198 protein-coding genes and 1 tRNA gene (1 of these 199 running past the window's edge) are annotated in these 230,686 nt (G+C 37.6%); 94 read left to right on the top strand and 105 right to left on the bottom strand.

Annotation, left to right across the window (positions count from 1 at the left end):
- On the bottom strand, positions 1 to 489 hold the beginning of the coding sequence (locus J8L85_RS12845) for a response regulator (protein WP_211017792.1). The gene continues 3,726 nt to the left of window position 1, outside the view; only the first 489 of its 4,215 coding nucleotides appear in the window; it begins with the start codon at positions 487 to 489; its stop codon lies beyond the left edge, outside the window.
- 321 nt (positions 490 to 810) lie between these two features.
- On the opposite strand from J8L85_RS12845, the gene J8L85_RS12850 reads away from it, so the two are divergent.
- The 39 genes from J8L85_RS12850 to J8L85_RS13040 all read left to right on the top strand — a co-directional run bounded on the left by J8L85_RS12850 (position 811) and on the right by J8L85_RS13040 (position 42,903).
- On the top strand, positions 811 to 1,296 hold the full coding sequence (locus J8L85_RS12850) for a DUF6653 family protein (protein ID WP_211017793.1): 486 nt from the start codon (positions 811 to 813) through the stop codon (positions 1,294 to 1,296).
- 66 nt (positions 1,297 to 1,362) lie between these two features.
- Positions 1,363 to 1,914, top strand: coding sequence for a DUF3592 domain-containing protein (locus tag J8L85_RS12855; protein ID WP_211017795.1), 552 nt, complete (start codon positions 1,363 to 1,365; stop codon positions 1,912 to 1,914).
- Positions 1,911 to 2,402, top strand: a complete 492-nt coding sequence (locus J8L85_RS12860; protein ID WP_211017797.1) for a DUF3592 domain-containing protein — start codon at positions 1,911 to 1,913, stop codon at positions 2,400 to 2,402. The genes J8L85_RS12855 and J8L85_RS12860 overlap by 4 nt, the downstream gene beginning before the upstream one ends.
- A 153-nt stretch (positions 2,403 to 2,555) precedes the next feature.
- The gene (locus J8L85_RS12865) at positions 2,556 to 3,683 is read left to right on the top strand and encodes an ATP-grasp domain-containing protein (protein ID WP_348771755.1); all 1,128 of its coding nucleotides are present in this window, start codon (positions 2,556 to 2,558) and stop codon (positions 3,681 to 3,683) included.
- A 2-nt stretch (positions 3,684 to 3,685) separates the two neighbouring features.
- The gene (locus tag J8L85_RS12870) at positions 3,686 to 4,258 is read left to right on the top strand and encodes a DUF3592 domain-containing protein (protein ID WP_211017799.1); all 573 of its coding nucleotides are present in this window, start codon (positions 3,686 to 3,688) and stop codon (positions 4,256 to 4,258) included.
- 207 nt (positions 4,259 to 4,465) lie between these two features.
- Positions 4,466 to 4,786: a DUF6660 family protein gene (locus J8L85_RS12875; RefSeq protein ID WP_211017801.1), complete on the top strand. Its 321-nt coding sequence runs from the start codon at positions 4,466 to 4,468 to the stop codon at positions 4,784 to 4,786.
- Between the two features lie 89 nt (positions 4,787 to 4,875).
- Positions 4,876 to 7,047 (top strand): TonB-dependent receptor, encoded by a 2,172-nt coding sequence (locus J8L85_RS12880; RefSeq protein ID WP_211017803.1) that lies wholly within the window; start codon positions 4,876 to 4,878, stop codon positions 7,045 to 7,047.
- Positions 7,048 to 7,299: 252 nt separating this feature from the next.
- Positions 7,300 to 8,499, top strand: coding sequence for a tryptophan synthase subunit beta (gene trpB, locus J8L85_RS12885; protein ID WP_211017805.1), 1,200 nt, complete (start codon positions 7,300 to 7,302; stop codon positions 8,497 to 8,499).
- A 334-nt stretch (positions 8,500 to 8,833) separates the two neighbouring features.
- On the top strand, positions 8,834 to 10,120 hold the full coding sequence (locus tag J8L85_RS12890) for a HAMP domain-containing sensor histidine kinase (protein WP_211017807.1): 1,287 nt from the start codon (positions 8,834 to 8,836) through the stop codon (positions 10,118 to 10,120).
- Between the two features lie 65 nt (positions 10,121 to 10,185).
- The gene (locus tag J8L85_RS12895; protein ID WP_211017809.1) at positions 10,186 to 10,632 is read left to right on the top strand and encodes a PepSY-like domain-containing protein; all 447 of its coding nucleotides are present in this window, start codon (positions 10,186 to 10,188) and stop codon (positions 10,630 to 10,632) included.
- A gap of 14 nt (positions 10,633 to 10,646) precedes the next feature.
- Complete coding sequence (locus J8L85_RS12900) at positions 10,647 to 11,417, top strand: DUF2490 domain-containing protein (protein WP_211017811.1); 771 nt, start codon at positions 10,647 to 10,649, stop codon at positions 11,415 to 11,417.
- Positions 11,418 to 11,624: 207 nt separating this feature from the next.
- A complete protein-coding gene (locus J8L85_RS12905; protein ID WP_211017813.1) occupies positions 11,625 to 12,101 on the top strand; it encodes a nucleoside deaminase in 477 nt (158 codons plus the stop codon).
- A gap of 114 nt (positions 12,102 to 12,215) precedes the next feature.
- Complete coding sequence (locus tag J8L85_RS12910; RefSeq protein WP_211017814.1) at positions 12,216 to 13,169, top strand: SDR family oxidoreductase; 954 nt, start codon at positions 12,216 to 12,218, stop codon at positions 13,167 to 13,169.
- An 82-nt stretch (positions 13,170 to 13,251) separates the two neighbouring features.
- Positions 13,252 to 13,764 carry a hypothetical protein gene (locus J8L85_RS12915; protein WP_211017815.1) on the top strand — a complete coding sequence of 171 codons (513 nt, stop codon included), beginning with the start codon at positions 13,252 to 13,254 and terminating at the stop codon, positions 13,762 to 13,764.
- Position 13,765: 1 nt separating this feature from the next.
- Positions 13,766 to 14,677 (top strand): response regulator transcription factor, encoded by a 912-nt coding sequence (locus tag J8L85_RS12920; RefSeq protein ID WP_211017816.1) that lies wholly within the window; start codon positions 13,766 to 13,768, stop codon positions 14,675 to 14,677.
- 161 nt (positions 14,678 to 14,838) lie between these two features.
- Positions 14,839 to 16,173 carry a DUF1566 domain-containing protein gene (locus J8L85_RS12925; protein ID WP_211017817.1) on the top strand — a complete coding sequence of 445 codons (1,335 nt, stop codon included), beginning with the start codon at positions 14,839 to 14,841 and terminating at the stop codon, positions 16,171 to 16,173.
- A 150-nt stretch (positions 16,174 to 16,323) separates the two neighbouring features.
- Positions 16,324 to 18,102 carry an ABC transporter ATP-binding protein gene (locus J8L85_RS12930; protein ID WP_211018297.1) on the top strand — a complete coding sequence of 593 codons (1,779 nt, stop codon included), beginning with the start codon at positions 16,324 to 16,326 and terminating at the stop codon, positions 18,100 to 18,102.
- 106 nt (positions 18,103 to 18,208) lie between these two features.
- Positions 18,209 to 18,397: a hypothetical protein gene (locus J8L85_RS12935; RefSeq protein WP_211017818.1), complete on the top strand. Its 189-nt coding sequence runs from the start codon at positions 18,209 to 18,211 to the stop codon at positions 18,395 to 18,397.
- Positions 18,398 to 18,478: 81 nt separating this feature from the next.
- Positions 18,479 to 18,988, top strand: coding sequence for a DUF1648 domain-containing protein (locus tag J8L85_RS12940; RefSeq protein WP_211017819.1), 510 nt, complete (start codon positions 18,479 to 18,481; stop codon positions 18,986 to 18,988).
- A complete protein-coding gene (locus J8L85_RS12945) occupies positions 18,985 to 19,854 on the top strand; it encodes a helix-turn-helix domain-containing protein (RefSeq protein ID WP_247656656.1) in 870 nt (289 codons plus the stop codon). The genes J8L85_RS12940 and J8L85_RS12945 overlap by 4 nt, the downstream gene beginning before the upstream one ends.
- An 81-nt stretch (positions 19,855 to 19,935) precedes the next feature.
- Positions 19,936 to 20,127, top strand: coding sequence for a hypothetical protein (locus J8L85_RS12950; protein WP_211017820.1), 192 nt, complete (start codon positions 19,936 to 19,938; stop codon positions 20,125 to 20,127).
- Positions 20,128 to 20,212: 85 nt separating this feature from the next.
- Positions 20,213 to 20,362 carry a hypothetical protein gene (locus J8L85_RS12955; protein WP_211017822.1) on the top strand — a complete coding sequence of 50 codons (150 nt, stop codon included), beginning with the start codon at positions 20,213 to 20,215 and terminating at the stop codon, positions 20,360 to 20,362.
- A 205-nt stretch (positions 20,363 to 20,567) separates the two neighbouring features.
- The gene (egtB, locus tag J8L85_RS12960; protein ID WP_211017824.1) at positions 20,568 to 21,722 is read left to right on the top strand and encodes an ergothioneine biosynthesis protein EgtB; all 1,155 of its coding nucleotides are present in this window, start codon (positions 20,568 to 20,570) and stop codon (positions 21,720 to 21,722) included.
- Positions 21,719 to 22,666, top strand: a complete 948-nt coding sequence (locus J8L85_RS12965) for an L-histidine N(alpha)-methyltransferase (RefSeq protein WP_211017826.1) — start codon at positions 21,719 to 21,721, stop codon at positions 22,664 to 22,666. Before egtB ends, J8L85_RS12965 begins: the two co-directional genes overlap by 4 nt.
- A 66-nt stretch (positions 22,667 to 22,732) precedes the next feature.
- The gene (locus tag J8L85_RS12970) at positions 22,733 to 23,587 is read left to right on the top strand and encodes an NAD(P)H-binding protein (RefSeq protein WP_211017828.1); all 855 of its coding nucleotides are present in this window, start codon (positions 22,733 to 22,735) and stop codon (positions 23,585 to 23,587) included.
- 221 nt (positions 23,588 to 23,808) lie between these two features.
- Positions 23,809 to 25,425, top strand: coding sequence for a M28 family metallopeptidase (locus J8L85_RS12975; RefSeq protein ID WP_211017830.1), 1,617 nt, complete (start codon positions 23,809 to 23,811; stop codon positions 25,423 to 25,425).
- Positions 25,426 to 25,565: 140 nt separating this feature from the next.
- Positions 25,566 to 26,462 carry a J domain-containing protein gene (locus J8L85_RS12980; protein WP_211017832.1) on the top strand — a complete coding sequence of 299 codons (897 nt, stop codon included), beginning with the start codon at positions 25,566 to 25,568 and terminating at the stop codon, positions 26,460 to 26,462.
- A gap of 8 nt (positions 26,463 to 26,470) precedes the next feature.
- On the top strand, positions 26,471 to 26,764 hold the full coding sequence (locus J8L85_RS12985) for a chaperone modulator CbpM (protein ID WP_211017833.1): 294 nt from the start codon (positions 26,471 to 26,473) through the stop codon (positions 26,762 to 26,764).
- A gap of 590 nt (positions 26,765 to 27,354) precedes the next feature.
- Positions 27,355 to 28,377: a hypothetical protein gene (locus J8L85_RS12990; RefSeq protein ID WP_211017834.1), complete on the top strand. Its 1,023-nt coding sequence runs from the start codon at positions 27,355 to 27,357 to the stop codon at positions 28,375 to 28,377.
- A 96-nt stretch (positions 28,378 to 28,473) separates the two neighbouring features.
- A complete protein-coding gene (locus J8L85_RS12995) occupies positions 28,474 to 28,992 on the top strand; it encodes a hypothetical protein (RefSeq protein ID WP_211017835.1) in 519 nt (172 codons plus the stop codon).
- A gap of 17 nt (positions 28,993 to 29,009) precedes the next feature.
- Positions 29,010 to 29,783 carry a CsgE family curli-type amyloid fiber assembly protein gene (locus J8L85_RS13000; RefSeq protein WP_211017836.1) on the top strand — a complete coding sequence of 258 codons (774 nt, stop codon included), beginning with the start codon at positions 29,010 to 29,012 and terminating at the stop codon, positions 29,781 to 29,783.
- Position 29,784: 1 nt separating this feature from the next.
- A complete protein-coding gene (locus J8L85_RS13005; protein WP_211017837.1) occupies positions 29,785 to 30,177 on the top strand; it encodes a curli production assembly/transport component CsgF in 393 nt (130 codons plus the stop codon).
- A gap of 6 nt (positions 30,178 to 30,183) precedes the next feature.
- Positions 30,184 to 31,575 carry a CsgG/HfaB family protein gene (locus tag J8L85_RS13010; RefSeq protein ID WP_211017838.1) on the top strand — a complete coding sequence of 464 codons (1,392 nt, stop codon included), beginning with the start codon at positions 30,184 to 30,186 and terminating at the stop codon, positions 31,573 to 31,575.
- 7 nt (positions 31,576 to 31,582) lie between these two features.
- On the top strand, positions 31,583 to 33,115 hold the full coding sequence (locus J8L85_RS13015) for a carboxypeptidase-like regulatory domain-containing protein (RefSeq protein ID WP_211017839.1): 1,533 nt from the start codon (positions 31,583 to 31,585) through the stop codon (positions 33,113 to 33,115).
- Positions 33,116 to 33,286: 171 nt separating this feature from the next.
- The gene (gene uvrA, locus J8L85_RS13020) at positions 33,287 to 36,121 is read left to right on the top strand and encodes an excinuclease ABC subunit UvrA (RefSeq protein WP_211017841.1); all 2,835 of its coding nucleotides are present in this window, start codon (positions 33,287 to 33,289) and stop codon (positions 36,119 to 36,121) included.
- A gap of 7 nt (positions 36,122 to 36,128) precedes the next feature.
- Positions 36,129 to 36,815 carry a TIGR00730 family Rossman fold protein gene (locus tag J8L85_RS13025; protein ID WP_211017843.1) on the top strand — a complete coding sequence of 229 codons (687 nt, stop codon included), beginning with the start codon at positions 36,129 to 36,131 and terminating at the stop codon, positions 36,813 to 36,815.
- 47 nt (positions 36,816 to 36,862) lie between these two features.
- A complete protein-coding gene (locus J8L85_RS13030) occupies positions 36,863 to 39,673 on the top strand; it encodes a metalloprotease (RefSeq protein ID WP_348771760.1) in 2,811 nt (936 codons plus the stop codon).
- A 155-nt stretch (positions 39,674 to 39,828) separates the two neighbouring features.
- Entirely contained in the window at positions 39,829 to 42,240 is a 2,412-nt protein-coding gene (locus J8L85_RS13035) for an alpha-ketoacid dehydrogenase subunit alpha/beta (RefSeq protein WP_211017847.1), read from the top strand.
- A 285-nt stretch (positions 42,241 to 42,525) separates the two neighbouring features.
- Positions 42,526 to 42,903: a DoxX family protein gene (locus J8L85_RS13040; protein WP_211017849.1), complete on the top strand. Its 378-nt coding sequence runs from the start codon at positions 42,526 to 42,528 to the stop codon at positions 42,901 to 42,903.
- 1 nt (position 42,904) lies between these two features.
- On the opposite strand, the gene holA is transcribed toward J8L85_RS13040, so the two are convergent.
- On the bottom strand, positions 42,905 to 43,906 hold the full coding sequence (gene holA / locus J8L85_RS13045; protein WP_211017851.1) for a DNA polymerase III subunit delta: 1,002 nt from the start codon (positions 43,904 to 43,906) through the stop codon (positions 42,905 to 42,907).
- 26 nt (positions 43,907 to 43,932) lie between these two features.
- Between holA and J8L85_RS13050 the strand changes: the two genes are divergently transcribed.
- From J8L85_RS13050 to J8L85_RS13060, 3 genes are all read left to right on the top strand, one after another.
- A complete protein-coding gene (locus J8L85_RS13050) occupies positions 43,933 to 44,379 on the top strand; it encodes a type I restriction enzyme HsdR N-terminal domain-containing protein (protein WP_211017854.1) in 447 nt (148 codons plus the stop codon).
- A 12-nt stretch (positions 44,380 to 44,391) separates the two neighbouring features.
- The gene (locus tag J8L85_RS13055; RefSeq protein ID WP_211017856.1) at positions 44,392 to 45,396 is read left to right on the top strand and encodes a glycosyltransferase family 2 protein; all 1,005 of its coding nucleotides are present in this window, start codon (positions 44,392 to 44,394) and stop codon (positions 45,394 to 45,396) included.
- A gap of 94 nt (positions 45,397 to 45,490) precedes the next feature.
- The gene (locus tag J8L85_RS13060) at positions 45,491 to 46,345 is read left to right on the top strand and encodes an OmpA family protein (protein ID WP_211017858.1); all 855 of its coding nucleotides are present in this window, start codon (positions 45,491 to 45,493) and stop codon (positions 46,343 to 46,345) included.
- Between the two features lie 96 nt (positions 46,346 to 46,441).
- Here the strand turns inward: J8L85_RS13060 and J8L85_RS13065 are convergent, their stop codons facing one another.
- The 3 genes from J8L85_RS13065 to J8L85_RS13075 are packed head-to-tail and all read right to left on the bottom strand — an operon-like array spanning position 46,442 to position 50,292.
- Positions 46,442 to 47,062 (bottom strand): L-threonylcarbamoyladenylate synthase, encoded by a 621-nt coding sequence (locus J8L85_RS13065; protein ID WP_211017860.1) that lies wholly within the window; start codon positions 47,060 to 47,062, stop codon positions 46,442 to 46,444.
- Positions 47,063 to 47,074: 12 nt separating this feature from the next.
- Positions 47,075 to 47,923 (bottom strand): glycoside hydrolase family 16 protein, encoded by an 849-nt coding sequence (locus J8L85_RS13070; RefSeq protein ID WP_211017862.1) that lies wholly within the window; start codon positions 47,921 to 47,923, stop codon positions 47,075 to 47,077.
- A gap of 44 nt (positions 47,924 to 47,967) precedes the next feature.
- Positions 47,968 to 50,292 (bottom strand): UvrD-helicase domain-containing protein, encoded by a 2,325-nt coding sequence (locus J8L85_RS13075; RefSeq protein ID WP_211017864.1) that lies wholly within the window; start codon positions 50,290 to 50,292, stop codon positions 47,968 to 47,970.
- Positions 50,293 to 50,426: 134 nt separating this feature from the next.
- Here J8L85_RS13075 and J8L85_RS13080 point away from each other — a divergent pair, with 134 nt between their 5' ends.
- The 4 genes from J8L85_RS13080 to J8L85_RS13095 are packed head-to-tail and all read left to right on the top strand — an operon-like array spanning position 50,427 to position 54,640.
- Positions 50,427 to 50,978, top strand: coding sequence for a DsrE family protein (locus J8L85_RS13080; protein WP_211017866.1), 552 nt, complete (start codon positions 50,427 to 50,429; stop codon positions 50,976 to 50,978).
- Between the two features lie 10 nt (positions 50,979 to 50,988).
- The gene (locus J8L85_RS13085; protein ID WP_211017868.1) at positions 50,989 to 52,296 is read left to right on the top strand and encodes an amidohydrolase; all 1,308 of its coding nucleotides are present in this window, start codon (positions 50,989 to 50,991) and stop codon (positions 52,294 to 52,296) included.
- Positions 52,297 to 52,300: 4 nt separating this feature from the next.
- Positions 52,301 to 53,854, top strand: a complete 1,554-nt coding sequence (locus tag J8L85_RS13090) for an FMN-binding glutamate synthase family protein (protein WP_211017870.1) — start codon at positions 52,301 to 52,303, stop codon at positions 53,852 to 53,854.
- 12 nt (positions 53,855 to 53,866) lie between these two features.
- Positions 53,867 to 54,640, top strand: a complete 774-nt coding sequence (locus J8L85_RS13095; RefSeq protein ID WP_211017872.1) for a hypothetical protein — start codon at positions 53,867 to 53,869, stop codon at positions 54,638 to 54,640.
- A 71-nt stretch (positions 54,641 to 54,711) separates the two neighbouring features.
- On the opposite strand, the gene J8L85_RS13100 is transcribed toward J8L85_RS13095, so the two are convergent.
- On the bottom strand, positions 54,712 to 56,391 hold the full coding sequence (locus J8L85_RS13100) for a hypothetical protein (protein ID WP_211017874.1): 1,680 nt from the start codon (positions 56,389 to 56,391) through the stop codon (positions 54,712 to 54,714).
- 253 nt (positions 56,392 to 56,644) lie between these two features.
- Between J8L85_RS13100 and J8L85_RS13105 the strand changes: the two genes are divergently transcribed.
- Positions 56,645 to 57,163: a hypothetical protein gene (locus J8L85_RS13105; protein ID WP_211017876.1), complete on the top strand. Its 519-nt coding sequence runs from the start codon at positions 56,645 to 56,647 to the stop codon at positions 57,161 to 57,163.
- 70 nt (positions 57,164 to 57,233) lie between these two features.
- Here J8L85_RS13105 and J8L85_RS13110 read toward each other — a convergent pair whose 3' ends face one another.
- Both J8L85_RS13110 and J8L85_RS13115 read right to left on the bottom strand, forming a co-directional pair.
- Positions 57,234 to 58,148, bottom strand: a complete 915-nt coding sequence (locus tag J8L85_RS13110) for a patatin-like phospholipase family protein (RefSeq protein WP_211017878.1) — start codon at positions 58,146 to 58,148, stop codon at positions 57,234 to 57,236.
- On the bottom strand, positions 58,145 to 60,238 hold the full coding sequence (locus tag J8L85_RS13115; RefSeq protein ID WP_211017879.1) for a M1 family metallopeptidase: 2,094 nt from the start codon (positions 60,236 to 60,238) through the stop codon (positions 58,145 to 58,147). The genes J8L85_RS13110 and J8L85_RS13115 overlap by 4 nt, the downstream gene beginning before the upstream one ends.
- A gap of 79 nt (positions 60,239 to 60,317) precedes the next feature.
- Between J8L85_RS13115 and recG the strand changes: the two genes are divergently transcribed.
- A complete protein-coding gene (recG, locus tag J8L85_RS13120) occupies positions 60,318 to 62,423 on the top strand; it encodes an ATP-dependent DNA helicase RecG (RefSeq protein ID WP_211017880.1) in 2,106 nt (701 codons plus the stop codon).
- Positions 62,424 to 62,447: 24 nt separating this feature from the next.
- Here recG and ppk2 (J8L85_RS13125) read toward each other — a convergent pair whose 3' ends face one another.
- Entirely contained in the window at positions 62,448 to 63,230 is a 783-nt protein-coding gene (gene ppk2 / locus J8L85_RS13125) for a polyphosphate kinase 2 (protein ID WP_211017881.1), read from the bottom strand.
- A 3-nt stretch (positions 63,231 to 63,233) separates the two neighbouring features.
- On the bottom strand, positions 63,234 to 64,082 hold the full coding sequence (gene ppk2, locus J8L85_RS13130) for a polyphosphate kinase 2 (RefSeq protein WP_211017882.1): 849 nt from the start codon (positions 64,080 to 64,082) through the stop codon (positions 63,234 to 63,236).
- Between the two features lie 238 nt (positions 64,083 to 64,320).
- On the opposite strand from ppk2 (J8L85_RS13130), the gene leuC reads away from it, so the two are divergent.
- The 4 genes from leuC (at position 64,321) to leuB (ending at position 69,030) form a co-directional block, all read left to right on the top strand.
- Entirely contained in the window at positions 64,321 to 65,733 is a 1,413-nt protein-coding gene (leuC, locus tag J8L85_RS13135; protein WP_211017883.1) for a 3-isopropylmalate dehydratase large subunit, read from the top strand.
- A 90-nt stretch (positions 65,734 to 65,823) separates the two neighbouring features.
- A complete protein-coding gene (gene leuD, locus J8L85_RS13140; protein ID WP_211017884.1) occupies positions 65,824 to 66,420 on the top strand; it encodes a 3-isopropylmalate dehydratase small subunit in 597 nt (198 codons plus the stop codon).
- 26 nt (positions 66,421 to 66,446) lie between these two features.
- Positions 66,447 to 67,958: an alpha-isopropylmalate synthase regulatory domain-containing protein gene (locus J8L85_RS13145; protein ID WP_211017885.1), complete on the top strand. Its 1,512-nt coding sequence runs from the start codon at positions 66,447 to 66,449 to the stop codon at positions 67,956 to 67,958.
- Between the two features lie 16 nt (positions 67,959 to 67,974).
- Positions 67,975 to 69,030 carry a 3-isopropylmalate dehydrogenase gene (gene leuB, locus J8L85_RS13150; protein WP_211017887.1) on the top strand — a complete coding sequence of 352 codons (1,056 nt, stop codon included), beginning with the start codon at positions 67,975 to 67,977 and terminating at the stop codon, positions 69,028 to 69,030.
- Between the two features lie 67 nt (positions 69,031 to 69,097).
- Here leuB and J8L85_RS13155 read toward each other — a convergent pair whose 3' ends face one another.
- The 12 genes from J8L85_RS13155 to J8L85_RS13210 form a co-directional block, all read right to left on the bottom strand.
- A complete protein-coding gene (locus J8L85_RS13155; protein WP_211017888.1) occupies positions 69,098 to 70,291 on the bottom strand; it encodes an MFS transporter in 1,194 nt (397 codons plus the stop codon).
- A gap of 223 nt (positions 70,292 to 70,514) precedes the next feature.
- On the bottom strand, positions 70,515 to 72,095 hold the full coding sequence (locus J8L85_RS13160; protein ID WP_211017890.1) for an NADP-dependent glyceraldehyde-3-phosphate dehydrogenase: 1,581 nt from the start codon (positions 72,093 to 72,095) through the stop codon (positions 70,515 to 70,517).
- Positions 72,096 to 72,244: 149 nt separating this feature from the next.
- A complete protein-coding gene (gene ilvA, locus J8L85_RS13165) occupies positions 72,245 to 73,495 on the bottom strand; it encodes a threonine ammonia-lyase IlvA (RefSeq protein WP_211017892.1) in 1,251 nt (416 codons plus the stop codon).
- Positions 73,496 to 73,575: 80 nt separating this feature from the next.
- Positions 73,576 to 75,051 carry a ketol-acid reductoisomerase gene (ilvC, locus tag J8L85_RS13170; RefSeq protein WP_211017894.1) on the bottom strand — a complete coding sequence of 492 codons (1,476 nt, stop codon included), beginning with the start codon at positions 75,049 to 75,051 and terminating at the stop codon, positions 73,576 to 73,578.
- Between the two features lie 57 nt (positions 75,052 to 75,108).
- Positions 75,109 to 75,636 carry an acetolactate synthase small subunit gene (ilvN, locus tag J8L85_RS13175; protein WP_211017896.1) on the bottom strand — a complete coding sequence of 176 codons (528 nt, stop codon included), beginning with the start codon at positions 75,634 to 75,636 and terminating at the stop codon, positions 75,109 to 75,111.
- 89 nt (positions 75,637 to 75,725) lie between these two features.
- Positions 75,726 to 76,304 carry a class I SAM-dependent methyltransferase gene (locus J8L85_RS13180; protein ID WP_211017898.1) on the bottom strand — a complete coding sequence of 193 codons (579 nt, stop codon included), beginning with the start codon at positions 76,302 to 76,304 and terminating at the stop codon, positions 75,726 to 75,728.
- Between the two features lie 3 nt (positions 76,305 to 76,307).
- Positions 76,308 to 78,041, bottom strand: a complete 1,734-nt coding sequence (gene ilvB / locus J8L85_RS13185) for a biosynthetic-type acetolactate synthase large subunit (protein WP_211017900.1) — start codon at positions 78,039 to 78,041, stop codon at positions 76,308 to 76,310.
- Positions 78,042 to 78,068: 27 nt separating this feature from the next.
- On the bottom strand, positions 78,069 to 79,751 hold the full coding sequence (ilvD, locus tag J8L85_RS13190) for a dihydroxy-acid dehydratase (protein WP_211017902.1): 1,683 nt from the start codon (positions 79,749 to 79,751) through the stop codon (positions 78,069 to 78,071).
- A 393-nt stretch (positions 79,752 to 80,144) separates the two neighbouring features.
- On the bottom strand, positions 80,145 to 80,984 hold the full coding sequence (locus tag J8L85_RS13195; protein WP_211017904.1) for a biotin-dependent carboxyltransferase family protein: 840 nt from the start codon (positions 80,982 to 80,984) through the stop codon (positions 80,145 to 80,147).
- The gene (gene pxpB, locus J8L85_RS13200; protein ID WP_211017906.1) at positions 80,977 to 81,714 is read right to left on the bottom strand and encodes a 5-oxoprolinase subunit PxpB; all 738 of its coding nucleotides are present in this window, start codon (positions 81,712 to 81,714) and stop codon (positions 80,977 to 80,979) included. The genes J8L85_RS13195 and pxpB overlap by 8 nt, the downstream gene beginning before the upstream one ends.
- A complete protein-coding gene (gene pxpA / locus J8L85_RS13205; protein WP_211017908.1) occupies positions 81,711 to 82,454 on the bottom strand; it encodes a 5-oxoprolinase subunit PxpA in 744 nt (247 codons plus the stop codon). Before pxpA ends, pxpB begins: the two co-directional genes overlap by 4 nt.
- The gene (locus J8L85_RS13210; protein ID WP_211017910.1) at positions 82,455 to 83,648 is read right to left on the bottom strand and encodes an Nramp family divalent metal transporter; all 1,194 of its coding nucleotides are present in this window, start codon (positions 83,646 to 83,648) and stop codon (positions 82,455 to 82,457) included. It abuts the gene before it with no gap.
- A 218-nt stretch (positions 83,649 to 83,866) separates the two neighbouring features.
- Between J8L85_RS13210 and J8L85_RS13215 the strand changes: the two genes are divergently transcribed.
- The 3 genes from J8L85_RS13215 to J8L85_RS13225 all read left to right on the top strand — a co-directional run bounded on the left by J8L85_RS13215 (position 83,867) and on the right by J8L85_RS13225 (position 85,706).
- The gene (locus J8L85_RS13215) at positions 83,867 to 84,313 is read left to right on the top strand and encodes a hypothetical protein (protein ID WP_047245573.1); all 447 of its coding nucleotides are present in this window, start codon (positions 83,867 to 83,869) and stop codon (positions 84,311 to 84,313) included.
- A gap of 11 nt (positions 84,314 to 84,324) precedes the next feature.
- Positions 84,325 to 84,888, top strand: coding sequence for a hypothetical protein (locus J8L85_RS13220; RefSeq protein WP_211017912.1), 564 nt, complete (start codon positions 84,325 to 84,327; stop codon positions 84,886 to 84,888).
- 197 nt (positions 84,889 to 85,085) lie between these two features.
- Entirely contained in the window at positions 85,086 to 85,706 is a 621-nt protein-coding gene (locus tag J8L85_RS13225) for a DUF4468 domain-containing protein (protein ID WP_211017914.1), read from the top strand.
- A gap of 101 nt (positions 85,707 to 85,807) precedes the next feature.
- On the opposite strand, the gene J8L85_RS13230 is transcribed toward J8L85_RS13225, so the two are convergent.
- From J8L85_RS13230 to J8L85_RS13280, 11 genes are all read right to left on the bottom strand, one after another.
- Complete coding sequence (locus J8L85_RS13230) at positions 85,808 to 87,343, bottom strand: YifB family Mg chelatase-like AAA ATPase (protein ID WP_211017916.1); 1,536 nt, start codon at positions 87,341 to 87,343, stop codon at positions 85,808 to 85,810.
- Between the two features lie 55 nt (positions 87,344 to 87,398).
- Positions 87,399 to 89,150 carry a hypothetical protein gene (locus J8L85_RS13235; protein WP_211017918.1) on the bottom strand — a complete coding sequence of 584 codons (1,752 nt, stop codon included), beginning with the start codon at positions 89,148 to 89,150 and terminating at the stop codon, positions 87,399 to 87,401.
- An 11-nt stretch (positions 89,151 to 89,161) separates the two neighbouring features.
- A complete protein-coding gene (locus J8L85_RS13240) occupies positions 89,162 to 90,379 on the bottom strand; it encodes a DUF4249 domain-containing protein (RefSeq protein ID WP_211017920.1) in 1,218 nt (405 codons plus the stop codon).
- Positions 90,380 to 90,531: 152 nt separating this feature from the next.
- Entirely contained in the window at positions 90,532 to 93,300 is a 2,769-nt protein-coding gene (locus tag J8L85_RS13245; RefSeq protein WP_211017922.1) for a carboxypeptidase-like regulatory domain-containing protein, read from the bottom strand.
- The gene (locus tag J8L85_RS13250) at positions 93,297 to 94,037 is read right to left on the bottom strand and encodes a hypothetical protein (protein WP_211017923.1); all 741 of its coding nucleotides are present in this window, start codon (positions 94,035 to 94,037) and stop codon (positions 93,297 to 93,299) included. Before J8L85_RS13250 ends, J8L85_RS13245 begins: the two co-directional genes overlap by 4 nt.
- A gap of 136 nt (positions 94,038 to 94,173) precedes the next feature.
- Positions 94,174 to 96,567 (bottom strand): penicillin acylase family protein, encoded by a 2,394-nt coding sequence (locus tag J8L85_RS13255; RefSeq protein ID WP_211017928.1) that lies wholly within the window; start codon positions 96,565 to 96,567, stop codon positions 94,174 to 94,176.
- Positions 96,568 to 96,786: 219 nt separating this feature from the next.
- On the bottom strand, positions 96,787 to 100,218 hold the full coding sequence (locus tag J8L85_RS13260; protein WP_211017929.1) for a WGR domain-containing protein: 3,432 nt from the start codon (positions 100,216 to 100,218) through the stop codon (positions 96,787 to 96,789).
- Positions 100,219 to 100,436: 218 nt separating this feature from the next.
- Positions 100,437 to 102,401: a thioredoxin family protein gene (locus J8L85_RS13265; protein ID WP_211017931.1), complete on the bottom strand. Its 1,965-nt coding sequence runs from the start codon at positions 102,399 to 102,401 to the stop codon at positions 100,437 to 100,439.
- Positions 102,398 to 103,705 (bottom strand): tRNA lysidine(34) synthetase TilS, encoded by a 1,308-nt coding sequence (gene tilS, locus J8L85_RS13270; RefSeq protein WP_211017933.1) that lies wholly within the window; start codon positions 103,703 to 103,705, stop codon positions 102,398 to 102,400. Before tilS ends, J8L85_RS13265 begins: the two co-directional genes overlap by 4 nt.
- A gap of 40 nt (positions 103,706 to 103,745) precedes the next feature.
- Positions 103,746 to 105,041, bottom strand: coding sequence for an anthranilate synthase component I family protein (locus J8L85_RS13275; RefSeq protein WP_247656658.1), 1,296 nt, complete (start codon positions 105,039 to 105,041; stop codon positions 103,746 to 103,748).
- Positions 105,042 to 105,581 carry an NAD(P)H-dependent oxidoreductase gene (locus J8L85_RS13280; RefSeq protein WP_211017934.1) on the bottom strand — a complete coding sequence of 180 codons (540 nt, stop codon included), beginning with the start codon at positions 105,579 to 105,581 and terminating at the stop codon, positions 105,042 to 105,044.
- 129 nt (positions 105,582 to 105,710) lie between these two features.
- Between J8L85_RS13280 and J8L85_RS13285 the strand changes: the two genes are divergently transcribed.
- On the top strand, positions 105,711 to 106,895 hold the full coding sequence (locus J8L85_RS13285; protein WP_211017935.1) for a heparan-alpha-glucosaminide N-acetyltransferase domain-containing protein: 1,185 nt from the start codon (positions 105,711 to 105,713) through the stop codon (positions 106,893 to 106,895).
- A 102-nt stretch (positions 106,896 to 106,997) separates the two neighbouring features.
- Here the strand turns inward: J8L85_RS13285 and lpdA are convergent, their stop codons facing one another.
- Positions 106,998 to 108,404 (bottom strand): dihydrolipoyl dehydrogenase, encoded by a 1,407-nt coding sequence (gene lpdA, locus J8L85_RS13290; protein ID WP_211017936.1) that lies wholly within the window; start codon positions 108,402 to 108,404, stop codon positions 106,998 to 107,000.
- 45 nt (positions 108,405 to 108,449) lie between these two features.
- Positions 108,450 to 108,908: an Lrp/AsnC family transcriptional regulator gene (locus tag J8L85_RS13295; protein WP_211017937.1), complete on the bottom strand. Its 459-nt coding sequence runs from the start codon at positions 108,906 to 108,908 to the stop codon at positions 108,450 to 108,452.
- A 152-nt stretch (positions 108,909 to 109,060) separates the two neighbouring features.
- Between J8L85_RS13295 and J8L85_RS13300 the strand changes: the two genes are divergently transcribed.
- The 11 genes from J8L85_RS13300 (at position 109,061) to ribB (ending at position 120,110) form a co-directional block, all read left to right on the top strand.
- Positions 109,061 to 110,281 carry an aminotransferase class I/II-fold pyridoxal phosphate-dependent enzyme gene (locus tag J8L85_RS13300; protein ID WP_211017938.1) on the top strand — a complete coding sequence of 407 codons (1,221 nt, stop codon included), beginning with the start codon at positions 109,061 to 109,063 and terminating at the stop codon, positions 110,279 to 110,281.
- Positions 110,282 to 110,351: 70 nt separating this feature from the next.
- A complete protein-coding gene (gene nhaC, locus J8L85_RS13305) occupies positions 110,352 to 111,845 on the top strand; it encodes a Na+/H+ antiporter NhaC (RefSeq protein ID WP_211017939.1) in 1,494 nt (497 codons plus the stop codon).
- 240 nt (positions 111,846 to 112,085) lie between these two features.
- Positions 112,086 to 112,730, top strand: coding sequence for a peroxiredoxin (locus tag J8L85_RS13310; RefSeq protein WP_211017941.1), 645 nt, complete (start codon positions 112,086 to 112,088; stop codon positions 112,728 to 112,730).
- Positions 112,731 to 112,806: 76 nt separating this feature from the next.
- Entirely contained in the window at positions 112,807 to 113,121 is a 315-nt protein-coding gene (locus J8L85_RS13315) for a thioredoxin family protein (protein WP_211017943.1), read from the top strand.
- Positions 113,102 to 113,359 carry a hypothetical protein gene (locus J8L85_RS13320; protein WP_211017945.1) on the top strand — a complete coding sequence of 86 codons (258 nt, stop codon included), beginning with the start codon at positions 113,102 to 113,104 and terminating at the stop codon, positions 113,357 to 113,359. The genes J8L85_RS13315 and J8L85_RS13320 overlap by 20 nt, the downstream gene beginning before the upstream one ends.
- Positions 113,360 to 113,480: 121 nt before the next feature.
- Positions 113,481 to 113,987 carry a thiol peroxidase gene (gene tpx, locus J8L85_RS13325; RefSeq protein ID WP_211017947.1) on the top strand — a complete coding sequence of 169 codons (507 nt, stop codon included), beginning with the start codon at positions 113,481 to 113,483 and terminating at the stop codon, positions 113,985 to 113,987.
- Positions 113,988 to 114,002: 15 nt separating this feature from the next.
- On the top strand, positions 114,003 to 114,368 hold the full coding sequence (locus tag J8L85_RS13330; RefSeq protein ID WP_211017950.1) for a diacylglycerol kinase family protein: 366 nt from the start codon (positions 114,003 to 114,005) through the stop codon (positions 114,366 to 114,368).
- A gap of 61 nt (positions 114,369 to 114,429) precedes the next feature.
- Entirely contained in the window at positions 114,430 to 116,814 is a 2,385-nt protein-coding gene (locus J8L85_RS13335; RefSeq protein ID WP_211017952.1) for a DNA translocase FtsK, read from the top strand.
- A 2-nt stretch (positions 116,815 to 116,816) separates the two neighbouring features.
- Positions 116,817 to 117,461 carry an outer membrane lipoprotein carrier protein LolA gene (locus J8L85_RS13340; RefSeq protein ID WP_211017954.1) on the top strand — a complete coding sequence of 215 codons (645 nt, stop codon included), beginning with the start codon at positions 116,817 to 116,819 and terminating at the stop codon, positions 117,459 to 117,461.
- A 5-nt stretch (positions 117,462 to 117,466) separates the two neighbouring features.
- The gene (locus tag J8L85_RS13345) at positions 117,467 to 118,978 is read left to right on the top strand and encodes an LptF/LptG family permease (RefSeq protein ID WP_211017956.1); all 1,512 of its coding nucleotides are present in this window, start codon (positions 117,467 to 117,469) and stop codon (positions 118,976 to 118,978) included.
- Positions 118,968 to 120,110, top strand: a complete 1,143-nt coding sequence (gene ribB / locus J8L85_RS13350) for a 3,4-dihydroxy-2-butanone-4-phosphate synthase (protein ID WP_211017958.1) — start codon at positions 118,968 to 118,970, stop codon at positions 120,108 to 120,110. Before J8L85_RS13345 ends, ribB begins: the two co-directional genes overlap by 11 nt.
- An 84-nt stretch (positions 120,111 to 120,194) precedes the next feature.
- Here the strand turns inward: ribB and J8L85_RS13355 are convergent, their stop codons facing one another.
- The 3 genes from J8L85_RS13355 to J8L85_RS13365 form a co-directional block, all read right to left on the bottom strand.
- Positions 120,195 to 122,699 carry a hypothetical protein gene (locus J8L85_RS13355; RefSeq protein ID WP_211017960.1) on the bottom strand — a complete coding sequence of 835 codons (2,505 nt, stop codon included), beginning with the start codon at positions 122,697 to 122,699 and terminating at the stop codon, positions 120,195 to 120,197.
- A 206-nt stretch (positions 122,700 to 122,905) separates the two neighbouring features.
- Positions 122,906 to 124,099 (bottom strand): DegT/DnrJ/EryC1/StrS family aminotransferase, encoded by a 1,194-nt coding sequence (locus J8L85_RS13360; RefSeq protein ID WP_211017962.1) that lies wholly within the window; start codon positions 124,097 to 124,099, stop codon positions 122,906 to 122,908.
- A 26-nt stretch (positions 124,100 to 124,125) separates the two neighbouring features.
- Positions 124,126 to 124,476, bottom strand: coding sequence for a pyruvate kinase (locus J8L85_RS13365; RefSeq protein ID WP_211017963.1), 351 nt, complete (start codon positions 124,474 to 124,476; stop codon positions 124,126 to 124,128).
- 146 nt (positions 124,477 to 124,622) lie between these two features.
- Between J8L85_RS13365 and J8L85_RS13370 the strand changes: the two genes are divergently transcribed.
- The 7 genes from J8L85_RS13370 to J8L85_RS13400 all read left to right on the top strand — a co-directional run bounded on the left by J8L85_RS13370 (position 124,623) and on the right by J8L85_RS13400 (position 133,630).
- A complete protein-coding gene (locus tag J8L85_RS13370) occupies positions 124,623 to 125,021 on the top strand; it encodes a hypothetical protein (RefSeq protein ID WP_211017964.1) in 399 nt (132 codons plus the stop codon).
- A gap of 73 nt (positions 125,022 to 125,094) precedes the next feature.
- Complete coding sequence (locus J8L85_RS13375) at positions 125,095 to 129,423, top strand: CusA/CzcA family heavy metal efflux RND transporter (protein ID WP_211017965.1); 4,329 nt, start codon at positions 125,095 to 125,097, stop codon at positions 129,421 to 129,423.
- A 10-nt stretch (positions 129,424 to 129,433) separates the two neighbouring features.
- A complete protein-coding gene (locus J8L85_RS13380; protein WP_211017966.1) occupies positions 129,434 to 130,579 on the top strand; it encodes an efflux RND transporter periplasmic adaptor subunit in 1,146 nt (381 codons plus the stop codon).
- 81 nt (positions 130,580 to 130,660) lie between these two features.
- Positions 130,661 to 131,104 (top strand): thioredoxin family protein, encoded by a 444-nt coding sequence (locus tag J8L85_RS13385; RefSeq protein ID WP_348771756.1) that lies wholly within the window; start codon positions 130,661 to 130,663, stop codon positions 131,102 to 131,104.
- A 19-nt stretch (positions 131,105 to 131,123) separates the two neighbouring features.
- The gene (locus J8L85_RS13390) at positions 131,124 to 132,086 is read left to right on the top strand and encodes an FAD:protein FMN transferase (protein ID WP_348771761.1); all 963 of its coding nucleotides are present in this window, start codon (positions 131,124 to 131,126) and stop codon (positions 132,084 to 132,086) included.
- Entirely contained in the window at positions 132,083 to 132,295 is a 213-nt protein-coding gene (locus tag J8L85_RS13395; protein WP_211017968.1) for a DUF4266 domain-containing protein, read from the top strand. The genes J8L85_RS13390 and J8L85_RS13395 overlap by 4 nt, the downstream gene beginning before the upstream one ends.
- 24 nt (positions 132,296 to 132,319) lie before the next feature.
- A complete protein-coding gene (locus tag J8L85_RS13400; protein WP_211017969.1) occupies positions 132,320 to 133,630 on the top strand; it encodes a DUF3570 domain-containing protein in 1,311 nt (436 codons plus the stop codon).
- A 28-nt stretch (positions 133,631 to 133,658) separates the two neighbouring features.
- Here J8L85_RS13400 and J8L85_RS13405 read toward each other — a convergent pair whose 3' ends face one another.
- From J8L85_RS13405 to J8L85_RS13500, 19 genes are all read right to left on the bottom strand, one after another.
- Positions 133,659 to 134,972, bottom strand: coding sequence for a TolC family protein (locus J8L85_RS13405; protein ID WP_211017971.1), 1,314 nt, complete (start codon positions 134,970 to 134,972; stop codon positions 133,659 to 133,661).
- A gap of 1 nt (position 134,973) precedes the next feature.
- On the bottom strand, positions 134,974 to 138,054 hold the full coding sequence (locus J8L85_RS13410) for an efflux RND transporter permease subunit (protein WP_211017973.1): 3,081 nt from the start codon (positions 138,052 to 138,054) through the stop codon (positions 134,974 to 134,976).
- Complete coding sequence (locus J8L85_RS13415) at positions 138,054 to 139,133, bottom strand: efflux RND transporter periplasmic adaptor subunit (RefSeq protein WP_211017975.1); 1,080 nt, start codon at positions 139,131 to 139,133, stop codon at positions 138,054 to 138,056. The genes J8L85_RS13410 and J8L85_RS13415 overlap by 1 nt, the downstream gene beginning before the upstream one ends.
- A gap of 523 nt (positions 139,134 to 139,656) precedes the next feature.
- Positions 139,657 to 140,673 (bottom strand): TonB family protein, encoded by a 1,017-nt coding sequence (locus tag J8L85_RS13420; RefSeq protein WP_211017977.1) that lies wholly within the window; start codon positions 140,671 to 140,673, stop codon positions 139,657 to 139,659.
- Positions 140,645 to 141,898: a hypothetical protein gene (locus tag J8L85_RS13425; protein WP_211017979.1), complete on the bottom strand. Its 1,254-nt coding sequence runs from the start codon at positions 141,896 to 141,898 to the stop codon at positions 140,645 to 140,647. Before J8L85_RS13425 ends, J8L85_RS13420 begins: the two co-directional genes overlap by 29 nt.
- Positions 141,899 to 142,089: 191 nt before the next feature.
- Complete coding sequence (locus tag J8L85_RS13430) at positions 142,090 to 142,545, bottom strand: DUF423 domain-containing protein (protein WP_211017982.1); 456 nt, start codon at positions 142,543 to 142,545, stop codon at positions 142,090 to 142,092.
- A gap of 284 nt (positions 142,546 to 142,829) precedes the next feature.
- Positions 142,830 to 143,417: a hypothetical protein gene (locus J8L85_RS13435; protein WP_211017984.1), complete on the bottom strand. Its 588-nt coding sequence runs from the start codon at positions 143,415 to 143,417 to the stop codon at positions 142,830 to 142,832.
- A gap of 160 nt (positions 143,418 to 143,577) precedes the next feature.
- Positions 143,578 to 144,003 carry a hypothetical protein gene (locus J8L85_RS13440; RefSeq protein ID WP_211017986.1) on the bottom strand — a complete coding sequence of 142 codons (426 nt, stop codon included), beginning with the start codon at positions 144,001 to 144,003 and terminating at the stop codon, positions 143,578 to 143,580.
- 624 nt (positions 144,004 to 144,627) lie between these two features.
- A complete protein-coding gene (locus J8L85_RS13450) occupies positions 144,628 to 144,813 on the bottom strand; it encodes a hypothetical protein (protein ID WP_211017990.1) in 186 nt (61 codons plus the stop codon).
- A 209-nt stretch (positions 144,814 to 145,022) separates the two neighbouring features.
- Entirely contained in the window at positions 145,023 to 145,754 is a 732-nt protein-coding gene (locus J8L85_RS13455; protein WP_211017993.1) for a hypothetical protein, read from the bottom strand.
- Between the two features lie 121 nt (positions 145,755 to 145,875).
- Complete coding sequence (locus J8L85_RS13460; RefSeq protein WP_211017995.1) at positions 145,876 to 146,160, bottom strand: hypothetical protein; 285 nt, start codon at positions 146,158 to 146,160, stop codon at positions 145,876 to 145,878.
- 248 nt (positions 146,161 to 146,408) lie between these two features.
- Positions 146,409 to 147,677 carry an IPT/TIG domain-containing protein gene (locus J8L85_RS13465; protein ID WP_211017997.1) on the bottom strand — a complete coding sequence of 423 codons (1,269 nt, stop codon included), beginning with the start codon at positions 147,675 to 147,677 and terminating at the stop codon, positions 146,409 to 146,411.
- Positions 147,678 to 147,910: 233 nt separating this feature from the next.
- Positions 147,911 to 148,849 carry a toll/interleukin-1 receptor domain-containing protein gene (locus J8L85_RS13470; protein ID WP_211017999.1) on the bottom strand — a complete coding sequence of 313 codons (939 nt, stop codon included), beginning with the start codon at positions 148,847 to 148,849 and terminating at the stop codon, positions 147,911 to 147,913.
- A gap of 742 nt (positions 148,850 to 149,591) precedes the next feature.
- Complete coding sequence (locus J8L85_RS13475) at positions 149,592 to 150,416, bottom strand: carboxypeptidase-like regulatory domain-containing protein (protein ID WP_348771762.1); 825 nt, start codon at positions 150,414 to 150,416, stop codon at positions 149,592 to 149,594.
- Between the two features lie 321 nt (positions 150,417 to 150,737).
- Positions 150,738 to 151,994 (bottom strand): hypothetical protein, encoded by a 1,257-nt coding sequence (locus J8L85_RS13480; protein ID WP_211018003.1) that lies wholly within the window; start codon positions 151,992 to 151,994, stop codon positions 150,738 to 150,740.
- 3 nt (positions 151,995 to 151,997) lie between these two features.
- The gene (locus J8L85_RS13485; protein WP_211018005.1) at positions 151,998 to 153,161 is read right to left on the bottom strand and encodes a hypothetical protein; all 1,164 of its coding nucleotides are present in this window, start codon (positions 153,159 to 153,161) and stop codon (positions 151,998 to 152,000) included.
- 6 nt (positions 153,162 to 153,167) lie between these two features.
- Positions 153,168 to 154,199, bottom strand: a complete 1,032-nt coding sequence (locus J8L85_RS13490) for a hypothetical protein (RefSeq protein WP_211018007.1) — start codon at positions 154,197 to 154,199, stop codon at positions 153,168 to 153,170.
- Positions 154,200 to 154,202: 3 nt separating this feature from the next.
- Positions 154,203 to 155,210, bottom strand: coding sequence for a hypothetical protein (locus J8L85_RS13495; RefSeq protein WP_211018009.1), 1,008 nt, complete (start codon positions 155,208 to 155,210; stop codon positions 154,203 to 154,205).
- Positions 155,211 to 155,228: 18 nt separating this feature from the next.
- On the bottom strand, positions 155,229 to 155,765 hold the full coding sequence (locus J8L85_RS13500; RefSeq protein WP_211018011.1) for a hypothetical protein: 537 nt from the start codon (positions 155,763 to 155,765) through the stop codon (positions 155,229 to 155,231).
- A 234-nt stretch (positions 155,766 to 155,999) separates the two neighbouring features.
- Here J8L85_RS13500 and J8L85_RS13505 point away from each other — a divergent pair, with 234 nt between their 5' ends.
- The 4 genes from J8L85_RS13505 (at position 156,000) to J8L85_RS13520 (ending at position 162,235) form a co-directional block, all read left to right on the top strand.
- Positions 156,000 to 157,754: a tetratricopeptide repeat protein gene (locus J8L85_RS13505; protein ID WP_211018013.1), complete on the top strand. Its 1,755-nt coding sequence runs from the start codon at positions 156,000 to 156,002 to the stop codon at positions 157,752 to 157,754.
- A gap of 7 nt (positions 157,755 to 157,761) precedes the next feature.
- Positions 157,762 to 158,508, top strand: coding sequence for a LytTR family DNA-binding domain-containing protein (locus J8L85_RS13510; protein WP_211018015.1), 747 nt, complete (start codon positions 157,762 to 157,764; stop codon positions 158,506 to 158,508).
- Between the two features lie 77 nt (positions 158,509 to 158,585).
- The gene (locus J8L85_RS13515) at positions 158,586 to 161,480 is read left to right on the top strand and encodes a sensor histidine kinase (RefSeq protein WP_211018017.1); all 2,895 of its coding nucleotides are present in this window, start codon (positions 158,586 to 158,588) and stop codon (positions 161,478 to 161,480) included.
- 2 nt (positions 161,481 to 161,482) lie between these two features.
- Positions 161,483 to 162,235 (top strand): LytTR family DNA-binding domain-containing protein, encoded by a 753-nt coding sequence (locus tag J8L85_RS13520; protein ID WP_211018019.1) that lies wholly within the window; start codon positions 161,483 to 161,485, stop codon positions 162,233 to 162,235.
- Positions 162,236 to 162,287: 52 nt separating this feature from the next.
- Here the strand turns inward: J8L85_RS13520 and J8L85_RS13525 are convergent, their stop codons facing one another.
- Positions 162,288 to 163,457: a hypothetical protein gene (locus tag J8L85_RS13525; protein WP_211018021.1), complete on the bottom strand. Its 1,170-nt coding sequence runs from the start codon at positions 163,455 to 163,457 to the stop codon at positions 162,288 to 162,290.
- Between the two features lie 204 nt (positions 163,458 to 163,661).
- On the opposite strand from J8L85_RS13525, the gene J8L85_RS13530 reads away from it, so the two are divergent.
- Positions 163,662 to 165,329 carry a cadherin repeat domain-containing protein gene (locus J8L85_RS13530; protein WP_211018023.1) on the top strand — a complete coding sequence of 556 codons (1,668 nt, stop codon included), beginning with the start codon at positions 163,662 to 163,664 and terminating at the stop codon, positions 165,327 to 165,329.
- A 333-nt stretch (positions 165,330 to 165,662) separates the two neighbouring features.
- Here J8L85_RS13530 and J8L85_RS13535 read toward each other — a convergent pair whose 3' ends face one another.
- From J8L85_RS13535 to J8L85_RS13630, 20 genes are all read right to left on the bottom strand, one after another.
- The gene (locus tag J8L85_RS13535) at positions 165,663 to 166,304 is read right to left on the bottom strand and encodes a DUF1801 domain-containing protein (protein ID WP_211018025.1); all 642 of its coding nucleotides are present in this window, start codon (positions 166,302 to 166,304) and stop codon (positions 165,663 to 165,665) included.
- A 265-nt stretch (positions 166,305 to 166,569) separates the two neighbouring features.
- A complete protein-coding gene (locus J8L85_RS13540; RefSeq protein WP_211018026.1) occupies positions 166,570 to 167,271 on the bottom strand; it encodes a hypothetical protein in 702 nt (233 codons plus the stop codon).
- Between the two features lie 203 nt (positions 167,272 to 167,474).
- On the bottom strand, positions 167,475 to 168,686 hold the full coding sequence (locus tag J8L85_RS13545; RefSeq protein WP_211018029.1) for an aspartyl protease family protein: 1,212 nt from the start codon (positions 168,684 to 168,686) through the stop codon (positions 167,475 to 167,477).
- Positions 168,687 to 168,832: 146 nt separating this feature from the next.
- Positions 168,833 to 169,291 (bottom strand): hypothetical protein, encoded by a 459-nt coding sequence (locus tag J8L85_RS13550; protein ID WP_211018031.1) that lies wholly within the window; start codon positions 169,289 to 169,291, stop codon positions 168,833 to 168,835.
- Positions 169,292 to 169,597: 306 nt separating this feature from the next.
- Positions 169,598 to 170,179, bottom strand: coding sequence for a YdeI/OmpD-associated family protein (locus J8L85_RS13555; protein WP_211018033.1), 582 nt, complete (start codon positions 170,177 to 170,179; stop codon positions 169,598 to 169,600).
- Positions 170,180 to 170,344: 165 nt separating this feature from the next.
- Complete coding sequence (locus J8L85_RS13560; RefSeq protein WP_211018034.1) at positions 170,345 to 170,848, bottom strand: hypothetical protein; 504 nt, start codon at positions 170,846 to 170,848, stop codon at positions 170,345 to 170,347.
- Positions 170,849 to 170,963: 115 nt separating this feature from the next.
- On the bottom strand, positions 170,964 to 171,812 hold the full coding sequence (locus J8L85_RS13565) for a GNAT family N-acetyltransferase (protein ID WP_211018035.1): 849 nt from the start codon (positions 171,810 to 171,812) through the stop codon (positions 170,964 to 170,966).
- A gap of 289 nt (positions 171,813 to 172,101) precedes the next feature.
- On the bottom strand, positions 172,102 to 172,578 hold the full coding sequence (locus J8L85_RS13570; protein WP_211018036.1) for a hypothetical protein: 477 nt from the start codon (positions 172,576 to 172,578) through the stop codon (positions 172,102 to 172,104).
- Between the two features lie 225 nt (positions 172,579 to 172,803).
- Positions 172,804 to 173,247 (bottom strand): hotdog fold thioesterase, encoded by a 444-nt coding sequence (locus tag J8L85_RS13575; protein WP_211018037.1) that lies wholly within the window; start codon positions 173,245 to 173,247, stop codon positions 172,804 to 172,806.
- Between the two features lie 176 nt (positions 173,248 to 173,423).
- Positions 173,424 to 174,095, bottom strand: a complete 672-nt coding sequence (locus J8L85_RS13580) for a DUF2625 domain-containing protein (protein WP_211018038.1) — start codon at positions 174,093 to 174,095, stop codon at positions 173,424 to 173,426.
- 187 nt (positions 174,096 to 174,282) lie between these two features.
- Entirely contained in the window at positions 174,283 to 174,639 is a 357-nt protein-coding gene (locus tag J8L85_RS13585; protein ID WP_211018039.1) for a VOC family protein, read from the bottom strand.
- A gap of 284 nt (positions 174,640 to 174,923) precedes the next feature.
- On the bottom strand, positions 174,924 to 175,841 hold the full coding sequence (locus J8L85_RS13590) for a response regulator transcription factor (RefSeq protein WP_211018041.1): 918 nt from the start codon (positions 175,839 to 175,841) through the stop codon (positions 174,924 to 174,926).
- A gap of 57 nt (positions 175,842 to 175,898) precedes the next feature.
- On the bottom strand, positions 175,899 to 176,765 hold the full coding sequence (locus J8L85_RS13595) for an oxidoreductase (protein WP_211018043.1): 867 nt from the start codon (positions 176,763 to 176,765) through the stop codon (positions 175,899 to 175,901).
- A 313-nt stretch (positions 176,766 to 177,078) separates the two neighbouring features.
- Positions 177,079 to 177,864, bottom strand: a complete 786-nt coding sequence (locus tag J8L85_RS13600; protein ID WP_211018045.1) for a type II CAAX endopeptidase family protein — start codon at positions 177,862 to 177,864, stop codon at positions 177,079 to 177,081.
- A 385-nt stretch (positions 177,865 to 178,249) separates the two neighbouring features.
- Positions 178,250 to 178,393: a hypothetical protein gene (locus J8L85_RS13605; protein ID WP_211018047.1), complete on the bottom strand. Its 144-nt coding sequence runs from the start codon at positions 178,391 to 178,393 to the stop codon at positions 178,250 to 178,252.
- A gap of 209 nt (positions 178,394 to 178,602) precedes the next feature.
- Positions 178,603 to 178,977, bottom strand: coding sequence for a TfoX/Sxy family protein (locus J8L85_RS13610; protein WP_211018049.1), 375 nt, complete (start codon positions 178,975 to 178,977; stop codon positions 178,603 to 178,605).
- On the bottom strand, positions 178,941 to 179,384 hold the full coding sequence (locus J8L85_RS13615) for a hypothetical protein (RefSeq protein ID WP_211018051.1): 444 nt from the start codon (positions 179,382 to 179,384) through the stop codon (positions 178,941 to 178,943). Before J8L85_RS13615 ends, J8L85_RS13610 begins: the two co-directional genes overlap by 37 nt.
- Before the next feature lie 99 nt (positions 179,385 to 179,483).
- Positions 179,484 to 180,671, bottom strand: a complete 1,188-nt coding sequence (locus tag J8L85_RS13620) for a crosslink repair DNA glycosylase YcaQ family protein (protein ID WP_211018053.1) — start codon at positions 180,669 to 180,671, stop codon at positions 179,484 to 179,486.
- A complete protein-coding gene (locus tag J8L85_RS13625; RefSeq protein ID WP_211018055.1) occupies positions 180,668 to 181,243 on the bottom strand; it encodes a Crp/Fnr family transcriptional regulator in 576 nt (191 codons plus the stop codon). Before J8L85_RS13625 ends, J8L85_RS13620 begins: the two co-directional genes overlap by 4 nt.
- 457 nt (positions 181,244 to 181,700) lie before the next feature.
- The gene (locus tag J8L85_RS13630; RefSeq protein ID WP_211018057.1) at positions 181,701 to 182,408 is read right to left on the bottom strand and encodes a class I SAM-dependent methyltransferase; all 708 of its coding nucleotides are present in this window, start codon (positions 182,406 to 182,408) and stop codon (positions 181,701 to 181,703) included.
- 97 nt (positions 182,409 to 182,505) lie between these two features.
- On the opposite strand from J8L85_RS13630, the gene J8L85_RS13635 reads away from it, so the two are divergent.
- Positions 182,506 to 183,369: a LysR substrate-binding domain-containing protein gene (locus tag J8L85_RS13635; RefSeq protein ID WP_211018059.1), complete on the top strand. Its 864-nt coding sequence runs from the start codon at positions 182,506 to 182,508 to the stop codon at positions 183,367 to 183,369.
- 305 nt (positions 183,370 to 183,674) lie between these two features.
- Here the strand turns inward: J8L85_RS13635 and J8L85_RS13640 are convergent, their stop codons facing one another.
- The 10 genes from J8L85_RS13640 to J8L85_RS13685 all read right to left on the bottom strand — a co-directional run bounded on the left by J8L85_RS13640 (position 183,675) and on the right by J8L85_RS13685 (position 195,224).
- A complete protein-coding gene (locus J8L85_RS13640; RefSeq protein ID WP_211018061.1) occupies positions 183,675 to 184,109 on the bottom strand; it encodes a hypothetical protein in 435 nt (144 codons plus the stop codon).
- Positions 184,110 to 184,550: 441 nt separating this feature from the next.
- On the bottom strand, positions 184,551 to 185,036 hold the full coding sequence (locus tag J8L85_RS13645) for an aminotransferase (protein ID WP_211018063.1): 486 nt from the start codon (positions 185,034 to 185,036) through the stop codon (positions 184,551 to 184,553).
- A 137-nt stretch (positions 185,037 to 185,173) separates the two neighbouring features.
- Entirely contained in the window at positions 185,174 to 186,268 is a 1,095-nt protein-coding gene (locus J8L85_RS13650; protein WP_211018065.1) for a serine hydrolase domain-containing protein, read from the bottom strand.
- A 242-nt stretch (positions 186,269 to 186,510) separates the two neighbouring features.
- A complete protein-coding gene (locus tag J8L85_RS13655; protein ID WP_211018067.1) occupies positions 186,511 to 187,113 on the bottom strand; it encodes a hypothetical protein in 603 nt (200 codons plus the stop codon).
- Between the two features lie 242 nt (positions 187,114 to 187,355).
- Positions 187,356 to 188,654 (bottom strand): TlpA disulfide reductase family protein, encoded by a 1,299-nt coding sequence (locus J8L85_RS13660; protein ID WP_211018069.1) that lies wholly within the window; start codon positions 188,652 to 188,654, stop codon positions 187,356 to 187,358.
- A gap of 169 nt (positions 188,655 to 188,823) precedes the next feature.
- The gene (locus J8L85_RS13665; RefSeq protein ID WP_211018071.1) at positions 188,824 to 190,866 is read right to left on the bottom strand and encodes a hypothetical protein; all 2,043 of its coding nucleotides are present in this window, start codon (positions 190,864 to 190,866) and stop codon (positions 188,824 to 188,826) included.
- Positions 190,867 to 191,006: 140 nt separating this feature from the next.
- The gene (locus J8L85_RS13670) at positions 191,007 to 191,684 is read right to left on the bottom strand and encodes a hypothetical protein (RefSeq protein ID WP_211018073.1); all 678 of its coding nucleotides are present in this window, start codon (positions 191,682 to 191,684) and stop codon (positions 191,007 to 191,009) included.
- An 80-nt stretch (positions 191,685 to 191,764) separates the two neighbouring features.
- Positions 191,765 to 192,721, bottom strand: a complete 957-nt coding sequence (locus J8L85_RS13675) for a hypothetical protein (protein WP_211018075.1) — start codon at positions 192,719 to 192,721, stop codon at positions 191,765 to 191,767.
- 169 nt (positions 192,722 to 192,890) lie between these two features.
- A complete protein-coding gene (locus tag J8L85_RS13680; RefSeq protein WP_211018078.1) occupies positions 192,891 to 194,636 on the bottom strand; it encodes an ATP-binding protein in 1,746 nt (581 codons plus the stop codon).
- A gap of 503 nt (positions 194,637 to 195,139) precedes the next feature.
- Positions 195,140 to 195,224, bottom strand: a tRNA-Ser gene (locus J8L85_RS13685).
- A 112-nt stretch (positions 195,225 to 195,336) separates the two neighbouring features.
- On the opposite strand from J8L85_RS13685, the gene J8L85_RS13690 reads away from it, so the two are divergent.
- From J8L85_RS13690 to J8L85_RS13710, 5 genes are all read left to right on the top strand, one after another.
- The gene (locus tag J8L85_RS13690) at positions 195,337 to 196,344 is read left to right on the top strand and encodes a glycosyltransferase (protein ID WP_211018079.1); all 1,008 of its coding nucleotides are present in this window, start codon (positions 195,337 to 195,339) and stop codon (positions 196,342 to 196,344) included.
- Between the two features lie 90 nt (positions 196,345 to 196,434).
- On the top strand, positions 196,435 to 198,354 hold the full coding sequence (locus J8L85_RS13695; protein WP_211018080.1) for a BatA domain-containing protein: 1,920 nt from the start codon (positions 196,435 to 196,437) through the stop codon (positions 198,352 to 198,354).
- Positions 198,355 to 198,361: 7 nt separating this feature from the next.
- Positions 198,362 to 199,621: a dihydroorotase gene (locus J8L85_RS13700; RefSeq protein WP_211018081.1), complete on the top strand. Its 1,260-nt coding sequence runs from the start codon at positions 198,362 to 198,364 to the stop codon at positions 199,619 to 199,621.
- Positions 199,622 to 199,623: 2 nt separating this feature from the next.
- Positions 199,624 to 199,953 (top strand): hypothetical protein, encoded by a 330-nt coding sequence (locus tag J8L85_RS13705; protein WP_211018082.1) that lies wholly within the window; start codon positions 199,624 to 199,626, stop codon positions 199,951 to 199,953.
- 6 nt (positions 199,954 to 199,959) lie between these two features.
- Entirely contained in the window at positions 199,960 to 200,619 is a 660-nt protein-coding gene (locus tag J8L85_RS13710) for an alpha/beta fold hydrolase (RefSeq protein ID WP_211018083.1), read from the top strand.
- Here the strand turns inward: J8L85_RS13710 and J8L85_RS13715 are convergent.
- The gene (locus J8L85_RS13715) at positions 200,616 to 201,110 is read right to left on the bottom strand and encodes a hydrolase (protein WP_211018084.1); all 495 of its coding nucleotides are present in this window, start codon (positions 201,108 to 201,110) and stop codon (positions 200,616 to 200,618) included. The two genes, J8L85_RS13710 and J8L85_RS13715, sit on opposite strands and share 4 nt — an antisense overlap.
- 3 nt (positions 201,111 to 201,113) lie before the next feature.
- Positions 201,114 to 201,890 carry an MBL fold metallo-hydrolase gene (locus tag J8L85_RS13720; RefSeq protein ID WP_211018085.1) on the bottom strand — a complete coding sequence of 259 codons (777 nt, stop codon included), beginning with the start codon at positions 201,888 to 201,890 and terminating at the stop codon, positions 201,114 to 201,116.
- A gap of 167 nt (positions 201,891 to 202,057) precedes the next feature.
- On the opposite strand from J8L85_RS13720, the gene J8L85_RS13725 reads away from it, so the two are divergent.
- The gene (locus J8L85_RS13725) at positions 202,058 to 203,518 is read left to right on the top strand and encodes a TonB-dependent receptor (RefSeq protein ID WP_211018087.1); all 1,461 of its coding nucleotides are present in this window, start codon (positions 202,058 to 202,060) and stop codon (positions 203,516 to 203,518) included.
- Between the two features lie 27 nt (positions 203,519 to 203,545).
- On the opposite strand, the gene bcp is transcribed toward J8L85_RS13725, so the two are convergent.
- A complete protein-coding gene (bcp, locus tag J8L85_RS13730) occupies positions 203,546 to 204,001 on the bottom strand; it encodes a thioredoxin-dependent thiol peroxidase (RefSeq protein ID WP_211018089.1) in 456 nt (151 codons plus the stop codon).
- A gap of 51 nt (positions 204,002 to 204,052) precedes the next feature.
- Here bcp and nth point away from each other — a divergent pair, with 51 nt between their 5' ends.
- Positions 204,053 to 204,715 (top strand): endonuclease III, encoded by a 663-nt coding sequence (nth, locus tag J8L85_RS13735; RefSeq protein WP_211018091.1) that lies wholly within the window; start codon positions 204,053 to 204,055, stop codon positions 204,713 to 204,715.
- Between the two features lie 225 nt (positions 204,716 to 204,940).
- Here nth and J8L85_RS13740 read toward each other — a convergent pair whose 3' ends face one another.
- The 3 genes from J8L85_RS13740 to J8L85_RS13750 all read right to left on the bottom strand — a co-directional run bounded on the left by J8L85_RS13740 (position 204,941) and on the right by J8L85_RS13750 (position 206,675).
- Positions 204,941 to 205,522 carry a sigma-70 family RNA polymerase sigma factor gene (locus J8L85_RS13740; protein WP_047247836.1) on the bottom strand — a complete coding sequence of 194 codons (582 nt, stop codon included), beginning with the start codon at positions 205,520 to 205,522 and terminating at the stop codon, positions 204,941 to 204,943.
- 348 nt (positions 205,523 to 205,870) lie between these two features.
- Entirely contained in the window at positions 205,871 to 206,014 is a 144-nt protein-coding gene (locus J8L85_RS13745; protein WP_198146879.1) for a hypothetical protein, read from the bottom strand.
- Between the two features lie 79 nt (positions 206,015 to 206,093).
- The gene (locus J8L85_RS13750; protein WP_211018093.1) at positions 206,094 to 206,675 is read right to left on the bottom strand and encodes a sigma-70 family RNA polymerase sigma factor; all 582 of its coding nucleotides are present in this window, start codon (positions 206,673 to 206,675) and stop codon (positions 206,094 to 206,096) included.
- A 244-nt stretch (positions 206,676 to 206,919) separates the two neighbouring features.
- Between J8L85_RS13750 and uvrA (J8L85_RS13755) the strand changes: the two genes are divergently transcribed.
- Positions 206,920 to 209,697 (top strand): excinuclease ABC subunit UvrA, encoded by a 2,778-nt coding sequence (gene uvrA / locus J8L85_RS13755; RefSeq protein ID WP_211018095.1) that lies wholly within the window; start codon positions 206,920 to 206,922, stop codon positions 209,695 to 209,697.
- A gap of 149 nt (positions 209,698 to 209,846) precedes the next feature.
- Positions 209,847 to 211,001 (top strand): hypothetical protein, encoded by a 1,155-nt coding sequence (locus J8L85_RS13760; RefSeq protein WP_211018097.1) that lies wholly within the window; start codon positions 209,847 to 209,849, stop codon positions 210,999 to 211,001.
- A gap of 119 nt (positions 211,002 to 211,120) precedes the next feature.
- Here the strand turns inward: J8L85_RS13760 and J8L85_RS13765 are convergent, their stop codons facing one another.
- From J8L85_RS13765 to J8L85_RS13785, 5 genes are all read right to left on the bottom strand, one after another.
- A complete protein-coding gene (locus J8L85_RS13765; protein ID WP_348771757.1) occupies positions 211,121 to 211,999 on the bottom strand; it encodes an RluA family pseudouridine synthase in 879 nt (292 codons plus the stop codon).
- 170 nt (positions 212,000 to 212,169) lie between these two features.
- Positions 212,170 to 213,624 (bottom strand): polysaccharide biosynthesis C-terminal domain-containing protein, encoded by a 1,455-nt coding sequence (locus tag J8L85_RS13770; RefSeq protein ID WP_211018098.1) that lies wholly within the window; start codon positions 213,622 to 213,624, stop codon positions 212,170 to 212,172.
- Positions 213,625 to 214,896 carry a glycosyltransferase family 4 protein gene (locus tag J8L85_RS13775; protein ID WP_211018099.1) on the bottom strand — a complete coding sequence of 424 codons (1,272 nt, stop codon included), beginning with the start codon at positions 214,894 to 214,896 and terminating at the stop codon, positions 213,625 to 213,627. It abuts the gene before it with no gap.
- Positions 214,896 to 217,328 carry a YfhO family protein gene (locus J8L85_RS13780; RefSeq protein ID WP_211018100.1) on the bottom strand — a complete coding sequence of 811 codons (2,433 nt, stop codon included), beginning with the start codon at positions 217,326 to 217,328 and terminating at the stop codon, positions 214,896 to 214,898. The genes J8L85_RS13775 and J8L85_RS13780 overlap by 1 nt, the downstream gene beginning before the upstream one ends.
- Before the next feature lie 32 nt (positions 217,329 to 217,360).
- The gene (locus J8L85_RS13785; RefSeq protein WP_211018101.1) at positions 217,361 to 217,624 is read right to left on the bottom strand and encodes a DUF4834 family protein; all 264 of its coding nucleotides are present in this window, start codon (positions 217,622 to 217,624) and stop codon (positions 217,361 to 217,363) included.
- Between the two features lie 87 nt (positions 217,625 to 217,711).
- Here J8L85_RS13785 and J8L85_RS13790 point away from each other — a divergent pair, with 87 nt between their 5' ends.
- Positions 217,712 to 218,794, top strand: a complete 1,083-nt coding sequence (locus tag J8L85_RS13790) for a transporter (RefSeq protein ID WP_211018102.1) — start codon at positions 217,712 to 217,714, stop codon at positions 218,792 to 218,794.
- An 85-nt stretch (positions 218,795 to 218,879) separates the two neighbouring features.
- Positions 218,880 to 219,998 carry a GTP cyclohydrolase gene (locus tag J8L85_RS13795; RefSeq protein WP_211018103.1) on the top strand — a complete coding sequence of 373 codons (1,119 nt, stop codon included), beginning with the start codon at positions 218,880 to 218,882 and terminating at the stop codon, positions 219,996 to 219,998.
- Positions 219,999 to 220,056: 58 nt separating this feature from the next.
- On the opposite strand, the gene J8L85_RS13800 is transcribed toward J8L85_RS13795, so the two are convergent.
- The 3 genes from J8L85_RS13800 to J8L85_RS13810 all read right to left on the bottom strand — a co-directional run bounded on the left by J8L85_RS13800 (position 220,057) and on the right by J8L85_RS13810 (position 224,608).
- Positions 220,057 to 221,316 carry an aminotransferase class I/II-fold pyridoxal phosphate-dependent enzyme gene (locus J8L85_RS13800; RefSeq protein WP_211018104.1) on the bottom strand — a complete coding sequence of 420 codons (1,260 nt, stop codon included), beginning with the start codon at positions 221,314 to 221,316 and terminating at the stop codon, positions 220,057 to 220,059.
- A 114-nt stretch (positions 221,317 to 221,430) separates the two neighbouring features.
- Positions 221,431 to 222,471, bottom strand: coding sequence for a cysteine synthase family protein (locus J8L85_RS13805; protein ID WP_211018105.1), 1,041 nt, complete (start codon positions 222,469 to 222,471; stop codon positions 221,431 to 221,433).
- A gap of 76 nt (positions 222,472 to 222,547) precedes the next feature.
- Entirely contained in the window at positions 222,548 to 224,608 is a 2,061-nt protein-coding gene (locus tag J8L85_RS13810; protein ID WP_211018106.1) for a S9 family peptidase, read from the bottom strand.
- Positions 224,609 to 224,755: 147 nt separating this feature from the next.
- On the opposite strand from J8L85_RS13810, the gene J8L85_RS13815 reads away from it, so the two are divergent.
- Both J8L85_RS13815 and J8L85_RS13820 read left to right on the top strand, forming a co-directional pair.
- Complete coding sequence (locus J8L85_RS13815; protein WP_211018107.1) at positions 224,756 to 225,082, top strand: YbaB/EbfC family nucleoid-associated protein; 327 nt, start codon at positions 224,756 to 224,758, stop codon at positions 225,080 to 225,082.
- Positions 225,083 to 225,114: 32 nt separating this feature from the next.
- Positions 225,115 to 225,567 carry a thioredoxin family protein gene (locus tag J8L85_RS13820; protein ID WP_211018108.1) on the top strand — a complete coding sequence of 151 codons (453 nt, stop codon included), beginning with the start codon at positions 225,115 to 225,117 and terminating at the stop codon, positions 225,565 to 225,567.
- A gap of 75 nt (positions 225,568 to 225,642) precedes the next feature.
- On the opposite strand, the gene J8L85_RS13825 is transcribed toward J8L85_RS13820, so the two are convergent.
- Positions 225,643 to 226,743: an OmpA family protein gene (locus J8L85_RS13825; protein WP_211018109.1), complete on the bottom strand. Its 1,101-nt coding sequence runs from the start codon at positions 226,741 to 226,743 to the stop codon at positions 225,643 to 225,645.
- A 150-nt stretch (positions 226,744 to 226,893) separates the two neighbouring features.
- Here J8L85_RS13825 and J8L85_RS13830 point away from each other — a divergent pair, with 150 nt between their 5' ends.
- Positions 226,894 to 227,211, top strand: a complete 318-nt coding sequence (locus J8L85_RS13830; protein ID WP_211018110.1) for a YegP family protein — start codon at positions 226,894 to 226,896, stop codon at positions 227,209 to 227,211.
- Here the strand turns inward: J8L85_RS13830 and J8L85_RS13835 are convergent.
- Positions 227,206 to 228,228: a GntG family PLP-dependent aldolase gene (locus tag J8L85_RS13835; protein ID WP_211018112.1), complete on the bottom strand. Its 1,023-nt coding sequence runs from the start codon at positions 228,226 to 228,228 to the stop codon at positions 227,206 to 227,208. The two genes, J8L85_RS13830 and J8L85_RS13835, sit on opposite strands and share 6 nt — an antisense overlap.
- A gap of 20 nt (positions 228,229 to 228,248) precedes the next feature.
- A complete protein-coding gene (locus J8L85_RS13840; protein WP_211018308.1) occupies positions 228,249 to 230,657 on the bottom strand; it encodes a zinc-dependent metalloprotease in 2,409 nt (802 codons plus the stop codon).
- Positions 230,658 to 230,686 lie beyond the last annotated feature (29 nt).

Consider the following 230,686-nt stretch of genomic DNA (forward strand, 5'->3'; position numbering starts at 1 on the left):
CCCGCTTTTTTTTAATGTAACCCAGAAAAGACCGTTGGTAGTGCCCACATATATGCCTTTATCATTAGCATCTACATCTAAAGAGGTAATATAATTACTGCGTTCCTCATTGGTTTCCGAAGGAAAAATGTAAGCAAAAGTACCTTTGGACCTATCCAACAAATTTAGACCGTTCTTGGTACCGACCACCAAAAAATCTTGAAACCCATTTACGGCGGTCACCCAAGGGTTGCTAAGTCCGGTCTTATCGTTAAAAGTATTGGAAAAAATTTCATAGTCATACCCGTTATATCTGTACAGGCCGTCCATTTTACCTATCCACAAAAAGCCTTTATCGTCTTTATAAAAAGAAGAAGTAACATTATCGGTAATATCTAATTTATCGGAAAGTGAACTAATTTTATAGTCAAAATCTTGTCCAAAACAAGAAGTAAAGGCCACCAGGACGAAAAACGTAAAACAGTATAATTTAGTTTTCTTTACAAACATCGATGGATCGGGGAAAATTGAAATTATCAACCGCTAAAGTTAATGAAATAGAACACGAATCCTCCATTTTGCAGTATTAATACTGCTGCAATACGGCAAAGTTTTTTTTACTTTATGTAGCTGCCATTATATCAATGGAATAGCACAAAGAACGTGCTAAAAAAGAAAAACGATAAAATCAGGAATGTGTACAGAATAGCCCTTATAAATTAAACAAAAGGTCTTCGTATATTTATAAAGTCACTACATTGAAAACTTCTTATTCCATGAAATAATCAAAATTCGCTACGGACAAGAAACAACCAACCAAAAAAACTTAGCATGACTTTAGAAGAAAAAATAGCAAAAGCCTTCGGTCTTAAAGGGGATAGTTGGATGAAACATGCCAATCCATGGTCCGTTTGGACAAGGTTCATGTCATTGCCATTTATAATTTTGGCGGTATGGTCCAGGTTATGGATCGGGTGGTACTGTTTAATTCCAATACTGCTATTGGCCGTTTGGATAAAAATTAACCCTACACTGTTTAAAAAACCGAAAAGCTTTGATAATTGGGGCTCAAAGGCGGTACTTGGTGAAAAATATTGGTCCGAAAGAAAAAAAAGACCAGTTCCGAAACATCATAGAACACCGGTCTTAATTCTTACCATCTTACAAATCATAGGTGCTATCGTTCTAATATTCGGTCTATGGAAACTAAAAATAGATTGGACCATAACCGGAACCATAATTGTTTATTTTGCCAAAATGTGGTTTTTAGATAGAATGGTTTGGGTATTTGAGGATATGGCAAAAAATACAGAATAACCAGAACAGTAATTAAACGATATAAACTGTGATAAATCACCTTACTATAGATTATAACCAAGCCCAATGAAAAGTCTAATCAAAGCCCTATACTTTACAACATTGATCATTCTTTTTATTTTTCTGGTGTTACTAGTGGTACTCGGTTGCTATTCTTTCTATAAACCGCTGCACCGGATTTTGGAAAACAATAGGTTTCTGTGGGAAAAGCGAGTCGCAAATATCGAGTTGGTCGAACTTGATAACCGTCCCAATCCCGATATGCCCAAAGAAGCATCGATGGTCTTCCCCATACAAGAATGCAAAATCAAATATGCTTACGAGTATAATGGTAAACATTACAGCAGTATGCAAATAGGCCTTAATACCAAAAAAGAATACAACAGTACATTTCATACAGAGCTGTACGATAAACTAAAAGAGATGAATACGGTAGCTGTTTACGTTAATCCGGAAAATCCGAGACAATCGTCCATTCTTAAATACGACCTTGACCTAAAGGATATTGGAGCTGGCATTGCCCTACTCATATTCCCTTTGCTTCTGGGCCATTGGATATATATAGGCAAAAAGCATCCGGCCAATTATCTTGCGGACAAAATAAAAACGCTGTCATGATCATCACATTTTTTATTGGTTTCACGGTTTTCTTTTTTGGGGTAAGCTCCTATATACTTGATATGGGTTCGAAAAAATGGCATCGAACCATAGGAACGATTACACATTCGGAAATAAAAGAAAGAACGATGAAGGATTCGGACGGCCGAAAAGAAGTAAGTTATAGGCCAGATTTGGAATATGTTTATCACCTAAACGGCCAAGAAAATAAAATTATCGGTAAAAAACTTTTTCCTTATTTTGAGTTCTGGTCTCCCAATAAAAAAGAGATAAAAGCCATATCGGACAAGTTAAAAAAGGGAACCCAGGTCAATGTGTTCTACCATCCTAAAAAACCCACCAAATCGTGTCTAATTGTGGGACACAACTATTATGTGCATTACGCAATCTCGGCCGGAATGTTCTTTATGGCAATTGCCCTTGTTATATGGATCTATGAGCTAAGCGAAGACCTTACCTTGGTCTTGGATCAAATTACCGCAAGATAGTAGGGCCAAGGAGGAATCTATCTCGTATGAATAGGTATGCCCATGCCAACACTGATTATTTTTAAGCGGAGCCAAGACGAAAGATTACCACAAAAAAATATAAAATATTAGCTTTGGACAAGAAAAAACAAAGCAAGATAAACAGCACGAAAAGTGAATTACGTGATTGCAATTTTATACCAAGCGACACCATCCCCCATAAAAAACGGCATACAAAAACCCATGAAACCGGGCGGATATTCCGACAGTGGCGCCGATATCGCCTGCGAACTGCATTCCAAAGGCATTAAGGTATGTACACCGGTAGACCGGCCCCACATTGAAAATGATTTGGACTGGGTTTTTCCGGACACCGATGACGGAATTGAAAATGCGATCCGTAAAGGGGCAAAAATTTTTTGGCTGAACACCGTACTCTACAAAGGGCACCCTATAGAGAAGTTCTTTGATCGTGATTTGGAACTTGTAGGGCAAATACCCCATCAGGTAGATACATACGATGATAAATGGACCACCAATAAATTATTAAAAGCACATGGGATTCTAATTCCAAAAACTACTTTAATTACCGAAGACAACAGCAAAGGGTATGACCAAGACCTTACTTTCCCAGTAGTCGTAAAACCCATTCGTGGTAGGGGAAGTCAAGGAGTTTCTGTGGTAAGGGACAAAAACGAACTGGACGCTAAACTGGCAGATCTGTTTTCAAGTAGGCAATACGGCTCGTCGCTATACATAGAGCAGTTTTTGAGTGGACAAGAGATAACCATTACCGTAATGCCTCCGGGAGATTATTATATAAACGGTGAGAACAAACACTTTGAAGCCCCATGGTGTCTACCACCCGTAAAAAGGTTTAACCATAAAGGCGGGATAGCACCCTACAATGGGGTTGTGGCCGTCGTAGAGAATAGTGCCCTGTTAGATGAGAAGGAACGTAATTCCAAAGAAATTAAGGACGCCTGCCATCAATGTGAAAAAGCTGCGAAATTGTTGAACATTAAAGCTCCCATAAGAATCGATTGTAGGGCCGGTGAAAAAGGTCATTACTTTTTATTCGACCTGAACATGAAACCCAATATGACAGGACCTTCAAGGCCACACAGAAAAAACCAGGACAGTTTATCCTTACTAGCCGCTAGAGGTATTGGGTGGAATTACCTTGATCTACTAAAAAACATGCTCCGCCAACGTTGGAAAGTCTCTAATCTACTAACTGTAAACGAGACAGTTTCAACACCGGACACCCAAGTCAACAAAAATAATCTTGACCTACCTTAAGAATGAACTTCGATCATTGGAACTATAGCATCATAGCCACCCTATTTATCATCGTATTTACCCCTTTGGCCCTCTATTTTGGCTATTGGTTGTTAATTACGGGAATGGTTGGAGCTCTAAAAATGCTTCAAAGCAAAAAATGGAAACCCGTAATCGGAAAAATAGTTGCTTCTCAAATTAGATTTAATACTTATAGTAACGATTCGAGTATTGGTACAAATTTTAGGTTTGTACTTAAAAAAACGTATACCTACAATTTTAAAGGAAAAACGTTTACCTCAGATCAAACCTTGGCGTCGGATTATCTGTACGATAAAGAATTTAAGAATATTGAAAAGTTCCCCAAAAAGTATGGGGACTATAAAAATTATCCTGAATACATCTCTTTAGAAAAACAATCTACCACTGTAATAGGCAAACCCGTAACGGTATATGTAAATCCAAAACATCCGGCATCAGCTTGTTTGGAAAATAGGTTTGAAAAGGAAATCTTTCTGCCGATTTTTATGGGTGCCATATTAAGTTTCGGGGCAACGTATTTTCTCTATACGATTTTCAGAAGTTTAATGTTATAAGCAAGAGTATCAAACAACACCGTTTTTGATTGAACGGGATGGTACCTTTTTGATTACGCCAGTAAATTTGAGAACAACATCTCTGCTATACATTCCAAATTTTGTTCCTCAGAAAAGACAAAACAACGGATTATACTATGTGCAACAGGTACTAAACTATAGATCGGTAGGTTTGACCAAAACGAATAAGATAGTATCTTTGATACCGTGAAATTAGTTTCGGTCATACTATCCATTTACATTATGGTGCTTACCGTAAGACCTTGCTGCCAAGATAATTATTGTGGCGACAAGGCCTCTTGCCAGCTGGAACAGGCAGACGACCATCAAGATAACCATAAGAGCGATGAGCATAAAGGTGCTTGTTCTCCATTTTACACGTGTGGAAAATGTGTCGGTTTCACTTTTTCTATGCCACACTTTTCATTGATTCCACAAACAGGTCTATTCGTAAATTTAGTTTCGACCTACAATCGTACATTTCGTTCTGTATTTCAGATGACTATTTTGCAACCTCCCCAAATATAGCAATGTACAGTGCCTAATGGCACAAACCACATACAGTTCGGTGCAACGCACCGCTCAATCTTCCATATAATTAACAAATTTCAACAGTAATGAAAAAATTGATCATGCTGTGTATCGCCGTTATAAACTTAACAGCGGTATTCGGCCAGAATACACTACATACGGTCATAAAAGACAGTGAAACACAAGAGCCATTAATGGGGGCAACAGCATTTATAGAAGGAACCACTAATGGTGTTGTTTCCGATATGGATGGCCATATCGAATTAAAGAACATTCCGAACGGGGAACATACCATCGTTTATAGCTATTTGGGGTATGAAACCTTAAAAGAGACCTACAATTTTCCCCTTGCATCAACAGATCCGATAGTAATATATCTTAAAAGTGAAGGCGAACATTTAGACGAGGTGGTGATTTCATCGACTCGAAGCACCCGTACCATTGAAAATATCGCTACCCGGGTAGAAACTATCGCAGGTGAGGAGCTCGAGGAAAAAGGTAATATGAAACCCGGGGACATTAGAATGCTATTAAACGAAAGCACGGGTATTCAAACCCAGCAAACATCGGCCACTAGCTATAATTCCTCAATCCGTATACAAGGCCTTGATGGAAAATACACACAAATTTTACGAGACGGATTCCCTTTGTACTCAGGTTTTTCTGGCGGGTTAAGCCTAATGCAAATTGCACCGTTGGACCTACAACAGGTAGAGGTCGTGAAAGGAGCTTCCTCTACACTTTATGGGGGTGGAGCCATTTCTGGACTGGTAAACCTTATTTCGAAAAAACCGAAAGAAGAACGTGAAATAAGTTTTGTTGCCAATGGAACGTCGGCATTGGGCTTAGACCTAAGTGGTTATTATTCGCAAAAATTCAAAAAAGTAGGAACAACCGTTTTTGCCTCGTATAACTTAGGAACCCCCTATGACCCAGCAGACATTGGCCTCACGGCAATTCCAAAATTCAACAGATATACTTTAAACCCTAAATTCTATTATTATCCGAATGAAAAGACCACAGTGTACCTTGGCTTAAACAACACCGTAGAAGAACGTACCGGGGGTGATATAGAATACATTAAAGGTAATGGAGACGACATACACTCTTATTATGAAAAAAACAATACCAATCGCCTTAGTACCCAATTAGGTTTTGACCACATTTTCAGTGAAAATTCAAAATTCTCATTTAAAAATAGTGTCAGCTATTATGATAGAAATATTGAAATTCCTGATTTTGAATTTTCGGGTGTTCAATTGGCCTCGTTCAGTGAAGCCAATTACAGCCATAAAGATGAAAAAATGGAATGGATAGGTGGGCTCAACTTATGGACCGATAAATTCACCCAACATAATGTAGCCGATATAAATGCCGTTGATTATAACTATATAACGGTAGGTGGTTTTGTTCAAAACACTTGGAATATCTCTGATGAATTTATTCTTGAATCAGGACTCAGGGGAGATTACCAAAACGAATATGGTTTCTTTGCCCTACCCCGTATTTCTGCCCTTTACAAATTAAACGACCAATTTAGCATGCGTATTGGAGGGGGACTCGGTTACAAATCACCTACCGTCTTTACCGAAGATGCCGAAAAAATTCAATTCAAAAATGTATTGCCGTTAGATGTTTCCAACAGCAAAGCAGAAGAATCTATCGGGGGAAATCTTGACCTAAATTACAAGACAGCAATTTCAGATAAATCTATATTTACCATTAACACGCTATTCTTTTATACCCAGGTAAAAGACCCTTTGGTACTGGTTTCTAACACTGATAGTACTTATGAGTTTCTTCAACCTAACGGATATATAGATACGAAGGGTGTTGAGACCAATGCAAAGATCACCTATGGCGACCTTAAACTATTTGTTGGCTATACCTATGCAGATGTAAACGAGCATTACAACGGCACATCTACCACGTATCCGTTAGTGGCCAAGCATCGTTTAAACAATGTTTTAATGTATGAAATTGAAGGAAAGTTAAAAATGGGGCTGGAGGCCTACTATTTTAGTCCACAAAAGCTTAATGATGGAGCCACTGGAAAACAATATTGGCTCATGGGCTTTATGGCAGAGAAAATATGGGGCAATTTCTCGGTTTTCATCAATTTTGAAAATCTTACCGATGTCAGACAAACAAAGTTTGATAGTATTTATACCGGAACCATAACCAATCCTACATTTAAGGATATTTATGCCCCTGTAGATGGTTTTGTAGTTAATGGCGGTATAAAGATCAAACTATAGCATGAACCAAAAATTGACCGCTTCGATGACCGCATAGGTATAAATTCTAACAATACGATCTATGCTTGTTGAGAAAATAGGTTTGAAAAGGAAATATTTTTAACGAATTTTATGGGATCAATTTTAGTTCTAGGGCAATGTATTTGTATATGCCGTTGCGATATATTACAAATGCCGCCACAGATGAGAAACAAACAAATCAAAAACAACGGATCTGGCTATGGGCCCGATCAAAAACCAATTTAAAACAGTATGAGCAATTATTTTAAAAAGTACCCCGACAACGAAGGTTTTTTTGAAGATTATGGCGGTGCTTTTATTCCGCCTGCCCTAGAGGTTGAAATGAAAAAAATAGCGGATGCCTACCACACTATAAGTAAATCGCACAATTTTATACAAGAATTGCGTAGTATTCGCAAGCATTATCAAGGGCGGCCCACTCCCGTTTATTATTGTTCGCGCTTATCACAAAAATACGGTGGACGTATATACTTAAAACGTGAAGACCTGAACCATACGGGTGCCCACAAGTTAAACCATTGTATGGGCGAGGCCCTACTTGCAAAGTATTTGGGCAAAAAGAAACTGATTGCTGAAACTGGCGCCGGACAACATGGTGTGGCATTGGCCACTGCTGCGGCATATTTTGGACTTGAGTGCGAAATACACATGGGTGAAGTAGACATAAAAAAGCAGCACCCGAACGTAGTACGAATGAAAATATTAGGGGCCAAGGTGATACCGGCCACACATGGTCTAAAAACCTTGAAAGAAGCTGTAGATTCTGCATTTGAAGCGTACCTTAAAGATCCTGAAAATACTATTTATTGCATCGGATCAGTAGTTGGTCCGCACCCTTTTCCGATGATGGTCCGTGATTTTCAGAGAGTGGTGGGTATCGAGGCACGTGAGCAATTTATGGATATGACCGGTGAGCTACCAGACAATGTAGTTGCTTGTGTAGGTGGCGGTAGTAACGCCATTGGTATATTTTCGGCCTTTTTAGATGATGAAGAATGTAACTTGCACGGTGTAGAGCCCGGCGGCCGTTCTTTAGAGACGGGCGAGCATGCGGCGACCATGACTTTCGGTACCCCGAACATCATACATGGTTTTAAATGCTATACATTACAGGATGAAAATGGTGATCCAGCTCCGGTATACTCCGTAGCCAGTGGACTGGATTATCCCGGTGTGGGGCCAGAACATAGTATGTTGAAAGATATGGGAGCGGTTAATTACGATATAATCAACGACAAAGAGGCTATTGATGCTTTTTATGAACTAAGTAGACTGGAAGGCATCATTCCTGCGCTAGAAAGTTCACATGCCGTTGCCTATGGACTAAAATTGGCTAAAGAACAGCCCCATAAATCGGTATTGATCAATCTAAGCGGTAGAGGCGATAAGGATATCGATTATGTGGTAGACAACTATGACTTACCAGAGTAAACAACCCAATATAAATATGTTTACATTCCTCATTTGATTCTCTTATATTCATAGATATCGAAGAGGTTATTAGGTGGTGTTCCAAATGGCACGTTTTTTTACTGTTTGGAGCACCACATATGTATTGACCATACTCCTGCCCTAGCCTTACCATAGCTACAAAAAATAACAATTCCCATTTCTTTCCAACATCTTACAGTAAATTTAGGCCGTGGAAATATCCTTGTTAAAAGAAAAGCTACTCTAGCCATGCAATAGAAAAAACAAGTAAAATGGCCCTTTTTCTTATTAATAAGGCCTTCGTTGTTGAAACTGGCAACAAACTCTTTTAAAGATGAAATTACTAAATCAATCCATAAAATACATCTCCATTTCAATCTTGGCCATTGTCACCGTTTGGGCTGCGATATTCTATTATAATATGCTCAATGAGATTAAAGGGAGTATAGACGAAGGGCTAGAGCACTACAAACGGATCATTATTAAAAATGCTCAAAAAGATTCGACCATCTTAACCAAAAAACATTTTGACGAAAGTTTTTTTGCTACCAGAAAAATACCAAAAAAACAAGCCCTTTCGGTAAAGGACGTCTACTTGGACACCATTTTTTACATGCAGGATGCCGACGATAAGAAACCAGAGGCTGAACCTGTACGAATGCTTGTTACAGCTTTTGAGGTAGACGGAGCGTACTACGAGTTAAAAGTGGCCAACTCTATGGTTGAAGAGGACGACTTGATAAAAGAGCTTTTTAACGACACCATTTGGCTTTACTTTAGTTTAATTATCGGTATCATAGTTGTCAATAATTTTGTACTTAAAAGACTTTGGAAACCATTCTATGAATTTTTGAACCAGTTAAAGAAATTTCGCCTTGGTTATAGCCAAACGTTTCCAAAGGTAAAAACCGGCACCAAAGAGTTTACCGACCTACAGAATGCCGTAAACGTACTGTTACAACACACCATAGAAACCTACGAACAACAAAAACAGTTCATTGGAAATGCCTCCCACGAGTTGCAAACACCTTTGGCCATAACGACCAATAAACTAGAACTACTTATAGAAAAAGGCGACCTACAAAATGAACAGGCCAAAAGTATCTCCGAAATACTACAGATCGTAGAGCGCTTGGTAAAACTGAACAAATCTTTATTGCTATTGACCAAAATAGAGAACAAGCAATTTTTGGACAACCAAAAAGTATCGCTCAACAAAGTTGTTCAAAAAAGCATTGAGGACCTTGAAGATGTGGCCACCTTTAAAAAGGTATCTATCTCTTTGAAAGAAATGGCCGAATTACCCTTTAAAATGGATGCCTCACTCGCCAATGTAATTATATCCAACTTACTAAGAAACGCCATATTCCATAATATCCCCAATGGAAATGTAATCGTGGAAATTACAGAAAGGTCTATTAAAATAAGTAACACCGGCAGTCCCCAAAAGCTTGATGAAAACCTAATTTTCACCCGCTTTTATAAACCCGATACTACATCTAAGGGAACAGGACTCGGTTTGGCCATCGCCAAAGCCATTTCCGACCTCTATGGTTTAAAGATCTCATACACCTTTGAGAATAATTTACATTCCTTTCAAATGATTTTTCCAGCCCCATAATTTCTATTCCCAAGTTTTTCCAAAATCGGGTAGTTGATTTGTCTTATAATTTAAAAATACATAAGATGAAAAAACAAATTTTGATTTTTAGTGCTTTGTTAGCCAGCGTATTTTCTTTACAAGCCCAAGACATTCCACAAAGCCAAGTGCCATCGGTCATTGTAAACAAATTCCACAAACAGTTTCCAAAAGCAACGGATATAGAATGGGAAATGGATGGATTTCTATACAATGTTGATTTTGAAATTGGTTGGAACACCGACCATGAAATATGGTATGATGCCGAAGGAAAAATAGTAAAACATAAAGAAGATATCTCTAAAAGCGAATTGCCAGAAACGGTCAGCAAAGGCATACAAACCAATTTTAATGGCTATACCATAGATGATCTGGAACGTATCACCGACAATGGAAACGTTTTCTATAAAATGGAACTCAATTCGTTGCTGAAAGAGGATTGGGATGTAGTTATGGACGCCAACGGAAAGGTGTTGAGCAAAATAGCCGATTAAAACCGACATCGAAGATGCGAAAGATTTTATTCGTTTTCTCATTGGTGTCCATGTATTGCTCCAATGGTCTTGCCCAGTTCACACCTCCAGGATTGGGCAAGACAAATACCGTTTCTTGGTTTGCCATTGGGGTAAAACAAAAGCTGAACGAGAAAGGAAGCGTAAGTTCGGCCACCCATTTTGGATTGGGGCGTATTAGCGACCCCGACAATTACAATTTGTTTCAAAAGCAATCTATCTACGTCATAAACGAAGAGGTTACCAATCATTTTAAAGAACACTGGGCCTATTCCGTTGCGTTGAGTTATAGATGGCAGAATAAATACAAAACTACCGCACCCTACGAATCGGATAACCCCGACGCACGTCAAGAAATTAGGGCATATGGCCGTTTTTCTTATCTCGGCACGTTTAATACAATAAATTATTCCATAGATTTTCGTCCAGAATATAGACGCTTTTACGACCCTGATTTTACACAGGCTACCGAAAACACGCAATTTCGTTCCCGTTTTAGGGCAAAAATGACCTTTGACCTTAATTCGTTAAAGACAGATAAGTTCATCACGACCGCCGAGTTTCTATTTTCTACCACAAAAACAAGCTCGTGGAGTGCTTTTGAGTATAAGGAAACCCGTTTGTGCCTGTATTATTCACATACCGTGCCTAAACTAAAAACTACCTTCAACATAGGGTATATGAACAATATTTTAGGCAAATCGGCTATAACAGATGTGCACTATTTGGCATTTGACGTAGCTATCAAAAATCCATTTGGCACCTAAGAAACATATTAATAAAAAATAAATGGAATGACTCCCGAACGGGCCACGGCGGTTATCTGCAATAAAAACCAATCTGTTTTTTTCGGTATGTCCTATGTCAACAACCATCCAAATTGGATGATTATAATAAATTTTAGATATTATTTATAATCCCCGATTAGTACCTTTGACAAAAATTTTATTTTAAATACAATCAGGAACATTGACATGGACAACAAGGACGAATTTTTTATGCACAGGGCCATTGAAATGGCGGCAAAGGGAATGAACTCCAATGCGGGCGGTCCCTTTGGAGCGGTAGTCGTAAAGAACGGTGAAATAATTGCCGAGGGCCATAATCGGGTTACCTCTACCAACGACCCCACCGCACATGCCGAAATGGTCGTAATCAGGGAGGCCTGTAAGAAACTGAACACTTTTCAGTTGACAGATTGTATCATCTATACCTCTTGTGAACCTTGCCCCATGTGCCTAGGGGCCATTTATTGGGCTAGGCCCAAGGCCGTATTTTATGCCTGTACAAAAGAAGACGCCAAGGCCATCGATTTCGACGATCAGTTCATTTATGATGAACTGGACAAGAAAATAGAGGATCGGCAAATTAAATTTGTACAGTTGTTACGAAAAGACGCACTTCCGGTCTTTAAAAATTGGGAAGAAAAAAATGACAAGACCGAATATTAAAAATTCCATTTTTTTACTGAGGCACCAAAAAGTATATATCATTCGAAAATCTGTATAAGAGGTGACGGTCACTTTCCATCTACCTTTGTCCTGTTATTTGAAAAACAGGAAAAGATGAGTTCTAAAAATCAATTTGGTAAACAAGGATGGACACCCGATAGAATTGGGTCACTCAAGGGAAAAACCTTTGTAATTACAGGTACAACCAGTGGTACGGGATTTGAGGCGGCCAAAATATTGTTATCAAAGGAAGCGAAAGTGGTAATGTTGAACCGGAATCCCAAGAAAGCGGCCGATACCCTGACCACATTGAAACAAGAGCTTGGCAATGCCATTGATGTAACCAATATACAAATAGATTTGGCAGTGCTGGCCTCTGTAAGAAAGGCTGCAGAAGAAATACTAAAAACCGTTCCCCGAATCGATGCATTAATGTGCAATGCCGCCATTGCCCAAGTACCCAAACAGACCTTTACCGTTGATGGTTTTGAAAGTCAATTAGGCGTAAACCATTATGGCAACTTTTTACTTCAAGCACTGCTTTACCCCCGAATCGAAGCCTCTAACGGACGCATCGTTGTGGTAGGAAGCATGGGGTACAATTTGGGTATTAAAACCATACAGTTCGACGACATGAACTGGGACAAGAACTACAATCCCAATAGCGTCTATAGTCAAAGTAAACTGGCGCAGATAATGTGTGTCTACGAATTGCAAGACCGATTGAAACAGGCCGGTAATACGAAGGTAAAAGTATATGCCTGTCACCCAGGGGCTTCAGCTACTTCTTTAATAAGGACCAGCGGTAGTTTACTGACCAGGTTCGTATGGCAAATAATGAAGTTGACCCCAATGGTGCAATCGGCCGAAAAAGGTTCGTATCCGGAATTGATGTGCGCCACGGAACCCGATTTGGACCAAGAGGGATTCTATGGCCCCACGGGCAAAAATTATTGGACGGGACCCGTTGGCGAATGTAAGCTAGAGCCTCACGCAAAAGATAAACCGGTGATGGAGAAACTTTGGAAAGTATCTGAAGAGGCTGTAGCCTTCAAATGGAATGTGTAAATTAGAAAACAACCTTAAAAATTTGGGAAAACCCTCTGGATAAAGATACCTCAAATAAAGAAACAACATAAAAACATCAACTATGGATATACTAAAGGCAGCTACCGATTGGGCCAAGGCCGAACTTTTTTCAACACCGTTCTTCATACTCTTCGGAATCGCATTTTTGATTGCAAGCTTAGGCTTTTGGCAATTGGGAAAAACAGACATGGCAAGGGCATACATCATTCCCACCTTGGTAGCGGGCACCTTGTTATTGGTAATTGGACTTGGCTTGTTTTTTACCAATAAATCAAGAATATCTCAATTTGAAAAAGCTTATCAAACAGATGCATCGGCATTCATAGCATCAGAACTTGAACGTGCCGAAGCTACTTTAAAAGAATATAATACAGTTGTTTTTACCGCAATTCCGATAATTATAATAGTTTGTGCGCTGGTCTTACTGTTCGTAAGTACTCCGGTTTGGAGGGCGAGTATGATAACTACCATAGCCATGTTGGCCGTAATTTTATTGGTAGACGGTACGGCCCATGCCCGAATGAATGCTTACAATAAACAATTGCTATTAGCGCAAAGAGACTTAAAAAAATAACATGCAGCATTTTAAAACCTTATCGGCATATATGGATTATCTTGAACTTCCCAGTCCAGAACATCCGATGCTAAGTGTATTTTCCGCTTCGGGAGACGGTTTTTTGCCCTGCCCAAAAGAAAGCTCACCACCCATTACCAACGATTGCTATTCCATTAGTTTAAAGAAAATTGTGAAAGGCGATTTAAACTACGGAAGAACAACCTACGATTTTACCAATGGCGCCATGATTTTTCTTGCCCCAAGACAGGTATTACAGTGGGACAATAGTGCGGTATTCGAACAAAAAGGCTTCTCGATCAACTTTCATGAAGATTTTCTAAAAGGCACGGAATTGGCACAACAAATCAAGAAATACGGCTTCTTTTCGTATTCGGCCAATGAAGCCCTGCACCTTTCCCCCAAAGAGGAAAAACAGATAGAATCGATTGTTGAGAATATTGAAATCGAATACCAAAACAACCAGGATAAGTTTAGCAAAGACATCATCATCTCACAATTGAGCACCCTTTTAAAGTATTCAAACCGTTTTTACGAAAGGCAATTTTTGCATAGAAAAGAGCTTTCCCATAGTCTATTGGAGCAGTTTAACCAGTACGTATTCGAATATTTTGAATCGGGCCAATTACAGGAAAAAGGTGTACCGAGTATAGAACAAATAGCCTATCAAATGTCGGTTTCGCAACGTTACCTGAGCGACACGCTTAAAAAGGAAACCGGGAAGACCACCACCGAACATTTACAGTTGCGCTTGATCGATGAGGCCAAAAATGTGCTATTACATCCCAATAAAAGTATAGCGGAAGTGGCTTATGAATTGGGGTTCGAATATCCACCCTATTTCTCACGATTATTCAAAAAAAAGGAAGGTATCAGCCCTACCGAATATCGGAAAAAATATAGCATGAATTAAACATAGCATATTATCCTCTGCGCGACCACGTTTTATACTTCTATGGACAAAGTATTTATACATCCGTAGATAAAATTCGTACGTCCGTAGATATTGTTTTACAACATGGCCCCTACCCCATACCTTTGCTGTATATTCTATTTTAGAAACAATGGTATAAAATGAAGGCTATAAAATCAACATCATCGACCGCGATCAGAATATGGAGTGCCGTTCTTTTAAGTGCGGCCTGTCTGCTGTCCTGCAATCAAAAAAAGAACAAAAACGGTACGCAAGACACTGGTGCTACGACCACTGCCCTTGGCAACTATACACAAGTGGCAACAGGGCAAACGACCTTGTACGGCCTAGACGGTGAAGTTATCGACAATCTACGGCCCGGAGACTCGCTATACGGGCAAGATGCCAATTACCTTAAAGGCAAAAAAATGGCCTACGAAAAAAACGGGGACGGAACGGTAACCGACCTGAACACCGGACTCATGTGGCAGGAGATACCGACCACAGAAGGCTTTGATTGGAACGATGCCAAGGAATATTGCGAGAACCTTGAATTGGGCGGTTATGACGATTGGAGGATGCCGACCTTAAAAGAGTTGTTCTCCATCAGTGACTTTAGCTCGGGATGGCCTTATTTGAACACCGACTATTTTTCCTTGGCAAACAACGACTATGTGGACAAAAGCGAACAGTATTGGGCAGACAATAAATATGTAGGACATACCGAAGAAGGAGGGTATACCGCAGCTTTTGGGGTAAACCATGCCACGGGCCACATTAAGGCCTACCCTGGCGGAGCACCCGAAGGCGGTAGGCCGCAAGGTCCCCCACCAGGAGAAAACAACTCGGCCCAAGGGCAAGATACCAAAGGCCACAGGCCTCCCCCTCCAGGACAAGGTCAAGAAAACGAGGGCGAAAACGGAGGTAGGCCCATGGGCAACCCAATGCTAAAGCATGTACGTGCCGTTCGTGGTAGCAGCTATGGCACCAACCATTTTGTGGACAATGGAGACGGAACGATCAGGGATACATCCACTGGATTGATGTGGAGCCAAAACGACAGCCAAAAAGGGTTGGATTGGGGCAATGCCCTGGCCTATGCCGAAAACTCTGATTTGGCGGGCTACTCCGATTGGCGTTTGCCCAACGTTAAAGAGCTGCAAGGCATTGTAGACTATTCCTATGCACCAAATGCCCAAGATCCGGACATGGTAGGGCCCGCCATAGACCCTATGTTCAGTTGCTCGGAAATCACCAATGAAAACGGGGACCGGGATTACCCTTACTATTGGACGAGCACTTCGGCCAGGTTTCAGAAAGGAAAACCATATTACTATGCTTGGTACGTAGCCTTTGGACGGGCGGTCAATGCCCGAGGCCTCGATTTTCATGGAGCAGGTGCCGTACGCTTCGATACCAAACACGAAAACGGTCCGGCCGGGGAAGGCGGTGAACGATACTACAATTATGTCAGATTGGTCAGGGATATCGAATAAACGAATTTTAAATAAGGCGACCTGTTTTCTCTTTCGAAAAAACAGGTCTCTTTACAAAATGCCACGGTCAGTTTATATTTGCCCTTTTACATCACACACAAATAAAGAATACTATTGAATAGCAAAAAAAATACAGATCAAAGGCCTAGCATAGGCCTAATAGCGCTTTTTAAAAAATTAATCAGGTATGTAAAACCGTATAAGTATCTGGTAATAGCCACCTTGACCCTAACATTTATAGGTTCGTTCTTGGCCCAGGTAAACGCTTTGGTACTGCGCTATACCGTAGACGAACTTACCCTGTTGGCCGAAAACAATAACGGGTTTAAGGAAGGTATCTCCCTTTTGTTGACGATCAGCGCTATCCTGCTTTCAAAAGAACTGATCAATGCCGCCATACAATACGGTCAAAAATATTACGGCGAAAAATTAAAAATATACATATCGCGTGATTTTGCCCAGCAGGTCGTAGATAAGATTTTAACCTACAGAATGTCGTTCTACAGCTCTCCCGAGAATGAAAGTGGAAAGCTCCAAACAAGAATAGATCTGGGTATTTCAAGCCTTACCCAACTGGTCAAGAACTTCTTCATCGATATACTTCCGCTATTTTCAAATGCCTTGATAGCCCTTTTTCTTATGTTCCAGGCCAATGTTTATATCGGTTTGGTAAGCGTGGGCGTCATCCCCATATTTTTTTACATCAGTAGCCTACAGGCCAATAAACTTAAAGGGTTTAGGCGAAAAATGAGGGGATTTAGGGAAACCCGGAACAATGGTATCATTGACCTGATCAGCTCCATTACCGTCATAAAATCGTTTACCCGAGAAGACTTGGAAAGCAAAAAGCACGAGGATATTCAATTTGATATGACCGAAAATCAGCTAAAGACACGCCGACTAAGCTTTTTGTTCAATGGGGTCAAGGTGTTTATAGAGCAATTTGGGGTGGTCATTATTATTGTTTTAACTTCCTATTTTGTATTGAACGGCACCATGAGTATCGGGGCGATCATGTTCCACATCTTATTGTTCAACAATGTTTCAGCCCCGATACGCGAATTGCATAGAATATACGATGAGGTCAACGATGCCCTGATCTATTCCGAAGCCTTCTTCGATATCATGGACGCCAATGAGACCGAGACAGAGGGCTCTTATATTCCGGAAAAGGTTGTTGGGAAATTTGAGCTGAAAAATGTTGATTTTACCTACCCGAACGACACCAAGGCACTTTTCGACGTTTCCGCCTTGATCAAACCCAATACGATCAATGCCTTGGTCGGTTTAAGTGGTGCCGGTAAAAGTACGATCATCAACCTTTTGGATAAATTCTTTGAACCAAGTGCGGGAAATATTCTTTTAGACGGTGTAGACCTAAAGGAATACAACACCCATTGGTTACGGAACCATATTGGCCTGGTGCTACAAAAAAACCATATTTTTAACGGAAGCATAAAGGAAAATATCCTGTACGGGCAAGAAGACGCTACCCACGAGGAAGTAGTGGAAGCCGCCAAGAAAGCCCACATTCACGATCAGATCATAGATCTACCCAAAGGATATGATTCAAAGGCCACCATGCTTTCGGGCGGTCAAAAGCAAAGAGTGGCCATTGCCAGGTTGTTTTTAAAGAATCCCCCGATTATTTTTCTCGATGAGCCTACCGCCAGTTTGGATGCCATTGCTACCGAACAGATCAAAAAAAGCTTGGATTCCATAAAAAAAGGTCGGACCGTTATTATTATATCGCACAGTATTTCCCAAATTATTGATGCGGAAAACGTAATCGTATTGGAAAAAGGTAAGGTCGTGGAAGAAGGCACCCATGAAGAACTGTACGACAATGGAAGTGCCTATTATAACATCTTCAACGCCATGGCCAATAGCCTTAACCTTGATAAAATTGCGGATACCCTTCATGAATGACCTACAGACACATAATTACAAATTCACGCATTAAGAACTCAAAAAATAACCCTTCATGTAACGAATTTCATAAAGGGAATACCTATAAACTAAACCATACATCAAGATGAAAAGAATATCGAAGACAAAAACAATGCTAGTAATGTCCGCTGGAACGCTTGTGATTGGGGCTTCGCAGATAATAGCACATTATATGCAACCTAACGATTTAACAAAAGGGCTCTTTTGGGGCATTGGTATAGGCCTCTTGCTTACCACTCTAATCTTCGGAAAATTCAAGACCGTACAATTATAGGGCACTTAGATAAAGTACTTATGAACAATCTTTACCACCTCCCTCCTACTTGTATGGTTATGGTTTTATTTTTTTATAAAAATGAATCGTATAAAAATTAGGATAGGAAAAAGTAAACTGGACAGGGGAATCGAAATTCTGACATTTGTCCTAATTTTAATTTCGGTAATACTTATTGCCGTTTATTACAACCAACTTCCAGAAAAACTACCTATTTATTTTAATTGGCCTTCAAAAAATGAAAACGGATTTGGTGAAAAAGACCTATTATGGATCAGCCCTATCATCTGTACGGCGATTACCATAGTTTTTTATAAACTGAATCAATATCCCTGGATTTTCAACTATCCCATAGAAATCAATGAAAAAAATGCCGAATATCACTATACGATAGCGACAAGGGTATTTCGTACGTTGGCCTTTGTGGTCGGCCTAATGGGCTTGGTATTGACGTTGACCTCTATTTTATACGGTCTCGGATATAATACCGAATATGTAAACTATCTTTTGCCTTTATTTCCAGTTCTCTTGATAGGAATTCCTATTTTTTACGTAGTTAAAATGCTAATGCATCAAAGAAATAGTCGTTGAACAACATACCCAACATATCATTTAAAAGCAAAGAAGGGTTCACCGATATAGAATTTATTCCTTTAGACGAAATAATGACACGGGTAGAAAAAAACCCAGATCACGATCCCCAAAAACCACATAGAATTTCCTTTTTTGCATTATTGATGGTCACAGATGGATCTGGAATACATCAAATAGATTTAAAGAATTACGAAATAAAGAAAGGTTCTGTTCTTAAGATCGCAAAAGGCCAAGTACATGCTTTTCAGAAAAATTTTCAGTACCGTGGCTATCTGGTTGTATTTACCGAAGATTTTGTATTAAAGTATTTCTCAAAATCATCTATTGATTTTATTTCCCATTTGTACAACTATCACATTTCAGAACCATTGGTAAAAAACAGTACGTTCAACCATTTTTTTCTAGAACAGGTGACCAAAGAACTTAAAAGTGAAGAAACGTATGCACAAAAAGAAATAGTTGCCAAAATTTTGGAGCTATACTTATTACGATTAGAACGCTACGCCCATAAAGAACCACTAAAAAAACTGAACAGAAAGCATCAAACACTTTTCATTAAGTTTAAAGACCTGGTCAAAAAAAACTACACCAAGACCAGAAATGTTAAGGATTATGCCGACCTACTCCACATATCTTCAAAGCATCTTAACCAAATAGTACGGGCCGTTACCTTAAATACCGCCAAGCATTTTATAGACCAGTATGTGGTCTTAGAAATAAAGAGAATCATATTTAGTAGTAGAAGTAGCCTTAAAGAAGTAGCGTACCAAAATGGCTTTGACGAAGTAACCAACTTTACCAAGTTCTTTAAAAGGAACACAGGTCTTTCCCCAAAAGAATTTAAATCTACTGTACAAGGATAAGGTTTCACATTTACCATTTTTAACAACTGATTTACCTTTTATAAAAATGCCCCATGGGCGAAATTTGCCGAAAAACAAATTATGAGTGCAGTAGCAAAATGCCCTACCTGTGGTAGCACCTGTAAAATAAAAGAAAAAGACGGTGAAACTATATACCAAGCCGTTCAAGACGAAGAACTTATCAAAAAAATAGGACAACTAAAAAAGGCCATGGATAAGTTCAAGACTAAGGCAGAAGCTTTAGAAAAAGAATTGGAAGAACTAAAATCGTAAAGACATAGTGGCATTTTTAAAAAGAAATTATGGTTGAATCATAGTAGTGATCTTGGCCTGTTTGCCCTTGATTCCGCTTTTGAATATGTTGCAAATCGATTTTTCGGATAACCTATCCATTTCTTTAATAGAAAGTGCGGACAATAATAGAAGGACCACTGCAAAAATGATGTACCATATTTCTGGTGAATTTGCCATAAGATGGATGACGGCAGTATTGACCGAAAGTCAATGAAGCGATTAAGGACAAATTGGAAAAAACTTCAAAGTTTTTCTTATGCCGTTATTTTTCTTAGCTTGTTACATGTTGCAATTTTAGAGAAGACCTGGCTGATTTATGCAGTGATCGTTGGTATTGGCTTTATTATTCGACTACCTTTTGTAAAAGATGGAATAATAGCATTTCGAAAAAAAAGAGACACTTCAAATTCTTGACAAAGATGAATATCAGTAAAAAGTACAAACAGGTCAGAGAGCAAACGGTTGCGTTCTGCAGTCACCTACATATAGAAGATTATGCAGTTCAGGCAGTAAAATTTGCCAGTCCGGCCAAATGGCATTTGGCACATACGACCTGGTTTTTTGAAACATTCATCTTAAAACAATTTGTACCGGGTTATAAGGAGTTCGATTCTAATTTCAATTTCCTCTTCAACAGCTATTACAACAATGCCGGAGATAGAATTATGCAGGCCGACCGTGGTAATATGTCTCGGCCAAGTACAGACCAAATATATAAATACAGGGATTATGTGGACGCTAAAATGTCTGAACTTCTAAACCACGTTTCAGATAAACAAATTATGGATCTGGTTACGCTCGGGCTAAACCATGAACAACAACATCAAGAATTATTGGTGACCGATGTAAAATACATGTTCGGCCATAATCCTATTTTTCCTGTTTTTGACCAGGAGACCAATCTAGTAAATGATAAAAACACCGGTTCTAAAAGCATCAGCATAAAGGCCGGTGTTTACAACATTGGTTACCAAGGAGACGATTTTTGTTACGACAACGAATTGGGCGTGCACAAGGTTTATATAAACGATTTTGAAATCAACGATTACTTGGTCACCAATGGGGAGTTCATTGAATTTATGGAATCGGGTGCATATTCCGATTTCAACCTTTGGCTGGACGAGGGTTGGGCTTGGGTAAACGCGCACAGCATAAAGGCTCCTCTATACTGGCATAAAAAAGAAGGAGAATGGCACTACTATACCCTTGCCGGATTACAGAAAGTGGAACCCGATGCCATTTTAAGCCATATTAGTTATTATGAGGCCAATGCCTTTGCCGAATGGAAAGGAATGCGATTACCTACCGAATTTGAATGGGAAGTAGCTTCATCGCAATTACATTGGGGCCAACGTTGGGAGTGGACCAACAGTGCTTACCTACCCTACCCGAACTTTGAAAAGGAAAATGGGGCCGTAGGCGAATACAACGGTAAGTTCATGAGCAACAAAATGGTACTTCGGGGAGCATCTGTGGCTACTTCAAAAAACCATAGCAGACCCACCTACCGAAATTTTTTCGGTCCAACGGAAAGATGGCAATATACAGGAATACGGTTAGTAAAAAAGGTATGATGGGCTCATTTAAAAAAGAGGTGGCGCAGGGGCTTGGAACCCATCCGAAAACACTTCCCTCGAAGTATTTTTACAACAAGAAGGGTGATGCCCTTTTTGTGGAAATAATGAACTTGCCCGAATACTATCTTACCCGAAGCGAAATGGATATTTTTAAAACCAAATCGTTACAATTAATAGATTCCTTCGAGGTTGAGCCTAACATTTATTTTGAGCTTATAGAACTTGGTGCGGGCGATGGATCAAAAACCAAAGAGCTATTAAAAAAATTGGATGCCCTTAATTATAGTTTCGACTACTACCCTATCGACATTTCGGCAAATGCCCTAACGTTATTAAAAAAAGACATCAATACCGTACTGCCCAACGTATCAGTAAAAATCCAACAAGGGGATTATTTTGAAGTGTTGAATTCCTTAAAAGAAAGTAAGAACCCTAAAGTCATTCTTTTTTTGGGCTCAAATATTGGCAATATGACCGATGAGCAGGCCTCGTTGTTCATCTATAATTTAGGCAATAACCTACAAGAAGGAGACAAACTGTTGTTAGGGGTAGATTTAATAAAATCAAAAGAAATCGTATTACCTGCCTATAACGATAGTAAAGGAATCACGGCGGCCTTCAACCTAAACCTACTACAAAGAATAAACGAAGAACTGGAGGGTGATTTTAATTTGACAAATTTTGAACACTTACCGGAGTATAACGAAAAAGAAGGAATCGCAAAAAGCTTTATTGTCAGCACTACTGACCAAACGGTAAAAATAAAAGCACTAGACGCATCATATCATTTTGTAAAAGGAGAAAAAATACACACCGAAATTTCAAGAAAATACAACGATGCCCTGATAGACAAAATAATATCGGATACAGATTTCACCATCGGCGACAAAATAATGGACAGTAAAAAATATTTTGCCGATTATATTCTAACGAGAAACTGAAAAATAATAAAACGGGTAAAACAACACATGCCACTTTTGTTGTAAAACATATAATTAGAACATTTCATGAAAATAGCGGTTACATCGGCAAGCGGAAAATTAGGAGCTTCCATAGTAAAACACCTTATCAAAGAAATTGGAAAAGACAATGTAATAGGCATAGCCCGTACACCAGAAAAAGCCACACATTTAGGGATAGAAATAAGAAAAGGCGACTACAACAACAGACAAGAATTCAACAATGCACTGCAAGGTGTCAACGCCGTTCTTTTAGTATCGGGAATGGATACCCCAGAAAAAAGAATAGAACAACATAGAAATGTCATCGAAGCCGCCAAACATAATAGCCTAAAAAAAATAGTATACACAAGTATTATAGGTGCAGAAGAAAACAACGCTTTCAGCCCTATTGTGCAAACGAACAGGCAAACGGAAATAGATGTAAAAAATGCTGGACTGGACTGGGTAATCGGAAGAAACAGTATCTATATAGAGCCTGATCTAGATTACATAGATACTTATGTACGAGAAGGTGAAATTAGAAATTGTGCAGAAGAAGGTAAATGCACCTATACCAGCAGGGAAGAATTAGGTTATGCCTACACAAAAATGCTAGTAGAGGACAAACACAACGGACACACCTATAATTTGGCAGGGGAAGGCATTACCCAAAGTCAACTTGCCGACTTTATCAATAAAGTATATAACACATCACTTGTTTATAATTCCGTTTCTATAGAAGAGTACAAAAAGGAAAGAACGGCCGCTTTGGGAGATTTCATGGGAACCATTATAGCAGGTATCTATGAAGGTATTGGAAATGGGGCCTACGATGTTCCTTCCGACTATATAAAGGCAACCGGCAGGCCCCATATATCACCAATGGCAATGATCAAAAATTATTATAATAACAAGAACTAAATTTATTGCCGCCATAATCTAGATTAAAAAAAGATGTATCCACATTTCATCCTTTCATCTATCTAAATAAAAGGTTATCAACCCATTACGACCTACTAACCGTTATTTGCCAACACTACTGTTCTTTAACCAAAATTCTTAACTTTATATTCTATAATTATTCTATCTGTGGACTGTGTTTACAACAAGCCCACAAGCTTAATTAACTTAAAATATTATCGATGAGGCATTACTTAAAATTTTTAGCAGTACTATTGTTCGCTAGTTGTGGAAACGATCAAAAGAACACGGCCACCGTGGCAGAGGTCGACACAGGTACCATCGCTAAACACATAGAACGTTTGGCTTCTGACGAGTTTTTGGGTAGAAAGCCTTTTACAGAAGGAGAAACAAAAACGGTAAATTACCTAAAGGATGAATTTAAAAAACTAGGTCTTTTACCCGGAAATGGGGACAGCTACTTTCAAGATGTTCCCATGGTAGAGATTACGGGGAGCCCTTCGGAAAAAATGGTTATTTCCGGATCATCGAAAACCATAGAATTAGACTATTTAAAAGATTTTGTGGCTACGACCAACAAAGCCGTACCCGAAGTTTCTTTAAAAAACTCAGAATTGGTGTTTGCCGGTTATGGTATTGTTGCCCCAGAATATGGGTGGAACGATTACGAAGGTATAGATTGGAAAGGCAAAACGGCAGTGGTTCTCATTAACGACCCAGGTTTTAAATCTGGCGATTCTACCTTGTTCAAGGGTAATGAAATGACGTATTATGGCCGTTGGACCTACAAATATGAAGAAGCTGCCAGACAAGGTGCGGCCGGACTGATCATTGTTCATGATACCGAACCTGCCTCTTATGGGTGGAATGTAATCGAATCTGGTTGGACAGGTGCAAGATTGACCATTGCCAGCGACCAGCCTCTTTTAGACGTAGAATCATGGATGAGTGGCGAAAGCGCCAAAAAAATGTTCGATGCCTCGAACATGATGGGACAAGATTTTAAGGCCTTGGCAAGGAATAAGGATTTTAAACCTGTTCCGTTAGACCTAAACGTTTCTGTATCCATTAAAAATGAAATTAAAAAAGATGTTTCTAAAAATGTGATTGCGTTGATCCCTGGTACAGAAAGAAAAGACGAGGTCATTATATACTCGGCCCATTGGGATCATTTTGGTATTGGAAAGGCCATTAATGGCGACTCCATATACAATGGAGCGGTGGACAATGCTTCTGGAACAGCCGGTTTATTAGCTATTGCAGAAGCTTTTAAAAAAAGTAACCCTACAAAACGTTCCATCGCATTTATAGCCGTTACAGGAGAAGAACAAGGCTTGTTGGGGTCTGCATATTATGCCGAAAATCCTATTTTCGACCCACAAAAAACAGTAGCGAACATTAATATAGATGCCCTGGAAAGCCCTGGAAAAATGAAAGACCTTACCATTACAGGGTATGGCCAATCGGAAATGGACGAATATGCCAAAGAAGCCGCACTTGAACAAGGTAGATATATAGTTCCAGATCCCGACGCCGAAAAAGGATATTTCTATAGATCCGACCATTTCAATTTCGCTAAAATTGGTATTCCGGCCTTATATGCCAGTGGCTCTTATGAAGGGTTCGATAAAAGTATAGAAGAAATAAAGGCGATCAAAGATGATTACCTCACCAATAGGTACCATCAACCTTCCGATGAATACGATCCCAAAAAGACCGAATTAAGTGGTGTGCAATTCGACTTACAACTATTTTTCAATGTTGGCTTAAAATTGGCCAATGAAGACTATTTTCCGAAATGGTACGATGGTAGCGAATTTAAAGCTGCCAGAGAGTAGTCGTTTCTAACAAATACTGTCTATGTAACTACTATTTTTCATAGTAAAAAAGTATCTAAATTCTATAGGGAGAAACTAGTTAAATCGTAGCCTTTTGATTAATTTCAACCTATAAAAAACATACTGGAGCCCATATCACAATGAATTTTATTGATTATTATAAAGTACTGGGGTTAACAAAATCGGCAACCGAAAAGGAGATAAAATCCGCTTACAGGAAACTTGCCAGAAAACACCATCCAGACCTAAACCCGAACAACAAGGTATCGGAAGAAAAGTTCAAACAAATAAACGAGGCCCACGAAGTATTGAGCGACCCCGAAAAGCGTAAAAAATACGATCAATACGGAAAAGACTGGGAACATGCGGAGGAGTTTGAAAAAGCAAAGGCAAGAAGAAAGTCTAGCGGCAGTGGCTCTAGGCAATATACCTACAGTGGCGGCCAAGAAAGCGATTTCTCCGATTTCTTTGAATCAATGTTCGGTGGGGCCAGTGGTTTTGGAAGACAACAAGGACAAGCAAGATTTAGAGGGCAGGATTTTAATGCAGAGCTAAGGTTAAATCTTACCGAAGTAATAGAAACGCATAAAAGGACACTTACCGTTAATGGTAAAAATATCAGGATCACCATTCCTGCCGGTATAGAAGACGGACAAACGATCAAGATAAAAGGATATGGGGGCGAAGGCATCAACGGTGGTCCAAAAGGTGACCTCTATATTACTTTTTCAATAAATAACGACACTCCTTACAAAAGAGATGGTGCCAATCTATACAAGACTGTAGACATACCATTGACCAAGGCAGTTCTAGGAGGAGATATTATAGTTGAAACCCTAAATGGAAAAGTAAAACTTAAGGTAAAACCCGGAACCCAGAATGGCGCACAGGTAAAACTAAAAGGAAAGGGGTTTCCTATATACAAAAAGCACGGGCACGGAGACCTATACATTACCTATAAAGTTAAAATTCCCGCAATGCTTAACGATGAACAGGAAAAACTTTTTAGGCAATTGGAGCAAAGTGGATTAAATTAATTAGAAAAATGAAAACAGAGACCTATATCCGAATAGAACAAATATGTACGCACTACGGTGTAGAAACATCTTTTCTACATCAATTAAAGGAATTTGAAATCGTAAATATCGAAGAGTCCGAGAACATAGAGGTTATCAAGGATTCAGAATTGCCCAAGCTCGAAAAAATGGTAAGACTACATCAAGAGCTTGAGATAAACCCACAAGGCCTACAAGCGATAGATCATCTGTTAAAAAAAGTGGTCGACCTACAGGAAGAAGTTATGACGCTTAGAAGAAAGCTGGACTTATTTGAGATGTAGCGCTAAAGAAACACTATTCTTTTTTGTAAGATTAAAAGATAGTTCGCCAATTAAATTATATACTATTTTCCTATCTGTGACCAAGGTGCCGAATTTAAACACGAACAGTGTTTAGCCGTTACATATTCCCTATAAAAAAAGGACTGGCCAAAGATCGTTCACAAAAACAGCCTATCAAACAAGCATTCAATTAAGCACCCGTAAATCAACCATTTATACACCCTAGAATTTAGCTGTTTTCCTTTTTCAAATTCATCATATTCTATCCATTTCCTTTAAGTGAAAGTTGATTCTTACAAAATTTGTTTTCAACAATTAAACTATGCATTTCATCGATAATCCATTGATATAATGGAGATAAGATTTTAATATTGGGACATACATAAAACTAAGGATTGTACTTTGGTTTTTAAACTTCTTCCCCCCCTGTGCAGATTACTACTGTACTACATAAATTTTAATGAACGAGGATTGTCTTAGCAGGTGCAGTAGCATCTTTTAAGGTTACGTGGATATACTTTTTTTAGAAATCTAAAAAAACAATAGAAAGGTATGTACTAATCTTTTAATCAATAATTAATCTAAATTTTATGAAAAAAGTAGTTTTAAGTGCCTTGGCACTAGCAATGGGATCTTTTGTCATGGCCCAGAACAAAAGTGAGATTACCCAAGAAAGGGCAACAGCGGCAGCCACTGTCAATGTAAATCAAGATGGAAGCGGCAATAGATCCACTGTTGAACAAATTGGTGTTGACGAACATGACACTACGGCTAGTAGTGTTAAAGTTAAACAACAAGGGAACGACAATAAATCTACTATAGACCAAGGGGATATTTGGGACAATGGTTCTACCGCTACTGGAGTTGCTACCGATGTATACCAAAACGGTAGGGAAAACAATTCTATAGTAAGTCAAGGGGGACGCTTAAATGTAGCCGATGTTGATCAAGTTGGAGATAAAAACCTATCTAAAATAGATGTACAAGGAGGTTACAAAAACCGTATCAAAATAAAACAAAATGACGACAGTAATAAGTCTACCGTTTGGCAAAGCTGGTCATATAACGAGGTATTCGTAACACAATCCGGAGACAACGCTTATAACGGAGCCAATGTATCTGATGTAAACCAAACATCAACACACAGTTTGGTCGATATAGATCAGGTAGGTAGAAGAAATAACTCTATAGTTGACCAATACGGTGTAAACACTTCTGGATATGGAACAGATCTTTCCGCAACCGTTAGCCAAACTGGTAACGATAATAAGTCCGTAGTTACACAAACAGGAGTCTCAAACCTTGTTTCAGTTGTACAGAACGGTAACGACAACTACGCTTCATCTATACAAGATGGCGAGTCCAATCAAATGTACACCACACAACGTAATGGTAATGGCAACAGAAGTTATGCTTCCCAAAATATTACCACTACCAATAGTGTTATAAAAACAATACAACAAAACGGTAACAACAATATTAGTAAAGCCTACCAACAATGCGCAACAGACGCTTTGATCTCGGTAACACAAAGTGGTAACGGAAACAATAGCATAGTTAACCAAACATTGGTAGACAGCAATACAAGCGCTATTGTAACCCAAAGCAACTAAAGATTAACCAATATCTATACTAATTGTAGTTCTTATAGGGTACGGGACATTTTAAATGTTCCGTATCCTTTTAAAAATTATAAAACAAAAGAATACATGAAATACCGATCGTTTCTCTTTTTGTTTATTCTTTTCAATATGTGTCTATACCAACTAAATGCCCAGGGTATTATAGATGGTAATACAGATAATGAAAACAGTTTGAACACCAGTGCGCAACAGCTAAATTATTTTATACAACAATTCAATGAAACCAACCAGATAAACGTAGACAACACAGGTGTTTTTATCCATCAAATCGGAGACGGTAACACAAGTTCGATTACAACACAATCTCAAGTTACCGATGTTCAAGTGAACCAATTAGGAAATGCCAATACCGTAGATCTAAATCTAAAAGCCGACGAAATCGACTATACGGTAACACAAAAAGGAAACAACAATCTCTTATTGGAACATAGTGCCCAAAGTGGAAAACAATTATTGCAAAGAACAATACAACAAAATGGCAATAACCAAAATCTTGTAATTCAAGGCAGAAACAGTATTGTCGATAAAATGAAGATTACGATGAATAATGGTAGTCAGAGTATTATCATTAGAAATACCAACTAAAGTCTTTTTTGATTACTATGGGTATACGCCTTTATATTTCATTTTTCCTTGCGCTTTTTATGGGGGCAATAGCTGGTGCACAAAACTTTAACAAAGAGGTAGAGGCTAAAATAAATATAGACTCAAAAGGGGTACTTACCGACATTATTTTCTCTGCCTACAACAAAACAAGTATAAAAAAGAGTTTAAGGTATAAAGCGTTGATAGTAAAAAACTCAAGTCCTACATCCTCTAAAGAACAATTTGAGGACGAACAATATTTTGTAATCGAAGCAGGCGAGCGCAAAAATATCAGTAAAACCACACTATCGTTAGAAAATAAAGAGAGAACCATAATTTTTGTTCTCTTATACGATGAAGATAAGGTTATAGGCAAAGACCGTGTCGTAATCAACGGCTTTGAAGGAGAGGATGCCATACAGCCTAAAGTGGTTCAAAAAGACAATCTAATAGAACCCGACAAAAGGGAGCAATCTCAGGACATAGATTTAATGAAGGGGCTTGTATTCGAAAACACAAAAACAAAACCTGGTCGAGATTTCTATCAAATGTTTTACCTGGCTTACCAAAACAATAACATCAATGGAAACAAAATGGTCAAGGTCGATGAGGTATTAGCTATTGGAGGTAATACCCAAATTAAGATATACGCCGGCAATGAACTGGTGGTTCAGTTCTTTCTTAATCCACGAAGTTCATATATCAAGGAAATGGTAGATCAATCCATTTTAAGAATCAACCAATATTTCATTCACAATAGAGCTATTAGTCAAAATACTATTCAATATTAACATGAAACTACTAACCTTTTTATCATTTTTATTTACCATATCGGTATACTCGCAGCAATTGGTTTATACTCCCAAAAACCCAAACTTTGGAGGAGAAACCTTTAATTACCAATGGTTGCTAAGTTCGGCACAGGCACAAAATTCTTTTACCGACAACCAAGGTTCCAACGACCAACAGTCTGAACTTGAATATTTTCAAGAAAGTTTGAACAGTCAACTTTTAGGACAACTTACAAGGTCTGTTTACAACTCTGAACTTGGTGATGGTCTAGAACCCGGTACTTTTAATGTTGGCGACCTACTGTTGGAAATTTTTGAATCTGGAGAAGGTTTGGTCGTTAATATTCTTGACACGACCACTGGAGAGCAAACCCAAATCATAATTCCCAACTAAACAAATATGAAACTTTACCGAAGTTCCCTCGTTTTAGGGCTCCTCTTACTGCTATCTGGTTGTGGCACCTATTTCAACCAACCCTTGGCCCCAACCGAGGCAAGAATAGGGGAAACCACGGCCAAGTCCTATTATCTAAAAAATCTACCCTTGCCCAAAGAACCTATTGTTGTAGGCGTTTATAATTTTAAAGACCAAACAGGCCAGTATAAAAGCGTTGAAAATGCCAGCACGTTTAGTACTGCCGTACCACAAGGGGCGACCACGATGCTTATAAAAGCTCTTGAAGATTCGAAATGGTTTACTCCTATCGAAAGAGAAAATTTATCCAATCTCTTGAACGAACGAAATATTATACGTTCTACTCGCCAAGAATATACTGGAGACCAAAGCGGACAACCAAATCTACCTCCGTTGTTATATGCCGGTATTTTACTTGAAGGGGGGATAATTTCATACGACACAAATATCATTACCGGCGGTTACGGCGCGCGCTATTTTGGTACTGGCGGTTCAACACAATATAGACAAGACCGTATAACCATATATCTTAGAGCGGTTTCTACTTCGAACGGAAAAATATTAAAGACAGTCTACGTGTCGAAGACCATACTATCGCAAGCACTGGATGCCAGCTTATTTAAATATGTAAAATTTCAACGTCTTTTAGAAGTCGAAACAGGTATCACCAAAAACGAACCTATACAATTGGCAATACAAAATGCCATAGAAAATGCTGTTGAATCATTGATAATAGAAGGCATACAAGACAATCTGTGGAGCACCAATGAAGGTTCGGCAGTAAACGACTCTATTGTTTCTTTGTACAATCAAAGAAAACTGGAAGAGGAATCCACTCTTTTATACAATAGAAAACAAGCCTCTCATGTACTAAAGAACAGTATAGGTATTTATGGGGGCAGCCCAGTACTAAATGCCGATTTTTCGAAGAAATCTCTGGGCGCCGGTGGAGGAATAAAATATAGCCGTTTCCTATCCCCTAAAATTGATATAGGCCTAAAAGGTGATTATTTCTACTTTACAGGCGGACAAAATTTCTATAAAGAATATATGTCCGGCAATATTCAATTGGGATATACCATTCTACCCTTTGATGATTTGACCCCGTATATCTATGGCGGTATAGGCGGTATTTTTGATTTACGGTCACCAGACCCCTCGCTAACCGAAGATACCTCAGGCCTGAACCTGCAATATGGCCTGTCTTTAAAATATAATATCAACCCCAGACTCTCGCTTTTCGTAAACGCAGAAAACAACCACACTACCAGTGATGCCATAGACGATGTGGTAAACGGAAAAAGAGACGATTTCTATTATAATTTCTCCATTGGATTAGAATGGAGATTTGGTAAAAACATGAATAAACGTAATTGAAAATATAATGAGCATTTTTAAGAATCAAAATTTTAAGGCAGTACTGCTTATAGTCTTCACATTACTTGTATCATGCGAAGAGGATACCATAGGTGATGAAGCTTTTGGAACTTTGGAAGGAAAGGTAGTTTCCAATAGTTTCAACATCCCCTTAGAGAATGTAAAAATCACCACAAACCCTTCTTCTACTACTGTTTTTACGGATAAAGATGGAAATTTTATAATAGAGGATATAAGTATCGGAGACTATTCAGTACAAGCGGATAAAGATGATTTTGAAACTTCTTTTGAGCCATCTACCATTTATAGCAATAAAACCACTACCGTGGTTTTTGAACTGGATAGCGTAGCCTCTAAAAATTTACAACCGGCCATACCAACCCTAATTTCCCCACAAGACAAGGCAACGGACATTTCCAATCCGGTACAATTTGTGTGGTCTTCGTCCAAAAACGATTCCGACACTATTACCTACACATTCGAATTAAGGGATGGCAATACTGGAGAAATTCAAATTTTTGAAAACTTACAAGATACCACTTTAACCATCGATAATTTATCCGTTGGTGCAAATTATTTTTGGCAGGTTACCGCTGATGACGCTATCACAGAGTCTACACAAAGTAAAATAAGCAGTTTCCAATTAAGAGGTATCGAAAACAATCGCTTTTTATATGTAAGAACACTCAATGGAAACAATGTCATCTTTTCTGGGGGTGAACCCGCTGGGTTAAATAATTCTGAGGTGGATCAAAACGAAATTCAATTGACCTCTTCAGAATTAAATTGTTATAGACCCAAAGCTAACAGAACAGTGAATAAAATAGCTTATATAAGAAACCAAGGAGGTGAATCGCATTTATTTACCATGAATTTGGACGGAAGCGGCAAAACACAATTGACCAAGAGTATTCCGATAGCAGGGTTTAGAAACGATGAAATTGAATTTGCTTGGTCTAACAATGGCAACGTTATCTACTACCCTAATTTCAATAGTTTATACGCCATAAACATTGATGGATCCGGGCTATCAAAAGTTTACGAAGCTCCTTCCGGAGAATTTATTACAGAAGTGGCTACCAACCTGTCTAATAATTTAATCGCGATAAAGACTAACGATGCTGCCGGATACAATGTTAAGATACAGACAATAAACCCGGTCAGCAAGTCGGTTACAAGAACTATAATTGAAGGAATTCCGGGGGCTTTTGGAGGATTGGACTATTCTATAAACGGAAATAAAATATTATATACCAGAGATATTTCGGGAATAGAGAACACACAATACAGGCAACTGGACAGCCGTATTTTCGAATACGACATTGCAAATGACAATTCTATAGAGATAGATACCGATAAACCAACAGGTTACAACAACCTTGATGTCAGTTACGCCCCCAATGAAGGTTATGTGATGTATATACTAACCTCCAATGATGGTATATCTGAAAAGAAAATTTACAGAAAGGAAATTAATACAAGTGATGATGCAGATCCAGAATTGTTGTTCACCAATGCTTTTATGCCCAATTGGGAATAACAATTATTAGGTTCGAACCCAGAAGCTTTCTTTTACTTGAGGTTTATTTTTAAAGAGTTTAAAATATTGTTCCAATATATAAAAAACATATAACACACTACCTGTAGTTAATTTGCTCACTAGTTCATGGTTAGCGCTCAAAATCGTAGTTTTGCAACTTTGCTATGATTCATGATCGATTACGAAGAAAATATTGAGGTTCAAGGTGCCCGTGTACATAACCTTAAAAATATAGATGTTACCATACCTAGGGAAAAACTCGTCGTTATTACGGGGCTTTCCGGGAGCGGAAAATCCTCATTGGCATTTGACACTATATATGCCGAGGGCCAAAGGCGGTATATCGAAACATTTTCCGCCTATGCCAGACAGTTTTTGGGAGGCTTGGAAAGACCCGATGTGGATAAGATAGACGGTCTTTCCCCTGTAATTGCCATTGAGCAAAAAACGACCTCTAAATCTCCGAGATCTACCGTTGGTACCATAACAGAGGTTTATGACTTTCTTCGTCTTTTATATGCCCGTGCCGGTGACGCACATAGTTACAATACCGGGGAAAAAATGGTCAGTTATAGTGATGATCAAATAAAAAAACTGATCATCGATTCTTATAGAGATAAGAAAATTAATATACTGGCACCGATTATAAAGGCTAGAAAAGGACACTATAGAGAGCTTTTTGAACAAATTGCCAAGCAAGGTTTTGTTAAGGTAAGGGTAGACGGAGAAATCAAAGACCTTGTAAAAGGGATGAAGGTAGACCGTTACAAGACCCATGATATAGAGATTGTCATAGATCGCCTAAAAGTGGTAGAAAACGACGATTTGCACAAGCGCCTTTCAGAAACAATAAATACCGCTATGTATAGTGGTGACAATGTGTTAATGGTCTTGGAAGAAGGTACCGAAGATCCACGTTATTTTAGTAGGGACCTTATGTGCCCGACAACGGGTATCTCGTACCCCACACCAGAGCCAAACACATTCTCGTTCAACTCCCCAAAAGGTATGTGCCCACATTGTAGTGGTCTTGGGCATGTATATGAAGTAAACGAGAATAAAATTTTTCCGAATAGAAAACTATCGATAAAAAGCGGAGGTATCGCCCCTCTTGGAGAATACAAAAAATCATGGGCTTTTAAACAGATCGAGATAATTGCACATCGCTATAATTTTGAACTTACAGATCCCATTAATAAAATACCACAACAGGCTCTAGAGGTTATATTGAACGGCAGCAATGAAAGTTTTGAGGTAGACTCTAAATCGCTTGGTGTAAAAAGAACCTATAAAATCGACTACGAAGGCATTTCAAACTTTATAAAGAGCCAATACGAAGAAGCCGAATCTACTTCTATAAAACGATGGGCAAAGGAATACATGGACAAAACAAGTTGTTCATCGTGCGGTGGTAGTCGCTTAAGAAAAGAATCCCTTTATTTTAAAATAGACGATAAAAATATTGCCGAGCTCGCAAACATGGATATTGCGGAATTGGCGGACTTTTTTAAAGGGTTGGAAAAAAAACTAGAAGGCAATCAATTAAAGATTGCCGAAGAGATCATTAAAGAAATCAAAACCAGAATTCAATTCCTTCTAGATGTAGGTCTAGATTACCTTTCGTTAAACCGTAGCTCCAAATCACTGTCAGGTGGCGAAGCTCAGAGAATTAGGTTGGCCACGCAGATTGGATCGCAATTGGTAGGTGTGCTTTATATATTGGATGAACCCAGCATTGGCCTTCATCAGAGAGACAATAGTCGATTAATAAAATCTCTAGAAGCCCTAAGGGACATTGGTAATTCCGTTATTGTGGTAGAGCATGACCGCGATATGATAGAGCGTGCCGACCATGTAATAGATATTGGCCCCAAAGCGGGGAAACATGGTGGCGAAATAATTTCGCAAGGAACCCCCTACGAACTTAAAAACCACCATACCCTTACAGCGGATTATATTACCGGGGTAAAAGAAATAAAAGTACCGGAGACCAGGAGAAAAGGGAACGGAAAAAAAATTGTACTGTCCGGTTGCACGGGCAACAACCTAAAAAACATAACAGTAGAATTCCCTCTTGGTAAAATGATCGGGGTAACGGGCGTTTCCGGAAGCGGAAAATCTACCCTCATAAACGAGACGTTATACCCTATCATGAACGCTCATTATTTTAATGGCGTAAAAAAACCGATGCCCTATAAAAAAATCAATGGACTGGAACATATTGATAAGGTCATAGATATAAACCAATCTCCCATAGGCAGAACTCCCCGGTCGAATCCTGCTACCTATACGGGTGTTTTTAGCGAAATACGTTCGTTATTCGCCAAAACCCCAGAAGCTTCCATAAGAGGGTATAAACCCGGAAGGTTCAGTTTTAATGTAAAGGGAGGGCGCTGTGAAACATGTCAAGGCGGAGGCCTGCGTGTTATTGAAATGAACTTTTTGCCCGATGTTTTTGTAGAATGCGAAACATGCAATGGAAAACGTTTTAATAGGGAAACCCTTGAAATACGCTATAAGGGAAAATCTATTTCGGACGTGCTTGAAATGACAATCAATGAAGCCGTGGATTTTTTTGAGCTTATTCCAAAAATCCATCGTAAATTAAAAACGATACAAGATGTTGGCCTAGGTTATATATCTTTAGGGCAACAATCCACTACCCTATCGGGTGGCGAGGCCCAACGTATCAAATTGGCTACGGAACTATCCAAGAGAGATACGGGGAACACCTTCTATATATTGGACGAACCCACCACCGGTCTTCATTTTGAAGATATTAGGGTATTAATGGAGGTGCTCAACAAATTAGTCGATAAGGGAAATACCGTATTGGTAATAGAACATAATTTGGACGTTATTAAAATGGTAGACCATGTTATTGATATTGGATATGAAGGCGGACGATCTGGAGGTCAATTAGTAGCATCCGGTACACCGGAAGAAATTTGTAAAGTAAAAAAAAGCTATACGGCAGAGTTTTTGAAGAAAGAATTAAAAATGTGATTTATATATGAGAAACGAAAAACACCCTAAAGGATGGAATGAAATAAAGACCAATGATTCATGGGCCATCTTTAAAATTATGGGAGAGTTTGTAAATGGTTTTGAAAAAATGAGCAAAATAGGACCCTGTGTTTCTATTTTTGGCTCCGCCAGAACCAAAGAGCATAATAAATATTATCAGTTGGCGGTCAGTATCGCAAAAAAAATATCGGAGGCCGGTTATGGAGTTATTACAGGTGGTGGCCCCGGTATTATGGAGGCTGGTAACAGAGGTGCAAATCTTGCCGGCGGCACATCGGTAGGTCTTAATATAGATTTACCTTTTGAGCAGCACGACAACCCATATATAGATGGTGATAAAAGTCTAGACTTCGATTACTTTTTTGTTAGAAAGGTAATGTTCGTTAAATATTCACAAGGTTTTGTTGTAATGCCCGGCGGTTTTGGTACGTTGGACGAACTTTTTGAAGCGATAACCCTTATACAAACCCACAAAATAGGTAAATTCCCTATTATTTTGGTCGGAAGCGATTTCTGGTCAGGTCTTTTTGATTGGATAAAAGATACAATGCTCAGTTTTGGTAATATAAGTCCAGATGATTTGGATCTGATCAAAATTGTGGATACCGAGGAAGAAGTTGTAAACATTATCGATTCGTTCTATAAAGGTCACACCCTTAGTCCTAATTTTTAGTGTTCATATTGAAAAACGTCCTGCCCTACAAATTACTTTTGTCAATAGTGCTATGCTACATTGGAAGCAGGACTACCTATGCCCAATATGAAACAAACTTGAACGTTAAGCTCAATCAATTTACCAAAGAGCTGGACATAAAGCAAGAGTTTACCTATTACAACGACTCTAACTATTCTTTAGGTATTATTTATTTTAATGATTGGGCCCACGCCTACTCCAACAAAAATACCGGCCTGGCGAAACGATTTGCCCAAGAATTCAAGAAAAGTCTGCACTTGGCAAAAAAAAGTGAGCGAGGCTATACTACAATTATAAGCGTAGTAGACGACGAATATGAAGGCCTGGAGTGGGAACGAACAAAAGATGAGGACATATTAAAAGTGAGGCTCAACAAGGCTTTGGTGCCCAAAGAGTCTACAAAAATAATCATTACCTATAAAGTTAAGTTGCCCCCTAACAAATACACTCCGTACGGATACGACAACAAAGGCAATTACTATTTAAAGGATTGGTATTTAACACCCGCCGTTTACGACGGAAAATGGCACTTATATTCAAATAAAAACCTAGAAGACCTATATACCAATATTACAAAGACAACCATTGATTTTACATACCCCGATAGTCTACATCTGGTTTCCAATTTCAAAGAAGAGGACAATACCAAATTATCCAATGTCCAGAATGTAAAACTTACATCTAAAAATCAAAAAAGTGCAGAGATTATATTAAATCGCGAAAATACTTTTTCTACGCACATTACCCCTTATATTAAGGTAGTGACGAATATAGCCGCACCAAGGTACAACCCAATAGAACAAGGAATATCAATTAACAAAATAACCGATTTTATATATCGTAACCTTGGGGAATACCCCCACGACAAGCTACTCGTAAGTCAAATAGATTATGATAAAGACCCACTATATGGCATAAATCAGTTACCATCGTTCATTCGCCCTTATGACCAAAAATTTCAATTTGAAATGAAATTTTTGAAAACCGCCCTTAACAGTATCCTCAAAGAAACAATTTTCTTGAACCCAAGAAAAGAGCAATGGCTGAACGATGCAATTGCCAATTATTTAATGATAGAGTATGTCGAGGAAAACTATCCGGACCAAAAATTATTGGGTAATTTAAGTCGTATATGGGGATTGCGAAGTTTTAACTTGGCAAAAATGGGTTTCAACGAGCAATATCCTTTTCTATACAACCTTACCGCCAGAAAAAATTTAGATCAGGCGTTGACCACCCCAAATGATTCTTTGATAAAGTTCAATCAAAAAATTGCCAATAAATACAAAGCAGGTTTGGGCTTGGCCTATTTGGCCGATTACATAGGCAAAGAAAAGGTAGATGAGAGCATTAAGACCTTTTTTAAGTATTATCAGCTGAACAAAGTAAAAATAATTGATTTCGAGTCTATTTTAAAAAGGTCTACTAGCAAAGACATTGATTGGTTCTTTAAAGATTATGTTTCTACAGACCGAAGAATAGATTTTAAAATAAGAAAAGTAAAAAAATACAAAGATTCACTAACGGTTACTATCAAGAACAAGGAAGGTACCAATGTACCCATTAGTATGTTCGGGTTAAAAAACGACTCCGTAGTTTCAAAATATTGGTTCAAGAATATAGAGACATATAAGACCTTTACGATACCCAATAATAAAGAGGACAAATTAGTTTTAAACTACGATCAAAAAATTCCGGAGTTTAACCAAAGAGACAATTGGAAATCTCTTCGAGGCTTTCTTTCCAGTAACAAAAAACTAAAATTTACTTTTTTCAAAGACTCCGAAAATCCGTATTACAATCAGGTATTCTATGTTCCGGTTATTAATTTTAATATCTATGATGGTTGGGCACCGGGCCTCAGGTTATACAACAAAACACTTTTAGAACGCCCTTTTATATATGACTTTGCCCCCTCATACTCCTTTAGGGAAAAGGCTTTTGTAGGCTATGGCAAATTCAGTTACCGTAAATATTTAAGCAAAAGCGGTCTCTATGTTGCCAATTATTCTATAGGGGCGTCTACCTCGCATTTTAATATAAATTCTCGTTATACCTCCATTACCCCGGCCTTAAGTTTCGGGTGGCGGCCAGACGATCTTAGGTCCGATAAAAGACAATTTCTGTCTTTTAGATATATAAATATCTTTAGAAACTTTGACGAAAGTTTGGGCAGCATGGCAAACGATTCGGAAAACCCTGACTATAGTGTGTTCAACGCCAGGTATATAAATAGGGCCAATGGTATTTTAGATTATAATTCCTGGTTTTTGGATTTTCAGTTGGCGGGCAATTTCAGCAAGCTTTCGTTTGAATATGAGTATCGAAAACTCTTTGAGAACAATAGGCAGTTCAATCTTCGTTTTTTTGCCGGAAAATTTCTGAGCAACAACACTGATTCCAACTTCTTTAGCTTTGCCCTTGACCGTCCTACAGACTATCTTTTTGATTACAATTATCTGGGAAGATCAGAGGATTCGGGAATTTATAGTCAACAGATAATTATTGCGGAAGGAGGTTTTAAATCTTTTTTGGATGAACGCTATCGCTACTCTGATAATTGGATGGCCACCGTAAATACAAGTTTTAACCTATGGAGATGGATAGAGCTATATGGTGACGCCGGTTTGGTAAAAAATAAAGGCTTCGATGAAAAATTTGTTTACGATTCGGGTGTAAGATTAAATCTAGTTACCGATTATTTTGAATTATATTTTCCCCTATATTCAAACAACGGTTGGGAAATATCTCAACCCGATTATGGCGAAAAAATACGTTTCATAATAACGGTAAGCCCAAAAACTTTGACGGGATTGTTTACCAGAAAATGGTTTTAACTTAAATATTCGCAAATAAAAGCTCTATAAAACGAGTCTCATTACGAATATTTCAAAATATTGATTAATAATTTACTTTATCATCAACAAATTAAACATTCCCATCATTGCTAAAACGGTTTCTATTCGGTATTTTTGGTAAAATTTGATAAAACATGGATGTTTCTTCTAAAACTAGCAACGATATATCATTTGAAGATTTTAAAGAGCAAATTATTAGTGACTATAAAATTGCATTTTTAAGTAGAACGTGTAGCCTGCTAGGAAGAAAAGAAGTACTTACCGGTAAAGCCAAATTCGGAATATTTGGTGACGGTAAAGAACTTCCACAATTAGCGATGGCCAAATCTTTTAAAAATGGCGATTTTAGAAGTGGTTACTATAGAGACCAAACCTTTATGATGGCTACGGGGCTTTTAAAGCCCAAAGATTTCTTTCATGGTCTATACGCCACTACCGATATCAACAAAGAACCTATGAGTGCCGGAAGGCAAATGGGAGGGCATTTTGTCACCTATAGTTTAAACGAGGATGGCAGCTGGAAAGATTTAACGAAACAAAAGAATAGTAGCTCTGACATATCTTGCACAGCCGGACAAATGCCTAGATTATTGGGCTTGGCACAAGCTTCAAAGGTCTATAGGGAACTCAGTGACCTTGATTCCTCTAAATTTTCGAACAATGGTAATGAAGTAGCTTGGGGAACCATTGGAAACGCCAGTACCAGTGAAGGCATGTTCTGGGAGACCATTAACGCAGCAGGAGTATTGCAAGTGCCGTTAATCTTAAGTATCTGGGATGATGAATATGGCATATCGGTACCTGCAAAATATCATACCACCAAAGAAGATATTTCAAAAATTTTATCTGGCTTTCAAAGAGACGACAAAAATAAAGGGGTTGAAATTTTAAAGGTAAAAGGTTGGGACTATACGGCCCTAATGCATGCATATGAAAATGCGGCAGATATAGCCCGTCAAGAACATGTTCCGGTCATTATACATGTAACAGAGCTCACCCAACCACAAGGCCACTCTACTTCTGGTTCCCATGAAAGATATAAAGATGATAAGCGATTGGCCTGGGAAAGGGACAATGATTGCAACAAAAGATTCAAAGAATGGATCTTAGAATCAGGTATCGCCACGGCCAAGGAATTGGAACTTATCGAAAAGGATATAAAAAAAACAGTCCGAGAAGCAAAAAAACAAGCTTGGACAGAGTATTTACAGGGGCATTTGACCTTAAAGAAAGACTTGGTACAGGTAATAAACTCGGCAGCCAATAAAAGTTCCAACAAAAATTTTCTGAACAAAATTAAGAACGACCTAATAGCGATAGAAGAACCTCTTAAAAAAGATTTGGCTATTGCAGCAAGAAAATCGTTGCGCTATTTATTGGGCGAAAAATCTGCAGAGAGACAAGCTTTGGTAAATTGGCTATCCAATTTTGAGAAAGAGACACAACCTAAATTTAGCTCACATCTCTACAGTGAAAACCAAAACAATGTCAGAAATATAAAAGCCGTACCACCCGAATATAAAAATGATAGCGAAAAGGTAGATGGACGTGTCGTACTTCGTGACAATTTTGACAAACTTTTTGAAAAATACCCAAATGCATTAGTCTTTGGAGAAGATACAGGAGCTATCGGTGATGTAAACCAAGGATTGGAAGGTCTGCAAGAAAAATACGGAAAAATTAGAATTGCAGATACAGGTATTAGGGAAACGACCATTATAGGCCAAGGTATAGGAATGGCCTTAAGAGGGCTGAGACCTATAGCCGAAATTCAATATCTAGATTATATTTTCTATGCCATTGCCACCATGACAGATGATCTGGCAACTCTTTTATATAGAACATATGGCAAACAAAAAGCGCCATTAATTATTCGTACTAGAGGGCATAGATTAGAAGGCATATGGCATTCCGGTTCTGAAATGGGAGGGTTAATACACCTATTAAGGGGTATTCATATTCTCGCTCCTAGAAATATGACACAAGCCGCAGGTTTCTATAACACCTTAATGAAAAGTGACGAACCTGCATTGATCATAGAAAGTCTAAATGGTTATAGACTTAAAGAGTACAAACCCAGTAACCTTGGAGAATTCTGTACCCCTATCGGGGTTGTCGAAACAATAAAAAAAGGTACCGATATTACCTTAGTCTCATACGGTTCTACCTTAAGAATAGTAGAACAGGCCGCGAAAGAATTACTAGAAGTCGGTATTGATGCCGAGATAATAGACGCACAAACATTGCTACCTTTTGATATTGCCCATGACACCGTTAAAAGTGTTCAAAAGACAAATAGGTTATTGGTAATAGACGAAGATGTGCCAGGAGGTTGCTCTGCGTATCTTTTAAATGAGATTATAGAAAAGCAAGGTGCCTACCAATATCTGGACAGCGCACCACAAACATTAACAGCTAAAGCACATAGGCCTGCCTATGGTAGCGACGGAGACTATTTTTCTAAACCAAATGCAGAAGATATTTTTGAAAAGGTTTATGAAATTATGAACGAAGCAAACCCTGAAGAGTTTCCTAGCTTAAAATAAAATCGCCCCATATAACGTAATAAGCACAGCGATTACCAAACAAATATTTAAAATCCCGCTAATAGCGGGATTTTTTTTAATCTTTCTATCACATTTTTTCTTTTGTCCCTTCTTACATTAAATACCACCAAAACCCCTGATTTGCAATAAAATACAGACCTCCCGTTGGTCATATATAATAATTGGCTCATACATACGTCTATTTTTTATTGAAACTAAATAAGCGGAATATTTCAAAAAATCTTAAAAAAATAATACTTTTAAAAAGTAAAAGTAGATTATATAATGAAAAGTCCCCTTTTAAAAGATATCGGATTGGCATTTTTCAGAATCGCCGTTTCGGTAATGATGATTACACATGGCCTACCTAAATTTCAAAAATTAATTTCTGGTAATTTTGAGTTCGGAGATCCTATCGGAATCGGTGCCGCACCTTCTCTATTTTTGGCAGTTATAGGTGAATTTATATGCCCTATTCTAATAATTATTGGCTACAGAACAAGATTATTATCTATACCTACAGCCATTACTATGGCCGTTGCCGCTTTTATAGCTCATGCAAGCGACCCATTTGGCACCAAAGAAAAAGCATTGTTCTATTTGGTAGCGTTTATTACCATCTCGCTTGTTGGACCCGGTAGATACAGTATAGACAGAAAATAGACTAAAGAATTTTCATCAACAGTTCTTTCAAAAGATCTGCCTGTTCTACTTTGCCAGATCCGACTCCTTTGCCTTTCATATCCAGTTCCCTTAAACTAGAAATGATTTGGCTTACCCTTTTCATCGGATAGTTTCTTGCCGCTGTTTGGTATTCTCCCACGAAGTATGGGTTAATTCTAAGTGAACTGGCAACATTTTTTGGAGAATGATCTCTTAATCCATGATATTGCAGCAGTTGTGAAAAGAAAGTGTGCAACAAAGTAACCGTAAGTACAAACGGATTGTCTTTAGGGTTCTGCGCAAAATAATTAATGATCTTTGTTGCCTTAAGAACGTTACGCTCCCCTATCGCCTTCTTCAATTCAAAATTATTATAATCTTTACTGATTCCGATATTCTGTTCTACATCTAACGGGGTAATTTCTTTTTTTTCGGGCAACGCCAGCTTTAACTTATCTAGCTCGTTGTTAATTTTACTAAGGTCGGTTCCCAAATATTCTACAAGTAAAATGGCCGCTTTGTGTGAAATTGAATAGCCACTTGACAACAATGTTTTTCGTAACCACTCGGAAACCTGATTCTCGTATAACTTTTTACTTTCGAACAAAACGCCACACTTCTTAACGGTTTTGTACAGGGCTTTTCGCTTATCTAGTTTACCATACTTATAACAGATAACCAAAACGGTGGTCATTTGCGGATTTTCTGCATAAGCGGTAAGCTTTTCTATACTTCTGGACAAGTGTTGGGCCTCTTTGACTATGACCACTTGTTTTTCGGCCATCATAGGATATCTTTTTGCATTCCCTACAATATCATCTATAGTTACATCCTTACCATACAATACCATTTGGTTAAAGCCCTTCTCTTCTTCTGAAAGTATATTATCGGCAATGTAGGAAGATATCTTATCTATAAAATAAGTCTCCTCCCCATACAGGAAATAAATAGGCTTTACAACCCCTTTTTTAATATCATTAACAATCTTTAGCGCTTCATCCATTCGGAAAAAATCATCAAATTTGTACCATGCAACCACTTAATTTTCCAGGTTACACCTTCAGGTTCAAAAATAGGCAAAATAAAGAGCTCATTTTTGACATAGTCCGTAAAAAATTTATGGTACTTACACCCGAGGAATGGGTTCGACAACATGTAGTGCATTATCTACATGTAGACAAACAATACCCTTTAAGCCTTATTAATGTTGAAAAACAGATTATTCTCAACGGATTAAAAAAAAGGTATGATATCGTTGTTTTTAACAGTGATGGCAGCATACATATATTAGTGGAGTGCAAAGCCCCTCACATACGAATTACCCAAGAAACCTTTGACCAAATAGCCAGGTACAATTTTAATCTTAATGCTACACACCTTATGGTGACCAATGGATTGGCGCACTATTCTTGCCAAATGTTGTTCGATGAGGAAAAATACAGGTTTTTAAAGGAAATTCCTGAATTTAGCCGTTAATTTGCAGTCGTTTTGAAAATCGCTGTTGTCATACTCAATTGGAACGGAGAAGTGCTTTTAGAGCGCTATCTTCCTTCTGTCCTTAAATTTTCGGAGGACGATGTGGATATATATGTTGCCGACAACGCATCTACTGATGGGTCCATCGAATTTTTGAGAACAAACTACCCAACTGTCGGAATAATTCAAAACACCTCCAACGAAGGCTTTGCCAAGGGGTATAACGATGCTTTAAAACATGTTGACGCCGATATATACTGTTTGCTGAATTCTGATGTAGAGGTTACAGAAAACTGGTTAGGCCCCATAAGAAAAGCCTTTATAGAAATGCCGGAGGCTGCAGTGATCCAGCCAAAAATTCTAGACCTGTTAAAACAGGATCATTTTGAATATGCAGGTGCTGCCGGAGGTTTTATAGATCAACTAGGGTACCCTTTTTGTAGGGGAAGAATTTTTCAAAGTCTTGAGAAAGATGAAGGCCAATACAACGACATAAAAGAAATATTTTGGGCAACGGGAGCTTGCATGTTCGTTCGCAGTTCCCTTTTTAAGGAACTAAACGGTTTCGACGAAGATTATTTTGCACATCAAGAAGAAGTTGATTTTTGCTGGAGGGCAAAAAACCAAGGACATAAGATCTATTATGTAGGATATTCAAAAGTATTTCACCTTGGGGGATCGACCTTAAGTAACATGAACCCCAAAAAAACCTACCTAAATTTTAGAAATACACTTTTCTCCATCACCAAAAATTTACCTCGCAGAAAGGCATTTCTTATTATTGCCATAAGATTGCTATTAGACGGTATTGCTGCGTTGCGCTTTGTAATGCAACTGAGGTTTAGGCATTGTTTTGCTATCTTGAGAGCGCATTTAAGTTTCTACAGGCAGTTTAATAGAATGTATAAGAAGCGGGAAAAAGCTAAATTTATATTAAAGTACTACACAACGAAGTCCATTGTGTGGTCTTATTTCGTAAATGGAGTAAGAAATTTTAACATTTTAGTAAAAGATTAACTAAGTACCACAATAAACGAATGACAAAATATATAATTTTGGTACTAATGTTTAAGAAAAAGTAAACCACAATCAATAAATACAGAATACAACTATGAGAAAAATCATTTTAGGGTGTCTTGGAGTAACTCTTTTATTATCTTCATGTGTTTCACAGAAGAAATATTCGGATCTTGAGGCAAAACAAAAGGAAACACAAGATTTATTAAATTCAGCTACTGTTAAGCTTAATGATTGTTTAGAAGAAAAAGCGACAGCCGCTTCAAGACTTCAAACTTTAGAAGACCAAAATGCTTTCTTGAAAGCGAACAACCAAGAGCTCATCAACAACATGGGCAACTTGACTACTTTGACTACAAAAGGGGCTGAAAACTTAGAGAAATCATTGGAGAGTCTTCAAGAAAAAGACTTGACCATTCGTAAGTTGAACGATGCCATTACAAGAAGAGACTCTGTTAACCTATCATTGGTTCAAAGCTTGAAAGGAGTTTTGGGCAACTTAGACGATGAAGACATAGAGATCAGTGTTGAAAAAGGTGTCGTATTCGTTTCAATATCTGACAAATTATTGTTCAGCAGTGGTAGCTACAATGTAACCAGCAGAGCTAAAGAAGTATTAGGCAAAGTTGCCAAAGTTGTTAATAACAAACCTGATTTTGAGTTTATGGTAGAAGGCCATACAGATGATGTACCTTACAGAGGTAGAGGTGGTGTATTGTTAGACAACTGGGATTTGAGTGTAAAACGTGCAACTGCCGTAGTACGTATTTTACAAAACGATTTCAATGTTGATCCTAAGCGTATGACCGCAGCAGGTAGAGCAGAATATGTTCCTGTATCACAAACAGAAAAATCTAAGAACAGAAGAACTAGAATCGTAGTACTTCCAAAAATTGATCAGTTCTATAGCATGATCGAAGAAGGAATGAAAGATCCTGCCATTAAATAATTTTATATAATGGATTAAATTAAAAGCGGCCCATCTGGGCCGCTTTTTTTATGTTCTAATTTTATAGTTCTATTTAAAACCAAATACAATACAAGATCAAAAGATATTTAAGCTACCTTTTCCTTCTCGTATTACTTCGGGTTCGCCAGTAGACATATCTATAACCGTAGAGGCTACATTATCGCCATACCCCCCATCGATCACTATGTCCACTAAATTTTCCCATTTCTCATATATCAATTCGGGGTCGGTAGTATATTCGAGCACATCGTCATCGTCACGTATAGAAGTAGAAACAATGGGATTGCCCAAACCTTCTACCAATGCCTTGGCAATATTATTATCGGGAACACGTATACCCACTGTTTTTTTCTTTTTAAAATCTTTAGGAAGATTATTATTTCCCGGGAGTATAAAAGTATAAGGCCCCGGCAGTGCCCGTTTTAGAATTTTAAAAGTGGCCGTATCAATCTGCCTAACATAATCGGAAAGATTACTTAGATCAGCACATACAAAAGACCAATTTGCCTTTGCCAACTTAACACCCTTGATCCTAGCAATTTTTTCCAAGGCCCTAGAGTTGGTAATATCGCACCCTAACCCATAAACCGTATCGGTAGGGTAAATTACAAGTCCTCCTTTTCTTAAAACCTGCACCACCTTGGCAATTTCTTTGGGGTTTGGGTTTTCTTCGTATATTCTTATAAGTTCTGCCATATCATTAAAAATTTACATTTTTTGATAAACCCTAACGTAATCTATTTCCATTGTAGCTGGAAAAGCAGCATCATCGACCCCTTCCAAACCTCCCCAGTTTCCGCCAACCGCAATATTCAATAAAAAATAAAACGGCTTTGAGAACGGCCAATTATCGGTATTCGCATCGGTCGGTCTTAAAAAATTAAGTTTCACATTTTCCTCTTCGTCTATGTAAAACTTCAAATATTCATCGGTCCATAAGAGACCGTATACATGAAACTCCTCTTCGATTGTTTCCAATGGTACCGGGCCCGAGGTTACCTGTGTTCCTTGTAGGTGGTTATTTGCCGTACTGTGAATAGAAAAATGTGTTTCGTTGGGGCTATAACTAACATATTCCATAATATCTATTTCTCCACAAGCAGGCCATCCCACAGAATCTATATTGGATCCCAACATCCAAATAGCGGGCCAAATACCTTTGCCTTTTAAATCAGGGATCTTAGCGCGTACCTCTATTTTTCCATACGTAAATTCTTGCTTGCTATTGAGCCTAGCAGAGGTATAATCACTACCTCCAACCTTTTCTTTACGCGCGGTAATCTTAAGGGTACCCCCACTTACCTCTACATTCGAGTTTTCCAGATAATTTTGAAGTTCATTGTTCCCCCACCCATGATTACCTGTTTCAAAACGCCAGTTCTCAAGAGATAGGGAATCTCCTTCGAACTCATCGCTCCAGATCAACACAGCATCTTTCCAATAATCATTTGAAAAAACATCCTTCTCGTCATTCTCTGTGTTCAAGGCCTCTTGGCAAGAGGAAATCGATACATAGAGTAAAAAAAATACAACGAAAAACCTGTGTTTACATATCATAACAATCGTTTTAATCGCTAAAAGAAACTTACATTATCACCTTCTCAAAGCACCTCTAATTTAGCAAACCTAAGCAGTAATTTTTTTACATCTCCCTGATCAAATTTAATTTCGGCCTTTCTATCATTACCTACCCCTTCTATCTTCAAAACCTTACCTCTTCCAAAACGGGTATGGTTTACTACCGAACCTTCTTTTAGATTAGGATCTATAGTGTTGGAGTTTCCTATGGGCTCGGCCAATTGAGGTTTAATTTTTCTCAGTTTCTTCAATTGGTTCAAATTAGGCTTATCTATAGTCGGGGGTGTACCTCTCTTAGGTTTATTTTGTCGAAGTTTACTTTTATCGACTTCTCCAAAAATATTGGCATTGATCATCGATTTATAGCGGTATCCACCATCTACCGGGGTTAGGTTTTCTACATATTTTTCATCAATTTCTTCCAAAAACCTACTAGGCTCGGCATCTATCAATTTACCCCAACGATATCTATTTTGCGTATAAGTCAAATATGCCTGTTTTTCAGCCCGCGTTAAGGCTACATAAAAAAGTCGGCGTTCCTCCTCTAGTTCACTACGGGTATTCATACTCATTCCAGAAGGAAAAAGATCCTCTTCCATCCCCACGATATAGACATACGGAAATTCAAGTCCCTTTGCCAAGTGAATGGTCATTAAAGCTACACGGTCGTCATCACCGGTATCTTTGTCCAAATCTGTCGCCAAGGCTACATCTTCAAGAAACTCGCTTAGTCCACCAGTAGCGTCGGCCACTTCCTTTTGCCCCTCTACAAAATCCTTGATACCGTTAAGAAGTTCCTCTATATTCTCCATTCTGGCAATTCCTTCCGGTGTACCATCTTTTTTAAACTCCAACAAAAGACCCGTCTTTTTAGATACTTGCTCTGCCAAGGTAAAGGCATCAGAGGTTTGGTTCATAATCTGAAAACTTTTGATCATTCGCACAAAGTCTTCCAATTTTCTTTTGGTACCGGAGTTTATCTTTAAATCTATTTTAGAGATGTTTTCCATGACCTCGAACATAGATCGCCCATAATGGTTTGCGGCAACCACCAGTTTATCTATAGTGGTCTGCCCTATTCCCCTTGCAGGGAAATTTATGACCCTTTTTAATGCCTCCTCATCTTTAGGATTAATGATCAAGCGTAGATATGACAATACATCCTTGATTTCTTTTCGTTGATAAAACGAGAGCCCTCCATATATTCTATAAGGAATGTCACGTTTCCTTAGGGCATCTTCTATGGCCCTGGATTGCGAATTGGTACGGTATAGTACCGCAAACTCACCGTTGGACATCTGATGCTGCATTTTATTTTCCCAAATAGAACCGGCCACAAACCTTCCTTCTTCAGCATCTGTAATACTTCTATGTATTTTAATACGCCCTCCTTCATCATTATCTGTCCAAACAACCTTTTCCAATTGGTTTTTGTTCTTTTCTATGATAGAATTGGCAGCCTTTACAATATTCTTGGTAGATCGGTAATTCTGTTCCAAACGGTACATTCCTACATTTTCATAATCTCTTTGAAAATTAAGAATATTGCTAATGTTCGCCCCTCTAAAAGAATAGATACTTTGGGCATCGTCCCCTACCACACAGATATTCTGAAAACGATCCGCCAATGCCTTAACTATCAAATACTGGGAATGGTTGGTATCTTGATACTCATCTACCAAGATATATCTAAAACGGTCTTGATATTTCATCAAAACATCGGGGTAGCGGGTCAACAATTCGTTGGTACGCAACAGTAGGTCATCAAAATCCATGGCCCCTGCCTTAAAACAACGATCTACATAGTTTTGGTAGATATCTCCAATACGCGGTCTCTTTGCCATGGCATCGGCCTCCATAAGTTCCGGATTGTTAAAATATGCCTTTACGGTTATTAAGCTGTTTTTGAACGAAGAAATTCTGTTCTGTACCTGCTTATACTTGTATATATCCTTATCCAACCCCATCTCTTTAATAATGGAAGCGATAAGACGTTGAGAGTCTTGGGTATCATAAATGGTGAAATTACTCGGGTACCCGAGTTTATCGCCATCGTACCTGAGCAATTTGGCAAATACCGAGTGAAAGGTACCCATCCATAAATTTTTGGCTTCCGAAGCACCAACGATACTGGCAATACGATCTTTCATTTCGCGTGCTGCCTTATTGGTAAATGTCAATGCCAAAATATTAAAGGAATCCACTCCTTGCTCCATTAGGTAGGCTATCCTATAGGTAAGCACCCTAGTCTTTCCGGATCCAGCCCCGGCTATTACCATCAACGGTCCGTCTTTATGCAGTACCGGTGCCCTTTGGGCATCATTCAATTCATCTATAAAAGAACTCAAGATATCATCAGTTTTAAAGTGTGAATTTAGCTAATATTGAGCTATACCGGAAATGATGTTTTTTAGAATTATAAACAATATGCAATAATATTTTATCGCTTTTGAATATCTTTAACCACACAAACACGATCTTCATGGCAAGCTTCTCAAAAAAATCGAACCTACTTTTAATTATTATTCTTCTTTTAATGAACGTTACGTTTGCCCAAGAGAAAAAGAGCGGCCCTATAATTGAGAACTACGGCAAGGTTTGGGCCATAGAAAACCCTGATTACAAAGTTAATAAGGATACTACTTTTAAAGCCGTCTTTGATATCATGAATTCACCCGAAGACAGCTCTCAACTTAATACCTCTTTAGAAACCGCTGCGAGATTTTTAAATATGCACGCCCAAAGCGGTGTACCTTTAGAGCAGTTAAAAGTTGCCCTCGTGGTACACAACAAAGCGTCTAAAGATGTTATCACTTCTAAAGCTTACAAAGCGAAATATGGAGTGGACAACCCTAACGAGGACCTCCTAAAAGCGTTGATCGAAGCTGGTGTACAGGTTATGTTCTGTGGACAATCTTCGGCATCTAGGGGATATCCAAAAGAAGATCTGTTAGATGGCGTACAACTGTCATTATCTGCTATGACCGCGCTTATACAATTACAGAACGACAATTATAGACTGATCAAATTTTAATATATACAATATGAGAAAATTAGGAATATTGGCCATGCTTCTTTGCGGTGTTGCCATACAGGCCCAAAGTCGTTTTGACAAAGATTATAAGGCTGTTGAAAGTAAGGTAATCGAATGGAGAAGATATTTTCACGAACACCCAGAACTTTCAAACCGCGAGTTCAAGACAGCAGAGAAAATAGCGGAGCATCTAAAAAATTTGGGTATAGAAGTTGAAACCGGTGTTGCCCATACAGGCGTTGTTGGTATTCTTAAAGGTAAAAAACCCGGAAAAGTAGTAGCCTTACGTGCAGATATGGATGCCCTACCTGTCACAGAGCGAAACGACCTTCCTTTTAAGAGCAATGTCACCTCTGAATATATGGGAGAAGAAGTCGGGGTAATGCACGCATGCGGGCACGACACGCACGTAGCCATACTTATGGGAGTTGCAGAAGTTTTGTCTAAAAACAAGGACAAGATAAAAGGTACTGTCAAATTTATTTTCCAACCTGCCGAAGAAGGTGCACCTCCGGGAGAAGAAGGTGGCGCTGCCTTAATGGTGAAAGAAGGGGTATTAAAAAACCCTGATGTTGATGCCATATTCGGTCTTCACATTAACTCGCAAACCCCGGTCGGTATGATCAGGTATAAGTCTGGTGGTACCATGGCTGCCGCTCAGGTATTTGAAATCAAGGTAAAAGGGAAACAAAGTCACGGCTCTCAACCTTGGTCAGGTGTAGATCCTATCTTGATCAGTGCTAAGATTATAGACGGTCTGCAAACCATTGTAAGTAGAGAAATGAACTTGACCAATGAAGCCGCCGTTATTACCGTAGGTAAAATTTCTGCGGGTGTAAGAAGTAATATTATTCCCGAAAGCGCAGAAATGATAGGTACCATTAGAACCTTGGATTATGACATGAAAGACAAGTTGAACAAACGTATGATCGAGATGGTGAACACCATTGCCAAAGCATATGGAGGCGAAGCTACCTGTACCATTACAGAATCTACCGATATCACCTATAACCACCCTGAGCTTGTGGAACAGATGTTGCCAACAATAAAAAGAGTTGCTGGAGCAGAGAACACCGTACTGCAAAAAGCGGTTACCGGTGCCGAGGATTTCTCTTATTTTCAGCGTGAAGTACCAGGTTTTTTCTTCTTTTTAGGAGGAATGACACCTGGTAACACAGAGTCTTTTCCTCACCACACACCTGATTTTAGAATAGACGACAGTGGTCTATTACTAGGTGTAAAAGCTCTTACCGAAATGAGTTTAGATTATTTAAACAGTAATAAAACCCCAAGATTGGAAGTTAAACCCAAAGGTTAAATTCATGATTTATTTTATGGCATTTTTAAACGGTTTTCCGTGGTGGGCTTGGATTGCCCTTATTCTTGCATTAGTTGCATTTTGGGATATTTTTATCCAAAGAAAACATACTATTAAACATAATTTTCCAATCGTTGGACATCTTAGGTATTGGTTGGAAAGTATTGGTCCGGAAATGCGTCAGTACTTTGTGGCCAACAACAGGGAAGAACTTCCCTTTAACCGTATTGAAAGAGGATGGATATATGCTTCCGCGAAGAAAGAAAACAATTATGAAGGTTTTGGCAGTGACAGGGACCTCTATGCGCACCAGCATGTTTTTATAAAAAATAGAATGATGGCCTACAAGGTACCTGCCGGTCACCCAAACGAGTCTGACCCAACCTTTATGCCATGTGCCAAGGTCATAGGCGAATTTAACCAACGAGAACGTCCTTTTAGGCCGGCCAGTATCATCAATGTTTCCGCAATGAGCTTTGGTTCTTTGTCGGCAGCGGCCGTTGAAGCGATGAACAAAGGTGTTAAAAAAGCAGGGGCCTACCATAATACGGGAGAAGGCGGTTTGTCTCCATACCATAAACAAGGAGGGGATGTAATCTTCCATTTTGGAACCGGTTATTTTGGGGTAAGAACTCCCGACGGTAATTTCTCTATGGAGAAAATGAAAAAACTGGTTTCCGAAAACCCGTGTATCAAAGCCATAGAAATTAAGCTTTCGCAAGGAGCCAAACCTGGAAAGGGAGGCGTTTTACCCGGCGCCAAAATAACCCCCGAATTGGCAGAGATCAGAGGTGTAGAAGTTGGCAAAGACGTACTTTCACCTGCTACGCACAAAGCCTTTTCCTCTGTTTCTGAACTCATGGAACTTATAGAAAACATTGCGAAAGAAACCGGCTTGCCAGTAGGCATCAAAGGAGCCATCGGAAAATTGGACCAATGGGAAGAACTGGCCGACCTAATGTTGACCACGGGCAAAGGCCCAGACTTTATTACAATAGATGGTGGTGAAGGTGGTACGGGTGCCGCTCCCCCATCATTTGCAGACCACGTATCATTACCATGGGTATACGGGTTCTCTCGTTTGTACCGAGTATTCTTAGATAGAAAATTAACCGATAGAATTGTTTTTATAGGAAGTGGAAAACTAGGGTTTCCGGCAAAAGCGGCCATGGCCTTTGCCATGGGTGTAGACTGTATAAATGTAGCTCGTGAGGCCATGATGAGCATCGGCTGCATTCAGGCTCAGGTATGCCATACCAATCGATGCCCGACCGGAATCGCTACACAGAACAAATGGCTTCAGAAAGGAATAGACGTTCCCTTAAAATCAGATCGTCTAGCCCAATACTTTAAAACGTTCAAGAAAGAATTTTTAGAGATTACCCATGCCGCAGGCTACGAACACCCATGCCAGTTTACAATGGACGATGTACAGGTAAACGTAGACGACAACGACCTAAATAAGAGTCTTGCCTCTACTTATGGTTACAATAAGGCAAAAGTTGCTTTTAATGGTGTTCAAGAATTAAAAGACTGTTCGTATATTGGCGGCAAATAAAAAGAATTAAATATGAATAAATTTTTATCCCTTTTTATAGTTGTTTTATTAGCGTCCATTAATTTAAATGCGCAGAAAAAGAGTGAGTTAATAACCCAAAATCAAGAGTTGAAATTCCAATTAGACTCTATTAAACGTTTGGTTTCGGATGCAAAACACAACGAAAAAGTAAGTGTTTTAAAAGCTGATGAGCTACAAAAACAGGTTACAGAGTTACAAGATGCGAATGCGACCTTGTTAAAAAACCTGAACAGTTTTGCAGCACTTTCTAGTAAAAACACCGAAAATATAAACAAGACCCTAGCCACTTTAGAAAGAAAAGAGGCCCAATTAAAGAGCATTGTTGACGGCGTAACCAGTAACGACTCTACCGCAGTGGTCATCGTAACCAACTCAAAACAGGTTTTAGGTGAAAATGCAAAAGTTCAAGTAAATAATTATGGATCTGTAATTATTTCTGAAAAGTTGGATTTTTATTTTGCCAATGGTATAGGAACCAAGCTTCTAGCACCGGCGAAAGCCTATTTAGAAAATGTAGCGAAAGTAATCAACGCCAACCCAAAATCTATGGTCACCGTTTCTGGCCTAAGTATGACCGGTGAATTGGACATAGCTTTGGGTCAAGCGGCTACCGTAGCACAAGTGCTCATTAAAGATTATGGGGTGCCGGGTGATCGCATAAACGTAAAAGGCGTAGATGGCGGTTTAAAAGAATCGTTGCAAATAGAAATACATCCAGATTATAAAAGTTTTTATATGACCGCAAAAGATGATGTAAAGAATTAAAAAAACCGCCAAATGGCGGTTTTTTTAATTTTATGCTATGATACATAGTGTCATATATTCTTTCGATCATATTAACGGTTCTTAAAAGAACTATATCTTTCCCAAGAAAAACGTTGTAACGTAGATTTACCTTCTTGACTTACAAGGGGAAAAAGTAACATTCTATATTTTTCCACATCGGTATAAGGGAAATAATCAAAAGAAACGTTCTTGTTTATAATTTCGAAATAAGAATCATAAGCCTCATAATCCGTAGCCGAAATGGCCGTTAATTCAAAATTGCTAAAAGTTTTAAAAAAATTATCGGTCATCTGTTCTTTAATCTCTTCCGGAATCTCTAATTTAGGAAAACTCATATAATCTTCCCCTTCTTCAAAAGTCTCAATATACCAAGATTTTACATTAAATTTATTCCCCTCAGATTCTATTTTTTCCAAATATAGAGCGTACAAATCAACTTCAGGATTATTTGCAATTATTTCATATCCAAGGTCTGTTTCGTTTACACTAGCTTGCCAATTGGGCATATTTATATCCAAATTATCGTCAGAGCCTTTGCTATAATAGACCAAACCATTTTTGCGATAATTAATTTCATTTACATAATACTCGAACATTGGCAATACCGGTAAATCTATATAATCTAATTGCTTCGTTTTATCAAAATTAGATACATTATAGACATCAAAATACTCATTGTTTTCAAAGTCCTGTGTTTTTATATATCCTTTTCTATAGAAACTAATATCCCCTTGATCAGTTTCTGGTAGGGTCAGTTGAATATTGTCCTCTGCACGAACCAATTCATTTGCTTCTATTTGCAGTTCAGTTTCATTGGCCTTAGGGCTAATAACCGTGTACTTATAATTTTCTTTCTTACCATCAAAAAAAGGATTTCTTGATGCCAAAGCATTTGTTCTTATAAGAATAGGTGAATCCGATTCATGTTTTATAGATAATGTAGTTTGTTGATCATCTCCACTTACCTCAGTTATTCCGTAGTTATATCCTTTCGCGTCATAGCCAGAGGAACTGTTTTCAAAAGGCACCCCGTTAAGCTTAACCTCAATTTCATATCCTGGTTCTGTAATATTGCTAGTGTTAAAACCAGGTTTTAAAATACCTAATGGCATTCTTGTGGTGTGTAAAGTCATTTGTTTATTATCAAAATCGCTCGATGAAGAACCATCTTCGTAGATTACCTCGGTGAACATGGCCTCTTCTTCCTCTACAATCTCATCGGTATATATTTTATTGACCCCCAAAACTAATTGCTTAACTGCAAGTTGTTGTCCATCTCCGGAATTAACGAACACCCATTTACTATTATTAAAAACCTTTCTACCTTCGGTAACATCATAGATACTTAGTAAATGCTTTATTTCAACAGAGAAAGTCCGGGATGTTTCATTACCGAATTCATCTACCGAAGTAATTACAAACTCTGTAGCCCCGATTTCAATTTCATATGGATTGATCGTCACATTAAATTGTTTTTCTGCACTAGTGACCAATTCTATTCCATTGTGCAATATTTTAGTACTTACACTTGATTCGTCTTCTATTTCTACCGATACTTCAGTAAAGGTTTCGATAACATCTAAAAAACCATTGGCTTTTATTGCAGGAGCAGCCTCATCGACGACTATAGTATCATCTTCATGTTGATTTTCGTTATTGGAATCATCATTTTTACTACACGAGCCGATAGTGATCAAAAGAAATAAAAAAGGGAACAATCTTGTTTTCATATAATTGAACTTGTATTAAATTTTACAATGGTCATGGATCTAAAAAACAACAAAAATAAAACAAAACTAATCCCCTATTGCAAAGAGGATTAGGTTGTTAAAATAACAAATATTTTGATATTACAGGCAGATTTGCCCCGATCTCGAATAACCACATCCGATAAAAATCCAGTTTTAAGTATTTCATCGATAAAATACTATACTAATTGAAAAAATTGCACGTTCTTATTTCGTAAATTATAAATTAACATAAATGACTTCTGACCAAATTTTTCAATTATTTGCTTATTTATTGCCATCTATCGTTACCGGTGTGATCGCGTTTTACTTTTTTAGGCTACATACAAAAAATGAAGAAGGTAGAAGGCGTTTTCTTTTACATAAAGATTCGCAAAAAGACACTTTGCCAATTAGACTTCAGGCATACGAACGTATGGCCTTATTTTTAGAGCGTATCTCTATACCAAGTTTGGTGGTTAGGGTAGCCCCTACCAACCAAGACAAAAATGCATACGAAGCATTGTTGACAAAGAGTATAGAAACTGAATTTGAGCACAATCTCTCTCAACAGATCTATATGTCCGACGAGTGTTGGAACATTATAAAGGCGGCTAAAAACGCCACGGTACAGATGATTCGAAAAGCAGCTATGAGCGAGGCGGAAACTGCCGATAAATTACGTGAGGACATCTTGAACGAATCAATGGAAAAATCATCCCCATCTACCACTGCACTATCTTTTGTAAAGAAAGAGCTTGGGGAATTATGGTAAAGAACCTATCCTATAAAAATTAATTTATAAAAATAAAAAGGGCAACAGAAATTGTTTTTGTTGCCTTTTTTTATTCTTGTGCATTTGGCTCAATGGGGTTTGTTTCCTCATTTTTGTTCTTGGCATACAAATACCCTCTTTTCCACCATTGTGTCATTTTTTTCTTATCAAAGATCAACGAGTTGGTAGTTAATATAGTCGGTGTATAATACAGATTGATAATCGCATTTTTCTGATTGGCAGCAAATTTGCCTATTCTTATATTCTGTGTTTCTATACGATCTAGAATAAAACTCATCATCGTGGTCAAAAGCTCAAAAGGATTTCTAGACGGCAGTCTATTTAAATAATTGACCTCTGTGTGTAAGACTACGACATCTACTTCCGTTGCCCCTCTTCTAATCGCTTCTTCTATTGGCACTATGCTTCCTAGTCCCCCATCTGCATATTCACACCCATTTTTTCTGGCCAAGCTCATAAAAGGCGTGTAGTTTGCCGAAATCCATATCCAATCACAAAACTCCTCATAAGTGCAATCTTTAATGGATTTATATTCGACTTGATTCAGAGACAGGTTGCTTACGGTAATTACAACATCTGCCATTCCTTCTTTTAGTTTATAGAACTCATCTTCCGTTAAGCTCTCCCCTATAAGGCGCCTAAGGTTCTCACTCTCCCCAAATGTTTTTTTTCCGGCGATGAAGTTTTTAATAACGTTCCAATGGTTAATGGAAATTTCATCATTACCATGTTTTCTTTTTACAACAAAAGGGCAATTGTTAAAAATACTTTTCTGGTTTACATTGGAATAGATCTCTTTTATCTTATCCAATTCACCCAAGGCCAAATGTGATATTAAAAGGCTTCCCGTAGATGTGCCCACGAATAGATCGTAGGTTTTACCTGCTTCCTGTATTAGAAATTGGGCCACACCTCCCGCAAATGCACCTTTACTTCCACCGCCTGAAATGACCAAAGCTCTCATGGTAATTCTATTTTAGTCTTAAGATAACGTAAATCGGACGGTTTTAGTTGCCCGGCAATCTTTTCAATTTGATTTTTCATAGATACGTCCACCAGTTGTTGATCCAGCAAATTTCTCGCATAACTTCTAAATTGCCAAGAATGATGATTGGTAGCCATAATCAATTGTTTTAAAACTTCGTTGTTAACGGCCCTTATCTCAAATAAGTATTGAAAAGCAGCTTGTCTAATTTCGGTATTATAATAGGGTTTTGTATAACCTATTAACTCGTTCAAATAATCAATCTTTTCATTTGGGTCATATTCCGGTGTTACCAAAGCCAATGTTAACCATAACAACCTAACATTTTTGTTGGGCAACCCCACAACACCTTTTAATTTATCCAAATATACCTCTCTATTTTCCGGAAACGACATCCACAACTTATAAAGCATTGTTTCTTTGGTAATATAGCTATCATCTAACAGTAAGGTTTCATACTCGTTTTTTAGTGAAGGTGGAACTCTGGTAGTCGCCAAGGCTATACTTTGTCTAATTTCTAAAGAGGATTCGTTCTTAAATATTTTTTTTAATGAAGTATCGGGTATTTGCCCCAAATAGTTCATCAATAATTGCTTTTTATAAGGTGTTGGCGATTCTCGATTCCATAACCACATAAGTTTTTCATCACCCAAAACAGTAGTTGAATCCACTTTCATTTGCACCTCAAAATACAGTTTTAACGAATCGTTCTTACTTTTTAAAAACCTCTTGACCTCTTCCGACGGAAAGTCTTTACCCCGTAACCATGTTTCCTCAAAACCATCTAAATCGTTATTTGATACTTTCTTTATTTCATCCAAAAAATTGGGAATCGTAACGTTTTTGAATCGGTATTTATTTAGATAATTTTGCACCCCTTTCCTAAAAGCCTCGTCCCCTACTTCTTCCCTAAGCATTATTAATGCCCAAGCCCCTTTCTCATAAAAGGTAAGACTGTTGGCCTTGGGATCCAAAAGGCTTTGCCCCTGTCCCATTTTCGAAAGCTCCATTAGTTCTTTTGCGGACCTGTATAATTCCCAATAAAAATAATCCTCGCCAAAAATTTGCTTCTCGCACAAATAGGCATAATAAGTTGCAAAACCTTCATGTAACCAATGGTGCCCGCCATCTTTCTCGGTTACCAGATTGCCAAACCATTGATGCGCCATTTCATGGGCATTTATCTTTACATAATTTCTGTCTATAAAAGACGTACTATCCACTACATAGGCATCTGAAAAAATGGTTGCGGTCGTATTTTCCATTCCAGCATATAAGAAATCGTGTACGGGAATTTGTTTGTAGTTCTGCCATGGGTAAGGCACTCCGATCTCATTTTCCAAAAAATCAAAAATCCTTTTAGTATACCTATACGTTGGTTCTACCTTGGCGCTATCTTTTGGGTAAAAGTAATTGTAAATGGGTGTACCACTTGATGAAACAAGATTTTGTGCTGTATATTCTCCTATGGCAAAAGCGAGCAAATAACTGCTCATAGGTTGTTTCATATCAAAAACCCATATCCTGCTATTATCCGTTTCATTTGTAGTCTTGACCAAGTTTCCGTTAGCCACTACCGTATACTTTTTATCGGCCTCTATTTTTAGGTCAAACTCAAGCTTTTCTTGCATATCATCAAAACTTGGCAACCAATGGCTTGTATATTTTCCTTGCCCTTGGGTCCAAATCTGTTCATTGCCCGCCACTTGATCGTCCCAACCTATAAAATAAACAGTTTGCTTTGGTACTGCCTCATACGCAATCTTAAGTTCGTACGAACCTCCTTTTTTGAATCTATTATAAATGGTAACCCTCTTGTCCGATACTGTAAATTTTACTTTTTTTCCATTAAGCAAAACCTTATCAAAGGTTATATTCTTGGCATCCAAAAAAATAGAATCCACTCTTTGCTTTACTTTAAAGTTGTAAACCACATCACCTATGATACTTTTGGTAGTGGACATTGGTTTAACGAATACGTCGGCATGAACAAAATCAACCTTATCTTGGTGCTGCCCATATGTAGAACACAAGGCACAAAAAATAATAATGCTAAATAATTTCTTCATAAAAGCCGGGAAAACGGATAGTGGACCAAATTTAATATTTTAGTTTGTTGCAATTGTAGCTATAGCCTATTTTAGTCCTATGAATGCTAATTTTCTACAGACCCCTATTGTTTATTTAAAAGGTGTAGGACCCAATAGGGCCGAAACCTTACAGTCTGAACTAGGCATTCATGTTTATCAAGATTTACTGAATCTTTTTCCGAACAGATATATCGACAAGACCCAGTATTATAAAATCTCCCAACTTCAAAAAAGTAATGCCGATGTACAGATCGCAGGTAAGATCGTGCACATAAAAACGGTAGAGCAAAAAAGGGGAAAACGTCTTGTCGCCAAATTCATAGACGATACCGGCGAAATGGAGCTGGTGTGGTTTAGGGGACAAAAATGGATCCGTGATAACTTAAAACTAAATACACCCTATGTAATTTTTGGAAAGTGCAATTGGTTCAACGGAGTTTTTTCTATGCCGCATCCGGAAATGGAGTTGTTGTCGGACCACAAAAAAGGCTTACGGCTACACATGCAACCAGTGTATCCTTCTACAGAAAAATTAAGCAATAAAGGAATATCTAATCGTGTCATCAGTAAATTGATCCAACAATTGTTTGTTGAGACAAAAGGTAAATTTTCAGAATCGTTATCAGAAGGGTTACGAAACGAACTAAAACTGATCTCTAAAAGCGAAGCACTGTTCAACATTCATTTTCCTAAAAACCAAGAATTACTGGCGAAAGCTCAATTCCGGTTAAAGTTCGAAGAACTTTTTTATCTACAAATGCAGCTTATCGCTAAGAATATGCTGCACAAACAAAAGATCAAAGGGTTCAATTTTGATCAGGTCGGGGTACGTTTCAATGATTTTTATGCCAACAAACTACCTTTTGAACTGACCAATGCCCAAAAAAGGGTCATCAAAGAAATTAGGGCCGATTTGGGAAGCAATGCCCAAATGAACAGGTTGTTACAGGGCGATGTCGGCTCTGGAAAGACCATTGTAGCGGTAATGACGATGTTATTGGCAATCGACAACGGATTTCAGGCATGCTTAATGGCTCCTACTGAAATTTTGGCAAATCAACATTACAATGGTATTTCGGCACTTTTAAAAGATACAGGTATTACCTGTGAGCTTCTTACCGGATCGGTAAAGAAATCGGCAAGAAAACCTATTCATGAAAAGCTTGAAAATGGAGAACTGCACATATTGATAGGCACACATGCCATATTGGAGGACAAGGTCAAATTTAAGAACCTCGGATTGGCCATTATAGACGAACAACACCGCTTTGGCGTGGCCCAACGCTCTAAACTATGGCATAAAAACGAATATCCACCACATATTCTGGTAATGACCGCAACACCGATTCCCAGAACCTTGGCCATGAGTTTATATGGTGATTTGGATATATCGGTCATAGACGAGCTACCCCCTGGCAGAAAACCAATTAAAACAGTACATAGATATGACACCAATCGTTTAAAGGTATTTCAATTTATCAGGGATGAAATTAAAAAAGGGCGTCAGGTTTACGTGGTATATCCTTTAATTCAAGAATCTGAGGCACTGGACTATAAAGATTTAATGGATGGTTACGAAAGTATTGTCCGCGATTTTCCCCAACCAGAATTTCAGATTTCAATCGTACACGGCAAGATGAAACCTGCTGACAAAGATTACGAAATGGAACGTTTTGTAAAAGGAGAAACACAGATCATGGTTGCCACTACCGTAATAGAAGTGGGTGTAAACGTCCCCAATGCGTCTGTAATGATCATTGAGAGCGCCGAACGCTTCGGACTTTCGCAGTTACATCAACTTCGCGGTCGTGTAGGCCGTGGTGCAGATCAAAGTTATTGTATTCTAATGACCGGCCATAAGTTGTCTTCCGAGGCAAAAACAAGAATGGAAACCATGGTCGCTACCAACGACGGGTTTGAAATCGCAGAAGTTGATTTAAAATTAAGGGGACCGGGAGACCTTATGGGAACCCAACAGAGTGGAATGTTGAATCTGAAAATTGCCGATATCGTAAAAGACAACAACATACTAAAATCTGCGAGATACTATGCCCTAAAGCTTTTAAAGGACGACCCCTCCCTTAAAAAGCCCGAGAATCAAATTATCAGGCATTCGTATGCCCAATTGACCAAGTACAAGAACATCTGGAACTATATAAGTTAGACTATACACGTAGCATTCACAGTCTTAACCTTCATAAGGTATAACATCCAATAAGTGACGAATAGCGGTAATACGTGCTGTAGGTTTATGATTTCCTTCTATAACTATCCAAGGGGCTATTTCAGTATTTGTCTCTTTAAACATTCTCTTTTTATAACGGGTATACTCATCCCACAGTTCTTGTGCCTTACGATCAACATCCGTCATTTTCCAACGTTTTAACGGACTCTTTTTTATGTCTTCAAATCGCCTTTTTTGCTCTTCTTTGGTTATCGAAAAATAGAATTTGACCAAGTAAGTTCCCGATTGTAAGAGCATTTTTTCAAAGTCGTTTACCTGAGACATAAATATCTCATACTCTTCTTGGGTACAAAAGTTGTTTACAGGTTCAACACCCGCCCTATTGTACCAACTACGGTCAAAAAAAACTATTTCGCCAGGTTTTGGCAGATGGTTTATATAACGTTGAAAAAACCATTGTTCCTTTTCATCGCTATTGGGCTTGTTTAAAGCCACTATCTTAAAATGTCGAGGATTGATATATTCTGTTATTCGTCTAATGGCACCACCTTTACCTGCTGCATCCCTACCTTCAAAAAGAACGACCACTTTTTGATTTGTATTTATTACCCAATTGTGCAGCTTTATGAGTTCTTCTTGAGCCTTTTTTAATTCAATGGTATGTTTAGTACTTTCTAGCGCTTTATCTACATTTACTTTTTTGTTCTTCAACAAAGCATAAAGGCCAAGTTTACTGTTTAATAGATCTATCTCTTCCGTTGTGGGTATGTTTTTTTTCTTCTCCATTTTTTAAATATCAATTTGAACGGCACTTCGGTGATAACGCGCAACTACATCTGGATCTGGCAATAAATTTATACCCGACTCCCCTTTGCGATCATAATCGAACTGAGATAGTACATAACGCATACTTTCCAATCTTGCCTGTTTTTTATTGTTTGCCTTTACAATTATCCACGGACAAAAATTTGTATGCGTTTTACTGAACATCTGTTCTTTATAATAGGTATAATCGTCCCATAATTGTTGTCCCTTCATATCGACGGGACTAAACTTCCATCTTTTTAACGGATTGCCCAACCGCTCATCAAATCTTTTCTTCTGTTCTTCTTTTGATATTGAAAACCAAAATTTAATTATTTTCAAATCGTCCTCATATAAAAGGTGCTCAAATTCTGGAACCTGAACCATAAACTTCTTGTATTGTTTTTGCGTGCAAAAACCCATTACAGGTTCAACAACCGCCCTGTTATACCAACTACGGTCAAAAAAGACTATTTCTTTCGGATTTGGCAAAACCTTTATATATCGTCTAAAATACCATTGTCCTTTTTCTTCATCGGTAGGTTTGGTGAGTGCCACCACCCTAGACGTACGAGGATTTAAATGCTCTTTAAAACGTTTTATGGAACCGCCCTTGCCCGCTGCGTCCCTACCTTCAAAAATGATGGCAACTCGCATTTCGTTTTTTGCTATCCATTTTTGTAAGTTGACAAATTCTGACTGTAATTTTTCTAATTCACTTTCGTACTTAATCTTCTTTATAACCTTGGATACAGATACTTTTTTCTTCTTTGCCAACTTTATCAGTTCGCTTCTTGTTTTTATATTTTTTAAATCCTCATACTCTAATCTCATATATAAGTAGTTTTAATTCTAAGCAACAAACAATGTATGCAGATTTAATTATTTACCCGTTAGGTATATCAAAATCAAATTGCCCGGCAACAATAAAAATAATTTAAACCTATAGAACAACAATGTGATAGTTGTTCTAAATTCGATTTTAGTGTTTTGAACATCGTAATTTAAAAAGGTGTACATTTCCTAAAAAGGGGTGTTTTTAATAGATTTGTTACCTTAGATAAGAAAGAATATGAGCGCAAAGAAAACTTTATTTGACAAAGTGTGGGATTCCCACGTAGTACATAAAATACAAGATGGGCCAGACGTCTTGTTTATTGACAGGCACATGGTACACGAAGTTACCAGCCCGGTAGCATTCTTAGGGTTGAAAAACAGAAATATTCCTGTGATGCACCCTGAAAAAACATTTGCGACCGCAGACCATAATACACCTACCATAAACCAACATTTACCCGTAAAAGACCCTCTTTCCGCCAACCAGTTGAAAATGCTCGAGGAAAATGCCAATGAATATGGTATTTCTTATTGGGGCTTGGGTCACGAAAAAAATGGAATCGTACATGTTGTAGGTCCTGAATATGGTATTACACAACCAGGTGCCACTATTGTTTGTGGAGACTCGCACACCTCTACCCATGGTGCTTTTGGTGCCATCGCTTTTGGTATAGGTACTTCTGAGGTTGAAATGGTTTTGGCCACCCAATGTATTATGCAGCCGAAACCTAAAAAAATGCGTATCAATATTAATGGCTCACTAAGCAAAGGTGTGACCCCTAAAGATGTGGCATTGTTCATTATTTCTCAACTGACTACCTCGGGTGCTACGGGATATTTCGTAGAATATGCCGGTGAAATCTTTAGAAATATGAGTATGGAAGGCCGTATGACCGTTTGTAACCTAAGTATTGAAATGGGTGCTCGTGGTGGTATGATAGCTCCCGATGAAAAAACATTTGAATATGTAAAAGGCCGTGAATTTACGCCCAAAGGTGCTGATTGGGACAAGGCTATGGCGTACTGGGAAACCTTGTACACAGATGAAGGTGCCGAATTCGATAAAGAATTGACTTTCGACGGTTCTAAGATAGAGCCAATGATCACCTACGGTACAAACCCAGGAATGGGGATGGGAATTTCCAATGACATTCCAAAGGCCAGTGAAATACAAGGAGGTGCATCTTCTTATCAAAAATCTTTGAAATACATGGATTTTAACGAAGGTGAAAGTATGATGGGCAAACCTATCGATTTTGTTTTCTTGGGAAGTTGTACCAATGGTCGTATTGAAGACTTTAGAGCTTTTGCCTCTATCGTAAAAGGAAGAAAAAAAGCGGACAATGTTACGGCATGGTTGGTTCCTGGTTCTCATAAAGTAGAGGCCGCAATTAAAGAAGAAGGCATTTTGGATATTTTGACAGAAGCAGGGTTTGAGTTGCGCGAACCCGGATGTTCAGCTTGTTTGGCAATGAACGATGATAAGGTTCCTGCCGGAAAATTGGCCGTTAGTACCTCTAATAGAAACTTTGAAGGAAGACAAGGCCCGGGATCCAGAACCATTTTGGCAAGTCCGTTAGTGGCAGCAGCGGCGGCAGTTACAGGAAAAGTGACAGACCCAAGAGAACTAATGGTAGAATTGGTATAGGCGAACATCGACAGAAAGAAACTTTGCCTAAAGCATAACATTAAACCCAAAAAGCTATTCAACCAATAGCTACACGTAAAAAAGATAAAAATGGCATACGATAAATTCAACATATTAACATCTACAGCAGTTCCATTACCGATCGAGAACGTTGATACCGATCAAATAATACCGGCACGTTTTCTTAAAGCCACCGAAAGAAAAGGTTTTGGAGATAACCTGTTTAGGGACTGGAGATACAACCAGGACAATACCTTAAAAGAAGACTTTGTTCTTAATCAGGAAAAATACACGGGCAAAATATTGGTCGGTGGAAAAAACTTTGGTTCCGGATCTTCTCGTGAACATGCGGCATGGGCCATATACGATTACGGATTTAGATGTGTAGTTTCCAGTTTTTTTGCCGATATATTCAGAAATAATTGCTTAAACATTGGAGTACTTCCCGTACAGGTAAGTGCCGAATTTTTACAAAAAATATTCGATGCTGTAGAGGCAGACCCCGAAACAGCTTTAGAAGTTAACCTACCGGAACAAAAAATAACATTATTGGCAACGGGAGAATCTGAATCTTTTGACATCAACAGTTACAAGAAGAACAACATGCTGAACGGTTTTGACGATATCGACTATCTATTGAACATTAAAAAAGATATCGAAACCTTTGCATCGAACACTCCTCTATAATCCTATTTCCGGTTTACGGCTATAAAATGAAAAGAAAGTTGGAAATAATGGATACCACCCTTAGGGATGGTGAACAAACTTCTGGGGTATCGTTTTCAGCATCTGAAAAATTGACGCTGGCCAAGCTTCTTCTAGAAGAACTAAAAGTGGATCGCATAGAAGTTGCTTCTGCCAGGGTATCTGAAGGAGAACTACTTGCTGTGCAACAGATTACCCAGTGGGCAAAGGCAAACAACTACTTAGACAAGATAGAGGTATTGACCTTTGTGGATGGTGGTGTTTCTTTGGAATGGATGGCCAAGGCCGGTGCCATTTCGCAAAATTTGCTTACAAAAGGTTCTTTAAACCATTTAACCCATCAATTAAAGAAAACACCGCAACAACATTTTAAGGAAATCTCGGAAACTTTTAACGCCGCCGATAAACAAGGTATCATTAACAATATATATCTTGAGGATTGGAGTAACGGTATGCGCAACTCAAAAAGTTATGTTTTTGATTTCTTGGAATTTCTTGCCACCCAACCTGTAAAGAGAATACTTTTACCGGATACACTCGGGGTACTCACCTACAAAGAGACTTATGATTTCATATCCGAAATCGTAGAAAAATATCCCCATTTACATTTCGATTTTCATGGTCATAACGATTATGATCTCGGGGTCGCCAATATTATGGAAGCCGTAAAAGCCGGTTGCCACGGATTGCACCTAACGGTAAACGGTATGGGAGAACGCGCCGGTAACGCCCCAATGGCCAGTGCCATTGCCGTTATCAACGACTTTTTACCGGAAGTAGAAATAAACCTTAACGAAAAAGCACTCTACAAAGTCAGTAAATTGGTCTCCGCTTTTACCGGAATAAGCATCCCAGCGAACAAACCCATTGTAGGTGAAAATGTGTTTACCCAAACAGCTGGTATACATGCCGACGGAGACAACAAGAACAATCTTTATTTTAGTGACCTAATGCCCGAACGCTTTGGCAGAAAACGTAAATATGCGCTTGGCAAGATGTCCGGTAAAGCCAACATTCAAAAGAACCTTCAAGAGCTGGGACTTACTTTAAACGATGATGAACTTAAAAAAGTAACCGCTAGGATCATTGAACTTGGAGATAAAAAGGAAAGGGTGACCAAAGATGACCTCCCTTATATTATTTCCGATGTTCTAGATACCGATTTTCAACAGAAGGTTTTTGTAAAATCGTATGTGCTGACACATTCAAAAGGATTAAAGCCTTCCACTACCCTATCTTTAGAAATAGAAGGTAAAACATATGAGGAAAACGCTTCTGGCGACGGCCAATATGATGCCTTTATGAATGCCTTGAGAAAAATATACAAATCCCAAAATATGACATTGCCCCGTTTAACGGATTATGCCGTAAGAATTCCTCCCGGAAGTGCTTCCGATGCATTATGTGAAACAGTAATTACTTGGGATATAGATGGAAAGGAATTTACTTCCCGCGGATTGGATTCTGACCAAACGGTATCGGCCATAAAGGCCACCGAAAAAATGCTTAATATTATTTAGAAAATATAATACTATAATGAAACTAAACATTGCACTTTTAGCAGGAGACGGAATAGGACCCGAAGTAATTGATCAAGCAGTTAAGGTCTGTGATGCAATTGCCAATAAATACAATCATGATATAACTTGGAAACCTGCTTTAACAGGTGCGGCTGCCATTGATGCCGTTGGCGAACCATACCCAGATGAAACACATGAAATTTGTGTAAATGCCGATGCCGTTCTTTTCGGGGCCATTGGTCACCCAAGGTTCGATAACGATCCTTCAGCAAAAGTACGCCCAGAACAAGGCCTACTGAAAATGAGACAAAAATTAGGTCTTTTCGCTAATGTGAGACCTACATTTACCTTTCCTTCCCTAATAGATAAATCGCCTTTAAAACGTGAACGTATCGAAGGAACAGACCTTATTATTCTTAGAGAATTGACAGGTGGGGTATATTTTGGGGAACGTGGAAGAAAAGATGATGGTAATACAGCTTTTGACACCATGACCTATACCCGTGCAGAAATACAACGTTTGGCAAAAAAAGGTTTTGAAATGGCCATGAGCCGTTCTAAACGTCTTTGCTGTGTAGATAAGGCCAATGTATTGGAATCTTCCCGTTTATGGAGAGAAACGGTACAGGCCATGGAAAAAGAATACCCAGAGGTAGAAGTTACGTATGAATTTGTAGATGCCGTGGCCATGAGATTGGTACAATGGCCAAAAGGATATGACGTAATCATCACCGAAAACCTTTTTGGAGATATCCTGACCGACGAAGCCTCGGTTATTTCTGGATCTATGGGATTAATGCCTTCAGCTTCTATAGGTGAAAAAGCAAAATTATACGAACCTATTCACGGTTCGTACCCACAGGCGGCAGGAAAAGACATTGCCAATCCACTGGCCACCGTACTTTCCGCTGCTATGCTTTTTGAGGATTTTGGACTACAGAAAGAAGCCGACGATATTCGCCGAGTAGTAAATAAATCTTTAGCGGAAGGTGTAGTTACAGAAGACCTTTCTGAAGATGCCAAATCATATAAGACCAGTGAGGTAGGTGATTGGTTGGCAAAAAATGTATAAGGAAACCTATCTATATAAAAGCCCGATGTAAAAAACATCGGGCTTTTTTATTCGTATGTATTTTAAACTAAAGTGCTAACTTTCTGCACTTTGCAGCCTTTTGTCTTCTGTATACCAAAATAGATATTGCAAGAACAACTCCACAGCTTGCCAATATGGCTCCCGCCAAACTAGAGTACACCACATCGTACCCAAAAACCATTGGCAACCCTGCCAAATAAGCTCCTGAAGCATTCCCCATATTAAATGCGCTTTGGTTCATTGACGAACCTAGCATTTCTGATCCCTTTGCCGTATTTATAATGGCCATTTGAATAGGTGTTGAAACGGTAAACGAAACCACACCGATCACAAAGGTAAACGCCAATAATAAATAGGGGTTGGTTGCAATTACAACGTTTAGCACCAAAATGATGGACATAACCGACAAGCTAATGATCACGGCCTTTAGCGGAGAAAAGATTTCTGCCATCTTAGCACCGATAAAATTACCTACTACCATCCCCAGACCGGCAAGCATCATGGCATAACTCACAAAATTCTCACTTAATCCGGCGACATCGGTAATTAATGGCGATATATAACTGTACCAAGCAAAAAATCCGCCCGTACCAATCGTCGTCAAAGCTATCATGGCCCATAGTTCTTTGTTCTTAAGTCCTTCTAGTATTTTAATTTGCGGGGTTTCTTTAGAGGCCTCTATTTTGGGCATCCACAAGTATACTGTCGTCATAGCCAATAAGCCTACGACCCCGACCATAAAAAAGGATGTTCCCCAACTAAATTGTTGTCCAATGTAAGTTCCGATCGGCACCCCTATAACATTTGCTATTGTTAAACCAGAAAACATAATGGCAATCGCTCGCGCCGATTTTCCTTTTTTTGCAAGTTTCATAGCTACTACGGCCCCAATTCCAAAAAAGGCACCGTGCGGAATTCCCGAAAAGAAACGTAATACCAATAAGCTGGTATAATTGGTCGCCAACCCAGAAAGGGTATTAAAAACGGTAAACCATACCATTAACAAGAACAACATTTTCTTTGGCGATAGTTTAGACCCTATACTTGTCAATAAAGGAGCTCCTACAACCACTCCACAAGCATAGGCGGCAATAAAGTGCCCTGCTTCAGATATACTAATTTGCAAGGCATTTGAAACTTCGCTCAAGATTCCCATTATCACAAATTCAGTGAGACCGATTCCAAAGCCTCCTATGGCCAAGGCCAGTAATGCTTTTTTATTTGATGGTTCTATATTCATAACTTCTTTTTTTATCATGGCACTATGCAACCATGCTTACACAGGGCAAAGTTATAGACGAAAAATTGGAAGTATCGTTCGTCAATTAACTAATTTCTATGGAATATTAACCTTCAGTATTAGTTTTAGGTTAATTTTGGTTAAAATCACATATATTACTGAAAATCAAATAAAAAGACCGAAACTGATCAGTTTCGGCCTCTGTATATGAATTGGATATCTATTATAAAATATAATCGGTACTTACGAAGTTGGACAATTTTGATTCCAATAACTGCTGTATTGTTTCGGTATTTAGGTCATTGTCCTTAAATGCAACAAAAGTTCGTATAGAAAATGATCTTAAGGCATCATGTACACTTAAAGTAGATTGCGCAGAGTCTTTTCTACCGGTAAAAGGATACACATCTGGACCACGTTGACATGAGCTGTTAAGATTAACACGACAAACAAGGTTCACCAACGTATCTATCAATGGAGACAATGTATATACATCTTTTCCAAAAAGACTCACCTGTTGGCCATAGTTACTTTCTGCCATATCGTCCAATGGCTCTTCTATATCAGAAAAGGAAACTATAGGCACCACAGGTCCGAACTGTTCTTCTTGATATACCCGCATCTCTTTGTTCACGGGGTATAGTACCGCAGGCCATATATAATTATCGTAACGCTGTCCACCCTTTTTATTCTTGATTTTTGCTCCTTTTTCCAATGCATCATCTATAAGCTCTTGAATATAATCTGGTTTTCCAGGTTCTGGAAGCGGCGTTAATTTTACCCCATCATCCCATGGATTACCAAATTTGAGCTCGTCTACCCGTTTTGTATATCGCTTAACAAACTCATCTTTAATATCTTCATGTACATAGATTACTTTTAGAGCGGTACATCGCTGCCCATTAAAAGACAAGGTACCAGCAATACATTCATCTATGGTTAGATCTAAATCCGCATCGGGAAGTACAATAGCCGGATTTTTTGCTTCCAAGCCCAAGACCAATCGTAATCTATTGCTTTTAGGATGCTGTTCTTGTAGGGCATTGGCCGACTTACTGTTTCCGATAAGCGCAAGTACATCTACCTTACCTGTTTGCATAATAGGGGCCGCCACGGCTCTTCCCCTACCAAAAAGAATATTTACCACACCTTTTGGAAAACTACTTTTAAAAGCTTCCAACAACGGAGTAATTAATAGAACACCATGTTTTGCTGGTTTAAAAATGGTAGTATTTCCCATAATAATGGCGGGAATAAGCAATGCAAACGTTTCGTTCAGCGGGTAATTATATGGCCCAAGACAAAGTACCACCCCTAAAGGACCTCTCTTTATATGGGCATAAACACCATCGTTCTTTTGAAAGTTGGCAGAATTTCTATCCAACTGCTTGTACTCCTCAATAGTATCGTTTATGTAATCTACGGTACGATCAAATTCTTTTTCACTATCGGGTAATGATTTTCCAATTTCCCACATCAAAAGTTTTACGATTTCCTCACGCTTGGTCTTCATTTGACGCACAAAATTCTCCATACACTCGATACGGTCCTTTACGTGCATGGTAGGCCACAGCCCCTGCCCTCTGTTGTATGCGTTCATGGCCGCGTCCAACGCCTCTAGAGCTTCTGGCTCTCCCATATCGGGAATACTGCCCAACAACGTAGGCTGGTACTTTTCCGTAGAGGATATCGTAGAAAATACTTCTGTGGTCTTCCCTTCCCATGCCTTTAATTCTCCATTTACCAAATACTGCCTCTGATCTATAGTTTCTTTTATTTGATATTCTTCAGGTATTGTCTTCATTTTTAAAATGGTTTAATCTCTTAGTTTACCCCTTATCGCTCATGTAACTATAACGAAAATACGTAATTATCGAATTAGTGTAGGTTATGAAAAAATTAAATAAAAGCAGTACATCTATTTCTCATAAAAGAGATGAAAATTGTTAAGCATTACACCAAATATTGAAAAAGGTCTGGTTTATCGTTCAGATAGTCCCCGTAAAAATTATTGGTTTTCATCCGCTGGATCAATGGTCCAAGATCATCGGGCGTCTTTAATTCTACCCCAACAATGGCCGGGGCATTCTCCCTACTGGATTTTTTGGAGTACTCAAAATGGGTAATATCATCATCGGGCCCTAAAATTTCGGCTACAAATTGCTTTAACGCTCCAGGTCGTTGTGGAAAACGAACAATAAAATAATGTTTCAGTTTACCATAAAGTAATGCCCTTTCCTTTATTTCTGCAGTTCTGGTAATATCATTGTTACTACCACTAAGCACACAAACAACGTTCTTTCCCTTAATTTCCTCAGAAAACATATCCAACGCCGTAATGGTCAATGCACCTGCAGGTTCTACCACGATAGCATCTCTGTTATAAAGATCTAAAATCGTTTGGCACACTTTTCCTTCGGCCACCGTTACCATATCATGAAGCCCGTTTTTACAGATTTCAAAAGTAAGGTCTCCTACTTTTTGTACAGCTGCACCATCTATAAACTTGTCTATTTTAGAAAGTTCGGTATTCTTATCGTTATCAATAGAAGTTTTCATGGATGGCGCCCCTGCTGGCTCTACCCCAATAATTTTTGTATTTGGTGACAGTTCTTTTATAACACCTATAAGGCCAGAGGCCAATCCACCTCCTCCAATAGCGACGAATATATAATCTATAGGTTCTTTAAACTGGCTCAACAGTTCTAAACCTACCGTACCCTGCCCTTGTATTACCTTGGGATCGTCAAAAGGATGAATAAAGGTTTTATGGTTGTCTTCGCAAAACTTTTTTGCACTCTTAGAGGAATCATCGAAGGTATCGCCGTCCAATACCACGGTCACCCATTCACCGCCAAACATTTTTGTCTGTTCTACTTTCTGTTTTGGAGTAACGGAAGGCATGTATACCGTACCTTCTATCTTTAAATGGTTGCAAGCGAAAGCAACACCTTGGGCATGGTTGCCGGCACTCGCACAAACAATTCCTTTTTTACGCTCTTCATCTGAAAGTGAGCTTATTTTATTAAAAGCTCCCCTAATTTTATAGGAGCGTACCCTATGTAGATCTTCCCTTTTAAGGAGCACATTGGCATCATAGGCCTTAGAAAGCCTAATACTGGGCATAAGCGGAGTTTCCTCAGCTACTTGAGCTATGGTTGCCGCCGCCTTTTTTATATCTTCAATGTTCGGAAAATAATTCATAACAAAAGCCCTGTCGTATATTTAGTGTTTTTCGTTTAAGAACGTTCTAAAAACCCGACAGGGCCAAATTTCTATAATATTTATACAATAGGCTTCATCGCCGTCATAGAAGCACGCAGTCTTGCTCCTACTATTTCTACTGGGTGATCGCGAAGCACTTTGTTCACCGCTATAAGTTTAGCATTGTCAACGCCATTGTCTTCTCCTTCTCCATATTTTTTGCCTATAACGTCCGTATCTATTTTCTTCATAAAATCGGCCAATAAAGGCTTACAAGCATGATCGAACAAATAACAACCGTACTCTGCCGTATCGGAAATTACACGGTTCATTTCGAACAATTTCTTTCTTGCGATCGTATTGGCGATCAATGGAGTCTCGTGCAATGATTCGTAGTAAGCCGACTCACCGATGATACCGGATTCCGTCATACTTTCATACGCTAGTTCTACACCTGCCCTAACCATGGCGATCATTAAAACACCGTTATCATAAAATTCCTGTTCTGATATTTCAACGTCACCGGCCGGAGTTTTTTCAAAAGCCGTTTCTCCGGTAGCTGCTCGCCAGGTCAATAGATTTTTATCATCATTGGCCCAGTCTTCCATCATTGTTTTAGAAAAATGACCGGTCATAATATCGTCCATATGTTTTTGAAAAAGTGGACGCATAATGTCCTTCAATTCTTCAGAAAGCTCAAATGCCTTTATTTTGGCCGGATTCGACAAACGATCCATCATGTTGGTAATACCACCATATTTCATTCCTTCGGTAATGGTTTCCCATCCGTATTGGATCAATTTTGAAGCATAGCCGGGATCAATACCCTTTTCGATCATTTTATCGAAACAAAGAATACTTCCCGTTTGCAACAATCCACAAAGAATGGTTTGCTCTCCCATTAAATCCGATTTTACCTCGGCCACGAAAGAAGATTCCAACACACCTGCTTTATGTCCACCAGTACCTGCTGCATATGCTTTGGCCTGCTCCAATCCCTTACCTTCAGGATCGTTCTCTGGGTGTACGGCAATCAATGTTGGTACTCCAAATCCTCTTTTATACTCCTCACGTACTTCAGAACCGGGACTTTTTGGTGCTACCATGATTACGGTAAGATCTTTACGGATCTGCGTACCTTCTTCTACAATATTAAAACCATGCGAGTAAGACAAGGTTGCTCCTTTTTTCATTAATGGCATAACCGCACCTACTACAGCGGTATGCTGCTTGTCTGGCGTAAGGTTAATTACTAAATCGGCACTTGGGATCAATTCGTCGTATGTACCCACAGTAAACCCGTTCTCGGTAGCATTTATATAAGACTGCCTTTTTTCCTTAATTGCCGCATCTCGCAAGGCATATGAAATATCAAGACCGGAATCTCTCATGTTCAAACCTTGGTTTAAACCTTGAGCTCCACACCCTACGATAACAATCTTCTTTCCTTTTAAGGCAGTCACACCATCAGAGAACTCAGAAGGATCCATAAACCTACATTGTCCCAGTTGCTTCAGTTTGTCTCTTAATGATAGCGTATTAAAATAATTTGCCATTTTAAATTGTTTTTAAATGTTCTTTCCCGAAAGGGAATTGATTTAGTTATTTATTAATTAATTATGTTGAAACTCCTCTAGCAATGCGGATATCTGCATTACCTCCTTACTTACCGATATACGCCCCGATCTAACAAACTGCATAATTCCGAAAGGTTTTAGCATTTCGTACATCTCATCGATCTCGTACCTTCTACCGCTCTTCGCTAGCACAAAAAAGTCACGTGATACGGTCACGATCTGTGAATTGCTCTCTTTTATAATATTCTGGATCTGACGTTCATCGAACAATAAATTAGAGGCGATTTTGAACAAGGCCGATTCTTGATAGATGGTTTCGTCATCTATGTGATAAAAGGCCTTTATCACTTCAATTTGCTTCTCTATCTGCCCTACAATATTACGGACCCATTTCTCGGTCGTATGTACCACGATCGTAAATTTCGAAACATTATCTATTTCCGATTTTGATACATTTAAACTCTCTATATTGATATGTCTTTTTAAAAATATTCCCGAAATCCTATTTAACAACCCCACGTTGTTCTCAGAATAGACCGAAATAGTAAACCATTCTTTTTTCATAATTCAATTTCTAAAAATACGCCACTTATCATCGTAGCTATAACCTATACTTATTTTATTTTATCTATGATACCGAAAAACAATGGTCCTTATTTTTTAACAACCACCACTACACCAGTAGACCAATCTAATTTGGTCAACACCAGATCTTCTCTTTTTTCCAGATACTTTATTAAACCATCCACATTTTCTTGATGCCCCTCTGGCCAATTAGGTTGTTCGGACATATCATCGATCACATAAAAACCACCTGTTTTCAATAGATTTAATATCTCTTCTATCTGTCCATATTTACCCGGCCACGCATCTGCAAAAATTAAATCGAACTTGTCGCCCGTATACCCATGGATCCATTGTTCACCATCTTCACATACAATGTCGACCCTATTGTCGTTTCCAAAATAAGACCCTGCTATTTCTGTTAATCGGAAATCATTGTCTACGGTCGTTAACCTGGATTTTTCGTCCATACCATCGATCATCCAAGATAAACTTAAACCAATACCCGTACCCAATTCTAGAATGTTGGCACTTGGCTTAGAACTTACCAAAGTCTTCAACAACGTACCGGTGTACAAATCGGACGGCATATTAAAACCCACCTCTTTGGACTTACGTTGCAAGTCTCCATAAATTTTAGGGATATCCTGAATGTTGGTATCGTTCATCGATTATTTTAATCTAATTTCTGAAACGGCCGCACCAGAAGGAATCATAGGAAACACATTATCTTCTTTCTCTACTTTTACCTCAAGGAAATATGGATTCTCAGAAGCTATCATTTCTTGAATGGTCTTTTTCAAATCTTTTCGTTCGCTCACCCTTTTGGATTCTATATGATACCCTTCGGCTATTTTTACAAAATCTGGATTGGTCATAACCGTTGATGCATAACGGCGGTCAAAGAACAGCTCTTGCCATTGTCTTACCATCCCCAAATGATCATTATTAAGCACCACGATCTTAACCGGAACATTGTGTTGGAAAATAACCCCTAATTCTTGGATGGTCATCTGGTAACCACCATCACCTATTATCGCAACCACTTCCCTATCCATAGCGCCCATTTTGGCACCAATGGCCGCAGGTAAAGCAAATCCCATAGTTCCCAATCCTCCAGAAGTAATATTACTTTTAGATTCCTTGAACTTGGCATATCTACAACCGATCATTTGATGCTGCCCCACATCTGTAACGATAACAGCTTTTTGGTCGGATGCCAAATTAATTTCTTCTATGACCTCTCCCATAGTCAACCCTTCCTTAGTAGGATGGATGTCATTCTTAATGACCGTATCGTACTCTATCTGATACTTTTCTTTAAAAATATTGTGCCAATCTACGTGCGAATTTGATTCTACCAACGGTAACAATAATTCTAAAGTCTCTTTGGCATTCCCTAAAACGGGTACATCTGCGTGTACGTTTTTATTGATTTCTGCCGGGTCTATTTCAAAATGGATGACTTTTGCCTGTTTTGCATAATCTTCCAACCTACCCGTAACACGGTCATCAAATCGCATTCCGATAGCTACTAGTACGTCGCACTCATTGGTAAGCAAATTAGGTCCATAGTTACCGTGCATACCAACCATACCTACATTTAAAGGATGATCGGAATCTAAGGCAGAGGCCCCCATTATGGTCCATGCCGCAGGTATGCCCGTCTTTTCCACCAAGGTTTTAAGCTCTTCTTCCGCTTTGCCAAGTATAACGCCCTGCCCCCAAACAATAAAAGGTTTTTTTGCGTTATTAATAAGTTCCGCAGCTGCTTCTATCGCTTTTATATCCGGTTTAGGAGTTGCTACGTAACTTCTGACAGCGGTACATTTTGTATAACTAAAATCGAACTCCTCGAACTGAGCATTTTTTGTAATATCTACCAATACAGGACCTGGGCGACCCGATTTTGCGATATAAAAGGCCTTGGCCATAATCTCAGGAATCTCGGCAGCACTGGTTATTTGATAGTTCCATTTGGTCACAGGGGTAGAAATTCCGATAATATCCGTTTCTTGAAATGCATCGGACCCTAACAACTCCCTTGTTACCTGCCCCGTAATACATACCATTGGGGTAGAGTCTATTTGGGCATCTGCAAGCCCAGTTACCAAATTGGTAGCGCCAGGACCAGAGGTTGCCATGGCCACCCCTACTTTACCCGATACCCTTGCATACCCTTGGGCAGCATGGGCCGCACCTTGTTCATGTCTTGTAAGTATATGGGTAAGTTTATCTTGAAACTTATATAATTCATCATATACAGGCATAATGGCACCCCCGGGGTAACCATATAATATATCTACACCTTCTGCCAGCAAACAATGTATAATCGCTTCTGCTCCACTTATCTTAATGGTTTGTTGGGTCGACTCTTTTGCCTTCTTTTCTTTCAATGTTTCCATATCAAAGTATTAATAATATGCTCGAACCTAAAATTCATCGGTTACACAACCTTTGGAGGCCGATGATACGGTTTTGGCATATTTGTATAAAATTCCTCTTTCAGCTTTTAATTTAGGAGCCACCCATTTCTCTCTTCTTTTTGACAGTTCTTCTTCAGAGATTTCAATATTGATGGTATTGTTGACCGCATCGATAGAGATAATATCGCCGTTTTCGACCAAGGCAATATTACCACCTACTTGAGCTTCGGGCGCTACGTGCCCCACAACAAAACCATGAGAACCACCAGAAAAACGCCCATCGGTAATCAATGCAACGTCTTTACCTAGCCCGGCCCCCATAATAGAAGATGTAGGTTTCAGCATTTCTGGCATACCCGGCGCCCCTTTAGGGCCTTCGTATCTAATGATGACAACGTCCCCTTTTTTAACCTTACCGTTTTTAATACCCTCGTTTACGGCTGTTTCGCTATCAAAAACATTGGCGGTACCCTTAAACGAAAGACCTTCTTTACCGGTGATTTTAGCAACGGCCCCTTCTGTAGCAAGGTTACCGAACAATATTCTAATATGCCCGGTTTCCTTTACCGGATTATCAAGTGTCTTAATAATTTCCTGTCCGTCTATTAGGTTCGGAACGTCTTTTAAATTTTCGGCCAAGGTCTTACCTGTAACCGTTAGACAGTCGCCGTGAAGCATGCCATTGTCCAACATATATTTTAATACCCCTGGTATACCTCCTACCCCATGCAAATCTTCCATAGAATATTTTCCACTAGGCTTTAAATCTGCCAATAAAGGAGTATTATCACTTATTCTTTTAAAATCTTCTAATGTAAAATCCAATTTTGCAGCTTTGGCTATTGCCAAAAAGTGAAGTACGGCATTTGTTGAGCCACCCAATACCGTTACCAATCTAAAGGCATTTTCTAAAGATTCTTTTGTGACGATATCTAAAGGTTTAAGGTCTTTTTCTAAAAGAAAACGCAAGGCCTCCCCGGCTTTTTTACTTTCTTCTTCCTTAATATTTCCATTACTCACTGCGGGGTTGGATGAATTGAACGGCAACGACATGCCCAAAGCTTCTATAGCAGAAGCCATGGTATTTGCCGTGTACATACCACCACAGGCTCCTGCTCCCGGGCATGCTTTATGCACAACTTCTTTATATTCCGCTTCATCTATGGTTCCGGCAACCTTTTGTCCATACGCCTCAAAAGCAGAAATTATATCCAATTTTTTACCATTATGGCAACCAGAAGCAATAGTACCTCCATACACCAAGATAGAAGGCCTGTTCAACCTCAACATTGCCATTAGGGCCCCTGGCATATTTTTATCACAACCTACAACGGTAATTAAACCATCATAACTCATGGCTTCCACAACAGTTTCCATAGAATCGGCGATAATATCTCTTGATGGTAAGGAAAAACGCATACCAGGAGTACCATTTGATATACCATCACTGACCCCTATCGTGTTAAAAATCAGTCCGACCATATTAGCTTTTTCAGCACCTTTTTTTACATGAAGCGCCAAATCGTTTAAGTGCATATTACAAGGATTGCCCTCATAACCCGTACTAGCTATACCGATCAATGGCTTTTGCAAATCTTCGTCTGTTAAACCAATGGCATGCAACATTGCTTGCGCTGCCGGTAATGTAGGATCTTGGGTTACACTTTTACTGTATTTATTTAATTCCATATTAATTCTAGTATGCTTATATCAATTTTATAATAGGTCTTAATCAAAGATAAAAGTTTAAAATGCGCCGTTTTTTTATCCATTACGACAGATCCAAATTCAATTTTGCTAAAATACACCTAAACAACTAACAATCAAGTTATTAGGTATTCTTTTTATATCATATCCAATAAATCAAGATATTGAACATTGCACAAAAAAAAACCTGTATCGGAGTTTTCTGATACAGGTTTTTAAATCAATAAAAAATCTATATCATTCCTGTTCAGGAATAATAATGACCACATTGATTAATATTTTGTTCATATTCATGAAACAATAGTACATCAAAATTTTGAAAACACCGACACCATATCAATATTAATTTTTAAAATTTTGTTTAAAACATAACAATTATATCAGTTTAAAGGATACATTGTTTCCTTCTCTTTTTTGGGCCAAAATGGAGATGGCCTTATCGGACAATTGCAGTATTCTTGGATACCCACCCGTTGTCTGCCCATCTTTCATAAGCACGATCAATCTACCCGATGGTGTTAATTGCACGGTTCCCGGCAAGGTAGCAGAGGTCAACATACTATACTCCAACCCTACTATATTTTCTTTTAATTGATAGGCCATTCTATTGTTCTGTTTAGATATGGAAAAATCTTTAGAGAACAAACTTTCTAGCTGTCTATCGTCTAACAGATCAAATTCTGGAGCTTTATATACCTCTAAAATTGTTTCCTCTAGAAAACTATCTGTTTTTATCTCAGAGATCTTTGGTGTAAAATCATTGTTTCCATCATAAGGTATGTTATCACCGTCTTTCAGCCTATTTACCTGGTTTATAGGAACATAAAACGATCTACTTGATAGCACTGGATCCGTCATGAAACCTCCCTTGATGGCCAGATAGGCCCTAAACCCCTTGTTTAACTTACCGTAAGAAAGAATATCGCCTTCATGAACTTCATATATTTTATAGTTACGAACCGGTTCATTGTTCAACGTTACCGACATAGATGCCCCTGCCAAAACTATAAACGTGCTTTTTTCAAAAATCAATGTAGGTCCGGTCATCGTAATTTCTAGTACGGCATCCGTATCTTTATTTTCCAAAAGCGAATTTGCTTTTTTTACCGAAATATGATCCATGACCCCAGACACAGGAACGCCTTTGTTTCTGTAACCAAACCTTCCCAAATCTTGAACGCTGGTATAAAAACCCGATTTTAAGACCTTAAGCATTTAAAACAATTTTTTCTGGTTTATAAATACCTACCTCGGTTTCTATTTTATGCAGGTTGTACTCCGCCATGGTAATCTGTTGAAATTGAATTTTATCACCCACACTAACAAAACAAGGATGCTCTTTATTAACATCGAAAATGGGAATGGGGCAGCTTCCTACAATGTTCCAACCTCCGGGAGAGTCTTGGGGATATATTCCTGTTTGTTTGCCCGCTATTCCTACAGCTCCTTTTTTTACCTGTAATCGAGGCTCTGCCTTTCTAGAAACTTCCAACTCTTTTGGCAGCCCGCCCAAATACATAAAGCCTGGCAAAAAGCCTATACCATATACGGTATATACATGACTCGTATGTAGCTCTATGATCTCAGGCACTGTTTTTCCCGCTTTTTGTGCCACCTCTTCCAAATCTATTCCAAAATCCAGATCATATGATACCGGTAGCTTCCATAGTATTTGTTCTTTTTTATTGCCTATTTCTAAATTAGTGTACCATTCCCCTATTTTCTTTTTATAAGTTATGAAATCTATTCGTTCTAACTGGTTCACCAAAAGTAAAGAGTTATAGGCCGTTACGGTTTCCCATACCCCATTTGACAAACAGTGGTTTTTTAGGTAATCGTCAAATTGGATAATACTATCAAGAATGGCCTCGTCTACCTTATCTGGCCACTCTATTAAAATGGCGTGCTCGCCATAGGGTTTAATTTTAATAGGTGCGTGATTCATTTTTTCAAGAATATATGTTGGCCGGGCATTTCCTCTGAAAGGTACATCAATATTTGCAATGCTTCAGGAGTATCACCGTGTACACAAAAAGTATCTGCAGAAAGGGTCTTTACATCTTTTGATACAGTACTAACCTTATGTTCTTTTACAATAAGTCCTATATGCCCCAAGACCTCTTTAGGGTCTCTGATAAGGGCGTTTTCGTTATTTCTTGAAACCAGGCTCAGATCATTGTTATAATTTCTATCCGCAAAAGCCTCTCTTTTTATCTTAAAACCCTCTGCTTTTGCCAAAGCTTCAATTTTAGAACCATAAGGTACATATAAAAATAAATGGGACCTATATGGTTCAATAGCCCTTAGAAACACTTCGGCCAAAGATTCATCTTTGGCAATATCGTTGTAGAGTGCGCCATGCGGTTTAATATGCCCAAGCCCCACTCCTTTATACATACATATGTCTTGCAACTCCGATATTTGCTCTCGAATACTTGCTACAAGCGCTTTCTCTGAAATGCTCATAGAAACCCTGCCAAAATTCAACGGATCGGGGTAAGCAGGGTGGGCCCCTACTTTTACATTGTTGGCTTTTGCCAATGCCACGGTTGCAGCCATAGTCTCTTTATTACCTACATGCCCACCACATGCAATACTGCAAGAAGAAATAAAAGGAAAAAGCTTATCCTCATTTTCTACACCTTCGCCCACATCACAGTTTATATCTACATAAAATTTATCCATTTATAATAAATCAAAAACCTTTAAAATACTCTTTACCCCCAATAAGATGGATAAACATACAATAGTCAATCCCAATACATTTTGAAATAGACTGTTCTTGTATACCCCCATAACAGCACCTCTGTTCACGACCCATAAAAGAAATATCGCTATTAACGGCAAAAGAATACCATTTGCAACTTGAGCAAATTTGATTACCTCTATGGGCTTAATCCCAAAAAATAAGAAAAAGACGCCCAATCCCAGTATTGTCATCCAAACCATTCTGAATTTATTGTTCTTAAATCCATTCTCCCATCCAAAGCAACTTGCGGCAACATAAGCCGCGGCCAATGGAGCGGTTATTGCCGATGTAACCCCGGCCGCGAACAACCCGACTCCCATAAAATATTTTGCCCCCGCCCCATATAAAGGCTCCAATCCTTTAGCCATATCCATTACGGTACGTACCTTAACGGCATCTATGGATGCTGCAGATATTATAATACATATAGATACAAAGCCACCTATGGCAATAGACACAAAAGTATCTCTCTTACAAGCTCTCAAATCGCTCTTAGATTTCCATTTCTCACTAACTAGAGAGGCATGAAGAAATAAATTATATGGAACCACCGTAGTACCCACTAAAGCAATAATGGTAAGTAGGTTCTCACTTGTAACCTTTGGCACAAACAAACCTTTGACCACTTCTATAATATTGGGTTTGGTAATAACCGCAGTTAACACGAACGAAAGACTCATGATCAATACCAATACCACAAAAGCCTTTTCCAATACCTTATAATTACCCAGGTATAATAACAAGAAAGCAAGCCCACCTATCAAAAATGGGTAATACACTATATAGGTAGCACCAAAAATGGCTTCCAATCCTAAACTACCTCCTCCTATGTTACCTGCTTCATAGGCCGCGTTGCCAATAACCACCGCTGCCAGAATTATTACAATCACGGTATTTTGGATCCACTTATTTTTAAATTCACTTTTTATGACCTCTGCCAACCCCTTTTGAGTAACTATCCCCAACCTGGCCGACATCTCTTGAAGCACCATGGTGGCAATTATAGATAAGAGCATGGCCCACAATAAAGAATAACCGAACTCAACCCCCGCTAAGGTACACGCCGTAACCGTACCCGGACCAATAAAAGCCGCCGCGACCAAAACTCCTGGACCAATTTTCTTGAACATTTATATAATTTATGGTTGAATGTAAAGATATATGCAAAAAACCAAAAAATTTGCCTTCTCTAAAATGTAATTTCACAACAGATTTAACATTTTAAAATGCCGTTCATCTAAAAAAAAGTCATTCGTCTAAAACTACGATGTCATACATCGATTTTAAATACTAAACCTGAAATTTTGCGGTTATTAATTACCCCGAACCAAAAAACTTAACCTACTTAATGACTTGTGTAGAATGTAAAAAAGAACTAGGATATTTGGACCATAAAAATGCGATTGACAGTTTAGGAGTTGAGCTTTGTTCTCATCATCATGGTCTTATGCTAGAACTGATTAGAAAGAAGAAAACACCATTAGAAGCCATTCAACTATACTATGGACTAAAAGAAGCCGGAATACAGGGAATGCTAGAATGGTGGGATGGTAAAAAGTCGATAGATATTGCCATATCCAGAGTAAAACTGAATATAGAAATCGATTCAGAATATGATAAACTGACAGAAGACCAAGCTATTAATCAATTAGAAGAAGCTATGCATTCTTTTAAAAATGGTTTTACGACCATTCGAATTCCACATATTTTAATCCGTAATTATTTAAACGAAACGGTACAAAATATAATAGGAATAATAGAAGGTTTAAAAGCAAATATTAAAGTTATCAACTAAAACGCACTTCTATGGACCGTTCCAATAAAACGCTTAAAACACCGATTAGATTGGCATTGGCAACTTTGTTGGTAGGCATAGTGATGCGAATATTAGACTGGCCATATGCCAAAATCGTAATATTCATATCGTTTTTGGCTATTGGCGTCCTATATGCCATACGTTTTAGTAAAAAGAAAAACAAGCGACCCGTAGCGTATGTAAAAATGATCTTGGTCTTGTTTTGGACCACCAACGGTATGCTCCGCATTCTTGATTTTCCATACACCCTATTTTTTCAGATAGGCACAGCGATTACCTTTATAACATGGTTTGCGATGGAAGGTACCGCCTATTTTATGGATGATGACCGAAAACCAAAAAATTCCCTTACAGAAATAGTATGGAATTTCGCTATGGTAATAGGTGTGCTTACTATTATATGTGGAGGCTTAATGCATCTTTTAGGATGGGAATACGCTATTCCCACACTAACCGTCGGACTTACCTTAGTTACGGCATATATCTTGAAGGATATCTTTAATTCCTCAAAAAAGGAGAACAGCGACAACAACAATGAAGAATTGTCGCTCTAAAACATTATAGCCCGTATAAAGCTATTCGTTAACCCAACCACCCTTTTTTATAATTACCTTTTGTCTAACAAGATTAACAAACGGCGCATAATCTTCAAAAGAAATAATAAATTTAATTCCCTAGATCATCAAGTTCAAAATGATTTTTCAAGTTGTTTTAGATTCATATATTTGAGACAACTAATTAAAAATCAAGCATGAAAAAAGCACTCTTACTTTTTTTACTTCCCTTTTTTACATTCTCACAAATAGAAGTAGATTCAGTTAATAAAACTATTTTTCTTAAAGAAATCAATAAAGTCAACTTATCTCAAAAAGAAATTAGAGAAAAAGTTTTAGAGTGGGCAGCAATGTCCTTTAATAACGTTAATTACGTTACAAGGTTAAATACAGAAGATAAGTTTATAGCTAAAGGTATTTTTCAAGTAGAATCTCAATACAATGGTAATGGGATTTCTTCAGCAACCCAAAAACATGATATCGACTACACCTTAGATGTAGCCTTCAAAGAAGGAAAATACAAGGTCGAGATTACTACAGGCGCATTGAATCAAGCCGAGTTTCCACAAGACCTATTTAGTTATTTCATGAATTTTGAAGATTATCAGAAATACTGGATTAAGTATTATGAAAATTATCAAGGTGCTGGCAAAAAGATGGCTTTAAAAAGAATGAAAAATACCAAGAGTATGAAAAAAATGTACGACACTCAAAAAAAATCATCTGCAAAAATATTTGACCAAATAAAGCCAAAGATGTTAAATATTTATTCAAGCCTTGTAACATATATAAATCAAAAGACAGATGATGACTGGTAATCTTATTTATATAAACATTCAAACAAAATTCATAATTAAACTTAAAACAATTTAATTGATAGTCACCCTAAAGAGCTTTATAGCCCGTATAAAGCTATTTATTAACCCAACCACCCTTCTCTATCCAGAGATCTATATTGTATGGCCTCACTTATATGATTACCATTTAAGTCGGGCTCATCGGCCAGATCGGCAATGGTACGTGAGACTTTTAAAATTCTATCATAGGCCCTTGCCGAAAGATTCAACCGCTCCATAGCGCTCTTTAACAAGGCCTTCGACTTATCGTCCAACCTACAGAACTCTCTTATCTGTTTGGTATTCATCTGTGCGTTATAATGGACATTTTCTAGCCCATTAAATCTTTTTGTCTGTATCTCTCTTGCAGCGGTAACCCGCTTTCTGATATCTACACTACCCTCACCTTTCCGGTCTTCGGATAATTTTTCGAAAGGTACAGGGGTTACCTCTATGTGAATATCTATACGATCTAAAAGTGGTCCCGATATCTTACCCAAATACCGCTGCATTTCTGCCGGAGAAGAGGTAACCGGAGCATCGGGATCATTAAAGTACCCGCCCGGACTTGGGTTCATACTTGCCACCAACATAAAACTACTTGGATAGGTAACCGTAAAACGAGCCCTTGAAATGGTAACTTCCCTATCTTCCAGGGGTTGCCTCATAACTTCTAACACTCCACGTTTAAACTCTGGCAATTCGTCTAAAAACAAAACACCGTTATGTGAAAGTGATATTTCTCCCGGTTGTGGATAGGCACCTCCTCCAACCAGTGCCACATCGGATATGGTATGATGAGGGCTACGAAAAGGTCTTTGGCTCATAAGGCCCATGTTCTTTATCTTGCCCACTACACTATGAATTTTGGTGGTTTCCAAAGCTTCGTGCAAGGTCATGGGCGGTAATATAGAAGGAAGTCTTTTTGCCAACATGGTCTTACCGGCCCCTGGCGGACCTATCAATATTATATTGTGTCCACCGGCAGCCGCAATTTCCATACACCGTTTTATACTCTCTTGCCCCTTTACATCCGAAAAATCAAATTCAGGAAAATCCAGATTTTTATAAAATTCCTCTCGGGTATCTATAATTGTTTGCTCTAGCGGAGTGCCCTTATCAAAGTATTCCAACACTTGTTTTATATTATCTACCCCGTATACTTTTAGGTCACCGACAATAGCGGCCTCCTTGGCGTTTTGCGTAGGTAGGATAAAACCGGTAAAACCTTCTTCCTGAGCCTTTATGGCAATGGGCAAAGCTCCTTTTATGGGCTGTAGACTTCCATCTAATGAAAGCTCTCCCATAATAATATACTTATCTATATCTTCTGATTGTATTTGACCCGAGGCAGCCAATATGCCCAACGCCAATGTTAAATCGTAGGCAGAACCTTCTTTTCTAAGGTCTGCAGGCGCCATATTTATAGTAATTTTTTTACCTGGAATCTTGTAGCCATTGTTCTGCAAGGCGGCCGCAATACGATAGTTACTTTCTTTAATGGCGTTGTCGGGCAGACCTACCAAATGATATCCTATTCCCTTATCTATATTTACCTCAACGGTGATTGTTGTTGCCTCAACACCAAAAACGGCACTACCATAAACTTTTGTGAGCATATTGGAATTTTCAATCCTAAATGTAACCCTTTTTTATGGAAAGTACTGTGTTACATCAATTTACCACAAACCGTTTGTGTAATGAAACGGGCACTCCTTGCTGTGTAAAACCTTCCAACGAAATTTCAAACTCGCCCGTAATATCAGAGCTGTAGAATTTTATTTCCTGTTCTCTATTTGTCAATTCGTAATTTGGATACCATAACAACTGATACCTAAAATCTGGTAAACGTTCGTATTTTTCTTTTAAAGGACCTTCGTAAGATTGACGATAATAGTTTTTATCCTCATTTGGTTTAAAGAGCTTCTGTACTTCTAGATCCTCGGTGTAATAATTCTTGTAAAAATCGGCATTGAACGTGGTAATATCCACAACCCCCTGAAAGGTAGTTGTACCATAAAAATGCTGGTCTCTAGATATATTTATGGACTTAATCTGATTGGCCGATAAGCCAAGAACACGCTCGTGGTCCAATATCAGAATTCCGTCCACAAATACCAGTGGCAATTTTCCAGATTCTACATAAGGGGCAATGGGCCTTACATGAAATTCGGTTTTACCGTCTCTGTTCTTTTGCAGCCAAACATGTTCTACCACCTCAACAAAAGTTTCTTTAATAGTTGGAAACCTAGTATAGTCATCCAATACATACTTGGTGGTACCCGGTCCATAGAAACGATCATTTGGTTTTCCTATTAATACGGTATCCGGTTTGGTACTGTAATAGGCATTTTCAATTTGGTTGTGAACACTGCGTTCTTTTATGGTAGACTCCATACTACGATCCAATTGAAAAGTACTGAAATCTAAATCGGAAAAATTCAACGTTTCCTCCGAAAACACGGTTACATCAGGTATTGTATCGGTCTGCGACAACACTTGTAAATACATGTCCTCTACATCATAATCTTCATCTACATTTATATAAAAACGGCCATCACGATCGGTAACGGCGATTTTAAACAAATAGTCCTCTCCTGGAAACGATACACCGATCGGGGTATTTTCAACTGTTGATGTGGCCATGTTACCCAACACCCCTTGAATAAGTTCTCCCCTTAACTCTGGCAGTATAAGCTTCTCTATTTTTCTTTTTTCCGGATATCCCTTTTGAAAATCAAAAGATGTATTCCTCTCCTTTGACTCCAGTTCATCCACTTTTCTAACAGAAATTGAATAATTGCCCAAACCTTGCAATGTACTAGAGGCTACTTTCATTGATATTGCCCCGCGTTTGGTATAGCTTGTCTTATCCAACTCTAACCGTAATGGCATCTTTCGTTTGTAATCTTGTGAGCTGCCATTGCCCTCTTTTGAACTTGCCACAACCAAATCTTCATTCTTCTTCTCTCTAAATACCGATTGATTGTTGGTATATGGATTTAATACGGTTACATCTAAATCATAAAAGTAATTTCTTCCGTTGTTGAGCATCCATTGGGTATAGGCTACCAATTTGTAATTTCCCGAAGGGATACTAGAAGGTATAAAAAAGTTACTGTCCCCTCTACCATTGCTCAATTTTATTTTTTGATTTAATATTACCTCTTTATTCTCATTGACAAGTTTTATGTACGCAATCTTACTTACATCACTTAATAGCCCTGTATTTTCTTTTAAACAATAAATGGTGTAGTACAGATATTCCCCCACAAAAACCAACCTAGAATTAGTATGTACGTATACCTGTTCTTGCTGTGGCACTTCGGTGTGCCCATTTACTACATTGCTTACGGTTGTCTGAGAATTCATTTGTAGAAAAGAACAATGAATTACGATCAGCAGTATTATATAATTTTTTTTCATATTCAAATTGTTTATTCCACCCAAAAATCCGGAACTACATTCTCGCCCAGTACGGTACAATCGCTACAAACCCTGTACACCATAAAATAAGGTCCTGGCCCGTCTGTAAACAACAAATCATCTTGTTGAGAATATTCGCTATAATATTTTATTAAATTTTGCTCAATCCCATCTATTAATGGAGAACTGCCCCCCTCTGTTAAAAGTGCAGGTGCCAATAACGGACAATCGCTTACATAAGAGGGTAAGTCTTCGCCCGGGAAAAAATCTTCGTAATCAAAAAATATACGCTCCTCAGAAACCGTGCTTACCTGAAAAAAGCCCACAACATCTTCTTCGTCTGTTTGCGACCTAATGTTACCTTCCAAGAACCCGGCCTGTATTTGTGAAAAGAGACTTTCTGACCCCGATAAGGTCTCCAACGTTTCATAATACGCATATGCCGCCCTACTCTGCACAAATTGTCTTACCAAGATACTATAGCGATGAGACAATATATAATTGGCCCTATTAATGAATCTTACGGGAAACTTACTCACCCTATCTTCGCTATACTCAGTAGTATTCTCCATAATAATACCGGTAGACGTCTCCGTTCTATAACACACTTGCTCCTCCTGTGTTCTGGCCCTAACATCCACTTCCGGATTTGGAAGTGGCGAAACCACATAAGCATCCGCCGAACTCCAATATGGGGCTATTATTTTATAGGTTTCCTCATATTCATACCTGTAATATTTTGATTGTCCCGTGGGGTCGTAACTATCTACATAAATGAACATGCCCTCTTCGGCCCCATTATCTTTAAAATCTCTTTCCGCATATACCCTTTCTATAGGATTAACGGCAGGCACCTCCATTTCATCCGAGATATAGTTATTGCCATCCGATTGTATGGACAAGGAATAAGTGAGTCCGGAAACGGCCCCAAACGGATTGCTGGACTCATACACCCCCTCTGATGTTTCTGTGAAGTTATAGACACCACCATTGCTATCCGTTACCGCTACTTGTGCCCCACTAACCCCGGACATTAAAACAGTATCTAGAGGAAATGTCCTGGACACCAATACGCGCTGCGTTTCGTTATTGTTCGTAATGGTCGCCTCTACCACTAAAGCACTTTTAAATTCTGTAGTTTCAACTTCAAATGGCTCCACACAACTATTCACCACAATGCCAAGGCCAATAATCATGACTACAATAATGCTTAATCTTAATTTTTGCATTTGCCTTTAATTTATTATTAAACTCAGTACAACTTCTTTCTTATACCGAGCATGTTACTTGTTTACCCTAAAATTGGCAATTGGTTATTGCCAAAATACTCACTATTGTCTTGCGGTCTCAGTAAAAATGCTATCCCCTCCGTCACATGACATTAAAACTTGAAATTATAGGTAATCGTAGGTACAGGTATTGAAAATATGGAGCTTTGGTATGCATTTAGCTCCCCGTTTTCCGTCACAAAGAAAACCGAATAAGGGTTGTTTCTACCCAATACATTATATACCGAAATGTTCCAAAAACTATGTGCTAATTTATTTTTCTTGTGGTTGCCTTCTATATTCAACCCAAGATCTAACCTATAATAGTCAGGGATCCTAAACTCATTACGATCGCTATAGACCACATATTCAGAATTATTAAAGTTATACCGAGCTACTGGATAGGTCACCGGCCTACCTGTTTGATATGCCAAGTTTGCGGACAGGCTAAATCTTTTTGTCAACTTATAATTTAAGACAGCACTAAAATCGTGCGGTTTGTCGTAATTGGTCGGAAAGTATTCACCATTGTTAACCCGTTCTTCGGCAAATTCACTGTCTAATTTTAAAAATGACCTAGAATAGGTATACCCCAACCATCCGTTCAGTTTTCCAGAATTTTTACGGATCAAGAACTCTACACCATACGCATGCCCATCTCCTTGTAATGTTTCGGTCTCGATGGTTTCGTTCAACAAAAGTTCTGAGCCTACTTTAAAATCCAACAGATTATCGGCTTCCTTATAATATCCTTCCAAACTTATCTCATATTTGTTGCCATCCAGGTTTTTATACAACCCTAGCCCTACTTGCCTACCTTTTTGTGGTTTTATATTATTGTCGGATAGTTTCCAGGTATCTATTGGGCTAATCGTTGTTGTGTTCGACAACCTATGAATATATTGATATGTGGTATTATAACTTGCCTTTACCGACAGGTCCGGCCCTAAGAAATACCTGGCCGAAAGCCTTATTTCAGGTCCGCCATAAGTTTCTACAATTTCATTATTATCATAAGAAACAGTCTCTGTCAACGTTTCTTCGTTTTTAGGCATATTGTCCTCATACACCCGGGCATTGGTCGGCCCTAAAGTTGCGAACATAGAATATCGTAGCCCTACATCGATGAGCAACTTGTCGTTCACCTCAAAATTATCGGACAGGTATATGGCCGCTTCAAAAGCCTTTTCTTTTGAAATAATCTTAGGTTCAACTATAGAATTATTGCCATTTGGCTCCAAATTACCTGGTTGGACGTTATATAATTTTGCCGATAGCCCGTAATCAAATTTATGTGCCTTGCTGTGTAAATAAGAGAATTTTAATTTAGCTTCGGTCTCGTCTACCACAAAACCTAGATCAAAGTTGTTATCGGAATTACCCTCATATGCGATATTAAATTTATAATTACTGTTGGCTACCACCAAGCTGCCCGTATTCTTATCGTTGAACTTGCGATCCCACTGAAAGGAAAGTAGCCTGTTGCTGTAGCCATAAACAGAATCGGAGGTGATACTAAAGGCATCCCTACTATAATACCCCATTGCCTTTACCGTATTTTTTTCATTGACAACATGGGTATATTTTGCAATGGCATCGTAAAAAGACGCTTCGCTATTACTTAACGATTCGTCGTCCAATGACCGTAATATCCATCCAGAATATGTTCCCCTGCCGCCAACCAACAAACCAGACTTGCCTTTAACCACAGGTATCTCTAGGGCCACATTGGAGGTAACGGGGCCAATGGCCGCCTCACCGGAAAATTTTTCATTATTCGCATCTTTAGAGGTGATATCGAAAACAGAGGACAAACGACCGCCGTATTGGGCCGGTATACCACCTTTTAATATTTTAAGGTCTTTGGTCGTAAATGGGTTCAAAGCCTGAAAAATTCCGAAAAAATGCGAGGGATTATAAATAACGGCATTGTCCAACAAAATTAAATTCTGATCGGTACTGCCTCCACGTACGTTAAAGCCCGCAGCACCCTCGCCAGCCGTAGAAATACCCGGAAGGGTCGTAGCTACCTTTAACACATCTCGTTCCCCCAGTACCAGAGGAATGTTCTTGGTCTCTTCTACCACCAGATCCGTACTGCCCGACAACGCTTCCTCTACATTCTTCGCGGCATTGGCCTCTACGATTACCTCGTCTAAAAACTCGACGCTTTCATTTAAATTAAAATTTAACTGTCCGTCGTTAAAAACAATAATCCTGGTCGTACTAGACTCTATACCCAAAGAGCTCGTTTTTAGAATACTTGTTCCGGCGGGTACTTCCAGTTCATAATAGCCATTATCGTTGGTAGCCGTTCCTGTATTCTTTCCGTTCAGTATAATGGATAAATTGGAAATAGGCTGATTTTGTTCTTTTGTTCTTGCATAACCACTTATTTTAAATGTGGTTCTTGGATCGGACAGATTTTCCTTACCAATTCTTACCGTTCTATCAATGGTATTTTTTTTGGAAGCTTCAATATTCGAAAATACCGGATTACTGGTTATTCTCGTATAATTGGGATTTTCTGAAACAGAGTCTTCTTCCCTACCAAAAAAACCTTCGGGCAGGTCTTTGTAAATACTATTATTTTGGGTCAAGATGATTTTATCGTCGGAGTATTCAAAAAAGTTCAGGTTTGTTTTGTCAAATACTTTTTCTAGAACCTCACTTAACGGTGCATTACTGAATTTACCCGAAAAGTTTACTCCCAAAAGCCATTTCCCTTCATAGAAAAATACAACTTCAGATTCTTTTTCTATAGCTGCCAATATATTGGCTAGCGGTTCATTTTCAAATTCAAAATTAAATTTCGATTCATTTTCCTGACCAAAAATAAGGCTTCCGAAAAACAGCACAAATAGCGGTAATAGTCTTCTCATAAATCTTGTGGCCTATTATTGATTTTGAAAGAATCGGAGAGTTTGGAAAAAAAGTTTTTCCAAAAAACATCTTCGTTGTTCTTTTTTAATGCTTGGTTATAATTTTCATTGATGAACTCTTTCTTATCTGGCCATATTCTGACTACATCTTGCTTTCTTTCTATTTTATGGAATGTATCGTTATAACGGATTACGTAGTCGTTTTCAGATATAAATTCATAATATACGGTAGTACCCCTTATTCTTTTAAACCTTTTGGTACCGTTCTTTTTTAACACCGTCAAAAAGCTATTTTTCATCAACACTTCGTAGAAACCTTGAATATCGTTTTCACCCGATGCCTCTTTAATATGAATAAAATCACTTCCCCCTATATGAAAGCTTTCTATCTTAGATTTAAAGAGTATTAACGTAGGATAGGGATAATTGTAACCTACGTTCAAAAGAAGCTGATCTGTGTCCAGATCATATTTTAAGGGTACTTGGTCATAAAACTGACCATCGTACATTACAGAACCAAGCTGAAATTCACTGCTTTTGAAGAATTTGTGCTTGTCGTTAATGGTTCTGTACAATTCAACATATTCTACACCGTTAAAAAGACCGGTATTGAATCGTTTAACATGGTCATCGAACCAATTGTAATATTTTGGTTCTTTATGCACACTTTGGGCTATTGTTATTTTGGCGGAAACAACAGTCAACAATAGCGCACAAACTATTGTCTTGGTTTTCATATAGTTGGTTATTGTTTCTAAAAATAACAAAAAATATGTAACAAGTAGTTTTTTAAAACGCTACTTCAAAAAATTTAAGGAATCCTCGGAAAAATCTTTCTAAAAAAAGATATGATCAAAAACAGCCTCCTAAATATCATTTAGAACTAAAGACCAATACGGACGAAGCTGTACTTTTAATCTCTTCTTCGTTCATCATCATTTTTCTAAACTTGCCATTAACGTACATCTCCGCTTGATCGTCGTAATGTTCGCTAAAAGGATTACCGGACTGCCCTGTGGGCAAAATACTTAAACTGTTTTCTATATCGGAAAAATCGATGACCCTTCTTGTAGATGGCCCCGAGGAGACTTTATACAGCCCGGTACTATCTATCGGAAAAGCCAAATTGTTAATTACCTCTCTAGTACCGTGAACCGGAAAAGGCCCCACATTAAAAAACGACCTAAGTGCCTTTACTTGGCCAATAGGGTGGCCATGCTCTATTGTATGCACCTTGTTCCATGTCCAATCTGTAGAATTAGGCCCAAGACTTTCCTTTAATGATCTTATTGCATCCAAAAATGAATGCTGTACAATCACTTCTCTGCTTTCTACCACATCTGCCGTAGATACATTGTCCCACCAAATAGATTTTTTATTGGCGACCATGGGGGCTATGGTTCTTTTTATAAGATGGGTAGATAGTAATTGGCCGAACATTTCTGTCCCCAATTCATCTTTAAAGGTATTTTTTAATAGGTAATAGACCCATCTTGTATACATGGTAGCCTCCACACTTTGCAAGTTATAGGCACCATCCCAAGACTGCAACGAATCCAGCAAAGCAACTGCCTCTGCATCTAATTGCGAACGATCTATCAATTCTGTTAAATCTTCTATTATCTCTATATGGACGGGAGACGTAACATCCAATATCATCTTAGCAACCGTGTCCGTATCCCAATCGTCTTTTGGCTCTAAAAGCTGTACGATTCGCTTTGCCCTATTTTCTGGCAGATAATAACCGGGGTATAGCATCCCCGCTATTGAATCTGGTTGGTTGTTCGCCGAATAAACATAGTGCCATGGAGGATTTACCGCCTGCGGATTTTCAGAAAAATCCAAATATTCTTTTTGGTACGGTAATCTTGTATTTTTATCATACACCAATTTGGTATTTACACTGTCGGGTATTCTATAAAGTTTGGCCGTTGCAAACCACCCTATATTTCCTTCGGCATCCCCATACATAATATTTAATCCCGGGGCATGTATTTTAGGAAGCGCCTTCTTAAAGGTCTTTAAATTCTCTGCATGGCTCAACTCATAAAAAGCATCTACCACCGTGTTTTTCTCTTGTGTATATATCCAAGACATAGCAATAGGCCGCTCCCCTACTACTTGATCGGCAATACCATTTAATATAGGTCCATGAATTGATTTTTTAAACGAAAAGGTAACATCTTCCGCATCTTTTACCTTAATGGTTTTGGTAACCTCTTTGTAAGCTACCCATTTACCATCTTTTTTATATTGATTATTGTTAGATGGGTTGTTTTCTTCATAATAAAAATCAACATCATCATTTTCGAACATGGTCATACCGTACGCCACATTTCTGTTATGTCCCAATACGGGAAAAGGTATGCCGGCCATGTGATAGCCATATTTTGAATAGTTAGGTGTTTCTATATGGGCTTCGTACCACACAGAAGGCTGTGCAAACCCGATATGGGGATCGTTGGCAAAAATAACTTTGCCGCTCTTGGTTTTTTCAGGGGCAATTACCCAGCTATTGCTACCTTCAAAAAGTGGAAGTTCCAATTTGTTCAAAGCATTTGTAACCATTGCCGTAACCGAATTTCCTATAGAATCGGATTTATTTTGAGGGTAGTTTTTTATCCACTCGGTGTCGGAACTGGAATGCATGGGTAAATCCATCAAATATTCCGGACCTAACTTGTCCTTAATATTGGTCAACAAGGGATCTGTCTTATGGCCCATGGCAAAGCTAAATGCCATGTATCCCATAGTATTGTACACATCGTTTATGGAAAATTCTTTTTTATCTATCCCGGTCAGGTAATACTCTATGGGCGTGGGACCTTCTGCAATAAATTGGTTTACCCCATCTAAATATGCCGAAATTATACCAACGGCCTCGGTATTCTTGTCGAGTTCACCAATCGCTTTTTTTGAAGCATCATCTATACCCAATGAAAGAAAAAACTTGTCGGTAGTAATTAAATCCTCTCCGAATACCTCAGAGAGTCCACCACTACCAATTCTGCGAAGTAGCTCCATTTGCCAAAGCCTATCTTGTGCATGTACATAACCCAACGCCCTAACAGCATCTTGTTCATCCTCACCATAAATATGGGGAACGCCATATTTATCATAATATACATCGACGTTCTGTTTTAAACCTACAAGTACTTTTTTACCTGAGTAATCTGGCTTTAAGATCTGAACAAAAATTACGGCGGCAATACCGGCCAGCACTGCGAGTATCAAAAAGAATATACCTATCTTTTTTAATGTTTTCATAGTTGTTTCGTGAGTTTACACCTCAATTTAAAACTATTTTCCACATTATAGGCCTTGCAGTAATGCTTTTATCACATTAGATAAGTATATCCATTACCTTTCACCGAACGCTCGCCCGATTGTTTAAATACAGAGAAACAATATTCTTCAAAATACCCTTAAAATCTCTGGGCAATTCATCCAGAATTAACAAATTTGATTCGTAAAATAAATACCTAATTACGAATTTTCCATAAACTCCATAGAAGAATGCAAGGCATTATTCAACTCTATACCTAAATTGTTATAATAGGTCTTAAAATGTTCAAATTGCTGTAACCATTCTTGATTATCCACCCTACTGGAAATCCAATCTTTGGCCAAGGGGTTTTCACAATAATAAATAGACCGCAACGCCTGTTCATTATAACCTTCCCTAAGAAACAAGGCACAAATCGCCTCCAACATCTCTTCTATCTGCTGCTTAGAAAATAAAAGTGTCGGGTTTATTTTGGCATCATAGCTTTCAGAGAATAATTGTGAAAAAATCACATATCTTACTTGTGGATCGACCCATTTTTCACTTTCGTTTATCTTACCAAGCAAATATTTAAATATTGTAGGAAGATGGGCTACGTTTATGAAGAAACATGCCGCTGTCTCCAACGACTTTTTATAGACAAAACTATTTCTAAATTGATCCTCCCCTAACTCTAACATCGCCTTTGCTATTTCTAGGTTAGAATCATTTTCATCGGTAAGTAAATTAGGAAAGCCACTGTAAGGGCTTTTAGTTATATCATAGGCCGAATATTCTATAAAAGTAAACAGTTGCAGTATTGTTTCTTTCTTATTAGGTATATTATTGAACCATAAAAACTTAAAACATCTTTTGGCCAGTTCTTTGTCTTTTACATTTACCACCGTTTCTAAGAGTATTTCCGGCTTTAACTTGCCCAGAATATCATCAATGGCTACAAAGTGCTCAATCTTTTCCTCTTCTGGTGTCTTAAACCTGTCAAAACCCTTAAAAGAGTCTTCCAATAATTTAAGGGCCTCTATGACTTCTTTTATATGTTCGTTTTTTTCACCTAAGACCTCTTTAATATCTTGGTAATGTTCACTAATCTCATTTCCTTTAAAATAGTGTTCCGCCGCTTCTTTTAATAGTTTCTTATTGGTTACCAAATCTTTTACATCCCACAGATATATTTCGGCAAACTTGCGTTTATGGGATTCTTTCCACAGATCTTTATAATCTAGTAATTCTTTAACCAAAGAATTGGCATGCACAGCTTTATCCTTTGTATTTGGATTGCATGCATGGATATAAGAAAGTAGTGGTATTTTGTATTGTTCTTTTCTTAACAGGGCATCAAAACTACTCCATAAATTGAAATTCAGAAGGTTGTTCTTTAACCATCGCATACGTACAATCAAATTTTCTTCAAGATGTGGGTAGACAGTAATGGATTTCCACCACAGATTTAAACGTTCGGCGCTACTTTTATAGCTCTGCGTTATATATATCAAATAGGCCCTTCTTATTAAAAAGAGATTTTTAAATTCGCCCCCTTTTTTTATTTCCACATCATAAAAAGCATCGGTGTGCTCAAAAAACAATAATGCCTTTTTAGTTATTTCCAGTTGCCCTACCTCAATGTTCTCTTTAAGGATCGAAGCAACTTCGTTGTATCTGGAATCTAAAGAAAATCCAAAGTGTAGCAACCAATACAACGCTACATAAGGATCATTGGTGAACATAGGTTTTTCATCATTGTACTTTTTTGATACTTCTTCCGAATCTTTAAAAACACCAAAAGGGGATACCGTTTTACGATGCGCCCAATCCATGAATAAATTAGAAATCCATTGATATCTATAAGCTAAGGTCAGGGTATCGGGTACTCTTTCCTCTGCTTTTTCCCTATAATTGACTTTGTGTTTTTTTGCGTTTTTAATTTTTACCGGAACTATGCTTCCATCATCATGTCTATAACCATAGGTACCGGACTTACACCGCCTGTCTACCAATATCCAATCTCCAGAACTTGGGTATATCTCCCCTTCCTTAACCTCTGTATCCTCATAGATACCCAATTTTTCCAACCCTGCCAAGTCTCCATAATGCTCGCCCCAACTTTTCATATAAGACAAAAACCTTTCTATTTGCAGAGGGGTTTCGTCTACCGGGGTGCTTGCATTTTTATCAATGATATTCTTCTTAGAGACCAATGCTGAATACAGAGCATCGTAATTGAATTTTAAATAAGTTTTCTCACTACGGTCTATTATTTTATCTTCAATTATTGCATTAGTGTATAAAGAATATTCTGAATTATATTTTAAAATAGTACCTATATCTTCTTTATGCCTTTTGGCATGCAGCAAAATATCCGTTTTACTATTTTCCCCAAAATAAATACCCTTATGAGGTAGGTAATCATTTTGGGTAATGTTATTTACTAGCACATCCCCTAAAACTATTAGCTTACTGTAAGAAGCAGCTATGATCAGATCGTTTGCAAAGACGTTTCCGGTGATGATAAGCTGACTTCCACTAAAAATTTTTCTGAAATTAGTATTCTTGGCCAAGTACAGTACTCCGTTCACTTTTAAATTTCCATCTATTATCAACGGTTCATTTCCGGTAAGTACCAAATGGCTTGGTGTTTCCCAATCTTCGTTTATAAATTCAAAACTTGTATGCGCAAAAGTAGGATCGTACTTTTCTTGGTCATACACCAATTTCTTTAACTGGGGATATTCTTTTAAAAGAGCACCCTTTCGCTTTATATCTTCTTCCCTTTTTCTTTTTTTTGATAAACTCTCTACAACAAGTTTCACCAAATTATCCGAATACTCTTTAGTAAGAAAAATATATTCTTTTTTGTAGGCCTCTATCAATCTCTGCGATACTTCCTTTCTTTCCTTATAAAAAAGAAAAAACAATGCCCCACATGCCCACACAACAGCGTAATTGTCATATAACTTTATCAGTATCTCATAATGATACGTTGGATCAAAATATTCGAAACTTAACGATTCACGTTCTTCTTGTTCTTGTAATTTTTTTAATGAAAGACCACTTAAAATTTTAGCTATCTCCGAAAGTGGAATAGCGGTAAAGTTGTTTTTTCCTCTTTTAAACTTTTTGATGCGTTCAACATACTCATATTTTCTGATTGTAGTAAACTTTGGTTGACTACTAATTTCATCATTGAAATCTTTAAGAGGAAATACATCTGACAAGTGATAATCACCCTTCTCTAAATCATTGCAAATTAAAAAGCAGCATGGCCATTCCAGCGCTTCCCCCTTTGTTCTATCTACCCAGAAATAAAATTGTTTTTCTTCTAAAAAAGTATCTGATTTATCCAAATCATCCAACTCTAGAAGTGATATGGCATCTTTTAAAATTACTTGATCTACAAATGGCAAGTTCCCTTTCTTTCTTGAAGGATTTTCTAAATAACGGTATCCCTTTTCCACCATTTTTAAGAGCAGTTTTTGCCCCTTATCATCTGCCGTACCGTATGTTTTATATTTTTTGGTGGTACTTTTTCCTGGTGTACCAACTTCGCCTTCTGTAATTGTCAAAGAATAATCGTCCGTAACTATTTCCCAAAACTTATGAACCCCATTACTCTTATACTCTAAGTAATCTCTCATTAAATACGTAATTTGAATCTAAAATTACATTACAATTTATGTACGCCATATACACAAATGACAATGTTTAACAAACAATATTTTATTGATAATAATTCCTGTAAAAAAATGATTATTTCGTAAACGATAAATACACATCATCTATCGGTGTGTTTAATTGGCAGGTAAAGTATAGGTGAATGTTTAAAAAGATATATCTTGTTTAAAAACACCTAGACCTACTGTTTAAAACGCCCTAACCCTTCTTTCAGCCAAGTCTCATAGGTTTCGGCATCGGTGTTCTGAATAGAACTATTCAACACTTCCAATTCAGGCGAAAGCAGTACATAAAAAGGTTGTGAAACCGCATTGAAATTTACATCCTGAAAAGTACCCCATTTTTGGGCTATATTTTGAATACGTTTTATTCTACCGGAATCATATTGAAAATCGAATTGCTCGTTCTCCGGAAGTTCTTTTCTATCATCTACATAGAGCGATATAAGCACGTAATCATTTTTAATCATCGAGTATACATCGGGCTCGCTCCACACGTTTTCTTCCATTTTACGGCAGTTGACACAAGCCCAACCCGTAAAATCTAAAAGAATAGGTTTGTTGTTTTCCTTAGCAAAGGCCAACCCCTCATCAAAATCCTTAAAACAATCTATACCAAGCGGACAATCGGATTCTTGTTCAAAGACACTGTAAAACTCAGGTGGAGGAAAACCACTCAGTAATTTAAGGTCGGTCACTTTTGTTAGACCAAGAATCAAATACAAAGTAAACAGGGCACTGATGAGCCCTACCGACTTTCGCCCTACCGATAATTTTGCTTTTGGCCCATCGTGCGGAAACCTAAATAAACCAAAAAGGTATAAGGTCATCAAAAGTCCTATAAATATCCAAATACCTAGAAAAACCTCTCTTTTTAGTAGTCCCCAATGGCCCACAAGGTCGGCATTTGATAAGAATTTAAGCGCCAAGGCAATTTCTAAAAAGCCTAGCACTACTTTTACCGTGGTCATCCATCCTCCTGATTTCGGCAAAGAATTTAACCATGCCGGGAACAAGGCGAACAAGGCAAAAGGAAATGCCAGCGCTACACCAAAACCGGTCATACCTGCTGTTAAATTAGTCGCCATATCACCTTCCGCTAACGTGGTTCCTCCCAGCAAGCCCCCCAATATAGGACCCGTACAAGAAAACGATACGATGGCCAGGGTAACGGCCATAAAGAATATACCCAACACCCCTCCGATTTTTGAGGAAGCGGCATCCATCTTGTTTGCCCAAGAACTTGGTAATGTAAGTTCATAATAACCAAAGAACGAAAAGGCAAAGAAAATAAATATGGCGAAGAATGCCAGATTAAGCCATACGTTAGTGGCTATAGTATTTAATATTTGCGAATCTACCGAATCAAATAGATGAAATGGCAGGCTTAACAGAAAATAAATAAGCACTATAAAAAACCCATATAAAAGTGCATTTGCAATACCTTTTGACTTTTTTTGTGATTGTTTGGTAAAAAACGAAACGGTAAGAGGTATCATAGGAAACACACAGGGGGTAAGCAATGCGATCAACCCACCTAAAAAGCCGAGGCCGAAAATAATCCATAGATTAGAACCGCTGCCAATATTCTCTTGACCCTTGGTAAGCAACTCTTTGTTCTTTAAGTCTAATTTTAACTTTGAGGTAAGGGCCTTGCTTTTATTGTCTATTGTGGCTACATCAGTAGCTATTTCAGAACCATCCAAAGAAAAAACAAAGTCTATATCCGCAGGAATACACACCTCTTTACAGACCTGATAGAACAAGTTCACCTTGACCTTTTTTACGTCGGGTTTCAATAACTTTATTTTTTGCGTAAAAACGGCCTTCTTTTTAAAGAAGGTTTCCTCTACTTCAAAAATATCGCTGTATTCTTTAAGAGTGGCGCTTTCTTTTGCTTCACCAACAAGCTCATAATCGGTACCTACCTCATAGAAAGTAAACTCACTGGGCAAAGACCCGCCTTCGTCGGTATATTGCGAATACACATGCCACCCTTCGTGAATATCCCCCTTTACAATAAGCTCGTACTCAGTATCGGAAAGCTGGTTCACCTCATGACTCCAAATTACGGGGTTATCGTCGTCTTGCGAAAAAATTGCAACCTGACTTAAAAACAGAAAAAAAACTAAAATAATACCTCTCATATTTTTAATGCTACCCTTAATATTTTTGTCGTAGAATCCTTTATTTTAAAACGATCGTCAGCTCGCCTGCCTATTACCCAGACTATTTCATCATTGGAACACAATAGCCATTGCGCATCTTTGGCAAGAAGATCCATTTTTTCGTCCTTAAAGTATTTCGACAACTTTTTTTTGCCATGAAATCCCAATGGATAAAAATAGTCGCCCTTTTTCCATTTTCTTAACTTCAATGGATACTTTAACGTGTTTTTATCTAAAAAAATTACATTTTTAACATTCTCTTTGTTTTCTTCAACTACTGAAAACTCTAGTTTAATAGGAGATTGTATGTTGCTTGCCCCCTCCTCTATGGTATATTCTATATTTTCATTGTCCAAAGTACCAAACAACATCAAATATTCCCTATCCTTTAGAAGCGTAAAATTCTCGGAACACACCTGTTTCCCGCTCATGGAATCCAGCAGCTCCATAACATTGTTCCATTCGGTAAAACCATAGTCGCTCAGCAAACCATAAAGATAGGCCTCTAAGGGCTTTAACTTTTTCAACTCATTAACGGGTATCTTAATGATTCCGTTTTCTTCTACAAACAATCTACCCTTAATGTTCTCCAGTTCATTTTTTGCTATCGCCTGGGTCTGGTTCAAATACTTTTGGTTATTGTTGAAGTTGTGAAGAAAAGTAGGGTGCAACTCTTTTAGTTTTGGAATAATGTTCAACCTAATCTTGTTTCGCAAGTATTTGGTATCCTTATTACTCTCGTCCTCTCGCCACTGAACACCATTTTTTTGTGCGTATTCTAAAATTTGCTCTCTAGAATATTTGAGCAAAGGCCTATAAACATTGTTCGATTTAACCGGTATACCCGTTAACCCATCTATACCGGCACCCCTTGACAAATTAATAAGGAATGTTTCTAGATTGTCGTCGGCATGGTGTGCGGTTACCAAAATACCCAAACCATGTTCAGACATTATCTCTTTAAACCAGGCATACCTTAACTCACGTGCTGCCACCTGAACGGAAACCTTGTTTTTTTGAACATAGCCAGTGGTATTAAAATGAGTTACATATAAGGGTCTATTTAGCTTCTCAGCCAATTCTTTAACAAAAAGCTCATCACCATCGCTGGCATCTCCCCTTAAATTAAAGTTACAATGCGCCAGAGAAAAATCCATGTTCAATGAATGGCATAAATGGGCCAAAACCACACTATCTATACCACCGCTACAAGCCAGTAAAAATGGACCTTTTAATAGTTCCGGAAAATCATTGGAAACATGTGTCTTAAAATCATCTAGCATAATGCAAAGTTAACCATTTAGCGATGTAAGCGCATATGCATTATTCTAAAACTTGCCGCATTGCCTTGGCCTTCAGCAAACATTCCTCATATTCTTTTTCGGGTACAGATTTGGCGGTGATGGCACTGCCCACGGCATAAGAAAGATACTTTTTTGTCTCGTTATATAAAATACCTCTAATAACGACATTAAAATCAAAATCGCCATTGGGGGCAAAATATCCGACCGCTCCGCTATAAAGTCCTCTTTTAAAAGATTCCATCTTTTCTATAATTTGCATGGCCGAAATCTTCGGGGCGCCTGTCATGCTTCCCATCGGAAAAGTATTTTTAATAATATCCACAGGGTTCTCCGCAGATGCCACCTCACAGGTAATGGTAGATATCATCTGGTGTACCTGCTCAAAAGAATACACCTTGCACAACTCTTCTACAACAACACTGCCCTTAAGGGCGTTCTTAGAGAGATCGTTCCTCACCAAGTCTACGATCATAATATTTTCTGAACGTTCTTTGGTGTCCGATGCCAGTTTGTCTTTTAGCTCTTGATCCTTTTTCAACGAGGATGATCTTGCCGCGGTACCTTTTATGGGTTGGGATACAATTTTATTTCCAGATTTTTTAAGATATCGTTCCGGACTGGCACACAGTAAAAATTTATCGAATAATTTTAAATAGGCCGCAAAGGGAGCCTTAGAAATAGTATTCAGTTTTGTATAGGTACCCAGAGGGTCTATAGAAACATTTTCGGCATAAAATTCTTGACAAAAATTAGCTTCATAGATATCACCTTTATGTATAGCGCTCAATATTTCTTTAAGACGCTTAAAATATTCGTCCTTAAAGATTCTCATCTTTATCTTAATATCTCCTTTTTCTTTTCTCCCCTCTTCAGGTAGGGCATTAATATCGAGTATTTCCTTTAAATCCGAATCAATTTCATCCGAAACCATATTTAGGTAACAAAACTCTACTTTGTCGCCTTTTATCTTTATTATTTTTTTAGGTTGAAAAAAATAAAGTTCGGGAAACTCCAAGCCATCGTAGTTATCGGAAACCAGTTTTTCGGTATCATTTTTAAGATCATAGGACAAATACCCAAAAATCCAATCGTTGGTCTGGTGTTGATATTCTTTAAGATCATCGAATGCCTCGTATGAATCGGTAGATATACCGGTAAGACCGTCTACAGCCAAAATGGCGTCATACGAATTATAGGTATCGGTATACTGATTACTATCGAGCAAAACAGCCTCATCGAATTGTTGGGCCCACACCAACATCGATGTCTTAAAAGCTTCAATATCCGTAACGCTATGCGAAAATGTTTGCCTCAACTAGTAAGAAGTTGCTTCTAAAAATTCTTTTAAGACCGTGCCGTGCGCTTTTGCCAAGTCTGCATCCACGATACCCTTGTCCTTATCAAAATTCTCATAATAACTTGGCAATGAAAATGTTCCTGTGACTATAGCGCCAAAACGGGCCAGCAATTTTTCACAAACCTCCAAAGAACCGATAGCTCCGCGCTTACCGCCAGAGGTTGCCATGAGCATTACCTTTTTATCCTTAATAAATTCCCTATCCAATCTAGACAGCCAATCTATAAGATTTTTAAAATATGCCGATGGATTGCTGTTATGTTCATTTACGGAAATGAGTATACCGCTTGCAGCTTGAATATCGTTCTTGAACTCTACCAAAGAATTGGAGAAGCCATTTTCTCTTTCATAATCTTCACTATACATAGGAAAAGGACAATTGTACATGTTCATTAAACGCACCTCTCTATCCTCGATCAGGCTAGCGGTATAATTAACCAATTGATAGTTAATGGATGTAGATGAATTACTGCCTGCAAAACCAAAAATATACGCCATAAAATTTTGAAAATAAGTATGGTACGAAAATAAGCCAAAACCTATTGAGTTGCCAGTATTTTATATAATTTTGCCGTTTTAACATCTAAGCATACTGTAAATTAAGTATATAGGATACCAAAAGATAAAATGAACGATCACCAAAAAAGGTTATATTTTATTGATGCCATTAGGGCATGGGCCATATTAATGATGCTCCAAGGGCACTTTATAGATGGCCTTCTGGACAATGCCTTTCGTGACAATTCGAATATACTATTTAGTACATGGAAATATTTTAGGGGAATTACAGCCCCCGTTTTCTTTACCGTTTCAGGGTTTATATTTACTTATCTTCTTATTAAGGTTCCACAAGTCGGATGGAACAATCCCAGGGTAAAAAAAGGAATCAAACGAGGTTTTGAGCTTTTGATCATAGGGTATTTATTGCGCCTTAATCTATTTGGTCTTTTAAAGGGCGAGATCTATAGTTCTTTTTATCTGGTAGATGTACTGCACTGTATAGGGCTGTCCATTTTAGGTATTATCTTAATTTATTTAAGTAGCGCTAAAGCAAAAAAATGGGTTTTCGCCAGTATATTACTATCGGTCACCATTATCCTCTTTATTTTAGAACCCGCCTACAAAACTCTAAATTTCAACGTTTTGCCACAATGGCTAGCCAACTATTTTACCAAAACAAATGGTTCTGTCTTTACTATTTTTCCTTGGTTCGGCTATACCACTTTTGGTAGTTTTATGTCCGTACTATTTACCAAATACAAAAACAGTAAATTTCTTTACCCTACGGCAATTTCATTGTCCGTAATCGTTGGTTTGGCCCTTATTCTATACTCTTCCAATTTCTTTTTAAGTATATCGAATATAACGGGCATTCAGGTTTTTAGTGACATCTATTTTAACAACTACCTGTTTATTCGTTTGGGTGACGTTTTGATCGTTTTCTCCATTTTTATGTTGTTTAGACAATTTTTGACCAATAAGACGGGGTTACGATTAGGGCAAAGTACCCTTTCTATCTATGTAATTCATTTCATTATTTTATATGGAAGTTTCACCGGATTGGGATTGTATGGTTTTTTTCACCATACCCTTACCCCATGGGTGGTTGTACCCGGTGCCATTTCATTTATGATCGTATGTTCTTATTTGGCCTTGCGTTACGAGGACAAAAAAACAGAAATCAAAGAAAGCCTAAAAAAGGTCTTCACTATTATTAGACTTCAGACAGAAAAGTTTATCGTCATCCTTTTAGGGCACACCAGAACCTTTATATCCAAACTTGTAAAGTTATTCGGTTTTATAAAAAGTTAGTTCTTTTCGCTACCAACTATAAAGAAACAGCTACTTGTTAAAACAAAAAAAAGCAGCCATAAAGGCTGCTTTTTTTTATCCTAAATAAATTGTAATTCTCTATTACACATGCAACGCACGGTCTTCGGTAGCCGCTAGGGCAGCTTCTTTTACCGCTTCGGCATACGTTGGGTGCGCATGGCTCATACGGGCTATATCTTCCGCAGATGCCCTAAACTCCATTGCAGTTACCCCTTCGGTAATCAAATCTGCACATCGGGCACCGATCATATGCACGCCCAGAACTTCATCCGTAGTTTCATCGGCCAATATTTTCACAAATCCGTCAATATCCATACTAGCCCTTGCACGCCCTAGAGCACGCATCGGAAACTGGCCTACTTTATATGCTATACCTGCCTCTTTAAGCTCTTCCTCAGTTTTTCCAACCGCGGCTACTTCTGGCCATGTATATACAACTCCCGGAATTAAATTATAATCAATATGAGGTTTTTGACCTGCCAACTGTTCGGCCACAAAAGAACCTTCTTCTTCGGCTTTGTGCGCCAACATGGCCCCTTTTATAACATCACCTATCGCATAGATGTTATCTACATTGGTCTTTAAATGGTCATCTACGGCTATCTTGCCCCTCTCATCTACTTTTACACCTGCAGCCTCAAGGTTAAGCCCGTCGGTATAAGGTCTTCTTCCAACCGATACCAAGCAGTAATCCCCTTCGAATACCACTTCTTTTCCTTTTTTGTCATCTGCCTTTACCGTAACCTTGTCTCCTTTTCGTTCAACGGATTTAACTTTATGCGAAAGTGCAAATTTCATTTTTTGCTTCTTTAGCACTTTCGTCAATTCTTTTGAAAGAGCGCCGTCCATACCTGGTATAATACGATCCATGTACTCTACCACGGTTACCTCTGCACCCAATCTTTTGTATACTTGACCCAATTCCAATCCAATGACACCTCCACCGATTACAATTAAATGTTTTGGAACCTCTTTTAATTTTAATGCTTCGGTAGACGTAATAACACGCTCTTTATCTATTTTGATAAATGGCAAGGTAGAAGGTTTTGAACCCGTAGCTATGATAATGTTTTTTGCTTCGATGGTTTCGGTCTTACCATCGTTTTTCTTGATATTTACATGGGTGGCATCTTTAAAACTACCTACCCCCTCAAACACCTCGATCTTATTCTTATCCATTAAAAATTGAACGCCTTTGGTCGTTTGATCAACAACACCTTGCTTTCTAGCGATCATTTGCTCAAGGTTCACTTTTATCTCACCAGGAATATCGATGCCGTGTTCCTCAAAATGTTTAACGGCGTCTTCATAATGATGCGAAGAATCCAATAATGCTTTTGACGGAATACATCCTACATTAAGACAAGTACCTCCTAATGTGGAGTATTTTTCGATTATTGCAGTTTTCATTCCTAATTGCGCACAACGTATTGCCGCAACATATCCTCCAGGACCAGAGCCAATAATGGCCACATCATATTGATTCATAAATTTATTTTTTTTGCTATTGTAAAATTAATGCTTTTTTAATTTTTAGAGGGGTATTGCAGTGGAATGCTTTACTTCTTTTATCGTAAAAGAGCTTTGCGTACTCCCAATATGCGGCATAGCTGTTAATTTTGACACCATAAACTCCCTGTAATCCTCCATGTCCCTAACATGAATTTTTAACAAGTAGTCAAAATCACCACTTAAATGGTGGCACTCCACCACTTCTTCCAGCTTTAAGATTGCATTTTCAAAATGACGAATGTTCTCTTGTGTATGCTGCACTAATTTTACATGGCAAAAAGCCGTAAAACTTTTTTCTACCTTGTTCTTATTTATTAGGGCCACATACGATTTAATCGTATCGTTTCTTTCCAACCTTTTGATCCGTTCGTAAACAGCCGTTGCGGAAAGCCCCAACGTATTCGCATACTCCTTTGTAGTCTTTTTACAGTCGGACTGTAACAGCCCCAATAACTTTATATCAATTTTGTCGAATTTCATAATGAATAATTTTCTGATTTTAGTGCCACCTATGCATCACGATAGATGAAATATCCAAATAAATCTTATAATTAGATAAATTTACTATATATAATCACATCTATTGACAATATATCTGCATTACTGTATTTTTAATGACAAACATTTTAATTATGAGTCATAAAGAAGCCAACGATTTACAGGATTTACAATATTTCGGAGAATACGGAGGTGTTAATCCTTCCATATCAGATTCTTCCACCTATACATTTCTATCTGCAAAAACCATGTTCGATACCTTTGAGGGCAACACCGAAGGCTGCTACCTGTACAGTAGGCACTCCTCCCCTTCCAATCTATATCTAGGGGAAGCATTGGCCGCTTTGGAAGGTACCGAAACGGCAAACGTTACCGCCAGTGGCATGGGTGCCATTACCGCGGTAATATTACAGTTATGTAATGCCGGAGACCATATAATTAGTAGTAGAACCATTTATGGTGGCACTTATGCCTTTATGAAAAACTTTCTAAAGAAATTTGATATTACCACCTCTTTTATCGACATCACCGATCTAGAGGCCATAAGAAAAGCTATTAGGCCCAATACAAAAATGATCTATTGTGAGAGTGTCAGCAACCCTTTATTGGAAGTAGCCGATATCTCTGCGCTATCTCGCATATCAAAGGAAAACGATATTCCCTTGGTCGTAGACAATACGTTCTCTCCATTGACCATTACACCTGCAAAATTAGGCGCGGATATCGTTATCCACAGTCTCACTAAATTCATTAACGGTACCAGTGATGCCGTTGCCGGTGTTGTCTGTGGCACCAAAGAATTCTGTTTAAGTTTAAAAGATGTAAACAACGGTGCCGGAATGTTGTTGGGCAGTACTTTGGACAGTCTTAGAAGTGCCTCCATCCTTAAAAACATGCGGACATTGCACATACGTATTAAAAAGCACAGTGAAAATGCCCACTTTTTAGCGGAAAAATTTGAAAAAGACGGGCTAAAAGTAATTTACCCCGGACTACCATCACATAGCGGCCATTTGATCATGGAAGACCAAATGAATCCCCAATACGGCTATGGAGGCCTATTGACCATGGATGTAGGGTCTTTGGAAAAAGCAAATACCCTTATGGAAATGATGCAAGAACAAAAACTGGGTTATTTGGCCGTAAGCCTTGGTTTTTATAAGACCCTGTTTAGCGCACCAGGTTCTTCGACATCTTCTGAAATACCTATGGAGGAACAGATTTCTATGGGATTGGGAGAAGGACTCATTCGATTTTCAATAGGTTTGGATGATGACATTCAACGTACTTACGAATTAATGAAAAAATGTATGATAGACTTAGAAATACTACAACCGGACACCAGTAATGTCTAGCATAGCCCACTTCTAGTTGCACATCTTTTTCATAAATCGTAATATTACAGGATAACCAAAAACCGAGTTGATGATAGATCAAAATTCCGACGAACATAGGGAAAACGAACATATCGTAGAAAATAGAGAACTTAATATTTTTGAAGCTTTGATTCCCGTTGTAGCCCTCGTAGGAATGTTGGCCTATAATGTATTTGTTTTTGGCGATGATGCCTTAAGCGGATCCAACCAGTTTATTTTACTAATGGGTGGGGCCGTGGCCGCTATCGTAGGTTTTTTGAACAAAGTATCTTATAAACAAATGGTAGCCGAAGTGGCCGAGAACGTAAAATCTACCACGGGCGCCTTACTTATATTGTTAATGGTGGGGGCCTTGGCGGGCACTTGGCTGATAAGCGGTATCATTCCTGCCATGATATATTACGGATTGCAAATTTTGAACCCTACGATCTTCCTGGCGGCCTGTGTCATTATCTGTTCTATTATTTCGGTAGCGACGGGCAGCAGCTGGACCACCTCTGCCACCGTGGGTATCGCTTTGATAGGTATTGGAGAGGCTCTTGGCATCTCATTGGGGATGACTGCCGGAGCAGTGCTTTCTGGCGCATACTTTGGCGATAAACTTTCTCCCTTGAGCGACACTACGAACCTGGCACCCGCTATGGCCGGAGGAGAACTTTTTAGTCATATCAAATATATGACCCTGACCACAGTACCAACCATCCTTACAACATTATTGGTTTTTGTTATTATCGGTTTTAATTTAGATACCTCTGGAAACGCTCCGGACATAGAAGGAATACTTCACTCTATCGATAACACTTTTACGATTAATGGCTGGCTCTTTATCGTACCGATAATCGTAATATTTTTGATCGTAAAAAAAACACCACCATTGGCCGCTTTATTGATAGGAACACTTCTTGGGGGAGTGTTTGCCCTTATATTTCAACCTACTATTGTAGCGGGCCTTACCAATTCGTCGGAACTAACGTTTGAGTCAGGTTACAAGGGTATCATGAACGCCATAACCGTAAACACCTCGATACCTACCGATAACGAAGCGTTAAACGATTTGTTTTCAGCAAAGGGAATGGCAGGCATGATGGGCACTATTTGGCTGATAATATGTGCAATGGTGTTTGGTGGTATTATGGACGGTATTGGCGCACTTTCTAGAATAAGCAGTGCTTTGTTAAGCATGGCAAAATCTGTTTTCGGGCTTTTTGCCAGTACGGTCGCTAGTTGTTTGGCACTGAACGTAACCGCATCAGACCAATACCTTGCTATAGTTGTTCCCGGTAAAATGTTTTCAAAGGCCTATGCCGATAAAGGTCTGGCCCCTGAAAACCTAAGTAGAACCTTAGAGGATTCGGGTACCGTAACTTCCGTATTAGTACCATGGAACACCTGCGGAGCATACCACAGCGGTGTATTGGGAGTTGGCGTAGCGGAATACTTTGCCTTCGCAATTTTCAACTGGCTGAGCCCTATAATGACCTTGATCTTTGCCGCTTTCAATATCAAAATAAAGCAGTTGGCTTCCAAAATCAACCAGGGATAAATTCTTTACAAAAATTTAACAAAAAGTCTAATTATGCATTCGTTATTTTTAGGCAGGTTTTATTGTCGATAACTCAAAAATCATCCTGTTATATTTTAACATTAACACTAATCCACCTACCTATATTCACTTATTTGAAAAAATTATTATTGTATTGATTTTTCTTATTTCGGATTATACGAACAGACCTATATTGATTATAAATTTGCTTCAAAATGAATCAAATAAATAATTATAAAAATGGCTTACGTAGGTAAAAAATTTCCAGATTTAACAGTTAACGCAATGAATGATTTGGGCGACACATTCCAAATAAACGTTTTGGAAGAAGCTCAAAAAAACAACAAAAAAGTAGTATTGTTCTGGTATCCAAAGGATTTTACTTTTGTATGCCCAACGGAACTACACGCCTTTCAAGAAGCGGCAAAAGAATTTGAAAAAAGAAACACCATCGTAATCGGTGCATCTTGTGACACGGCAGAAGTTCATTTTGCTTGGTTGAACACTTCTAAGGACAATGGTGGTATTGAAGGTGTTACCTATCCTATTTTAGCGGATAGCAATAGAAACCTAGCTTCAACATTAGGTATCTTGGACATTACCAATGAAACCTATGACGAAAACACTGGTTTGGTAATGGTAGAAGGTGACAACGTAACATACCGTGCCACTTATTTAATAGATGAAGAAGGTACTGTCTTTCACGAAAGCATCAACCATATGCCCTTAGGTAGAAATGTAAACGAATACCTTCGTTTGATCGATGCCTATACACACGTACAAAAGAATGGCGAAGTATGCCCAGCTAACTGGGAAGAAGGCAAAGAAGCCATGACTGCCAATAGGGATGGTGTTGCCAACTATTTGGCTGCACACGCCAACTAAAATTAACCATTCATAAAACACGTTACACCAAACGCATTTGCATTGGTGTAACGTGTAAACATAAAATAAGATCAAAATGGTATTAGAATTAGAAAAAGACAATTTACAGGAGATTATTGCCGAGAACAAAAATGTTGTCGTGCAATATTCTGCGGGCTGGTGCGGTAATTGTAGAATAATGAAGCCTAAATTTAAAAAAGAGGCTACCACCCATGAGGACATTACTTTTGTAATTGCCGATGCCGAGAAATTCCCTGAAAGCAGAAAATTGGCCACGGTAGACAACCTACCAACTTTTGCGGCATTCTCTGATGGAGAGTTCAAAAGTCAGGTTCAGACCAATAAATATGATGTTCTAAAAGAGTTGATCAATGAAGTTGCCAGTAATTAAACATTTGACCAATTTTATTGAAAAGAACGATGAGGACTACCTGATCGAGACTATAGAAACCTTAGAGGACCTAACGGAAGTTTCTTCATTAAAAGACGAAGAACTGGATGTTATCGGCGAATTGATCTCTAACATGTACGGTGCTTTAGAGGTTAACAAAGCCATCAAGGAAGGGGTGCCCAAAAAAGAGGCCTTGAACAGTTTTATGTCCAGGGTCATGGGATCTATAGACTCTTAGTACAGGTTTAACATTTTATTTAAACGGCCACTCATAAAAGAGTGGCCGTTTATTTTTATATTCACTTACATATCCTCTTAATATTTTATAATTTCACACTTTAAACGTAAAAACACTGATTATGGCTACTGTAACCCTAAAGGGAAATGAAATACACACACTAGGAAACTTACCGGAAAAAGGCAGTAAAGCTCCTGATTTTGAATTGACAAAAAACGATTTATCTACCGTGAAGCTTTCAGACTATCTTGGATCTAAATTGGTATTGAACATATTTCCAAGTGTAGATACAGGCACTTGCGCGCAATCTGTAAGACAATTTAACCAAGAAGCCGCTGAATTGGACAACACGATCGTTCTTTGCATATCTAAAGATCTACCATTTGCACAAGCCAGGTTTTGTGGAGCGGAAGGTATAGAGAACGTTGAGATGTTATCCGACTTTAGGGACGGCAACTTCGGAAAAGGCTATAATCTAGATTTTACCGATGGTCCCTTGGCTCCATTGCATTCTAGGGCTGTCGTGGTATTAGATGAAAACGGCAACATACTTTATACCGAACAAGTATCAGAAATTGTTGATGAACCCAATTATAAAGCAGCTCTTGAAGCTTTGATGGATTCATAATATCCAAAAACGAACATGTCCAAAGAATCTTTTTTGGTAAATCGCATTAAGAGCGTGGGCTTTGCCCTACGCGGTGCCCTATTATTGATCAGGACCGAGGCGAGTATAAAAATCCAAATATTCATTGCGATCGTAATGACGGCCGCAGGGTTTTACTTCGAAATCTCCAATACCGAATGGATCTTACAAATATTTGCGATCGCTATGGTATTGGGTATTGAAGGCATGAATACCGCCGTTGAAAAAATATCCGATTATGTACAACCAGATTTTGACACAAAAATCGGGTTCATAAAAGATATTTCTGCAGGTGCGGTTATGCTCGTATCCATTGCATCGAGCATTATCGGCTGTATTATTTATTTTCCGAAAATTTTTTAAAAATTATAGTCTGATGGCTTAGGGGGTAAATTTGTATTTTTGCCCCCAGAATAAAGATTTCATGGCAAAGAAGGCAACCAAAACAAAGCCCAAGGCAAAATCGGCAAAGAAAGGTAACCCCTTTAAACTATCTAAACAGAATAAAATTATTTTGGGTAGTTTATTGATACTTTTCAGCATTGCCTTGTTTTTCTCTTTTGTTTCTTTCTATTTTACTTGGCAAGACGACCAAAGCATTCTTTCTGAGTTTAAGAACCGTAACGAAGAGGCCAAAAACCTTTTGAACAAGTTTGGCGCTAGCATCAGTCATCTCTTTGTCTACAAGGGATTTGGAATCGCGTCGCTTATTTTCCCCTTTCTTTTATGCCTCTCGGGCATCTATATGTTTTTGGGCCTTGATAAAAAAGGGTTATGGAAAAAATGGATCTGGGGATTTATTTTCCTGATCTGGTTTTCTATCGCTTTCGGATTTTTTGCGGTAAAAAGTCCTTTGTTAGGTGGGCTTGTAGGATATGAAATGAATGATTTTCTACAGGATTACACCGGCAAAATAGGCGTTCTTTTACTATTGGTATTTGGTTTGGTATTTATTTTGGTGCGTTTGTTCAATGTAACACCAGAGGATGTAGCCTCTTTCTTTAAGTCTAAAAAACAGGCCTTATCATCAGAATTCAAAAATCAAAAAGAAACAAAAACCGAAGAAGAGCCTTCTATTGTAAGTACCGAAGAGGAAACCCCTGTCGTAATCGACACTTACACCCACAAAGAAGAGATTCCCCACTTAAAAAAGGAAACAAAAACAGAAAAGAAAGATTTGGAAATCGCTTTCCCCGAAGAGCCGGAGCCAGAAGAGCAGTTGGCCATGGAAGTGGAACAAATCGTAGAAGAGCCCGAAGAAGTAGATGTACTTGCAAGTAAACTGGTAGACGATTTTGGCGAGTTTGACCCTACCTTGGAACTTGGCAATTATAAATTTCCTACGATAGACCTTTTAGATCCACATGGGGTTACCGGTGGCATCACTATAAACCAAGAGGAGCTTGAAGAAAATAAGGACAAGATCGTAGAAACCCTTAAAAACTACAAAATAGGAATTGCCCAAATAAAGGCTACCATTGGCCCTACGGTCACTTTATATGAAATAGTCCCCGAGGCTGGTGTCAGAATTTCCAAGATCAAAAACTTGGAAGATGATATAGCCCTATCGTTGGCAGCATTGGGCATTCGTATTATCGCCCCTATTCCCGGTAAGGGAACCATAGGTATAGAGGTGCCTAACAAAAATGCGACTATAGTTTCTATGCGTTCGGTAATTGCATCGAGCAAATTTCAAAAGGCGGAAATGGAACTTCCCATTGCCTTTGGTAAGACCATTAGCAACGAAACTTTTGTGGTGGACCTTGCCAAAATGCCCCACTTATTAATGGCAGGTGCTACGGGCCAAGGTAAATCTGTAGGTTTAAATGCCGTACTTACCTCTTTACTGTACAAAAAGCATCCGGCTGAAGTTAAGTTTATCTTGGTAGATCCCAAAAAAGTGGAACTTACCTTGTACAATAAAATTGAGCGCCATTTTCTGGCAAAATTACCAGATTCAGAAGAAGCCATCATTACTGACAATACCAAGGTAATAAACACCTTGAATTCGCTCTGTATTGAAATGGACAACCGTTATGAGCTTCTAAAGCTGGCCATGGTACGAAACCTTAAAGAGTACAACACAAAATTTAAGGCCCGAAAACTAAACCCCAACGACGGGCATAAGTTCTTACCGTATATAGTATTGGTCATAGATGAGTTTGCTGATTTGATCATGACAGCGGGCAAAGAAGTTGAAACGCCGATCGCAAGACTGGCACAATTGGCAAGGGCCATTGGTATACATTTGATCGTAGCGACCCAAAGGCCATCGGTAAACGTAATTACCGGTATTATAAAAGCCAACTTTCCGGCACGGATCGCCTTTAGGGTAACATCGAAGATAGATTCCAGAACTATTTTAGATGCACAGGGCGCCGACCAACTTATAGGTCGTGGAGACATGCTATACACTCAAGGTAATGACGTAACCCGAATTCAGTGTGCTTTTGTGGATACGCCCGAGGTTGCCAAGATTACAGAATATATAGGTTCTCAGCGAGCATACCCAGAAGCTCATGAGCTGCCAGAATATGTAGGAGAAGATTCTGGCACGAGTGTTGATTATGATATTGCCGATAGGGATAAAATGTTCCGTGAAGCGGCCGAGGTAATAGTAATTGCCCAACAGGGATCAGCCTCGTTGATTCAGCGAAAACTCAAATTGGGATATAACCGCGCAGGTAGGATCATTGATCAATTGGAGGCCGCAGGAATCGTTGGCCCTTTTGAAGGCAGCAAAGCAAGACAGGTGCTTGTACCGGATATGGCATCCCTGCAACAATTATTGGATAACGAAATAAAATAAAAATGAAAAAAGTATTACTTGTATTAACCATTGTGCTTTCAGCCAATTTTTTAAGTGCCCAAAACTCTGAAAAAGCAAAAGCTTTATTGGACGAGGTGTACAAAAAAGTAAAGAGCTACGACAACATTTTTGTGGACTTTAGATTTGACCTAAGAAATGCGGAAGCGGGCATAAATCAAGAAACCAGAGGAGACGTCACCTTGGCAGGAGAAAAATATGTTTTCAATTACCTAGGATCCAAACAACTTTATGACGGAAACAAAGTATACACTATAGTACCAGAAAACGAGGAAGTTACCATAGAGGACCTTTCAGAGGACGAAGATGCCATGACGCCTTCTAAAATGCTTACATTTTACCAAGAAGGCCATAATTATCAATGGGACATTCTACAGAATGTACAAGGCAGAAAAATACAGTACATAAAATTAACCCCTATTGATTCTGAAACAGAAATCAAATCTAGATTGTTAGGTATAGACATGGGTACCAAACACATCTACAGATTAATTGAAACAGGTAAGAACGGTACCAAAACCACGATTACTGTTAATTCTTTTAAAACAAACCAACCACTGTCATCTACCTTATTTACTTTTGACGAGGCTAAATATAAAGATGAAGGGTACTACATCTTAAGAAATTAGGTAATTTGAGAATTCTAGACCGGTATATATTATCAAGGTTCGTATTTAATTTTGTCAGTTCGTTTGTAATATTGATGTTTATCTTCATATTTCAAACGATTTGGCTTTTTATTGATGACCTTGCCGGTAAAGGCCTGGATATTATCATTATCGGAAAATTTCTTTTCTACCTAATGCCAGACCTTACAGAGAAAGTATTACCACTGACCGTACTACTTTCGTCTATCCTTACTTTCGGTTCTTTTGCCGAAAGTTATGAATTTGCGGCCATGAAAGCTTCGGGTATATCCCTTCAAAGGTCTATGTTGAGCCTTATTGTATTTGTGGTCTTATTGGGCGGTGTCACTTTCTTTTTTGCAAATACGGTCATCCCCTTATCCCAACGAAAAATCTACAACCTAAGAAAGAATATAGCAAAGGTAAAACCCGCAGCCGTAGTCGCCGAAGGTGTATTTAGCGATTTTGAGGGAATGAATATTAAGGTGGACGAAAAACATGGTGAAAACGACCGATATCTAAAAAATGTCATCATTCACATTAAAAATAAGGGCAATGTTAACAGCACGGTCATTAAGTCTGAAAAAGGAGAACTTATCAGTAGCGAAGAGTCGGACATAATACAATTGGTCTTGACCAATGGTCATTATTACGAGGATGTAGATTCTAAAAAGAACAAACTAAAATATCCACATGCAAAGGCGTCATTTGACACCTATACGATGAATATTGAAGTGCCCGAACTGGACAAAGAGGATTTGGAGGCCGAACGTGATATCAGCACCGATAAAATGAAAAATATTTCTCGGTTAAGAAAAGATATAGATTCTTTAAAACAAGACAATTATAGGATCGTAAGAGCCTTTTCCAAAAACATGGAAAGTCGTATGGGCGTCTTCGCCCCGCTCGACCCCAAAGACACCTTGAAAACAAAAACAGCGCTACAAAAGAAGCAAGATTCTATCAGACAGATAAAATTGAAACTTTATAGAGCCAATAAAGCAAAGCAAGATTCTGTAAAGGAGAGTGTTTTATACCTATTTCCAGATTGGCAGCAAATACAGGTTTTAAGTGCCGCCAAAAACAATACCACCAATATATTGAACTCCGTACGGGGAAAAAAAGAAGAGATGCAAAAACGATATAAGATATACAACATGCATATACTGTCGTTACACAATAAATTTGCATTGGCCTTTTCTTGTATCATCCTATTTTTTGTAGGCGCTCCCCTAGGGGCCATTATTAGAAAAGGAGGATTGGGCCTACCCATGGTTATCGCAATTATCTTATTTTTAATCTATTATTTTATTGGCGTTTTTGCCGGTAATTATGCCAAAGAGGGAAATATACACCCCATGTTGGGCGCATGGCTCTCTACCCTTATAATGTTGCCTTTGGGCGTATTTTTGACCAAAAGGGCCACTGAGGATAAGGGAATGGTTAATTTTGGGGTAGTTACAGATTTCTTTAAAAACTTATTTAAGAAAAAAGACAAAAGTGGATCAGATGACAACTAGTGCACCGGATAAAATACAACTTAATACCATAGCCGAAGCTATTGAAGATATTCGCAATGGAAAGGTTATTATAGTGGTAGATGATGAAAACAGGGAAAATGAAGGTGATTTTCTAGCCGCTGCCGAATTGGCGACTCCAGAAACCGTAAATTTTATGGCAACCCATGGTAGAGGTCTTATTTGTGCACCATTGACAGAAGGAAGGTGTAAAGAATTGGGCTTGCACATGATGGTAAGCAACAACACCGATCCTATGGAAACTGCATTTACCGTTTCTGTAGACCTTAGGGGCAATGGCGTTACAACAGGTATTTCTGCCGGCGATAGATGTAAAACGGTATGTGCACTGACCGATGAAGCTACCAAACCACACGATTTGGCAAGACCTGGGCACATTTTTCCCTTGGTAGCCAAAGAAGGTGGGGTACTACGTAGAACAGGGCACACAGAGGCCGCTATAGATTTTGCCAGACTTGCAGGTCTAAAACCCGCAGGTATCATTGTAGAGATAATGAACGAAGATGGCAGTATGGCGAGGTTACCGCAACTTATTGAAGTTGCCAAAAAGTTTGATCTTAAAATCGTTTCCATCGAGGACTTGGTTGCTTACCGTATGGAGCACGATAGTTTAATAAACAAAGAAATAGATTTCGATATTACCACAAGGTTCGGGGAGTATAGATTGCGTGCTTACAAGCAAACTACCAATAACCATATCCACTTGGCTTTAACAAAAGGGGTATGGAACTCAGAAGAGCATGTACTAACACGTATCAATTCTACCCTTATAAACAACGATATATTAGGAACATTGACCAACAGTCCCGATAAAAAATTGGAAGATATGTTCAATGCCATCAATAAAGAGGGAAAAGGAGCCATTGTTTTTATAAACCAAGATTATGAATCGCTAAACCTCCTATCAAGACTATCGGAACTGAAAGAACTACAAAAACAAGGTATTCATAAAGCACCTAAAATAGATATGGATGCCAAAGATTTTGGTATCGGTGCTCAAATACTTCATGATCTCGGTATATCAAAAATGAGGTTATTGACCAATAGTCCCCAAGCCAAAAGAGTGGGAATTGTCGGTTACGGTCTAGAAATAGTAGAGTACGTTTCTTACTAACGATATGGACAACTAAAAGAGATAGGCCGGTGTTTTACACTGGCCTATCTCTTTTTTACGCTCCCACTATTTTATATTATTAGATCACTCACAACTAAGCAACCCTTCACTGGCGCTAAATTCCAATTCGAATGGGAATTCCGTTTCCGTAACGGTATTCCTTAAAATTCCAGTGATACTACCTTCTATGTGCCCATTTTCTCTTGTAATGGTAACTTCATAAATTCCAATAGGACCTACTACCGTATCCGGAAAATGCAGGCCTGTAATAGTCATAAGATTATTTGCAAGGTTATCATCGTTTAAGCCGCCAGTAGTCATGGTCTCTCCTATTTCCGGTAAAAATGATATATCCATATTTACGATCATTTCCTCATCCCCAACATTGTAAAAATCATTATGCAAATTCATCTGCAGCGTACCATTGGTCATATCTCCATTAATGTTATACCATGCCTGTTCGTAGTTGTGTTCAAAGCCCCCGCCAGAAAATTCCCAAGAGCAGGTACATTTCTTCACCTCTATCTCTAAGGTATGGGTAACTTCAGAATTCTCTTCGGCCGTAGCGGTAATATAATATTTTCCTAATTTCTGTGGAGCGGTAAACCCTCCAGTACTACTAATGTTTGCAGGGCTATTATCCTCGTGTTTAGCACTCCAAACAACTTTGATATCCTCATCTGAAAGATTAACGTCAAATTGCCTGTAATCACCTGGGGCAAGACAGTCGTCCTCTAAGGTATAGACTTCTATATACCACGGCACGTCAGCATTGATTATTATACTTGTTTTAACGGGTTCGGCATCCTCATTACCACGCAAACATTCCTGCGAATCAAACACTGCCGTCACGGTAAAAGGATATTTATCTATTTCTTCCAACGATGGTGTAAACAACCTATATTGCTGTCTTCCCCCAAAAGCGACCCCGTCATCCGCAAAACCAACATATTGTATGGCCCCCTCAGGAGTGGTAACCGTTAATTCTTTATTTAAGGCATTTTGTAACTGTACCTCCAAATCAATACTTTCGCCAGGTGTCACCTTGATTACTTCTACATTGGGCACCCAATTTAAGCTTACCGGTTTTATTACCAATTCTTTCTTCGCACTTATGGTAACCCCTCCAAATGCCTCTAACTCTAAACCAACTTCAAGCTCAGAAGTTCCAGCTTTTAATGGATATACCCTCGTATTTTCCTCATCGAGTTTAAAAGATTCCCCACTAATTTTTGCGTAAAAATATTCGCTTTTGACAATATTAATAGGTCCACAGGCAATAGAATCTATCTTCACTCTATCACCATCCAAATACCCTTGTTTTTTCAGATTATTCAACTGTTCTCCAGTAAACAGACTAGCCGCTCCCAAAACGGTAGACGTTGCGTCATCTACCGATATAAAAGAAAGTCCCAAACTTCCTATTTGAAATAAGGATTCAAAAAGATCTTTATCCATTTCCCAACCTTTCGTGGAAGCCCAAACCTTTATGTTTCCATAAGTGACAGGGTCACATGCCGATTCTTCTATAAAATCGGTAGGATCAATGGTAAATTCTAACTTATTTAACTGGGACAATCTGGTATTTTGATATCCCTCCGCTAATTTTTGAAATGCAAAAATGGCAAACCCCGCAAGCGCTCCTGCCTTAGATATTTTTGGTACGATACTTAATGCACTTGCCCCTAATGCAAGTTTATCTATTTTTTCCTTTTCCTCTAAGCTAAAATTAAAAGTATCCCAAATCTGGTTCATCTGCATGGCCAAATCATCCTCATCTATATTTTCGCAGTCTATGGGATCAATTGAAGTTAAAGTTTCATTTTTGGCCGTCACAGCTTGTTCAAAAGCATCGACCTTACCATTTATCAAATCAAGAAGGTCATACTTTTTAAGAATACGATCAGACAGGTCTATTACCGTTTCTTTATCTACACTATTGGAATCCAAGGCATCCGTATTCTCTATAAAAGGCAATAAGGCAAAATCAGTAGACTCGTTATGTAATAAATTGTAGATCATTGCAAAGGGAAAATAAGATGCGTTTAAATTTTCCAGATCTCCGGCAAACAAAGCTTTGTCTATCCCTAAATAATCTGTACTCTGGGTTAAAAGCACATCTAGGGCCAAAGCTACTTCTTTAGTATACCCGTTCGCTTTTGGCAATTCATTTATCGTAAAAGATATAGGATCGCACACAAGAGATCCCTCTCCATTTTTAAACACCACCTGCAACTCCCCTCCTTCTAAAGGCAATATGGGATGAATGGGAGCAATAATAAAAGATTCCCCATTTTCGTCTTCCGCCACGTTCATTGCGAGATCGGTAAACTCGCCCTTATACCAAAACTCGGCAGTAATATCATTCTTTAAATCATCCGAGATTCCCTTGACCGTGATTTTATCTATTGGAAATAGGCTCTGTTCTACAATACTAATATTTAAACAGATATTTAAATTCTCTATTTCCGGATCTTTGGTTTCCTCTTTTGGATCCCCTCCTTTTGTTTCATCTTTGCTACATGCCATAAGCACTAACAAAACACCTACAAAAAGAATGTATAAAACTCTGAATTTCTTGTTTTCCATAATTGTGATTATATCTTTATTAGCTGGCAATCAGCTCACTAACAAGAGTATTACAATTATAAAACAAGAAGTACCACATATGTAGCAAAAGATGCAACATATGTTAGTCTCAAATAAATAGAGAGGTTAATTCACATTAAAGCAACAAAGAAACCGACAAAGGTGCCTCGATTATTTATTGAGTGAAATAATTTTATCTTCAACACCTACAACAGGCCGCTAATGATCTCTTTCATTTTTAGCGCTCGGGCCTTCACCTCTTCTTCTGTCCAACTCAGCTTTATCAAACAAGAGATTGTTCTTTCTATCCATTGATCTGATCGTGAAAAATCGCTTGTACTATAATCCGGTAGTCGGTTTTTTACTTCTTCGGGTAATTTTCCCAAGGATTTTAAATTGGTAAGGTGTTCCCATTTTTTGTAGTAATGCCAATTATTATCAAACCAATAAAAACAGGCATCTACTCCCCCGTCAACCAATGAAGCATGGGTTTTTCTAGCAAGATCGCCCGTAGGTAAAAAGAAACTGAGGAAAGAATAATTCTCTACACCATTGTCGGGTACGCGTCTAAAGGTTACCCCTTCAATTTCTTCCAAACTGTTTCTAAGAATATCGTAATGTCTTTTCTGGATATCCAAAAACTCGTCCAATCGTTGGATCTGGGCGCAACCTACAGCTGCGTTCAATTCCGATATTCTATAGTTGTACCCTAAAAATGGATGGGACTCCGCTCCCCTATTATTTCCTACATGATCATGCCCATGATCCGAATAATGGTCCGCATTGGTATAATATTTTTCATTATTGGTAATCATGGCCCCACCTTCACCACAGGTAATAGTCTTTACATAATCAAAGGAAAAACAACCTATATCCCCATAACTACCCAAGGGTTTGCCTTCATAGCTGCCCCCTATTGCTTGGCACGCATCTTCTAGCAGCAATAAATTATGATTGTCGCAAATTGCCTTTAAACGGTTTAGATCGGCCATAGACCCACACATATGTACAGGCATAACAACCTTGGTTTTATCGGTAATCGCTTTTTCTACCGCGGCAGGGTCCAACGTCAAAGTATCATCTATATCTACCAAAACAGGTACCGCACCAATGGCCAACACAGCCTCAAAACTGGCCACAAAAGTAAACGTAGGCATAATCACCTCATCACCTGCCCCGACCCCTGCACTTACCAATGCGACCGTTAACGCAGCGGTACCGCTACTTACAACGTGTGCATATTTAGATTGCATTCTTGTGGTCAATGCTTTTTCCAACTCCTTGGTCTTCCAATGTCCTTGGCGTGCTCCATCAAACCCATAACGCATTAATACGCCCGAGTTCAATACATCGTTTACACTTTCTCTTTCTTTTTTTCCAAAAAGTTCAAATCCTGGCATAGCTATAATTTAAAATTAAAAATAAGTCAATTTTCCATGGATTTAAAGAATCTATAGATTTTCAATTTGTCCTCAATGGTAAACTCTTTATTCTCAAACCAATCGTGGGCCGCAATCTTCTGATTTTCAATCTGTGCCTTTCTGATGGCGTTCAACGAAACTATATGCCAGTGGACTCCTTTTTGTCGTGAAACCGAGTACCCTACATCTTCTGTTATATAGGACGCCTTTGGTTGGTTTATTAACCTGACCCCGTTCTTTAACACAGCCAAGGTCTTGGTAAGCCGAACAACTTCTGAAAACGAATACCTCACAAAATCATCAAACCCATTTTGTTTGGTATTATAAACTTTATCGCCAACTTCTAATTTCTTCATAAGGTTCAAAAGTCTGCAAAAGTAAATGTTGAATAGGATCCTCGATTCAATTTCACCAAGAAATTATTAACATCTACACCGCTACTTTTCCAACATAATTTAAGTATTCTTCTAAAATCCATCACTTTTTTCATAACTTCGTGCTAATGAGCAAAGTAATTTCCATATCAATTTCGTTTTTAATTCTACTACAGAGTTTTGGACTGCATACGGATGATATTGCCCAGATAGACGAGTTTATAGAGCACGCACAGTTTCATTATAAAGAATATGGAGACAATGTTCTGGTTTTTATATCAAAACATTACGGTAATCTTAAATTAGAGCACGAACGGGAACACCAAGAAGAAAAAAATGATCACGATCAGTTGCCTTTTCAGCACCAGTGCCATTTGACCCCTCTGGTTGTTTTTACACCAAATTTATGCACTCAAGAATTGAGTTCTCTTGTAGTATTCGAATCTAACAGTACCAATTTCCATTATCAGGCCCCATCCTCTTCATTACACGCCATGGGGTTGTTGCAGCCACCTCGGCAGTCATAATCAACCGTTTCTTTTTTTAGTAGCCCCTGGAAATTTCACAGGGTATTTTTCAACGTTGATTATTTTATGACAAATGCTATCATATATCATTAATTTCAGTATTAAGAACAAATTTATTGTTCTACTATTCACATGCTTTATTATAGGTTTTGGGCTTTATTCCCTATCAAAAATACCTATAGGTGCCGTACCCGATGTTACCAATAACCAGGTACAGGTAATCACCACATCCCGTAACCTATCTACCCAAGATATAGAACAGTTCATTACCTATCCGGTAGAATTGGAAATGGCCAATCTACCAGGTGTTCTAGAGATACGTTCGGTATCAAAGTTCGGTCTTTCGGTAGTTACCATTGTATTTGAAGAAGACATGGGCTCTTTTTTACCGCGGCAACTTATAGCCGAAAAAATCAAATCTGCCTCGGAAAAGATTCCCGAAGGTTTTGGCTCACCCGAAATGGGGCCAATTACGACGGGGCTCGGCGAAATATATCAGTACATTCTAGATGTTGAACCAAAGTACAAAGACCAGTACACCCCCGAAGACTTACGAACCATTCAAGATTGGATCGTTAAAAGACAGCTTTCGGGTATCCCGGGGGTCGTAGAGGTAAATACTTGGGGCGGTTTTCTAAAACAATATGAAGTCGCCATCAGTACAGATAAGCTTAATGCCATGAATATTAGTGCCCGTGATGTGTATACCGCTTTGGAAACCAATAACAGTGTTGCCGGCGGGGGATACATAGAAAAGGTAAACCAAGCTTTTTTTATTCGTGGCGAGGGACTAATATCATCCTTAGAGGATATAGAGAATATCGTAGTAAAGAACGATAATGGCATACCCATTTATATTAAAGATGTTGCTAAGGTAGGTTTTGGAAACGCCATTCGTTTTGGGGCCATAACAGGAAATGGAGAGGGGGAAAAAGTGCTCGGCCAAATAATGATGCTAAAGGATGCCAACTCAAAAAAGGTAATCGATGCCGTAAAAGAAAGAGTCGCGGATATCTCTAAATCATTACCACAGGGTGTTTATATAAACCCTTTTTTGGATCGGAGCGACCTTATTGCCAAGACAACCTTCACCGTGACCGAAAACCTTGTTCTAGGCTGCTTGATAGTGATCTTCGTTGTTGTATTGTTACTGGGCAATTTTCGTTCGGGACTCGTGGTTGCCTCGGTAATTCCTTTGTGCCTACTCTTCGCACTGTCCATGATGTATATTTTTGGAGTAGACGCCAATTTAATGAGCCTAGGTGCCATTGATTTTGGAATTATCATAGATGGTGCGGTGATCATTGTCGAATTCATAGCCTTTCAAATAAAGAAAGAACACGACAAAATAAACTCTCTGTCCGTAAAGGAACAACAGGCATTAAAGGATGATATTACTTTTAAGGGAGCCTCAAAAATGATGAACTCCGCCATTTTCGGACAACTTATTATTTTAATAGTCTTCATTCCCATTTTATCATTGAGCGGTGTAGAGGGTAAAATGTTCAAACCAATGGCACTTACCTTCAGCTTTGCATTGATCGGGGCCATGCTTTTATGCTTTACTTATGTTCCTGTAGTTACCTCTGTTTTCTTAAAGCCATCCAAAGAAGACACCCAAAATATCTCTGCACGTTTAATGGCATGGTTAAGAGCTAAATACGACCCTGTTATAGATTGGGCATTGAGAAGTAAAAAGATTGTTTTGGGCACGGCGGTGGTTCTCTTGGCCGCAGCTACCTATTTATATATATCAATGGGCAGTGAGTTTGTACCTACTTTGGACGAAGGGGATTTTGTCATCCAACCGGTTTTAAAAACCGGAACGTCTTTGAGCAATACTGTGGAGACCACTACTGAAATTGAAAATATTTTATTGCAAAAATTTCCAGAAGTAGATCAGATAATTACCAGAATAGGCGCGGCCGAAGTACCTACCGACCCAATGTCTATGGAAGAAAGCGATGTAATTATATCGTTAAAACCGAAAAGTGAATGGACCTCTGCCTCTTCTAAAGACGAACTGGCCGATAAGTTTAAAGAAGCATTGAGCATTATTCCTGGCATGGAAGTAGAATTTACACAACCTATCGAAATGCGTTTTAACGAACTTATTACCGGGGTAAGAGCAGATATAGCCATTAAAATCTTTGGTGAAAGTTTAGATGTTCTTGCTCAAAAGGGCAAAGAAATAGGAGACCTTATAAAAGACGTAGATGGGGCCGCGGATATTTCTGTCGAAAAAATTGCCGGGCTACCCGAGATGAACGTAAAATACGATCGATCCAAGATAGCTCGTTACGGATTAAACATACAAGAGCTCAACGACATGGTGGCTATGGGCTTTGCCGGAAAAACGGTAGGTAGTGTTTTTGAAGGCGAAAAAAAGTTCGATCTTGTTGTAAGATTGGATGCCGACAAAAGAAACGATATCGACAATCTTAAAAATCTTTATGTAGATATACCTTCGGGAGAAAAAATACCTTTGAGCGAACTGGCCGAAATCTCCTATAAAAAAGGAGCTGCCAAAATATCTAGGGATGACACCAAAAGAAGGATCGTTGTAGGTATTAATGTTAGAAACAGAGATCTACAATCGGTAGTCGACGATATACAACAATTAGTGAACGACCATATCTCGTTACCCTCGGGTTACTCTATTTCCTATGGCGGACAATTCGAAAATTTACAAAGTGCCAAAGCAAGACTCTTAATTGCCGTACCTATAGCTTTGGTTCTTATATTCATTCTTCTCTATTTCGCTTTTAAATCGGTAAAAGATGCCTTAATGATCTATTCCGCCATACCATTGGCGGCAGTTGGCGGGGTGTTTCTTTTATGGCTTAGAGACCTGCCTTTTAGTATTTCTGCGGGGGTCGGGTTTATTGCCCTTTTTGGAATAGCCGTGTTAAACGGAATTGTTTTGATCGAGCATTTTAAAGAATTACAAAACGAAGGATTCGATGATATGAACGCATTGATCAAACAAGGGGCCAAAGATAGGTTACGGGCCGTTTTACTTACGGCATCTGCCGCTGCCCTTGGTTTTTTGCCAATGGCCATTTCCACCAACGCAGGTGCCGAGGTACAACGACCTTTGGCTACCGTTGTTATTGGTGGTTTAATAACCGCTACGTTACTAACGTTGGTGGTCTTACCTGTTCTATATTCTTACATACACCGTTCAGAAAAGCACCAAAAGAACAAGTCAAACGGCACTATAGGCGTAATCGGCACAATTCTATTATTGTGCTCCACATCTTTACATGCACAGAGCAAAAAGACCTTAAAGGACCTATTGCCTATTGCCGTTGAAAACAATGCCGGTCTAAACGCCTACAAACTTCAAATGCACCAATCCGATGCCTTGGTCAATAGCGCTTACGATTTTGAGAAAACAAATATCTACTATCAATTTGACCAGAACAATATAGCGATCAACAACGAACCTTTGCAGGTTTTTGGGGTACAACAGAATTTTAAATTTCCAACGATTTATTTTTCCGAGAAAAAAGTAAACAAGGCCAAATACCATCTTTCGGAAAGTGCGTACCACATTCAGAAAAAAAGATTGGAAAAAGAGGTGACAACTCAATATTACGAGTACCAAGTAGCCCATGAGATGGCCAATGTGTATTCTATATTGGACAGTCTCTATAACAATTTCGCCAATATTGCCGAACGTCGTTTTGAACTTGGAGAAACCAATTATCTAGAAAAAATAACGGCCGCTTCCAAACAAAAACAAATACAACTAAAATATTTGGATGCTCAAAAGAACATGGCCATTACCCTTCAAAACCTACTTAAAACAGTACAGTCTAAAGACAGCTTTGAGATAGCGATAGAACCTGTTATTAAAGTATCGTTGAATGAAATGGATATTGAAACGAGTCCTGAGATAACCTATCATAAAAACCAAATAGATATAAGCAGGGCCCAGAGCAATCTTGAAAGTCAGCAATTACTTCCCGACATTGGCGTCAGCTATTTTCAAGGAAGCAATGCTGGTATAGACGAAAATCTGCATGGCTACCAATTGGGATTAAAAATACCCTTGTTCTTTACGGGGCAATCTTCAAGAATCAAGGCTGCCCGGATAGATAGGTTACGTGCAGAATCTGAATACAGGGAATATGAAATTCAACTGAACACCAAACTTTCAACATTAAAAAGGAAGCTCGTCACATTACAAGAGACATTGACCTACTACGAAAATGAAGGAAGTATGCTATCGGATGAGATCCTAAAAACCGCCAATGGCAGTTTCAAAAATGGCGAAATAGATTTTTACCAGTACATACAAAGTCTTGAAAGTGTCTACGAGGTAAAAATAGACTACCTAAACAAACTAAAAGAGTATAACCAAACAGTTATTACCATTAATTACCTAACACTTTAAAACAAATACCATGAAATCATATATATATAAAATACTATTGCTGGCCGCAATTTATACGGCGGCAAGTTGTGGCGAAAAAAACCAAACGGCCGCTAAAAGCGAAGACCCCATAAATACCGGCAATTCATTTATAAAAGTTACCCAAGGTCAGTTTGACCAGTTAGGCATGCAATTGGGATCTTTTGAAAAAAAGTCGTTCCCCGTACTAATTAGTGCCAATGGTATGATCGATGTTCCACCCGAAAACAGAGCGGTGGTAAACGCCACCATGGGCGGTTATATAAAAACGACCCCATTTTTAATAGGAGATAAAGTTGTGAAAGGGCAAACATTGGTGACCATCGAGAATCCTGAATTTATAAGCCTTCAACAACAATACATGGAAGTAAACGAACAACTAGGATATTTAAAGGCCGAGTATGAACGAAATAAGATCATGCAGGCAGAAAATATCACCTCGCAAAAGAACTTTTTAAAAGCGGAAAGCGAGTACAAATCCGCAGTGGCAAAACATACGGGATTAGAAAAACAATTAAAAATGCTCAATATTTCGCCAACGCAAGTAAAAGCGGGCGAGATTGTTTCTTCCGTACGGATAACAGCACCTATTTCCGGTAGCATTACCAGTGTAAACGTCACCAAGGGCACTTATGTTTCCCCGGCCTCTCCAATTATGGAAATAATAGATAATAGCCATGTACACCTAGAGCTCAATGTATTTGAAAAAGATATTATGAACGTGAAGAAAGAACAGAAAATAATCTTTACCATTCCCGAGGCCTCAAAAAACAGTTATAACGCAGAAGTACATTTAGTAGGTACCGCCATTGAAAAAAACAGGACCATTAAAGTGCACGGCCACTTAGAGGATGAGGACGAAGAAAACTTTTTAACGGGTATGTTCGTAGAAGCCAATATAATTACCGACGAAACCACGTTAAACGCATTGCCCGGTACGGCAGTAACAAAAACGAATGACCAGAATACCGTACTGGTATTGGATAAAAAAGAAGGTGATACATATTATTTTACGCAAAACATAGTTAAAGTAAGTAACGATGGGTACAATGGTTATATCCCCATCGACAATAGCAGTGACTTTCAACCGGACACTCAGTTTTTAACAGTGGGGTCCTATAATCTGATCGCTGAATAACAATTCTTATAAAATTAGGTATTGTACCGCGAAAGGTTTTGACATACTTATAGACTAAAACATTATTAAATAAAAAATAAAGTGAACAGAAATATAAAATTGATCATGGTGCTTTTTCTTACCGGGCTTACAACGCTATGTGCACAAGACTGGAAGCATAGTTTTGAAGAGGCCAAAGAAATTGCCTCTAAAGAGGACAAACCTATTATTCTTGTTTTTCAAGGGTCCGATTGGTGTGCTCCGTGTATAAAACTAGATAGGGAGGTTTGGAGTACCAACGAGTTTCAATCGTATGCAAGGGAACATTATGTAATGCTACAGGCCGATTTTCCCAGAAGAAAGAAAAATAAATTGCCAGAAGCGCAACTGAATGCCAATAAAAAGTTGGCCGAGCAGTACAATCGAATGGGCGTGTTTCCTTTGGTAGTGGTGTTGGACAAAAACGGAAACGTTTTGGGCGAAACGAGTTATCAAAAAATGGGTCCGAAAAAATACATCGCCTTACTGAACAATTTTATAAAATAATTTGAGAAAGCTTTTATTCATAACGTTTATCTTTTGCTGTAACCTTGCTATAGGGCAACAGAATTATCTGAGAACCCTAAAGTTAATGGGAAGTCGTTTTGATATTACCGTTGTGGCCAACGACTCTGTAACCGCCAATGGTTATATAGACGATGCAGTAGCAGAAATAAAAAGAATAGAAAAGCTTATTTCTTCTTGGGACAAAGATTCGCAAACCTCCGAAATCAACAAAAACGCCGGTATAAAACCCGTAAAAGTTGCCCCTGAACTCTATGCTTTGATAAAAAGGGCCATCAATATATCAAAACTTACAGATGGTGCCTTTGATATCAGTTATGCCTCTATGGACCGTATCTGGAAATTTGATGGTAGCATAACCGTTATGCCTTCGGAAGAGGAAATAAAATCTTCGGTGGCCAAAGTAGGGTTTCAGAATATTGTCTTAAATGACGAACAGCGATCTGTTTTTCTAAAACTACCGGGAATGAAAATTGGTTTTGGTGCCATCGGAAAGGGCTATGCCGCCGATATGGCCAAAAAATTGTTGATGGACAAAGGGGTTGTTGCCGGCATCATCAATGCTTCCGGCGACATGAATACTTGGGGAAAACAACCCAACGGGGATGACTGGAAAGTGGCCATTACCAACCCCTTGAACAAGAACAAGGTGTTTGCATTATTGCCTATTACCAACGGGGCGGTAGTCACCTCTGGCAATTATGAAAAGTATGTAAACTTTAACGGTAAAAGATATAGTCACATTATAGACCCCAGAAGCGGATACCCGTCCAGTGGAATTATCAGTGTTACCGTTTTTGCACCCAAAGCAGAATTGGCCGATGCACTAGCCACTTCCGTTTTTGTTATGGGCAAAGAGATCGGTCTCGACAGAATAGACCAACTGCCAAAAATTGAATGTATTATCATTGATGATAAAGGCAATATTTCAAAATCGAAGAATATAGAAATAGAAAAATTATGATAAAAAAAGCGCTAATATTCGTCGTTGTACTAAGTTCTTTTAGCAGCTGTGTCGTGGTAAAGGAGTATGACAAAGTAAACATTAATGACCCCGATATGATACTGGCCGACAAAAATTGCGACCGTAACGTGTCTACCATGCATTCGTACCGCGAAGCGGCCTCTGGTGCCAATGGAGGTAAAACTGGAGGAGGCTGCGGCTGTAATTAATAACCTAGCAACGGTAAACAAGCTATGAAACAATTAAAATATTATTTATTCATATTATCGGCATTAACATCCCTATCGCTTCTTTCGCAAGAAAGCGGAGACGCCTCATCTTACAAAAAACGTGTCTTGGAAAGTACCGAAGTAGACTTCTTAACCAGCTATTACTCGCAAGACGGTGATAATGCCGCTGTCAGCGGTGGTATTGGTACAGAAGAGCTAACGGACGTTACCGGAACATTTGTTGTTTCGATACCGCTGAACGACGATGATGTCTTAACCATAGATGCAGGGGTATCTGCCTATACTTCGGCTTCCTCTAGTAACGTAAACCCTTTTGACGGTTCGGAAGCCGCCGACCCTTTTGTGGCCAGTTCCGGTGCCTCTCGATCAGATACTTGGGTGAATTTTACAGGTTCTTACAGTCATAGTTCCGACGATAGAAACGATATATGGTCGGCCAAACTGTCCGTTTCTTCCGAGTATGATTATTTCTCGTTCGGTTTTGGTGGCGGATACACCAAACTTTTCAATGAAAAAAATACCGAACTGAGTGTCAACGGAAATATCTACCTAGATTCTTGGAAAACCATATACCCCTTTGAACTGAGACCTTTTGGAAACGATGGCATAGGCTTTTTTAGACCTACCGAAATAACGGGAAATACCGCATACAATCCCAATTTTTCTGAATTTGACAAAGAGAACAGAAACTCGTACTCCTTAGGTTTTGGCTTTTCACAAATTCTGCATAAAAACGTACAAGGTTCGCTTTCCTTGGATTTTGTAAAACAGGAAGGACTATTGTCCACTCCCTTTCAACGTGTGTATTTTAGTGATGTAGCCGACAGTTTTATCGAAGACTTTCATTTGGCCGATGACGTAGAACGCCTACCCGACAGTCGATTTAAAATTGCAATGGGCGGTAGATTGCATTGGTACGTAAACGAAATAGTAACGGTACGTACTTTTTATCGCTATTATTTTGATGATTGGGGCATTAACTCGCACACAGCAAGTATAGAAATACCTGTAAAGATTACAGATAAATTTACCCTATACCCCTCTTATAGGTTTTACAACCAGACAATGGCAGATTACTTTGCCCCTTACGAAACCCATTTATCGACACAAGAGTTTTATACCTCTGACTATGACCTTTCCGAATATGCCGCCAACCAATTTGGTTTTGGTATCTCGTATACCGATATTTTTACCAAAACACATATTTGGCGACTTGGTTTAAAAAGTATCGATCTAAAATATTACAGATATGATAGGGACACTACTTTTTCCTCTGGTATCGTTACCGCAGGCTTTAAGTTTGTAGTGGACTAATAAATCCTATAGAAAGCATCGTTTCTGATTAAACCGATAAATTCCCGGCTAGCTGTTTTAAAACAATTTCAGATACTTTAGCCTGGAACTTGGCATTACTAAAACGTACCTTGGCATTGATGTAGTTTAATTGGGCCGTTCTAAACTCTATGGTGGGTATAATACCTATTCTATATTTCTCTACGGTAATGTCTAGGTTTTCTTTTGCAATGGCCTCATTATTGCCTTCGAGCTCTATTAGGCTGATATTTGTAAGGTATGTTTGGTAGGTAGAACCCAAAAGAGCCAAAAGCTCTTGTTTTTGTTGGGCAATTTCTATCTCTGTGTTCTCTATATCCAATTTTCCGATCTTCTCGTTCCTATTTTGGTTAAAACCGTCGAACAGGTTCAGGGTCGCCCCAAAACCATAACTGAATCCCCTAGATTTTGAGCTGGTATTAAAACCAAGACTAGATTCCGATTTGCCAAAATTGTATCCCGTAGTAGCGTATATGTTTGGGTATCTTGCCGCTTTAATCTGCTTTAATTCCAGCTCGGCTATCCTCTTATTTATTTCCATGGCCAATAACTGCGGATTCTCATTCACCACCATAGTCTCTAGATCCGGTAGCAGTAATGTTTCGTCCACAAAAATTTCGGGAGCAACTTTAAAATCCGTATCCAAATCCCGCGCCAGCTGTTGGTTCAATTTGATCTTGGTATTCGCATACAGTTCTTTTTGTCGTTTCATCAAGGTTAAATCCGTATTTAGGTCCACTTGGGCATTCAATACCTCTAATTTAGAGGCCTTACCAATGGTAAACCTATTTTGTGCCAACTCTACCCTTTGTTTCGATATTTGAATGGTACTGTCCAATGCCGTTAGCTGTTGCTGCTGCTGTACCAAATCGTAATACGTAACCATCACATCACCTACGGTAGATAAGATTACCTGTTTTAACTCAGCATCGCCAAGTTTTTTATTTTCCTTTAACTGCTCATAATTTGCGAACATTCCAAAACCATCGAACAAGGTCCAATCCAAGGCGACCCCATAATTTAAACTGTTGTTTTTGGCATTGTCCTGCTCTGCTACCGTCCCGTCCAATCTTGTCTGCGAAAGATTTTGAATGCTATTGTTATCTGAAATAGAGGCTTCTACAGAAGGTAGCATACCCGCCAAACCAGGACTAACCCCATATTCATCGATCTTTAAATCGTTAGAGGCGATAATAATCTCATAATTATTCTTCAATGCCAACTTTACCGTCTCCTCAACGGTAAGTATCTCTTGGGAAAAACCCAGGGCAATACAACTAAATACAACAAATACAGATAAAAGACTACGATTACGGTATGGCATTTTAATTACTTTCTAATACTTTAAACTCCGGTCTTTCTACCCTATCTCTTGACCATAAATAGTACAGGGCAGGTATTACGAACAAGGTCAGCACCAAAGAAAACATGGTACCTCCGATAATAACGACCCCCATACCAATTCTACTGGTAGATGCCGCACCCAAAGAAAGTGCTATCGGCAATGCACCCAATGCGATGGTTAAACTGGTCATTAAAATGGGCCTTAACCTAGATTCCGAAGCTTTTAAAATAGCTTCGCTTTTAGGCATGCCCTGCTCTCTAAGCTGATTTGCGAACTCTACGATCAAGATTCCGTTTTTGGTCACCAGACCTATCAGCATAATGGTTCCTATCTGGCTAAAAATGTTCCAAGACTGACCAAACAACCATAACGAGAACATGGCCCCGGCCACGGCCATTGGCACCGTTAGTATAATAATAAACGGATCCACAAAGCTTTCGAACTGGGCGGCCAAGATCAAGAATATTAACAACAACGCCAATCCGAAGGCGAACAAAGTGTTGGAACTACTCTCCACAAAATCTCTAGATTCCCCACCCAAGTCCGTGGTAAAAGAATCGTCCAAGACCCTTTCCCTAATGGCCTCCATAGCCTCTATACCATCATTTATGGTCTTGCCCGGGGCAAGGTTGGCAGATACGGTCGCCGACATATATCTGTTATTGTGATACAATTGAGGCGGACTACTATGCTCTTTAGTTTCTACCAGATTATCCAATTGAATAAGAAGTCCGTCTTTATTCTTCACAAAAATAGAGGTTAGATCCACAGGGGCATCCCTATCCTTTTTATCAAACTGGCCTATTACCTGATACTGTTTTCCGTTCATCAAGAAATAACCGAAACGCTGACCACTAAGAGACAACTGTAAGGTCTGTGCAACATCCAATACAGAAACGCCCAGACTTTCGGCCTTCTCCCTATTTATGTTCACATATATTTCAGGTTTATCAAATTTAAGGTTCACATCTACAAAAGAGAATGTTTCGTCTTGCTCCGCCTCTTTCATAAACTCAGGAATCTTTTCCTTTAGCTTTTCAAAGTTCTGGGCCTGTATAATAAACTGGATCGGTGGCCCTCCCCTTCTGTTTACAGATATGGTCGGCTTTTCCGATACATTTGATTTACCCCCTACATAAGCTTTGGCCCAACGCCCGAGATCGGTCGCAATTTCATGTTGCGTGCGATCGCGCTCACTTGGATCTACCAAAGCTATATTGGCCCTACCGCTGTTTACCGAAGAAGTACCAAAACCAGGGGATGTAAGTACGAGACTTACCTTTTTTTCCGGAATGGAATCGTTTATCAAATTGGTAATATCGGTCATTAAACGATCCATATATTCATAAGAAGAACCTTCAGGTGCGGTTACGCTCAACCTTACAAAACTACGGTCGTCATAAGGTGCCGTTTCTTTCGGAAGTAAAATATAGAACAGTGCAATTAAGCCCAAACAAGCGAATAAAATAGGAAAGCTAAGCCACTTTCTTTTCATAAAAACCCGTAGCGATCCCGCATAAGATTCATTCATTTTAAGAAAGTACTTTTCGGTAAAATGATAAAATTTAGATTGTTTTTGTTTACCTGGCTTTATCAGGTACGCGTTCAGCATCGGTGTTAACGAAAGAGAAACAAAAGCTGAAACCAGCACGGCGGCGCCAAGCACTACCCCAAATTCCCTAAACAACCTACCCACAAAGCCCTCTAAAAATATTACAGGTAGAAAAACGGCCGCCAAGGTTACAGAAATAGAAATAACGGCAAAGAATATCTCATTAGACCCTTTAATGGCAGCTTCTATGGGGCTCATGCCCTCCTCTACCTTTTTATATATATTCTCGGTGACCACAATACCATCATCTACCACCAAGCCCGTAGCAAGTACAATGGCCAACAATGTCAGTACATTGATAGAGAAACCAAAAAGCCACATAATAAAGAACGTGGCGATCAAAGACACGGGAATATCTATTAAAGGACGCAAGGCCATAGACCAGTTTCTAAAGAACAGGTAAATGACCAGTATAACCAGCACAATAGATATTATAAGGGTTTCCACCACCTCTGTAACGGCACGCCTTACAAAAACGGTATCATCTATAACCACATTGAGCTTAAAACCTTCGGGAAGGTCTTTTTTTAATTTTTCATACTCCTCATAAAAGGCATCGGCAATTTCCAAATAATTGGTGCCCGGTTGTGGAATTACCGCCGTTGCTACCATTGGCTGACCAGAATCGCTCATCTTGGTCTCCATATTCTCTCCCTCTAAAGAAGCCTTTCCAATATCACTAAGGCGCACGAGCTTCTCGCCATCTGCCATAATAATAATGTTGTTAAACTGCTCTTCGGTCTGTAGGTTTCCAATGGTCTTAACGGCCAACTCGGTATTTGTACCCGTAAGTTTACCCGACGGCAGCTCTACATTCTGGGCCAACAGGGCATTACGTACATCGGCAACGGTAAGTCCGTAGGAAGCAAGTTTCAAAGGATCTATCCACAACCTCATGGCATATCTGCGTTGACCCCAAATTTGAACACTACTTACCCCAGGTATGGTTTCGATCCGTTGTGCTATTACATTTTCGGCATAATCCGATAATTCTAAAATGTTCTTGTCATCACTCTGTACGGTCATCGACAGAATACGTTGGGCATCTGCATCCGATTTAGACACTACCGGAGGCGAATCTAGATCATCTGGCAGGCTTCTAACGGCCTGCGACACCTTATCCCTTACATCATTAGCGGCATCTTCCAGGTTCTTGTCCAAATCGAACTCTATACTGATAGAACTCGCCCCCTGCACACTAGAGGAGGTAATATTCCGAATACCATCTATAGAATTAATGGCCTTCTCCAAAGGTTCTGTAATCTGTGATTCTATAATATCGGCATTGGCACCCGAATAGCTGGTTCTAACGGATACTTGTGCGGGATCTATGGACGGAAACTCACGTATACCCAAATAGGTGTACCCGATAAGGCCAAACAGCACAATGGCAATGTTCATTACAATAGCTAGTACCGGACGCTTAATACTTAAGGTAGATAAATTCATTATTCGGCGGGCATTAATTGAGGTTCATCCAATTCTACTTCTACTGGCGCTCCGTTTTTAAGCGCCATTACACCATAGGTGAGAACCGTATCGCCCGCATGCAAACCGGACAATACCCTAACGGAAGAGCCCGTTCTTGCCCCTATTTCAACATCGATCTCTTTCGCCATACCATTTTCGACGATGAATATTTTTTTACCGTTTTGAACCGGAATCAATGCCTCGGAAGGCACCAACAATGCATCTTCGATGGTTTCCAATGGCAGAACCACGTTCGCATAGGCCCCTGGGTACAGATGCCCGTCCGCATTATCGGCCACTGCACGCATTTTCAAAGTTCTGGTCGCTATCTCCACTTCGGGCTCTACCGCATAAATGGTAGCCTTATACTCTTCGGCCGAATCGGAGGTGGTAAAGATAAAATCTGAGTTTATATTTATTTTGGATGCGTACTTTTCTGGAATGGAGAACGTTAATTTCAACTTACTCGTATTCACCAATTTTGCAACGGGCGTCTCGGGGGTCACATACGTTCCCTTTGAAATGGACCTTAACCCGATCGTCCCCGAAAAGGGAGCCCTTATTACGGTTTTTGACAATTGTGCCGCTATTAACGAAGCTTCGGCACTGGCCGATTGAAAATCGGCACTTGCAATATCGTATTCCTCTTGGCTAATGGCCTGCTTGTCCAATAATAACTTGGCGCGCCTTTCGTTCTCCGCGGCCAATTTTTGGGCCGTTTTCACTTTTGACAGTTGTGCCTGCAACTCTATATCATCTACGGTAAAAAGCACTTGCCCTTGGGCTACCTTACTACCTTCCTTAAAATTGATACTTTGAACAATACCCGAAATTTCGCTTCTGATCTCTATCTGTTCATTGGCCTCCAATGTACCCGACAATGATATATTATCGTCAAACTTCTGGGGCTTTAATACAATCCCTTTTACGGTAGTCGCCTTTTGTGTCGGCGCTTCGTTTTTGGGAGCTCCGATCTTTGAGTTTGCGTTAATACGATATATTATCATCCCTCCCAATCCTACAATTAAAAGGGTATAAATAATGTATTTTAGTTTCATAAGTTTGCGTTGGTAGTTTGTGATTTCTGGTATAACAAAACTAGCCTTAAAACACTTTTTTATAAAAAAGTTATGCTTTATTTAACAAGCTTTAACATAATCAGCAAATTTTAAGAGATAAACGACACTTTTGGCAATACCAACGACATGAACAAAAATTATTTTTTTGAAAACGGTGAAATTCCTGAACATTTTTCACACAAACACCTCTGGTAACGACCTTCTATTTTCTTGTGTGAAATGGTTTAAAAATATGAGGTTGTAGAGAAAGAGGGTTATAGAAAAAAATAGTGTTTTAGAATTAACGGGCCTAGAATAGCATGGTCTTAAATCAAGGAAGGGTTTGTTTCTTTTTTACCTCTGTTCTTTGTTGGGCACAAGAACCTACAGTTTAATTTTTTTTCTTGCAATAGTTAGAAATTCTTGGTTCACCATTACACGGCCGCAAAAACTAAATATAGAATATAGCCTGTAGTAACGACTATAACGATTCTTGTATAATTCACATGGCCAGAATTATATATTATCCAAATTTAAAATCAATTGCAATTGTTTTTCTCTCTTCAACAAATTCATCATTCTTTTTAGCAGGTATCCATTTTGGACTCATATTCATTACTCGAATGACTTCTTCTTTAAAATAACTAGCTCCTTCTGAAATTTCTATAGCTGATATATTACCGTCTTTTAAAACTGTAAACGATACATGTACCGTTCCTTCTACACCCATTTGACGAGCTTTAAGAGGATAAATTATATAATGAGATAACCATTTGTAGAAATTAGCACTACCTCCCCTAAACGAAGCTTCTCTGTTCTCGGCTAGAGGCAAATCATCTTTAACATCCAGTATGTCTATTAAGTCCTGGGTTTTTTCAGAGAAATATGAATTTGGAAAATTCTCTTTATACGCTTTAAGTACTACTGGGTCTATGCTTTTTTTTGCTTTTAAAAATAGTCTCCTCTCCAGGTTTTCTTTTTTTGTTTTTAAGTCTTCTTGTTTGTCGTTATCTTTTTGTCGTTGTTTTTTTTCATTACCGATAGCCACATTTTCAACCTCCTTTTGCTTATCGATTTTTTGTTGTTGGTATTTTCTTTCTAGTTCGTTAAAAGCACTATCTATTAACGCTCCCGTTTTTTTATAACTTTCAAATAGTTCAGAACTTTGTTTTTGGGGCGGTGTTACCTTAAGAAAGGTCTCATATGCAATTTTAGCCTTAACTATGTCTCCATTTTTATAATAGGCTTGCATTAGTAGAGATTCTATTTTAGGGTTTGTTCTTCCTAATAAATTCTTGGCTTTATTGGCATATATAATACTATTATCATAATTACCGGACTCAAACGCTGTTTCTGCCTCTTTATAATACTCCTTAGAATCTTGTGCAACTATTGGTTCCATTGATTGAGAACCAAAAATATTAAATAAGCAAAAGGCTATAAAAATTAGTACCTTACTTATATTAAAATTGGATAGATGTAGATATTTCATATAATTGATTTGAAGAGCATTAATCATAAGTTCTATAGTAAGTTTCAATTAAATTTAGATTTTCATCGTATATTCTAATTTCAGAATCCCCTACCCAACTATTATTGCGATCCATAGCCATATCCTTATCTATCTCAATCTCATATTCAACTACTTTCGGATTTCTCTTAATCCACCCATTATTTGTAAGCACAGAATATTCTTCTAGATGTACCATGTGACGCCAGAAAATTTCCGTTGATTTATTACCATTTCTAGCTACGATTTGATATTCATTCATTCTATATTCCCTAAAACTTAGTCTAAGCCTTACAAAAAAGTATTGGTTATCTATTTTTTTAGCCGTATCAAGTTCTATTTCCTCAATATGCCTATAATCATCAGGTGAAAGAATTACTTTATTTTCTCCTTTTGTTTTAACTCCATAATTACCTGATTCATTTTTAAACATTTCCAATTCAGGATTTTTCTTAGGAGTAATATCACCCCAAAAATCATCTTTTGTATAAGTAGTTTCTTTAGCAATCGTTTTTTCAGCAGCCTTTAATTCTTCAAATGGTGAAGGTTTTTCTTCTCCTTTTTCATAGCTTAAGAAAGTATCATATATACTTTCAATTTCATATTTAGGCCATTCCAATTTATCTATATGGGCTTTTAGATAAATTGTTTTACAGTTGTCGAACTTTGTCTTTAGTTTACCAAGAAGCTCGTTTTTCTGTGTACTTGAGAGGTTTTTAAATTCAGATTTCGGTATATTATGTTCTTGAGAATTCGTAAGTCCCCAATTCCATTGCCAAAAATCATTCCAAGTTTCAGGACTTCCAGGAGACAAGTTTTTCGATTGTACCCCTGCTTTCGAATATAGTATCTGCCAATCGGATAATTTATAGGTAAAGTCGGAATCAACTCTATTATCTTTATTTCCAGAAATAACCACACTTATTTTTGATGGTTGAATATTGTCAAACCTTTTTAATAGGTCTGGATACTTTTCTAAATCTTTTCGGTTTAATATTTTACCGGTACCAAGTATAATTGAACCGGATGCCTCCCATTTAAACGAGTAAAACTCCAAAGGTTCACCTAAAAAATCCCACCACTGGATGCCTAATGTAAAACTATCCATTAAACCTTTAGGTTCTACTTCATTAGAAATCGCACTGCTGGTAATAGATCCAATAAATCTATTTTCTGTATCTCTATTAAATTCTGTCTGCGAAAAACTACGTGTAAACATTAGTACACCAAATAACAGTAGTAATAGTTTATTCATGTTTGGAGGAGGGGTTAACTTATAGCGTGTAAATTGTTTTTAAGCTTATACAACGTGTTTGTATGTAGTTTGTTGCACGTGGGGGTGGCACTTAACTTAGCTAATACACACCAAACTTAAAATCCGCGAGGATTTTTAGAAGTAGGCGGGAACAAGCAATTACTTATAGCCATTGTTGGCATTAGTTATTTTTAAATTCCGAATGTTTTGGTTATTAGCACTTTGTATTTTTCCGAATCTTTTTTAAATTTTCTAGCTGCCGTAATCCAAATAATTATTCCGAAAGCAATAACTAGTCCACCAAAAATATAAGTTAGAGGTTGATTGTTTGTCGTTAGGAATAGTCCAAGAATAAGTCCCAATCCAAGAATAAGATGAGTTATTATTATTAATATTATTAAAAAGTGCTGTTTGAATGAAATTTTAACTTCTGTTATATTTTCAATATTATTTTCTACTAATTCACCATTAACAACAGTCCAATTTTGGAATGCATAATACCAAGGATACAAAATCCTCTTACGGAAACTAAAAGTATTAGTGTTTTTGTTATCAAATGAAAATCCTCCAATAGAGTTAAGTTCAGATGTTAGTTTTTCAATAACTTCTTTCGGTCGATTTTTTAACTTAAAATTCCAATTTTTCATATTTTTCGCTATTGTTTTTAATGTTTGCCAACGTTTTAGCTATGAACAGTTCGGGGCACGCCGTCTGCCACAGTAGCGGGCGTGTTGGCGTGTTGGCATTGCTTTCCGCCACGCACATAGCGAAATCTTTTGGTTTTGTTTTTCTTTTTTTGTTCGAAAGCAAAAATTGAATATTTCGCTGACGCGTAATTTTCAATTTTGCGACATCATAAATATACGCAGACCATTCTATTTAGCCCAAAAGCCCTATGTTTTCTTATATATTGTTATAAATAAGTTTTCCATTAATGAATTTTTGTCTCTACTAATCTTTCATCATCTGGCACATAAATGATTTCATCCCACTGGTCATATATGTTACCAGTTATTTTCTTAACTTTCTCACCACTCGAACCATAACCAATGTCATAATAATCTTGTTTTTCACGAATTATGATTGATTCGTATACCTCATTAAGCCCAAGTGCCTTCTTAATAAACTTGATTTTTTCTATATCTTGAGAATTTGGATGATAAAAAGATACATTAGTAGATGCAGAATCTTGATTCAAAACTAATATTCTATGAATGTCATTGTTTAGTAAATCTACATCCAAACCATAGTAATAATTTGAATTTAATGGCGCATATTTTATTATTTGCTCAAATCGAACAAAATACTTTTTCTTGTTTTTATAAACCCTAATGGTATCAATCAAGCTATAGTTAAAACTTGTATCTCCTAAAAGGGTTAAATATTTATTGATTTCTTTTTTTGCTAATCTAATTGTTGTTACCCGGTCAAGCTTATCTAATTTCTCGTAAGTCAATTTTTCTTGTGCTGATAAATCCAAGGTAATAAGAATTATGGCTAATATTAATAGTTTATTCACTTTAACGTTTTTTAATTATTTATAACGGTCTAGTATAACCGTCAGTTACGGGTTAATATGCGTTAATTTTCGGTTAAGAACTGGTGTTAGCAATTCCAAGTGGATTTGGACGTAGTCGAATCCGCCGTAATTGCGGTTATACATTGTGGTGTGCAGTTTTTCATTCATAATTCAGTTCTTTTCTGTATTCCGATTTGGTTTTCAGTTTGATGTTCTCGACAGTTTTCATTCGAGTAAATTCCGTTGAATCAATTTCCGAAACATTTGACAATTCCATTATTGAGTTTTCCTTATAGCCCAATTCTTTAGATTCCGCTTTTTTGTCAATCCGCCAATACTTTTTTTCATCGTTGCTTTTTGAAGTCGCAAGAATATAGTTTTTATTAAATCCTAGAGTTTCAATATCTTTTATAATCGTAATATTTGATTTGTAAGGTTCGTCTGGATTTACTGGGATTACAATACTGTTAAAAGCTGGTTCAACCATATAGTAAAAGTCAGAGCCTAAATCTATATCTCCATACCAATTCATTTGGCAAGAGTTGAGAGAAATTAAGGTCAATAAAATCAGTAATTTATTTCTCAAATTTCACGTTTTTTAAATTGCACACAACAATTGTATAAGCGTACCATGGTACGTTTATTTCTTTTTTAGGTGTAATTTATTAAATATCAATAAAACAGGTATTTATAGGGTATCGGTATACTAACCGTATACGATAGGATTACCAACCTAAAATATCATCCAAAATGAATACACTAAAATTATAAAGTGAATGAAGAACCCATATATACAAAAATTGAAATCTTTTTTTTTCTATTTTAAGGTATAAATAATATGACGCATAAATTGTTCCCGATAAAAAAGTGACTATGATATAAATTAAATTGTAATAGTGTATTAAGCTAAATGCAAGTGACGAAATAATTATAATAGTATTAACTTTTATCTTTTTAAAAAAGGAAAGTATTTCAATGATTAAGTATTGGAATAAAAAAGTTTCTATTAATGGTCCAATTATAACTGAAAGAACAAAGATTTCAGTTAAAGACATATTTTCATCAAATACGTTTAATATTTCAGGATTATAAATTGTTACTATATATGAAACAATTAAATGAAAAACTAAATCTATACTAAAAACAACAAAAAAAAGAGGAACACGATTTGTTTTCCTCTTTAAATAGTAAATATATTTAATCATATTTTTTATGCATGACTTCCTGTTACATGCCCCAAAGCAAGATGGTTATCCATATCGGCGACAAACTCCTTTACTTTATACCATGCTTTACCTGCCATTCTTCCTAAATCTCTAAACAACCCTCCTTCATTAATAAATTTCATTTCATTTGTATCTAATACAGAAACATTAAATTTTTCAATATTTTTCATAATTTAAAATTATTTGTTGTTAACAAATATTTATTCGCAATTACCCTCAGCAAATCCTGCCTTAAACTCAGAAACAGCATCATAAACTCTTGCCCATTCTATAAATCTACCTCCCCGGAATTCTGCTTCCACCATCAATTTTAATAAGTTCTTCAGTATTCAATACTTGAACGCCAAAATTTTGTAAATTTTTCATAAAAAAGCGTTTTTTAATTAGTAAGATTCGTTATTATGAACTCATATATAGCTACAAGTCCAGCGATAATTCCAATTAACCAAGCTAATATTTCAACCCAAGATTTTTTCTTAGTTTCCTTAGCTGTTTTGTGGACAGTTTTTTGTGTAATCGGGCTTTTTAAATCCATTTTTTCAGATGACTGATTTACTTGTCCGATTGTTGAACCAGAAAAATCATTTATGAAATCAGATTTGCTATTTTCGTTTTCCGACCAATCAAGGAACTTTTCCCAAGATTTAAGTTCTATTAACTTTGTTATATATTTTCTATTACTTAGATCGCAAGCATACCCAAACCTAGTAGGCTTATGTAAAACTCCGAGGTTTTTAAGGTTAATAATCAATTCGGATATTTCATTCGGACTGTCTTTGGTTAAAGTAATGGATTTTCCGTTTTTTAAACTTTCTAAAGTTTGAATGGTATTTTCGTCCATTTTTAATGTTTCTCCCTTTAATTCAGTTATTTCTCTTTCGTATTTTTCGATTCCGAGTCGAGTTATTTCTAATTTAGGGTGTCCTCTAAAAGGCGGTGTTTTTCCAGACCCCATTAAGCGTTTTTGCTTAAAAATAATAAGTCCATCTTTTTTTAATTCCTTGGCAATTCGAGTCGATTTTTCTTTATCTGGACATATATGCGAAATTTCTAAAAAACCTTTGTCTTGATTTTTATATAGGTACTCTAAAATTGAATCGTATATATTCATTTCAAATGGTTGCCAACGGTGTTGCTATGAGCAATAGCGTCCCGCAGGGCGTTATTGCGTATAGGTTTTGTTGGGCACAGTTATTTTCATTTTCTTTTATTAATCCGGTTATAAGAATGTTTCAAGGACAACTCCAACATTCGTTTCCGAAAGCATTATTAGCAGCATCTTGGGCTGAATACCAAGCATTTGCTGCATTATCCGAAGCTTCGCTGGCATAATCAGCCGCATTCCTTGCATAACTCGCAGCATCGTCTGCATTGTTTGCGGCTCGGCTAGCTTCGTATTCGGCATCTTGAGCAGCGTCAATTGCTTTTTCAACCCGCGTCTGCAAGTAAACATTATGGCCAATCAGTCCTACTACTAATAGTATCAATAGATTTTCTCTGTTAAATATTTTTTTCATGGTTTGTTTTTAATTGTGCCTAACGGTTTGGCTATGAACAGTACGGGGCCCGCCGTCTGCGACAGTAGCGGGCGAGTTGATGCGTTGGCATTTGCTTTCCGCCACACCCATAGCGAAATCTTTTGGTTTTGATTTATTTTTTTATTGTCCAAAGCGAAATCCCAAAGATTTTGCGGACTTCATAAATATACCCAAACATTAGCTTAAGCACCTAAGCCCATATTGTTTATAGGTTTTATTGTAAAACGTTATTCGTTTGTCAGTCTACCGTAAAATGAATTTTCACTAACATTGTTTAATGGAATTGACTCCGAATTTCCATTTTCAACATCAACTATTAATATATACTTATCTTCACTTTGGTCATTATCATAAAGACCTATTACTTTATTATCAGCACTATCAAACACGATATCTGTAAAATAAAGTGAGTCGAAATTTAATGTAGCAACAATTTGAGAAGTTCCGTTAGTTTTGTCAATCTCTACAATTTGTTTGGGTTCAGAGCTGTTACCAGAACCAAAATATTTATATGAGTAGAGCTTATTATCGTTTCCAACAGTCAGTCCAACATATTTTGAATTTTCGCTAACATTGTTTAATGGAATTGACTCCGAATTTCCATTTTCAACATCAACTATTAGTATATATTTATCTTCACTTTGGCCATTATCGTAAAGACCTATTACTTTATTATCAGCACTATCAAACACGATATGTGTCAAATAAATTGAATCGAAATCTAATGTTGAAACAATCTGAGAAGTTCCGTTAGTTTTGTCAATCTCTACAATTTGTTTGGGTTCAGAGCTGTTACCAGAACCAAAGTATTTATATGAATAAAGTTTCGCATCGTTTCCAACAGTCAGTCCAGCATATTTTGAATTTTCACTAACATTGTTTAATGGAATTGATTCCGAACTTCCATTTTCAACATCAATAATAAGTATATATTGGTCCTCCTCTCGATTATTGTCATAAAGCGCTATAATTTTATGATTAACACTATCAAACACAAGACTCTGTATATAAATGGTGTTGTAATTTAGTGTTGCAACAATTTGCGTGTTTCCGTTCGTTTTGTCAATCTCAACAATCTGTTTAGGGTTAGAACTGTCTTCAGAACCGAAGTATTTATATGCGTAGAGTTTTAACTCCAACTTAATTGTTATATTCCCAATTACCGTTGAATTATCATTATTTATAAACACTATTTCTCCCGAAGTTGTATTGTTTGGGATTTGAACTTTAATTGTTGACGAAGTGATTTCGTTGATTATTCCATTGACTCCATTGATTTGGACGACATAGTTATCATTTGGATCAAAGTGTTGTCCGTTAATTGTAATTATATCTCCAATTTTTGCTTCACTTGGAGAAATACTGCTTACAATTGGTGCTTGTTCTTGTTCTTGTTCCTGTATCTGTTCTTGTTCCTGTTCAGTTTCTAAATTATTGTCGTTTGTACAGCTAATACAAAGAAGAATAAGAATAATAAAGTAATTAAATTTGGTCATATATTGCTATGGTTTTAATGTGTTACAACGGTCTTGTATATGACTTGTACCGTGTGAATTAGCTATTATTTTTCGGTTTAATCACAAGCCATATTTTTTAATTTTACTATTTATATTTTTATTGGAAATCGTCAAATTTAAAAATTTGGGGTCTTTCCAAATATGCCTTAAATTCGATTAAGCAGCTAATTAGTTATGAGCTACATACGTTGTTGTAGCACGTTTTTTTATTATTAAAATGGTAAACCATCATAATCTTCTTCTTTTTCTTTATCGAAAGATTTTAAACTCAAACCTTCAAGTTCGTATTTCCAAGCTATTTTATTGAATGGGTTCAAAAACCTTGTTTCTTTTAGGTTCTCGTTCTCCACTATTTTATCTTGTAAATATTCTACTTTTTCTTTGGGTAAATCTTTAATTTTTTCCAATGCTTTAAGTCTTTCAATTGCCTGATTAGCAGTGTTTGAAAGTAAAATCAATTCAACTAGAGTATTTAAATACTTGGTTTTTGTTTTAATGTTTGTTGATATTATCTCAAAAATTCCTTCGGCAACTTGTCCAACATTTTTACCAACAGCTTGAAATCCTTGAAATTTTCCAATGAAACCGTAAGGGTCAAGTTCTTTTCGAATTGGAATGATTAAAACATTTCGTCCAATAGCAACTCCAACTTCTTGGTCAGTCCAATTACTGTCTTTAAATCCAGGCATAAGAACTGCACAAAGTGCATCCATTGAGAATAATCCTTTTTCAATTTCGTCTTGCCATTCTTTTGTCGGCTCGATATCTTCGTGAGCAACAAAAGAAGAAATTCCGTATTTCTCCAGTTCTTTTTTTAAAATTCCAATTGTCTTTTTAAAACTAGCTAAATGACTAACGAAAAGCTTAAAATGTCCAGGTTTCCAAAATGTAGCTTCACTTTCTTTTATAATTGGAATTTGAGAAACAGCAGGATGTTCAATACCTAATTCTGATGCCATTTCTAGTATAATCTCATCTTTTACTTTTGGTAGAACTTCTTGAACATAAACATATTTGCTATTATATGTCGGCTGGTGATTAGTCGGAATTCCGTAACTTTCAAAATATCCATCAATTTCTACAAACTTCATTCGGTCTTGAAGTTCTCTTCCAATCAAATTGATAATTTCTATTTTCTGCAGTTTTTTCATCAAATGTGCTACAACAATTGTACAAGCGTACCTCGGTACGTTTATTTCTTTTTTAGGTGTAATTCATTAAATATCAACAAAACAGGTATTCCATAGGGTTTATCAGTATATTAACCGTATACGATAACGTTACAAACGACTAAAATTGTATTAAAATAGATCTCAACATCTTTCTACTATACCGGCATAACCTTACTACCTAACCATAGCTTTGTTTTGTAAAGCGTATACATTTACAGACTTTCTATAAATAGAAAGCTCCCCTCAAATTAACTATTTTTTTGAAAAAATCTTTTACGGAAAAGCGTAATCACCTAAAACATATTATTCATCCATAGGGTTTGCTTAAATCAATTATTCGTTTCAGGTATTTGTAGGGTAGCTGGAATGGTGCGGTAGAGCCAGTCTTAGGTAAGCTCATCTAGTTCATGGGGTTCAGGAAGATAAACACCATAGGATTTGAACAGGCCAACAAGGTGATGCACCTCTCGTCGATCTGTAACCTGAAGAAGTACCTGAAATTCGAACAAAAACGAGTAAAAAGTGGAGCAGGAAAGCTTGCTTTGTCATTTTTATAAAAAACAGGTGCCAAGAACCTGAAAGAACACTTGTAGGGTTGCCTAAAAATCCAGATCCCCCAGTGTCCTAAAAACAAAAAGCCCCTAAAAAAAGGGCTTAAAAGAGGTCTTTTTTTGCTGTTCAAGGGCTCGTTCAACAGTTACCATTGTTGCCCACAGTATTTTTAATTCGTAAGTGTTAATTCGATTGCCATAAGGCTATACTTTTCTTCATTTTTTTTATTTGTTCCAACGTTTTTCCAAACTTTTTTCCACTTTCCTTGATTAAAAATCCAACTATTTTCGTCGGTTTCAGCAGGTATAGTTCCGATTGCAGGTTCATAAGAGATTCCATCTATTTTTTTCCTTGAACCTTCCATTGTATATTTATATTCATACTTATTATCCTCAATAATTAACCATTCAATTGCAATAAAAAATCCATTTTCGGGAAATTCAATATTTAATTCAGAAATATCGATTTCAGTTGTTTTTTTTCCTTTTTTGGCAATTCCAATTATATTTTGGTCATAAATATAATTTTCTGGCTCTCCTTTTTCGTTTGCTCCATAAAGTCGAATATTAAATTTTGAATCTTTTACATCACTTCTTGTTAGAACTCTTATTTTTTTTAGAAATGGTGTTTTTTCATATTTGTCATTATATTTAAAAAATCTAGCTGTAATCCACGGTTTTATTCCGCAACCAAAGTAATGATTGATTTTAGACTTTTTAAATTCTCCGATTATAAATTCTTGTGTTGATTTTTTAGAACTAATAATCACTTCGTCTAATTCAGTTGTTATGGGTTTTAATTCAAGTATCTCTTTTATTACATCCGAGGATATTTTTTTTGTTTCAAAACCGATTGCAGAAAAAAGAATGATTTTCGTGCTATCAATTTCCAATTTAAATTCTCCTTTTTCGTTTGAAGTTGTTCCGACATTTTCATTTTCTACCCAAATATTTACGTAAGGTATCTTTTCTTTAGTTTCGCTGTTAATAATCACTGATTTCAACTGACAAAAACTAAAGTTTGAAATGAATAAAAATGTTATCGCAAGTAGTTGCTTCATATTGTGGGCAACAAGATCATAACCTTGTTTTGTAAAGCCTCTAATTTACAGACTTTCTATAATTAGAAAGTCCCCCTCAAATTAACTATTTTTTAAAAAAAAATCTTTTACGGAAAAGCGTAATCACCTAAAACATACTATTTAACCCTTTATAGAAGATCCATCATTTGGTTTTATAAAAACATTGATTGCCACCCTTCGTAAAAAACAGGAGGTATGGCCATAAAATGATGTGTCTCTACTTGTAGTAAAAAATTAATCTGTGCCCTTATACGTCAGGTTTTGGAGGTTTATTTCCCCAATTTTTTTGGTGAGCCCAGCATCGGAATACAGTTCCATAATAGGGTCCAGTAAATGATAGGTGTATTTTGGCGCATAAATCGTGGGATTCTCGGGTCGGAACCCTTCATAAACGACCTTTACTTTTACCACCATTTGTGGGTTCTTTGTTTTATCGTTTATCAAAGCTTCGGCCGCGGCCGGATCCATTTTAAAGAGCACCTCGGCATTTATATGCTCTACCTGTTGTGTTTTATTAAAGATTTGCTGCCCATAAGGTGTCTTGGGAAGAAACTCAAAAAAATAATTATCCCTCGTACTTCCAAAATCCATACTATAACTAGACCTCCTTTTGGTGGGCAGTTGCACCCAAAATCCATTTTTGTCGAAATCATAAGATCCTTTGAACTCCAACGGAACAACAAATTGAAAATCTTCCGTAGCATCCTCAAAAAATGTTTGGGTCCATTGCAGTATTTTATCCAGATACTTTTCTACAAATGCCACATATTTTTCATTCTCGGTAAAATCATCGGCATATTGCCCTCCCCATTTAGATACAATGGGAGCATTACCGTCACCGTTGCGATCATTCATAAAATATTCCTTTTTCAAGGCATCCGTGCCCATTAAAAATGCAAAATTCATTAGGTAGCCTTGTGCCATATTGGATTTTACCTCATCTTCTACCAAGGGTTTACTAATGGGGGTGAGGGCCGTTCTGTCCATTACCTTAAAATGATTCTTTAGGGTATGCATTCGTGCCAATAACAAAAAAGCATTATAACCCATTTTCATTTTTACTCTTTTCTCATTGACCTCGGGAGTCGATACGGGTATTTTGGGATTGTTGGGCATGGTATAAAAATTACAGGAACCGAATCTTGGAAGCCCCTTAAATTTTTGAACGTACACATCATGAAACGCCGGATCTGGCGATTTATACACCAAATAATCCGATTCGTTAAAAGTGGTCGTCGATTGCGGTACGGTAGTAGGCGGTACGACTTTGTTTTCATCGGTTTTGACGGTTCCCAATTCTTTTGCCCCCTCCTCTTTCTTTGTTGTACCCTTGTTTTCGGTAAAAATATCATCTACCTCTTTATTGGCTTTCTCGGTAAGTTTTTCTTCAGCTTGCTGTTTCAGTTTTTTAAAAAACTGGGCATTGACCCGGGGTGCCATTATAAAGAACAACATTCCCATTACCACCATAATTGTACGACTGCTTCCCATCGATCAGTTTTTAAGATTTGTACTATTAATATCTACCTCTCCCATTTTATCGGTAAGTGCCACGTCCTTATAAATTTCAAGGATCGGACTCTCCAGTTCAAATTCCCATTTTACAGAGGTTGTATTGTTGGGCTTGGGGTTTACAAGCACCTTGAACACTACATATACCGGTGACCGAAGAGTTAACTTGTAGGTCTTCGCCTTATCGGCATCCATGGGCAGGAATATTTTTTTGCCCTGGTGCCTTATTGCTTTTTCGTTCTCGGTGTAGGGTAAAAAATTGGACTGATGTAGTATGAAGTCCCCTCCGATGGAAAATAGATTGCCTATCCAATATCCCTTTTCCTTAAAATCATATTTTTCGCCCACCAAACCCTTTGCCACATAATAGGCGACCTCGCTATCATTGGTATAAAACGATTGGCTCCAATTTTTAAGGGTATCGAAGTATTCCTTTACAAAGGTGGTATAGCTACGGTTCTGGGCAAATTCATTTGTAGACGTACCGCCCCAATACGAAACAAATATCCTCTCCCCTGCCCGATTGTAAAAACTACAGGGGGATGGTGCTTCGGAATCACAGAAATATTCTTTCAATTTTTCGTCGGATAGTGTTTCCCCAGCGAGAATCCTTAAACTATTTTGGGCAAATTCTGAATTCTTTTTGGCAAGGTCGCCTGCCGTATTTTTATGCTTGGTCAATTTAGACCGATCCATATCCTTAAAAGTATCCTCTAAAAATTTTAACTCTAAAAGGGCTTTATAGGCATTATTGGTAATCAGGGCATTTGATCCACTTTGAAAATTGAGTTCACCATATCTTGGCAGGCCATTATATGCCTGTATTACAATATCCCTAAAATCGTTGGAAGGTGCCTTGAACCTTAATACCTCTTGGTCTTGAAGACTTGGGTCTACCTTTTTCACCTGTGTTATCGTTGGTGTTGTTTTGGTATCGCCCCCTGTTTTTACATTATCGTTTACGGTAGTTTCCGTTTCCCCGTTTAATAGCTGGTCCGATTTTTCACCGGCGGCCTCTACTACCCTATCCTCTACATTCTTTTTTAATTTTTTTAAAAATTGGGCATGCACGGCGCTTGGTGCCAAGAAGCCCGTTATGGCAAAAAGTAGTACAAAACGTGCTTTTATATTTTTAATTTTCATCATTGTCTCTTATCTGGTTTTGGATACCATGGTGTTTATGTCAATTTCGCCTACTCTATTGGTAAGCGCATCATCGGTATAAATTTCAATAACCGGACTGTTGAGGGTAAAGGTGGTCTTTAGCTGGTCGGCCCTATAGTTTTCGAGTCCGTTCAGCTGCCCCGTGACGTCAAAAACTAAAAACAGGTATTGATATTTTTCCGAAAAGGTCTCCGCTTTTTCAGGGGACATTTTTAAGAGGATGGATGAACCGTTGGGATGCACCAATTTTCTTTCCGACGAATTACTGGGCTGAAGGCCAAACCACCTCAACAAAAAGCCGTTGTTACTAAACTCACCGGTACGTAACCAGTAACCGCCCTCTTTAAAATCGTAGGTTCCCAAATATGTTTTGGCTACGTAATAACCGTTAATTTTATTATCGGGATATAGGGTTTTTGCCCATTCTTGCACCAACGGAAACTTCTCTTTTACAAACGAGGTGTATGCCCTTAACTTTTGAAACTCCGAAGCTCCCCTTCCGCCCCAGTACCTTATATTTCTAGGCTCATTGTAATACCCCTCTTTAGGGAATACCCTGCCACAATCCTCTTCTTTTGTATTGCAGAAAAATTGGATCGCCTGTTCGGTAGTGCAAAGGGCATTCGCCAGGTTGAGCACGTGCTGCTGTGCGGTGTAGGATTTCTGCTCCTTGTCGTACATGTTAGGTGTACGCACGGTGAAATAGTCTTTATCCATTGCCGCCAACATATCTTCTTTGAACCGTATCTTTAAAAGTTCGGTAAAGGCATGTCTGCTGGCATTGTTATGGCTAAAACGTTTATCCATTTCAAAATAGGACGCTTCGTTGTTCTTTACATAGCTACCATCCGATTTGACATAATATCCATCTTGGAGGCCAAACCTCAGTTTGCCATTGTGGGTCTGTAGCGACAGGTCTATAAAACTTGAAGAAGGAGCGGCAAAAACTTTTTCTTCCCCTTGTCCCCAAACCGAAAAATGTACTGTTAGCAGTATTAGAATAATTAGGAACTGTTTCATAATTTAATTGGTTAGGTCTGCCAGAGACAAAGTTTTAAAGTGTTGTGTCAGTGCCTCGTCCGTATACAATTCCAAATCGGCACTTTCGTGGGAGTAATTAAATTCTATGGCCTTAGAGACTGACTCCATGGGCTTGTTAGACCGTTGTAACTTTATTTTTTTTACGGCATACAAGCGCTTTATGCCCTCTTTTTGAAATCGTTCTGCCGTTTGCTCATCTATGTGAAGTAAAAATTTCAGGGTCTTGCTCCTATCTACCGAGTTTTGAAGTGCCTCCTCGAACGGTTTCACCGGTTTGAAGACCACTTGATTTAAGATACCCTGCTTCCTAGTAAAAATGTTGTTGAGCATTAAAGAATGGTATGCGGTATATCCCTTTTTATCAAAATCATAATTATTACCAATGTTCAGCATAGAAACGTGGTAGCCGACCAGTTCATCGTTTTCCATTACATTTTTGCTCCAATCTAAAAGTGGATCTAAACAGTTATCTACAAAAGATGTATAATTACGAAGCCGTTCAAATTCGTTCTTGCCTTGGTTGGCATTCTTACATTCATCTGCCAAGCACAGGTTAGGTGCCACCTGACTCCGTAAAAACCGCTGTAAGAAGGCGGAATTGGATTCTTTTTCGGACATATTGGAGGTCAATGTGGTTAACCGCTCCCGATCCAGATCCTCCATAAACGGCTGTAAATATTTTAAGCCGACCAATAGCGAAAGATTATTTTTGCCCGTAGTTACAAGCTTGTTTTTATCATTACTCACAGGATTTTTGCCCCCACGAACCGGTCTAACCGTTCGCATTCCCTGTCTTATACCGCCAGTTTGTTCGCGATACATATTCGGAACCCCAAAACGTGGCAAGCCCTTATGGGCCTGTAATGTGATGGAAGCAAACTTATCGGAAGGTGCTTGGTAGACCACCATCTCTTTATCATTTATAGACTGTGCATTACCAGAAAGCACTCCCAAAAAACACAAAACAATCAACAAACATGACCTTACCATAACTTTGCCTTTATATTTTTAATTCCAAGTAATGGTCCCATCCATGGTTAAAATGGTATCATCATCGGTGTTGATTACCGTAGTACCATCAAAAGTGACGCTCTTGCCCTCAAAATCAATTGCGAATCCATCGCCACAGGCAGTAAAAAAGTTTAGATAGGGAGAGGAACAAGCATGCCTGTACTCTTCACCATCTTTTACGATGGTCATGGAAATACTTTTGTCGATATCGGCTGAACCTCCGGTAGAAAAATCAGCCGCTACGATGACGAATCCGTTCTGGTCATCGTCATAAACAAATTCATCATCGACCACAGAAATATTCTCCGACATGAGTATGACAGATTTATCGGTTCCTGTAAGAGAGGCATTGGCAACCTCAATATTTGCTACGGTTAACGAGGTTCCCAATTCAGACGTCTCATCACCGGACAATGTAATATTGCCCTGTGCCCCGTTGGAAACAACTTCCTCTTCTGTACTATCATCCGACCCACAACCAAAAATGAGAAAGAAGGTTGAACAGTACAGTACATTTTTAATGTTCTTTATCATGTGGCTACTCAATTATACGGTTTGGTTATGCCCAAGCTATCAATTACGACCGGTTTGTGCCATAAGCAATTATTCTACGTATCCATTTGCCATTTTACCGTGGTAATTGTTCAAATATTCGTAAACACAGGTATAACAGTCTATTAATCGAACAAAAAGTTTAAATTTGGATATAACCAACCGCATAGCATGCCCCGACCAACTAAAAACAAGTATTGTTTTATACTTATCTGTTTGGTACATTTTTTTGGTACCTCTCAGCAAAATAAACTAGACTCCTTAAAGAACGAGTTACAAACTCACACCTTAAAAGATACCATACGAGCAGGCCTGCTTATTGAGCTAGCGAGTGAAATGACCTATTCCGAACCAAATGAGGGATTTTCATTCATAGAAGAGGCCCTTACCATATCTAAAAAAAATGGATGGATCAAAGGTGAGGCCTTGGCCCAACGCCAAAAAGGAAATTTATATTACGTTTTGGCGGATAATCTAAATGCTTTGGACGCCTACCAACAGGCTTTGGTACTCAGTAAAAAAATAACGGACAAACAACTGGAATCCAGCATTTTAAGCAATCTTGGAAATATACATGCAGATTTAAAGGAATACGACCGTGCCCTAGAAAATTACGGCGCCTATCTAGAAACGTCACAGGCAATGGGCAACCGGGCGGAAGAAATCAAGGCGCTTTCCAATATTGCCATTATCTACAATGACACTGAAAATTTTGAAGCGGGTGTATCTTACTTGAACAAGGCTCTCACATTGGCCAAGGAAGAGGGAAACGATTTGTTCATAGCGGCCATTACCAACAATTTAGCCTTGGCGTATAAAAATTTGGGGGAGCATCAAAAAGCTCTTTTCCACTATAAAGAAGCTATGGCCATGGCCCAAAAAATAGGCAATAAATACATAGAGGCCTCTGCGCTGAACAGTATCGGAAAAATAAACGTATTGTTGAAAAACTATGCCGTTGCCGAAACAAACGCTAGCAAAGCGCTTTCCCTTTCCAAAGAAATCGGGGCCGTGGAGTGGGAAGCCGATTCCTGGGAAGTCTTAAGTAAGGTTTATGAGCAAGATGGTAAAATGGCCGAAGCTTTGAATGCCTACAAAAAGCATATACAATTAAGGGACAGCGTACTAAACGAAGAAAAGAAATCGGAATTGACCCGTAAGGAAATGCAATTTCAGATGGAACGCCAGCAAGCGGTGGCCAACGAAGAGATCAAACGGCAGCAACTGGTAAAAAATATCTATTTGATCGGCGCCATTTTATTAGTGTTGCTGGCCGTCTTCGGTTATTATATTTACAAGCGTAGACGCGATGAGCTAGAAAAAAAGAAGACCGCCGAATTCAATGCCAGGGTATCGGAGACGGAGCTTAAGGCCCTGCGCTCGCAAATGAATCCCCATTTTATTTTTAACTCCCTCAATTCCATCAGCGATTTTATTTCTAAAAACGATATTCAACAGGCAGATGACTACTTGGTCAAATTCTCTCGGCTGACACGGGCAATTCTAGAAAACTCAGAGAAAAAATCGATTCCCTTAAACGAGGACCTTGAACTGATGGAACTATATATGCAGATAGAGGCCATACGTCTAGAAAACAAATTGCACCATCAAATTACGATCGACCCAGATATTGAACCCAACAATACGCTGGTTCCCCCACTAATTTTACAACCCTTTATAGAAAATAGTATTTGGCATGGTATTGCCCCTAAAAACGGAGATGGCCACATAGATATTAAAATTAAAAAAGAGGGCGATATGCTAAAATATGTGGTGGATGACAACGGTGTAGGGCAACCCAAAAAGAATATGAGTGAGAAAAAATCGAACGGATCTTACGGCATTAAGATCACCAAAAACCGAATCGATATTCTGAGCCATCTAAAAAATAAAAAGGGATCCGTTAATTTGATGGATAAACCAGAAGGGGTACGCGTAGAAATAACACTTCCCTTAGAACTTCAATTTTAAGAACAGCATGTTAAAAGCATTAATAGTTGATGATGAACAACACTGCATCGACCGCCTAGAGCGGTTGTTAGAATCCAGCACCTACGATATACAAATTGTAGGTTATTGTAAAACCGTTGACGAAGCAAAAAAGGAAATTGCCAAAATTACCCCAGATATTCTGTTCTTGGACGTACAACTGGGAAACGAGACCGGTTTTGATCTCTTGTCTCAATTAAACAGTATAGATTTTGAAGTGATTTTCACCACCTCTTATGACAAATATGCGTTAAAGGCCATTAAATTCTCTGCCTTGGACTATCTGTTAAAACCAATAGATAATACGGAGCTTGACAATGCCCTACAAAAGTTACGGCAACAAAGAAGCCTGAAAGAAGCTTCAAAAAAAATAGATGTCCTATTTCATAATTTTAAAGAGAGCAACGCGTCCTCTAAAAGAATAGCGATACCCACCGTAGAAGGTTTTACGATGATGGACACCAAAGAGATCATCAGGTTTCAATCGGATACAAACTACACCCATATACATACGCTATCGAAGAAAAAGATAACCGCCTCAAAAACCATCAAGTATTTTGAGGAAATACTAGACGAAAACATGTTTTTTAGAGTCCATAAATCGCATCTCGTCAACTTGGGTTATATAAAAACCTACACCAAAGGAAAAGGAGGCTACATAACCTTGTCCGACAAAACCAAAATAGAGGTTGCCGTGAGAAGAAAAGACGAACTGTTGCAAAAACTACGGGCTTAGATGACCTTTTAGAAAAGAACTACTCGCATTAAGAAAAAAATGTATCGCTGTTTTTAGGATTGATTTATGTTTGCAATATGCTCAAAAAAGTGATTTTTGTAGTACTCACGGTGCTCTGTTCTTCTTTGGCCCGTGCACAGCTTCCGGTAACACTTCATCTTACAGAAAAAGATGGGCTTCCGGACCTGGAATGCTATAAAATAATTCAAGATCAAGATGATTATATCTGGCTCGCGAGTAACTCGGGACTCTACAGCTATAATGGGGAAGTCTTTTCAGAATATAAAATAACCGATCAAAAAGGACGATCTGTTTTTGGTGTTTCCGAAGATGAACAAGGTACCATTTGGTGCAATAATCTGCACGGTCAAATTCTATATGCCCCCAAAGGACAAGATTTAAAGCTTTTCAAGGACCTAAACCCTAACTTAAAGGGAAATTTGGCCCAGTTGCACCATATGCAAAATAACCTCATCGTTATTTGGGAGGGCGGAATTCTAAGTATAGACAAAAGTACGGCCAACACCACTTTTAAATACACCATGGATATTCTCTACTCACAAGTGGTCGACGGCAAACTCTATTTCATAACCCTTACCGGGGATATCTATAAGCTCGTTGAAAATGAATTGTTGGCGTTGCATAAATCTAAACCCGTACAAAATATCCGAAATCCTTATTTCATTAAAATCGATGATCGGGTGGCCATCAGTTATATAGGAAACGGGGAGCGAAAAATTAACATTATAGACGAATCGCATGGCATACTGCCCTACGCTGGTTTTGATGCCATAGCAGATGCAAAAATAAACCAGGTTCGGTATCTAGACGATGAACTTTGGTTTGCCACGGACCATGGTATTTTTATCTATCGAAAAAATAAAGAAAAATATCTTTTGGGCGAGCAACTGTTGGCTCCCTATTTTGTAACAAGTCTTTTGAAGGACAAAGATGATAATTACTGGATCTCTACTTTAAGAAACGGTGTTTTTTTGATTCCGAATATCGCCCTTAAAAAGATGCATCTAGATTGGCTGCAAGGAAGTATATCATCCATCATCAGGGCCAAATCGTTTTTGGTCATGGCTACTACAAAAGGTGAAATTGTTCTGATGGACCAACAAAGTAAAAAAATTACCGATACGTTCAATTTACCCAAACCAAATGCCATCGGAAAAATATTCTACGACCCGTTTTCACATACGGTGATCATTAGCATAAATGGCGAGGAATCATACAAACTGGACCTAGAGACAAAAAAATTGTTCCCTTTGTATAAAAAATACAATGTCTGTAAAGATTTGGCTTTTATAAACGAATCTAAAAGCATCTATCTTACATACAACAAAGCCGTTTTGTACGATCAACCAAGGTACGGTGCCCTTAATGCAAAAACTATTTTAACAAAACGGCCCTACTCGGTCGTATATGACCATGATTCGAAAAACAGCTACATCGCCTATATCGATGAATTAATCCAGTACGATAGTATATGGAACCCCACTCCTATTACCTATAAAGACCGCTCTTTATATTTGTCTAACTTGGAACAGACCACAAACGGCATTGTCTGGGGCACCAGCAATGAACATGGGTTAATAGGTATTAAAAACAAAAAGGTCGTAAAAAAGTACGGAACAAAAAGTGGATTGTTGAGTACCAACATACAAAACCTAAAAAGCGATGGCAACATATTATGGATTACCTCACAAAAAGGAATTCAAAGAATAGATACAGCTACAGACTCTGTAAAAAGTATCACCCAAAGAGACGGTATACCCAATAACCTAGGTGACCTTGAAATAACCGAAGACCATATTTTTGCATCATCGGAAAAAAGCCTGCTGATCTTAAACAAAAATGAACACTCAACTTTTAAGCAATTTAAAGTACCGAAAGTATATTTCACCAACATTAAACTCAACAAAAGAGACACACTTATACAGAGTTCTTACGAATTGCCCTACCATATAAATGCAGTAAGTTTTGGCTTTCATGCCAACACGTTTAGAAGTCCTGAGTTCGTATCTTACGAATACCAATTAAAAGGTTTGGATACCACTTGGCAGGTTACCAATAAATCGCAGGTAACATACGAAAGTTTGCCACCGGGCAATTATAAATTTAACATAAGACCAATATCTTCGAACAAAAAAGGAGAAACCTTATCAGTATCCTTGGTTATTACCAAACCGTTTTGGCAAACTTGGTGGTTCCGGGCATTAAGTATTATCATAATCGGTTTATCGGCGTGGATGTTCTACAGGGGTAAAATGAAAAAAAACGAACGGGAAAAACAAAAAGAACTCGCCAATTTGATCAAGGACAAAAGGTTGACCAACCTTAAACTAGAGATCTTGAGATCGCAAATGAACCCCCACTTTATGTTCAATGCCCTAAACTCCATTCAACTGTACATCGTTAACAATGAAAAACACCTCGCCCGCACCTACTTGGTAAAGTTTTCGAGGCTGATACGAATCTATTTAGAACACGGACAAAAAAACGAGGTATCACTTGCAGAAGAACTAGAGGCCTTGAAACTATACCTACAGTTAGAAAAAATACGTTTTGAAGAAAAACTCGACTTTTCCATAAACGTTTCGCCAGAAGTTGATGTTCACCAAATCAAGATTCCGTCCATATTCATACAGCCCTATGTCGAAAATTCGATCAAACATGGTCTAAGAGGTGATTCTAACCAAAATAAACTAACTATTTCCTTTGACCTAGCTCCCCTATCGAACGAACTTGTATGTACCATAAAGGACAACGGTATCGGGATCAACGCATCTATGGCACAAAAAGGAAAAACAGAACACAGACCATTTGCCAGCAAGGCAAATATGGAACGTGTAGAACTTTATAACCTAAAGCGGAACAAAAAAATCCGTTTAAAGGTTATGGATCTACAGGAACAGGGCCAACAGGGCACATTGGTAACTATTAACATTCCACTACAAAAACATTGATCATGAAAGCCATTGTAATAGATGACGAAGAAAAAGCAAGAGACCTATTGTTTCATTTATTGAAAGAGTACTGTCCACAAATCCACCAAATAAGTCTTGCAAAAGATCTATTCGAAGGGGTGGAAAAAATAAAAAAAGAACGGCCCGACCTAGTTTTTTTGGATATTGAAATGCCGCAGGCCTCGGGGCTGGAACTGCTGGATCATTACACAGACGAGGTAAACTTCCAAATTATATTTACCACGGCCTATAGTTCGTACGCCGTAGATGCCTTTAAGCTGAACGCCATAGACTATCTATTAAAACCAATAGATTCCGATGAGTTGAAAGTAGCCGTCGAAAAAGCGGAGGTACTCGCCAATAGCGAGGCTATACATAGCAAAATAGAACACCTACGAACATCGTTGAAGATGATCAGCCTAAATAAAATTGCCCTGGAAGTACCCAAAGGAATTTTATTTGTCTCATACAACGACATACTTTATTTTGAAGCGGATGGCATGTACACTACCGTATATATGAAGAAAGAGGGCAATAAGACCATTTGCAAACCACTCAAGTTTTTTGCGGAACAATTAGCGGATAACAACCTATTTTTTAAATGTCACAGATCATATCTGATCAATTTAAAATATGTTGAGGAGTTGGTTCGTGAAGATGGTGATTACCTGTTAATGGAGAACAAGAAGAGAATTCCGGTATCAAAAAGCAAAAAGGAAGAATTTATAAGTGTTGTCAGAGAAACATTCTGGTAAAACAAAAGCGACCAAAAAAGGTCGCTTTTGTATGCTATATCTATAGTTTTGATTAGTTTTTGTATTTAAAGGCTTCTTCCTTTTTTACATAGTAAATACGTTGGTCGTTCATGAGCATATAGCTTTTTCCATAACCGCTACCGTTATATTTCTGTGCGATAAAAAAGCCTTCGCGCTTGTAATTGCCGTCGGGCGTTTTCATCACCGCGATCAATTTTAACTCCCTTCTCAAGGGTACCCCCGTTAGGGCATGGGTAATAATATTCCAATCATTTGATTGTATGTAGGCATAGACGGGTTGTTCTTTCCATTTGTAATAAGCCGCCCTTTCTTTAATGAACTTTAGACCGTCGGCCTCTATACCCACATCTTTCATACCCCGTGCCGGCAAGGCAGGTGCATTGGCCAAGTTTTGTTCTTTAAGGTGCAACTGCAACATATCAAATACCTCGACACTACGTTTTTTTACATATTCGGGGGTCTGTAGCAAATTCTGAATATGTTCAAGATCTCTACCCATTAATAAATATTGGTCGCCCCCTACCCATTCATTGCCCAATTCTTGGCCCTTTATGGGCACAACCGGCGGTGCAACGATCAGTACATCTTTTTCAATAGCATAGGCCCGTTTCATTTTCATGGCCTCGGGCCCCGCAAAATTTGCGAACTCTATAATAAAGGTTCCCCGGTCGACCAGCTCTCTATACTCTTCCAGAATCACAAAATGGTTCTTGGCCTCGTCCGACAAATGCATGGTACCGCTATATGCCTTAGGATCATATTCCAAAGAAAAACCGCCGTAGGCATACAATGGAAATTCGGAAAAATGGTTTCCTACTTGATCGAACATTACCGCAGATAGGTAATAAGTTCCCGATAACCCTTTTTCATCTGTAAAATCTTTTTTATAGACCGGCCAGGCCTTTACCTTGTTTCTATTGTATACAAATGGGTATGGCTCCGTAATTTCATATAGGTTTATCGTTGCCTCTTCTGCCCCCTCGGCATCTGCCGATTCATTAGTAGTACTATTTTCATAAGTACCCTCATGGCCCGAAACCGGTTGCGAAGAAGTTTTGGTAGATGTTTCCGGATCGTTTTTATCCATTTTTTTGTTTAACTCTTTCTTTGCGACATTCTTTAGTTTTTTCATGAACTGGGCCTCTGCCGATTGGTACCCTAACATCACGCCTGCACAAAGCAGTAAATAAATTCTCTTCATTATTAAATTGGTTTGTTGTTGCCACAAAAAAAAAGATAGTTCCAAATACAAGGCTCAAAACTTTTCTAAACCCCGTGATTTTTTTTCTGAACATAAAACAGCGAAACGGCTTAGAAAAAAAAATCGCCATTTAAGAAAGAACCGGGTTATATAACGGCCCTACCGATATAGTTTTGAACTCCCAAAAAATTAATAATACCAATTATGAAAAACACAAATCTTTTACTGATCTACGCATTGACCTTCGGGTCTCTAATTTCATCATGTTCTAAAGATGATGATAGCTCCACCGACGAAACGATTGAGGAGCAAACCACGGTATCCATTACCACAGAGGACATTTCAATTGAAATGGACGAGATCACCGAAATAGATAACGAAGAAGAGTTGACCCTAGATCTAGCCGAACTTACGGATTACATTACCATTGAGAACGGTGCAGATGTGTCGCCCACGTTCTCTATAAAATCACAGTCTGTAGACGGGGCCTTCTCCATAGAGAACGGAGTATTGGTGCTTAACGATAAATCTGTATTGGATTATGAAACAAATCCGGAATTTACGGCCGTGATAACAGTGAGTGTCGGTGACGAATCTAAAGATTTCAACATAACCCTTACCCTGAACGATGTACTCGAATCCGTTTGGGCCATAGGCCCCATAGAGATCGGTATGTACGAAAACCCGGATGCCGATGAACACTTGCTCACGATAGCACTTGGCGACTATGACGAAGAGCTATACGGAGAACCTACCATTACATTGAGTGAACAAAGTCACGAAGGTGCCTTGCGTGTAGAGGGCAGAGAGCTTTATGTAAACGACGCCAGTATATTCGATTATGAGACCAACCCTCTTATTACCTCAAAGTTTACCGTCACCGATGGCAATGGAACATCCTTGGAAAACACCATTACCATTTCACTAATAGACGTTGACGAGGTTAGTTGGACGGCAGAGAACCTGACATTGACCATAGATGAACATCCAAATAGCGGAACGATTATTGGTAACATTGCCCCAAACACAAATGCCTCGGATATCGTGTTTTCTTATTCCATTTCACAAATTACGACCGATTTATTGGCTATAGACACCAATGGTGATGTTATTGTGAACCATGGTTACCTGATGGATTATGAAACGGGGGCCAAGACAGCTAACGTAACTATTTCCGACGAACAAGGCCATACCCAAGACATTACAATATTAGTACAACTGAACAACATACAAGAAAGTTCATGGGGTTTTAATACGAGTATCGGCACTAACATTTCTATGGACGAAAACCGTAATACTTCGTCCCCTATTGCCGATATAACCCAATATTTGGAAGATTACCATGAAGGCATGCATGGGGGACTTTCCTATACCGTATACAGCGAATCGGTTTCTGGTGCTTTCAGCGTAACCAATGATGGTATGCTAGAGGTAAGCGGTGCCTCTTTATTTGATTACGAAACAAACCCTACCCTCAACGTGACCGTAAGGGCCACGGATGAAAAAGGAACTTCTAGGGATATATCATTGGTAGTTAGTCTAAACGATCTAAGCGAACTTTCTATGCCCAACAAAAGCGTAACCCTAGGCGGTGGCTTTTCTCCTGGCGACATTGCTTTTACCGCCGAGGTATACCTAGACGGAGTCAGGATACAAGGAACCGATCTGTACAGCAATTATGTCGTCAACTTTAGTGACTATAAGATTAACGGCGTAGATACGGCCAGTTCAATTATAGAGCTCAACGCGTCGGGGCAAATAGTATTGCTCAATGTTCTAGGATCTATGGATCATTTTACCACAACCATGAACGTTACATCTGCCAGTAACCAAAACCTAACAACTTCCGCCAATATTTTGATTCGTTTCTAAACTTGGACCCAGAGGTTGTAAGTAACATATAAAACCCTGTTGAGATAAAAATGCAACGAAGAGGCCCATATCCAGCATCGGATGTGGGCCTTTTTCAATGGTCCTTTTGTTTTACATATACCGGTCAAACCAGCGGAAATATCAGTTAATTTTTCGGCAAGTCTTCCATTATTAAATGATATTGGTCGATATGCCATATCAATTTCAAAAACCTCTTGGTTACAGGGTTACCGTATTTATCTATATGAAGTCTATATGTTCAGGTTTTGTCCACGAGTAGCAGACTTTTTGAATCGGGGCGTTTATCATTGTTTTAACCGTGATCACAATTTTTTAATTTTCTAATTGTTTATGTGAGCCATCACAATTTGGTTTTCGTTTAGAAAGTCCGCAAACACAGTCATTCAACCCATAACCATCCATTATTCTTTCCATATTTTTCTCAATTCGAGATATCTTTGTTTTAGATTGCTTTGGTTTATTAAAATGTAAAAGATAGCCTCGTTGGCGACCCGCGGTCAAATTCTTAAACGCTTTTTCAAAGTCGGTATTTTCGAAAAAAAATTGTTCCAACTCTTCTGGCACATTAAATTCAGAAGTTTTCTTCTTTTCAACTTTCTTTTCAGATCTTTCAATTTCGATTGCTTCTCGAACGTACTTTTTTATGGTCGGTTCAAGTTCGTCGATTTCGGGTAAATCAGTAAACCGTATTTGTCTAGCGAATTGAACGTTTTCAGTTTGTTTTACTAAAATATTTTCAGGGTCTTTTAGTAATGCACCCTTATAAAACAAAATCGCACAGTAATTTTTAAACTCGTGTAATAAAACTATATTTTTTCCATTGTCAGTATAGCACGGGTGCATCCATTTGAAGTCTTCATGTAATCCACAATCAATTATGATTTCACGAAGTCTGGACAATTCAGATTTCCATTTTTTAAGTCCGTTAAGGTATCCGTTTACGTCTTCGCTCATTGGTTGTTTCCCCAAAATGTTGCACAACGGCAGTCTGTCTCAAAACCACCTTTGATTATTATTAAATTTAAGCAATTTGTGGTACAATGGATATCGGCCTGAAATAATGTCGAATTTTCACTTGAAGACGAAGCTAAAGCTTATTGTTTTGCTTTTACTTTTTTGTTCTAAAGCCGAATCCGTAGATTCAGCGACTTCATAAATATACACAGACCTTTCAACTAAGCCCGTAACCCCTATTGTTTATAGGTTTTGTTGTACAACGTTATTTTATTAATCCACTATTGAAGTCACCTACGGTAAAGTACATATTGTTTTGAAATAAATGCTTGTACGGTTCCTTTGGTTCTAACAATAATCCCAATTGCAAATGCCTACTATGATTATATCCCATATATTCCGTTCCCACCAATCTAACAGATACTTTTCCGTATTTTTTGTCGTATTCCAAAATCGCAAAACTATTTAAATTAAATCTTACATCACCTAAACTATTAATACGGTCAAAAAAAGCTTTAACAGAGTTTATTAAGTGAAAATCAATTTTATTTTCTTCCATATTTCTCTTTATCCAACTATCATTTTTTAGGGCTTTGAGAATACTTTCTTCCAAAAACAGATCAGATATCGAGGTCTTTTTATTGTTCTCCAGATTTATCGTTTGCACGCTTAGCGAACTGCCAGGTACGCCACAGGCCAAAACTCCTCCTTCACCAGATTCATAGCTGTAGTAATTGCCAACTAAAGAAAGTGGATTGTAATAAAACCGATAAGAAACACCACATTCATCCGTTTTTTCTTTTTTAATTAAATTTTCTAATTCTCTATCTGCATTATATATTTCATTGCCTTTATAGTAAGCGCTTTTTTTGCGGATAATAAGTTCCTGGTTCTCAAAAAGAGTGTCTTTTTGAGAAAATCCTTTTGTGCATAATAAACAAAGTATGATTAGTGCTAAAATTCTCATTCTTTAATGTTGTACAACGGCTCTATATGAAAAGTAGCGGTTTCTTTTTGGATGAACACAAGCCGAATTTTTACATTTTACTATTTATCTTTTTTATTGGAAATTGTCAAATTTAAAAATTTGGCGTATCTGCGAATACACCTTGAACTTTATACTAAGTAACTAACACGATATGAACTACATACGTTGTTGCCGAACGTTTTTTATATCAGTTTCTTTTTTGTCAGAATAAGCTCATCTGTTTTCCCTTTTTGCGAAATTACAATGTTTAATTTTTCTGTGTCAGTTATTTGTTTCCATTCCATATTCCAAAAATCGCAAAGTTCTTGATGCGAAAAATTGGAAACATCAATTTCGTTAACCTTTAATAAGATAGCTCCTCTTTCTATTTTATTTTGTTTGGTAAATTTTTTCAATCCTGTTGCAACTTCTATTTTGTTGTTTTCATAATTGGCTTTAAAATCCAATTCAAAACCAAATAGTTCGTCTGGCAGGATTTCCTTTACTGGCTCTAAAAAGACTTGGTGGTTTTCCCAATCAATTGTAACTATATAATTCTCAAAAAATCTATTACCTAAAAGTTGATAGTTGCCAACTTCACTTTCTAAAGCTATAATTTGATTGTTGAGTTTTATGTCTCCTAAAGTTATGCTTTTAGCAATGAATTTATAATCCTTGGCTGTTTTTTTAAGTCCATATTCTATAATTGAACCTTTATTATCGGATGTGAAATTTTTAATTTTATTGGGTTGCGAAACTATTTTCGATCGTCCATTACCAGTGTCAAAATCAAATTGAGAAGCGTAACCATCGACAGTTAGTTCTACAGTTTCAGTTCCCCAACCTTTTTCGGAAAGATTAGTTGTTAGGGTGTATTCAGGCTTTTCAGTGATTAGTTGCGTAATGTCGTTAGATAAACGAATAACTTTATTTTCATAATCTATTTGCCATTTGGCTTTTTTTAATAATGTACTGCCTACTACACCATCTAATTTATCACAGAATTTAGATTTAAAAATTTGCAAATCAAATGCAACTGCCCCAATATTAATAAACTCTACGTCCGAAACTTTAATTTCCAATAAGGTTATTGTATTTACATTTTCATTTGTAATTAACGGACCAGATATATCAGTTGTAGAAAAAGGTTCAAATTCAAACTCGTTAACTATAGACTTGTCAATTAAAGTTGCTTCTGCTCCAGAGTCGAATAGAAAATTATACTTTTTATCATTTTGTACAATGTCTATAAAAATATATCCGTTAACATATCGAAATGGAATTTCAGAATTGTAGTCTTCGTTTTTTACAGTACCTTGATTGGCCCATTCCATCAATTTATCATTTTGGGCGTCTGCATTTATGCTAAATAATGCCATTAAAATTAATAGAATGCTTGTTTTAAACATGGCCATTTTCATTAAATTTTGTTCGTTCTTATACTATAGACGCTTTTTTCCGTTAAATGGTTGTCTGAACGACGGATTTTTTCTCAAATGCATGGTAACGGTTCGGCTATGCACAGTGTCTCGAGAGACATTGCGTACAAGTGTTGTCGGGGCTATTTTTTTCTTTTTTCATATTCTTCTTCCCACCGTTCTGAGGCACTATTAACCACAGACTGAAATGTACAAGAATCCAATTTCTCAAATTCATAAGTTGACTCCGGCATTATGTGACCTAGAATACCCGTGAATGTTCCTTTTGAGCAATTGCCCTCTTTAAAATCAATAGACACTGTCCATTTTGAATAAAGGTCGATACCATCGTCAAAGAGTAATTTTTCTTTGAAGATTCCATCTTTGACTCCGTTTTTAAATTTTCCTTGATACTCGATCTTAGATACCGAAACCCAAGTTGTATCGTATTCTTTGGTCATGGGATCGTAGAATGAAGAACTGTCCAAGTGGATAAATTTAAAATCTCCATTAAGAACTTTTTGACCTTGCTCGTTAGTCTCAAAAGTATAGTGGCCACTATATTTTTCGCCAAACTTGTTTCGAATTGGAACTTTAATCAATTCCTCAAGTTCATGTCCAGGAATGGAGTCAAGTCGCTCAATTGAATATTCAACTTGTGATTCAATCACATTTTTAGTCTGAGTTTTTTTGGTCTTGGTAGAACAACCGATTATCAGAATCAATGTCAATAAGAAGAATGTAGTTTGTTTCACTTTTAAATTAGCCTTAACGGTTAATATATAAAAAGTAGGCGATTTAGATGCGCGAAACTTTCGGTTAAGCACAAAGTTTAATACGGGCCAAAAGCCTTGAATTTATTAATGTTTCGCCTATTTCTCATTTACATTGTTGTAAGCCGTTTTACTCTATCTAAATTGTTTCGGTTTCGTATTTTTACTTGCATTTTCTGCTATTTCAATAATTCTTTTTTGTTTTGTTTCAGGTCTTTTGTCAAGCACGATCCAGCTCAATAGAATTTTCTTTGCCGATTTACTTAAACTCTCATAAAATTCCAGAGCTCCATTTCTTTTGTCAAATTCTTTTTTTAAATCTTTTGGAATAATAAGAGCTTCTACTTCATCTAAAATAAACCAAGATTTATTTTTTTTCGCAATTTCAATAGATTTATAACCAGCTTCTTGCATTAGGTCTTTTGAAATTAAATATTCTACTTTACCCTTATTTACCTTAGACCAGATGCTATTAGACTTTCTTTTACTGAAATATTGCATATACCTTTCATTGTCTATCGTCTTTTTAGTACTGTCTATCCACCCAAAGCAAAGTGCTTCGTCAACAGCATCGCTCCAACTAATAGAAGCTACTTTTGTTGATGATTTATAAAAAATTAACCAGACAGATTGTTTTAACCGATGATTTTTCTTTAACCAGTTTCTCCAATCTGTCTGGTTTTTGGGGTAATATGTTTCTATTTCTTTTTTATTCATTCTGTTCTTCAAACCATTTTAAAATCGTTTGATTAGTTTCTTATGGTTCTTCTTGTTGAACGCAATGTCCTAAAGATTTTGCGACCTTATAAAAATACTCAAACCTTACGATTAAGCCCTACCCCACTTATAGTTAACAGGTTGTGTTGGGGTTTCGTTATTTATTCATTCTTCTGTTGCTTTTTTGACACTTTTAATTATCTCCTCATAATCGAATTTTGAATACGAACCTTCGCTTAAAACCCTTTTACCTGTCTGCACTATTTTATAGTCCTCCTTTTCCCAATCAAAAATGTGGATAGTCACTTTAAAAACTTCATTTAGTTCTTTAAAGTTCATTTTTCCATTTATGTAACCAAAGTTTTTCTCTGTTTCTATTATTTTAATTGGGATTCCGTTATTCAGATAAATAATTGTCCTTAAACGACCGTAAGAAAGTCCGGTTAACTTAACTATTTTGAAAATCTGTTTTTTATTGCCCCAAACTTTAATATATCCGCTACCATATTTAGTAACTCCCATTAATTGCCCCAAATCAAATTGAGTTTCCACAAGAGTGGAATCCGATTCTATGGATTTTACTTCGTTATTAATTCGGTCAATGTCACTCTCTTGGCCAAAAGCTAAAAATCCGATTAAGGTCAATATGATTATAATTGTTTTTTTCATAATTGATGTCAACGCTTGGGTTAAACGTAGTACAGTTTTGTGTGCGAGGATTTTCCGAATGAAAATCGGACGTAGTAAACCCTCAACTACCTTTGTTTAAGCCCAAAATTGAGGATTAATTTTTACTCAGATCCAATTCCATTTCTAATTGTTCTATATAACACTCAAAACCTAATGATTTAAAAAAACCGGTTAAATGATTTGACTTTTTATCTACATTAATTACAGAAAATGAGCTTCCATATTGTTCTGCCAAATCAGACATTAGTTTTGTGGCGATTCCCTTTTTCCTAAATGATTTATGAATGGCAATTTGTTGTATTTTTTTGCTTTTGGGGTTGTAAACTGCATAGCCTATCAATTGCCCATTAATATATGCGGCCCGAGCATCATTATCCTTCTTCAAATCGTTCAAAACATTTTTAGAGTTTTGCCACGTTGTATGAATGTCCCAAAAAGATTCCATTAAATCCCAGTCATAGTTCTGTAGTTCGGTAGTTTCTACAATGGTATTAGAACTTTTAGACGTAAAAACACCTTTAAAACAAGCTAATTCCCTGGTTATCTTAAAACCAACCTTTTCATAAGATTTTATAGCAGGAGTATTTTTACTTATTACCTCGAGAACAATTTTGTCAATTCCTTTTTCCTTTAGAATGGGCAAAACGTAATCGTACATTTTTTTTGTAATTCCTTGCCCTCTGTTCTGGGACACAACACCGGTCCCTCCGTTATAGACCACTTTTTGATTGTTGATTGTGTCAAATCCGTGTAAAACAAAAGCGATTAGTTTTTCATTCTCAAAAACACCAACGGATAAATCAAAATTGATTTTATCTGAAGTCATTTTTGATACCAATTGATCTTCAGTTAATTTAAAAGGTACAAAATAGTCCGCAAATGATTTATTGAATACGTCTAAAATATCTTTGCTGTTGACACTTTCTAAACTCTTAAAATTCATTTATTTCTAAAATTACCGTTAACGATCTTGTATATATAAATAGCATATAAATAGACACCAACTTTTAGGGTAAAATACAGGCCGAATTTTTAAATTTTATTACTTATTTAATGTTTGGAAATTTGTCAAATCTAAAATTTTGGCGACTTGGCAAAAATGTCCGAACCATAGTGTCAGAAGGCATTCAAGCTATTTTTCACATGGGTTGTTAGCTATAGTTCTTTAGTCCGCTTCCAGGTTAAAACTACTTCTATTTCTGGATATTTTTATCAGAGAACCTTACGTAATGTTATGGAAAATCTTTTTTCAACTTTCTTCTCTCTAAAAACTCTTCGGTAGTTTCCCAAATAGCGGGCATATATTCGAAACTGCCACTGTATTCAAATTCTATGATTTCACCAGAGCCTAGCTTTTCATTACCTAATAAATAATAACTATCCCCAACATGATTGCTGAAATATTTTTTAGCCGAAGTGAAAATTATTGTATCACCAACTTTATATTTTTTAAGTATTGTTGTGTCATTTTCAAAAGCTTCTTCAGTAGAAACATCAATGTAATAATTACTAAATCTATTTAGGTTATCTGAATTTTGCCTTAACGCCGACGGTTGCTTGACTAAAAAAGGTTTATTTAAGTAATCTTTAAATGGTGATTCTTGCGAAATATTTTCTATTGACGAGTAACTTATAAACCAAAGGAACAAACCAACAAATAAGAGTACGGTAATTAATATGCCTAATATGATTTTCTTGGATTTCTTCATTTCTTATTTTAATTCTAAGCAGTCAATAAGGTATTCATAGATGAAACTAACGTTCAGCATATAAAAAAATAGGCGATTTAGATGCGTGAAACTTTCGGTTAAACACAAAGCTTAATACGGGCCAAAAGCCTTGATCTTATTACTTTTTCCCTATATTTTTAAGTTTCTAATTTCAGATGAATTATGATAGTTACAATTGGTTAATGGAAACAGTCTCTATAGTTTTCAATTTTGCAATTTATCTGAATTATCGATTCGTATAAAATTATAGACGCCTTTTCCTTCTGCTATTAATTCATCTTTTTGAAAGGCTTTCATTTTCGTTACAAGTATTCTATTGCCTAATCTAACGATTTTTCCTTCTACAATTATTGGTAATGCTTCTGCCCCTTTTAGATAATCTATCCTTAAATCAATTGTAGCTAACTTATCTTCAAAAGAAGTAAAGTGAGTACCACCGGCAATTCCGCCTACAGAATCCATTATGGTAGCAATAATTCCTCCATGCCATCTGTTTCGTCTAATATCTCCTACAACTTCATCTCTAAAAGGAACACTAACTCTAACAAATCCTTTTTCCAGTACTAATAGTTTTAGTCCTAAAAATTTGTGGATTGGAATTCCCTCTTCAATTGTCTTTTTAATAAATTCTATGTTTTTTTCTATCATTTATTATTGTTTTAAACCTCTAGGGATAGCTTGCAGGTAACGGCTCGGCTATGCCTAGTTGCGTGGTTTAGCACTTAACGTTACAAGTACACACCAAACTGAAAATCCTCACGGATTTTCAGAAGTAGGCTAGCACTAGCAAAAAAATTTGGCCATTGTTATAGCCAGTTTTTTTATTATCCATTTAGTTGCTTTTTTAAGTCAAGTGTCAAACTATAATTTTCCTCAATTGGGACTAATTTTCTATCGACTTTTTCTATATCCTTACCTTCTTTAGTCCACAAAAATGGTATGAAAGAAAACACTTGATTTCCATTTCCTTGTTGAATATCTCTTTCCCAATTCTCCCATCGAAATAGCTCATAAAATTTATCTAAGTCTCCTGTTAATGTCCAATATAAAAAGTCCGAATATCCAATGTCTAAACATTCCCATTCGAGTGTGTCTTGAGGTAAATAATATATTTTTCCGATTTCTGTTCCAATTCCACCTGCGTTGATTGCAAAATAACCTCCAATAATGTCATCAGCTATTAATAAATGAGAAGGTCGTTCTCCATAATTTTCAAAAGTTTTTCCTTTATTCCATTCGCTCAATCCTCTGTCAAGTTTTTCGCTTCCTGAACCCAGAATTCTGAGCCAGCCTTTACTAATCAAAATTCCGCCTGTTTCGTAAATGACAGCTCCCATTGGTGAGCGCGTAGTGACTTGAGTATTTATCAATTCTCTTTCAGCCCGTTTATCGTTTTTCGGCAATATTTCATATTCATTAGTCGCTTCTCCTAACCACTCATTGACCAAATCCCAACCAGGTTCATTTAAATTGATTAGTTCAGTTAATTCTTTCATTTTGTTTTAATTCTCGATTTTGTCAAATTGGCTACAACTATCTCCGCTATGAGTAGTTGCATGATTTAGCCGTTAACTTTGCAAGTACGCACCAAACTGAAAATCCACGAGAATTTTAGTAAGTAGGCTATAACTAGCCATTACTTACCGCCATTGTTCGCAGTTGTTTTTTTATTCTTTTTTGACGTTAAACACTTTCTCCAAAAGTCAATAAATTACTGTCTGGGTCAAGTATTGCAAATTCCTTTTGTTTCCAAGGTTTTAATTCCAACTTGCCGTTCGGGTGAATTTTAGTTTTATTGTCCAATAATGATTTATAATATTCGTCAATATTGTCAGTCCGAATATAAACTTGTCCATAATTTTCTTTCGGGTCAAGTTCTTTAAATTCAAAGAAATGGATTTGGATTTGGTCTTTTTCCATCATCAAATATCCGTCAAAATCAGCACTCCCAAATTCTTTAAACCCTAATCGTTTTGAGTAAAATTCCCGTGTCACATTTTTGTCACGCATTGGTAATTTTGGATTAATGTCTGTTAGCATAATATTCTATTCACTCTTTTAATTTTCCAAATAAGTTCAATATTAACCATTTCCCTTGTTCATGACGGTTTTCTTAAATCACCACCAACGGTCTCGGCTATGCGGAGTGCCGGACTGAACAGTGATAATGTTTGAGCAATCCGTAAAACTGAGCCAAACCAATTTCCGTGGCTTAAATTTATCGAAAATAAGACGTCAAAACTTGTTTTGGCAGATGAATCCCGATAAACTTTCATCAACCATTAAAATCCGCATTATTTATGGTCATTGTTGTGCGATAGTTTTTAATTAAATGAAGCCCGAAATTCCAATGGTGTTTGATTGGTTTTGGATTTAAATAACTTGTTGAATGATTGTGAATGTTCAAACCCCAATTCATATGCAATTTCGCTTACCGATAAGTTTGTTGTAGATAACTTAGTCTTAGCTTTTTCTATTACTTTATTGTGGATATGTTGTTGTGTCGTTTGTCCTGTTAAACTTTTAAGCATGCTACTTAAATAATCTGTCGTGAGATTTAAGTTTTGTGAAATGTATTTAACCGTAGGTAAGCCTTTATCAAAATCACCATCCCTTTTAAAATAATCTTCCAAAAGAATTTCCAATCTATCCAGTATTTGGTGATTGGATTTTTTACGAGTCAAAAATTGACGCTGATAAAACCGCTCGGCATAATTAAGTAATAATTCTAGTTGACTTATTATAATGTGTTGACTGAACTGATCTAGGTTTGTTTGATATTCACCTTTTATATTTTGAAGAATCTCAAAGATTGTATTCTCTTCCTTTTCGGATAAAAATAGCGCCTCACGAACGGAGTAATTCAGAAACGAGTACTTTTTTATGTTTGTTGCCAACGAAGTTCCAAACAAAAAATCAGGATGGATTGCTAGAATCCATCCTGAAGGATTGCTTTTCAAATCATCTTCGATCAATTGGACCGAAATAACTTGTTCTGGCGAGAAAAAAGTCATTAAGCCCTCATCAAAATCATACGATTCTTGACCATAGCGATATTTGCCAACAACATTTCGTTTTATTGAAATCGTATAAAATTCTTGCACCCATTTCAATTCATTATTCACCGGTGTTGGTTTTATTTCACTATAATCAATGAGGCTGATCAACGGATGATTTGGTGGGGCAATGTTGTTGAAACGATGCAATTCGTTTATAGTCTTTAGTCTTGTTAGATTTGACATTAATAAATTATTGAAATTAATAATGACTTTTTATGCAATTCTTAGTGTTTTTACTGCCTAAAAAGGAAAATCTGCGTTTGTTGTTTCTTTAGCCCAATCCCAAAGCTTGGCATTTAAAGTTTCGTTTAAAGCGGCTGCATCAATTTTTGCTAAAGCTGGCTTTCCTTTTTGTTCATTTTCTCCGTCCGGCCCCCAATATTGCCCTCCTTTTGCGTCTTCACGTAAACAAGCGGCCAATGTAGGTTGAGCGCCTTCCCTAGCAGTCATTAGTTCGAGTGAGGCAAGCATATCCTTGTCCATATGTACTTGCAAGTCTGTTTTGCCGAACCCTGGATGCGCAGCTAAAGATTTAATTTGACTTCCACTTTGTTTCAATCGTTTGTCAAATTCTAGTGCAAAAATGATATCGGCCAATTTGCTCTGTCCGTACTCTCTCCAATTATTATATTCTTTTTCTAATCGGAAATTGTCAAAATCAATAGTTGCACCTCTATGCGCAATACTACTTAATGTCACAACTCTAGCACCTTTAGTTGAATCCAATAAGTTAAAAAGGTGGCCTGTTAGGGCATAATGACCAACGAAGTTTACCCCGAACTGAATTTCAAAACCATCTTCTGTTTTTGCTGGTGGCGGAATCATGATTCCTGCGTTGTTAATCAATAAATCGAGACTTGATTCAGTTTGTATCACTTTGTCCGCAAAAGCTTTCACAGAGCTCAAATTAGCTAAATCCAGATGAGAATATAATAACTCACCTGTTCCTCCATCAGCTTCCATTCTTTGGATAGCATTTAGTGCTTTTTCTTGATTGCGACAAGCAATATAAACTTTTGCTCCCTTTTTATATAAGTCCAAGGCGGTTTCAAATCCAATACCTGTGTTAGAACCTGTTACGATTGCCACTTTATCTGATAAATCCATATTTTATTTTTTAATTTAATAATGAGACAAATTTATCAGCATCACTCATGACCAATGTATCCAAATCCTTTATAGTTGTAGCTAAAATTTGTTGATTACTTCGAAAGCTGTTTTTAAATGACCCCTAACGTGTTCGTATAAGATTAGTTACGTTGTTTAAGTACCTAATTTAGCAAATACAAACCGAATAGAAAATCCACGAGAGATTTCGCAAGTAGGCGAGAACAAGCAATTAATTTTAACCAGTATTTTGAGGTGTTGTTAGTTCTAGCTTGTTAACTGTTCTTCATAAGGTTTTTAATAAGCGCTCTACTCAATAAGATTTATTGTTAACGCCTTTTAATAAATCTTTTCTCTTAATGTATAAGATCGTTATCATCAGAACGGACAAGTATAGAATAAACAACCAGAATGTATTCATACTTCCAGTGTGTTCTGGCAATATAAGTAGATAATTAAAGGCGGCATTAGCACTAATATGAGCAAGTATGGATGTCAGCACACTTTTGGTATAGTAATAAATCCAACTTATAAAGAGTGTTCCCAGAACAATCCATAATAAAAACACTGTAAAGTCCATTTGCAACGGCACCCCTGTTCCAATCAGATATGCCGGAAAATGCCAGATTCCCCATATCGAACCAAGTATTATACTTGAATATAACAGGTTAAATTTATCCATCAATCTGGGAAGTAAAAACCCTCTCCAACCATACTCCTCACCTACTGCAATTAATACAATAACAACAATCTGTGGCAGCAGTTGAGTAGTTCTTAAATCAAATCTGGAGATATCGAAGTCCAAGGAAGTAAGCATGGCCAAAGAAGCAAGGACCGGAATTCCGATCATTGAAACAAGAAGCCATTTTAAGCCTGTTTTCTTCACCGTCTGTTTAACGAACAATTCATAGAGACCTTTCTTCCCATTTGTGATGGCCGTAAAAATCAGAGCAACTATTGATGGTGTGATAACAGTTAATATTGAAATATTTGGATCATCCAATTTATAAGAGATAAAACATATCACCGAACTCAAGGCTATAACAATTACCGAGAATAGAATGATTTCGCTTTTTCTATTTGGATTCAAATTTTTCATAGTTCAACATAATTTGTTTTGTGGGTAGTGTTTGGTATTAGTAATCTTCCAAATTTTTTAATTCATTTAGTTCAAAGCCTTTACATGAAGACTCTTCAAAAGGATAAATGTTACATCTGAATGGAAATTACATACAACGTTTAGCTATGAGCAGTATGGTCCCACAGGGTGCTATTGCTTATAGGCTTTGTTGTGCGCAGTATTTTATGCGTTTATGAGATTTTTTATCAATGAAATTTGCCATAAATGATACTAACTGTGTTCTATCATTCCGTCAATATTCCGTAAATAATTTCCGTATTTTTCGTCCACAGAATCCTCATTTAGTTACTCTTCGGACATTTTTTCTATTAATTCCGCAAGTTTTTCCGTGTCGTTCCAGAACTTATTTTGAAACTCTCTCCATTCGGTTTGCGATTCTATTGGCAAGAAAGTCATCCTTATCAAAATCGCAATTTACCTGTACAATGGCTTCTGATACATTATACATCAATTCTTTTGAGAAAAGGTTTTTAAATAATTCAGCCATTTGTTCTACTATATATCCAGCTTATACCGAATTTTAATTTCTATCTTTTTTTCATTATCCAATGATTTTAAATAGACTTTTCATCCTGGACAAAAGTTAATATGCCATCACCAAAATTTTCCAACCAATGATTTCGGTGACTTGTCATATTTTGCTCTTAGTTTGCATTGGTCACACATATGTTTTTTTATGAATTATGTTTTAAAGAATTAATACTGTCTGTTTCTTTTCTTCTGAATGGCCAAGGATTCCTCTGCCCATTCGATAAACTCATCAGCATCTTCCAATACATCAGGAGGAATGCTGTAAAATGAAAGTACAGTAGCATTATTTTTAAAAGGTTTCAGCGGCGTTGAACCTACTGCTATGAACTTGTCTTTATTAGTGTCATCCACCTTTAGGTACACTATATCATTTACAATCATGGCAAAAGCTAAGTCTTCTTGATAGAGTGCAGCACCACCAAACATCCTGTTTATATGTACATTGCCCCAACCCCAAAGTTGGTCAAGTACGTATTGTAGGAAATCTTTTGAAACAGCCATAGTTATTTTTTTCTTGAATACAGCTTTAAAGCTATCCATGCTCCAATTACGAGCTCAATCCAAGCCAAGGGAAAGATTTTAAATGCAGCTCCCCATTCTCCAAGTCCTGAGTTTACATTGGCAATCCAAAATATACCGATAGTTGCAAAGGCAGTTACTGTACCTGAAATAAGAACCGATTTTCCGTTATTTCCAAAAACTACTATACAAAGCCAAAGTATAAATACTAAAACTGCTGTAAGAATGGTATCCCACAATCCCCATACCAGTGCATGGCTTAATTGTATTTGCTGCATTCCTATGAGTTGCACCTTACCTTCGAAAAAAGATTCCATTAACGGGAAAGCCACAAACATAGCCCTTGCAGTTTCTCCTATGTGAATCCAAACACTTGTAATTAAGGTGATAATTACGAATTGTTTTAAATTGAATTTTTTGTTTTCCATATCTATAGTTTTTAATACAATGCAAAACTACAGACTGCAAAAAATTGTGACGTTGATATTTGCTAAGAAACCGGTGCGACCGGAGAGAAATAGTATTTTTTATTCGAGAAAAGTCTTTTGAAATTCCTCTTTGAATAACAATGGTGTTGTTTTATGTAGTTGAATCTTGGTACAATTATTAAAGACCATAAAAGAGTTCAACTCCTTGAGAAAAGCATTATTAAATGAGTCGTTAATCTTGAACCGATTTTCAAATGCTATGTGTAAAATATGAAAAATAGCTGTTTTTCTTTCTGCTTTGCAATCCATTCTAGCCACAAACTTGCCATTCCAAAGTATGGGTAAAACAAAGTAACCGTATTTTCGTTTTGCTTCAGGTACATAGCATTCTATTTGATAATCAAAACCGAACAAGTTTTGCATTCGCTTTCGCTGAATGAGTAAGTTATCAAAAGGAGAAAGTATTTTTAATTGGGTTCGGTTAAGTCTTTTGTTCAATAACTGTAATGATTCTGGCAGGGCATAATATAACTGTTCATTCACGTTTATTTGAATCAGCTCATTATTTGAACACATTTCTTTCAATTCAGCGGTAACAAATCTTTTTGTGTTTTTTAATAAATATGCTATTTCAGTGTCTTGGCCTATACCGTTAGCCTTTAGGTAATTTGTTATGAGAAAACGAATGTATTCTTTTTGTGTAGGGGTACTTGTATCAATAGTGTTGGGTAGAACCCGTTCTGTAAGGTCGTATACTTTATGGAAATTCTTACGGGATGAAACCATGAGTTCTCCCTGCATATACAAGTTTTCTAAGGCTCGTTTTGCAGGTTTGCTTCCCCATTCTGCAACTTTTTCATCGTGTGTAAAATCTTTAGCCATTAATGCACCCTCATTCTCAATGCGTTTTAGTACAGCGTTCATCAACTTTTTATCCTTTTCATACCAATGCTTTTCATCACCCCTAAAAATGGCCTGTTTGCGAGGTAAGGAAAACCGATAATCTTTTATAGGCAAGTAGGCTGCTGCGTGCGACCAATATTCAAACACTTTTTTCTGTTCAAGCAATTCATCAATATGGGAAGGCTGATATTTTGGATTTCTGTTCCATAGCGTATGATGATGGGCACGTTGAACGGCTGAAATGGTATCTATCTGTATATAGCCAAGGTGTTCAATTGTTGCCAATGTTCTATCTAAAGAGGTGCCTTTTGCTTTGACAGGAAATACTCTTTGAGATAGCAATAAGAGTTTTTGAGCTTCTGATATGGAAAGTTTTTCAATCATTCGGCATCACGTATTTCTTTGCGGATGCGACTAAGATGTTCTGCTGAAATACCAATAAATGACGCTATTTGATGTTGGGGCACTCTTGATATAACTTGTTTGTTATTCTTGAGCAGAGCAAGGTATCTTTCTTTCGGTGTTTTAACTAATAAATCCATGCGTTGCGATTCGGATTTAATAATATTCATTTTAAACATTTGATGGCTCATTCGATGAAACCCGATTACCTCAGACTGTAAAAAGTCGAGTGCTTCCATTGATAATTCTATTGCCTCTATATTATCCAAGGCTTGTATTGTAATATTTCCTTTTTGTTGTTTTAAATAGTTGATATAATCGTAGGTGTGGTCATGTTCAAAGTAAAAGTTAGTGGTTACTTCTTTACCATCCACCACTACAAAACCTCTGGCACACCCTTGTAGAATAATGCGAATAACATTGCACTTATCACCTTCTTCCTGTAGATAATCACCTTTTTTATATTTAACGGTCTCAAAACCTGAAAGGAATAAATCAGCATCGGTATTAGTCATACCAATTGTTTCTGCCAAATAACTTTTGTAAGCGTCCATTTCACAAATTTACAATCTTATTCATGGAGGGAAGGAAAAACAACTCTTTACAGTTTTGTTTAGCCATTAAAAAACAATATCCTAAAAACAAAACTATAATGTGCTGTTGTGGGTGAGGTTTCAATTTTGTACTATCGCTTCAAAGCTGTGGGTGGGGAAAACAAAATAAATTCCCTTCATGTTTGCAATTAACTATCTACGCAGTGTGTTCTTTTTTGCCTTATTGCTAACGGTTGGGCTAAGCGTAGTGCGGAGGTACGTCGTCTGCGCTAGCAGCGGGCGGGTTGGTGCGCTGGCCAGTTTCCGTCTGCGCACGAAGCTAAAGCTTATTATTTTGCTTTTAATCTATTCATTCTTAAAATCCAAATTTAAAAATTTGACGACATTATAAATATACATAGACCATTCGATTTAGCACAAACGCCCTATGTTCTTTATACCTTGTTGTGTGTAGGTTTTATTTGATTCCACCGAATGCTCCAAAGCACATATTCTTATGTAAAATTTCAGTCTTTTTAAAACCTACTTTTTTCATTAATTCTAACTGATAAGTCATAGACCTAGGAGAATCTTCTTTTTCTATATACTCAAACACTTTTTTTCTGTATTCTTTTCCATCCACACTTTCTAAATAATCTCCATAACGTTCCCAAATGTATTCATTTACTGCACTTGTATCTTGAGTTATTAAATCTGAAATCATTAAACATCCACCTGGTTTTAGTAAACGAAATAATTTACCAAATGTAGTTTCCCAGTCTTTGTCATCCCGTAAATGATGTAATACAGCACCAGCTAATATGATGTCAAAACCATTATCTTTTAAATTTACTTCTCGAATATCTCCTTGAATAATTTCTACCGTACTGTTTGTTTTAGCTGATACTCTTTCCTTTGCTTTGTCTAACATAGGTTTACTCAAATCAACTAGAGTGCAGTTAAGGTCTGCGATTTTAGTTAACATTTTTAGACTATAATTTCCTGCTCCACAGCCTATGTCCAATAAATATTGTGCTTTAGGATTTATTCTCTTTGAAGCTTCGGTTAAAAGTTCAAGAGATATTTTGGCGTCAATTGTTGCTATTTGACCCGTATCTAGATTAGAAAATCGTTCAACATCATTATCAAATCGCTCTTTAATTTCTTTAACTGTTGATTTATTCATTTTTGTAATGCCTTATTTGTTATTTCAAATGTATAGTTCTTTTGATTGTTTCAAAAAGACTTAATTTGTCAATTAATAATACCTATTAAGTATAGTTATGGAATTAAGACACTTAAGATATTTTTTAGCGGTAGCAGAAGAATTGAGCTTTACAAAAGCTTCTGAAAAGCTTTGTATTTCTCAGCCTCCTTTGAGTAGACAAATAAAAGAATTAGAAAATGAACTAGGAGCCAGGTTGTTTGAAAGGAATAATAAAAAGGTTGCCTTAACTGAAGCTGGTAAATATTTTAAAGATAAAATAACTAATCAGTTACAAGACTTAGAGTCAGTAGTTTTAAAGACTAGAAAAATTTCAGAAAACGTTAATGGTGAATATAGAATAGGATATATTAGTTCAACATTCTCTGATAAGATGACAAAACTTGTTCAGTTTTTAACTGAAAAATATCCATTTTTAAAAATTAAATTATATGAGGTTTCTACAGTCAAGCAAATTTTAGCTTTGGAACAAAATAAATTAGATTTAGGAATAATTAGAGCTCCTTTAATATCTACAAAGATAGCTTCTAAACGATGGTTTAAAGATTCTTATTCACTAGTTTTTAATAATAACCTAAATAAGAATGTTGGTAGTTTGGTTGATGTAAAAGATAACGTTTTCGTTTTTTTTAATAAAGATTATGCCCCTGTATATTATAATTCTCTTATTGAAATTTGTTCACATTATGGGTTTATACCTAATGTTGTTCACGAATCAAATAATGTTAATTCCATAATTCAATTGGTAAGAAATGGACTAGGAATTTCTATTGTGCCAAGTAGTTTGAAAAATAACCATAAATATTCAGAATTATCATTTTTAGATTTAGATAATAAGTTTTTTACGGATGTTTTACTAGCGACCCCAAAGAGTGAAGAATCAGAAATAACTGATTCGGCTGTATCATTCTTGTTGAGATGATTTTGGACTTACACACAACGGTCTCGGTTATGAGTAGTTGCATGATTTAGCCGTTAACTTTGCAAGTACGCACCAAACTGAAAATCCGATTAGCTAAACGTCGTACGGTTTTAGAGAAGCGATTCCCATTGCGCCACAACCCGAAGCTAAAGCTTATTGTTTAGTTTTATTTTTTCTTGTCCAAAGCAAATTTTGAATATTTCGCTGGCGCGTAATTTTCAATTTTGCGAACCTCATAAAAATACGCAAACCTTTCGATTAAGCCCGAAGCCCGTATTGTTTTTAGCCATTGTTACCAAATGCTATTACTCCGTTCGTTTTAGAAAGGTTCCATCATCATTTTTAATAAATACAATTCCCTTGGTAGGCGAGTAAATAATAAACCCCGAATGACTTCCTGAATTTAATACAAACACATTATCAAAGTCATATCCATCAGAAGAGAAGTTCATTAATTCGTCCTCTAAATTTTCAGTATTCAGATTATTAATTCCATAAAATCCGGAACTGCCGGAAATAACTATATGAGATTTATTATCACTTCTTTTTTCTATTTCTGTAGTATAAGTTTCTTCAAGTGTGCCGAATATCAAATCGTTTTCTTGGCTCTCGGCAAGTATTACAGTACAACTGTCATCATTTGAAGAGTTTAGGTCACGATTTTCTATTACTTTGGCAGTAGACCTAGCACTTAATAGTTCTTGTTCGGAATTAATAAACTGAATGTTATCCTCCGCCATAATTGGCATAGCAGAGCTTTCAAATTCGTTTAATACAAAGTTTATTGTTTCGTCGTCAGAACAACCACAACTGTTTAACATTATAAAACATAAAATTCCCGTTAGCGTTTTAATCTTCATTTCTATTTTTTTAATATTTGGTAACGGTTTAACTATGCGCAGTGTAGAGGTACGTCGTCTGCGCTAGCAGCGGGCGAGTTGGTGCGCTGGCCAGTTTCCGTCTAGTCTACGAGCCAGAGCTTTTTGCTTTGTAATTATCTTTTCTTTTTTAATTGCCAACTTAGCGCAGCGTTATCACGAATTCCTTATTAAAAAAATAGAAATTACATGAGTAGATCCAAAAGATTTGGTGGACTTAGTAAATAAACCCAAGCCATTACATTTATTACTTTATGCCCTCTTTGCTATAGGCATTGTTAGGTGTAGTAATTTTTTGTTTTATTAAACTGCACTAATTATTGCTAAATATAAGTTTGCTGCATAACCACAATAAATCAATAGTTCCTCAATTTCAAACTCCGAATTATAGTCAGCCATTTCAACATCATAGTCATAATTTAATTTTGTCCATTTATTTACTGAGTTTAGTGAAAATTGTTGTATCTCAGATTCATTAAAAATTTCAAATCTTAGTTTCCATTTCGCTTTGTTCTTCAACAGATAGTTAAATTCTTTTCCATTTGGTTTTTCTAGTCTAATAACCATATGACCTTTTAGATTAAAGGTAATGTCTCCTATTTGGCTTCCATTCTTAAAAATATCGACTTTACTTGTCCAAATATTTTTTGGCTTGATTACAATATCGTTTCCGTTCAATGCGGCTTGAGCTTTTTCCGAAAACCAATTAGTATAAATTAATTCACAAATTTCATCATCTTCCTTAATTAATTTAAAATTACCTTTTCCAGAACTTGATATTATTTTCATTGCATTTGTTTTTTATTACACCTAACGGTCTAGTATATGAAAAATTTGGCGGACTTTTCAAATAAGCACAAGCCTTTGTTTTAGCACTTTCTTCCTATTTTTTATATCCTTTGTTACCTGCGGTATTTTTATTTTTTTCATTTAAGGAATTCGTTTAAAAATGCCATTGCAAATTTTGAGTTCAATACATTTCCTTTTCCTAAATCAAATGGTTCGCTTAAATCTTGGCTGTTTGCTAAAATCACTAAAGTCAAATCCTTTTCAAGAACTTTGAGGTATAGTCCCGAATAAGCGTTTGGTTGTAACCCATAATGCCAAACCAAAGTGTATCCTTTATATTTCTGTATAAACCAACCATAACCGTAGGGCGAAAGACTTTTGTCTGCCAATTCAAATGGCTTTAGTACTTTCTCTCTACTTTTTTTTGAGATAATTTTGTTATTGTCAAAAGCTTTGTCAAACAGTAATAAATCATAGGTTGAAAAAACAAGTCCAGCTCCTGCGTTTAAATCAGGGTCAGGAAATTCAACTCTTTCAAAAATTTCGTTATCATCAATTTTATAAGGCAAGGCAATTTTATCCAATATCGTTTTTTTTGATTCGTCCAATTGCGAGGATGCTGAATTTTGTAAATTCAGTTTTTCAATTATCAAACTGTCAACCCATTTATCAAATTTTTGATGCGTTGCAACTTCTACGGCATCAGAGAGCATTCCATAAAGAAATCCATTGTACTTATAAGCTGTTCCGGGAATATTTTCAGCCGTGTGTGATAGATGGTGTTTGAGCAAGATGTCATCTCGTTCAGGACGATACTTATTTAAGAGAAAGGAATATTCTGGCATTTCTTCATCGAAATATCCAAGTATCCTTGTACAACTACCTAAATAATCTGGATAATAGTCTTTTATTTTCCAATTTAAATCAATCTTTCCTTCTTCGGCCAGGTGCATAAAGATTGTTGAAAAAATCGGTTTAGTCAATGAAGCTATTCGTAAAGGTGTATCTCCTGTCATTGGAATTTTTTGCTCAACGTTGGCCAGTCCAAAACCTTTGATTAATTGTATTGAATCATTGATAGAAATGCCTACGCTAATTCCTGGGATTTTATATTCTGTTCGTAAAGAATCAACTTGCTGCTCAAACTTTGCAATTTTATTTATTTCATTTTTTTTCTGCGATTTACACGAAACAAAAAGAATGACACAAAAAAGTAGGATTAATTTATTCATTGTTGGTTTTTTCCTATTTCAGGTAACGGTTGCCCTATGAACAGTACGGGAGCAAACTAGCGTTTACTTTCCGTTCAGCGATTAGCCAAAACCTTTTGTTTTGGTTTTTCTTTTCCTTGTTTAAAGCTAATTTTGAATATTTCGCTGACGCGTAATTTTCAATTCAGCGACTTCATAAATATACACAGACCTTTCGGTTTCGCCCTAAAGTCCGCATTACGTTTAGGTTGTGTTAGGCAACGTTATTTATAATATTCGATTGTAACATCCGTGTCTTCATATTTGATACAATTTTGATTTTGGTCAAATTTTAAACAATCGTATTGAATCGAGCTCCATATGCTATTATCTAATAGGCTGACTGTTTTTCCTTTTACCATTTTCCCATCTTGGTATTCAATAACATTTTTGAATGAAGTATTTCGTTGATAAAGGTTTTGTTGAATCAGGTTCCCGTTTTTGTCATATAAAAACTCAATTATTTCTTCGGGAAATATTCGATATCGAACTTTTATTGAATCAGACAAAGGTCTTTCCCAAGCTCTGAATTCCATTTGTCTGTAAAGTTTTCCCTTGTTATTGAGTTTGTTTTCAAATATTGATTTGGTTACAATTTCCCTTTCTGAATTATAATAGTCTTTAGATATTAAAAAGTTTTTTTTGTCATACGAGAAAACGAATATTTGACTTAATTCATTTGAACTGTACTGTCTTTGTTCTTTAATCATTCCATTCTTGTTGAAGAAATATTCATTATCAATAAATCCGAGTTCTTCATCTGAATCTTCAGGCTCTCTTTCCTCATTATTTTGATTAATGAACTTTAAATATTTGACATTTCCCAACAATCCAATTTTGCTGAGATCGGTCAGACAATTTTTCTTTGCCGCACAACTTGATAAAAAAACAAGAATTATAATCAGGATTAGATTTCGCATTTGTTTTAATGTTGCCAACGGTAACGTATAAGAATAGTAGCGGATTTTATGCACTTACTTTTCGGATTGTTACTGTCGTTTGATTTATATATTTCACTTTCGTTTTAGCGATTAAACCACTATTATTATACAATGTTGTGCCCAGTAATTTATTCAAATTTAGAATTTAAAAACTCTTTTAAACCTTTAAAATTATCTCCACCACCACAAGTTCGATACAAGATGTTTAATTCAGAGTCCATTATAATAAAAGTTGGGAAGCATTCAACTCTTAAGCCATTAATGATTGGTGATGACATATCTCCAGATTTTGGTTTCCCTCTAATTATTCCATTATACCAATCCATTTCGTTTTTTTCGGTATATTCAATTACAGGTTTTGGGTCTAATTCAAAAGCTAAACTAACAAACTGCATTTGGTTGTTGAATTGTTGATGTAATTTTACTAAATCAGGTGTAAGTTCTTTACAAGGTGCACACCAAGTACCCCAAAAGTCAAGAAATAAAAATCCTTTTTGTTCTGCTAAGTCTTTAATGTTTGTTGAGTTGCCATATAGGTCATTGACCAAATAGTTTTTTGAAACCTCATTTGTTCTGAATCCATATATACTTCCAATACTATCAATTTCGTTAATTATTAAACTTGCTGGATTACTAGTCAAACTGTCTATTTTGAAATATTTATCGTATAGTTTCACTGTATCTTTTAGCTTAAATTTAGAAAACAACGGATGATTTGGTGGATAAAAAACGGTATCGGATTTTTTAAAAATGATTTCATTTCCAAAAAGACCTTTGTTTACACCTACACCATATTCTTTTTCGTCCACATTAAACGTCCCATACAAAAAATCGTGTTTTAAAGCAGCTAATTGTAAACTATGCTTAAACTTTTCTTTTTCTGTTTCTTGTTTATATGTAAAATAATCTGGTGCTGGTAAAAATTGTAGATAGGTTTTTTGCTTGTAAAATTTGTTTGCTGAAAATTTTGTTACGATGAATTTTTTTACATCAAATGAATCACGATAATTTTCTTTTTCAGTAACGTTTTTACTAAACTCTACTATTTCATCATCACTAAAGTCCTTGTTGTTGTTAAGGTCTATGACATAATACTGCTTGCCTTTATTGAAACCACTTAATAAATAAATTTTGTTATTTGCTGAATCTACGGTTTCTTGATTTATTTCTCCTTTTTTAATAGCGTTTTTCATATCACGATAGTTAATCGTGTTTAAATACATTACAAAAGAGCTGTCATTGTTTATAATTCCTTTAAATTCATTTTTTATAGAACCTACATATTGTAGTGGACTCATTGATTTAGAGAATGGGTTGTCAATTTTACTGACACTTAAATCCGCAACTATTGTGGATGAAATGTTTTCTTTTTTAGAACAGGAAATTATAATCAAAAAAAATCCTAGTAAGAATATTTTAGTTTTCATTTAATCGATTTGGTAGTTTTTATTGTGTACAACGGTCTCGGTTATGCCTAGTTGCGTGGTTTAGCACTTAACGTTACAAGTAAACACCAAGCTGAAAATCCGCGAAGATTTTCAGAAGTAGGCGATAACAAGCAATTACCTATAGCCATTGTTGTAGCCAGTTATTTTATTAATTCAATATTTTTCCGTTCTCATCAAATAATTTAAAGCTTTTATATGATGTTGATAGAAATGATTTTTCTTCTTTAGTCATTAAGTCTTCGAATTTATAACCTGGTAACTCAAAGCCTTTAGGTATTCCTAACATCAATAAGTTTCCATTATTTAATAAAACAAAGCGTACATATTTTCTTTTCGGAAATGACACATATAAAGAAATTGCATTTTCAAAGTCTAATTCGTCTACTAATTCCATTGGCATATCTTCGGTCACTCTGTTTCTGTGATTAACAAATGACTTGTCGGTTGTGAATTTTATGTAAACCCTATTTTCTTTATTATCGTTGATGATTTTTTGTAAGAATGAATGTTCCTCAACACGAGATTTCAATTCGCTTTTTTTGTCTATAAAATTTTGAAGTGGTGTTATTTCTTCTCCAATTGCCATTGTCAAGTCGTAAATAATCTTTCCGTCAGATTTTTTGTCAATAAGTTCAGCTTGCCAGCAATCGCCATCAAAACTGTAAGAGCTAATGTGTGCTATAATTGACGATTTAACATCAAAATTATCTAGCTCTTCTTTCTCACGATAAAGTAAATCGTAAAGTTGTTTGTTTGGGTTTTCTATTCGAGATTTTAATTCTATTGGAAGTAATGGTACTAAATTTTGAATATCTTTTTCCAACTCTGTTTTTTTGATACTATCTTTTATAAAGTATTGATAGTTTTTGAGTGTATTATAAAAATGTAGCTTGTTAAAAGCATCAATTTCTTCGTCTTTAATTATTTCGAAAGTTTTATTCTCGAAATATTCTTGTTTGTCAGAATTTAAGTTAGCATATGCTTTTGCGATTTTGCTACCATCTGAAAAATAGTGTTTTCGAGTTGCATCTTCAATTCTAACATTGGAACCCAATAAGATTTTATCAATATCTAAACCAAGTTTTGCAAGCTCTTCGATATAAGTTTTTCTAACGTTCGAAGCAATATTACTATTTGCATTTCTAGAAACGTTATCATTCATCACATTTAAGAATGACTTAATAAAAACGTCCCAATTTTGAGTTTTGGAAGCTAAACTTGCAATCCTTTTTTGTTGAATGATTGGACCATTATCGAAACTACAAGTTCCAACCTGTCTATTTAGTCTCATTAATTCTAAAGCTCTTTTTTTGGAAATTAATTGTGCGGTAAAGTCCTCTAAATCTCCATTAGAAACTTTATTTTCTTCTGCATATTCTAACGCCTCAATTAAGAGTTTTTTGAAATTTTGGTCATTAGTATAAAGGCTATCTGCAAATATTTCTTTTTTAGATTGCCACTCATTTAATTCCTTTCTTCGGGTAATGAAATCTTGCTCTTTTTTGTAAGGTGGTTTGTTGGTTTTTAGTTCGTAATAATTTACTAATGAGTCAATGATAGTTCTTTTATATGTTCTAAATCCATTTGATTTATTGTCACTATCATAAAAAATAGAGGTTTCTGGCCTCACTATTAAATCAGTATAGTTAATCCAATCCGAAAGTCTTTTTGGAAGGTTAATCGAATTGAATTGATTATTCAAATAAAAGCCACGAATTGTGGTTATACTATCTCTTTTGTTTGTATAACTAGAGTAAAAATATTTTAAGTTATTTTGGTTAAGGGAATCATTAAATGACAGTATAATGCCGTGGTTTTGATTGTTCGCAATTTCAAAAGATTTTATTTCTAATTTCTTTTCATTTTTATAATCGGAATAAACGTTTTTTATTACCAGTAAATCATTGTCAATTTGTAATCCTTTGAATTTATTTTGTATTTGTTCTAGGTTCTCTGATTTTTTTAATTCGGCAAGAAAATTTTTTGGGTCTTTAGTAATGATTTCAAAATAACTAGCTGATGCTTGTGGTAGAGAGTAAAAATTAGGTATTTCACTTCGACTGTAATTCCCTTCCAAGTCATTAATAATGGAATCAAGTTTTGGAATATCACTTTCGCTAATTATTGAATTTTGACAGAAAACATTTCCTGAAATCAATAATATTAGTAGTATGTAAAATGATTTTCTCATAATTGTGTACAACGGTTGGGCTAAGCGTAGTTGCGTGGTTTAGCGATTAACTTTGCAAGTACACACCAAACTGAAAATCCGCAAGGATTTTCAGAAGTAGGCGATAACAAGCAATTACCTATAGCCATTGTTGTAGCCAGTTATTTTTCTGTTCTGTATTCTCCCTCTTTCAATTCAGGAAGCCCAATTTTTTTTCGTTCAATGTTTGTACTGTCAATATTTTCAATAAATGGTGGAACAATAGAGTTTGTTTTAGGATCAAATTCATCTCCTGTTCCATAAAGTTGATTTTTTCCAAAAGCTTTTTTTCTCATATTATCAACATAAGTTGCAAATTTGATAGGTTCCATTCTATTTGCTTTTACTTCTTCCATAAGTAAAGCTTGCATTTTATCAATAGTTTCTTTTGGTGTATGGAATAGAAATAACATTGGGTCAATTACAGAGTCTAATTTGGTTTTGCTCAACCATCCATATTCTTTTGTTATTTCGTAAAGACGATTAGTATTTCTCAAATCAATTTTGTTCTGAATATTCCAAAGTGAATCCTCTTGTTTTTTAGTTAATTCTGATTTATGTGATTGCATAAAAGAGATATATTCTTGAGTAGTTAGTTCTTTTGTGCTGTCAATTAACTTTTGGTCAAATGTTCCTAATGAAACATAAGATCTATTTAGTTGATCTTTTTCTTTCATCTCTTTGAATTCAGCTATTAATTCTGCCTTTATGGAATCCGTTAGTTCTTTTTTATTTTCCTTTTTCTCTTTACAGGAAATAAGAGAAATTAAAATGGTTGAAATCAATATTATTTTTTTCATAATCTGCGTTTTATAATTACTTACAACGTTTTGGCTATGAGCAGTAGCGTCCCGCAGGGCGCTATTGCTTATAGGTTTTGTTAGCTGCTGGCTTTTTTTAGCTCTGATATTTGATTTAAAAGTTTAATAGTAATTTCTCCTAAACAAATTGAGTCAGAAGGTTTAATTATGATGCGTTCTCCCACTTGATATTTGTTGTCTCCAGTTTTTTCGATATACTTTGAGTCTACAATTCCACCTTTGTGTTCTAACAAATGTCTTTTTTGTGTGTAAAAATGGAGATGCTTTATTTCAGATTGTGTTAACCAATCCTTGTAGCCCTTTCCAAGCAACGAAACCCATAGTTTATTGCTTTTTTCAACATTCTGAAATGCATTAAATGGAGCATTTTTTTCCGATAATGAGTTGTAGATTGACTCACTATAATTTTGGAGAGTACCTACTATTTCTGATATGGATTTTTCAACAATAGACTTGGTTATAATTGTTGCTTCATCTTTATTCAAGCTCGTCTCCAGAGTTTCTTGGATTATTGCTATGTTATTAGCATTTGATATTATTTTTTCAATAGCTTTTCTAGCATTAACTTCAATATTATTATCCCCACAAGATGGACAAAAATAGGCAGAGCCAACTACTGAGTATCTGCAATTACATTTTTCACATTTTATGTTTAATTCAAATTCGGGTCTTGGTTTTATGGAAATATTTTTTCCAGTTGTTGAGTAGCCATAATCCCAAAGTTCTTTTATTGATTTTTTTAAATCGCCAATCACTTCATTGTTTTGTTCAATAGTTAAATAGCTTTTAGCCTCTGAGTTATTCTTGCAAAAAGGACAAAAAACCTCTTCATCTCTTACAATGTTTAACCAATCTTCTTTGTGTATTTTAAAAAGAGATTCACATTCACTTTTGGGACATTGCCTATCAATCATTCCATTTTTGTCAGGGGTAATTGGGATTGATATTTTGGATATATTTTCAATGTCTTGTTGAAACCTTTCCATTTTTTTTAGCATATCCTTTATTGTGCCCATTTTCTAATTTTAGTTCTGTTTTTAGGTTGCATATAACGTCTCGGCTATGCGTAGTGCGGGATTTCAAGGCACTTCACATTCCGTTTAGCACTTAGCTTATTTAATGTAATCACTTTCATATTAGCACTTTTGCCCGCATTACGTATAGCCGTTGTTGGGGCATCGTGTTTTATTCTTTTTTCAATTCTTCTAACATCCATTCTAGTCGATTCCTTGCTGAACTTATACAGTCCAAATAACTCATATAAATAATATCTGACTGAACGGATTTAATTGTTTTGTCAATCTTCCCTCCCATGAGAATTATATCTATGGGTTGATTGCCAAAATATTCTGCTAACTCGTCTTTGTATTTTAATGCTTGGGCTTCTGTATCTCTAGTTAACGTGAAACTTGGTCTTTTAAATTCTATAAGAAGTAATCTTCGACTGACTGTCCTTGAAAGAAATAAATCTGGTCTTTTCTTAGAGTTTTTACCCTTATACTTTTTATCAAGCATGTTTTTAATAGCAGTCTTCAAATTAGTGTCAGAAAAGAGTACGGAATAATCATCTCCAAGAATCCAAGTACTTTTCTCTAAAGCTTCATGAATATGTTTTTCCAATGTCTTTGGGTCGTGTATGAGAATGGAAAGTTCATCCAAGTACTTTAGTCTATTAATTGCTTGACTCGTGACAATACTCATTTCTAAAAGCCCGAATTCTGAAAGAGCACCCGCAAATTTTTCTATATCATGGTTTTCAGTTTCTTTGATATTTGAAACGATATCCCAATAATGGTCTTTTTCCATTGCAGAAACCATAACTGAAATTACAGTATTTATTCGGTCTTCAGTTTCGCCATAGAACTTTTCAAGAGTCTTGTATAATGCCTTTTTGGCGAATGGTTGCTTAAATTCGGGAAGCTTTGATAGTTCTTTATTTATTTTCCTTTGATACCTGGCTCTAGCCATTTTCATGTCTGTTGCAAAAACTTCATCAACAGATTTTTTAACGTTTTTAGTGGCATCGTCTAGAATAGTTTTATAGAGTTTGCTATTCTCAATAATAGCACCATGATCAGCTGTAACATCGTCTTCCAAATCATCACAAATTATTTCGCCATAAATTCGATTCTTTAATTTCTTGGGAATTAAATCATCATCATTTAATAGATTTTGAGGTCGACCTATAATCTTGTTATTTACTCTTGTTACAATTCCTGCTTGTTTTATTGGCTTTGGTGTTATGGTATATTTTAAAACAGCTTCCTTTCCTTCGTGAATAATTTTCTTTTCATAAGTTTTACCAGCTAAGTCTTCAACTCCTAGCTTTTCATTGTTAATGAAAAGTTCAAAATCATGTTCCCGACCGTAGTCCCACATAAGAATTTCGCCTAGTCTAGTTGGATTTGGAAAATCTAAGTTTTGATTAAGTCCAAACAGAGTTATTATAGTTCCGTGTTTTTCTTTGTCGCAAGATTCTGTCTCTATGAATAAAGGCACTTTTTCAAGGTCATAATTTCCTTTAGCAAGTTCGGACTTATTAATTTTAAGTGTTGTTTTTACTCCATTAGAAAAAGTCTCAATCTGCATTATTTCAGCGACCATAAGACCTGAGAATTTACCGATACCTTTTCTGCCTTTTACTTTTCGTTTCTTCTTGAATGTCGTATCACCTTTTCTACTTGTCCGACTATTAGCAACGTTTAAATATTCTGAACGAACTTCATTTTCTTTCATGCCTGAACCATTGTCAGCAACAATTATTTTCGGGTCTGGTGTCAATTCTTTTGGCAAGAAAATTTCAACCTTTTCAGAGTCCGCATCATATGCGTTGTCGATAAGTTCTTTAATAGCATCTTCGGTCGAACGATACGTTTCACCTAACAGTTCGGCTAATTTGGTGTCTACTTTGAAGAATGCTTGTTTACTCATGGTTTCGTTTTTTACATGTGCCCCAACTCGGGCTATCCGTACCTGTAAAGTTTACTACCTGCATTTGTAAGTACGCACCCAACCTAAAATTCCAGTGAATTTTTAAAGCCAAGCATGCACCAACATGTATATTATTACAGGGTTACACTGGTTAAACACCTACAAATTAACTATTTTTTTGAAAAGATCTCTTACAGAAAAGCGTAATCACCTAAGACATATTATTTATCCATAAGGCTTACTTAAATAAAGTATTCGATTCGGGTATATGATGGGTAAGTGACAGAGTCCTGTATTCTATACTTTCAACTTATAGATAGAAGAACCACTTTTGATCTTAAAACAGCATTAAAAAGAAAGGTTACCCTAGGTTTTCGCTATTACCCCATTTTACCAATGCAACGTGGCATTCCTTCAGAATACGGGTCTTAAAAAACAAAATCCCGTCAAGAAAACTTGACGGGATTTATTTTTTCAAGCTCAACCGAAGTGGCGCTTGATCGCGGAGGAAGAGGGATTCGAACCCCCGGAGGTGTGACCCTCAACAGTTTTCAAGACTGCCGCATTCGACCACTCTGCCATTCCTCCTAAGCGGGTGCAAATATAGAAAGCTTTTTCTTTCTATTAAAATCTTTTTTCCATAATTATTTTTAAAATCCATTTTTAGGCCGTGTTACCACCTTTTTTATAAATTGCCGGCATGAAAAATCCGTTGGTCAGTATTCTCGTTCCGTATAAGAATACCGAAGCTTATTTACCTGCCTGTATTTCTTCCATTCTCGAACAGACCTATGATCAATGGGAAGTAATTGCCGTAAACGACCACTCTACCGACAACAGCCCCGAAGTAGTGGCCGAATTCTCAAAAAAGGACCATAGGATCACTCATATAAACAACCAAGGAAAAGGTATTATAGCGGCCTTGCGCACCGGTTTCGCCCACAGCAAGGGCCACTTTATTACCCGTATGGATTCTGATGATATTATGGCGCCCCACCGGTTAGATCATATGGTAAATGCCTTACTAGAACATGGTACGGGCCATGTGGCCGTGGGCCAGGTATCCTATTTTTCAGATAGGGGTATCAGTAACGGTTATGACCGCTACGAAAAATGGTTGAACAAGCTTACCGCCCAAGGCACCAACTACAGCGAGATCTACAAAGAATGTGTGATCCCCTCCCCTTGCTGGATGACCTATAGAGAAGATTTTATAAAATGTGGCGGTTTTACGCCCGATAGGTACCCCGAAGATTACGACCTTACTTTTCGTTTTTACGAAAACCACCTTAAAATAATACCCTGCGACCAAGTATTGTTGTTATGGCGCGACTATGATACCCGAACCTCTAGAACAAGTGAACACTACGCCCAGAATTATTTTTTAGACATTAAACTGTTCTATTTTTTAAAACTGGATCACGACCCCAATAAAACATTGGTGGTATGGGGCGCAGGTAACAAAGGAAAAAAAATTGCCCGAGAGCTATTAAATAATGACATCGATTTTTATTGGGTATGTGACAACCCCAAGAAAATAGGAAAAGATATATACGGTAAAGAAATGCTACCTTTTAAAATATTGGAAGAGCTACCCAACACACAAAGCATTATAACGGTGGCCAATGAAGAGGCACAAAAAGAAATAAAAGATTATTTTAAGGATAGAAACATGCAACCCATGACCGACTATTTCTTCTTTTGTTAAATGCCCCGTTTTTAATTTTAACCAAAGAATAGAACTTTGGGCCGATCTTCTAATTACAAAATAAGTATCTTTGACTAATCAATAACAGGAATGCAGTTTAAACATCCAGAAATTCTTTGGGCCCTTCTACTCCTCATCATTCCCATTATTGTTCACCTTTTTCAACTTCGCAGGTTTAAAAAAACGCCTTTTACGAACGTAAAATTGCTTAAAAAGGTAGTTTCTGAATCACGAAAGAGCAGCTCGCTAAAAAAATGGTTGATCCTACTTTGTAGATTAGGGCTATTTGCCGCATTGATCGTCGCTTTTGCACAACCCTTTAGTGCCAACAACGAAGCGCTGAAACCACAAGAGACCGTTTTTTACATTGACAATTCCTTTAGTTTACAGGCAAAGACACCGAACGGTACCTTGCTACAGAACACCATTCAAGATTTTATAAAAGAAACCCCTGAGAACAGTACATTCTCTCTATTTACAAATGATAGGGTGTTCGAAAATGTAGCCATCAAAGATATTAGAAACGACCTTATAGACCTTGCACCAAGTGTAGGGCACTTACAATTGGATCAAATTATATTAAGGGCCAATAGTTTGTTTTCTAACCGAAAAGAGACATTGAAAAAAACGATTCTCATCTCCGATTTTCAAACATCGATGGGACCCTTACCTACCGATTCGCTGCCATCGGATCTTTATTTTATTAAATCACCGACGCAAGATATTACGAACATCTCCATTGATTCTGTTTTCATTTCAAAATCGAACAATGAGATTATAGAGCTTACCTCTTTGCTGTCGTCCAATAAAAGTATGGATGCCACCCCGGTTTCGCTGTACAACGGCGACAAACTTATTGCCAAGACCGCCGCAACATTCGATACCGACAAAAAGGCCGCCGTTACTTTTTCGGTGCCGGCCGGCGAGGCGATCTTGGGCAGGATCGTCATCTCCGACACAGGGCTTTTGTACGACAACCAGTTTTACTTTAACCTTAATACGGTAGCAAAAATAAAGGTACTGGCCATTTCAAATGCCGAGGCGGAATACCTGCAACGGATCTATACCGAAGACGAATTTGATTTTACGAATACCGACCTGGCCAATTTAAACTATGGCAGCCTTGAAGATTATAACCTGATCGTTCTGAACGAATTGGAACAAATTCCGACCGGATTGTCGACCGTACTGAACACCTTTACAAAAAATGGGGGCAGTATCGTCATTATTCCCGCAACAGAGATCCAAGTAGATTCATACAACCAACTGTGCTCCACTTATTTTAATACGACCTACACAAAAAAAATAGAGCAGCCGGTGGCCATCTCCGAAATTGCCTTTGACCATAACATCTATACCGATGTTTTTGAAAGAAACGTTGCCAATTTTCAATACCCAAAGGTGAACGGTTATTATGGTTTACAAACCAATGCACAAATAGCCCTTGCACTACAGAACAAGGCTCCGTTTTTAGCGGGCAACGATAACGTTTACTTTTTTAGCGCCGCTATATCGGACGACAACGCCAACTTTAAAAACTCGCCGTTGATCGTACCTACCTTTTACAATATTGCCAAAAGCAGTTTAAAACTGCCGTCTCTATACACCACCTTGGGCGAATACACCGAGTTGGAAATACCCATATCACTATCAAAGGACAACATACTTACCGTTGTTAAAGACGACTATGAGTTTATTCCCCAACAAAGGTCCTTACCAAAAAAAGTACGGCTTATTTTTGAGGAAAACCCCACCACCGACGGTATTTTCGAAATACGGGACAACGGCCAAAGTTTACAGAACATTAGTTTTAACTATAACAGAACAGAAAGTCGTTTGTCATATTTAAATCTAGAAAACCAAGAGAACATCAACTATTACGACACTATTCTCAATTTCTTTGAGGATACGCAAAAAACAAATCGCATCAACGAATTTTGGAAATGGTTTGCTATTTTAGCGCTGGTATTTGTAGTGTTAGAAACCATACTCCAAAGACTATTAAAATAACCCTTAAATGAACGTACTCTTAAAATCGGTCAAGATAGTAAATGCTGAATCGAAAGAATTTCATCTAAAGAAAAGAGATATTTTAATTAAAAACGGAGTGATAGAAAAGATTGCTCCCAGCATTGAACCTCCCAGCAAAACAAAGGTTTTAAGTCACAAGAACATGCATGTTTCGGTAGGTTGGTTAGATACCGGGGTAAGTTTTGGCGAACCCGGATACGAAGAAAGGGAAACGATAACCAATGGACTTAAAACTGCGGCAAGTAGCGGTTTTACAGATGTGATACTGAACCCCAACAGTTTTCCGTTGCCCGACAGTAGTTCTGATATCGTATTCTTTAAAAATGCGGCCAAAGACCATTTGACCGATCTGCACCCACTCGGAAACCTTACCACCAACGGAAAGGGCGAGGACCTAGCGGAGCTTTTTGATATGAAAAATGCAGGTGCGGTCGGGTTTTACGATTTTAAACACGCCATCGCCAACCCGAACCTTTTAAAGATCGCCCTACAATACGCACAAAATTTTGATGCCATCGTTTTCTCTTTTCCCTTGGACCAGCATATCGCGGGAAAAGGTATCGTAAACGAAGGTATTGTTAGCACACGCCTTGGTCTAAAGGGTATACCCGCCATGGCAGAAGAGCTGCAGGTGGCTAGAGACCTTTTTATTTTAGAGTATACCGGCGGTAAACTGCATATACCCACCATTAGCACGGCACATTCGGTAAAACTGATCGCCGCGGCCAAAAAGAAAGGCTTAAACGTGACCTGTAGTGTGGCGGTCCATAACTTATTTTTTACCGATAAGGTTCTAGAAGAATTTGAGACCGATTATAAGGTGCTTCCCCCTTTAAGAACCAATGCCGACACAAAAGAATTAATAAAAGGTGTTAAAAACGGCACCATCGATTTTGTAACCTCCGATCATATACCATTAAACATTGAAAGGAAGAACGTAGAGTTCGACAATGCCGATTATGGCACCATTGGCCTAGAAAGCAGTTACGGGGTCTTGAACCAAATATTCGATACTGAAGAGACCATTGAAATATTGACCCGTGGAAGGGAACATTTCGGATTGGAGATTCCAGAATTAAAAGAAGGGGCGAAAGCAAACCTGAGCCTTTTTGAACCGGAAGCAACTTATAATTTTACTACCGAACATATTTTGAGCAGTTCTAAAAACGCTCTTTTTATAAACCAGCAATTAAAAGGAAAAGTGTTGGGAACACTCGCCAACAATAAAATGGCCGTAAACTTTTAACTATGGAAACAAACCAAAAAATTCCAGGAAAGACCACGGGCATCATCGCCTACCTTACCATTGTAGGGGCCATTATCGCCATAACGATGAACGTTGAACCAAAGCACGATTTTGCACGTTTTCACACACGCCAGGCATTTGGCATCCACTTATTGTTTCATGCCTTTGCCCTGTTTTCAAGTGTGTGGTACAACCAATACGGACTTTACGGATTATACCTGTGTTACATTGTACTTTGGGTATACGGCTTCATTGGCGCCCTCAACAATAAAAAACAATTAGTACCTATAGTCGGACCCTATTTTCAGAAGTGGTTCACCTTTATACAATAATATATTATGACTACCGCTCCCCTATCTTTAGAACACCTTATAAGACCCTCATCATCGACCCAAGAAAAGGCTCCCGTGCTTTTTATGCTGCACGGTTACGGCAGTAACGAGGAAGACCTATTTTCTTTTGCTTCAGAACTACCGGCAGACCTATGTATTATATCGGTTAGGGCACCATATGCGCTTCAACCCTTTGGTCATGCATGGTATGCCATAAATTTTGATAATGAAAAAGGCAAGTGGAGCGACGATGAACAGGCGATAGAATCTAGGGAAAGGATCGTAAAATTTATAGACGAGGCCTGTGAGGCCTATTCGTTGGACAAAAACAATGTAAGCCTTTTAGGGTTTAGCCAAGGTACTATCCTCAGCTATTCCATAGCCCTGTCGTACCCAGAAAAGATAAAAAGGGTCATTGCGCTAAGTGGTTATATCAACGAGAATATCTTGGCCGAAAACTACCGGAACAACAACTTTGAACAATTAAAGATTTACACCTCCCATGGTCAGGTAGATCAAGTGATCCCGATTGAATGGGCACAAAGAACCCCGGCATTTCTAGATAAACTTGGTGTAGAAAACGTATTTGAAGAATTCCCTACAGGCCATGGGGTATCGCCACAAAACTTCCATTCCTTTAAAAAATGGATGATAGCGAATTCTTAATTGTTTCTGGTATACAACAGATGGTCGACTAACGTAAAATCTACGCCCAAATCATCTTTTAGTTCGTACTTGATCAGTAATTCGCCCCAATATTTACCATCTGAAAAATCGGTCAGGATCCACTTATGGTTCAACACCTTGATCTTGTTGATCTTAAAATCGTTCTGCATTCCCTCGTAGGGCACCAAAGGGTTATCACCTTCAGACTCATTGGTCTCCAACAATTTATCGGAAATATATCTCGACGGGTTTTCTAAATCTAGATGCTCATAGTACGCCAAGGCATCATCATTATTTTCTAAAGAAAAGTATTGCATTTCCAATACACTGAGTTCTGCCTGTTGCAGCGAATCCTTTAAATTTTCCACCTTGGTTTCCAAGGCCTGGATCCTGGCATCACTTGCCGCTGTCATTTTATTGGAACTGACAAACAGATAAAGGCATATTAAAGCCGTGAAAATAAATAAGTACAGATATATTTTATTCTTCATAATTTAAATTTGTATGCTAAGATTATCATAGGCCAAATGTACATTATCTGGCAAACTTTGTTCTACTTCTTCATGAAAGCCCAATAAATGGCTTATATGGGTAAAATATGTTTTTTCAGGTTTTACCTTGTTCGCAAAATCCAGGGCTTCCTCCAAATTAAAATGTGAGTGGTGGGGCTCTATCCTTAAAGCGTTTACGACCAAGACCTTGGTGCCCTTTATTTTTTCCAACTCTTCATCTTCCATAGATTTTACGTCCGTTAAATAGGTGAAATCACCTATTCTATACCCTAAAACCTTTAACCTATTGTGCATTGCCTCTATTGGCACGACCGTTTTACCGCCCAACTCCATAACCATATCCTTATCCACATAATTAATGGCCACGGCGGGCGCTCCGGGATAACGGTTCTTTGTTTCAAAGATATAATCGAATCTTTTCTTTAACGACTTCACTACCCTTTTATGCGCATAGATAGGAATGTCGCCCTGCCTAAAAAAAAACGGGCGTATATCGTCTATACCGGCCGTATGATCCGAATGCTCGTGGGTAAAAAGAATACCATCCAATCTGTTCACCTTGTTCGTCAACATCTGTTGGCGAAAATCGGGCCCACAATCTATAACATAGTTGTAATCGCCCCAAGACAACAGAACCGATACCCTTAAACGTTTGTCTTTAGAATCGGTACTTAAGCAAACAGGGTGATCACTTCCAATAATCGGAATGCCTTGCGACGTGCCCGTACCTAAAAATGTTACCTTAAAATCTCGCTTCATTGCCCCAAATTTAATTCTTATTCCTTAAAAATTAGTGCGATTATTTAGAAGATAGATGGGAATGGTTGGTTTAAATAAACGATTAACGAAACTTATAGTATTTTTTTGTCCGTAATGCCCGTAAGATAACCCATTCTTTATAACTTTGCTCTAAACAACAATTTATAATGGCTTCAATTTTAAAGAGAGAAAGTGTCTTTGAGAATATCCCTTCGATTAAAGCTAAAACTTTAAGAATAAACTTAAATCCCGATATCTACGGAACATTTGCAGAGATCGGAGCGGGACAGGAAACAGCGCGACATTTCTTTAGATCTGGAGGTGCCTCCGGTACCATTGCGAAGGCCATGAGTGCCTACGACAAAGATTTTAGTGATGCCATATATGGTATCGAAAATGATGGAAGATACGTTTCACAAGCTCGTTTAAAGACTATGCTGCAGTACGAAATGCAGTTGATGGAAGAACGTATCAGTAAAAAAAAGCATCCGGAAAGGGTCTTTTTCTCTTATGCCAATACCGTAGCTACCATTGATTTTTCTAAACGATACAAAGGTCATGGATGGGTAGGAATACGTTATCAACTGGATCCGGACCAAAAAGAATACGACGAAATTGTACTGCACATTCGTTTTAAACAGAACGAAGCCAGACTACAGCAAGAAACATTGGGTATTCTTGGTGTAAACCTAATTTACGGTGCTTTCTACAAATATCACAAGCCCAAAAAGATGCTTAAATATTTGTACGACCATATTGACAAGGATACCTTGGAAATTGATATGATCAATTTCTCTGGCCCTAACTTTAAAGAGGTGGACAACAGGTTGATGAGCCTTCAGTTGATTAAAAATGACATGACCGATGCGGTGATGTTCGGCCCTGACGGAAACAACCTTTTACCAGCCTCTGTGCTCTACAAGAAAAATATCTTGGCCATGCGTGGTAGTTTTAGACCTGTTACCAAGGTGAACAGCGACATGTTTCACAAGTCGTACGATATTTTTATACGAGACCCGCAAGTAGAAGAAAAAAATACTATCGTAATATTTGAGATAACCCTATCTAACCTAAAAGCGTCTGGAGAAATAGATGAGGAAGATTTTATGGGCAGGGCCGAACTTTTATGCTCCCTTGGGCACTCTGTAATGATTTCAAAATTTCAAGAGTATTACCGATTGGTAGAGTACTTTAACAACTATACAAAAAACAGGATCGGCCTTACTATGGGGGTCAATAATTTGGTGGATATTTTTGACGAAAAATACTATCGCCATCTAAGCGGTGGTATTCTCGAAGCCTTTGGTAAACTCTTTTTCAAAGACCTTCAGGTATATCTTTACCCAATGAAGAACCCTGATACAGGGCAGATCATGACCAGTAACAACATAAAGGTACACCCAAGAATGAAAGAGCTTTACAAGTTCTTTAAGTACAATGGCAAAGTAATGGACATTATAGATTACGAGCCAGAGATCATGCATATTTTCTCTAGGGATGTATTAAAGAAAATTATGAACGGTGAAGATGGTTGGGAAGAAATGCTACCTGAAGGTATTGCAGAGATCATAAAAGAAAAGAAGCTGTTCACTAAAAAGGAACTGGCACCAAAAGAAGAAGATAAATAAAAAAAAGCCCCTGACAGGGGCTTTTTTTTATTCTGCCAATAATTGGGCAGCGTGATCTTTTGTCTTGACCTTATCTATTACCTTGGTCACTACCCCTTCTCCATTTACCACAAAGGTTTTTCTATGAATTCCGTCATACTCCCTACCCATGAACTTTTTTGGGCCCCATACGCCAAACGTATTTATTACCGTATGATCTTCATCGGCCAATAACGGGAACGGAAATTTATATTTGTTTTTAAAGTTCTGTTGTCTTTTTTCAGAATCGGCACTAACCCCCAACAGCTCGTATCCTTTATCCTGCAGCTCTTTATAATTGTCGCGTAAATTGCACGCCTCGGCCGTACAACCTGGGGTACTTGCCTTCGGATAGAAAAAAACAATTAAATTTTTACCGGAATAATCCGATAAATTAATAGTATTGCCATCTTGATCTTTGGCTGAAAATGAAGGTACCTTGTCCCCTACCTTTAATGTATTCATAGTCAATTTCTTTAAAGTCGTTAACTTATAGACCGTAAAATTAAACAATATATGACGAAGGCAGAAAAAGTGTCATTTGTAATTTCAACGCTACAGGAGCTTTACCCCGAAATACCGGTGCCCTTAGACCATAAAGACCCCTATACCCTATTGGTGGCCGTTCTTTTGTCCGCCCAAAGTACCGATGTTCGCGTAAACAAGATAACACCGTTACTTTTTGAAAAAGCGGACAATCCTTTTGATATGGTAAAATTGACCGTTGAAGAAATTAGGGAAATTATAAAGCCCGTGGGCTTGTCTCCCATGAAATCGAAAGGTATATACGGACTCTCTAAAATTCTTATCGAAAAATATAATGGCGAAGTACCCAAAGACATCGAACTTTTAGAAGAATTACCGGCAGTAGGCCACAAAACTGCAAGTGTGGTCGTTTCACAAGCCTTCGGAATACCTGCTTTTCCGGTAGATACGCATATTCATAGACTGTTATATAGATGGGGATTTAGCAATGGCAAAAACGTGGTACAGACAGAAAAGGATGCAAAAAGACTTTTTCCAAAAGAACTATGGAACAACTTACACCTACAGATTATATGGTACGGTCGTGAATATTCGCCAGCGAGGGGCTGGGATCTTGAAAAAGACATCATTACCAAAACTATAGGTAGAAAAACGGTACTGAAAGAATATTATAACAAAAAAAAGACCCGCTAATGCGGGTCTTTTTTAGTTTAAAAAGGTTTCGAACCTTAATTCTTTATATTCAATTTCATAAAGTGCTTGCGAATAACTTAACAAAAAGTTTATTGTCTTTGGACATACTTTGCTAAATTCTGCCTTTTCCCGATAATTAGTGTAAATTTTTTCCATATTTCCATTGTTGTTACATTAAATTAACGCAACTACATCAGAAATATTGTTTTAACCGTATACGGTCTACTAATTTGTAAGCACTATGTTGTTTTTTTCAATAATCTTTCTAAGGTTGATCAAAGCATATCTCATTCGCCCAAGAGCCGTGTTTATACTTACTCCCGTGTTTTCTGAAATCTCTTTGAAGCTCATATCCTTGTAGATACGCATAATCAAAACTTCTTTTTGATCATCTGGAAGTTCTTCTACCAACTCTCTTAAATCTGTATCTATTTGATCTTTTATCAATTGTTTTTCGGCATTCAACTTATCATCGCCGATCACGGAAAAAATGTTAAAGTCATCGCTGCCCTCGAACATTGGCATTCTTTTGTTCTTTCTAAAGTGGTCAATAATCAAGTTGTGAGAAATCCTCATTACCCATGGCAAGAACTTTCCCTCTTCACTATAGCTACCTCTTTTCAAGGTTTTAATTACCTTGATAAAAGTATCTTGAAAAATATCTTCCGTTACATCCCTGTCCAATACTTTAGAGTAAATAAAACTCGTAATACGTTGATTGTGTCTATTGATAAGGATTTCCAAGGCTTTTTCATCGCCACTGATATAATCTCTTACTAGTTCTGAATCTTCTATTTGTAATTCCATATTAGTTGTTTTCATTTAGGTGACTGGTTGGGGAATCCTGTGTGTTAATAATTGTGTTTAGTTATTTAATTCTGAGATAAAACTATATAAAACCCCTCCTGTAGGAAAAAGTATGTTGTCAAACTAGCTTTTTATGATGTGAAACAACGAAAACCTATTTCTCAGTACAATAAATAAGGGCTTTACTAGTTATTGGCGAAGAATACCAATATACTTATAATAAGGTATATACAATATTATTAAGGTAAACCCTCCTTATTATATACATATATCCTTATATATCATACATATAAAGAAAAACCCCCAAGGAAGGTTCCTTGGGGGTTTTTATATGATAGATTGTTTTTTCTAATTCAGATTACTCTCATATTTGATTCCATCTGCTTCCATCACTTGTAACGACTTAGAGTAATCCAGTAAAAACTTAATGGTCTCCGGTTTTGCCGATACTAATTTGTGTTTGTTCTTTTTGGTCGTGTAAATTTTTTCCATATTCCTCTTCCGTTTTTCTTGGTTCAATATTACAACGCTAGAGGAATAAATATAGTAAAACTCTTCGACCTGTGACCAATTAATCGGTTAAAACTATACTATTTGCTTCAACCAGCTTTCTAAGGTTGATAAGTGCATAACGCATTCTACCCAAAGCAGTATTGATACTTACTCCCGTATTTTCCGATATTTCCTTAAAACTCATATCCTTGTACAAACGCATTTCCAACACCTCTTGTTGGTCTTCGGGCAACTTTTTTATCAGTTTGGTCAAATCTGTTTCGATTTGTTCCTTAATTATCCGTTTTTCTACATTAAGCCGTTCATCTCCCATTAAAGAGAATACACTAAAGACATCGGACCCTTCGAACATGGGCATTCTGTTACTTTTTCTAAAGTGATCTATAATAAGGTTATGTGCAATACGCATTACCCAAGGCAGAAATTTACCCTCTTCATTATAAGCACCTCTTTTTAAGGTTCTTATAACTTTCATGAAAGTGTCCTGAAAAATATCTTCGGTCAGTTCACGGTCTCCTACTTTAGAATAGATAAAACCTGTTAAACGCGCATTGTGTCTATTGATAAGAACCTCAATGGCCTTCTCATTACCGTTAATATAATCCTGAACTAATTGGGAATCTTTAGTAGCCTGTTTCATAACTTTACTTTTTGGGGTTAAAACCCACTCCCTACATCAATGTGACTAGGGTTAATTTGGGTCTTATTCTAACTTAAAAAGTAATTTTGCGTTATAGGCTAAACGTATTTTATTGAGAACCAAAGATAAAAAAAAATAAATACTCTAAAAATTATGTGAAAAAACACCTTCCTATTTTTAGATTACCGCTATTTAATCGCCTAGAAAAGTACCATATCGTATCTTTGCGAATTTAGAAATTGCTATGCCCGTTATATCCCAAGTAAACCCCAAGAAGAACATCATTATTAAAGGTGCAAAACTTCATAACCTTAAAAATATAGATGTTGTAATCCCCAGAAACAAATTGGTAGTCATAACCGGACTCTCGGGATCCGGTAAATCTAGTTTGGCGTTCGATACCCTCTACGCAGAAGGGCAACGACGATATGTTGAAAGTCTTTCTTCGTATGCAAGACAGTTCTTGGGCAAATTGGACAAACCCAAGGTAGATTACATAAAAGGTATAGCCCCGGCCATTGCCATTGAACAAAAAGTAAATTCTACCAACCCAAGATCAACGGTGGGTACCACAACAGAGATCTATGACTACATTAAACTGCTATACGCACGTATCGGCAAAACCTTCTCCCCAATATCTGGTGAAGAGGTCAAAAAAAATACGGTTTCGGATGTCATTAACTATGTAAAGTCTTTTGAAGAGAATACCAAGCTTCTTTTACTGGCCCCTATTCAAATCAAGGAAGACCGCGATTCTATAAAATCGCTGGAGCTATTTTCAAAGCAAGGTTACGCCCGTATAAAATATCAAGGAAAAGTACTCAGAATAGATCAAGCGCCCGAAGATATAGGCAAAGAATTTGATCTTGTCGTAGATAGGATCATCACCAAAGATGACGAGGATTTTTACAATAGATTGGCAAATGCCGTAGATTCGGCCTTTTTTGAGGGAAAGGGACAATGTGTTATTGAAACCCTGAACGATTCGAAACAGCGTGTATTCAGCAATAAGTTTGAACTTGACGGAATGCAGTTTTTAGAACCGAACGTTCATTTGTTCAGTTTTAACAACCCGTACGGTGCCTGTCCAAAATGTGAGGGTTATGGTGATGTAATCGGAATAGACGAAGATTTGGTAGTACCCAACACGGCGCTATCGGTTTATGAAAATGCCATTTTCCCATGGCGGGGCGAAAGTATGAGCTGGTACAGGGATCAATTGGTAAACAATTCCTATAAATTCGATTTCCCCATCCACAAGCCTTGGTTTGAGCTGAGCGACGAACAACGTAAGTTGGTTTGGGACGGTAACGAGCACTTTATAGGGTTGCACAAATTCTTTGAAACCTTAGAAGAGAAAAGTTACAAAATACAGAACAGGGTAATGCTCTCCCGTTACAGGGGCAAGACAAAATGTAGCCTTTGCAACGGAAAACGATTGCGCAAAGAAGCGGATTATGTAAAAGTTGGAGGTACATCTATCTCAGAACTGGTAGAACTTTCGATAGAAAGGTTAATAGCGTTTTTCGGACAACTTGAATTAAGTGACCACGATTTAAAAATTGCGGATAGGTTACTTAAAGAAATCAATACCCGACTCGGGTTTTTAGATAAGGTAGGTCTTAACTACCTTACCTTGAACAGAAAATCGAATACGTTATCGGGTGGTGAAAGTCAGCGAATAAATCTAGCCACGTCTTTGGGCAGCAGCCTGGTAGGTTCTATGTATATTCTAGACGAACCAAGTATTGGCCTACACCCAAAAGACACCGAGAACCTAATCGAAGTATTGCTTTCTCTGCGCAATTTGGGAAATACCGTAATTGTAGTGGAACATGACGAGGATATCATGAAAGCTGCAGATCAAGTTATAGACATAGGACCGGAAGCCGGTACCCACGGTGGAGAAGTAGTGGCGCAAGGCACTTTAGAAGAGGTGTTAAAATCTACCTCCCTAACGGCCAGCTACCTGAACGGCAGTATGGAAATTTCAATTCCGAAAGAGAGACGTACCTCTAAAAATTATATTGAAATTATAGGATGTAGGGCCCATAATCTCAGAAATATCAATGTTACCTTTCCTTTAGATATGCTTACCGTGGTTACGGGAGTTTCCGGAAGCGGCAAGAGTACCTTGGTAAAAAAATTGTTATACCCCATTATCTTAAAAGAAGTTGGGGGCTATGGAGAAAAGGCCGGACAGTTTACCTCGGTATCAGGTAAATACAAGCATATTAAACATGTAGAATTCGTAGACCAGAACCCTATCGGGCGCTCTTCTCGTTCTAACCCAGTAACCTATATAAAGGCCTACGATGATATACGTAACCTTTTTGCAAACCAGAAATTAAGTAAAATACGGAATTACCAGGCCAAACATTTTTCTTTTAACGTAGACGGCGGGCGATGTGAGAAATGCAAAGGAGAAGGAGAAATTACCGTAGAAATGCAGTTTATGGCCGATGTTCATTTAGAATGTGACACCTGTGGTGGAAAACGTTTTAAAAAAGATGTGCTGGAAGTTACCTTTAACGATGCCAATATTGATGATATTCTAAATATGACCATTGACGATGCCATCGACTTTTTTGAAAAGGGCCTACAAAATAAAATCGTTTCAAAATTGAAACCATTACAAGATGTTGGTTTGGGTTATGTAACCTTGGGACAATCTTCCTCTACCCTATCTGGTGGTGAAGCGCAACGAATTAAACTGGCTTCGTTTTTGGTAAAGGGATCCACAAAAGACAAAGCTCTGTTCATTTTTGATGAACCTACCACCGGATTACACTTTCATGATATAAAAAAGTTATTGAAATCTTTTAATGCCCTTATTAAAAAAGGACATTCCATTGTAGTTATAGAGCACAATATAGAACTTATAAAATGTGCAGATTATATAATTGACCTAGGTCCGGGTGGTGGAGAAAACGGGGGACAATTATTGGCCGAGGGTACTCCAGAAGAAGTAGCGAAAAGTAAAAAATCTTTTACCGCCAAGTACCTAAAAGAGAAGATTTAATTGAGAAACACATTTTAACCCCGTAAACAACATCAATTCAAACAACTGATTATCAGTTAAATACAACCATTGTCTAAATTTTGGCACGCTGTTTGGTATAAGTAAAGCGAGTGTAAATATTTACGCTCAGAATTTTAAAACCTTATATCATGAAAAATTTAGTACTCCTTTTTACGGCGATGATCTTGGGCACACCCAGTGTCTTTGCCACAAGTACGAACGAAGATAAGGTTGCAACCAGCAATGCTTATAGAAACAACAACTCATTTATATTTGTTGAAAACGGAATTACCTTTTCCGTTTACCCAGATGGAGAGTTCGACTTTTATATAGAAGATTACGTTACTGGAAGTAAAAACGGAATTACATTTAATTCTGGTTATGATTATAGCCCCTATGCCCAATATGATGATTATGGTGCAGTAATACAAGTAGAGAACGTACCTATATATTATGATTACTACGGTCGTGTAAGTCAAATTGGCGATGTTAATATCAACTATAGAAACAATAGGATACGTAGTATAGGCGGAATGTATGTCTTCTATGACAACAGGGGATTTTACAATTATCACACCGGATTCATAAATATCTATAACAGAAATTACGTGTTTCGTCCATTTCACAGATGGTTTGTTAGACCTGCGATCGGATTTAGCCTTGTGCTCAATAGACCTTACAGAAGGTATTACACACCAATTAGGTATACTTTTCATAAACCATATAGGTTCAACAAAAGAAGGGCTTATGTAAAAATTGGAAAAGAACACAGGTACAACAAAGTAAGACGTGAAAGAGCCAACATTTACAGAAACGACAAAAAAGTAGCTGTAAGAAGCAATTCTTATAGAAGTAACAGAAGCGTTGCCGCAAAAAACAAAGGGTACAGAAGCAATAGGGCAATCGCCTCTAACAATAAGACACGTACCAATAGGAGCGCCACTGTTAAAAGATCTACCACTGTAAGACGTGGAAACAATGTTGCGACCGCTAACAAAAAAAGAACTGTGGTCACTAAAAGGAAAGTTACAAAAACACCACGTAGTACTACTGTTAAAAGAACCACTACTACTTATAAGAAACCCACAAACAAAAATACCGGGGTACGTAGTAGCCAAGGGAAAACCCAAAGATCGGTAGCACAGACCAAAACAAAGAGAAGTATTACCAGATCCGTAAACAAAGCACCTTCTACCAAAAGGAGCACTGTTAGCAGAAGTAGTAGCTCACGATCGATAAGCAAGGCTTCTACCAATAGTAGAAAAAGTACTAGCTCTAGATCAGTGTCCGCTAGAAGAAATTAATAAATAAAGTTTTTAAGATAGTTTTTAGGTTAGTTAGTTGTATGGCCCTGAAGTGGATAAATTCACTTCAGGGCTATTTTTTTATACTATTTCGGACAACCTATATATGTACCCAGCGCTTACACGGCAACAGCATTACCAAAAATCTTTCGGAATTTTTCAGGTACTTCTTTGCGGATAATAGTGGCCTTTTCAGAAAACGGATGAACAAACTCTATCGCCCCGGCATGAAGGTACAATCCCTTCCCCTTCAACAATAAGCCCGGTAAATGGTAAGTAGCATCTCCTAAAATTGGATTCCCCATCATATACAAGTGTTTTCTTAATTGATGCCGCCGACCTGTTTTTGGGTTCAATTTAACTAGGTTTAAATATTCGAATCTTGGGGAAGTAACGGTTTTTAAAACCTCATAATCCGTATGTGCTTCCTTGTCATCGATAGCGGTTCTTATTATACCTTTATTGCTCATTTTACCAATAGTGATGGCATAATAGGTCTTAACCACTTTCTTTTCTTCAAAAAGATTGCCTAGCCGCACAAGGCTAGAGCTTGTTTTGCCTACAACCAACAACCCTGTGGTAGGATAATCTAAGCGGTGTACGGGTTTCGGCGAAGTGGCATCCGGTTCGTGACTTGTACTTAAATTTTGCTCCAATGCATTTGCAACGGTCTTAAAACTGTTTCCACTGACCAAAACACCTGCAGGTTTGTTTATTACCGCCAAATATTCATCTTCAAAAACCACTTCTAGCGATAGATTTAATCTTTTTAAACCAGGTTTCTTGGAGGCTTCCATTAATTCTATACGCTCCCCTCCTTTTATAAACCACCCAGTGGAGGCTACCTTGCCATCTATTAGCACCAACTCTTTTTTTATAGCCTTTTTTAAAGATGATTTTGTAGGCAATGATTTAAAAACACCTACCCCATATTCCTGTATTCTTTGTGGTTGATCTTGTTTGGCCGCAATATGTGTTTCAATTATTTTCAGTTCCAAAAAATTAAGTTCCCGTATAACATCAATCTATATTAAACTTTACCATATAACAGCCCATAACCCCGTATACTGTTTAGCTCCAGAGAAATAATCCATACGCTTTTTCTTGAGAAAAGCCCCTGCTCAATAATCATTGACAGCTTTGGCAGTTTTTAAAAACGGTAATTCATTTATCTCCTTATAAATTTCCGCATCACATTATAGATATCTTCAGATATTCGAAATTTATACAAGACCGTTGAGTAAATCGCGACCATTAAAGCACTCTTCAGTACTATGTTCACTATTGGATGAAAAGGAAACTGCACATAATAAAACACCAGCCCCATTGCCGCCAATAAACAAAACACCTTAAAAGTACCTTTCGTAAAAGGAACCATATTAAATTTTGTCTTTACATAATACAGCTTAAGTGAATTGTAAATAAAAAAGGCCGAAAAACTGGCAATGGCCGCGCCATTTAAACCATAGGCAGGTATTAACCAGAGATTAAAACCTATGGCCATTAAGGCCAATAACACACCAAAAAACAAGATAGATCTATAATAATCAGAATTGTACAATATAGAATTGTTATTGCCCAATAGCGCATCGTACACTTTGGTAAGTCCGATCCAGAAGACAATAAGAAATCCGCCCGAATACCCTTGGGGGAGCAATTGAAAAAGATCGTTCAAGTTAAGAACGATCAATAAAAACAATAGACCCGCAATAATGAAAAGGGTCAGCGAACTTTTTTTATACAGATTTGAAAGGGCGCCTTTATCTCCCTTGTTTATATATTCCGCCGTCATCGGATAGGTAATCTGATGCATGGCACGGGATGGCACGGCAATGGTTATGGCAATAAACCCCGCAACACCATAATAAGCAACATTCTCGATAGGCAAATAATTGTTGAGCATAACCTTATCTACCTCCATTAAGACAATGGCCGTTGACCCTCCTAAAATAATAAGTCCACTATATTTTACTATATCCTTCCAATTCTTCGGAAGCTGAAATATTAATTTAGGCATATGCACGCGATAGGCATATATTTTCATGATCAGCGTACGAACAATATAGAAGCCCACCAATGCATTTATAAAAAAAGGAACATCGATTACATCTAACCACAGTAACGTTAGTAAAATAGTCTGCCCTACCCTACAAAACAGTTCTTTCATTAAATTTCCAAAAACGGATTTCATCCGTATTCTGGACCAGGCATAAAAAATCTCAAAGTAGGCCATTGCCATCCCCGTAAAAAAAATATGCCAAATATAATCTCTAACGATGGGGTTTTCTCTGGATAGGAATGCCCCAATTGCCTCATTGGCAAAATAGCTGATAAGGCCTACCGGCAAAATCAGTACTAAGGGCAATAACAACATCATGGTCAAAAAGCCCTCTTGCTCCCTACCCTCTGTAAAACTACTATAAAACTTAACCAAACTATTAGGAACCCCAAAGGCCAATAAAGGCATTAAAACCGCCGAAATGGATAAGACTACCTGTACCAACCCGTAAGTATCGGGGTGCATAAAGTGGGTATACAAAAACAACGTATTGATGGCACCGAGCGCAAAGCCAAAGTACGTAACTACAGTGTTGTTCAATGATTGCTTTAGTACAATTCCCATTTAAATATATTCTGCCAATTTTTTTGTTAGTTCCCTTCTAGAATATGTATTGATATTTACCGATGAAACCTGTAACGAATTCTCTTTATATTGCTTGAACCATTCTAAAATTACATTTTTAAGTTCAGAATGGTTATGGTAATCAAACACTTTTCCCGTTTCGGTATCGGCAACCATGGAGGCTACTTCCCAACCTTGTGGTCCTATACCCAAAATAGGACGTTGCGCTAACATATACTCGAATAATTTTCCTGGGATAATGCCCTTTGTTTCGTAAGAATCTATTTCGGCCAAAAGCAGTACCTGAGATCTTCGCTGATACTCCAAAGCCTTACTATGGGAAACATAGCCAACGACTTCAACAAAGTCTTTGAGGCCATTCGCATGAACAGAAGCCAATACATCTTCACCGACAATACCTATAAAATTTAATTTAAAAGCATTTTTAAATTCATTGTTCTCCTTTACCAATTGCCCCAACACTTTCCACAAATTAATAGGGTTACGACCGGTAAGCATAGATCCTATGTGCGAAATGGTAAAATTGTGGTCTAGTTGAACTTCATCAAGATCCTTAGGCTCAAACCCATTGGTAATAACTTTGATAGGTTTTGATGTAAGTTCCCCAAATTCTTCTTTTGTGGTCTTGCTGGTCACCAGAATCTTATCGGCCCTGTTCAATACCAAAGATTCTAACTGCTTGTGTTTTCTCTTTGAAGAACTGGTCAGTTTTAATTTCTTATGATAACCGATAGAAGTCCATGGGTCCCTAAAATCTGCGATCCATTGAACGTTTTTCTTTTCTCTCAACCCCAGACCGATAAGATGAAGGCTATGTGGCGGACCTGTTGTAATTATAGTCTCTATACGCTCTTTATCTATAATATCGGATAAAAAGCGAACGGAAGGTTTTACCCAAAATTTTCGCGCGTCCGGTATAAATATATTGCCCCTGACCCAGAGCATAAATTTTTCTAAAAGCGACTGATCTTTGTTTTTAATGACCCCAGAACTTATACGCTTTGTCTTTTTGCTCGAAAAAAAACTCGCTATCCCGTAAGGCTCTATAATAGGATGCTTATAAATACGTACCTGCTTAGGAACTTCATCTAAAAAAGTATCGTCGACCAGAGGGTAATGTGGATTTTCTGGAATATAAACTATGGGCTCTATACCGAAATCTGGAAGGTACTTTACAAACTTAAGCCAGCGCTGTACGCCCGGCCCTCCTGCCGGTGGCCAATAGTACGTAATGACCAGGACCCTTCTCATTAAGAATTATTCTCTTTCTTATTTCTATAAAAAGTAAATCCTACACCTCCAAGTAATACAAGTGCCAACAAAATAGTACTTGCCAAAGATATTTTACTTCCCTGTTCCACCACCTTGGGCTCAAACTTGAACTCAATGGTATGTTTCCCCTCGGGTACTCTCATGGCACGTAACACATAATCTACCTTAAAGTGGTCGGTTGGCGTACCGTCTATATAGGCATTCCATCCATGGGCGTAGTACATTTCTGAAAATACAGCTACCCCAGGGTTCGAATTGTTAGAACTGTACGTTAAATGATTGGGCTTGTAATCTGTAAGGGTAATGGATGCTGTTGAATCTACTTGATACTCAAATCTGTTAATACTGAACTTATTTGTGTTTACAACAGCGGTTACCTTGGTATCTATACTATCCAACGCCATTATTTCCTCATCAGCAGACCCTACTTGTTGAAGGTTTTTAACAAACCATGCATTTCCGTTCGCATTAGGATTCTGTATCGGAAACTTGTTTCCTTGCTCATCTTGCTGAACCACATATTTAACATTGAGCATATTAAATACGGACAAGTTTCCTTTGTAGACATGAAAATCGAAAAGGTCTTGCATCCCGGCAGGTTTTGCCGCATGGTAGCCAGTAATACTATTGTGAAAATAAGCAGTCTTGGCAGAATCGAAACCATCGGTTTGATCAAACACCCTATATACGCTAGTGTCCTTTAAAATTTGAGTGTCGGCCGCCGTTTTTTGAAAAGGTTCCAACATTCTTCTCTTAGACACAAAATTATCCTCATTTACATATCGGAGATTTACACCTACCAAATCAAAAACAAGCAAAGCCCCTATCACAATAACGGTTAGGTTCATTTTCAATTTCCCTTTTAGGTAAAACCATAATAAAAGAACCACTACCAATACATATCCTAAAGAACGAAACAGATCACTATTGTACACAGCCTTACGATCTAATTTAAGCATTTCTGGTAATTCCTCTAAACCGGTCATTCTTAATCGTTCATCCACCGGTCCGGTAAAGTCGAACATGCCTTTAAACACGAACAGAAGAACCCCCAAACCAAGAACCGTTGCCGCTGCATATTTTAAGGAAGTGATCTTATCTTTTACATCTACCTTTGAAGAAAAGATTTTCTTTAAGGCCAAAATTGCCAGAATAGGCATACACAACTCCAATATTACCTGAATTGAAGAAACGGCCCTAAACTTATCGTATAGAGGAAAATAGTCGATCATGAAATCGGTTAGGGCACTAAAGTTCTTGCCCCAAGACAATACCAACGATAATATGGTGCCGAACAACAACCACCACTTATGCTTTCCTTTTACCAAAAACAATCCTAAAAAGAACAAGAAAAACACAATAGCACCTACGTATGCAGGCCCAGAAACACCAGGTTGCTGCCCCCAATACAACGGAATACCACTTACAAAATCCAAAGCACTCGACCTTGGCAATCCTTTATCGATAAGGTATTTAAAGGATTTGGAGTCTTCACCAAGGTTCTCTTGGCTCGCACCACCAAAAAGTCTGGGAACAAATATGTTCAAAGACTCCGATATACCATAACTCCACTGGGTAATATAATCTTTGCTAAGTCCGCCTGTGTTGTCTTTCGGAGACCCATCTGGGTTAATGGTCAGCTCGCTCTTGCCCCGTGTACTCCAATCGGCATATTCTTTGGTCGCCATTAGCCCCGTAGCGTTCGCCGCGATACCCAACACAACTGCACAGACCAAAATACCTACCGAAACAAAAAAATGCTTTAATTCTTTCCTCTTAATCGCATCTATTAGATATACGACACCAAGAACCAACACCAAGAGCATAAAGTAATAGGTCATTTGGTAGTGGTTCGCAACAATCTCCAAGGCCATTGCCAATGCGGTCACCAAGAACCCCCAGAGATATTTTTTTCTGAACACCATCACAATACCGGCCAATAAAATGGGCAGGTAACCCAGGGCATGCGCCTTGGCATTGTGCCCCGCCCCTATAATAATGATCAGGTATGTAGAAAAACCAAAGGCCAATGCCCCTACAATGGCCAGCTTATAATCTACTTTAAGACTACATAAAAGGATATAAAAACCGATTAAATAGAGAAAAAGATAATCTGCCGGCCTAGGCAAAAACCTAATTAGACGATCTAATTTTTTGATATAATTATGTGGGTAGTTGGCACCTAGCTGATAAGTGGGCATGCCACCAAAAGCACTGTTTGTCCAATAAGGTTCAGCGTCGTTTTTTTTCCTGAAATCATTTTGCTCCTTGGCCATGCCCGTATATTGGGCAATATCGTGCTGATATATAACCTTACCCTGAAGAACAGGGTGAAAATAGGCCAATGCGGCAACGATAAAAAATACGGTTACAAAAAAATGGGTGAAAAAGAATTTTAGACCTTTCTTCATGTTCCGAGTAGTAGTTAGTTACGCAAATATAACTAGTCTAACTCTTCAAAATCTATATACTCGCCAACTTTTTCGGAATCGGTCTTTTTTCTATTCGATTTCTTGTCTATAATTACATCCCCGACCTTCTCTTCAGACCTGGATCGCTGTTGTTCAAAACCATCAAATGCTTGTCTAAAATGAGATTCTGTTTTCTTGGCGGCGTAGTTCAATATTTTTGGAGCAAATAACCTTGCTAAAATTTTAAGCAAATAATACACCAAAAGAATAATCAGTATTGTTTTTAAAAATGCCATTTATTTTAGTTTGATATATATCAAAAATACAATTATCACGTTGTATTACTAGATTCAAAGTATTAAAATAATTATAAAGTCGTTTCAATGGGAAGGCCCTTTATTATCAAAAGAATCAATTTTCAACTTTTATTGGTACTGTTTTTACCATTATTATCTATTGGTCAGTATACAGACGTCATTAATTCTAACAGGCCCGGATTATCGGTAAGTGCCTACGCAGTGGGCAAAAATGTGATCCAGGCAGAGATGGGCCTCTTCTACGAACAAAGTGACCACAGCCTCTTAAACACACAATCAGACATCTGGGGGACCAATTTCTCTTTACGTTATGGTCTGTTGTTCGAACAGCTAGAACTTAATTACGAAGGAACGTTTCAAAACCAGAACATTCTTTATGAGAATTTTAATTTAGAAGCAAAAAGAACCGATTTCACCAGAAATCGTCTTGGATTGAAATTTTTAATATACGATCCTTTTAAAAACCCTGAAAGAAACAAACCCAACTTGTACAGCTGGCGTGCCAACCACAAATTTCAGTTAAAAAATCTATTACCCGCCATATCCTTATACGCAGGTGCAAACTTTGTACTTGGCGACAACCCATACTATTTAGACGAACCAACCATATCACCAAGGGTCATGATCGCCACACAAAGTAGGCTGACACCAAGGTTCGTAATGATTACCAATACGTCTTATGACCGAATCGGGACCGAATATCCTGAATTAAGCTACATAATATCACTGTCCCATGCCTTTCGCAATCCGAAGTGGAGTACTTTTATAGAGCACCAAGGCATCAAAAGTGACCGCTATTCCGATTTACTGTTACGAGGCGGTGTCGCATACCTATTGAACGAAACATTACAGTTCGACGTAAGTTTGGGAGCTAGTTTCAAGGACACTCCATCGCGTGTGTTCGTAGGATTGGGAGGTTCTTATCGTTTCGATTTTCATAAAGACAGCCTAGTACCCATAGAGGATCAGTCTGCAGATGAAAACGGCGGGGCCATAGAAAAGAACGCCATGAAAAAAGAGAAGAAAAAAAGAAAAAAACAAGGTAGTGGCGCCGAAGATATAGACTTGGGACCTTCAAAAAAACAATTGCGGAAACTTAAAAAGGCACAAAAGAAAAAGAAGAAAGACGAAAGTGAAATAGATTTTTAAACCTTTTTAAAGGAAGTAATTTATTTCCTTAAGATTTTTAGGTGTTGTTTAATATCCCTAATATTGACACCTATAAATTGCGCCCATGATTACAATAAAAAAGGTTACATCGCAAACCGAACTGAAAAAGTTCGTAACCTTTCCCTTTTCTTTATACAAAGACTCTAAATATTGGGTCCCTCCCATCATTAAAGATGAACTAGAAACTTTTGACAAGACCAAAAACCCTGTCTTCAAAAACGCGGACGCGTGGTTTTTCTTGGCCTATAAAAACGGACAAATAGTTGGTAGGGTCGCTGCCATCATCAACAGGCTCGAAGTTGAAAAACAAGGTTTAAAAAAAATGCGTTTTGGGTGGTTCGATTTTATAGACGACCAAGAAGTTTCTAAAGCTTTATTACAAAAAGTAGCCGAAATTGGCACCAAGAATAATTTGGAATACATGGAAGGCCCCGTAGGTTTTTCCAATTTGGACAAAGTAGGTGTTCTTATAGAGGGTTTTGACCATATTGGTACCATGATCACATGGTATAATTACCCTTACTACAAGACCCATTATGAAAACATGGGTTTTGTAAAGGAAAAAGAGTATATGGAAAACAAGTTTCCTGCAAGTAATGCGGACCCCGCTCTTTTCACCAAATTAAACGATTTAATAAAAAGACGATACGGACTTAAAGAGGTTAACTTTACCAGCACCAAAGAGGTAATGCCAATGGCAGATGAGATGTTCGACCTTTTTAACGAAACATACTCTAAACTATCTTCTTTTGTTCCTATCACCGAAGTTCAAAAAAACTATTTTAAGAAAAAATACATCAGCTTTATAAATCCGGAATACATAAAGTTCATAAAGGACAAAGAAGATAAACTAATAGCATTCGCCATTGTAATGCCTTCTTTTTCCGAAGCACTGCAAAAGGCAAAGGGCAAACTATTCCCCTTCGGCATATTCCATTTATTAAAGGCCAAGAAAAACAGCAAAGACGTTATTTTTTATTTGATAGGTATTCATCCCGATTATCAAAACAAAGGGGTAACCGCTATAATATTCAATGAATATTACAAGACATTTAAGGAGAAAGGAATTAAAATGTGTTATAGAACCCCCGAATTGGAAGAGAATGTAGCCATAAAACAAATGTGGAAACATTTTGACCCCGTTATATATAAAAGACGGCGGACATACAAAAAGAGTCTTTAGACCAAAAAAGGCCAAACTTTATAAAGTTTGGCCTTTTTTGTAATCGGTAATCTATACTTTATTCTCCCATCGCAGCGGCAACGGCAGCCGATAATCTTTTATAGGTTCCATTGTTCAATCGCTCTCTAATAGCAGAAAACGCATCCAATGTTTCACTAATATCTTCCATTGTATGTGTTGCGGTAGGTATTAACCTTAACAAAATCATTCCTTTTGGAATTACCGGATATACCACTATAGAACAGAAAATTCCATAATTCTCACGCAAATCCTTCACCAAAGCCATAGCTTCAGGAATACTTCCGTTAAGATATACAGGAGTTACACAGGTATTTGTACTTCCAATATCAAAACCTCTGTCTTTAAGTCCGTTTTGAAGTGCGTTTACGTTCTCCCAAAGCTTTGCTTTCAATTCTGGTCGATTGCGCAACATATCCAAACGTTTCAAAGCTCCCTTTACATATACCATAGGAAGTGATTTTGCAAACATTTGCGAACGCAAGTTGTATTTTAGGTAGTCGATAATTTCTTGATCAGCAGCTACAAAGGCCCCGATACCCGCCATTGATTTTGCAAAAGTCGCCAGATACACATCTATATCGTCTTGTACGCCTTGCTCTTCTCCGGTACCGGCTCCTGTTTTTCCCAAAGTTCCAAAACCATGGGCATCATCAACCAAAAGCCTAAAATTAAATTTCTTTTTAAGCTCCACAATTTCTTTTAGGATACCTTGTTCACCACGCATTCCGAATACACCTTCGGATATGACCAAAATTCCACCTCCGGTCTGCTCTGCCATTTTAGTGGCACGCTCCAAGTTTTTCTCTAAGCTATCAACGTCATTATGAATAAAAGTAAATCTCTTACCCATGTGCAATCTTACACCATCAATTATACAGGCGTGGCAATCCACATCGTAAACAATGATATCGTCTTTTGTCACCAAAGCATCTATGACGGACATAAACCCTTGGTATCCAAAATTCAATAAATAAGAAGCGTCTTTTTGGGCAAAATCTGCCAATTCACGCTCCAATTGCTCATGAAAATCGGTATGGCCACTCATCATTCTGGCCCCCATTGGGTATGCTGCACCATGCTCGGCAGCCGCCTCACCATCTACCTTTTTTATCTCCGGCAGGTTTGCAAGACCTAAATAATCATTTATACTCCAAGTAATAACGTCTTTCCCTTGAAATTTCATCCTGTTCGAAATTGGACCTTCCAATTTTGGAAATACGAAATAACCTTCTGCTTGTGAGGCCCATTTCCCTAACGGACCTTTGTTCTCTATGATTCTTTCAAATAAGTCTCTCATCGCCTAAATTTGGTTCTGCCTGCAAAAGTAAAAATTTTTAAGAAGCATTCATAAATAATTGCACACAGAAAAGCGGGCTTTAAGCCCGCTTTAATAATTATTATCTTAAACTCTTTATTTTATATACTGTATTTCTTGGGTTTCCTCCACGGGATTAGACTCCAAGAACCCTTGATCTTCCATCCATTGGTCACTGTATATTTTACTCATATACCTAGAACCATGGTCAGGAAAAATGGCCACTACCTTACTGTTCTCATCAAAGGTATTCAACTCGTTCAATTGCTTCATGGCCTGCATGGCAGCCCCACTGGTATAACCAACAAAAAGACCTTCTGTTCTAGCAATCTCTCTTGCCGTATGGGCACTTTCTGCATCGGTTACCTTTATAAACTCGTCTATGATCTCAAAATCTGTAGCCGTAGGTATTAGATTTTTACCCAAACCTTCTATTCTGTATGGATATATCTCATTCGCATCGATACTACCGGTCTCATGATACTTTTTAAGAATAGACCCGTACGCATCTACACCTATAACCTTGATGTTAGGGTTTTGCTCTTTCAGAAACCTTGCTGTTCCTGAAATTGTTCCTCCAGTACCGCTACAAGCCACCAAATGGGTAATCTGACCTGCAGTCTGTTCCCATATTTCAGGTCCTGTAGACCTATAATGCGCATCAATATTCAACTTATTGAAATATTGATTTATATAAATAGAATTTTTGGTCTCCTCATGTATGCGCTTTGCTACTTGATAATAAGACCTTGGGTCGTCTGCACTTACGTGTGCCGGGCAAACGTATACCTGTGCGCCCATAGACCTCAACATGTCTATTTTATCTTTTGAAGATTTAGAACTAACCGCTAAAATACAATCGTATCCTTTTATAATACTGACCATTGCAATACTAAAACCAGTATTACCCGATGTAGTTTCTATAATTGTACTTCCTTCTTTAAGTATTCCTGCTCGTTCAGCTTCTTCTATGATATGAATAGCTATACGGTCTTTGGATGAATGCCCAGGATTAAACGCTTCTACTTTCGCGTAAAAATCACCTTTAAAATCTTTAGTAATCCTATTAAGTTTTACCAGCGGTGTTTTCCCAATTAATTCTAAGATATTGTTATGAGCCTTTATCTTATTTTCCATAAGGGGGATATGTTTTTTCTATTCGGCAAACTTTTTTTATTTGCCAAAATTCCGGTACAAATCTACTATTTTTTTTCTACAGTAATATTTTTCTCTCTAAATCTAATAAAAAAGCATACTCTTTTGCTGTCTCCCGTAAAGCTTCGAACCTTCCCGAAGCCCCACCATGACCCGCTTCCATATTAATATGAAACAATAAAATATTTTCATCCGTTTTTAGATCTCTTAGCTTTGCTACCCACTTTGCAGGCTCAAAATATTGTACTTGAGAGTCATGTAGCCCTGTTGTTACCAGCATATTTGGATAATCTTGGGGCTTTACATTGTCGTAGGGAGAATACGATTTCATATACTCATAATATTCTAATTGGTTCGGGTTTCCCCATTCATCATATTCTCCGGTAGTTAGGGGAATAGAATCGTCTAACATGGTAGTTACAACATCTACAAAAGGAACCGTCGCAATAATTCCGTTATAAAGCTCCGGTGCCATGTTGGCTATCGCCCCCATGAGCAATCCGCCAGCAGAACCTCCCATTGCATATAAGTGATCAGGACTGGTCATTTCTTCAGAAATAAGAAACTTAGAACAGTCTATAAAATCGGTAAAAGTGTTTTTCTTTTTCAACAATTTTCCGTCCTCATACCATGGGCGACCTAAATACTCACCACCACGTATATGGGCAATGGCATAGGCAAACCCTCTATCTAGCAGGCTCAACCTTACGGTAGAAAAATATGGATCTATGGTATAACCGTAAGATCCGTAGGCATATTGAAGCACAGGTGTTTCTTTTGAAAGTGGAAAATTCTTATGATGCACAATGGAAATAGGAATTTTTACCCCATCGGCTGCAATTGCCCATATTCGTTTTTCCACATAATTCTCTTTCTTAAAAGTTCCCCCAAGAACTTCTTGTTCCTTTTTAACCTCTTTCTCTTTCGTTGCCATATTAAAATCTATGACAGAGCTTGGGGTCGTTAACGAATTGTAGGAATACCTAAGCAGTTCCGTATCAAAATCAGGATTGTTTCCTACGTAAGCAGTATATGTTTCACTATTAAAAGGTAGGTAATACGCATCGGCACCGTCCCAACGGACAATTTTTATTCGGTTTAACCCATTTTTACGTTCAGAAAGCACATAATAGTCCTTAAAAATTTCAATATCGTTCAACAACACATCTTCCCTATGCCCAATAAACTCTTGCCAATGCTCAGCATCGGTATTCTCCTCACCTACCTTCATCAATTTAAAATTGGTGGCGCCATCTTTATTCGTTAAGATATAGAAAGAATCATCGTAATGGGCAATAGAATATTCCAACCCCCGCTTTCTTGGCGAAAAGACCTTAAAGCCCGCTTCCGGATTATCCAATGACATGATCTGAAACTCAGATGTAAGGGTACTATGCGAACCTATTACAATATATTTTTTCGATTTTGTCTTGTATACAAAAGTGCTAAAGGTTTCATCCTCTTCATGAAACACCAGTTCATCATCATCTACCGAAGTACCCAGAACGTGTTTATAAATTTTATCTGACCGCAAGGTAACCGGATCCTTTTTTGTGTAATAGAAAGTTTTGTTATCGTTGGTCCACACACCACCACCAGTAGTGTTTTCTATCTTATCATCGTAAATTTCCCCGGTCTCCAAATTCTTCACCCGTAGAACATATTGTCTACGAGACACCGTATCTACACCAAATACCGCCAATTTATTATCTGGACTAACAGATATACCCCCCAGGCTAAAATAATCGTGCCCCTTGGCCATCTCGTTACAATCGAAAATTGTTTCTTCCTCTGCATCCAAACTACCCTTAAACCTCGTGTATATAGGATATTCTTTTCCGGTTTCGTACCTTGTCTTGTACCAGTAGCCATTTAGCTTATAGGGAACGGAAGAATCATCTTCTTTGATTCTCCCCTTCATTTCTTTAAAAAGAACATCCTGAAATGCTTTGGTGTGAGAGGTCATTTGATCATAATACTCATTCTCGCTCTTTAAATAAGAGATGACTTCAGGGTCTTCCCTATCGTTCAACCAGTAATAATCGTCTAGTCTTACATCATTATGCGCAACCAATTGTTTGGTTATCTTTTTAGCCCTCGGAGCTTTTATTTTGTTCATTTAAATCTAGATAATGTTATAACAAGCAAATGCAAAAATAAAACTAAATACCGGGAGCCTATAGCGTGCAACGAATTCATTTTGATCTTAAATGGGTATCCGGCCAATTTACTACTTTTACACCCTAAACACATAAATTTATCAACTATGTTCGGAGATATGATGGGAATGATGGGTAAACTTAAAGAGACCCAACAAAAAGTAGAAGCCACAAAAAAAAGAATGGATACCGTTATGCTCGAAGAAAAAAATTCTGACGGCTCGTTAACGGTCACTATTACGGCTAATAGAGAAATAAAGAAAATCGAAATTGCCGATAGCCTTTTAGAGGACAAAGAACAATTGGAAGATTATTTAATACTCACCATAAACAAGGCTATAGAACAAGCTAGCAAGGTTAACGAAGCAGAGCTTGCCGCGGTTGCAAAAGAGGGCATGCCCAATATTCCGGGAATGGATTCGTTATTTAAGTAACAAAGGTCGTTACCATTAAAAATAACAGAACAATGAAAAAAGCGATACTACTTTTATTTCTACCATGCATATTAATGGCGCAAGAAATAAAGGCGCAGCCAAGCAACATGGATTGGCAGTATAATTTGGACACCGCTATTGAAAAGGCCAAAGAACAAGATAAAAAGGTATTGGTATATTTCACAGGAAGCGATTGGTGCGCCCCTTGCAAAATGCTAAAAAAAGACCTTTTTGAAACTTCGGAATTCAAGGATGTTTCCGATAATTATATTTGGGTCTATATAGATATGCCTCGAAATCAGGATTTGCTAACCTCTGATCAATTATCATACAATAAACAAATAGTGTCCAAACTCAATAAACGAAAAGTATTTCCCTTGTTTCAAGTTTTAAACAAAAAGGGAAAGGTACTGGACGAATATTCTGGTTATGCAATGAACGGTGATATTAGATATCACATGCAGCTTCTTAAAAAGTACTTATAAAAAAAGGCTTTCCGTATCGGAAAGCCTTTTTTATCTTGGGAACTATTGGGGGAACTTTGTTAGGGCAAATTCTGCTTACTGATTTATTAATCTAAACTCTGTTCTTCTGTTAACGGAATGTTCCCTTTCTGTACAAGAAACTCCTTCTTTACATCTATTTTTAATTCTTGTCTCTCCATAACCGTTGGCAACCAAAAGACTAGAATTTACACCCTTACTTATCAAATAATCGGCTACCGCCTTGGCTCTTCTTTCAGATAAATCTTGGTTAAAAGAAGCATTACCTCTTACATCCGTATGAGAAGCGATCTCTAATTTAGCTCCAGGATTTTGTTTTAAAACAGGCATTAAACGAGTATCAATGATTGTTTTTGCCTCTGTAGTCAAGGTTGCACTTCCTAAGTTCCAATTAATAGGTAACGCTTGGTACTCTACTAAAGCACACTCAACTTCTCTCCAAGTGGTAAGTCCTCCTTTTTCTTTCAATACCTCTTTGGTAATAGTTTTTGTTACCGCAGGTACAATTTCTTCAACAGTATAGGCATCTTTATCCAAAACCGTTTTTGTAATGGTCTCATATTCCGCTGGAATAATTTCCTCTACTACTTTAGCTGGCTCTAACAATACTCTTTTGGTGTAAGAACCATTTTTTGGGGCAATAGGGGTTTTGATCGTAGATGCTTCAGAAGCTATAACCTCTGTTTCTACGTTCATGAATTCTGCAGGATACCCTTTGTAACACCAGTACCTACAATCGTCCGGATTTCCCGACTCACAATCAGGCGCAGGCGCACCTAACTCCCATTGGGCATATGCCGGCTTAATTTCAATTGTTTCAGAGCTTGGCTTGAAAGAAGAAGGAACTATCTTTAAAGTGTTTGCACCTTCTTTAGATACATACGTTACCGTCTCTGTACCCCACTTGGCAGGAACTACGGTCAACTTTTTACCTTCTTCCTTTACCAGAACACGTTCTGTTACAGTTTTGTAAGTTGCAGGCACAGTCTTTAAGACCTTATAGGCCGGTTTAACTGTTACCGTTACGGTTTCGTTAACATAAACATCCGGAGTCGTACAACGAACATAACATTTTCCCGGTTCGGGATCGGTAGGTAAATCTTGCGCCATTGCAACAGACGCGGAAATAAATGTGAAAAGAAATAATACTTTTTTCATAATGGCTGATCTTTAATTAATCATTAGTGTTTATAATCTATAAGAAACAGACATTTCCTATTGGTCACATTTTTTTTAAGATTTTTTTTAGAAAGGTAAAATATGCCCTAAAAAATATTAATTGATTATCTTTAAAAGAAAGATGGGCTTATGATAGAGGTAAGTAAAATTAACAATGACCATTATCGATTCACTGTTAAATCCGAAACGGGACAAACGTTATTGGAGAGTATTCCTTTTGAAGACAAAGAGACCTTAGACACCACTTTAAAGAGGTTAAAAACAAGCGCCACCTTAAAACGTTTTGAACGTAAAACAAATTTCGAAGGTAAATTTCTTTTTAACCTTAAAAATGAACAAGGTCGTATTATAGGTAACAGTGGCCTGTACACTTCTGAGGCAGGAATGGAAAATGGAATTAAAAACCTAAAGAAGATTCTTGGCCAGACAAAAGAAATCGAATTATAATTTTCTGACGACTTCCATGAACTGATTATGCATATCATCGGTATAGTCTAAATGGGTCACCATTCTCAACTTACCTTGCCCCATACTTATAATATGTATATCCTCTTCCTCCAACTTAGACGTAAATTCAGAACTGGGCATATAATTCTCGTCAATTTCAAAAATGACAATATTCGTCTCTACGGGCTCTACTTTTTTAATATAACTTAGACCTATAAGCGCCACCCCTATTTCCTTTGCCCTTAAGTGGTCTTCGGCCAACCTTTCTATATGGTTGTCCAAGGCATAGATACCTGCCGCCGCCAAGAACCCGGACTGCCTCATACCCCCGCCAAGAATTTTTCGAATTCTAAGGGCATCATGAATTGTTTTGGCATCCCCTACCAAAACAGAACCCACGGGACACCCTAATCCTTTACTGAGACATACACTTATGGTATCAAAAATTGCTCCGTACTGCTCCGGTGTTTCGTTTTTTGCCACCAAGGCGTTCCATAAGCGAGCGCCATCCAAATGGTATGCCAAGCCATGTTTTTTACATACACCTGCTATTTTTTTTAGCTCTTCAAAATCCCAACAGGCCCCACCCCCTTTGTTCGTGGTATTTTCAATACACACAAGAGAGGTTAACGGACTATGGTAAAAATCGGGAGGATTGATCGCCTCTTCCACTTGATCTGCGGTTATCATTCCACGATTACCGTCTACCAATCTACAAGATACTCCACTATTAAAGCTTGCCCCTCCCCCTTCATAATTGAACACATGGGCATATTTATCACAAATAAGCTGTTCGCCGGGTTGGGTATGTAATTTAATCGCCGTTTGATTGGTCATGGTACCACTTGGAAAAAACAACGCAGCTTCCTTTCCGAACAATTTGGCCGTTTTTTCTTCCAACTTATTTACCGAAGGATCGTTCTTAAATACATCATCGCCAACTTCTGCATGCATCATAGCATCCAACATACCTGGCGTAGGTTTTGTAACCGTATCGCTGATCAAATTTATTTTCATATTATAACGAAGATCAAATTTTAGTGAAAGCAATCCATTCCTATAGGTGAACCGTCCGGGATTTTCGGAGAGGGAACCACCTTAAATGTTTCTGGATGCTTGTAGAAATTATTTATTCTTCGGGCTATTTCACCCTTTATTGGGTCTTTTATAGCTTCTTGGGCCACAGAAAGACTTAATTTTTGAAGATATTGGTTGGCGATGGCATTTACCTGAGGGTGTACCTTATCGCTAGCAGCAAGATTCATTATATGGAACAATACCCTAAAATTGATATTTTGTTGCACCTCGTTCTTGTACGGGTCTTTATGCTTTTTATCAAAAGTATTGGATACCACTTCTTGCAACACCTCTGACAATCCAATATTATTTGGATCCAAGGCTTTTTGTTGAATTAACCTAGAGGCCCTTTCTGGATGTAAAAGTAATCCTAAGGTCATATCTGCAGCAGTTTCTGGGGCAGATAATGCATCGAAGGCGACTCCTGTTTTTCCTTTTAAAGACTCTCTTGTTCTACCATACCCAATGGCTCTTGGAGGAAAAAGTGAAAGCTTCTCTTTTGGTATCGCAATTTCTTCAGCGTCCAAGGTCAATAATATTGCCTTTAACGCCTGTTCCTGACTTTTTTTATCTACGGGAGCAACGGTCAATTGTCCGTCCCCTTTTACCGTATAATTATAGTCCAAACCACCAACTACCTTGGTAGCCGCTTCTGTTTGGTACCTGTGGAAAAAATATAAAGGAGCAAATACATCTTCCAATACAGAATTTGGTTCGTTGGTTTTAATATTATCGATAGAAAAATTGGAAATGGCCGTTTTTCTAATATCCAACATAGACTTTAGTTCGTCACTGATAGATTTTCCATTGTCCCATAAATGGGCATAGGCATGCGCCCCTCCCATTGGTCTTGCATCTTGGTCCGAAATATACCTTAAGCCTTTGGCCGTGGCGTCTTCCAAAATTTTGTTCAAAGCCTTACGTTCATCCGTTCCCTCCGGAAAAACACTATAGGCGTACGCCACCGTTACCTTGTCCCATTCTCCGATACCAGTGTCATATGCATTAGAATAATCTATTTCTCCATTTTTTAACGAAAATTGAGGATGTGGATAATCCATCACAGAGGCCCTATTGTTGGTGCTAGCGGCAAAGTTATGCGCAAAACCCAAGGTGTGTCCGATCTCATGTGCCGATAACTGACGGATGCGCGCCAGTGCCAAATCTAACATTGGCTTGTAATTATCGTCCCGTTCTGCGAAAGGTTTGTTCATTAAGGCCTGTGCTATTAGAAAGTCTTGACGAATTCGCAGACTACCTAAACTGACATGTCCTTTTATTATTTCACCTGTTCTGGGGTCGGCCACACTGGCCCCATAACTCCACCCCCTTGTAGACCTATGTACCCATTGAATAACGTTGTACCTAATATCTAAGGGGTCGGCATCATCGGGCAACATCTTTACCTGAAACGCATTTTTAAAACCTATGGCCTCAAAAGCTTGGTTCCACCATCTACCACCATCCAACAAGGCAGACCTTACAGGTTCTGGCGTACCATTGTCCAAATAATAAACGATGGGCTCCACCGCCTCACTAACCTCTTGATCAGGATTTTTTTTCTCTAAACGATGACGTGGTATAAACCTTTTTACCAACGATTCTTCTACAGGTGTCGCATAATCATAATAAGAAAAAGGATATGCCCCAGACCTAGGATCAAAAGCCCGTTTTTTAAATCCGTTATCGGGCAGTTCTATAAAAGAATAATGCTGGGCCACCGTTATTAGACCCGGAGTAGGTACCACACTTCTCACATAACTTCCTTTAGGGGTTCCTTTAAAGGTCATGGTAACATCGAACTCTATATTTTTTGGAAAAGCTTTGGTCCTGTCCAAGGCAATGGCACTTTTCGCTTTGTCCAAAGAATAATTACCTTGATCGCTACGCTGCAACCTGGCAGATACACCATGTGTGTCTTGCATTAAAAAATTGGTAATATCAATTACATAAACACCATTTTTTTGTTCCGTGATAGGAAAGCCGAACAAAATGGACTTTGCAAAGGCTTGCTCTACAGATTTTCTCTCCAGTTCATTATCGGTTAATGCCCTAAATTTCAAATTAGGTTGAACCAACAGAAGTTTGTTTCCGGCCTTTCTAAAGAATACAACGCGCTCGTTACCCAATTGCCCCCTATCTAGGCCAATATCATTACTTCCTATTCCACTACTTAAAGAGGACACATAAAGAAATTCTTTTTCGAGGTCTTTTACCTCTAAAAATATTTTATCGTTGCCTTCATCATAATAGAAGTCAAAAAATCCTTCATACTTTTTAAAATTTTTCTTCTTTTCAGAAAACTGTGCAGAAACAAAGGTTGCACATAAAAAGGCAAGGATCAAAAACAGTGGTTGGGCTTTTTTCATGGTCATAATTAGTTTGAGCATTAAAAATA

This window comes from Maribacter sp. MMG018 (assembly GCF_018100785.1).
Taxonomy (GTDB): Bacteria; Bacteroidota; Bacteroidia; order Flavobacteriales; family Flavobacteriaceae; genus Maribacter.

Excerpts from the sequence above, each read along its gene's own strand:
- J8L85_RS13650 (WP_211018065.1), bottom strand. The coding sequence starts at position 186,268 with ATGAATAAATTAATCCTACTTTTTTGTGTCATTCTTTTTGTTTCGTGT.
- pxpB (WP_211017906.1), bottom strand. The coding sequence starts at position 81,714 with ATGAATCACGCACCTATTAAAATTAAACCCTATGGCGAGCACGCCATT.
- J8L85_RS13405 (WP_211017971.1), bottom strand. The coding sequence starts at position 134,972 with ATGCCATACCGTAATCGTAGTCTTTTATCTGTATTTGTTGTATTTAGT.
- J8L85_RS12890 (WP_211017807.1), top strand. The coding sequence starts at position 8,834 with ATGAAATTACTAAATCAATCCATAAAATACATCTCCATTTCAATCTTG.
- J8L85_RS13470 (WP_211017999.1), bottom strand. The coding sequence starts at position 148,849 with ATGAAAAAACTGCAGAAAATAGAAATTATCAATTTGATTGGAAGAGAA.
- J8L85_RS13005 (WP_211017837.1), top strand. The coding sequence starts at position 29,785 with ATGAAACTACTAACCTTTTTATCATTTTTATTTACCATATCGGTATAC.
- J8L85_RS13460 (WP_211017995.1), bottom strand. The coding sequence starts at position 146,160 with ATGAAAAAAATATTTAACAGAGAAAATCTATTGATACTATTAGTAGTA.
- J8L85_RS13770 (WP_211018098.1), bottom strand. The coding sequence starts at position 213,624 with ATGGGAATTGTACTAAAGCAATCATTGAACAACACTGTAGTTACGTAC.
- tilS (WP_211017933.1), bottom strand. The coding sequence starts at position 103,705 with ATGCTAGATGATTTTAAGACACATGTTTCCAATGATTTTCCGGAACTA.
- J8L85_RS13720 (WP_211018085.1), bottom strand. The coding sequence starts at position 201,890 with ATGAAGCGAGATTTTAAGGTAACATTTTTAGGTACGGGCACGTCGCAA.
- J8L85_RS12905 (WP_211017813.1), top strand. The coding sequence starts at position 11,625 with ATGGACAACAAGGACGAATTTTTTATGCACAGGGCCATTGAAATGGCG.
- J8L85_RS13780 (WP_211018100.1), bottom strand. The coding sequence starts at position 217,328 with ATGAAGAAAGGTCTAAAATTCTTTTTCACCCATTTTTTTGTAACCGTA.
- J8L85_RS13300 (WP_211017938.1), top strand. The coding sequence starts at position 109,061 with ATGAGTCATAAAGAAGCCAACGATTTACAGGATTTACAATATTTCGGA.
- J8L85_RS13745 (WP_198146879.1), bottom strand. The coding sequence starts at position 206,014 with ATGGAAAAAATTTACACGACCAAAAAGAACAAACACAAATTAGTATCG.
- leuD (WP_211017884.1), top strand. The coding sequence starts at position 65,824 with ATGGCATACGATAAATTCAACATATTAACATCTACAGCAGTTCCATTA.
- recG (WP_211017880.1), top strand. The coding sequence starts at position 60,318 with ATGAATGCTAATTTTCTACAGACCCCTATTGTTTATTTAAAAGGTGTA.
- J8L85_RS13645 (WP_211018063.1), bottom strand. The coding sequence starts at position 185,036 with ATGAAAATAATATCAAGTTCTGGAAAAGGTAATTTTAAATTAATTAAG.
- J8L85_RS13065 (WP_211017860.1), bottom strand. The coding sequence starts at position 47,062 with ATGGCAGAACTTATAAGAATATACGAAGAAAACCCAAACCCCAAAGAA.
- J8L85_RS13715 (WP_211018084.1), bottom strand. The coding sequence starts at position 201,110 with ATGAAGAATAAAATATATCTGTACTTATTTATTTTCACGGCTTTAATA.
- J8L85_RS12955 (WP_211017822.1), top strand. The coding sequence starts at position 20,213 with ATGTTGCAAATCGATTTTTCGGATAACCTATCCATTTCTTTAATAGAA.
- J8L85_RS13000 (WP_211017836.1), top strand. The coding sequence starts at position 29,010 with ATGGGTATACGCCTTTATATTTCATTTTTCCTTGCGCTTTTTATGGGG.
- J8L85_RS13285 (WP_211017935.1), top strand. The coding sequence starts at position 105,711 with ATGAACGATCACCAAAAAAGGTTATATTTTATTGATGCCATTAGGGCA.
- J8L85_RS13380 (WP_211017966.1), top strand. The coding sequence starts at position 129,434 with ATGAAATCATATATATATAAAATACTATTGCTGGCCGCAATTTATACG.
- J8L85_RS13600 (WP_211018045.1), bottom strand. The coding sequence starts at position 177,864 with ATGAAAAATTTGAATCCAAATAGAAAAAGCGAAATCATTCTATTCTCG.
- lpdA (WP_211017936.1), bottom strand. The coding sequence starts at position 108,404 with ATGAATCAATATGATGTGGCCATTATTGGCTCTGGTCCTGGAGGATAT.
- J8L85_RS13370 (WP_211017964.1), top strand. The coding sequence starts at position 124,623 with ATGAGCAAAGTAATTTCCATATCAATTTCGTTTTTAATTCTACTACAG.
- J8L85_RS13425 (WP_211017979.1), bottom strand. The coding sequence starts at position 141,898 with ATGAATAAACTATTACTACTGTTATTTGGTGTACTAATGTTTACACGT.
- J8L85_RS13085 (WP_211017868.1), top strand. The coding sequence starts at position 50,989 with ATGAGAAAATTAGGAATATTGGCCATGCTTCTTTGCGGTGTTGCCATA.
- J8L85_RS13675 (WP_211018075.1), bottom strand. The coding sequence starts at position 192,721 with ATGGGCACAATAAAGGATATGCTAAAAAAAATGGAAAGGTTTCAACAA.
- J8L85_RS13480 (WP_211018003.1), bottom strand. The coding sequence starts at position 151,994 with ATGGGAAGCAGTCGTACAATTATGGTGGTAATGGGAATGTTGTTCTTT.
- egtB (WP_211017824.1), top strand. The coding sequence starts at position 20,568 with ATGAATATCAGTAAAAAGTACAAACAGGTCAGAGAGCAAACGGTTGCG.
- J8L85_RS13035 (WP_211017847.1), top strand. The coding sequence starts at position 39,829 with ATGGATGTTTCTTCTAAAACTAGCAACGATATATCATTTGAAGATTTT.
- ilvC (WP_211017894.1), bottom strand. The coding sequence starts at position 75,051 with ATGGCAAATTATTTTAATACGCTATCATTAAGAGACAAACTGAAGCAA.
- J8L85_RS13465 (WP_211017997.1), bottom strand. The coding sequence starts at position 147,677 with ATGACCAAATTTAATTACTTTATTATTCTTATTCTTCTTTGTATTAGC.
- J8L85_RS12915 (WP_211017815.1), top strand. The coding sequence starts at position 13,252 with ATGGATATACTAAAGGCAGCTACCGATTGGGCCAAGGCCGAACTTTTT.
- J8L85_RS13455 (WP_211017993.1), bottom strand. The coding sequence starts at position 145,754 with ATGAATATATACGATTCAATTTTAGAGTACCTATATAAAAATCAAGAC.
- J8L85_RS13705 (WP_211018082.1), top strand. The coding sequence starts at position 199,624 with ATGGAAACAAACCAAAAAATTCCAGGAAAGACCACGGGCATCATCGCC.
- J8L85_RS12940 (WP_211017819.1), top strand. The coding sequence starts at position 18,479 with ATGAATCGTATAAAAATTAGGATAGGAAAAAGTAAACTGGACAGGGGA.
- J8L85_RS13025 (WP_211017843.1), top strand. The coding sequence starts at position 36,129 with ATGAGAAACGAAAAACACCCTAAAGGATGGAATGAAATAAAGACCAAT.
- ppk2 (WP_211017882.1), bottom strand. The coding sequence starts at position 64,082 with ATGAGATTAGAGTATGAGGATTTAAAAAATATAAAAACAAGAAGCGAA.
- J8L85_RS12860 (WP_211017797.1), top strand. The coding sequence starts at position 1,911 with ATGATCATCACATTTTTTATTGGTTTCACGGTTTTCTTTTTTGGGGTA.
- J8L85_RS13500 (WP_211018011.1), bottom strand. The coding sequence starts at position 155,765 with ATGATAAAGAACATTAAAAATGTACTGTACTGTTCAACCTTCTTTCTC.
- J8L85_RS13110 (WP_211017878.1), bottom strand. The coding sequence starts at position 58,148 with ATGAGAGCTTTGGTCATTTCAGGCGGTGGAAGTAAAGGTGCATTTGCG.
- J8L85_RS13320 (WP_211017945.1), top strand. The coding sequence starts at position 113,102 with ATGAAGTTGCCAGTAATTAAACATTTGACCAATTTTATTGAAAAGAAC.
- J8L85_RS13520 (WP_211018019.1), top strand. The coding sequence starts at position 161,483 with ATGAAAGCCATTGTAATAGATGACGAAGAAAAAGCAAGAGACCTATTG.
- J8L85_RS13265 (WP_211017931.1), bottom strand. The coding sequence starts at position 102,401 with ATGAGAGGTATTATTTTAGTTTTTTTTCTGTTTTTAAGTCAGGTTGCA.
- J8L85_RS13830 (WP_211018110.1), top strand. The coding sequence starts at position 226,894 with ATGATAGAGGTAAGTAAAATTAACAATGACCATTATCGATTCACTGTT.
- J8L85_RS13525 (WP_211018021.1), bottom strand. The coding sequence starts at position 163,457 with ATGAAGAGAATTTATTTACTGCTTTGTGCAGGCGTGATGTTAGGGTAC.
- uvrA (WP_211017841.1), top strand. The coding sequence starts at position 33,287 with ATGATCGATTACGAAGAAAATATTGAGGTTCAAGGTGCCCGTGTACAT.
- holA (WP_211017851.1), bottom strand. The coding sequence starts at position 43,906 with ATGGATGAAGCGCTAAAGATTGTTAATGATATTAAAAAAGGGGTTGTA.
- J8L85_RS12965 (WP_211017826.1), top strand. The coding sequence starts at position 21,719 with ATGATGGGCTCATTTAAAAAAGAGGTGGCGCAGGGGCTTGGAACCCAT.
- ribB (WP_211017958.1), top strand. The coding sequence starts at position 118,968 with ATGACAACTAGTGCACCGGATAAAATACAACTTAATACCATAGCCGAA.
- J8L85_RS12855 (WP_211017795.1), top strand. The coding sequence starts at position 1,363 with ATGAAAAGTCTAATCAAAGCCCTATACTTTACAACATTGATCATTCTT.
- J8L85_RS13640 (WP_211018061.1), bottom strand. The coding sequence starts at position 184,109 with ATGGCGGAGGATAACATTCAGTTTATTAATTCCGAACAAGAACTATTA.
- J8L85_RS13760 (WP_211018097.1), top strand. The coding sequence starts at position 209,847 with ATGAAAAATTTAGTACTCCTTTTTACGGCGATGATCTTGGGCACACCC.
- J8L85_RS13835 (WP_211018112.1), bottom strand. The coding sequence starts at position 228,228 with ATGAAAATAAATTTGATCAGCGATACGGTTACAAAACCTACGCCAGGT.
- J8L85_RS12980 (WP_211017832.1), top strand. The coding sequence starts at position 25,566 with ATGAATTTTATTGATTATTATAAAGTACTGGGGTTAACAAAATCGGCA.
- J8L85_RS12985 (WP_211017833.1), top strand. The coding sequence starts at position 26,471 with ATGAAAACAGAGACCTATATCCGAATAGAACAAATATGTACGCACTAC.
- J8L85_RS12850 (WP_211017793.1), top strand. The coding sequence starts at position 811 with ATGACTTTAGAAGAAAAAATAGCAAAAGCCTTCGGTCTTAAAGGGGAT.
- J8L85_RS13360 (WP_211017962.1), bottom strand. The coding sequence starts at position 124,099 with ATGCCAGGATTTGAACTTTTTGGAAAAAAAGAAAGAGAAAGTGTAAAC.
- J8L85_RS13315 (WP_211017943.1), top strand. The coding sequence starts at position 112,807 with ATGGTATTAGAATTAGAAAAAGACAATTTACAGGAGATTATTGCCGAG.
- J8L85_RS13210 (WP_211017910.1), bottom strand. The coding sequence starts at position 83,648 with ATGTTCAAGAAAATTGGTCCAGGAGTTTTGGTCGCGGCGGCTTTTATT.
- J8L85_RS12895 (WP_211017809.1), top strand. The coding sequence starts at position 10,186 with ATGAAAAAACAAATTTTGATTTTTAGTGCTTTGTTAGCCAGCGTATTT.
- J8L85_RS13615 (WP_211018051.1), bottom strand. The coding sequence starts at position 179,384 with ATGGAAAACAAAAAATTCAATTTAAAACAATTCGTAATTATCACCTTA.
- J8L85_RS13790 (WP_211018102.1), top strand. The coding sequence starts at position 217,712 with ATGGGAAGGCCCTTTATTATCAAAAGAATCAATTTTCAACTTTTATTG.
- J8L85_RS13180 (WP_211017898.1), bottom strand. The coding sequence starts at position 76,304 with ATGAACGATACCAACATTCAGGATATCCCTAAAATTTATGGAGACTTG.
- pxpA (WP_211017908.1), bottom strand. The coding sequence starts at position 82,454 with ATGGATAAATTTTATGTAGATATAAACTGTGATGTGGGCGAAGGTGTA.
- ilvA (WP_211017892.1), bottom strand. The coding sequence starts at position 73,495 with ATGAATTATTTTCCGAACATTGAAGATATAAAAAAGGCGGCGGCAACC.
- J8L85_RS12935 (WP_211017818.1), top strand. The coding sequence starts at position 18,209 with ATGAAAAGAATATCGAAGACAAAAACAATGCTAGTAATGTCCGCTGGA.
- J8L85_RS13565 (WP_211018035.1), bottom strand. The coding sequence starts at position 171,812 with ATGAATTTTAAGAGTTTAGAAAGTGTCAACAGCAAAGATATTTTAGAC.
- J8L85_RS13145 (WP_211017885.1), top strand. The coding sequence starts at position 66,447 with ATGAAAAGAAAGTTGGAAATAATGGATACCACCCTTAGGGATGGTGAA.
- J8L85_RS13225 (WP_211017914.1), top strand. The coding sequence starts at position 85,086 with ATGAAAAAAGCACTCTTACTTTTTTTACTTCCCTTTTTTACATTCTCA.
- J8L85_RS13700 (WP_211018081.1), top strand. The coding sequence starts at position 198,362 with ATGAACGTACTCTTAAAATCGGTCAAGATAGTAAATGCTGAATCGAAA.
- J8L85_RS13665 (WP_211018071.1), bottom strand. The coding sequence starts at position 190,866 with ATGAGAAAATCATTTTACATACTACTAATATTATTGATTTCAGGAAAT.
- J8L85_RS13115 (WP_211017879.1), bottom strand. The coding sequence starts at position 60,238 with ATGAAGAAATTATTTAGCATTATTATTTTTTGTGCCTTGTGTTCTACA.
- J8L85_RS13050 (WP_211017854.1), top strand. The coding sequence starts at position 43,933 with ATGCAACCACTTAATTTTCCAGGTTACACCTTCAGGTTCAAAAATAGG.
- J8L85_RS13245 (WP_211017922.1), bottom strand. The coding sequence starts at position 93,300 with ATGAGAAGACTATTACCGCTATTTGTGCTGTTTTTCGGAAGCCTTATT.
- J8L85_RS13535 (WP_211018025.1), bottom strand. The coding sequence starts at position 166,304 with ATGAGCGAAGACGTAAACGGATACCTTAACGGACTTAAAAAATGGAAA.
- bcp (WP_211018089.1), bottom strand. The coding sequence starts at position 204,001 with ATGAATACATTAAAGGTAGGGGACAAGGTACCTTCATTTTCAGCCAAA.
- J8L85_RS13260 (WP_211017929.1), bottom strand. The coding sequence starts at position 100,218 with ATGAGAGATTACTTAGAGTATAAGAGTAATGGGGTTCATAAGTTTTGG.
- J8L85_RS13335 (WP_211017952.1), top strand. The coding sequence starts at position 114,430 with ATGGCAAAGAAGGCAACCAAAACAAAGCCCAAGGCAAAATCGGCAAAG.
- ppk2 (WP_211017881.1), bottom strand. The coding sequence starts at position 63,230 with ATGGAGAAGAAAAAAAACATACCCACAACGGAAGAGATAGATCTATTA.
- J8L85_RS13635 (WP_211018059.1), top strand. The coding sequence starts at position 182,506 with ATGGAATTAAGACACTTAAGATATTTTTTAGCGGTAGCAGAAGAATTG.
- J8L85_RS13670 (WP_211018073.1), bottom strand. The coding sequence starts at position 191,684 with ATGAAAAAAATAATATTGATTTCAACCATTTTAATTTCTCTTATTTCC.
- J8L85_RS13810 (WP_211018106.1), bottom strand. The coding sequence starts at position 224,608 with ATGAACAAAATAAAAGCTCCGAGGGCTAAAAAGATAACCAAACAATTG.
- nhaC (WP_211017939.1), top strand. The coding sequence starts at position 110,352 with ATGATAGATCAAAATTCCGACGAACATAGGGAAAACGAACATATCGTA.
- J8L85_RS13255 (WP_211017928.1), bottom strand. The coding sequence starts at position 96,567 with ATGAAAACATTAAAAAAGATAGGTATATTCTTTTTGATACTCGCAGTG.
- J8L85_RS13605 (WP_211018047.1), bottom strand. The coding sequence starts at position 178,393 with ATGGCTGAATTATTTAAAAACCTTTTCTCAAAAGAATTGATGTATAAT.
- J8L85_RS13375 (WP_211017965.1), top strand. The coding sequence starts at position 125,095 with ATGCTATCATATATCATTAATTTCAGTATTAAGAACAAATTTATTGTT.
- J8L85_RS13585 (WP_211018039.1), bottom strand. The coding sequence starts at position 174,639 with ATGCTAACAGACATTAATCCAAAATTACCAATGCGTGACAAAAATGTG.
- J8L85_RS13330 (WP_211017950.1), top strand. The coding sequence starts at position 114,003 with ATGTCCAAAGAATCTTTTTTGGTAAATCGCATTAAGAGCGTGGGCTTT.
- J8L85_RS12925 (WP_211017817.1), top strand. The coding sequence starts at position 14,839 with ATGAAGGCTATAAAATCAACATCATCGACCGCGATCAGAATATGGAGT.
- J8L85_RS13740 (WP_047247836.1), bottom strand. The coding sequence starts at position 205,522 with ATGGAATTACAAATAGAAGATTCAGAACTAGTAAGAGATTATATCAGT.
- J8L85_RS13415 (WP_211017975.1), bottom strand. The coding sequence starts at position 139,133 with ATGAAACTAAAATACATTATTTATACCCTTTTAATTGTAGGATTGGGA.
- J8L85_RS13575 (WP_211018037.1), bottom strand. The coding sequence starts at position 173,247 with ATGATAGAAAAAAACATAGAATTTATTAAAAAGACAATTGAAGAGGGA.
- J8L85_RS13490 (WP_211018007.1), bottom strand. The coding sequence starts at position 154,199 with ATGAAACAGTTCCTAATTATTCTAATACTGCTAACAGTACATTTTTCG.
- J8L85_RS13630 (WP_211018057.1), bottom strand. The coding sequence starts at position 182,408 with ATGAATAAATCAACAGTTAAAGAAATTAAAGAGCGATTTGATAATGAT.
- J8L85_RS13795 (WP_211018103.1), top strand. The coding sequence starts at position 218,880 with ATGATTACAATAAAAAAGGTTACATCGCAAACCGAACTGAAAAAGTTC.
- tpx (WP_211017947.1), top strand. The coding sequence starts at position 113,481 with ATGGCTACTGTAACCCTAAAGGGAAATGAAATACACACACTAGGAAAC.
- J8L85_RS13450 (WP_211017990.1), bottom strand. The coding sequence starts at position 144,813 with ATGAAAAATATTGAAAAATTTAATGTTTCTGTATTAGATACAAATGAA.
- J8L85_RS13775 (WP_211018099.1), bottom strand. The coding sequence starts at position 214,896 with ATGAGAAGGGTCCTGGTCATTACGTACTATTGGCCACCGGCAGGAGGG.
- J8L85_RS13070 (WP_211017862.1), bottom strand. The coding sequence starts at position 47,923 with ATGATATGTAAACACAGGTTTTTCGTTGTATTTTTTTTACTCTATGTA.
- J8L85_RS13400 (WP_211017969.1), top strand. The coding sequence starts at position 132,320 with ATGAAACAATTAAAATATTATTTATTCATATTATCGGCATTAACATCC.
- J8L85_RS13060 (WP_211017858.1), top strand. The coding sequence starts at position 45,491 with ATGAGAAAAATCATTTTAGGGTGTCTTGGAGTAACTCTTTTATTATCT.
- J8L85_RS12920 (WP_211017816.1), top strand. The coding sequence starts at position 13,766 with ATGCAGCATTTTAAAACCTTATCGGCATATATGGATTATCTTGAACTT.
- J8L85_RS12900 (WP_211017811.1), top strand. The coding sequence starts at position 10,647 with ATGCGAAAGATTTTATTCGTTTTCTCATTGGTGTCCATGTATTGCTCC.
- nth (WP_211018091.1), top strand. The coding sequence starts at position 204,053 with ATGACGAAGGCAGAAAAAGTGTCATTTGTAATTTCAACGCTACAGGAG.
- J8L85_RS12880 (WP_211017803.1), top strand. The coding sequence starts at position 4,876 with ATGAAAAAATTGATCATGCTGTGTATCGCCGTTATAAACTTAACAGCG.
- ilvB (WP_211017900.1), bottom strand. The coding sequence starts at position 78,041 with ATGGAAACATTGAAAGAAAAGAAGGCAAAAGAGTCGACCCAACAAACC.
- uvrA (WP_211018095.1), top strand. The coding sequence starts at position 206,920 with ATGCCCGTTATATCCCAAGTAAACCCCAAGAAGAACATCATTATTAAA.
- J8L85_RS12870 (WP_211017799.1), top strand. The coding sequence starts at position 3,686 with ATGAACTTCGATCATTGGAACTATAGCATCATAGCCACCCTATTTATC.
- J8L85_RS13690 (WP_211018079.1), top strand. The coding sequence starts at position 195,337 with ATGAAAAATCCGTTGGTCAGTATTCTCGTTCCGTATAAGAATACCGAA.
- J8L85_RS13090 (WP_211017870.1), top strand. The coding sequence starts at position 52,301 with ATGATTTATTTTATGGCATTTTTAAACGGTTTTCCGTGGTGGGCTTGG.
- leuB (WP_211017887.1), top strand. The coding sequence starts at position 67,975 with ATGAAACTAAACATTGCACTTTTAGCAGGAGACGGAATAGGACCCGAA.
- J8L85_RS13355 (WP_211017960.1), bottom strand. The coding sequence starts at position 122,699 with ATGGAAAACAAGAAATTCAGAGTTTTATACATTCTTTTTGTAGGTGTT.
- ilvN (WP_211017896.1), bottom strand. The coding sequence starts at position 75,636 with ATGAAAAAAGAATGGTTTACTATTTCGGTCTATTCTGAGAACAACGTG.
- J8L85_RS13230 (WP_211017916.1), bottom strand. The coding sequence starts at position 87,343 with ATGCTCACAAAAGTTTATGGTAGTGCCGTTTTTGGTGTTGAGGCAACA.
- trpB (WP_211017805.1), top strand. The coding sequence starts at position 7,300 with ATGAGCAATTATTTTAAAAAGTACCCCGACAACGAAGGTTTTTTTGAA.
- J8L85_RS13155 (WP_211017888.1), bottom strand. The coding sequence starts at position 70,291 with ATGAATATAGAACCATCAAATAAAAAAGCATTACTGGCCTTGGCCATA.
- J8L85_RS12975 (WP_211017830.1), top strand. The coding sequence starts at position 23,809 with ATGAGGCATTACTTAAAATTTTTAGCAGTACTATTGTTCGCTAGTTGT.
- J8L85_RS13590 (WP_211018041.1), bottom strand. The coding sequence starts at position 175,841 with ATGTCAAATCTAACAAGACTAAAGACTATAAACGAATTGCATCGTTTC.
- ilvD (WP_211017902.1), bottom strand. The coding sequence starts at position 79,751 with ATGGAATTAAATAAATACAGTAAAAGTGTAACCCAAGATCCTACATTA.
- J8L85_RS13220 (WP_211017912.1), top strand. The coding sequence starts at position 84,325 with ATGGACCGTTCCAATAAAACGCTTAAAACACCGATTAGATTGGCATTG.
- J8L85_RS12995 (WP_211017835.1), top strand. The coding sequence starts at position 28,474 with ATGAAATACCGATCGTTTCTCTTTTTGTTTATTCTTTTCAATATGTGT.
- J8L85_RS12950 (WP_211017820.1), top strand. The coding sequence starts at position 19,936 with ATGAGTGCAGTAGCAAAATGCCCTACCTGTGGTAGCACCTGTAAAATA.
- J8L85_RS13100 (WP_211017874.1), bottom strand. The coding sequence starts at position 56,391 with ATGAAAACAAGATTGTTCCCTTTTTTATTTCTTTTGATCACTATCGGC.
- J8L85_RS13040 (WP_211017849.1), top strand. The coding sequence starts at position 42,526 with ATGAAAAGTCCCCTTTTAAAAGATATCGGATTGGCATTTTTCAGAATC.
- J8L85_RS12910 (WP_211017814.1), top strand. The coding sequence starts at position 12,216 with ATGAGTTCTAAAAATCAATTTGGTAAACAAGGATGGACACCCGATAGA.
- J8L85_RS13410 (WP_211017973.1), bottom strand. The coding sequence starts at position 138,054 with ATGAATTTATCTACCTTAAGTATTAAGCGTCCGGTACTAGCTATTGTA.
- J8L85_RS13235 (WP_211017918.1), bottom strand. The coding sequence starts at position 89,150 with ATGAAAAAAAATTATATAATACTGCTGATCGTAATTCATTGTTCTTTT.
- J8L85_RS13750 (WP_211018093.1), bottom strand. The coding sequence starts at position 206,675 with ATGAAACAGGCTACTAAAGATTCCCAATTAGTTCAGGATTATATTAAC.
- J8L85_RS13365 (WP_211017963.1), bottom strand. The coding sequence starts at position 124,476 with ATGAAGAAATTAGAAGTTGGCGATAAAGTTTATAATACCAAACAAAAT.
- J8L85_RS13105 (WP_211017876.1), top strand. The coding sequence starts at position 56,645 with ATGACTTCTGACCAAATTTTTCAATTATTTGCTTATTTATTGCCATCT.
- J8L85_RS13560 (WP_211018034.1), bottom strand. The coding sequence starts at position 170,848 with ATGAAAAAAACAATTATAATCATATTGACCTTAATCGGATTTTTAGCT.
- J8L85_RS13840 (WP_211018308.1), bottom strand. The coding sequence starts at position 230,657 with ATGAAAAAAGCCCAACCACTGTTTTTGATCCTTGCCTTTTTATGTGCA.
- J8L85_RS13015 (WP_211017839.1), top strand. The coding sequence starts at position 31,583 with ATGAGCATTTTTAAGAATCAAAATTTTAAGGCAGTACTGCTTATAGTC.
- J8L85_RS13545 (WP_211018029.1), bottom strand. The coding sequence starts at position 168,686 with ATGGCCATGTTTAAAACAAGCATTCTATTAATTTTAATGGCATTATTT.
- J8L85_RS13510 (WP_211018015.1), top strand. The coding sequence starts at position 157,762 with ATGTTAAAAGCATTAATAGTTGATGATGAACAACACTGCATCGACCGC.
- J8L85_RS13010 (WP_211017838.1), top strand. The coding sequence starts at position 30,184 with ATGAAACTTTACCGAAGTTCCCTCGTTTTAGGGCTCCTCTTACTGCTA.
- J8L85_RS13660 (WP_211018069.1), bottom strand. The coding sequence starts at position 188,654 with ATGAAAACTAAAATATTCTTACTAGGATTTTTTTTGATTATAATTTCC.
- J8L85_RS13570 (WP_211018036.1), bottom strand. The coding sequence starts at position 172,578 with ATGAAGAAATCCAAGAAAATCATATTAGGCATATTAATTACCGTACTC.
- J8L85_RS13095 (WP_211017872.1), top strand. The coding sequence starts at position 53,867 with ATGAATAAATTTTTATCCCTTTTTATAGTTGTTTTATTAGCGTCCATT.
- J8L85_RS13800 (WP_211018104.1), bottom strand. The coding sequence starts at position 221,316 with ATGAGAGACTTATTTGAAAGAATCATAGAGAACAAAGGTCCGTTAGGG.
- J8L85_RS13295 (WP_211017937.1), bottom strand. The coding sequence starts at position 108,908 with ATGAAATTCGACAAAATTGATATAAAGTTATTGGGGCTGTTACAGTCC.
- J8L85_RS13280 (WP_211017934.1), bottom strand. The coding sequence starts at position 105,581 with ATGGCGTATATTTTTGGTTTTGCAGGCAGTAATTCATCTACATCCATT.
- J8L85_RS13080 (WP_211017866.1), top strand. The coding sequence starts at position 50,427 with ATGGCAAGCTTCTCAAAAAAATCGAACCTACTTTTAATTATTATTCTT.
- J8L85_RS13625 (WP_211018055.1), bottom strand. The coding sequence starts at position 181,243 with ATGGACGCTTACAAAAGTTATTTGGCAGAAACAATTGGTATGACTAAT.
- J8L85_RS13195 (WP_211017904.1), bottom strand. The coding sequence starts at position 80,984 with ATGCTTAAGGTCTTAAAATCGGGTTTTTATACCAGCGTTCAAGATTTG.
- J8L85_RS13815 (WP_211018107.1), top strand. The coding sequence starts at position 224,756 with ATGTTCGGAGATATGATGGGAATGATGGGTAAACTTAAAGAGACCCAA.
- J8L85_RS13310 (WP_211017941.1), top strand. The coding sequence starts at position 112,086 with ATGGCTTACGTAGGTAAAAAATTTCCAGATTTAACAGTTAACGCAATG.
- J8L85_RS13540 (WP_211018026.1), bottom strand. The coding sequence starts at position 167,271 with ATGAGAATTTTAGCACTAATCATACTTTGTTTATTATGCACAAAAGGA.
- J8L85_RS12990 (WP_211017834.1), top strand. The coding sequence starts at position 27,355 with ATGAAAAAAGTAGTTTTAAGTGCCTTGGCACTAGCAATGGGATCTTTT.
- J8L85_RS13710 (WP_211018083.1), top strand. The coding sequence starts at position 199,960 with ATGACTACCGCTCCCCTATCTTTAGAACACCTTATAAGACCCTCATCA.
- J8L85_RS13610 (WP_211018049.1), bottom strand. The coding sequence starts at position 178,977 with ATGGATAGCTTTAAAGCTGTATTCAAGAAAAAAATAACTATGGCTGTT.
- J8L85_RS13495 (WP_211018009.1), bottom strand. The coding sequence starts at position 155,210 with ATGGTAAGGTCATGTTTGTTGATTGTTTTGTGTTTTTTGGGAGTGCTT.
- J8L85_RS13530 (WP_211018023.1), top strand. The coding sequence starts at position 163,662 with ATGAAAAACACAAATCTTTTACTGATCTACGCATTGACCTTCGGGTCT.
- leuC (WP_211017883.1), top strand. The coding sequence starts at position 64,321 with ATGAGCGCAAAGAAAACTTTATTTGACAAAGTGTGGGATTCCCACGTA.
- J8L85_RS13340 (WP_211017954.1), top strand. The coding sequence starts at position 116,817 with ATGAAAAAAGTATTACTTGTATTAACCATTGTGCTTTCAGCCAATTTT.
- J8L85_RS13555 (WP_211018033.1), bottom strand. The coding sequence starts at position 170,179 with ATGAATAAAAAAGAAATAGAAACATATTACCCCAAAAACCAGACAGAT.
- J8L85_RS13620 (WP_211018053.1), bottom strand. The coding sequence starts at position 180,671 with ATGATTGAAAAACTTTCCATATCAGAAGCTCAAAAACTCTTATTGCTA.
- J8L85_RS13820 (WP_211018108.1), top strand. The coding sequence starts at position 225,115 with ATGAAAAAAGCGATACTACTTTTATTTCTACCATGCATATTAATGGCG.
- J8L85_RS13695 (WP_211018080.1), top strand. The coding sequence starts at position 196,435 with ATGCAGTTTAAACATCCAGAAATTCTTTGGGCCCTTCTACTCCTCATC.
- J8L85_RS13395 (WP_211017968.1), top strand. The coding sequence starts at position 132,083 with ATGATAAAAAAAGCGCTAATATTCGTCGTTGTACTAAGTTCTTTTAGC.
- J8L85_RS13680 (WP_211018078.1), bottom strand. The coding sequence starts at position 194,636 with ATGAGTAAACAAGCATTCTTCAAAGTAGACACCAAATTAGCCGAACTG.
- J8L85_RS13785 (WP_211018101.1), bottom strand. The coding sequence starts at position 217,624 with ATGGCATTTTTAAAAACAATACTGATTATTCTTTTGGTGTATTATTTG.
- J8L85_RS12970 (WP_211017828.1), top strand. The coding sequence starts at position 22,733 with ATGAAAATAGCGGTTACATCGGCAAGCGGAAAATTAGGAGCTTCCATA.
- J8L85_RS13580 (WP_211018038.1), bottom strand. The coding sequence starts at position 174,095 with ATGAAAGAATTAACTGAACTAATCAATTTAAATGAACCTGGTTGGGAT.
- J8L85_RS13160 (WP_211017890.1), bottom strand. The coding sequence starts at position 72,095 with ATGAAGACAATACCTGAAGAATATCAAATAAAAGAAACTATAGATCAG.
- J8L85_RS13215 (WP_047245573.1), top strand. The coding sequence starts at position 83,867 with ATGACTTGTGTAGAATGTAAAAAAGAACTAGGATATTTGGACCATAAA.
- J8L85_RS13240 (WP_211017920.1), bottom strand. The coding sequence starts at position 90,379 with ATGCAAAAATTAAGATTAAGCATTATTGTAGTCATGATTATTGGCCTT.
- J8L85_RS13805 (WP_211018105.1), bottom strand. The coding sequence starts at position 222,471 with ATGGAAAATAAGATAAAGGCTCATAACAATATCTTAGAATTAATTGGG.
- J8L85_RS13250 (WP_211017923.1), bottom strand. The coding sequence starts at position 94,037 with ATGAAAACCAAGACAATAGTTTGTGCGCTATTGTTGACTGTTGTTTCC.
- J8L85_RS13595 (WP_211018043.1), bottom strand. The coding sequence starts at position 176,765 with ATGGATTTATCAGATAAAGTGGCAATCGTAACAGGTTCTAACACAGGT.
- J8L85_RS13825 (WP_211018109.1), bottom strand. The coding sequence starts at position 226,743 with ATGAAAAAAGTATTATTTCTTTTCACATTTATTTCCGCGTCTGTTGCA.
- J8L85_RS13430 (WP_211017982.1), bottom strand. The coding sequence starts at position 142,545 with ATGAAAAATTGGAATTTTAAGTTAAAAAATCGACCGAAAGAAGTTATT.
- J8L85_RS13485 (WP_211018005.1), bottom strand. The coding sequence starts at position 153,161 with ATGATGAAAATTAAAAATATAAAAGCACGTTTTGTACTACTTTTTGCC.
- J8L85_RS13515 (WP_211018017.1), top strand. The coding sequence starts at position 158,586 with ATGCTCAAAAAAGTGATTTTTGTAGTACTCACGGTGCTCTGTTCTTCT.
- J8L85_RS13725 (WP_211018087.1), top strand. The coding sequence starts at position 202,058 with ATGGCTTCAATTTTAAAGAGAGAAAGTGTCTTTGAGAATATCCCTTCG.